Annotated in this window: 159 protein-coding genes and 1 riboswitch; of the genes, 64 read left to right on the top strand and 95 right to left on the bottom strand. The window is 59.6% G+C overall.

Going from position 1 to position 183,217, the window contains the following annotated elements; translation table 11 throughout:
- Positions 1-129: 129 nt before the first annotated feature.
- The gene (locus tag O3S81_RS24040; RefSeq protein WP_269347242.1) at positions 130-867 is read right to left on the bottom strand and encodes a helix-turn-helix transcriptional regulator; all 738 of its coding nucleotides are present in this window, start codon (positions 865-867) and stop codon (positions 130-132) included.
- 338 nt (positions 868-1,205) lie between these two features.
- On the opposite strand from O3S81_RS24040, the gene O3S81_RS24035 reads away from it, so the two are divergent.
- A complete protein-coding gene (locus O3S81_RS24035) occupies positions 1,206-2,972 on the top strand; it encodes a glucan ABC transporter ATP-binding protein/ permease (protein WP_269347241.1) in 1,767 nt (588 codons plus the stop codon).
- 93 nt (positions 2,973-3,065) lie between these two features.
- Here O3S81_RS24035 and O3S81_RS24030 read toward each other — a convergent pair whose 3' ends face one another.
- Both O3S81_RS24030 and O3S81_RS24025 read right to left on the bottom strand, forming a co-directional pair.
- Entirely contained in the window at positions 3,066-3,311 is a 246-nt protein-coding gene (locus O3S81_RS24030) for a hypothetical protein (protein ID WP_269347240.1), read from the bottom strand.
- 375 nt (positions 3,312-3,686) lie between these two features.
- Positions 3,687-12,182 (bottom strand): GH36-type glycosyl hydrolase domain-containing protein, encoded by an 8,496-nt coding sequence (locus O3S81_RS24025; protein ID WP_269347239.1) that lies wholly within the window; start codon positions 12,180-12,182, stop codon positions 3,687-3,689.
- A 577-nt stretch (positions 12,183-12,759) separates the two neighbouring features.
- On the opposite strand from O3S81_RS24025, the gene O3S81_RS24020 reads away from it, so the two are divergent.
- Positions 12,760-13,941 (top strand): M20 aminoacylase family protein, encoded by a 1,182-nt coding sequence (locus O3S81_RS24020; RefSeq protein WP_269347238.1) that lies wholly within the window; start codon positions 12,760-12,762, stop codon positions 13,939-13,941.
- A 71-nt stretch (positions 13,942-14,012) separates the two neighbouring features.
- Here O3S81_RS24020 and O3S81_RS24015 read toward each other — a convergent pair whose 3' ends face one another.
- Positions 14,013-14,156 (bottom strand): hypothetical protein, encoded by a 144-nt coding sequence (locus tag O3S81_RS24015; protein ID WP_269347237.1) that lies wholly within the window; start codon positions 14,154-14,156, stop codon positions 14,013-14,015.
- 229 nt (positions 14,157-14,385) lie between these two features.
- Between O3S81_RS24015 and O3S81_RS24010 the strand changes: the two genes are divergently transcribed.
- A complete protein-coding gene (locus O3S81_RS24010; RefSeq protein ID WP_269347236.1) occupies positions 14,386-15,489 on the top strand; it encodes an NAD(P)/FAD-dependent oxidoreductase in 1,104 nt (367 codons plus the stop codon).
- A gap of 14 nt (positions 15,490-15,503) precedes the next feature.
- On the opposite strand, the gene O3S81_RS24005 is transcribed toward O3S81_RS24010, so the two are convergent.
- From O3S81_RS24005 to denD, 4 genes are all read right to left on the bottom strand, one after another.
- Positions 15,504-16,478, bottom strand: coding sequence for a threonine ammonia-lyase (locus O3S81_RS24005; protein ID WP_269347235.1), 975 nt, complete (start codon positions 16,476-16,478; stop codon positions 15,504-15,506).
- 114 nt (positions 16,479-16,592) lie between these two features.
- Complete coding sequence (locus O3S81_RS24000; protein WP_269347234.1) at positions 16,593-18,377, bottom strand: IlvD/Edd family dehydratase; 1,785 nt, start codon at positions 18,375-18,377, stop codon at positions 16,593-16,595.
- A gap of 9 nt (positions 18,378-18,386) precedes the next feature.
- A complete protein-coding gene (locus tag O3S81_RS23995) occupies positions 18,387-19,289 on the bottom strand; it encodes an NAD(P)-dependent oxidoreductase (protein ID WP_269347233.1) in 903 nt (300 codons plus the stop codon).
- On the bottom strand, positions 19,286-20,272 hold the full coding sequence (gene denD, locus O3S81_RS23990; protein WP_269347232.1) for a D-erythronate dehydrogenase: 987 nt from the start codon (positions 20,270-20,272) through the stop codon (positions 19,286-19,288). The genes O3S81_RS23995 and denD overlap by 4 nt, the downstream gene beginning before the upstream one ends.
- A gap of 193 nt (positions 20,273-20,465) precedes the next feature.
- On the opposite strand from denD, the gene O3S81_RS23985 reads away from it, so the two are divergent.
- The 6 genes from O3S81_RS23985 to O3S81_RS23960 all read left to right on the top strand — a co-directional run bounded on the left by O3S81_RS23985 (position 20,466) and on the right by O3S81_RS23960 (position 26,990).
- On the top strand, positions 20,466-21,908 hold the full coding sequence (locus O3S81_RS23985) for an FAD-binding oxidoreductase (RefSeq protein ID WP_269347231.1): 1,443 nt from the start codon (positions 20,466-20,468) through the stop codon (positions 21,906-21,908).
- 118 nt (positions 21,909-22,026) lie between these two features.
- Positions 22,027-22,743, top strand: coding sequence for a FadR/GntR family transcriptional regulator (locus tag O3S81_RS23980; RefSeq protein WP_269347230.1), 717 nt, complete (start codon positions 22,027-22,029; stop codon positions 22,741-22,743).
- A 204-nt stretch (positions 22,744-22,947) separates the two neighbouring features.
- Entirely contained in the window at positions 22,948-24,108 is a 1,161-nt protein-coding gene (locus O3S81_RS23975) for a fumarylacetoacetate hydrolase family protein (protein ID WP_269347229.1), read from the top strand.
- A 21-nt stretch (positions 24,109-24,129) separates the two neighbouring features.
- Positions 24,130-24,660 (top strand): TRAP transporter small permease, encoded by a 531-nt coding sequence (locus O3S81_RS23970; RefSeq protein WP_080815535.1) that lies wholly within the window; start codon positions 24,130-24,132, stop codon positions 24,658-24,660.
- Positions 24,661-24,664: 4 nt separating this feature from the next.
- The gene (locus O3S81_RS23965) at positions 24,665-25,942 is read left to right on the top strand and encodes a TRAP transporter large permease (protein WP_269347228.1); all 1,278 of its coding nucleotides are present in this window, start codon (positions 24,665-24,667) and stop codon (positions 25,940-25,942) included.
- A 40-nt stretch (positions 25,943-25,982) separates the two neighbouring features.
- A complete protein-coding gene (locus tag O3S81_RS23960) occupies positions 25,983-26,990 on the top strand; it encodes a TRAP transporter substrate-binding protein (RefSeq protein ID WP_269347227.1) in 1,008 nt (335 codons plus the stop codon).
- 109 nt (positions 26,991-27,099) lie between these two features.
- On the opposite strand, the gene acs is transcribed toward O3S81_RS23960, so the two are convergent.
- On the bottom strand, positions 27,100-29,055 hold the full coding sequence (gene acs / locus O3S81_RS23955; protein ID WP_269347226.1) for an acetate--CoA ligase: 1,956 nt from the start codon (positions 29,053-29,055) through the stop codon (positions 27,100-27,102).
- 230 nt (positions 29,056-29,285) lie between these two features.
- Between acs and O3S81_RS23950 the strand changes: the two genes are divergently transcribed.
- Positions 29,286-29,987 carry a DUF1013 domain-containing protein gene (locus tag O3S81_RS23950; RefSeq protein ID WP_269347223.1) on the top strand — a complete coding sequence of 234 codons (702 nt, stop codon included), beginning with the start codon at positions 29,286-29,288 and terminating at the stop codon, positions 29,985-29,987.
- Between the two features lie 59 nt (positions 29,988-30,046).
- On the opposite strand, the gene O3S81_RS23945 is transcribed toward O3S81_RS23950, so the two are convergent.
- On the bottom strand, positions 30,047-30,706 hold the full coding sequence (locus tag O3S81_RS23945; protein ID WP_269347222.1) for a YggS family pyridoxal phosphate-dependent enzyme: 660 nt from the start codon (positions 30,704-30,706) through the stop codon (positions 30,047-30,049).
- Positions 30,707-30,897: 191 nt separating this feature from the next.
- Between O3S81_RS23945 and leuS the strand changes: the two genes are divergently transcribed.
- Genes leuS through holA form a run of 3 tightly spaced genes read left to right on the top strand, consistent with a single transcriptional unit; the run spans position 30,898 to position 35,115 of the window.
- Positions 30,898-33,528, top strand: coding sequence for a leucine--tRNA ligase (leuS, locus tag O3S81_RS23940; RefSeq protein ID WP_269347221.1), 2,631 nt, complete (start codon positions 30,898-30,900; stop codon positions 33,526-33,528).
- Complete coding sequence (lptE, locus tag O3S81_RS23935; RefSeq protein ID WP_269347219.1) at positions 33,521-34,066, top strand: LPS assembly lipoprotein LptE; 546 nt, start codon at positions 33,521-33,523, stop codon at positions 34,064-34,066. Before leuS ends, lptE begins: the two co-directional genes overlap by 8 nt.
- 11 nt (positions 34,067-34,077) lie before the next feature.
- Complete coding sequence (gene holA, locus O3S81_RS23930) at positions 34,078-35,115, top strand: DNA polymerase III subunit delta (protein ID WP_269347217.1); 1,038 nt, start codon at positions 34,078-34,080, stop codon at positions 35,113-35,115.
- A 55-nt stretch (positions 35,116-35,170) separates the two neighbouring features.
- Here holA and fdxA read toward each other — a convergent pair whose 3' ends face one another.
- The 4 genes from fdxA to O3S81_RS23910 form a co-directional block, all read right to left on the bottom strand.
- Positions 35,171-35,509, bottom strand: a complete 339-nt coding sequence (fdxA, locus tag O3S81_RS23925; RefSeq protein ID WP_004444038.1) for a ferredoxin FdxA — start codon at positions 35,507-35,509, stop codon at positions 35,171-35,173.
- 157 nt (positions 35,510-35,666) lie between these two features.
- Positions 35,667-36,083 carry an RNA-binding S4 domain-containing protein gene (locus O3S81_RS23920; RefSeq protein WP_269347213.1) on the bottom strand — a complete coding sequence of 139 codons (417 nt, stop codon included), beginning with the start codon at positions 36,081-36,083 and terminating at the stop codon, positions 35,667-35,669.
- Between the two features lie 4 nt (positions 36,084-36,087).
- A complete protein-coding gene (locus O3S81_RS23915) occupies positions 36,088-39,183 on the bottom strand; it encodes a helicase-related protein (RefSeq protein ID WP_269347255.1) in 3,096 nt (1,031 codons plus the stop codon).
- Between the two features lie 457 nt (positions 39,184-39,640).
- The gene (locus O3S81_RS23910) at positions 39,641-40,855 is read right to left on the bottom strand and encodes a ubiquinone biosynthesis hydroxylase (RefSeq protein ID WP_442864988.1); all 1,215 of its coding nucleotides are present in this window, start codon (positions 40,853-40,855) and stop codon (positions 39,641-39,643) included.
- Positions 40,856-40,941: 86 nt separating this feature from the next.
- On the opposite strand from O3S81_RS23910, the gene tesB reads away from it, so the two are divergent.
- From tesB to O3S81_RS23880, 6 genes are all read left to right on the top strand, one after another.
- Entirely contained in the window at positions 40,942-41,826 is an 885-nt protein-coding gene (tesB, locus tag O3S81_RS23905) for an acyl-CoA thioesterase II (protein WP_269347212.1), read from the top strand.
- A gap of 212 nt (positions 41,827-42,038) precedes the next feature.
- A complete protein-coding gene (locus O3S81_RS23900; RefSeq protein WP_269347210.1) occupies positions 42,039-42,389 on the top strand; it encodes a P-II family nitrogen regulator in 351 nt (116 codons plus the stop codon).
- Positions 42,390-42,418: 29 nt separating this feature from the next.
- On the top strand, positions 42,419-43,768 hold the full coding sequence (locus tag O3S81_RS23895) for an ammonium transporter (RefSeq protein WP_269347208.1): 1,350 nt from the start codon (positions 42,419-42,421) through the stop codon (positions 43,766-43,768).
- Between the two features lie 217 nt (positions 43,769-43,985).
- Positions 43,986-46,652, top strand: coding sequence for an FtsK/SpoIIIE family DNA translocase (locus O3S81_RS23890; protein ID WP_269347207.1), 2,667 nt, complete (start codon positions 43,986-43,988; stop codon positions 46,650-46,652).
- Between the two features lie 49 nt (positions 46,653-46,701).
- Positions 46,702-47,427 carry an outer membrane lipoprotein carrier protein LolA gene (locus O3S81_RS23885; protein ID WP_269347205.1) on the top strand — a complete coding sequence of 242 codons (726 nt, stop codon included), beginning with the start codon at positions 46,702-46,704 and terminating at the stop codon, positions 47,425-47,427.
- Positions 47,428-47,587: 160 nt separating this feature from the next.
- Positions 47,588-48,391 (top strand): exodeoxyribonuclease III, encoded by an 804-nt coding sequence (locus tag O3S81_RS23880; protein ID WP_269347203.1) that lies wholly within the window; start codon positions 47,588-47,590, stop codon positions 48,389-48,391.
- A gap of 21 nt (positions 48,392-48,412) precedes the next feature.
- Here O3S81_RS23880 and O3S81_RS23875 read toward each other — a convergent pair whose 3' ends face one another.
- Both O3S81_RS23875 and O3S81_RS23870 read right to left on the bottom strand, forming a co-directional pair.
- Positions 48,413-48,868, bottom strand: coding sequence for a cyclic nucleotide-binding domain-containing protein (locus O3S81_RS23875; protein WP_077981301.1), 456 nt, complete (start codon positions 48,866-48,868; stop codon positions 48,413-48,415).
- 138 nt (positions 48,869-49,006) lie between these two features.
- Entirely contained in the window at positions 49,007-49,690 is a 684-nt protein-coding gene (locus O3S81_RS23870) for a response regulator transcription factor (protein WP_003505216.1), read from the bottom strand.
- A gap of 286 nt (positions 49,691-49,976) precedes the next feature.
- On the opposite strand from O3S81_RS23870, the gene O3S81_RS23865 reads away from it, so the two are divergent.
- Complete coding sequence (locus tag O3S81_RS23865) at positions 49,977-50,480, top strand: L,D-transpeptidase family protein (RefSeq protein WP_269347251.1); 504 nt, start codon at positions 49,977-49,979, stop codon at positions 50,478-50,480.
- A 73-nt stretch (positions 50,481-50,553) separates the two neighbouring features.
- On the opposite strand, the gene O3S81_RS23860 is transcribed toward O3S81_RS23865, so the two are convergent.
- Positions 50,554-51,123, bottom strand: a complete 570-nt coding sequence (locus O3S81_RS23860) for a CarD family transcriptional regulator (protein WP_003505223.1) — start codon at positions 51,121-51,123, stop codon at positions 50,554-50,556.
- Between the two features lie 542 nt (positions 51,124-51,665).
- Here O3S81_RS23860 and O3S81_RS23855 point away from each other — a divergent pair.
- Together O3S81_RS23855 and O3S81_RS23850 are read left to right on the top strand one after the other, a co-directional pair.
- Positions 51,666-56,426, top strand: a complete 4,761-nt coding sequence (locus O3S81_RS23855; RefSeq protein ID WP_269347200.1) for an NAD-glutamate dehydrogenase — start codon at positions 51,666-51,668, stop codon at positions 56,424-56,426.
- A gap of 106 nt (positions 56,427-56,532) precedes the next feature.
- The gene (locus O3S81_RS23850; RefSeq protein WP_269347198.1) at positions 56,533-57,909 is read left to right on the top strand and encodes an MFS transporter; all 1,377 of its coding nucleotides are present in this window, start codon (positions 56,533-56,535) and stop codon (positions 57,907-57,909) included.
- A gap of 60 nt (positions 57,910-57,969) precedes the next feature.
- Here the strand turns inward: O3S81_RS23850 and phaR are convergent, their stop codons facing one another.
- Entirely contained in the window at positions 57,970-58,545 is a 576-nt protein-coding gene (phaR, locus tag O3S81_RS23845; protein ID WP_269347196.1) for a polyhydroxyalkanoate synthesis repressor PhaR, read from the bottom strand.
- Between the two features lie 241 nt (positions 58,546-58,786).
- Between phaR and O3S81_RS23840 the strand changes: the two genes are divergently transcribed.
- From O3S81_RS23840 to bfr, 4 genes are all read left to right on the top strand, one after another.
- Positions 58,787-59,968, top strand: coding sequence for an acetyl-CoA C-acetyltransferase (locus tag O3S81_RS23840; RefSeq protein WP_269347195.1), 1,182 nt, complete (start codon positions 58,787-58,789; stop codon positions 59,966-59,968).
- A 127-nt stretch (positions 59,969-60,095) separates the two neighbouring features.
- Positions 60,096-60,821: an acetoacetyl-CoA reductase gene (gene phbB, locus O3S81_RS23835; RefSeq protein ID WP_269347194.1), complete on the top strand. Its 726-nt coding sequence runs from the start codon at positions 60,096-60,098 to the stop codon at positions 60,819-60,821.
- A gap of 267 nt (positions 60,822-61,088) precedes the next feature.
- Positions 61,089-61,400, top strand: a complete 312-nt coding sequence (locus O3S81_RS23830; protein WP_269347193.1) for a (2Fe-2S)-binding protein — start codon at positions 61,089-61,091, stop codon at positions 61,398-61,400.
- Positions 61,366-61,851 (top strand): bacterioferritin, encoded by a 486-nt coding sequence (bfr, locus tag O3S81_RS23825; RefSeq protein ID WP_269347192.1) that lies wholly within the window; start codon positions 61,366-61,368, stop codon positions 61,849-61,851. The genes O3S81_RS23830 and bfr overlap by 35 nt, the downstream gene beginning before the upstream one ends.
- Positions 61,852-61,909: 58 nt before the next feature.
- Here bfr and O3S81_RS23820 read toward each other — a convergent pair whose 3' ends face one another.
- The 14 genes from O3S81_RS23820 to rplU form a co-directional block, all read right to left on the bottom strand.
- Positions 61,910-62,422 (bottom strand): RNA pyrophosphohydrolase, encoded by a 513-nt coding sequence (locus O3S81_RS23820; RefSeq protein WP_269347191.1) that lies wholly within the window; start codon positions 62,420-62,422, stop codon positions 61,910-61,912.
- Between the two features lie 45 nt (positions 62,423-62,467).
- Complete coding sequence (locus O3S81_RS23815; RefSeq protein WP_269347190.1) at positions 62,468-63,667, bottom strand: divergent polysaccharide deacetylase family protein; 1,200 nt, start codon at positions 63,665-63,667, stop codon at positions 62,468-62,470.
- A 62-nt stretch (positions 63,668-63,729) separates the two neighbouring features.
- The gene (locus tag O3S81_RS23810; protein ID WP_269347189.1) at positions 63,730-65,058 is read right to left on the bottom strand and encodes a S41 family peptidase; all 1,329 of its coding nucleotides are present in this window, start codon (positions 65,056-65,058) and stop codon (positions 63,730-63,732) included.
- The gene (locus tag O3S81_RS23805) at positions 65,048-66,445 is read right to left on the bottom strand and encodes a murein hydrolase activator EnvC family protein (RefSeq protein WP_269347188.1); all 1,398 of its coding nucleotides are present in this window, start codon (positions 66,443-66,445) and stop codon (positions 65,048-65,050) included. The genes O3S81_RS23810 and O3S81_RS23805 overlap by 11 nt, the downstream gene beginning before the upstream one ends.
- Before the next feature lie 158 nt (positions 66,446-66,603).
- On the bottom strand, positions 66,604-67,086 hold the full coding sequence (gene rlmH / locus O3S81_RS23800) for a 23S rRNA (pseudouridine(1915)-N(3))-methyltransferase RlmH (RefSeq protein ID WP_174020921.1): 483 nt from the start codon (positions 67,084-67,086) through the stop codon (positions 66,604-66,606).
- Positions 67,087-67,245: 159 nt separating this feature from the next.
- Complete coding sequence (rsfS, locus tag O3S81_RS23795; protein WP_269347186.1) at positions 67,246-67,734, bottom strand: ribosome silencing factor; 489 nt, start codon at positions 67,732-67,734, stop codon at positions 67,246-67,248.
- Between the two features lie 69 nt (positions 67,735-67,803).
- Complete coding sequence (locus O3S81_RS23790; protein WP_442864989.1) at positions 67,804-68,388, bottom strand: nicotinate-nucleotide adenylyltransferase; 585 nt, start codon at positions 68,386-68,388, stop codon at positions 67,804-67,806.
- 42 nt (positions 68,389-68,430) lie between these two features.
- Positions 68,431-69,717, bottom strand: coding sequence for a glutamate-5-semialdehyde dehydrogenase (locus tag O3S81_RS23785; protein WP_269347184.1), 1,287 nt, complete (start codon positions 69,715-69,717; stop codon positions 68,431-68,433).
- Positions 69,710-70,879: a glutamate 5-kinase gene (gene proB / locus O3S81_RS23780; RefSeq protein WP_269347183.1), complete on the bottom strand. Its 1,170-nt coding sequence runs from the start codon at positions 70,877-70,879 to the stop codon at positions 69,710-69,712. Before proB ends, O3S81_RS23785 begins: the two co-directional genes overlap by 8 nt.
- Positions 70,876-71,946 carry a GTPase ObgE gene (gene obgE, locus O3S81_RS23775; RefSeq protein WP_269347181.1) on the bottom strand — a complete coding sequence of 357 codons (1,071 nt, stop codon included), beginning with the start codon at positions 71,944-71,946 and terminating at the stop codon, positions 70,876-70,878. Before obgE ends, proB begins: the two co-directional genes overlap by 4 nt.
- A 214-nt stretch (positions 71,947-72,160) precedes the next feature.
- Positions 72,161-72,751 carry a GNAT family N-acetyltransferase gene (locus tag O3S81_RS23770; protein WP_269347179.1) on the bottom strand — a complete coding sequence of 197 codons (591 nt, stop codon included), beginning with the start codon at positions 72,749-72,751 and terminating at the stop codon, positions 72,161-72,163.
- The gene (locus O3S81_RS23765; RefSeq protein ID WP_269347177.1) at positions 72,748-73,380 is read right to left on the bottom strand and encodes a GNAT family N-acetyltransferase; all 633 of its coding nucleotides are present in this window, start codon (positions 73,378-73,380) and stop codon (positions 72,748-72,750) included. Before O3S81_RS23765 ends, O3S81_RS23770 begins: the two co-directional genes overlap by 4 nt.
- A gap of 131 nt (positions 73,381-73,511) precedes the next feature.
- Positions 73,512-73,781, bottom strand: coding sequence for a 50S ribosomal protein L27 (gene rpmA, locus O3S81_RS23760; RefSeq protein ID WP_003492686.1), 270 nt, complete (start codon positions 73,779-73,781; stop codon positions 73,512-73,514).
- A 40-nt stretch (positions 73,782-73,821) separates the two neighbouring features.
- Positions 73,822-74,136 (bottom strand): 50S ribosomal protein L21, encoded by a 315-nt coding sequence (gene rplU / locus O3S81_RS23755; protein ID WP_065114387.1) that lies wholly within the window; start codon positions 74,134-74,136, stop codon positions 73,822-73,824.
- 332 nt (positions 74,137-74,468) lie between these two features.
- Here rplU and O3S81_RS23750 point away from each other — a divergent pair, with 332 nt between their 5' ends.
- A complete protein-coding gene (locus O3S81_RS23750; RefSeq protein WP_269347174.1) occupies positions 74,469-74,909 on the top strand; it encodes a metallopeptidase family protein in 441 nt (146 codons plus the stop codon).
- A gap of 18 nt (positions 74,910-74,927) precedes the next feature.
- Here the strand turns inward: O3S81_RS23750 and O3S81_RS23745 are convergent, their stop codons facing one another.
- Both O3S81_RS23745 and O3S81_RS23740 read right to left on the bottom strand, forming a co-directional pair.
- Entirely contained in the window at positions 74,928-75,134 is a 207-nt protein-coding gene (locus O3S81_RS23745) for a DUF1737 domain-containing protein (protein ID WP_003505258.1), read from the bottom strand.
- The gene (locus O3S81_RS23740) at positions 75,131-76,042 is read right to left on the bottom strand and encodes an HpcH/HpaI aldolase/citrate lyase family protein (protein WP_269347249.1); all 912 of its coding nucleotides are present in this window, start codon (positions 76,040-76,042) and stop codon (positions 75,131-75,133) included. Before O3S81_RS23740 ends, O3S81_RS23745 begins: the two co-directional genes overlap by 4 nt.
- 110 nt (positions 76,043-76,152) lie before the next feature.
- Here O3S81_RS23740 and O3S81_RS23735 point away from each other — a divergent pair, with 110 nt between their 5' ends.
- From O3S81_RS23735 to leuB, 3 genes are all read left to right on the top strand, one after another.
- The gene (locus O3S81_RS23735; protein WP_269347173.1) at positions 76,153-76,383 is read left to right on the top strand and encodes a hypothetical protein; all 231 of its coding nucleotides are present in this window, start codon (positions 76,153-76,155) and stop codon (positions 76,381-76,383) included.
- A gap of 166 nt (positions 76,384-76,549) precedes the next feature.
- Positions 76,550-77,155: a 3-isopropylmalate dehydratase small subunit gene (gene leuD / locus O3S81_RS23730; RefSeq protein ID WP_010972565.1), complete on the top strand. Its 606-nt coding sequence runs from the start codon at positions 76,550-76,552 to the stop codon at positions 77,153-77,155.
- A gap of 221 nt (positions 77,156-77,376) precedes the next feature.
- The gene (gene leuB, locus O3S81_RS23725) at positions 77,377-78,489 is read left to right on the top strand and encodes a 3-isopropylmalate dehydrogenase (protein ID WP_269347172.1); all 1,113 of its coding nucleotides are present in this window, start codon (positions 77,377-77,379) and stop codon (positions 78,487-78,489) included.
- Here the strand turns inward: leuB and O3S81_RS23720 are convergent.
- The 3 genes from O3S81_RS23720 to cobA all read right to left on the bottom strand — a co-directional run bounded on the left by O3S81_RS23720 (position 78,470) and on the right by cobA (position 82,043).
- The gene (locus O3S81_RS23720) at positions 78,470-79,720 is read right to left on the bottom strand and encodes a cytochrome-c peroxidase (RefSeq protein WP_331284205.1); all 1,251 of its coding nucleotides are present in this window, start codon (positions 79,718-79,720) and stop codon (positions 78,470-78,472) included. The two genes, leuB and O3S81_RS23720, sit on opposite strands and share 20 nt — an antisense overlap.
- 221 nt (positions 79,721-79,941) lie before the next feature.
- Entirely contained in the window at positions 79,942-81,258 is a 1,317-nt protein-coding gene (locus tag O3S81_RS23715) for a cobyrinate a,c-diamide synthase (RefSeq protein WP_269347170.1), read from the bottom strand.
- Positions 81,255-82,043 carry a uroporphyrinogen-III C-methyltransferase gene (gene cobA / locus O3S81_RS23710; protein ID WP_269347168.1) on the bottom strand — a complete coding sequence of 263 codons (789 nt, stop codon included), beginning with the start codon at positions 82,041-82,043 and terminating at the stop codon, positions 81,255-81,257. The genes O3S81_RS23715 and cobA overlap by 4 nt, the downstream gene beginning before the upstream one ends.
- A 58-nt stretch (positions 82,044-82,101) precedes the next feature.
- Here cobA and O3S81_RS23705 point away from each other — a divergent pair, with 58 nt between their 5' ends.
- Positions 82,102-83,232, top strand: coding sequence for a cobalt-precorrin-5B (C(1))-methyltransferase (locus O3S81_RS23705; RefSeq protein WP_269347166.1), 1,131 nt, complete (start codon positions 82,102-82,104; stop codon positions 83,230-83,232).
- On the opposite strand, the gene cobM is transcribed toward O3S81_RS23705, so the two are convergent.
- From cobM to cbiE, 3 genes are read right to left on the bottom strand one after another with little or no spacing between them, the layout of a single operon-like run.
- Positions 83,187-83,960, bottom strand: a complete 774-nt coding sequence (gene cobM, locus O3S81_RS23700; protein WP_269347165.1) for a precorrin-4 C(11)-methyltransferase — start codon at positions 83,958-83,960, stop codon at positions 83,187-83,189. The two genes, O3S81_RS23705 and cobM, sit on opposite strands and share 46 nt — an antisense overlap.
- Positions 83,957-84,376, bottom strand: a complete 420-nt coding sequence (locus tag O3S81_RS23695; RefSeq protein ID WP_269347248.1) for a cobalamin biosynthesis protein — start codon at positions 84,374-84,376, stop codon at positions 83,957-83,959. Before O3S81_RS23695 ends, cobM begins: the two co-directional genes overlap by 4 nt.
- Positions 84,370-85,629, bottom strand: coding sequence for a precorrin-6y C5,15-methyltransferase (decarboxylating) subunit CbiE (cbiE, locus tag O3S81_RS23690; protein WP_269347164.1), 1,260 nt, complete (start codon positions 85,627-85,629; stop codon positions 84,370-84,372). The genes O3S81_RS23695 and cbiE overlap by 7 nt, the downstream gene beginning before the upstream one ends.
- On the opposite strand from cbiE, the gene O3S81_RS23685 reads away from it, so the two are divergent.
- Positions 85,628-86,410, top strand: coding sequence for a cobalt-precorrin-6A reductase (locus tag O3S81_RS23685; RefSeq protein WP_269347163.1), 783 nt, complete (start codon positions 85,628-85,630; stop codon positions 86,408-86,410). The two genes, cbiE and O3S81_RS23685, sit on opposite strands and share 2 nt — an antisense overlap.
- Here O3S81_RS23685 and O3S81_RS23680 read toward each other — a convergent pair.
- From O3S81_RS23680 to O3S81_RS23650, 7 genes are all read right to left on the bottom strand, one after another.
- Entirely contained in the window at positions 86,377-87,138 is a 762-nt protein-coding gene (locus tag O3S81_RS23680; protein ID WP_269347161.1) for a precorrin-3B C(17)-methyltransferase, read from the bottom strand. The genes O3S81_RS23685 and O3S81_RS23680 overlap by 34 nt on opposite strands.
- Positions 87,135-87,902 (bottom strand): precorrin-2 C(20)-methyltransferase, encoded by a 768-nt coding sequence (locus tag O3S81_RS23675; protein WP_269347159.1) that lies wholly within the window; start codon positions 87,900-87,902, stop codon positions 87,135-87,137. The genes O3S81_RS23680 and O3S81_RS23675 overlap by 4 nt, the downstream gene beginning before the upstream one ends.
- A complete protein-coding gene (locus O3S81_RS23670; RefSeq protein WP_269347158.1) occupies positions 87,899-88,531 on the bottom strand; it encodes a precorrin-8X methylmutase in 633 nt (210 codons plus the stop codon). The genes O3S81_RS23675 and O3S81_RS23670 overlap by 4 nt, the downstream gene beginning before the upstream one ends.
- Complete coding sequence (cobG, locus tag O3S81_RS23665; RefSeq protein ID WP_269347157.1) at positions 88,528-89,883, bottom strand: precorrin-3B synthase; 1,356 nt, start codon at positions 89,881-89,883, stop codon at positions 88,528-88,530. Before cobG ends, O3S81_RS23670 begins: the two co-directional genes overlap by 4 nt.
- Complete coding sequence (gene cobN / locus O3S81_RS23660; RefSeq protein ID WP_269347156.1) at positions 89,883-93,233, bottom strand: cobaltochelatase subunit CobN; 3,351 nt, start codon at positions 93,231-93,233, stop codon at positions 89,883-89,885. Before cobN ends, cobG begins: the two co-directional genes overlap by 1 nt.
- A 64-nt stretch (positions 93,234-93,297) precedes the next feature.
- Positions 93,298-94,335: a cobalamin biosynthesis protein CobW gene (cobW, locus tag O3S81_RS23655; RefSeq protein WP_269347155.1), complete on the bottom strand. Its 1,038-nt coding sequence runs from the start codon at positions 94,333-94,335 to the stop codon at positions 93,298-93,300.
- The gene (locus O3S81_RS23650) at positions 94,332-94,718 is read right to left on the bottom strand and encodes a DUF1636 family protein (RefSeq protein WP_269347154.1); all 387 of its coding nucleotides are present in this window, start codon (positions 94,716-94,718) and stop codon (positions 94,332-94,334) included. Before O3S81_RS23650 ends, cobW begins: the two co-directional genes overlap by 4 nt.
- A 159-nt stretch (positions 94,719-94,877) precedes the next feature.
- Positions 94,878-95,096, bottom strand: a riboswitch (cobalamin riboswitch).
- A gap of 135 nt (positions 95,097-95,231) precedes the next feature.
- Here O3S81_RS23650 and cobO point away from each other — a divergent pair.
- Positions 95,232-95,849 carry a cob(I)yrinic acid a,c-diamide adenosyltransferase gene (gene cobO / locus O3S81_RS23645; protein ID WP_269347152.1) on the top strand — a complete coding sequence of 206 codons (618 nt, stop codon included), beginning with the start codon at positions 95,232-95,234 and terminating at the stop codon, positions 95,847-95,849.
- Position 95,850: 1 nt separating this feature from the next.
- Entirely contained in the window at positions 95,851-97,308 is a 1,458-nt protein-coding gene (locus O3S81_RS23640) for a cobyric acid synthase (RefSeq protein WP_269347151.1), read from the top strand.
- Here O3S81_RS23640 and cbiB read toward each other — a convergent pair.
- Positions 97,295-98,260: an adenosylcobinamide-phosphate synthase CbiB gene (cbiB, locus tag O3S81_RS23635; RefSeq protein WP_269347150.1), complete on the bottom strand. Its 966-nt coding sequence runs from the start codon at positions 98,258-98,260 to the stop codon at positions 97,295-97,297. The genes O3S81_RS23640 and cbiB overlap by 14 nt on opposite strands.
- Here cbiB and cobD point away from each other — a divergent pair.
- Complete coding sequence (gene cobD / locus O3S81_RS23630; protein ID WP_269347148.1) at positions 98,259-99,305, top strand: threonine-phosphate decarboxylase CobD; 1,047 nt, start codon at positions 98,259-98,261, stop codon at positions 99,303-99,305. The genes cbiB and cobD overlap by 2 nt on opposite strands.
- Here the strand turns inward: cobD and O3S81_RS23625 are convergent.
- From O3S81_RS23625 to O3S81_RS23585, 9 genes are all read right to left on the bottom strand, one after another.
- Entirely contained in the window at positions 99,287-100,564 is a 1,278-nt protein-coding gene (locus O3S81_RS23625; protein WP_269347146.1) for an L-fuconate dehydratase, read from the bottom strand. The genes cobD and O3S81_RS23625 overlap by 19 nt on opposite strands.
- A 36-nt stretch (positions 100,565-100,600) precedes the next feature.
- Complete coding sequence (locus tag O3S81_RS23620) at positions 100,601-100,930, bottom strand: L-rhamnose mutarotase (protein ID WP_010972585.1); 330 nt, start codon at positions 100,928-100,930, stop codon at positions 100,601-100,603.
- An 11-nt stretch (positions 100,931-100,941) separates the two neighbouring features.
- Positions 100,942-102,075 (bottom strand): mannitol dehydrogenase family protein, encoded by a 1,134-nt coding sequence (locus tag O3S81_RS23615; RefSeq protein ID WP_269347145.1) that lies wholly within the window; start codon positions 102,073-102,075, stop codon positions 100,942-100,944.
- Positions 102,072-103,082 carry a zinc-binding alcohol dehydrogenase family protein gene (locus O3S81_RS23610; protein WP_269347144.1) on the bottom strand — a complete coding sequence of 337 codons (1,011 nt, stop codon included), beginning with the start codon at positions 103,080-103,082 and terminating at the stop codon, positions 102,072-102,074. Before O3S81_RS23610 ends, O3S81_RS23615 begins: the two co-directional genes overlap by 4 nt.
- A gap of 3 nt (positions 103,083-103,085) precedes the next feature.
- Positions 103,086-103,907: an amidohydrolase family protein gene (locus O3S81_RS23605; protein WP_269347143.1), complete on the bottom strand. Its 822-nt coding sequence runs from the start codon at positions 103,905-103,907 to the stop codon at positions 103,086-103,088.
- A gap of 4 nt (positions 103,908-103,911) precedes the next feature.
- Positions 103,912-104,925, bottom strand: a complete 1,014-nt coding sequence (locus O3S81_RS23600; RefSeq protein WP_269347142.1) for an aldo/keto reductase — start codon at positions 104,923-104,925, stop codon at positions 103,912-103,914.
- A 96-nt stretch (positions 104,926-105,021) separates the two neighbouring features.
- The gene (locus tag O3S81_RS23595) at positions 105,022-105,963 is read right to left on the bottom strand and encodes an ABC transporter substrate-binding protein (RefSeq protein ID WP_269347141.1); all 942 of its coding nucleotides are present in this window, start codon (positions 105,961-105,963) and stop codon (positions 105,022-105,024) included.
- A gap of 75 nt (positions 105,964-106,038) precedes the next feature.
- The gene (locus tag O3S81_RS23590) at positions 106,039-107,061 is read right to left on the bottom strand and encodes an ABC transporter permease (RefSeq protein ID WP_006311044.1); all 1,023 of its coding nucleotides are present in this window, start codon (positions 107,059-107,061) and stop codon (positions 106,039-106,041) included.
- 8 nt (positions 107,062-107,069) lie between these two features.
- Positions 107,070-108,635, bottom strand: coding sequence for a sugar ABC transporter ATP-binding protein (locus tag O3S81_RS23585; RefSeq protein ID WP_269347140.1), 1,566 nt, complete (start codon positions 108,633-108,635; stop codon positions 107,070-107,072).
- 254 nt (positions 108,636-108,889) lie between these two features.
- Here O3S81_RS23585 and O3S81_RS23580 point away from each other — a divergent pair, with 254 nt between their 5' ends.
- Positions 108,890-109,582 carry a FadR/GntR family transcriptional regulator gene (locus tag O3S81_RS23580; RefSeq protein ID WP_269347246.1) on the top strand — a complete coding sequence of 231 codons (693 nt, stop codon included), beginning with the start codon at positions 108,890-108,892 and terminating at the stop codon, positions 109,580-109,582.
- 42 nt (positions 109,583-109,624) lie between these two features.
- Positions 109,625-111,157 (top strand): UxaA family hydrolase, encoded by a 1,533-nt coding sequence (locus O3S81_RS23575; RefSeq protein WP_269347139.1) that lies wholly within the window; start codon positions 109,625-109,627, stop codon positions 111,155-111,157.
- A gap of 87 nt (positions 111,158-111,244) precedes the next feature.
- Here O3S81_RS23575 and purH read toward each other — a convergent pair whose 3' ends face one another.
- The 4 genes from purH to htpX all read right to left on the bottom strand — a co-directional run bounded on the left by purH (position 111,245) and on the right by htpX (position 117,152).
- The gene (purH, locus tag O3S81_RS23570; RefSeq protein ID WP_269347138.1) at positions 111,245-112,861 is read right to left on the bottom strand and encodes a bifunctional phosphoribosylaminoimidazolecarboxamide formyltransferase/IMP cyclohydrolase; all 1,617 of its coding nucleotides are present in this window, start codon (positions 112,859-112,861) and stop codon (positions 111,245-111,247) included.
- Between the two features lie 150 nt (positions 112,862-113,011).
- A complete protein-coding gene (locus O3S81_RS23565; protein WP_269347244.1) occupies positions 113,012-114,679 on the bottom strand; it encodes a heparinase II/III family protein in 1,668 nt (555 codons plus the stop codon).
- 125 nt (positions 114,680-114,804) lie between these two features.
- Positions 114,805-116,190: an RsmB/NOP family class I SAM-dependent RNA methyltransferase gene (locus O3S81_RS23560; RefSeq protein ID WP_269347137.1), complete on the bottom strand. Its 1,386-nt coding sequence runs from the start codon at positions 116,188-116,190 to the stop codon at positions 114,805-114,807.
- Positions 116,187-117,152, bottom strand: a complete 966-nt coding sequence (htpX, locus tag O3S81_RS23555) for a zinc metalloprotease HtpX (RefSeq protein WP_269347136.1) — start codon at positions 117,150-117,152, stop codon at positions 116,187-116,189. The genes O3S81_RS23560 and htpX overlap by 4 nt, the downstream gene beginning before the upstream one ends.
- 128 nt (positions 117,153-117,280) lie before the next feature.
- Between htpX and O3S81_RS23550 the strand changes: the two genes are divergently transcribed.
- Positions 117,281-117,493 (top strand): DUF1674 domain-containing protein, encoded by a 213-nt coding sequence (locus O3S81_RS23550; protein ID WP_269347135.1) that lies wholly within the window; start codon positions 117,281-117,283, stop codon positions 117,491-117,493.
- A 62-nt stretch (positions 117,494-117,555) separates the two neighbouring features.
- Here O3S81_RS23550 and O3S81_RS23545 read toward each other — a convergent pair whose 3' ends face one another.
- From O3S81_RS23545 to hemE, 8 genes are all read right to left on the bottom strand, one after another.
- On the bottom strand, positions 117,556-118,437 hold the full coding sequence (locus O3S81_RS23545; RefSeq protein ID WP_269347134.1) for a ParB/RepB/Spo0J family partition protein: 882 nt from the start codon (positions 118,435-118,437) through the stop codon (positions 117,556-117,558).
- A 46-nt stretch (positions 118,438-118,483) separates the two neighbouring features.
- Positions 118,484-119,278, bottom strand: coding sequence for a ParA family protein (locus tag O3S81_RS23540; protein ID WP_269347133.1), 795 nt, complete (start codon positions 119,276-119,278; stop codon positions 118,484-118,486).
- Positions 119,279-119,297: 19 nt separating this feature from the next.
- A complete protein-coding gene (gene rsmG / locus O3S81_RS23535) occupies positions 119,298-119,915 on the bottom strand; it encodes a 16S rRNA (guanine(527)-N(7))-methyltransferase RsmG (RefSeq protein ID WP_269347132.1) in 618 nt (205 codons plus the stop codon).
- Between the two features lie 12 nt (positions 119,916-119,927).
- A complete protein-coding gene (mnmG, locus tag O3S81_RS23530) occupies positions 119,928-121,811 on the bottom strand; it encodes a tRNA uridine-5-carboxymethylaminomethyl(34) synthesis enzyme MnmG (protein ID WP_269347131.1) in 1,884 nt (627 codons plus the stop codon).
- Between the two features lie 60 nt (positions 121,812-121,871).
- On the bottom strand, positions 121,872-123,197 hold the full coding sequence (gene mnmE / locus O3S81_RS23525; RefSeq protein ID WP_269347130.1) for a tRNA uridine-5-carboxymethylaminomethyl(34) synthesis GTPase MnmE: 1,326 nt from the start codon (positions 123,195-123,197) through the stop codon (positions 121,872-121,874).
- An 89-nt stretch (positions 123,198-123,286) separates the two neighbouring features.
- A complete protein-coding gene (gene rho / locus O3S81_RS23520; protein ID WP_004444236.1) occupies positions 123,287-124,552 on the bottom strand; it encodes a transcription termination factor Rho in 1,266 nt (421 codons plus the stop codon).
- Between the two features lie 186 nt (positions 124,553-124,738).
- Positions 124,739-125,284 (bottom strand): protoporphyrinogen oxidase HemJ, encoded by a 546-nt coding sequence (hemJ, locus tag O3S81_RS23515; RefSeq protein WP_269347129.1) that lies wholly within the window; start codon positions 125,282-125,284, stop codon positions 124,739-124,741.
- Positions 125,281-126,315 carry a uroporphyrinogen decarboxylase gene (hemE, locus tag O3S81_RS23510; RefSeq protein WP_269347128.1) on the bottom strand — a complete coding sequence of 345 codons (1,035 nt, stop codon included), beginning with the start codon at positions 126,313-126,315 and terminating at the stop codon, positions 125,281-125,283. Before hemE ends, hemJ begins: the two co-directional genes overlap by 4 nt.
- A gap of 408 nt (positions 126,316-126,723) precedes the next feature.
- Here hemE and O3S81_RS23505 point away from each other — a divergent pair, with 408 nt between their 5' ends.
- Genes O3S81_RS23505 through dnaQ form a run of 5 tightly spaced genes read left to right on the top strand, consistent with a single transcriptional unit; the run spans position 126,724 to position 130,329 of the window.
- Positions 126,724-127,545 carry a pyruvate, water dikinase regulatory protein gene (locus tag O3S81_RS23505; protein ID WP_269347127.1) on the top strand — a complete coding sequence of 274 codons (822 nt, stop codon included), beginning with the start codon at positions 126,724-126,726 and terminating at the stop codon, positions 127,543-127,545.
- Between the two features lie 31 nt (positions 127,546-127,576).
- A complete protein-coding gene (locus O3S81_RS23500) occupies positions 127,577-128,176 on the top strand; it encodes a Maf-like protein (RefSeq protein WP_269347126.1) in 600 nt (199 codons plus the stop codon).
- Positions 128,169-129,029 (top strand): shikimate dehydrogenase, encoded by an 861-nt coding sequence (locus tag O3S81_RS23495; protein ID WP_269347125.1) that lies wholly within the window; start codon positions 128,169-128,171, stop codon positions 129,027-129,029. Before O3S81_RS23500 ends, O3S81_RS23495 begins: the two co-directional genes overlap by 8 nt.
- On the top strand, positions 129,029-129,610 hold the full coding sequence (gene coaE, locus O3S81_RS23490; RefSeq protein ID WP_269347124.1) for a dephospho-CoA kinase: 582 nt from the start codon (positions 129,029-129,031) through the stop codon (positions 129,608-129,610). Before O3S81_RS23495 ends, coaE begins: the two co-directional genes overlap by 1 nt.
- A gap of 20 nt (positions 129,611-129,630) precedes the next feature.
- Positions 129,631-130,329 carry a DNA polymerase III subunit epsilon gene (dnaQ, locus tag O3S81_RS23485; RefSeq protein WP_269347123.1) on the top strand — a complete coding sequence of 233 codons (699 nt, stop codon included), beginning with the start codon at positions 129,631-129,633 and terminating at the stop codon, positions 130,327-130,329.
- Positions 130,330-130,428: 99 nt separating this feature from the next.
- On the opposite strand, the gene secB is transcribed toward dnaQ, so the two are convergent.
- Together secB and O3S81_RS23475 are read right to left on the bottom strand one after the other, a co-directional pair.
- Positions 130,429-130,911 carry a protein-export chaperone SecB gene (gene secB / locus O3S81_RS23480; protein WP_004444254.1) on the bottom strand — a complete coding sequence of 161 codons (483 nt, stop codon included), beginning with the start codon at positions 130,909-130,911 and terminating at the stop codon, positions 130,429-130,431.
- A gap of 102 nt (positions 130,912-131,013) precedes the next feature.
- Complete coding sequence (locus O3S81_RS23475) at positions 131,014-131,544, bottom strand: FxsA family protein (protein WP_269347122.1); 531 nt, start codon at positions 131,542-131,544, stop codon at positions 131,014-131,016.
- Positions 131,545-131,684: 140 nt separating this feature from the next.
- Here O3S81_RS23475 and O3S81_RS23470 point away from each other — a divergent pair, with 140 nt between their 5' ends.
- The 5 genes from O3S81_RS23470 (at position 131,685) to gyrB (ending at position 137,012) form a co-directional block, all read left to right on the top strand.
- Positions 131,685-132,383, top strand: a complete 699-nt coding sequence (locus tag O3S81_RS23470) for a Tim44/TimA family putative adaptor protein (protein WP_269347121.1) — start codon at positions 131,685-131,687, stop codon at positions 132,381-132,383.
- Complete coding sequence (mltA, locus tag O3S81_RS23465; RefSeq protein WP_269347120.1) at positions 132,380-133,492, top strand: murein transglycosylase A; 1,113 nt, start codon at positions 132,380-132,382, stop codon at positions 133,490-133,492. The genes O3S81_RS23470 and mltA overlap by 4 nt, the downstream gene beginning before the upstream one ends.
- Positions 133,489-134,058 (top strand): Smr/MutS family protein, encoded by a 570-nt coding sequence (locus O3S81_RS23460; protein WP_269347119.1) that lies wholly within the window; start codon positions 133,489-133,491, stop codon positions 134,056-134,058. Before mltA ends, O3S81_RS23460 begins: the two co-directional genes overlap by 4 nt.
- The gene (locus O3S81_RS23455; RefSeq protein WP_006311080.1) at positions 134,055-134,420 is read left to right on the top strand and encodes a helix-turn-helix domain-containing protein; all 366 of its coding nucleotides are present in this window, start codon (positions 134,055-134,057) and stop codon (positions 134,418-134,420) included. The genes O3S81_RS23460 and O3S81_RS23455 overlap by 4 nt, the downstream gene beginning before the upstream one ends.
- A gap of 156 nt (positions 134,421-134,576) precedes the next feature.
- Complete coding sequence (gene gyrB, locus O3S81_RS23450) at positions 134,577-137,012, top strand: DNA topoisomerase (ATP-hydrolyzing) subunit B (protein ID WP_269347118.1); 2,436 nt, start codon at positions 134,577-134,579, stop codon at positions 137,010-137,012.
- A gap of 104 nt (positions 137,013-137,116) precedes the next feature.
- On the opposite strand, the gene O3S81_RS23445 is transcribed toward gyrB, so the two are convergent.
- Positions 137,117-137,719 carry a nitroreductase family protein gene (locus O3S81_RS23445; RefSeq protein WP_269347117.1) on the bottom strand — a complete coding sequence of 201 codons (603 nt, stop codon included), beginning with the start codon at positions 137,717-137,719 and terminating at the stop codon, positions 137,117-137,119.
- Between the two features lie 128 nt (positions 137,720-137,847).
- On the opposite strand from O3S81_RS23445, the gene O3S81_RS23440 reads away from it, so the two are divergent.
- The 8 genes from O3S81_RS23440 (at position 137,848) to O3S81_RS23405 (ending at position 146,108) form a co-directional block, all read left to right on the top strand.
- Positions 137,848-138,690 carry a fumarylacetoacetate hydrolase family protein gene (locus O3S81_RS23440; protein ID WP_269347116.1) on the top strand — a complete coding sequence of 281 codons (843 nt, stop codon included), beginning with the start codon at positions 137,848-137,850 and terminating at the stop codon, positions 138,688-138,690.
- A 125-nt stretch (positions 138,691-138,815) separates the two neighbouring features.
- Complete coding sequence (locus tag O3S81_RS23435) at positions 138,816-140,048, top strand: polyhydroxyalkanoate depolymerase (RefSeq protein WP_269347115.1); 1,233 nt, start codon at positions 138,816-138,818, stop codon at positions 140,046-140,048.
- 69 nt (positions 140,049-140,117) lie between these two features.
- A complete protein-coding gene (locus O3S81_RS23430) occupies positions 140,118-140,885 on the top strand; it encodes a M48 family metallopeptidase (protein WP_269347114.1) in 768 nt (255 codons plus the stop codon).
- Between the two features lie 102 nt (positions 140,886-140,987).
- The gene (locus tag O3S81_RS23425) at positions 140,988-141,650 is read left to right on the top strand and encodes a phosphoribosylanthranilate isomerase (protein ID WP_269347113.1); all 663 of its coding nucleotides are present in this window, start codon (positions 140,988-140,990) and stop codon (positions 141,648-141,650) included.
- Between the two features lies 1 nt (position 141,651).
- Positions 141,652-142,872, top strand: coding sequence for a tryptophan synthase subunit beta (gene trpB / locus O3S81_RS23420; protein ID WP_269347112.1), 1,221 nt, complete (start codon positions 141,652-141,654; stop codon positions 142,870-142,872).
- 4 nt (positions 142,873-142,876) lie between these two features.
- The gene (gene trpA, locus O3S81_RS23415; protein WP_269347111.1) at positions 142,877-143,716 is read left to right on the top strand and encodes a tryptophan synthase subunit alpha; all 840 of its coding nucleotides are present in this window, start codon (positions 142,877-142,879) and stop codon (positions 143,714-143,716) included.
- A gap of 27 nt (positions 143,717-143,743) precedes the next feature.
- Positions 143,744-144,640 (top strand): acetyl-CoA carboxylase, carboxyltransferase subunit beta, encoded by an 897-nt coding sequence (gene accD, locus O3S81_RS23410; RefSeq protein WP_269347110.1) that lies wholly within the window; start codon positions 143,744-143,746, stop codon positions 144,638-144,640.
- 88 nt (positions 144,641-144,728) lie between these two features.
- A complete protein-coding gene (locus O3S81_RS23405) occupies positions 144,729-146,108 on the top strand; it encodes a bifunctional folylpolyglutamate synthase/dihydrofolate synthase (RefSeq protein ID WP_442864985.1) in 1,380 nt (459 codons plus the stop codon).
- Positions 146,109-146,158: 50 nt separating this feature from the next.
- Here the strand turns inward: O3S81_RS23405 and trxA are convergent, their stop codons facing one another.
- From trxA to chvI, 12 genes are all read right to left on the bottom strand, one after another.
- The gene (gene trxA / locus O3S81_RS23400; protein WP_269347108.1) at positions 146,159-146,479 is read right to left on the bottom strand and encodes a thioredoxin; all 321 of its coding nucleotides are present in this window, start codon (positions 146,477-146,479) and stop codon (positions 146,159-146,161) included.
- A gap of 77 nt (positions 146,480-146,556) precedes the next feature.
- Positions 146,557-150,114 carry a double-strand break repair helicase AddA gene (addA, locus tag O3S81_RS23395; protein WP_269347107.1) on the bottom strand — a complete coding sequence of 1,186 codons (3,558 nt, stop codon included), beginning with the start codon at positions 150,112-150,114 and terminating at the stop codon, positions 146,557-146,559.
- Positions 150,104-153,289, bottom strand: a complete 3,186-nt coding sequence (gene addB / locus O3S81_RS23390) for a double-strand break repair protein AddB (RefSeq protein ID WP_269347106.1) — start codon at positions 153,287-153,289, stop codon at positions 150,104-150,106. Before addB ends, addA begins: the two co-directional genes overlap by 11 nt.
- Positions 153,286-154,023 (bottom strand): nucleotidyltransferase family protein, encoded by a 738-nt coding sequence (locus O3S81_RS23385; protein WP_269347105.1) that lies wholly within the window; start codon positions 154,021-154,023, stop codon positions 153,286-153,288. Before O3S81_RS23385 ends, addB begins: the two co-directional genes overlap by 4 nt.
- 15 nt (positions 154,024-154,038) lie before the next feature.
- Positions 154,039-155,550 (bottom strand): tRNA (adenosine(37)-N6)-threonylcarbamoyltransferase complex ATPase subunit type 1 TsaE, encoded by a 1,512-nt coding sequence (tsaE, locus tag O3S81_RS23380; RefSeq protein WP_269347104.1) that lies wholly within the window; start codon positions 155,548-155,550, stop codon positions 154,039-154,041.
- Positions 155,547-158,192, bottom strand: coding sequence for a sensor histidine kinase (locus O3S81_RS23375; protein ID WP_269347103.1), 2,646 nt, complete (start codon positions 158,190-158,192; stop codon positions 155,547-155,549). Before O3S81_RS23375 ends, tsaE begins: the two co-directional genes overlap by 4 nt.
- Positions 158,193-158,400: 208 nt before the next feature.
- Positions 158,401-159,801 (bottom strand): adenosylhomocysteinase, encoded by a 1,401-nt coding sequence (ahcY, locus tag O3S81_RS23370; RefSeq protein ID WP_269347102.1) that lies wholly within the window; start codon positions 159,799-159,801, stop codon positions 158,401-158,403.
- A 128-nt stretch (positions 159,802-159,929) separates the two neighbouring features.
- Positions 159,930-160,205, bottom strand: a complete 276-nt coding sequence (locus O3S81_RS23365; protein ID WP_269347101.1) for an HPr family phosphocarrier protein — start codon at positions 160,203-160,205, stop codon at positions 159,930-159,932.
- A gap of 11 nt (positions 160,206-160,216) precedes the next feature.
- Positions 160,217-160,618 (bottom strand): PTS sugar transporter subunit IIA, encoded by a 402-nt coding sequence (locus tag O3S81_RS23360; protein WP_003505374.1) that lies wholly within the window; start codon positions 160,616-160,618, stop codon positions 160,217-160,219.
- Between the two features lie 125 nt (positions 160,619-160,743).
- Positions 160,744-161,208 carry an HPr kinase/phosphorylase gene (locus O3S81_RS23355; protein WP_269347099.1) on the bottom strand — a complete coding sequence of 155 codons (465 nt, stop codon included), beginning with the start codon at positions 161,206-161,208 and terminating at the stop codon, positions 160,744-160,746.
- The gene (chvG, locus tag O3S81_RS23350) at positions 161,198-162,988 is read right to left on the bottom strand and encodes a two-component system sensor histidine kinase ChvG (protein ID WP_269347098.1); all 1,791 of its coding nucleotides are present in this window, start codon (positions 162,986-162,988) and stop codon (positions 161,198-161,200) included. The genes O3S81_RS23355 and chvG overlap by 11 nt, the downstream gene beginning before the upstream one ends.
- Positions 162,989-163,045: 57 nt before the next feature.
- Entirely contained in the window at positions 163,046-163,771 is a 726-nt protein-coding gene (gene chvI / locus O3S81_RS23345) for a two-component system response regulator ChvI (RefSeq protein ID WP_003505377.1), read from the bottom strand.
- Between the two features lie 339 nt (positions 163,772-164,110).
- Between chvI and O3S81_RS23340 the strand changes: the two genes are divergently transcribed.
- The 3 genes from O3S81_RS23340 (at position 164,111) to lysM (ending at position 166,819) form a co-directional block, all read left to right on the top strand.
- Positions 164,111-165,721, top strand: coding sequence for a phosphoenolpyruvate carboxykinase (locus tag O3S81_RS23340; protein WP_269347097.1), 1,611 nt, complete (start codon positions 164,111-164,113; stop codon positions 165,719-165,721).
- Between the two features lie 127 nt (positions 165,722-165,848).
- Complete coding sequence (arfB, locus tag O3S81_RS23335; protein WP_269347096.1) at positions 165,849-166,283, top strand: alternative ribosome rescue aminoacyl-tRNA hydrolase ArfB; 435 nt, start codon at positions 165,849-165,851, stop codon at positions 166,281-166,283.
- A gap of 86 nt (positions 166,284-166,369) precedes the next feature.
- Positions 166,370-166,819, top strand: coding sequence for a peptidoglycan-binding protein LysM (gene lysM, locus O3S81_RS23330; protein WP_269347094.1), 450 nt, complete (start codon positions 166,370-166,372; stop codon positions 166,817-166,819).
- A gap of 43 nt (positions 166,820-166,862) precedes the next feature.
- Here the strand turns inward: lysM and coaA are convergent, their stop codons facing one another.
- From coaA to hisB, 7 genes are read right to left on the bottom strand one after another with little or no spacing between them, the layout of a single operon-like run.
- Positions 166,863-167,864: a type I pantothenate kinase gene (gene coaA, locus O3S81_RS23325; RefSeq protein WP_269347093.1), complete on the bottom strand. Its 1,002-nt coding sequence runs from the start codon at positions 167,862-167,864 to the stop codon at positions 166,863-166,865.
- On the bottom strand, positions 167,861-168,184 hold the full coding sequence (locus O3S81_RS23320) for a phosphoribosyl-ATP diphosphatase (protein ID WP_269347092.1): 324 nt from the start codon (positions 168,182-168,184) through the stop codon (positions 167,861-167,863). Before O3S81_RS23320 ends, coaA begins: the two co-directional genes overlap by 4 nt.
- A 15-nt stretch (positions 168,185-168,199) precedes the next feature.
- Complete coding sequence (gene hisF, locus O3S81_RS23315) at positions 168,200-168,976, bottom strand: imidazole glycerol phosphate synthase subunit HisF (RefSeq protein ID WP_269347091.1); 777 nt, start codon at positions 168,974-168,976, stop codon at positions 168,200-168,202.
- Positions 168,973-169,716 (bottom strand): 1-(5-phosphoribosyl)-5-[(5-phosphoribosylamino)methylideneamino]imidazole-4-carboxamide isomerase, encoded by a 744-nt coding sequence (gene hisA / locus O3S81_RS23310; protein ID WP_269347090.1) that lies wholly within the window; start codon positions 169,714-169,716, stop codon positions 168,973-168,975. The genes hisF and hisA overlap by 4 nt, the downstream gene beginning before the upstream one ends.
- A gap of 1 nt (position 169,717) precedes the next feature.
- Positions 169,718-170,368 carry an imidazole glycerol phosphate synthase subunit HisH gene (gene hisH, locus O3S81_RS23305; protein ID WP_269347089.1) on the bottom strand — a complete coding sequence of 217 codons (651 nt, stop codon included), beginning with the start codon at positions 170,366-170,368 and terminating at the stop codon, positions 169,718-169,720.
- Between the two features lies 1 nt (position 170,369).
- A complete protein-coding gene (locus O3S81_RS23300) occupies positions 170,370-170,864 on the bottom strand; it encodes a DUF2628 domain-containing protein (protein WP_269347087.1) in 495 nt (164 codons plus the stop codon).
- A 22-nt stretch (positions 170,865-170,886) separates the two neighbouring features.
- Complete coding sequence (gene hisB / locus O3S81_RS23295) at positions 170,887-171,483, bottom strand: imidazoleglycerol-phosphate dehydratase HisB (RefSeq protein WP_269347086.1); 597 nt, start codon at positions 171,481-171,483, stop codon at positions 170,887-170,889.
- A gap of 199 nt (positions 171,484-171,682) precedes the next feature.
- Here hisB and hslV point away from each other — a divergent pair, with 199 nt between their 5' ends.
- From hslV to O3S81_RS23275, 4 genes are all read left to right on the top strand, one after another.
- Positions 171,683-172,207 carry an ATP-dependent protease subunit HslV gene (gene hslV, locus O3S81_RS23290; RefSeq protein ID WP_003521197.1) on the top strand — a complete coding sequence of 175 codons (525 nt, stop codon included), beginning with the start codon at positions 171,683-171,685 and terminating at the stop codon, positions 172,205-172,207.
- Between the two features lie 75 nt (positions 172,208-172,282).
- Positions 172,283-173,590 (top strand): ATP-dependent protease ATPase subunit HslU, encoded by a 1,308-nt coding sequence (gene hslU, locus O3S81_RS23285; RefSeq protein ID WP_003521199.1) that lies wholly within the window; start codon positions 172,283-172,285, stop codon positions 173,588-173,590.
- 196 nt (positions 173,591-173,786) lie between these two features.
- Entirely contained in the window at positions 173,787-174,749 is a 963-nt protein-coding gene (locus tag O3S81_RS23280) for a DUF1402 family protein (protein WP_269347085.1), read from the top strand.
- Between the two features lie 120 nt (positions 174,750-174,869).
- Complete coding sequence (locus O3S81_RS23275) at positions 174,870-177,038, top strand: malate synthase G (RefSeq protein WP_269347084.1); 2,169 nt, start codon at positions 174,870-174,872, stop codon at positions 177,036-177,038.
- A 79-nt stretch (positions 177,039-177,117) separates the two neighbouring features.
- Here O3S81_RS23275 and O3S81_RS23270 read toward each other — a convergent pair whose 3' ends face one another.
- Complete coding sequence (locus tag O3S81_RS23270; RefSeq protein ID WP_269347083.1) at positions 177,118-177,831, bottom strand: L,D-transpeptidase; 714 nt, start codon at positions 177,829-177,831, stop codon at positions 177,118-177,120.
- Between the two features lie 183 nt (positions 177,832-178,014).
- Between O3S81_RS23270 and O3S81_RS23265 the strand changes: the two genes are divergently transcribed.
- A complete protein-coding gene (locus O3S81_RS23265) occupies positions 178,015-178,500 on the top strand; it encodes an MmcB family DNA repair protein (RefSeq protein ID WP_080827534.1) in 486 nt (161 codons plus the stop codon).
- A gap of 6 nt (positions 178,501-178,506) precedes the next feature.
- On the opposite strand, the gene O3S81_RS23260 is transcribed toward O3S81_RS23265, so the two are convergent.
- From O3S81_RS23260 to hrpB, 3 genes are all read right to left on the bottom strand, one after another.
- Positions 178,507-179,094, bottom strand: a complete 588-nt coding sequence (locus O3S81_RS23260; RefSeq protein WP_269347082.1) for an ActR/PrrA/RegA family redox response regulator transcription factor — start codon at positions 179,092-179,094, stop codon at positions 178,507-178,509.
- A 73-nt stretch (positions 179,095-179,167) separates the two neighbouring features.
- Positions 179,168-180,475, bottom strand: a complete 1,308-nt coding sequence (actS, locus tag O3S81_RS23255) for a two-component system sensor histidine kinase ActS (RefSeq protein ID WP_269347081.1) — start codon at positions 180,473-180,475, stop codon at positions 179,168-179,170.
- Positions 180,476-180,504: 29 nt separating this feature from the next.
- Positions 180,505-182,991 carry an ATP-dependent helicase HrpB gene (gene hrpB / locus O3S81_RS23250; RefSeq protein WP_269347080.1) on the bottom strand — a complete coding sequence of 829 codons (2,487 nt, stop codon included), beginning with the start codon at positions 182,989-182,991 and terminating at the stop codon, positions 180,505-180,507.
- Between the last annotated feature and the right edge of the window lie 226 nt (positions 182,992-183,217).

The raw sequence follows: 183,217 nt of genomic DNA, 5'->3' as shown, positions 1-183,217 counted from the left end.
ACAAGTATTTTCGATATCTTCAAGACGGTCTCCCCACACGCCAAAACAAATTTTCTGCTGCACTGCGGAATTAAGCAGCAAAAACCCGTCTTGGAAAGGGCAATTCCGGCGAGAAATGTCCTGTTTGCGCTAGCTCAGCAGACCGTGGCGGAAAGCAAGCGCTACGGTATGTTGCCGGTTCCTGGCGCTGAAACGGCGCTGGATTCCGTTGATATACCAGTCGACAGTGTGGTTGGAGATCGATAGCTGGCGTCCGATTTCGGTGGAAGTCATGCCATCCGCCATCAGCGTCAGCACCTCCATTTCTCGCCTCGTCAACTCAAGAGCCGAAACATCCGGCGCATTGCTGAGATGATGAGCCTGACCCGAAAGATCGAGCAGACGCCAGAACACCGCACGCGTGGCCGCGTCGAGCAATTCGACCTGCAACGAGGGCAATTGCCGGTCCTGACCGCCGATGAACACCGCGCCGATGAAGCCCGCGCGGCCATGCACGGGAAAGGCATAACCGCCCTGCAGACCGTAACGCCCGGCATCATGAAAAAAGACACTCGCCCTTTTCCGATGCATCGCGCGCGGCAGGCCTTCAAGCGCTTCCTTCCACTGGAACGGCTTGTGCACCATGCCGATCACTTTGCGGACGGGATCGACGAGATTGTATTTCTTGGCCCTGTAGACCTCGATCCAGCCTTCGGGAAGATGTTGCGCGAGAATCTGGCCGGTTGTGGCGAGTTCGCCGGTCATTCGCCTGCTGACGAGGAAATACTCGAAACCGTATTCGCGAATAAGCGTCACGAATTCAGAGCGAACGCGGTCGGCGTTTCCCGCCTGGTAGCACGCAGAGATGAAGTGAAGAATATCATGCATAAAGACACATGGTCCGGGGCTTGGCTTGAAGGGGATGACACGAAGGACATGGTCCCGCGATGACGTCATGTTACTCGGGCGCCGGTCGGTTCAGATTGAACATATCGTCGTTAGCAATCCCTGAAACGAAGATGCGAAATCTAGTGACGGCAGGCCCCGGGAAACATCGGGTTCGGTTTTTTCGGTTCGCACGCGCGGTCAATCTGTTAAGCCGCCATTCAGACAGAAAGAGCGATAATTACACAAAATTCGCCGTCTCATGCAACCTTGCTAAAGCAGCAGAGCATTGAGGCCGAACAATCAACCGCTTGAAAAGACGCCCGGACTGGATTGAAAATTTGACCTTGTTTCAGGTTTACACACGCGCTCTGCGCTATCTGACCGTTCATAAGTGGCGTGTGACGGTGGTCGTCATCGCCAACGTCATTCTTGCAGCGATCACCATCGCCGAACCCGTGCTGTTCGGCCGGATCATTGACGCCATTTCCTCCGGCACCAATGTCACGCCCATCCTCATTCTGTGGGCGGGTTTTGGCGTCTTCAACACCGTCGCCTATGTCGCGGTCGCCCGCGAGGCCGACCGTCTGGCCCATGGCCGGCGCGCAACGCTCCTGACGGAAGCCTTCGGGCGCATTATCTCGATGCCGCTCTCTTGGCACCATCAGCGCGGCACGTCCAATGCCCTGCATACGCTGCTGCGTGCCAGTGAAACGCTGTTCGGCCTCTGGCTTGAATTCATGCGCACGCATCTCGCCACCTTCGTGGCGCTGGTGCTGCTCGTCCCGACTGCCATGGCCATGGACCTGCGCCTGAGCTTCGTCCTGATCGGCCTCGGCATCGTCTACTGGTTCATCGGCAAGTGGGTGATGGGCCGCACCAAGGACGGCCAGGCTTCGGTCGAGGAGCACTATCACAGCGTTTTTGCCCATGTCAGCGATTCCATCAGCAACGTATCGGTGCTGCATAGCTACAACCGCATCGAGGCCGAAACGAAGGCGCTGAAATCCTTCACCGAGAAGCTCCTGAGCGCGCAATATCCCGTGCTCGACTGGTGGGCTTTCGCGAGCGCTCTGAACCGCACGGCCTCCACCGTTTCGATGATGATCATCCTCGTCATTGGCACCGTGCTTGTAAAGAACGGCGAGCTGCGTGTGGGTGATGTCATCGCCTTTATCGGTTTCGCCAATCTCCTGATCGGCCGTCTGGACCAGATGCGCCAATTCGTGACGCAGATTTTCGAAGCCCGCGCCAAGCTTGAGGACTTTTTCGTTCTGGAGGATTCCGTCAAGGAACGGGAAGAGCCGGGCGATGCCCGCGAATTGTCCAATGTCTCCGGCACCGTGGAGTTCCGCCACATCAATTTCGGTTTTGCCAACACCAAGCAGGGCGTTCACGACGTTTCGTTCACGGCCAAGGCCGGTGAGACCATTGCGATCGTCGGGCCGACCGGCGCCGGCAAGACCACGCTGATCAACCTTCTGCAACGCGTCTACGATCCCGATTCCGGTCAGATCCTGATCGACGGTACCGATATTTCGACGGTCACGAAAAACTCGCTGCGCAACTCCATCGCGACCGTGTTCCAGGATGCCGGCCTATTGAACCGTTCCATCCGCGAGAACATCCGCCTCGGCCGTGAAACGGCCACCGATGCGGAAGTGGTGGAAGCAGCAGCAGCGGCAGCGGCAACGGATTTCATCGACAGCCGCATCAACGGCTATCTGACCCAGGTGGGCGAGCGCGGCAACCGCCTTTCCGGCGGCGAGCGCCAGCGTATCGCCATTGCCCGCGCCATCCTGAAGAACGCCCCCATTCTGGTCCTCGATGAGGCGACCAGTGCGCTGGACGTTGAAACCGAAGCCCGCGTGAAGGCGGCCGTGGATGCACTGAGAAAGAACCGCACGACCTTCATTATCGCCCACCGTCTTTCCACGGTTCGCGATGCCGATCTCGTCCTGTTCCTCGATCAGGGCCGGATCATCGAAAAGGGCACCTTCGATGAGCTGAGCCAGCGCGGCGGACGCTTCACCTCGCTGCTACGCACCAGTGGCCTGCTGACGGAAGACGAAGGCCAGCAGCCCCGACCGAAGGCCATAGCCTCCTGAGGCCTTGGCCGAGGCAATAGAAGCAAGGGCGGACAACAGTGTCCGCCCTTTTTCTTTGCCTGCTTTCGCGAGACCGGGCGAACCATGGATCGCCTATCGGAGAATTCCGGCCAAAGAGTTCGACAGCCAAAAATCTATCTGCCCGAAAGGGAGGACATTCCCCAGGAAGGCAACAAAACCTGCAGCGACATTGAATGCGAAAATTCCGAGAAGCACGCCGAGCAGGATTCCAACGCTCGTTTTCCGAGGATAGCGTGCCGACCAACACGACAACGCCAGGGAAAGAATGGCGAGCGATACCAGCAGGCCGGTTTCTGTGAAAGATGCACTGAACTGCAAAGTCCCCTCCTCCGCGATCCACCGAGTTCATCGAGAAGCCCACGGAGACCCCAGCGTTACGGTCATTTTCTGAAACGGACCATACATGCCGGCTCCCTGTCATGGAACATCTTTGGGGAATGGCTCGCTCGCGACCACCGTCCCTGCTCGGAGTGATTGACCATCGTGACCTGGCAATCCGGCCCCGCTGATCGTGGCTCTCGTGGACGCCCGCTCATTGCCGCCGATCCTCAGCCGGTGATTTCAAAGGCGACTGCGACGGGCCTATGATCCGGTAAACGTGCCGAAGCATAGGCAAAGGCTGCCCCACAAAAACTCAGGCCCCTGCGTCACCGCAGGAGCCTGAGTTTAAAAGCGAGCAGAGACCTGATCGTCTCAGTCGAGGAAGATCACCCCATCACCGACCGCCAGGTCCTTACCGTCGACGGATACGGAAACCTCCGCCGTACCGGCCTTGCGGCTGACGGCGATGTTTCTTGCCTTGCCGCCGAGCGCGATCTTGACCGAGAAACCGCTCCAGTCTTCCGGTAGCGACGGCGAAATATGCAGCTTTCCGTCGGTGCGGGTGATGCCGAGAATGCCCTCGACTGCGGCGCGGTAGAGCCAGCCGGCGGAGCCGGTGTACCAGCTCCAGCCACCACGACCCGCATAGGCGCCTTCACCATAAACGTCGGCAGTCACCACATAAGGTTCGACCCGATAGGTTTCCGAGGATGCCGCGTCGAGCGCGTGGTTGACCGGGTTGAGCAGCTTGAAGCAGTTCCAGGCCTCCTGCGCGCGGCCCTGCTTGGCAAGCGCAAGAACCACCCAGGTCGCCGCATGGGTATATTGTCCGCCGTTTTCGCGCACACCCGGCGGATATCCCTTGATGTAGCCGGGATCATGCGGCGCACGCGAGAAGGGCGGTGTGAACAGCCGGATGACACCGGTCTTTTCATCGACCAGATGTTCCATGACGGCATCCATCGCCTGGCGTGAACGGCCTTCCTCACCCTCGCCGGAGAGAACGCTCCAGCTCTGGCCGAGAGAATCGATTCGGCATTCCTCGCTTTCGGCGGAACCGAGCGGCGTGCCGTCATCGAAATAACCGCGACGGTAATAGCTGCCATCCCAGCCCGCCGTTTCCAGCGTCTGGCGCAGCTTTTCACGGTGCGAGGCCCATTTTCCGACCCGGTCGGTATCTCCGCGTTTCTCGGCGATACCGATGAAATCGCGCAATGCACCGGACAGGAACCAACCGAGCCAGACGCTTGTGCCCTTGCCACCGACGCCCACGCGGTTCATGCCGTCGTTCCAGTCGCCGCCGAGGATCAACGGCAGGCCGTTTTCACCGGTGCGATGGATGGCAAGATCAAGCGCCAGCGCCGCATGTTCATAAAGCGTGCCAGACCTGTCACTCGTTTCCGGCTGGAAGAAAGCATCGTGCTGACCGGGCATCAATGCCGGCCCCTTCAGGAAGGGAATGCTCTCATCGAGGATGGCAGCGTCGCCCGTCGCCGAGACATATTGGTTGATGGCATAAGCAAGCCAGACCACGTCATCGGAGATCGTCGTGCGGACACCGGCGCCCGTCAGCGGCAGCCACCAGTGCTGCACATCGCCTTCCGGGAACTGACGGCCTGCCGCGCGCAGGATCTGCTTGCGGGCGAGATCCGGCTGGTAGAGCAGGAAAGCCAGCGTATCCTGAAGCTGGTCACGGAAACCGAAGGCGCCGCTCGACTGGTAAAAGGCGGTGCGCGCCAGAATGCGGCACGCCAGCGCCTGATAGGGCAGCCAGTTATTGACCATGTGGTTGAAGCCGGCATCGGGCGTAGAGACCTGCAACTGGCCGGTAAAGCCCGTCCAGAATGCCTTGCTCTCGTCCAGTACCGACAGGAAGTCCGCCTGGCGAACATCCTTCACCAGCGCTTCAGCCTCTTCCGCATTGTCGGCATCGCCGAGAATGAAGGTCATGTGCCGTTCTTCGCCGGGCTTCAGGTGGATTTCCTGCATCAGTGCCGCGCAGGGATCACCATCGACCTCGGTGGTGCCGCTGAGCGCCGCACCGGACACGATGCCCTGCGGGGCCTGTGCCGAACCGAAGCGGCCGATGAATTCCCGGCGGCTGGTGGTGAAGCCGCTGGCTTCACTGTCGAGCGTAAGGAACGCGGTGCGGGCGCTATAATCGATGCTGTAGGGGTTCGACGCGAAGATCGCGTTGCTGTCCGCATCATGCCTGCTCAGGATGAACGGCGCGGATTTCTGGCCATTATTGCCGAGCACCCATTCCACATAGGCATAGACCTTCAGACGGCGGCTTTTCGAACCCTTGTTGCGCACGATGACCTGCGAGAACTTGACCGGCTTTTCACGGTCAACGGTCTGCGTCAGCTCGACTTCGAGCGTATCCGCCACGCTGGTCAGCACGGAATAACCGAGACCATGGCGGGTTTCGAACATGGCTTCGGGATCGCGCGACAGCGCGGCACAGGGCGTATAGAGCTTTCCTGTTTCCACATCGGCAACATAGAAGGCCTCACCCGGCCGGTTGATGACCGGGTCATTGGTCCAGGGTGTCAACTGGTAGTCGCGCGAATTGCGGCTCCAGCTGAAACCGGCGCCTTCGGCCGAAATATGGAAGCCGAAATTCTCGTTCGAGATAACGTTGATCCATGGATGCGGCGTGGACTGCCCGCCATTCAGGCGCACCACATATTCCTGACCGTTCCTGGCGAAGCCGCCGAAACCGTTCCAGAAATCGAGATCGCCCGCATCCTCGACCGGTTCCGCAACCGGAAAGGCCGGCACGGGCAGACGGGCCTGCGCAGCATCAGAGGTGCCGTCAGGACCGCGATTGGCCGCAAACAGCGAGACCGCGCGATTGATCTGGTCGACGATCTTGCCGTTGCGCACGTGCAGCACAACGCGGGAAGCGGCGAGAAGCGCGCTCCATGTCTCTTCGTCCATCAGGTCGCGGCGAACGGAGAAGACGTGCGGGCGACCACCATCGGCAGGATTGATGCGGCGCTGCGTCTCGGAAATATGATCGAGCGCATGCTGCATATCCTGCGCATAGGACGCAGCCCGTTCGTTGACGATGACGAGATCGAAGATCACGCCGCGTGAACGCAGATATTCGTGGGCGCTCAGCGCTTCACGGGCGATATCCATGTCCATGTCATCGTTGATGCGCAGGCTGAAGATCGGGAAATCGCCCGAAATGGCAAGCGGCCACAAGGCGCGCTGCGAAGCGAGGCCCGTTTTCAGCGTTTCCGAATCCGCACGCAGATGCATGTCGGGATAGGTCAGATAACGACCGAGATGCTGGAAGGCGGCCGCCTGCTGCGAGGTGACGCCGACATGGCGCATCTGCACCTGCGTACGCGTCCAGGCATGCACGAGTTCGTGGGCGAAAGCGTCCGGATGACGATAACGATCGATCGCCTTGTCGACTTCCTCACGGCTCGGTGCAGCAATCGTCCAGAAGATCACGCTCACCTTCTTGCCGGCAGGCACACGCACGGTGCGCCGCAGCGACAGGATCGGATCAAGCGTGAAACCGTCGGTGCTGGAGAGCGCCGCACCGGCATCGAATGCCGCCGCTTCGCGCAGCGACCGTCCGCGGCCGATGAACTTGGCGCGGTCCGTCTCGAACTCCGTCGGGCGCGACGGGCCGGCATTGTCGGCGGCCAGATGCGCGATGACGGTGCCCGGCTCGTTCGGGCTGCGGCGGTTACGCCAGGCGCGGATGACGTCACCGCGGCGGCCGATTTCCGTCTGCACGAACATGCGCGAGAACAGCGGATGGGCGTTGTCATCATCTTCAGACGCGATGACCGGCTCCATATAGGAGGTCACTTCAATGTAACGATCCTCGGAACCAACGTTCAGCAGGGTGATGCGGCGGCCTTCGGCATCGTGCTCGGTGGCAACGATGCACTCGACCACGCTCTGCAGATCGCCGATGGTCTTGTGGAACTCGGCCTTGTCGTCGGTGAAGATCGTCTTGGTCTTTTCACCTTCGATGACACGCGGCTCGGCCGTCGCACTCCACCATTGTCCATTGGTGGTGTCGCGCAGGAAGATGAAGGTGCCCCAGCGGTCGTCGGTCGGATCCGCCTTCCAGCGGGAAATCGCCTGTCCGTTCCACTTCGAATAACCCGCACCCGTCGAGGTGAGCATCGTCGAATAATGGCCGTTCGAGAGGAACACCACTTCGCGGTCGCGCACCGCCGGATCGGCAATGGAGCGTACTTCCGCACGCAGGAGGTCGGCCTGTTCCTTGCCGGGTGTTTCCGGCTCGTATTTGGCGCTCATGACCGGCACTTCGCGCGGGGCCTTTTCCTGCAGCAGCAGTTCGGCCGCTTCGATCACCGGATCGGAATGGAAAAGCTCGCGCAGCACGCCATCAAAGGCGACGTTGGCAACGGCCGCGATCGACATGCCGTGGTGGTGGGCATAATAGTTGTAAACCACCGCGCAGACCTTGCCGTCAGGCACACGTGTCGGCGTGAAGTCCACCGCGTCATGGAAACCATACTGGCCGAGCGCGCCAAGCTTGCGCAGCTTGTCGAGGTTCTCCAGCGCACCGTCAGGATCGTACTGGCTGGCGAGGATCGACGCGTAAGGCGCGATCACCGCATTCTGGCCGAGGCCACGCTTGAGGCCAAGCGTCGGCACGCCGAAGTTGGTGTACTGATAGTTCATGTTGTGATCGCGGGCGTTGAATGCCGCTTCGGAAATGCCCCATGGCGTGCCGAGACGGCGGCCGTGGTTCATCTGTTCCTTGACGATCAGATTGTTGGTCTGGTTGAGAATGCCACCCTGACGCTCCTGCATGACGAGCGGCGGCATCAGATATTCGAACATCGAGCCCGACCAGGAGACCAACGCGCCCTGCGCACCGATCGGCACGACCTGACGGCCGAGACGGTACCAGTGTTCGGTCGGCAGATCGCCCTTTGCGATGGCAAAGAGGCTGGTCAGGCGGCATTCGGAGGCCAGAAGGTCATAGCAGGCCTCGTCCAGCTCCTTGCTTTCGACGCGGTAGCCAATCGACAGAAGACGACGATCCTTGCGGTAGAGGAAGGTGAAGTCCATCGAGAAAGCGAGGTTGCGGCTGCGGTCGCGCAGCGATGCGAGACGCTGGCGCAGCGGCTCCATATTGGTGAGGTCGATGGCGCTGTCGGAAATATGCGCCTCGCAGGATTCCACCAGCAATTGCGCCCAGCGGGTCACTTCCGCACTCTGTGCGGACTTCACCTCGTGATCGACATTGGTGGCGAGCTTCTGGATGTCACGTGCCAGAACCGCAAGGTTGATGACGCGGATCGAGGCGAATTCATGCTCGCGCTTGACGGAGGCAAGAGCGTTCGAGAAGCCGATGATGCGTTCCTCGAGACGGCGATGCAGCGGACGCAGGTTCTTGCGGTCGTCGGGCAGCGCCTTCAGCGTTTCGCGCAGAATGCCGGCGACATCACCGATACCATCCAGATTGCCCTGAAGATGGGCCGACGGCGCTTCGGCCCAGTCACGGCAGGCGGACGAGACCGCAATCAGGTGGCCGGCGAGATTGCCGCTGTCCACCGCCGAAACATAGCGCGGTCCAAGCGTCTGCAGCGTATCCGTATGATACCAGTTGTAGAGATGGCCGCGATGCTTCTCCATCTTTTCGACGGTCTGGATCGTGTTTTCGATCCGCTCCAGCGTATCGGCAAAGCTGATCCAGCCGAACTGGCGCGCCGATATGACGGACAGCAGATAGACGCCGATATTGGTGGGCGAGGTGCGCGAGGCGACGATCGGTTCCGGCGTTTCCTGGAAGTTGTCCGGCGGCAGGTGGTTTTCCTGCGGCGTCACGAAGGTTTCATAATAACGCCAGGTGCGACGCGCGATCTTGCGCAGCTCGAAGGAGACATGTTCGGAAACGAACAGCCGGTCTTCGGTTTCCGCCGACTGGCTGACATACCAGGCAACAGCCGGGGAGAGAACCCAGAGCAGCGTGAAGGGAATGCCGATCAGGAAGGCGTTGTCGCCGGGCAGCGCCGCGAACAGGAGGCCGAGCATGGCCACCACGGGCGCATGCCACATCTGCCGGTAATAATCGACGATGCTGCCCTGCGCACTGGACTGCATGCTGGCGGCCGTGCGCCATTCCAGCATCAACTTGTGGCTGACGAGCAGGCGATAGAGCGAGCGGGCAATCGCATCCGTCATCATGCAGGCGGCATCGGCGATGAAGACGATGCGCAGTGCAACCTGCGCATTGGTGGCGCGGATTTCCGACCAGATGGTGTGGAAATGCGCCTGCGGCACGATATCGGTGGAGCGCGGCACGAGGCCGGACAGCAGCGACAGCGTGGGCGCAACGAAGAGCGAGAAGATCAGCAGGATCTGCCAGATCAGGGCACCGAGCGGATCCATGAAATACCAGCCCAGCACCGAAGCGAAGAACCAGGCGATCGGCGTCAGCGAACGGCGCAGATTGTCGACCATCTTCCAGCGGCCGATGGCGGTGACGCCACGGGCACGGTCGAGGATGAAGGGAAGCAGCTGCCAGTCGCCACGCGCCCAGCGGTGCTGACGGGAGACTTCAACCTCGTAGCGGGTCGGGAAATCCTCGACCAGCTCCACATCGGTCACCAGCGCGCAGCGCGCGAAGGAGCCTTCGAGCAGATCGTGGCTGAGAATGGAATTCTCCTCGATACGGCCCTTCAGCGCCGCTTCGAAGGCATCCACATCATAAAGACCCTTGCCGGTGAAGGTGCCTTCGGAGGTCAGGTCCTGATAGACGTCGGAAACGGTAAAGACGTAAGGATCGATACCGCGATTGATCGAGAAGACACGCTGGAAGACGGATGCGTCCTTGCCGGTCGTCAGCGAGGGTGTCACGCGCGGCTGCAACAGGCCGTAACCTTCCACGACGCGGCCGGACACCGGATCGATCTTCGGACGGTTGATCGGGTGGTGCATCTTACCGACGAGCTTGGTCACCGCATCGCGCATCAGGCGCGTATCGGCATCCAGCGTCATGACGTATTTGACATCGGCCGGCACGATATTCGCGCCGCTGAGGAACGTCGTGTCCTTGTCGCCGCGCAGCAGCATGTTCAGCTCATGCAGCTTGCCGCGCTTGCGCTCCCAGCCCATCCAGCAGCCTTCGGCCGGATTGTAGATGCGGCGGCGATGCAGCAGGTAAAAACGTGTCTTTCCATCGAAGGCATAACGGTTGTTCAGCGCCGCAAGCTCGCGCCTGGCATAATCGAGAATCTCGATATCGTCTTCGGACTGCTCGTATTGCGCATCGCGCCAGTCGCTCACCAGCGAGAAATAAATCTCGCCATGCGGGTTGGCGAGATAATGCACCTCGATATTGCGCATCATCTCATCGACGCTGTCGCGGCTGGTCAACATGCAGGGCACGGCAACCAATGTACGGGCATCCTCAGGGATACCGTTCTTGAATTCGTATCCGACGAGCCGGAACGGCTTCACGAAGAAGGTGACGAGCGTGTTGAAGAGGCCGGTAGCACCTTCGGATGCCGGCAACGCAAACATCAGCAGGAAGGCGGTGACGACATACCAGGGCATGCCCGCCTTTGCCAGGAACCAGCCGACCGCAAGCATCGCGACCGCCGTAATGAGAAGCACCGGCGCGGCGATCGCGAGCCAGTTGAACTTGCGCATCGAGCGGACGATGTGCTGCGACGCGAGCGGCCGATACCCCAGCGCCTTTTCAAGCTCGAAGCGGCGCTGACCGACGAGCACCGAGCCGACATTGACGCGATGGTTCTCGTCAGCGCCCGCAGGCAGATCGGACCGTGCCATTTCGACGGCGGCACGCGCCACCTCCACTTCGGTCTTGGGTGAGCGGCGGGCCAGAAGCTCGATCGTGTTGCGATAGGTGTTGCGCGAACCGAAATCGAGAACCTCGTAATCGGTCTCCTCGCGCAGGACCTTATCGATATGGCTGACTTCCTCGAACCACACCGACCACTCGGTATCGTCGATCTCCCGCAGGCTCTTGACGATGTTGCCCATCGTCACATTGCCGGAGGCCAGGCGGTTATGTTCGGACATCATGACGTTTTCGGCGTCAGTGCCGGCGGCATGCAGACGCTCTTCGAGCCAAGCGACCGCGAAGCCCGATGTCTGCGAACCGTTGCGCAGACGATAGAGGAACTGCGTCGCAAAGGTCGGATCATCGACCAGTGAATCGACCTGCTTGAGAAGTGCGGCCGATGCTTCGGCATCATTCAGCCGGATGATCTCGTCGACGACCTCATTCGCCTTCTGGCGCATGCGGCGCGAGCGCTCGACGCGGATGGAGATGCGGCGCAGATTTTCGATAAGAACAAAACGGATGATCGACGGCAGCGCCCACAATTCGCCGATCTGCAGCGTTTTGGACGTCTGGTAGCCATCCACCAGCGCCGTCATGTTTTCGCGCGAAACCGTGCTGTGGGTATGGGCGACATAAAGCCAGCCGAGCGCCATGACGCGAGGAATGGTCACTCCGCCCACCGTCATCGTCGGCAGCTGGCGATAGAATTTGCGCGGGAAATCGCGCCGCACTTCCTGGATCGCTTCTTCGATGACGTAGTGATTATCGAGCAGCCATTCCGCCGCCGGCGTGATCGTTGCACCATTTTCCGCATCAACGGCCGTCGTGCGGTAGACCCGCAGGATTTCCTTCTCATTCTCGCGGTGACGCTCGAAGAAATCGAATTCCATGAAGCCGGGCAGGCTGTCGGCACCGTCGCGGGAAAGCGCGGCACCGGCATCATGCAGTTCCTCGATCGTCATGTAGGACGCACGGATCGAATCGTTATGATCGATCTGCTTCGTCTCGGAATCACGGGCGGCGGCGGTCGGGGTGATATGAAATGACATCGGGCTCGTATTCTGAACTTTATGGAGATTTGTTCGACTGGACCGGCATTTCGTTCATGGCGGAAACACGAACGAAAATCAGGCCACGCTATATTTATGACTTATCCTGAACCTTCGGTGAACCGGACGCGACACCGAGCGGAACGGGTCATCAGGTGGAAGGCACCCGCAGGCCTGGCATCTTGGTCTGCATTTATTCCGATATACTTGCAAAACCGGAGATCGGTGCGGCAACGAGATTTTCGATAATGGGAAGAAAATGACGTCCTGCGGCCCGGCATCGCCGTTCCAACCGCATTTCGCACCCTCCCCGACGGCGAAAACTGTTCGCGCAAAGTCCGATATTCCCCCGTTGACAACCTGAAAGGCAACGCGGAACCGGGACTGCCCGCGCTACATCCGAAAGAAGCTAATGCCCCAGGACGTCAATAGTTCCATGCCACCTGTCGCGGCACGATGCAAGCGCTGAATTTCAGGCCGTTTCGGCACCGGTAACGCCCCTTACGCATGTTCGCATATGCTGCTATGTCCTTTGTAAAAGGCGCCAGAAAAAACGGCCGAACCCGGGACTTCGAAAATGACCAGACAGACCGCGAATATCGCATCCTTCGCCAACCATATGCCGGATGTGGTGGCTATTCGCCGCCACCTGCACCGCAATCCGGAAATCGGCCTTTCCGAGTTCAAGACCTCGGATTTCATTGCCGAACAATTGCTGGCAATGGGCTATGAAGTGACGCGGGGGCTCGCCGGAACCGGCATCGTCGCGACGCTACGTAACGGCGACAGTGCGCGCACGCTGGGCATTCGCGCCGATATCGACGCCCTGCCGATCCACGAGGAAACCGGGACGGATTATGCAAGCGCCAATCAGGGTGTGATGCACGCCTGCGGCCATGACGGTCACACGGCCATGTTGCTGGGAGCGGCGAAGATCATCGCCGAACGCAAGAATTTCGACGGAACCCTGCATCTGATCTTCCAGCCGGCGGAGGAAAATTTCGGCGGCGCCCGCATCATGATCGAGGACGGCCTGTTCGAGCGTTTCCCCTGCGATGCGGTCTTTGCCCTGCATAATGATCCTGGCCTGCCCTTCGGGCAGTTCGTGCTGCGCGACGGGCCGATCCTTGCCGCCGTCGACGAATGCAAGATCACCGTCAAGGGTTATGGCGGCCATGGCGCCGAACCGCAGGATGCGGCCGACCCCATCGTTGCCGGCGCAAGCATCATCATGGCCTTGCAGACGGTGGTGTCGCGCAACATCCATCCACAACTGTCGGCCGTCGTCACCGTGGGCGCATTCCATGCTGGTGCTGCCAGCAACGTCATTCCCGAAACGGCGGAGATGCTGCTGACTATCCGCTCTTTCGACCCGGGCGTGCGCGACGAGCTGGAAAAGCGCATCCGGGCCATCGCCGAAGGCCAGGCGGCCAGCTATGGCATGAGCGTGACCATCGATTACGAGCGCGGTTATAACGCAACCGTCAACCACAAGGCGGAAACGGATTATGTCGCCGATCTCGCCCGCCGTTTTGCCGGGCCGGAAAAGGTGGCAGAGATGCAGCGCCCGTCCATGGGTGCGGAAGACTTCGCCTATATGCTGGAGAAGCGGCCGGGCTGCTATTTCTTCCTCGGTACGGCGCGCACCGACAACGACCCGCCGCTGCACCATCCGAAATTCGATTTCAACGACGATATCCTGCCGATCGGAACGACCTTCTGGGTGGATCTGGCAGAGGATTATCTGAAGGCGCGATAAATATGAAAAGGCCGGTCGGAGGAGCGACCGGCCTTTATTCTCCAGTTACCTGATGGAAAAGATCGGGAGGATCAGGGAACGAGACCGAATATGACGGCGACGACAAAAGCCACGCAGACGCCGACAAGAGCCGCATGCACCGAATCTCTCCAGTTGCGCGGCGACTGGGGCTGCGAGACAAAGTCTTTTACTTTTCCTGCCTTGGAATAAGACATTGTACAACTCCCTTCCTGCTCGGCCCGTCAAAGCGGGCATTGCTTAGTTCCAGCAAAGAATAGCTTTATTCCCCACTGTTTCAGTAGAGATAAAATTCCATAAGATCGGCGCATCGGGAAAAATACGGATTGCGACTTGCCCGTTGGCAAGCATCAATCTACCCATTGCGCAGCATCAACGCGGCGGAGGCTGTTTCCGTTCAAAATCAGGGCCAATGCGCAAGAGACCATGACGGATATCGACGCCATCATCATCGGAGCCGGTGTGATCGGGCTTGCGACAGCCCGCGAACTGGCAAAACGCGGCCTTTCCGTCATCATCATCGAAAGCGAAAAGGAATTCGGCTCCGCGACGTCTTCCCGCAATAGCGAAGTCATCCATGCGGGCCTCTATTATCCGGCCGGAAGCCTCAAGGCGAAACTCTGCGTCGAGGGCAAGGAGCGACTTTATGACTTCTGCCGGAGCCATGGTGTTGCGCATCGCCGCTGCGGAAAACTCATCGTCGCCACGAGCGATGACGAAACGCCCCTGCTCGCCGCCCTTCGCGAAAAAGGCGAAGCCAATGGGTGCGACGATCTGGAACTGATCGGTGAGCGACACGCACTTTCACTCGAACCTGCCCTTGCCTGCAGCTCCGCCCTGCTCTCGCCCTCGACGGGCATCATCGACAGCCATGGCTATATGCTGGCCCTGCTTGGCGAGGCAGAAGACCATGGCGCGGCCCTTGCGCTCAACGCGCCGTTCGAAAGGGCGGAAGCGATCGGCAACGGTTTCCGGGTTCATGTCGGCGGAAAGGAACCTGTCAGCCTCACATGCCGGCTGCTTGTCAATTCCGCCGGCCTTGTCGCGCCGATGGTGGCAGCAATGATTGAGGGACTACCGTCAGAAGTAATCCCGCAGGCGCGTTTCGCCAAGGGCAGCTATTTCTCACTGACAGGCAAATCGCCTTTTTCGCGGTTGATCTATCCCGCGCCGCACACCCACGGCCTGGGTGTACACCTGACGCTGGATCTTGCCGGTCAAGCCCGGTTCGGGCCGGATGTGGAATGGGTGGACGCGATCGATTATGCCGTTGATCCCCGCCGCATGGAGGGTTTCGGCGACGCCATAAGGCGTTATTGGCCGGGCCTGCCGGAACACGCGCTGGCCCCGGCCTATTCCGGAATCCGCCCGAAAATTTCCGGGCCGGACGAACCGGCCATGGACTTTCGCATCGATGGACCGGAAACCCACGGTCTTGCGGGCCTCGTCAATCTGTACGGCATCGAAAGCCCCGGCCTGACCGCGTCACTGGCGATCGCCGGCGAGGTCGCGGCACGGCTAGAGGCCTGATATCAGCCGCAGCTTCAACCGAAGCGAGACAGAGCGTCCGCCATTATCCCCGGATCGACATTGCCGCCGGAGGTGACTGCAATCGCCGTCTCGCTTTCCAGCTCTTTACCGTGAAACAGGGCGGCCGCGAGCGCTACTGCGCCGCCGGGTTCGACGACGATCTTCAGCCGGTTGAAGGCAAGCACCATGGCCCGCAACGCTTCCTCTTCGGTCACGGCGATGCCTTTTCCGCAAAGCCGGGCCATGATGGGGAAGGTGATGTTACCGGGCTGCGGCGTGATGATCGCATCGCAGAGCGAGCCTGACGTCGTGGCATTGCGCTCTATCCTGCCGGATGCAAGCGAGCGCGCCACATCGTCGAAATGCTCCGGCTCCGACGTCCTGACCTTGTAATTCGGGGCTTTTGCAGCAAGCGCGAGCGCAATGCCGGAGGTCAGCCCGCCGCCGCCGCAAGGCACCAGAACCTCGGCCGCGCCAATGCCCAGTTCCGCGCCCTGTTCGGCAATTTCCAGCCCCACGGTCCCCTGCCCGGCAATGACCAGCGGTTCATCGAAGGGTCTGATCAGCGTCAACTCGCGTTCACGCGACAGCCGGTCGCCGATGGCATCGCGATCCTCGTTTGCCCGGTCGTAAAGCACCACTTCAGCACCATAGGCACGGGTATTGTCGATTTTGATCTTCGGTGCATCCGAGGGCATGATGATGACGGCGGGTACGCCATGCAGGCGGGCAGCCAGCGCCACGCCCTGCGCGTGGTTGCCGGAAGAGAAGGCGAGCACGCCCTTGGCGCGCACCTCCGCCGGCAGGCCGGACACCGCCGACCAGCCGCCGCGGAACTTGAAGGAGCCCGTCCTTTGCAGGCATTCCGCCTTCACGAAGAGCTTACGCCCGGCAATCTCGTCCAGAAAAGGCGATGTGAGCAGCGGTGTCCGCACCGCATGGTTGCCGATGCGCTTACGCGCCGCCTCGATCATCGAAATATCTGTCATGCCCTGCCCCCGGAGATGCGGATGTAATGCGGATTCGCAGCTACATTAGGAGGTCGCAATCAAATGCGAAACCGCCCCAAAAAGAAAAATCCCCGGTCTTGGCCGGGGATTTTGTCAGTGATTGTGCCGGGGCATTTTTTCGGCAATCCTGCGGAAATCCGCAGCGCCTTCCAGCACCGCACCGTCCGAAAGCTGAGTTACCGATTGACGATAGATGCGCTGCCAGGGCGTCGCGTCCGCCGGCACGGCGGGAATGCCATCGGCCTTGCGGGCGGAAAGCTCTGCATCCGGCACCAGCGCGTTGCATTCGCCCTTGTTGAAATCAATGCGGATCACATCGCCGGTGCGCAGCCATGCCAGCCCGCCACCCGCCGCACTTTCCGGCGAAGCATTGAGGATCGACGGGCTGTCCGCCGTTCCCGATTGGCGACCGTCGCCGATGGTCGGCAGGCTGGTAATGCCCTTTTTCAGAAGCGCATCCGGCGGCTGCATGTTGACGACCTCGGCCGAACCCGGCCATCCGAGCGGCCCCGCGCCGCGAATAACGAGAATGGTGCGCTCGTCAATATCAAGTGAGGGATCGTTGATACGGGCGTGATAATCCTCCGAACCGTCAAATACGACGCACTTGCCTTCGAAGATGCCTTCGCGGCCCGGCTCGCTCAGATAACGCTGGCGGAATTCCGCCGAGATCACGCTCGTCTTCATGATGGCGAAATCGAAGAGATTGCCCTTGAGAACGAGGAAACCAGCGCGTTCCTTGAGCGGCTGATCATAAGGCAGGATCACGTCGCGGTCGGTCGATTCCCGTCCTTCCAGATTTTCCGCCATGGTCTTGCCGGTCACGGTCGGACAGCTTCCGTCGAGCTTGCCGGCCTTCAGAAGCTCCCACATGATGGCGGGCGTACCGCCGGCGCGGTGATATTTTTCACCCAGCCATTTGCCGGCCGGCTGGACGTTGGCCAGCAGCGGAATGTCGTAGCCGTGGACCTGCCAGTCCTCTTCGTGAAGCTCTACGCCCGCATGTTTCGCCATCGCCGCCAGATGCGGCTGCGCGTTGGTGGAACCGCCGATCGCCGAGTTGACGCGGATCGCATTCAGAAACGTTTCGCGTGTCATGATGTCGGAAGGCTTGATATTCTCGATGACCAGTTCGACGGCGCGGCGGCCGGTGCGATAGGCCATCTGGCCGCGTTCACGGTAAGCGGCCGGGATAGCGCCACAGCCGGTGAGCGACATGCCGAGCGCTTCCGCCATGGCGTTCATGGTGGAGGCCGTGCCCATGGTGTTGCAATGGCCGACCGACGGAGCCGATTCCAGCGCCGCCTGCAAAAACTCCTCGCGGGTGATTTCGCCGGCGCCATATTTGCGGCGCATGCGCCAGATGACGGTGCCGGAACCGACCAGATCACCGTCATGATACCCATCGAGCATCGGCCCACCGGAGAGCACGATCGCAGGAATATCGACCGTACTTGCTGCCATCAGCGCCGAAGGCGTGGTCTTGTCGCAGCCCGTCGTCAGAACGACGCCGTCGAGCGGGTAGCCGTAAAGCACTTCCACGAGGCTGAGATAGGCCAGATTGCGATCAAGCGCCGCCGTCGGGCGCTTGCAGTTTTCGAACATCGGATGCGTCGGAAACTCGATCGGGATGCCACCCGCATCGCGGATGCCGTCGCGCACCCGCTTGACCAGTTCCACATGGACCCGGTTGCAGGGTGTGAGATCGCTGCCGCTTTGCGCGATGCCGATCACCGGCTTGCCGGAGCGCAGCTCTTCCGGCGTGACACCATAATTCATGAAGCGCTCCAGATAGAGCGCCGTCATGTCGAGATGATCGGGGTTGTCGAACCAGTCCTGGGACCGCAGGCGGCGCATGGGGGTCTTGTCGTCGCTCATGAGATCGCTTCAGCCCTGTTCCCGGTTGTTGAGTTTTTCGAGGTAAAGCAGGATGCCGCTATGGTCGATATCGGCCCCGCCATCGCCAACGAAATCATCGAATTCCCGCGTGACCTGCTGGGTGAGCGGCAGGTTTAGAGCGAGATCCTTCGCCGTGGCCAATACGCCGTTCAGATCCTTCAGCTGGAACTTGGACGGACCGCCCGGCACGAAATTGCGCTTCACCATACGCTCGCCATGCAGTTCCAGGATCCGGCTTTCGGCGAAACCACCGCGTATGGCATTGCGGAAGCCTTCGCGCGAAGCTCCGCCCGCTTCCACCAGCATCATCGCCTCGGCGACCGCGCCGATGGTGATGGCGACAATCTGCTGGTTGGCGAGCTTGCAGAGCTGGCCCGCACCCGAAGGACCGACATAGGTAAGCCGGCCCATAGGCGCGAAGACATCTGCAAGTCCGGTGATCAATGCCTCGTCCCCGCCTGCCATGATGGCGAGCGTGCCGGCCGTTGCGCCGGGTACGCCACCGGAAACCGGGGCATCGACGTGATAAATGCCAAGCGCCTCAAGCCGGGAGGAATGGTCACGGGCGATCGGCGGCGCAATCGAGCTGCTATCGATGACGACGGCACCCTTGGCCAGCACTTCGGCCACGCCCGCCTCGAACAGTACCTCGCCCACGGCATTGCCGTCGCTCAGCATGGTAATGACGATATCGGCACCCCTGGCGGCCTCCGCCGGAGATGCCGCCAGAACGGCACCATCGGCAACCAGCGCCTGCGCCTTATCGACGCTACGGTTCCAGACCGTGACCGAAAAGCCGGCACCCAGCAGACGCCGAGCCATCGGCCCGCCCATCAGGCCCGTGCCGATAAAGGCGACAGACCGCTTCTTCTCCTCCCCGCCAACAGTCATTTCAGCGAACCTCCCAGCTCGTCCTCGATATGAACCTGAATGATTTCTTCAAACGAACTCTCGGCCGTGAAGCCCAGCTCCCGGGCGCGCTTGGCTTCGAAACCGGGCGCCCAGCCTTCACACATGCGCATGATCATCTCGTTCGGCTCGCGGCGGATGAGGGCAACGGCCTTTTCACCGGCAACCTTGCGCAGCGCCTCGATCTGTTCGCCAACGGTGGCGCTGAGGCCCGGCATGGAAAGGTTGCGGCGCGGGCCGACCTTTTCGACGTCGATCGTCGCACCATGGATGAGGAAACCGACGGCGGAACGCGGCGAGGCGTGCCAGTGGCGAATGCTCTCCGGCACCGGCAGAACCGCTTCCTGGCCGACCAGCGGCTCACGCAGAATATTGGAGAAGAAGCCGGAGGCGGCCGCGTTCGGCTTGCCGGGGCGAATGCAGATGGTGGGAAGGCGGATGCCGATACCGTCAAAGAAACCGCGGCGGCTGTAGTCGGACAGCAACAGCTCGCAGATCGCCTTCTGCGTGCCGTAGCTGGTCAGCGGCGTGGTATGGAACTCATCCGGGATCGGATAGGGAAGCGGCGCACCGAAGACGGCGATCGACGAGGTGAACACCACGCGCGGCTTGTAGCCATCCTTGCCGTTGGCAATGCGGATGGCGTCGAAGAGATAACGCGTGCCGTCGAGATTGATGCGATAACCCTTGTCGAAATCGAGTTCGGCTTCGCCGGAGACGATGGCCGCGAGGTGGAAGATGACATCGGGACGGGCTTCGACCAGCTTTTCGGCTTCGCCCGGCGCGGACAGATCAGCCGCCCGCGCATCGACCACACCCGAAAAACCGGCGGGCGCTTCGGGCTGGAACACGTCGATGAGCGTGAATTTCTCGACCGGCTTGCCGCCGAGCGATCCATCCTTGACGAGACGCTGTGTCAGCTTGCGGCCAACCATGCCTGCGGCGCCGATGATTGCGATATGCATGTCTTCCTCCTCTATGTCCCGGCCATTCTCCCGAGACCGAAAATCACCATCGGCCTGGCGACCGATAAATTAGCTTGTAAGGTTGTCTGATAACCTTATATGATCCGATTGAAAATAGTATTTTTCACAAACCGGTAAAAGCAAGGGCTAAAGACCCCTGCCCGGATATTTTAGGGCGGATTGGACGGAGAGGGTGGAATTGAGCGAACACAATATCGAGGAATTGCGGTTCTCGCTGAAGAACAGGCTGAGCGAAGCCTTGCTGCTGACGTCCCAAGAAGACATGCTGCGCTATTGCCGTGACTGGCATGGCGACGTCACCAGCTCGGCCGTGGCCGTCATCCGCCCCCGTTCGACGAAGGAAGTTTCCGACACGGTGCAAGCCTGCGCCGAACTCGGCCTCGCCATCATCCCCCAGGGCGGCAACACCGGTCTTGTGCTCGGCGGTATTCCCGATGCGCCAAAACATCAGGTCGTGCTGAGCCTCGAGCGCATGAACGCCATCCGCACCATAGATGGCGACGATTTTTCGGCCGTGGTCGAGGCCGGCTGCATCCTCTCGGAATTCAAGGATGCGGTTCAGGACAAGGGCATGTTCTTCCCGCTGTCGCTCGGCGCGCAGGGCAGCTGCCGCATCGGCGGCAACGTCTCCACCAATGCCGGCGGCATCAACGTCCTGCGTTACGGCATGACCCGCGAACTGGTGCTGGGCCTCGAAGTGGTGCTGCCGGATGGCACCATCTGGAACGGCCTCTCGACGCTGCGCAAGGACAATCGCGGCATCGACCTGAAGCAGCTTTTCATCGGCGCGGAAGGAACGCTCGGCATCATCACCGCCGTTGCGGTCAAGCTTTACCCCAACCCCGAACATGTCGAGACGGCACTGCTTGGCCTCAATTCGCTTGATGACGCCATCAAGCTTTACCGCCGCGCCCGCCGCGAATGCTGCGATCTCATGTCCGCATTCGAATTCATGCCGCCTGTCGCCTTCACGCTGGCGATCGAGGCTATTCCCGATCTGAAGATGCCGATCGCCGCTGACTATCCGGCCTATGTGCTGATGGAGATTTCCGGTTCGGGTCTGGTGGACACCGCCGATCTGATGGGACGCTTCCTTGAAGGCGTAATGGAAGACGGGCTGGTGCTGGATGGCGTCATCGCCTCCTCCCGCGCACAGGCACAGTCGCTCTGGCTGTTCCGTGAAGGCATGAACGAAGGCCAGGCGCTGCGCGGCAGTCATATGCGCACCGATATCTCGGTGCCGCTCTCGAAACTCGCGGCTTTCGTGGCCGAAGCGGAAGCGGAACTGGCGGAAAAACTGCCTGAGTGCCTCGCGGTTTCCTACGGCCATGTCGGAGACGGCAATGTCCACCTCAACGTGCTGCCGCCGAATGGCGCCACGCCGGAGGAGCGGGAGGCCTTCATCTACAAGTCCAAGACACTCGTGAACGAGGTCCTCGACCGTTATGTCGGCAGCATCAGCGCCGAACACGGCATCGGTCGCCTGAAACGCTCCGATTTCGAAAGCCGGCTATCTGATGTGCAGCGTCGGATGATCACGGGATTGAAAAACGCGTTCGACCCCGATTTGCGGATGAATCCCGGTTGCCAGATAAGCCTGCAACCGGATAGCTAATCGAGAAATGGCAAAGGCGGCTGAAAATGCCGCCTTTGAAAACCCCGCTGCAGGCGAAGGAGGAAGTCGCCTGCAGCGGGAAAAACGAACCAATCGTTTCTGTGGAACGGGAGCAATCATGACGCTGGAGTTCAATCAGATACATCGCAACGACCATCTGCCCGGCCGTATCGCCGCGGAGATCGCCCGCGAGATCAATGATTCGAAACTCGGGCCGGGCGACAGGCTACCAACGGAACATGTCCTTGCGAAAACCTTCGGCGTCAGCCGCTCGGTCATTCGCGAGGCGATCGCGCAATTGCGCAACGAAGGTTTCGTTGAAACCCGCCAGGGCGTGGGCGCTTTCGTCACTGATCCCCGTCAGAGAATTTCCATCCGTATCGAGCGCTCCCGCCTGAACGACCCGGAAAATTTCCGCGACCTCTTCCAGCTTCGCATGCCCCTGGAAATCGAGGCGGCGGGGCTTGCGGCGCTGCATCGTAGCCCACAGCAGCTGGCACGGCTGGCGACGGCGCTGGAAAAGATGAAGACCGCCGACGACTGGTCGACGGAAGGCGTTGCCGCCGACCTCGACTTCCACCGCATTCTGGCGGAGGCGACCGGGAACGAATATTTCCTGATGTTCCTCGGCTTCATCGCGGAACGCATCAGTTCCGCCATCAACATCGCTTTCTCCCGCGCGGTTTTTGGTGAAATTCTCGAGGTGACGATCGCCGAACATGTGGCGATCTATGAGGCCATCGAGAAGGCCGATGCGGCGGCCGCCAAGAACGCCATGCGCAAGCACCTGATCGGCGCAGCAAGCCGGGTCAATCTCGAACTGGATATCTTCTGAAGATAGAATAAGGGCTGAACCGCAAAGCTATAGGACAGGTTTCACAGCTTTCCGGTAATCCAGAAACAAAAGGCGATAATTTTGTCCGCGAGACCGCTAGACTCGTCCGAAAAGTCATACTAAGAAGAATGAGATTAGGTTGTCAGACATCCAGACAATAAGACCGCAGGAGGCGGCCTGTCAGATGCTGAAGGGGAGGAATACATGACCGGTACAAGGTCCATCGACGCTACCGCAATTTTGCCTGACGATTTCGAAAACGCGCTGCTCGTCGGCCGTGTCTGGTCGAAAAGCGAAGGCGGTCCCTGCCCCGTGCTGCTCAAGGGTGGCGTGCTTTATGACCTCACCTCGCTTTCCCCCACCATGTCCGAACTTCTGGAAAAGGCCGATCTGGTGGAGCGGCTTGCCGACACCAGCACTTTCGTCGCGCTCGGCGCGCTTGACGCGTTTCTGGACGGCTCCGCCGGTGAGCTTCTTGCTCCCAACGACATTCAGGCCGTAAAGGCCGCCGGCGTCACCTTTGCCGACAGCATGCTGGAACGCGTAATCGAGGAGCAGGCCAAGGGCGACCCGCTGCGCGCGCAGGAAATCCGCGGACGGCTGGCGCCGGTTCTCGGCGACAATCTCAAGGGTCTCGAGGCCGGTTCGGAAAAGGCCGCCGAGGTCAAGAAACTGCTTCAGGAAATGGGCCTCTGGTCGCAATATCTGGAAGTGGGCATCGGTCCGGATGCGGAAATATTCTCCAAGGCGCAGGCCATGGCCTCGGTCGGCTGCGGCGCCTTGATCGGCGTTCACCCGAAATCGCAATGGAACAACCCGGAGCCTGAAGTGGTTCTGGCCATCACCTCCGACGGTCGCATCATCGGCGCAACGCTCGGCAACGATGTCAACCTGCGCGATTTCGAAGGCCGTTCCGCCCTGCTGCTCAGCAAGGCGAAGGACAACAACGCATCCTGCGCGATCGGTCCCTTCATCCGCCTGTTCGACGGCAACTTCACCATTGAAGATGTGAAGAAGTCGCAGATCTCGCTTCTGGTCGAGGGCGAAGACGGTTTCACCATGACGGGCGTCAGCCCCATGGAGGCGATCAGCCGCACACCGGAAAACCTCGCTTCGCAGCTTTTGAACCGCAACCATCAATATCCTGACGGCGCAGTCTTTTTCCTTGGCACGATGTTCGCGCCGGTGAAGGACCGCCATGGTCCAGGTCTCGGTTTCACTCATTCAAAGGGTGACCGTGTCGAAATCTCCACGCCCAAGCTCGGCAAGCTGATCAACTGGGTCACGACGACCGACGAATGCCCGGAATGGACATTCGGCACCGCGGCCCTGATGCGCAACCTGGCGAAACGAGGGCTGCTCTAGATATTTCTTCGGGAGGGGAAAATGCAAAAGACCATCAATCTCTTTTACCGGATTCTCGAAATCATTCTCGTCCTGCTGCTCGCCGGCATGTCGATCATGGTCTTCGTCAACGTCGTCATGCGTTACACGATGAATTCCGGCATCAACGTCTCGGAAGAACTGTCGCGCTATTTCTTCGTGTGGCTGACCTTCATCGGTGCCGTGCTGACCTTCCGCGAGAACAGCCACATGGGCATCGAAACGCTGGTGATGTTCCTGTCGCGCCGTGCCCGCATCGTCTGCATGATCGCGTCAAACATCATCATTCTGGCCTGTTCCGCCATCTTCTTCTGGGGAACCTGGAAGCAGTCCGGCATCAATGCCAGCATGCATGCGCCCGTCACCAAGCTTTCGATGATCTGGGTCTATGGCGTCGGCATGTTCACGGGCGGCCTGATGTTCATCATCGCGCTGGAACGCCTGTACCGTCTTTTGACGGGCCGCGTTACGGAAGACGAAATCGCCCAGTTCGCGGGCGAGAACCTGACGATCGAACAGCTTTCGGAGCGCTGATACCATGACACTTCTCGTTTTTATCGGCTCTCTTCTGGGAGCCATGGCGATTGGCGTTCCCGTCGCTTTCTCGCTGATGTTCTGCGGCGTCGTGCTCATGTGGTACATGGGCATGTTCAACACCGCGATCATCGCCCAGAACATGATCTCCGGCGCAGACACCTTCACGCTGCTCGCCATCCCCTTCTTCATTCTAGCCGGTGAACTGATGAATTCCGGCGGCCTTTCCCGCCGCATCATCGATTTCGCCATTGCCTGCGTTGGCCATATCCGCGGCGGTCTCGGCATCGTGGCCATCGTCGCAGCCATCATCATGGCCAGCATCTCCGGTTCGGCCGCGGCCGATACCGCGGCTCTCGCTGCCATCCTCATCCCGATGATGGCCAAGGCCGGCTACAACATTCCGCGCTCCGGCGGCCTCATCGCCGCAGGCGGCATCATCGCCCCTGTCATTCCGCCGTCCATGGCCTTCATCGTTTTCGGTGTCGCCGCCAACGTCTCGATCACCCAGCTGTTCCTCGCAGGTATCGTTCCCGGTATTCTGATGGGCATTTCGCTGATCGTTGCCTGGCTGATCGTGGTGCGTAAGGACAATATCAAGCCGCTGCCAAAAACCACCGCCAAGGAACGTCTCGTCGCCACCGCACGCGCCGGCTGGGCGTTGGGCATGCCCGTCATCATTCTGGGCGGTATCAAGGCCGGCATCATGACGCCGACGGAAGCCGCCGTCGTCGCCGCCGCTTACGCGCTTTTCGTCGGCATGGTGATCTACCGCGAACTGAAGCCGGCGGATCTTTTCCACGTGCTTCTGCGCGCCGCCAAGAGCACCTCGATCATCATGTTCCTCGTCTGCGCAGCACTCGTCTCCGCATGGCTCATCACCGCAGCGAACATTCCGAACGAAGTCGCAAGCTACATCGAGCCGCTGATCGATCGTCCGATGCTGCTGATGGTTGTCATCATGGTGCTGGTCTTCATCGTCGGCACCGCGCTCGACCTGACGCCGACCATCCTGATCCTGACGCCTGTTCTGATGCCCATCATCAAGCAGGCGGGCATCGATCCAGTCTATTTCGGTGTTCTCTTCATCATCAACAACGCCATCGGCCTGATTACCCCTCCGGTTGGCGTCGTGCTGAACGTCGTCAGCGGCGTCGGCCGCATTCCGCTCGGCAAGGTTACGATCGGCGTCTGGCCGTTCCTCGTTGCCGAGACCATCGTACTGGCGCTGCTCGTGATTTTCCCGGACATCGTCATGGTTCCGTTGCAGTACCTTCGTTAATCCGCATCCGTTTCTCGAACACAATCCAAGGGAGGATATTATGAGAAAGCTTCTTCTGACCACCACGGCCATCGCTTTCGCCGTTGGCGCCGCAGCGCCGGCAATGGCCGAATTCAACAGCCGCAATATCCGCGTTTCGAACGGCATCAACCAGGACCACCCGGTCGGCAACGGCATCAAGGCCATGCAGGCCTGCCTGGACGACAAGTCGGGCGGCAAGCTGAAGCTGACGGCATTCTGGGGCGGCGCTCTCGGCGGTGACCTTCAGGCAACCCAGGCACTCCGCTCCGGCGTTCAGGAAGCTGTCGTAACGTCCTCTTCGCCGCTCGTCGGCCTCATCCCGTCGCTCGGCGTCTTCGACCTGCCGTTCCTCTTCGCCAATGCCAAGGAAGCCGATGCCGTCATGGACGGCGCCTTTGGCGACATGATGAACAAGAAGCTGGAAGAACAGGGCCTCGTGAACCTGGCTTACTGGGAAAACGGTTTCCGCAACCTCTCCAACTCCAAGCATGCCGTGAACAAGTGGGAAGATTTCTCGGGCCTCAAGGTCCGCGTGATGCAGAACAACATCTTCCTCGACACCTTCCAGAACCTCGGCGCCAATGCGACGCCGATGGCCTTCGGCGAAGTCTTCTCGGCGCTGGAAACCAACGCGATCGACGCACAGGAAAACCCCTATGTGACGATCGACACCTCGAAGTTCTACGAGGTGCAGAAGTACATCACCGAGACGAACCACGCTTATACGCCGTTCCTCTTCCTCTTCTCCAAGCCGATCTTCGACAGCTACACGCCCGAAGAGCAGGCAGCGCTGCGTGAATGCGCAGTCGTCGGCCGCGACGAAGAGCGCAAGGTCATCCGTGAACTGAACCAGAAGTCGCTGGAGAAGATCAAGGCTGCCGGCCTTGAAGTGAACACGCTGTCTGCAGAAGAGCAGACCCGCATTCGCGAAAAGTCGATGGTCGTTTACGAAAAGCACAAGGCTGAAATCGGCGCCGACGTCGTTGATGCCGCTCTTGCGGACCTGAAGAAGATCCGCGGCCAGTAAGCCCATCTGGTTGAAATGAAAAACACCCGGAGGTTTCCGCCTCCGGGTGTTTTTGTTTGCGGAAAATTCAGGCCGGAAAAAAGGCTGCCGGAGCAGCCTTCTCGGGAAATCAGGATGCCGTGCGGTTCTGCCGGTTGGCGATGAGATCTTCGACCACCGCCGGATCGGCGAGCGTCGATGTATCCCCCAACGCGCCAAAGTCATCCTCGGCGATCTTGCGCAGGATACGCCGCATGATCTTGCCGGAGCGGGTCTTGGGCAGGCCCGGTGCGAACTGGATCTTGTCCGGTGTCGCTACCGGCCCGATCTCGTTACGCACGTGCTTTACCAGCTCCTCACGCAGCGCATAATCGCCATTCTGGCCCGCCATCAGCGTGACATAACAATAGATGCCCTGCCCCTTGATGGCATGCGGGTAACCGACCACGGCCGCTTCCGAAACGAGATGATGCGACACTAGCGCCGATTCCACCTCGGCCGTGCCGAGACGGTGGCCGGAAACGTTCAAAACGTCATCGACGCGGCCGGTGATCCAGTAATAACCATCCTCGTCGCGCCGGCAGCCATCGCCGGTGAAGTACTTGCCCTTGTAGGTGGAAAAGTATGTATCGACAAAGCGCTGGTGATCGCCATAGACGGAGCGCGACTGGCCCGGCCAGCTGTCGATGATGCAGAGATTGCCGTCAGCGGGCCCTTCCAGCACATTGCCCTCCGCATCGACGAGCTGCGGCTGCACGCCGAAGAACGGCCTCGTTGCCGAACCCGGTTTCAGATCGGTTGCACCGGGCAACGGCGAGATGAGGATGCCGCCGGTTTCCGTCTGCCACCAGGTGTCGACGATCGGGCTCTTGTCCTCGCCGACCACATGGTAATACCACTCCCAGGCTTCCGGATTGATCGGCTCGCCAACCGTGCCGAGAAGCCGCAGGCTGTCGCGAGATGAACGCGTGACGAACTGGTCACCCGCTCCCATCAGCGATCGGAGCGCCGTCGGCGCGGTATAGAAGATATTGACCTTGTGTTTGTCGATGACTTCCCAGAAACGGCCCTGATCCGGGAAGTTGGGCACACCTTCGAACATCAGCGTCGTCGCGCAATTCGCGAGCGGCCCGTAGACGATATAGGAATGGCCGGTGACCCAGCCGACATCGGCGGTGCACCAGAAGACCTCGCCATCCTTGTAGTCAAACACATATTCATGCGTCATCGACGTATAGACGAGGTAGCCACCCGTGGTGTGCAGAACGCCCTTCGGCTTGCCGGTGGACCCTGATGTGTACAGGATGAACAGCGGATCTTCCGCGCGCATCTTCGCCGGCGGGCAATCCGGTTTCACCGTGGCGATTTCCTGATGGTACCAGATATCGCGACCTGGCGCCCAGCCGGTCTTGCCGCCAGTGCGGCGCACGACGAGAACCTTGTTGACGATGACGTATTGCTTGGCGGCGATATCGATCGCCTTGTCCGTGTTTTCCTTGAGCGGGATCGGTTTGCCGCCGCGCACGCCTTCATCGCAGGTGATGACGAAGGTTGATTCGCAGTCGACGATGCGGCCGGCCAGCGCCTCCGGCGAGAAGCCGCCAAAAACGACGGAATGCACGGCACCGATGCGGGCACAGGCGAGCATGGCATAGGCCGCCTCGGGAATCATCGGCATGTAAATGGTGACGCGGTCGCCCTTCTTGACGCCGTGCTTCTTCAGCACATTGGCCAGACGGCAGACATAATCATAGAGCTGGTTATAGGTGATCTTCTTGTCGATATAGGGATTGTCGCCTTCCCAGATGATCGCCGTGCGCTCGCCATGTGTCTTCAGATGCCGGTCGATACAGTTATAGGAAACGTTCGTCAGGCCGTCCTCGAACCACTTGATCGGCACCCGGCCCTTGAAGGACGTGTTCTTGACCTTGGTATAGGGCTTGAACCAGTCGATACGCCGGCCGTGCTTGTCCCAGAATTTTTCAGGATTCTCGACGCTCTCCTGGTACCATTTCTGGTAACGCTCATTGTCGATGAGCGTGCGGGCTTTCGCCGACTTGAGCACCGGATAGATTTTGGCAGACATTAACTCCTCCTGGAACCGGGTATGGCTTTTGACGCGGCCCGAGACTCCCACCTCAGGCATGTGTTGAATTCATAGCAGGTCAAATGCGCACGGCAATTAGACAAAGGTCATTTGTTTCGCAAAGAATTGCAATTATGATGCAATCCGGTTATAGAGCGCCAATATCCCGGAAATTAGTGGTTGATACCACGCCCGCGACACCGGCGCGGACGGACAGAAGGACTGTATCTATGGCTCAACAATTGCTCATGCCAAAGGCAACGGCTGTATGGCTGGTTGACAACACCGCGCTGTCGTTCGATCAGATCGCCACGTTCTGCAAACTGCATCCGCTCGAAGTCAAGGCCATTGCCGACGGTGAAGCCGCGCAGGGTATCAAGGGCCTCGACCCGATCGCGACCGGACAGCTTTCCCGCGACGAGATCGCCCGCGCCGAAGCCAATCCCAACCACAAGCTCAAGCTTTCCGAGCCGAAAGTCCGCGTTCCGGAATCCAAGCGCCGTGGCCCGCGTTACACCCCGGTTTCCAAGCGTCAGGACCGTCCGAATGCCATTCTCTGGCTCGTTCGCAACCATCCGGAATTGAAGGACGCGCAGATTTCGCGTCTCGTCGGCACCACCAAGTCGACGATTGAACAGATTCGCGACCGCACCCATTGGAACTCGGCCAACCTGACGCCGATGGACCCGGTAACACTCGGCCTCTGCAGCCAGATCGACCTCGACCTCGAAGTCGAACGCGCCTCGCGCGGCCGTCCGCTGCCGACTGCGGAAGAACTCGACAACACGCTGCAGCCGGCATCGGCAACGGAAGGCCTGGACTACAACTTCCAGCGTGAGGAAGACGAGCAGATCGACGCCGATGCAGTCTTCAAGAAGCTCTCTTCGCTGAAGTCCACGCAGAAGGATGAAGACGAAGACGATCAATACTGATCTCAACCCGTCTGAAGATTGAGAACCCGGCCTCAGCGCCGGGTTTTTTATTTTCCGCCCTATCGCGCGCCAAAGATTGCCGAGCCGACGCGCACGCTGGTCGCGCCAAATTCGACGGCGGTTTCGAAATCGCCAGACATGCCCATGGAAAGCTTTTCAAGGCCACATTCCTTCGCAAGCTTCGCCAGAAGCGCAAAATGCGGACCGGGATTTTCCTCCGCCGGCGGAATGCACATCAGGCCCTCCACCGGAAGTTTCAATTCCTCCCGGCAAAGCTTGACGAAGGCGACAGTTTCCCGCGGATCGATGCCCGCCTTCTGTGGCTCAAGGCCGGTATTGACCTGGACGTAAAAACGCAGGCTGCGGTCCTGTTTCGTGCATTCTTCGGCAAGCGCGCGGGCGATCTTCTCCCGGTCGACACTCTGCACCACATCGAACAGCGCAACGGCATCCGCCGCCTTGTTGGATTGCAGCGGGCCGATCAGATGTAATTCTATGCCCGGCGTCTTCTCTTTCAGCTCCGGCCACTTGGCCTGTGCTTCCTGCACGCGGTTTTCACCAAATATGCGCTGGCCTGCATCGATGACGGGCTGGATCGCTTCCGCATCAAATGTCTTCGAGACAGCAACGAGGGCTACGTCGGCAGGCTTGCGGCCGGATTTTTCCGCGACATCGCCAATGCGCTGCCTGACATCCTCAAGACGTGCTTCGATTTCCATCACAAGACCTTCTTTTACCATTCAAACCGCTAACTAGACGCCGAATGCCTTGATGCCAAGCGGCTTTAGCACCATTTGAGGCACGCTGGCCAAGATTGCACCTCCGAATGTCCCGCCAAACTTGACGCCCCGGTCGTTTCATGGTGAAGGTCAGCGCACATTTTTCCCCTCGATACCCGGAATTTTAGACAATGGCCATCGAACGTTACAATCCTCGCGACGCCGAGCCGCGCTGGCAGCAGAAATGGAACGAAGACAAGGTTTTCGTCACCGACAACAGCGATCCGCGCGAGAAGTATTACGTTCTAGAGATGTTTCCCTATCCCTCGGGACGCATCCATATGGGCCATGTCCGCAACTACGCCATGGGTGACGTCGTCGCCCGTTACAAGCGCGCCCGCGGTTTCAACGTCCTGCACCCGATGGGCTGGGACGCCTTCGGCATGCCCGCCGAAAATGCGGCCATGCAGAACAAGGTCCATCCCAAGGACTGGACCTACCAGAACATCGCCACCATGCGTGGCCAGCTGAAATCCATGGGCCTGTCGCTGGACTGGACCCGCGAATTCGCCACCTGCGACGTGGAATATTACCACCGCCAGCAGGCGCTGTTCGTCGACTTCATGGATAAGGGCCTGGTTTACCGCAAGCAGTCCAAGGTTAACTGGGACCCGGTCGACCACACGGTTCTGGCCAATGAGCAGGTGATCGACGGCCGCGGCTGGCGCTCTGGCGCGCTGGTGGAACAGCGCGAACTGACGCAATGGTTCTTCCGCATCACCGATTTCAGCCAGGACCTGCTGGACGAGCTGGATACGCTGGACCAGTGGCCGGAAAAAGTGCGCCTGATGCAGAAGAACTGGATCGGCCGCTCCGAAGGCCTGTCACTGCGCTGGCAGACCGTCACTGAGACGGCTCCGGAAGGTTTCTCCGACATCACTGTCTACACGACGCGTCCAGACACGCTGTTCGGCGCCTCCTTCCTGGCAATCGCCGCCGACCACCCGCTGGCAAAGGAACTGTCGGCGAACAACCCGGCGATTGCCGAGTTCTGCGATGAATGCCGCCGCCATGGCACTTCGCTGGCAGCGCTGGAAACCGCGGAAAAGAAGGGCATCGATACCGGCGTCAAGGTCGTGCATCCGCTGGATCCCAACTGGGAACTGCCGGTCTATGTCGCCAACTTCGTGTTGATGGACTACGGCACCGGCGCGATCTTCGGCTGCCCCTCCGGTGACCAGCGCGACTTGGATTTCGCCCGCAAATATGGCCTGCCGGTCGTGGCGGTCGTCGCACCCGAAGGCCCGGATGCAGCAAACTTCACCATTGACGACACCGCCTTCACCGATGATGGCGTGATGATCAATTCCGGTTTCCTGAACGGCATGAAGACGGCGGACGCCTTCGAAGCCGTCGTGCAGAAGCTGTCGGCGCAGATGCTGGGCAATACGCCGCAGGCCGAACGCAAGGTCAATTTCCGCCTGCGCGACTGGGGCATTTCCCGCCAGCGTTATTGGGGCTGCCCGATCCCGGTCATTCACTGCGAAGTCTGCGGTGTCGTGCCGGTTCCGAAAAAGGATTTGCCCGTCAAGCTGCCCGACGACGTGACTTTCGACGTGCCCGGCAACCCGCTGGATCGCCATCCGACCTGGCGCCATGTCTCCTGCCCGCAATGCGGCCATGACGCGCGCCGCGAGACGGATACGATGGACACCTTCGTCGATTCCAGCTGGTATTACACGCGCTTTACCGCGCCTTGGGAAGACGCGCCGACCGATCCGAAGGTCGCCAATCACTGGCTGCCGGTGGATCAATATATCGGCGGTATCGAACACGCGATCCTGCATCTGCTCTATTCGCGTTTCTTCACCCGCGCGATGCGCGAGACCGGCCATGTGGACGTCAAGGAACCCTTCAAGGGCCTGTTCACGCAGGGCATGGTGGTGCATGAGACCTACAGCCGTGGCGAAGGCATGACACGCGAATGGGTGCCGCCTGCCGATCTCAGGATCGAGGAAAATGACGGCACGCGCCGGGCGTTCCTGCTTTCTTCCGGTGAAGAGGTGAAGATCGGCTCCATCGAAAAAATGTCGAAGTCGAAGAAGAACGTGGTCGACCCGGATGACATCATCGCATCCTATGGCGCCGATACCGCGCGCTTCTTCGTCCTGTCGGATTCGCCGCCCGATCGCGATGTCATCTGGTCGGAAGCCGGCGTCGAAGGTGCGAATCGATTCGTCCAGCGCGTCTGGCGCATCATCGGTGAAGCGGCTGAAGAGTTGAAGGGCGTGAAGCCGAAGCCGGCGACCGAAGGCGAAGGGCTGGCAGCCTCCAAGGCGGCGCACAAGACCCTGAAGGCCGTTCAGGACGATCTGGACAAGCTCGCTTTCAACAAGGCCATCGCCCGCATCTACGAGCTGGTCAATGCGCTGGCCGGTCCGCTCGCGGACGTCGCTTCCGGCAGCAAGTCGGAGGACGCCAAGGCGGCGGCACGCGATGCCGTCGAAATCCTCATCCGCATCATCGCCCCCATGACGCCGCATCTGGCGGAAGAATGCTGGTCGGCATTGGGCAATGAGGGGCTCGTGGCGCAGACGCCGTGGCCGACCTTCGTGGCTTCGCTGGTAGAGGAAAACGACGTGGTCATGCCGGTGCAGGTCAATGGCAAGAAGCGCGGCGAATTGACAATCGCGCGCGATGCGGATCAAGATGCGGTCCGCACGGCTGCCCTTGCGCTGGATGCCGTCAAATCCATTCTTGCCGGTGGCGAGCCCAAAAAAGTCATCGTGGTTCCGCAGAGGATTGTGAACATTGTTGTCTGACGTTTTTTCGAGATGGAGCCGCGTCGCGGCAGCAATTTCCGTCGTGATGATGGCTGGTCTTCTGGCGGGTTGCCAGGTGCGCCCGCTTTACGGCGAGGCTTCCGGGACCAAGGAAAGGCTGGCGGCCGTCAGCATTTCCGAGACCGGTGGCCGAGCTGGTCAGGAAGTCCGCAACCAGTTGATCTTCCTGATGGCCGGCGGCGCGGGCCAACCGGCCACGGCCCAGTATAACGTCAAGGTTTTCGTAAGTTCGAGCGCCACCTCGACGGAAGTGCAGAATTACGATCTGACGACCCGCTCGAACAACAATTACGACGGACCCTACCCCGGCCGCGTCGTTATGAGCGGTCAATATGTCCTGACGCGCATTTCCGACGGTCAGATTCTGCGTTCCGCGCGCCGCAGCGTGACGGCGCAGGTGGATCTGCCGCAGCAGGAATTCGCCAAGATCCGGGCAACCCGCGATGCCGAGAACCGCGCGGCCCGTGAACTGGCTGAAATCATCCGCACCGATATCGCCGCCACCCTCGGCCGCTGAGAGCGGCGGCCATGGCGGAGATAAAGTCGCATGAGTTTGAGCGCTTCGCCGAAAATCCGGCGGAGCGCTTTCGCGTTTTTGTTCTCTACGGACCGGATCGTGGCCTGGTATCGGAGCGGGCAGGCGTCATCGCCAAAAAGACCGGCATCGATCCCGATGATGCTTTCGCATCGCTGAAGCTGACCGCATCCGATCTACAGGGCGATCCCGGACGCCTGCTCGATGAAGTAAACGCCATCGGCCTTTTCGGTGGTGAAAAACTCGTGTGGGTCAAAGGCGCCTCCGCCGAAAAGGCGCTGGTGGACGCCCTCCAGATTCTGGCGGACACGCCGCCGGAGGCGAGCTTCCTGATCATCGAAGCGGGTGATGTCAAAAAGGGCACAGGGCTGCGCAAGATCGCGGAACCTGCGCGCTCGATCGCCGCAATCCCCTGTTATGTGGACGATGCGCGATCCTTGAATGCACTGATCGATCAGGAACTCTCCGCAGATAGTCTGCGCATTGCGCCGGCTGCACGGCAAAGACTGATCGAATCGCTCGGCGGCGACCGTATCGCCTCGCGCAACGAAATCCGCAAGCTTGCGCTTTATGCCCGGGGTGCGGAGGTAATCGAGGAAGATGACGTTCTGGCCATCATCGGCGATGCCAGCACCGTTTCCGCCGACGATGCCGTCGACGCCATCCTGAAAGGCGACAGGAACGCCTTTTTCCACGCCACCCAGAAGATCATTTCATCAAAAACACCGATCTTCCTCGTGCTTCAGGGCTGCCTCAAGCAATTCCAGTTGCTCGACCAGATGCGGGCCGAAATGGATGAGAAAAAGCAGCAGGCCGGTCAGGTCATGCAGACGCTCGGACGCCATATCCATTTTCGCCGGAAACCGATCATCGAAAGAGCGCTGCGGACGTGGCAGCCAGCGGCGATCGCCCGGGAAATGAACCGTCTGCAGGCCGCCATCCTGCAAAGCCGCCAGCGGCAAAGCCTGGAGGAAAGCGTGGCCCTTCTGACATTGCTGTCGACCACACTTCAGTCCGGCCGAGGCGGATGAACAAAAGCCCTCGTGCTGATGCAACGAGGGCTTTTCAAATATTGGTTCGGGAGAGTCAGTCGCCCTTGCCGGGCTCAGCAGAGAAATAAAGCTCGAGCTTGCCTTCGACGCCGTCCATTTCCTTGGCTTCCGGCATCGGGTCGCGCTTGATCGTGATGTTCGGCCAGATCGCGGCATATTCGGCGTTGAGCTTCAGCCACTTGTCGAGACCCGGCTCCGTATCGGGCTTGATGGCCTCAGCGGGACATTCCGGTTCGCACACACCGCAATCGATGCATTCATCGGGATTGATGGCGAGGAAATTTTCACCCTCGTAAAAGCAGTCAACGGGGCAGACCTCAACGCAATCGGTATATTTGCAGCGGATGCAATTGTCGGTCACGACATATGTCATGATGAACTCCAGAATATGCAGGCCGGGTCTTTGGGCTTCGGAACACAAGCCGTCGCCCGGAATTCAGACAGGGCAATTTCGCAAGTGACGTAATGCCTTTGCTTGCAGATAGCAAGGATAACAATTCTGAAAAACGGATGCGACCTAGAGGTTTATTCTAATCTTTGTTTCCGTCACTGTCAGACAGAAACCTGTCGAGCGCCCTGCGCTCCTTTTTGGTCGGACGTCCGCTACCGGGCTCACGCAGCGCCTGCTCGAGAGGGGTGAGCCTGTCGGACGGCTCCCGCGGCGGTGTCTGGTCGTCATAAAGAAGCCGGGCTTCCTCATAAGGTCCACGTCGCACTCCGCCGGATTTGACGACGAGCACCCTGTCCATCCGCTCGAAACCGATCTCCAGCCTGTCGCCCACCTTCAGCATGAAGCTGGGCTGGCGGACGGCAGTGCCGTTGACCTTCACCTGGCCCGACTGGATATAGCTCTGGGCCAGCGACCGGGATTTGGCCATGCGGGCAAAGAACAACCACTTGTCCAGACGCTGTCGCGTACTTTCGAGTGGCTGTTCGTTGCTTCCCATGGGCTTACTTCTTCAGCTGCTCCTTGAGCGCAGCGAGCTTCGCGAAAGGCGAATCCGGATCCATCGGCTTCTCCTTGCGCGGCGGCTTGGCTTCGAAGCGCTGCTGACCCTGCGGCTTTCCGCCACGGTCGTTGCGTTCCGGCCGGTCCTTGCGCTCCCCGCGATCGTGACGATCATTGTTGCGGTTGTTGCCGCGATCGGGACGACCACCATCACGCTTACGCTCGCCATCGCCACCGCGATTGGCCGCTTCGCGATTTGCACCGTCACGATTTGTACCGTCACGATTGTCGCGACGGCCTTCACCACGACGCTCACCCTGCTCACGTGCACCTTCACGACCCTGACCGCGATGGCCGGGGCGACGGTTTTCGCCACGCTGATTTTCGTTGCGGCCACCCGGGCGCCACAGAAGAACGGGCTTCGGCTCGGAAGGCTCAGCACCTTCGGCAGAAGCGGTCTCGCTTGCGGCAACCTCTTCACCGGCAGCTTCCGCAACCGGAGCCTCGGAAGCTTCGCCTTCAGCGGCAGCAACCGTTTCGGCCTGCTGCTCTTCGGAAGCGGGCTCGTCCTGCTCGGTCTCGGCGCTTTCGTCTTCGCCCGTCACCGCTTCTGCGACGGCAGGAGCGGCAGCACCGGCCTGGCTCGCGAGGAAGGCCTGCGCCTCCTCGGCCGTTACCTGATCGGCACGGTAACCGAGGCCCTTGAGAATTTCTTCCATGTCATCGAGCGTTGCGCCGAGAATGGAAAGCATGGCGGTCGTCGTCGTGAAACGGCGGCCGTCATAAGCACCTTCCGGGCGCGGCTGCTGGCCGGGTTTCCACTGCAGCAGCGGACGGATGAGATCGGCCAGACGCTCGAGAATGTCGATACGCACGGCGCGCTTTCCGAGGAAACGGAAACCGGCAAGCTTGTAGAACATCCGCTCGAAGCTCGCATCTGTCACGACCGAGGTGCGGCCTGCGGCCAGCACCGGAATGAGATCGCCATAACCCGGCTTGCCGAGGCCATCATTCTTCAGCGCCCAAAGCAGCGTGACGAGCTCCGCCGGAGCGGGCTTCAGAAGCGCGGGCAGGAAGACATGATAGGCGCCGAAACGCACGCCATAGCGGCGCATGGAAGCGCGCGCATCCTGATCGAGCGACTTCACGTCCTCGGCAACGTCGCGGCGGAACAGGACACCAAGATTTTCGACGAGCTGGAACGCCAGCCCCTTCGCCAGACCCTGAAGGTCTTCGGCGCGGGAAATGTCATCCAGCGGCTTCAGCACGGTCGCGATCTGGTGGTTCACGAAACGCTCGATCCGCGCGAGCGCGTGATCACGGGCATTGCCGTTCAGCTGCTCGTCGGCAAGCAGGATCACCCGCGGCTTCATGATGTTGTCGCCGGCCGAAAGGCGGGCAACCGGCTCGCCCAACCAGCGCACCAGACCATCGGAGCTCAAAGCGAGATCGCCATTTCCACTGGCATGCAGACGCGCGGCACGCGCCTCGAATTCGAGCGCAAGCGCCTTCTGCGCTGCAGCCTGCACGGCCTTCTGATCCGGCCCTTCCATTCCCGGCACCGGCGTGAACCGGAACCCGGCCAATTGGCCGACGTGATGGCCTTCTACGAAGACATCACCATTTACACTGATTTCAGCTTCAAGCATCGCATTCTCTCTCAGGCGCCTCATGAGCACAGATGTCCTGCGATCAACAAAGCGTTTCGTCAACCTTTCATGTAGCGCATCGGACAATCGATCCTCGATTTCCCGAGTCTTTTCTTGCCAGTGTGTCGGATCGGCAAGCCATCCTGGGCGGTTCGATACATAAGTCCATGTTCTGATCTGCGCAATCCTCGCAGACAAGGTATCGATCTCTCCATCCGTGCGGTCGGCGCGGCGCACCTGCTCGGCCATGAAATCCTCGTTCACCGCCCCGCGCTTGACGAGGTCGAAATAAAGCGTGGAGATCAGATCGGCATGCTGTGCGGGGGCGATGCGGCGATAATCGGGCAGCGCGCAGGCCTCCCAGAGTTTTTCCACCCGCGCATCCGTCGTCGTCACGTCGATGATCTCGGGGTAGCGCGACAGATATTCCAGCGCCTGCTGGTCGATGGCCGGCAGGGCGCGCGAAAGCCCCTGGATCGTCGGGGCGGCATCAAGGCTCGTACGCAGATTGGCGATGGAGGAAAAATCGAAGTTTTTCGTCCGCCATTGCAGCACCTTCACGGCATCGAACTGATGGGTTTCGATTCGCTCCACCAGCTCGTCGTCGAACGGATCGACGCGACCCGTCACGCCGAATGTGCCGTCGCGAAGATGACGGCCGGCGCGGCCGGCGATCTGGCCGATCTCGCCCGGATTGAGATTGCGGAACTGGTAACCGTCAAATTTGCGGTCCTGCGCGAAGGCGACGTGATCGACATCGAGGTTGAGGCCCATGCCGATGGCGTCCGTCGCCACCAGATATTCGACGTCGCCCGATTGATAGAGCCCGACCTGCGCATTGCGCGTGCGCGGCGAAAGCGCGCCGAGCACCACGGCCGCTCCACCGCGCTGGCGGCGCACCAGTTCGGCGATGGCATAAACCTCGTCTGCGGAAAAGGCGACGATCGCCGTGCGCTGCGGCAGGCGGGTGATCTTCTTCTGGCCGGCATAAAAAAGCTGCGACAGGCGCGGCCGCTCCACCACGGTTATTCCGGGCAGCAGCTTTTCAAGGATCGGGCGCATCGTGCCCGCTCCCAGAAGCAGCGTCTCTTCCCGCCCGCGCAGATGCAGCACCCGGTCAGTAAAGATATGACCGCGTTCAAGATCACCGGCCAATTGCACCTCGTCGATGGCGACGAAAGCGGCAGTCGTCTCGCGCGGCATGGCTTCCACGGTGCAGACGGAATATTTGGCCTTGGGTGGCGCGATTTTTTCTTCGCCGGTGATCAGCGCCACATTCGGCGCACCCACCTTCTCGACCAGACGGGTATAGACCTCCCGCGCCAGAAGACGCAGCGGCAGGCCAATGACACCGCTGCCATGCGCGACCATACGCTCTATCGCGTAATGGGTCTTGCCGGTATTGGTGGGGCCGAGAACGGCCGTGACACCGCGGCCGCTCAGGATCATGGGGCGAAAATTCAACGTAGTATCCGCGAATCGACTTCATCTGCTTGTCGTACCGCCAATCATCACAGATGCGGGCCGCACGCACCACACATGGCAATGCCCGCCGACAAAGGCAATAGGCCTCACCCGTAAAGTAGCGGAGGAGGATTTCGCAGACGAATTTTCCGTTCAGATTCAGTGACTTGAAGGTTCAAAAAGAATCCGGCGAAAATGGAATCGATTCGGCTGCGGAACAGTCTGCGAACGAATCGAATACGAATCGCTGACTCAGCCTGATTCCGCTTTTGTTCTCCGCAATATCTGGTTGGAGAAGCCATACCTCATACCAGATTGTGAATCCGGGTAAGTCATTGCCCGGATTCAGCTTTCCGTGACCGGCAAAAGACAGAGAATGCCCCAACAGCCTGTCAAGCGACAATCGTCAGGAGACCTCTCCACCGCCCGGCGAAGGGTCAGGTCAGAGCGCCTCCCCGGCAAGAAGGCGCGGCGCATTCGCATCTGTCGTGCCGGCGGCCTGGCCGATGAAATAGGATTTGAGACCCGGCAAACGATCCACCACGCCCAGACCGAAATCGCGCATGATGCGGATGGGTCCGACATCGTTGGAGAAAAGCCGGTTCAGCACATCCGTCGTCACACCCATGCGCAGCGTGTCGAAACGACGCCAGGACTGATACCGCTCAAGAACGTTGAGAGAGCCGATATCGAGACCGAGACGGTCGGCCTCGACCACGGTTTCGGCGAGCGCCGCCACATCCTTGAAGCCGAGATTGAGGCCCTGTCCGGAAATCGGATGGATACCGTGCGCCGCATCACCCGCAAGCGCAAACCGTGGCGCAACGAAGGAGCGCGCCAGTGTCAGACCGAGCGGAAAGGCGCGGCGGGGACCAACCGGGCGGACGGGACCGAGCTTGTGGCCGAACCGGCGCTCCAGCTCTTCCTCGAATACCAGATCGTCGGAGGCGGCCAGCCTTTCGGCGTCGGCCGTGCGTTCGGTCCAGACGAGCGAGGAACGGTTTCCCTTGAGCGGCAGAATGGCGAAGGGGCCGGAGGGCAGGAAATGTTCTTCAGCACAGCCCTCATGCGGTCGCTCATGCTCGACCGTGGTGACGATGCCGGACTGATCGTAATCCCAGCGCACGGTCTTGATGCCGGCCATGTCCCTGAGCGCCGAGCGAACCCCGTCACAGGCAATGAGCAACCGCGTTTCGAGCGACGAGCCGTCCGAAAGGCCAATGGTCGTCGATTGCGGCCCTGCGGTAAAGCCTGAAACGCTGAGACCATGGCGCATTTCGACACCGAGACGCTCGCACAGGCCACGCAAGGCACCCACCAGAGCGACGTTCGGAACCATATGGGCAAAAGGCCTGCCCGCTTCCACCGCGCCATCGAAGGTCAGGAACACCGGGCGAACCGGATCGGCGGTCTTCGAATCGGTAACGATCATCTTGTGGATCGGCTGAGCCTCGGGCTCGATCTCGTTCCATATGCCGAAGACATCGAGCATGCGCGTGGCCGCGGCAATGATGGCGGAGGCGCGCATATCCTTCTTCCAGACGTCCTCGGGAGCGGCCTCGACCACCTGCACATCAAGGTGCGGGGCCGCCTGCTTAATTGCGACAGCAACGGAAAGACCGACATATCCGCCACCTGCAACCACCACGTCCAGCATCGCGCTTCTCCTCAAATCTTGTGCACGCATCGTCGGCGCACTATAGACCATGTGACGTCTTCCTACAGCCGGAGCAGGCCGAAAAAATGTCGCATCCCTCGCAAACGTCAGACCCGATGGTCAATCTCATTGCCACGCTCAATCTCGAAAAGCTGGAAGAGAACCTGTTCCGCGGGGAAAGCCCGCAGATCGGCTGGCAGCGGGTTTTTGGCGGCCAGGTCATCGCACAGGCCCTGATCGCCGCACAAAGAACCGTGGATGACGACCGTTTCGTGCATTCACTGCATGCCTATTTCATGCGCCCCGGCGATCCGCTGGTGCCTATCGTCTATCAGGTGGAGCGCATCCGCGACGGCGCAAGTTTCTGCACCCGCCGCGTGGTCGCCATCCAGCATGGCAAAGCCATTTTTTCCATGTCGGCCTCGTTTCAGATTTTCGAGGATGGCTTCGACCACCAGATCAAGATGCCTGATGTGACGCCGCCCGAAAAACTGATGAGCGAGGAGCAGATGCAGGCGGCCTTCCTCGCCAAGGCGCCCGCTTCCATCCGCAAATACTGGAGCAACAAGCGGCCTATCGAGATAAGGCCGGTCTCGCTGACCCATTATATCTCGAAGGAAAAGCTGGAGCCGCAGCAGGATATCTGGGTCCGCGCCGTTGGCGACGTGCCGAACGATCCGCGTCTGCAATCGGCCATTCTCGCCTATCTTTCCGATATGACGCTGCTCGACACCTCGCTCTACGCCCATGGCACGACCATCTTCGATCCGTCCATTCAGGTGGCGAGCCTCGATCACGCCATGTGGTTCCACCGCCCCTGCCGGCTGGACGACTGGCTGCTTTACACGCAGGACAGCCCCAGTGCGTCCGGTGCGCGCGGCCTGACCCGTGGCAATATTTTCACCAGACAGGGTGAACTGGTCGCCTCCGTCGCGCAGGAGGGCCTGATCCGCAAAAGGGCAAATGATTAAATAATGTGCTTTTTCTAAAAATCGCACATTTTATGGACGCTTTTTTTGGCGACAAATGCCCCTTTTTCAGACGCCCGTCATATAAGTTTTATATTTCAATAAGTTATGTGCACATCCAAAACTGGCACGCCCTTTGAATGTATGTCCGCAGTCGCTGTTACTGATCTGCCAGCGGCAAGGAGAGTCGGCTCCGTGCCGAGGACAAACAAAGGATGGGAAACCAGATGAAAATTGTGATGGCCATTATCAAGCCGTTTAAGCTGGATGAAGTGCGCGAAGCGCTTACCGGCGTCGGCATCCAGGGCCTGACCGTGACCGAGGTAAAGGGTTACGGACGCCAGAAGGGGCATACCGAGATTTATCGCGGCACGGAATATGCGGTGAGCTTCCTTCCCAAGCTGAAGATCGAGATCGCGGTTCCGTCCGACGTCGTCGACAAGGCCATCGAGGCGATCGCGTCTGCAGCAAAGACCGGGCAGATCGGTGACGGCAAGATCTTCGTCTACTCTATCGAACAGGCCGTGCGCATCCGTACCGGCGAAACCAACACAGAAGCGCTTTAAAGCACGGCTGACAGGGGAGTTTTCAAACTATGCAACTCAACAAGTTTTTGACGCTCGGCAAGCTGGGCGCCGCAGCGACGGCCCTGATGGCCCCGGCCATCGCCTTTGCCCAGGACGCAGCGCCGGCAGTGGCGGCAGCGGCTCCTGTTCCGGAAAAAGCCGACACCGCCTTCATGTATATCGCGACCATCCTCGTGCTGTTCATGATCATTCCCGGTCTGGCGCTGTTTTACGGCGGCCTAGTCCGCACCAAGAACATGCTCTCCGTTCTCATGCAGTGCACGGTCATCGGCGCGGTCATGATGCTCGTCTGGGTCATCTACGGCTACTCCTTCGCCTTCGGCGGCGGCACCGGCCCCTATTTCGGTGGCTTCGGCAAGCTGTTCCTGTCGGGCGTTTCGCTTGACAGCACCTCCGCGACTTTCTCGCAGGGTGTCGTGATCTACGAATACACCTTCATCGCCTTCCAGATGACCTTTGCGGCCATCACCCCGGCCCTGATCATCGGTGCTTTTGCGGAACGCGTGAAGTTCTCCGCGGTCATCCTGTTCACCATCCTGTGGGCCACCTTCGTTTATTTCCCGATCGCACACATGGTCTGGGATGCAAACGGCCTGATCTTCGGCATGGGCGCTCTCGACTTCGCCGGCGGCACCGTCGTTCACATCAATGCCGGTATCGCTGGCCTGATCGGTGCGATCATGGTTGGCAAGCGCACCGGCTTCGGCAAGGACATGATGGCTCCCCACTCCATGACGCTGACGCTGGTTGGCGCGGCCATGCTGTGGTTCGGCTGGTTCGGCTTCAATGCCGGTTCCAACCTCGAGGCATCGGGCGGTGCGGTTCTCGCAACCATGAACACCTTCCTCGCAACCGCTGCAGCCATCGTTTCCTGGTCGCTGGTTGAAAGCTTCACCCGCGGTAAGGCCTCCATGCTGGGCGCCGCCTCGGGCATGATCGCCGGCCTCGTCGCCGTCACGCCTGCTGCAGGCTCCGTCGGCCCGATGGGTGCGATCGTTCTCGGTCTCATCGTTTCGCCAATCTGCTACTTCTTTGTCTCCGTGGTGAAGAACAAGTTCGGTTATGACGATACTGCCGACGTCTTCGGCGTCCACGGCATCGGTGGCATCATCGGCGCACTCGGCACCGGCATCTTCACCTCGCCGCTGCTTGGCGGCACCGGCAAGGCCGATTTCTCCATCGCCTCGCAGGTCTGGACCCAGTTCGTTGCTGTCGCCATCACCATCGTCTGGTGCGCCGTCGTCTCGGCTATCCTCTACAAGATCGTCGACGTGATCGTTGGTCTTCGGGTCCCGGTCGAAGCCGAACGCGAAGGTCTCGACCTCGCAACCCACGGCGAAGCCGCTTACCACTCCTGATATCAGGGAAAAGGGGTTCTCCATCCCCTCTCCCGCAAGAAGGCCCGCTCCGGCGGGCCTTTTTCTTTGCCGTAAATCCGTGCGCGGCCTCAAAAAGCCGCATGGTTAACACGACATTAACCAGCAAGCGGTTAGTTTTCCCTGTCAATCCGGGATCAGGTCACCCTGCCGGATCTTGCCGAAACCACAAAACAACGGGTTCAGGGACATGGGCAGAATGCATTCTCCGACATTCGATGGTCGTCACACGCGCTTCGTGTTGACGGCGTTTTTCGTGCGTCAGATCATGGCTCTTGCCGGTTTCGCTCTTTTGGCCACGATAGCACTGGGAATTGCCGCGCTCGCCACATGGAATGTGGCGGATCCGAGCCTCTCCTACGCCACGGGAAACCAGCCCACCAATCTTCTGGGTTACAGCGGCGCGATCTTCGCCGATATCGTGATGCAGTTCCTCGGGCTTTCCGCCATCATCGCATTCCTGCCCATCATCGCCTGGGCAATCGCGCTCATCGCCGGACGCAAGTTCAATCGCATACCCGCCCGCCTCGTCGCATGGGTTGCGGGCGCCATCGTCTGCGCCGCCTCGCTCGGCTGTTTTCCGGCACCCGTCACGTGGCCCCTGCCGAACGGCATTGGTGGCGTCATCGGTGACATGATCCTGCGCTTTCCCGCGCTTTTCATCGGCGCTTATCCCACCGGCACGGTCGCCACCGTGCTCGGCGTCATATTCGCGGCGCCCGCCGCCTGGCTGATGCTGTTCGCTGCCGGTATTATCGGTGGCCTGGACGACGAGCTGGAGCGGGAAGAAGCTGTCCCGGTCGCCACCAGCAAGGCCCGCGCCACCCGTGAAGCCGAAGAGGATGACGAGGACGATGGTGAAGGTTTCTTCGCCAACATGCTCGCCTTCGGCGCTCTGACGCATTATTGGTATATCACCCAGGCGCGCTTCCGCCGCCTGTTCGGCCTGAAGTCGAAATCCCTGCATGAGGAATTCGAACACCCCTACGACTTCAACGAATATGAATTCGGCACGCTGAACGAACCTTCGCGCCTGAAGACCGCGATCAATCGTCTCGACCAGCGCGCAGAACCGTCTTTCGAAGAGCGTGCCGCATCGCGCCGGCAGATGTCGCCGCCCTCCATCGCGCTCGATCATGACGACGACATGGATGACGAGCCGTCTTTTGACGCAGACGGACGCAACCTGCCGAACGGCATTCTTTCCGACGACGAATCCGACCAGAGATTTACCGCCAGACAGGCCCCGGGACGCGGGCAGACCAAAATTACCGCGCCTTCCGCGCGACCGAAACCAAGCGAGCGCGTGGCAAGAGAGGCGCAGGCCTCCTTCATCGCCGCCGACGGTTTCCAGCTGCCCACCGTCCATCTTCTGGCCGAGCCGAAGAATGTCGTGCGTGACAATATGCTGAGCGAGGAAGTTCTCGAGCAGAATGCGCGTCTTCTGGAAGGCGTCCTCGAGGATTTCGGCGTCAAGGGCGAAATCATTCACGTCCGCCCCGGCCCGGTGGTGACACTTTACGAGCTGGAGCCGGCCCCCGGCATCAAATCCTCACGCGTCATCGGCCTTGCGGATGATATCGCCCGCTCCATGAGCGCGATCGCCGCCCGCGTCGCCGTCGTTCCCGGCCGCAATGCCATCGGCATCGAACTGCCGAACCAGACGCGCGAAACCGTATTCCTGCGGGAACTGATCGGCAGCCGCGACTTCGAAAACAGCAAGGCCAAGCTTGCCATGGCGCTCGGCAAGACCATCGGCGGCGAACCCGTCATCGCCGATCTCGCCAAGATGCCGCATCTACTGGTCGCCGGCACCACCGGTTCCGGTAAATCCGTCGCCATCAACACCATGATCCTGTCCCTGCTTTACCGCATGTCGCCGGAACAGTGCCGCCTGATCATGATCGATCCAAAAATGCTGGAACTGTCGATCTATGACGGCATTCCGCATCTGCTTTCCCCTGTCGTCACCGATCCGAAAAAGGCCGTCGTGGCCCTGAAATGGACGGTGCGCGAGATGGAAGAGCGTTACAAGAAGATGTCGAAGATCGGCGTGCGCAACATTGACGGCTTCAACAGCCGCGTGCAGCAGGCGCTGGACAAGGGCGAAATCCTCACCCGCACGGTGCAGACCGGCTTCGACCGCCAGACCGGCGAGGCGATCTACGAAACGGAAGAATTCGATCTGAAGCCCCTGCCCTATATCGTCGTCATCATCGACGAAATGGCCGACCTGATGATGGTGGCCGGCAAGGACATCGAAGGCGCGGTGCAGCGTCTGGCACAGATGGCGCGTGCCGCCGGCATCCACGTCATCATGGCCACCCAGCGGCCGTCCGTCGACGTGATCACCGGCACCATCAAGGCCAACTTCCCGACCCGCATTTCCTTCCAGGTCACGTCGAAGATCGACAGCCGCACCATCCTTGGAGAACAGGGCGCCGAACAGCTGCTCGGCATGGGCGACATGCTCTATATGGCAGGCGGCGGACGCATCCAGCGCGTGCACGGCCCCTTCGTCTCCGACAATGAAGTTGAAGAGATCGTCGCTTATCTGAAAACACAGGGCGCGCCGGAATATCTGGAAGCCATTACCGAAGAAGACGACGAGGACGGTGCTGGCGGCGGCCCGGTCGGCGGCGGCAGCTTCTCCGATTCCGAAGACCCCTACGATCAGGCCGTGGCCGTCGTGCTTCGCGATGGTAAAGCCTCCACCTCCTATGTGCAGCGGCGCCTCGGCATCGGCTACAACCGCGCCGCCTCGCTGATCGAACGCATGGAGCAGGAGGGCATTATCGGCCCCGCCAATCATGCCGGAAAACGCGAAATCCTCGTACCGACAGAAGCAGACATCATCGAGCGATAGAGCCGCAACCAAGCGGGGCCGAGAAGCGTTATTACACGCTTTCAACGTCATGAAGCCGCCGCCTTTTATGCGGACAATCGCTGCGATGAAGGAGAACAGAATGAACGACCTCACCACCGGCGAAACGGCCAATGCAAACGCGGCGCAGAGCGGCGTGACGCGACGTGGCGTGCTGACGGCATTTTCCATGGCTGCGGTGATCGCCGGCCTCGCGCCGCTCGACGCATTCGCCCAGGCAGCCGGCAATACCGCAACCGCGCAGAAAATCGCCAACCACTTCTCTTCGGTCAAAACCATGATGGGGGAATTCGTGCAGTTCGGCCCGCGCGGTGAGCAGACCGGCGGCAAATTCTACATCGAACGCCCCGGCAAGCTTCGCTTCAATTATGAAGACCCCTCGCCCATGCGCGTCATCGCCGACGGCAAGAATGTCGTCATCGGCAATATGAAGCTGAAGACATGGGATCTTTATCCGCTGTCAAAGACCCCGCTCAGCCTGCTTCTGTCCGACAAGATCGATCTCGGCAACCAGAAGGTCCGGGACGTGAAGGAAGAATCCGACCTGACCACCATCGTTCTCGGCGACAAGAGTGTGTTCGGCGATTCCACCATTACCCTGATGTTTGATCCGAAAACCTTCGATCTGCGGCAATGGACCACGACTGATGCCCAGAACAAGGACACGACCGTCATGATCTTCAACGTCCAGACCGGCGTGAACCTCGATGAGCGTGTCTTCAACATCAACTACGAGGAAGTCCGCAAAGGCGGCTGAGGCTTCAAGCCCGGGAAACGCTTCGAAAGGCGGCCTTGCGGCCGCCTTTTTCATTTTGCCGCTAAAATACATTCCCGTTTTCGTCACGATGTTATAAGCCTGCGCCCCGGAAACTTGCCGCGAACCATGCGGTTCAAGGCCGTAAAAGCGGAGCACATGCATGTCGTTTTCGATAACCACCTGGAACATCAATTCCGTAAGGCTCAGAATGCCGATCGTCGAACAGTTTCTGGTGCGTTACAAACCCGACATTCTCTGCCTGCAGGAAACGAAATGCCCGAATGGCGAGTTTCCGATGAAGCCGTTGAAGGCGCTGGGCTACGAACACGTCATCATTCACGGCCAGAAGGGCTATCACGGCGTCGCCATCGCCTCGAAAATTCCGCTGACCGAAGATCACCGGCAGGACTATTGCGGTGTGGGTGACGCGCGGCACATTTCCGCGATTTTCCAGGTCGGATCGCGCCGCGTGCGGCTACACAATTTCTACGTTCCGGCCGGCGGCGACGAGCCGGATCGGTCGATCAACCCGAAATTCGGCCACAAGCTCGATTTCATCGAGGAGATGAAGGCGCTACGCGCCGATGGCGCACCCGGCACCTCGTCCATTCTCGTTGGTGATCTCAACATCGCGCCGCTTGAAAACGACGTCTGGTCACATAAACAACTTCTGAAGATCGTCAGCCATACGCCCATCGAAACCGAAGGCATGCTGGACATCATGAAGAAGGGCAACTGGCTCGATCTGATGCGCCTGAACGTACCGGAAACGGAAAAGATCTATACTTGGTGGAGCTACCGCGCCAAGGATTGGGAAGCGGCTGATCGCGGCCGCCGCCTCGACCATATCTGGTCGTCTCAGGATCTCGGTTCCTCACTCGAAAAAATCGACATATTGCGCGAGGCCCGCGGCTGGAGCCGGCCGTCGGACCATGTTCCGGTCACCGCCCATTTCCGCTTCTGAGCAATGGGGTTTTGACTGGCGTCAGACGAAGCGGTTCTGCAAACGGGCCGCACCCGCCGCCAGCGACGCAATATTATCGCGAATACGCGCCGAGACGATATCGGCAACCTCCGGAAACTCCTCCACCAGCCGGTGAAAGAGGATGCGCGTTATCCGGATGACTTCGGAATCTTCCACCGCAACGGCAGTGAATTTTCTTTCGCAGAGGGTGAAAAGCGCAAGTTCCGAAAGCAGCGCCCCCTTGCCGGGTGTCGCCTGCAGCACGGGCTTGCCATCCCGCCCGGCCGTAAAAAGCTCGAAATGACCGGCCGTCACCGCAAAGGCGCATTCGGCCGGCGAATGTTCCCGGAACAATGTCTGGCCTGCCGAGACGCGACGGCGTTCGGCACCGAAAGCGATGAGCCGCAACTGGTCGTCGCTGAACCCGGCAAACAACGGCACTTGCCCCAGCAGAATGATATCGTCCGTCAAGGCCATGTCGTTCGTTACTCCGGAAAACCGCCTGCATCACTATAGCGGTTTTCCAATATCAGTCCTCAAAATACAAGATGTTGGAACCCCACGCATCTTTTCAGACGCGCGGCGTAAGCTTTCCAGCAATGAAAGGGCCCGCCCTCAGGGAACGATTTTATAGCCGCCGTTCTCGGTGACCAGAATTTCGGCATTGGAGGGGTCACGCTCGATCTTCTGGCGCAGGCGATAGACATGCGTTTCAAGCGTATGCGTGGTGACACCGGAATTGTAGCCCCAGACCTCTTCCAGCAGGACATCGCGGGTCACGACGGTGCTGCCGGCGCGGTAGAGATAACGAATGATCGCCGCTTCCTTTTCCGTCAGCCGGATTTTCTTGCCGTCTTCCGTCGTCAGCAGCTTCTGGCTGGGCTTGAACTGATAGGGACCGACGGTGAAAACCGCGTCCTCGCTCTGCTCATATTGGCGCAGCTGCGCCCGGATACGCGCCAGTAGCACGGCGAAGCGAAACGGCTTCGTCACATAGTCATTGGCGCCTGCTTCCAGCCCGAGGATCGTATCGGAATCGGTGTCATGACCGGTAAGCATAATGATCGGCGCCTTGAAGCCGCCCTTTCGCAACAGCTTCACCGCCTCTCGACCGTCCATGTCCGGAAGACCGACATCCATGATCAGAAGATCGACCTGGGCGGTCTTGGCGGTCTGCATCGCCTGCGCGGCATTTGCACCGCTGAGCAGCGAGAATTCCTCATAGGGAGACAGTTGCTCGGTCAGCGTCTCCCGAAGATCGTCGTCGTCGTCCACCAGAAGGATAGTGCGAGCCGTCATTCGGATTCTCAGCCTTTCTTACTTTAGCGCACAGGCCCGAAAATCGCGTTCGATTTTCGCAAAGCACAATGCCTAGTTTAAAAGAGTTAGAGCGTTCTCTCTACGCCCCAAAGGGCGCATGGTACTCTAATTGTCAGCCAATTCAGCGGTTTGCCGATAAAAGGTCAACCCATTGCCATGATATAACGAAGTGCTATGACTTCACGTTAGATAACCTGCAAAGCAAAATCTCGTGAAAAACATGAGCAAACAGCCCGTGAAGCAACATAAACGCGCATTGACGCTCATGGTTCGGCCCGCACCCTTGAAAATAAGCCGGGCGATCGTCCAGTTCGGGCATCTCACCTTTCCCGCCGCCATCGGGCGCAATGGCCGCACCGTGCTGAAACGCGAGGGAGACGGAAAATCCCCCATTTCCATCATCCGCCTGCTGCACGGATTTTATCGTGGCGACCGTAACACCGGCGTCACCACGGCTTTGCCGATGCAACGGACGCAAAAGTCCATGCTGTGGTGCGACGAGCCCCGTGACGCCAATTACAACAGGCTGGTCAAGGCGCCCTTTGCCCCAAGCCATGAGGAGATGATGCGCAAGGACGGCCTCTACAATGTCTGTCTGGTGCTGGACTGGAACATCACCTCAAGAAGCCGCAACCGCGGCTCGGCGATCTTCATGCATCTGATCCGGCCGGGATACGAACCGACCGCAGGCTGCGTCGCCCTGCACCCCCGCGACATGCGGCGCATTCTGCCGCATCTGCGCAAGGGCATGAAAATACGCATCCTGTGATGAGCGCCTTATCGACCAGGCAACAAAAAACCCGCCATCAAGGCGGGTTTTTTTAGAAGGAAAAGGCCGGTTATTAAGCGGCTTCGTCCTGAGAATCGTCCTCTTCAACGGTCTTGCCGCGCTTGGGGCCCTTGGCAAGGTTGACTTCCACCAGGCGGACAGCCTCGGTTTCGGACATCTTGTTGACGGCGGCGATCTCGCGCGCCATGCGATCGAGAGCAGCTTCGTAAAGCTGACGCTCGGAATAGGACTGCTCCGGCTGGTTTTCCGCACGGTAAAGATCGCGCACAACTTCCGCAATCGCGATGAGATCGCCGGAATTGATCTTCGCATCATATTCCTGCGCGCGGCGCGACCACATGGTACGCTTCACACGCGCCTTGCCCTGCACCACTTTCAGTGCCCGCTCGACAAAATCGCCTTCGGAAAGCTTGCGCATACCGATGCTGACGGCTTTGGCGACGGGAACTTTAAGACGCATCTTGTCTTTTTCGAAATCAATGACAAAAAGCTCAAGCTTCATGCCGGCGACTTCTTGTTCCTCGATGGCAGAAATGGTACCGACACCATGAGCGGGATACACAATCGCTTCACCGGTTTTAAAACCGTGATGTGCTGGAGATTTCTTCTGCTGGGTCGTCATTCGTTCTAAAAACTCCCTGTTACATACCCGGGGATGCCGGGGTTGGGTCGGTCAGGCCCTGATGAGACGGGGGAACCGTCAGGTGACTCCGCACTGGTCCAGCCGTGCACGCAAAAACACACCTTCCCGTCTTGCGGGGTTCGATAACGTAAACGCTCGATATGTCACGGAAACCGCGTGCAAAAGAGGTGTTGCTTTCGTGGTGTTTTTGGGCACACAAATGCCACGCTGTGGATCAGTGTCGTTGGTGTACCACAAAAATAGGCGCAAATCAATAATTTGCTTCGACCGTGGCCGCAACATCACATGGCAGCCAAAGAACCGCCTAAAAATTAGCCGCTAAAATACTGTCAAATGCTTCGCGACAGACCCTCATGGCAAAAGAAGCAAAAAAATTTCACTTACCGACTGAAGAAACACGAAAGCCTCTTAAACTCTTCGTAATTCCACGCCAATATCCGATTCGACTGAAAAGGCAAAATCCGTAAATTGGCGGTGCTTTTTTACATTAAAGTGTGATTTTTTGGAGGAATCCACGTCAAATGGGCTACAGAAATAATCCAAAACGCGAAAAACAGATCGAAAAAGCGCGTCAGCAGGCAATTGCCGAAAATGTCCAATTTCTTGATCCAGGTATTCTTTATGGAAGGTCAAGTGCCGACGATATAGAATATTATTCCGCGGAGATGCTGGCGGCGAGCGCAGCCCACAGCTTCGAGGCGCTTTCGCACTGGACCGGAGAAGCGCCCCACATCAGCATCACCCCGGTGGAAGGAGTTTCGCCGCGCGATATTCCGGTAACGGTTCTGACCATTATCGGCCGCAACATGCCCTTCCTCTACGATTCCGTCATGGGCGAAGTCACCAGCAGCTATCGCGGCCTTTACCTCGCCGTGCACCCCATTCTCGTTCGCGATGACGATGCGCAGGCCGGTTACCGCCTTGCCGAGCCCGAGGACGATCCCGCCGAGAATATCAGCCTTATCCAGCTGCATATCGCGCCGCTGACGCCGCAGGCCGCCGCAGCGCTGGAAGAGCGGCTGCGCTTCGTGCTCACACAGGTGCAATCCGCCTATCGCGACTGGCGGCCGATGCTGGCGAAACTCGATGAAGCGCTGGATGAATTGTCCAAGCGCGGCTCGTCGCGGCGCAAGACCGAGCGGGCGGAAGCCGTCGAATTCCTCAACTGGCTTCGCAACGACAATTTCACCTTCCTCGGCATGCGCGACTACACCTATTCCGGCAAGGGAAAGAACGCGAAGGTCGAGCGCGGTGACGGCGTCGGCCTCGGCAGCCTGAGTGATCCCGATGTGCGCGTCCTGCGCCTCGGCAAGAACGCCGTGACGACGACGCCCGAAATTCTCGCCTTCCTCGACGGCCCGGATTTCCTCATCGTCACCAAGGCGAATGTGAAATCCATCGTGCACCGCCGCGCCTATATGGATTATATCGGCATCAAGCGCTTCGACGAGGACGGCAATGTCATCGGCGAATTGCGCATCGTTGGCCTGTTCACGGCGACGGCCTATACACGTTCGGTCAAGCAGATCCCGCTGCTGCGCGCCAAGGTGGCGGAAGTCGAGCGGCATTTCGGCTTCGATCCGAACAGCCACTCCGGCCGAATCCTGCAAAACACACTGGAAGCCTATCCCCGCGACGATCTCTTCCAGATCGAGACCGATCTCCTCATCCGCTTCATTGAGCAGATCATGGAACTAAGCGACCGGCCGCGTGTGCGCGTGCTTGCCCGTATCGATCGTTTCGACCGCTTCGTCTCCGCCATCATCTTCGTGCCGCGCGAGGAATATAACTCCTATGTCCGCGAGAAGATCGGCGACTATCTGAGCAAGGTCTATGATGGGCACATTTCCGCTTATTACCCCGCCTTCCCGGAAGGCGCCGTCGCCCGCGTGCATTTCATCGTCGGCCGCACGGAAGGCAAGACGCCGCGCATCGCCCAGGACAGGCTTGAAGACGCCGTCAGTGATATCGCGGCACGCTGGATAGACCATTTCATCGCCCTTTCCGAACCCGGCGCGCCGGTGCTGGAGGTCGATCAGGCCTATCAGGAAGCCTTCACGCCGGAAGAGGCGATCGGCGACATGCAGGATATTCTGGGCGCTGCGAAGGGTGAGCCGGTCCGCATCGAATTTTACCAGCAGGAAGGCCAATCGGCCGAAACGCTGTCGCTGAAGATCTTCCACCGCGACGGCCACCTTCCCCTCTCAAGGCGCGTGCCTCTGCTCGAAAATCTGGGCTTCAACGTCATCAGCGAACGCACCTTCGATATCGGTGTCGTTTCGGAAGGCGAAAAGCGCGACATCGTGCTGCACGATATGGAACTCTCCGTCGCAGCCGGCACGACGCTCGACCTTCCGCATTACGGGCCAAAACTCGAGGAAGCTTTCCTTGCCGCTTTCTCCGGCAAGGTGGACAATGACAACTTCAACCGCCTGATCCTCGCCTGCGGCCTGACCGTGCGCGAAGTTTCCGTGCTGCGCGCCTATGCCCGTTATCTGCGCCAGACCGGCATCGTCTATTCGCAGGAGCATATTTCCGAAACGCTCTATAAATATCCAGCGATTTCCCGGAATATTTTCGCGCTGTTCAAGGCTGGCTTCGATCCATCCGTCGAAGAAAAGAAGCGGGTGAAGAAACTCGCGGAGATTCACAAGGCGATCGAAGCCGCGCTGAGCGGCGTTCCCAATCTCGATGAGGACCGCACGCTGCGGCGTTACGTCAACGCCATCGATGCGACGCTGCGCACCAACTACTTCCAGAAAAATGCCGACGGTACCCCGCGTGACCTTCTGGCATTCAAGTTTGATCCGAAACATCTGGATGGCCTGCCCGACCCCCGCCCCTTCCGCGAAATCTTCGTTTACGGCACCGAAGTCGAAGGCGTGCACCTGCGCTTCGGCAAGGTGGCGCGCGGCGGTCTACGCTGGTCGGATCGCGGTCAGGATTACCGCACCGAAGTGCTTGGTCTCGTCAAGGCGCAGCAGGTAAAGAATGCCGTCATCGTGCCGGTCGGCGCCAAGGGTGGCTTCTTCCCGAAGAACCTGCCCGCCGGCGGATCCCGCGACGAGGTCTTTAATGCCGGCCGCGAGGCCTACAAGACCTATATCCGCACCTTGCTGTCGATTACCGATAATATCGTTGACGACGCCATCGTGCCGCCGGCCGATACGTTACGGCTCGACGGTGACGACCCCTATTTCGTTGTCGCCGCCGACAAGGGAACGGCTACCTTCTCCGACACGGCGAACGGCCTTGCCCGCGAAGCCGGTTTCTGGTTGGACGATGCCTTCGCATCGGGTGGTTCCGCCGGTTACGATCACAAGAAGATGGGCATCACCGCCCGTGGCGCCTGGGAGACAGTAAAGCGCCATTTCCGTGAAATGGACACCGACATCCAGACCACGCCGTTCACCGTGGCCGGTGTGGGCGACATGTCCGGCGACGTTTTCGGCAACGGCATGCTGCTATCGGAAAAGATCCGGCTGATCGCCGCCTTCGATCACCGCGACATCTTCATCGATCCGGATCCCGATACCGACAGGTCCTTTGCCGAACGCAAGCGGCTTTTCGAACTGCCACGCTCCAGCTGGCAGGATTATGACCGTTCGGCTCTCTCGGCTGGTGCGATGATTATCTCCCGCTCCGAAAAATCGGTGACGCTGACGCCGGAAGCTGTGGCCGCCATCGGCATCGACAAATCCGTCGCCACGCCCTTCGAGATCATGACGGCCATCCTGAAGGCGCCGACCGATCTCCTCTGGTTCGGCGGCATCGGCACCTATATCAAGGCGGCGGTGGAAACCAATGCCGAGGTGGGTGACAGGGCAAACGACCCGATCCGCGTCAACGCCACGGAGCTGCGCGCCAAGGTCATTGGCGAAGGCGCCAATCTCGGCATCACCCAGAAGGGCCGCATTGCCTATGCGCTTGCGGGCGGGCGTTGCAACTCTGATGCCATCGACAATTCGGCGGGCGTCAACTCCTCCGACGTAGAGGTCAATATCAAGATCGCGCTTGCTTCCGCCGTCAACAGCGGTCGCCTGACGATGCCGAAACGCAACCAGCTTCTTGCCTCCATGACGCCGGAAGTGGCCCAGCTGGTGCTGCGCAACAACTACCTGCAATCGCTGGCGATCTCGCTGACGGAGCGGCTGGGGCTGGCGAACCGCGAGGAACTCGGCCGCCTGATGGGTGCGCTGGAAGCGAGCGGGCAGCTGAACCGCAAGGTGGAAACCCTGCCGAACAATGCCGAGTTCAGCGAAAGATACGCCGCTGGCAAGCCGCTCACCCGGCCGGAAATCGGCGTGCTGCTGTCCTATGCCAAGCTGACCCTGTTCGACGCACTGGTGGCAAGCCCGCTTCCGGATGAGCCCTATCTTCAACATCTGCTGGCCGACTATTTCCCGGCCAAGATGCAGAAGAACTATGCGGACGATATCAAGGCGCATCGCCTGCACCGCGAAATCGTCGCGACCGCGCTCGCCAATGCCGTGGTCAATCGCGGTGGCCCGGGCTTCGTGCAGAAACTTGCGGATGCAAGCGGTCTGCTCGCCGCCGACGTGGTCAAGGCGGCGGTGATCGTCGAGGACGGTTTCGGCCTCAAACGCCTGTGGGGCGAGGTCGATGCGCTTGACGGCAAGGTGGGCGGTGAGGTCCAGAACGGGCTTTATGCCACGATCACCCGCATCTTCTCCGATGCGAGCAGGCTTTACCTGCAGACCGGCAGCGCCGGCGCGGCAACGGGTGACATGGCGGGGGAGATCGAACGCCTGAAAACCGCGATCAAGACGCTGTCGCCGGCGGCGGCGAAATATCGCCGCGAGCTCGGCATTACGGAAATCGACGGGGTTCCTGCCGGTCTTCTGGAAGAGCTGGATACGCTTTCCCTGCTGGTCTATGTGCCGGAGATCATGCGTATCGCGGAAAGTGCGGGTACAACGCTCGCCCGCGCCGCCGAAAGCTATGCCACCGTCTCCTCGACCTTCCGTGTGGCGCGTCTGCTGGATGCCAGCCAGCGCATCACGCCGGCGGACCACTATGAGAGCCTGGCTCTCCTGCGCAGCCAGGACCAGATTTCCTCGTCGAGACGCCGTATCGTCATCTCGGCCCTGACCGAGTATGCGAAGGAGAAGGACCCGGTTCAGGCATGGTATGCCGCCGACCGCGTGCGGGTGAACCGCATCGTCTCCGAACTCGGCACGCTCAGTGAAAGCGGCGACACCAACCTCGCCCGCCTGACCGTAGCAGCCGGGCTGCTTGGTGATATCGTTCAGGCACGCTGATCGCCACCCGAACAACGCCATCCGGGTCATCGCCCGGATGGCGGCAAACGACGCACTTGCGCCAGCCTCGCACATTTTATCCCCCGATTTCCCGATAGGACGATGAATGACTGTCCCCTCCCCAAACGCGGAAACAGTGGTTGCCAAACGCGGCATCTGGGGCTGGGTCATGTTCGACTGGGCGGCGCAGCCGTTTTTCACGGTCGTCACCACCTTCATTTTCGGTCCTTATTTCGTCGCCCGCCTCACCGATGATCCGATTTCGGCGCAGGCGACGTGGAGCAACATGGCGACGGTGTCGTCGATCATCATCGCCCTCTTCTCCCCCATCCTTGGCTCCATCGCCGACCAATCCGGCGCGCGCAAACCGTGGATCGCCTTTTTTGCCGTCATCAAGATCGTCAGCCTGTTTTTCCTCTGGTTTGCGGCACCGGGCTCGCCAGTCATTCTGCCGGTCATCTGCATGATCCTCGCCTCCATCGCGGCGGAATTCTCGATTGTCTTCAATGATTCCATGATGCCGCGGCTGACCAATCCGCAAAATGTCGGGCGCATCTCCAATCTTGCCTGGGGGCTCGGTTATCTCGGTGGAATGGTGGTGCTGATTGCCGTGGTGGCACTTCTCGCCGCCAACCCGCAGACGGGGCTGACGATCGCCGGTATCAAACCTCTTTTTGGTCTCGATCCGGCAAGCGGCGAGGACGCCAGAATAACCGGCCCGCTTGCCGCGCTCTGGTATCTCGTCTTCATTCTGCCGATGTTCCTTTTGACCCCGGATGCTGAAAAGGGCCTGCCCTTTGCAGCCGCGATCCGCTCTGGACTTGGTGAGCTGAAGATTACGCTCCGCGAGCTTCGCTACCGCCCCACGCTGTTGCGGTTCCTGATAGCACGCATGCTCTATCAGGATGGCGTCAATGGCGTGCTGATCCTCGGCGGCGCCTTTGCCGCCGGCATGTTCGGTTGGGCGACAATGGAAATCGGCCTCTTCGGTATCCTGCTCAATATCGTCGCGATAGCTGGCTGCTTTGCCGCCGGCCGCGTCGACCAGAAGCTCGGCTCGCGCGTCACCATCCTCATCAGTCTGGTGCTGCTGCTGCTCGCCACGGTCGGCATTGTCTCGACAGAAAAGGGTTCCACCCTGTTCGGCTGGGTGCAATTATCGACCGCCGACAATGGCGGTATCTTCGCGACAGGCGCGGAAAAGGCCTATCTGCTGTATGGCGTGCTGATCGGCCTTGCTTTCGGTCCCGTTCAGGCCTCTTCACGCTCTTATCTCGCCCGCAATATCACCGTGGCAGAGGCCGGCCGTTATTTCGGCATCTATGCACTTTCCGGGCGCGCCACGAGTTTCATGGCCACGCTCTCGTTTTCCATAGCAACCTATATAAGCGGCTCCGCCCATATCGGCATGGCCACGCTCATCGTTTTCCTGGGGGCTGGGTTCCTGCTTCTGCTGCGCGTGCCGGAAAGAACGACAGGCTGAAAGTCTGAAGCAGCAGCCGATGCGGTAGTCCAATCCGGCATCGGCCTGGATAAGGCAGAATTAGAGCTGGTCGAGTTTTTGCTGCAATGCGCGTAGCTGCGCCTTCAGCTCATCGATCTCGGATGCATTCGGCTTGCGGGTTTCCTTCGGCGCCTGCGGCATTGCAAAAGGCGTGAAACCCTGCATGGCCTGGCGGAAAAGTTCCGTGTTGCGGCGGATCTGCTCTTCCATCATCTGCAACGGCGCCTGAAAATTGCGGGCAAGCGAACCGTCGCCGAAAGCCTTGGCCATATGCTCCTGCATCTGGCTCTGCTGGTCGGAAAATGTCTTCATCGAATGTTCGAGGAATGTCGGCACGACCATCTGCATCTGGTCGCCGTAATAGGAGATCAATTGCCGCAGAAACGCCGTCGGCAGCAGCGTATTGCCGGTTTTAGCCTCCTGCTCGACGATGATCTGCGTCAGTACCGCATGGGTGATGTCCTCGGACGACTTGGCGTCCTGTACCTTGAACTCCTCGCCGCGCTTGACCATCTGCGCGAGATCATCGAGCGTGACGTAAGTGCTCGTGCCGGTATTATAGAGCCGCCGGTTGGCATATTTTTTAATGATTGTTTCGCCGTCGTGTTTCGCCATGCCCGCCTCCTCGCGATGATGGTATTTTCTTGTTTTTTGGTGTTCTTGCTCTTCCCGCGCGAAGTGTATGCGCAAAACAAGCCGTCTGACAAATGTTTTGTGCATCGCAACAGTTTGTTTTTTGCGCAGCAATTTTCGGCAAGATTCTCGTGTAATTTAGCAACATCTTTTAAAGTAACTTTCGCCATTTGACTTGCATTAAAAGCTTTGTCAGTCTCCGCCGCCTGTGAGGAGAATTGATATGACCCTGCCTTCAATTGTGATTGCCAGTGCCGCCCGCACCGCCGTCGGCTCTTTCAATGGCCACTTCGCCAACACGCCCGCCCACGAGCTTGGCGCGACCGTTATCAATGCGGTGCTCGAGCGCGCCGGCGTCACCGCCAGTGAAGTCGATGAGGTCGTTCTCGGTCAGGTTCTGACAGCCGGTGAGGGGCAGAACCCGGCACGGCAGGCGGCGATGAAGGCCGGCATCCCACAGGAAGCGACCGCCTTCGGCATCAATCAGCTCTGCGGCTCCGGCCTGCGCGCCGTCGCGCTCGGCATGCAGCAGATCGTCACCGGCGATGCGGCCATCGTCATTGCCGGCGGCCAGGAATCCATGTCCATGGCGCCCCACTGCGCGCATTTGCGCGGCGGTGTGAAGATGGGCGACTTCAAGATGATCGACACCATGTTGAAGGACGGCCTGACCGACGCCTTTTACGGCTACCACATGGGCATCACCGCTGAAAATATCGCCCGGCAATGGCAGCTTTCCCGCGACGAGCAGGACCAGTTCGCCGTTGCATCGCAAAACAAGGCCGAGGCCGCGCAAAACGCTGGTCGTTTCACGGACGAGATCGTGGCTTTCACGGTGAAGGGTCGCAAGGCCGACATCGTCATCGATGCGGACGAGCACATTCGCGCCGGCGCATCGCTGGAAACCATGGCCAAGCTGCGCCCCGCCTTTGACAAGGAGGGTACGGTTACGGCCGGCAACGCCTCCGGCCTGAATGACGGCGCAGCCGCCACACTTTTGATGTCCGAGCAGGAGGCCGGAAGGCGTGGCATCAAGCCGCTGGCGCGTATCGCCTCCTGGGCGACGGCGGGTGTCGATCCGCAGATCATGGGCACCGGCCCCATTCCCGCCTCCCGCAAGGCGCTGGCCAAGGCCGGCTGGTCTATCGGTGATATCGGCCTTGTCGAGGCCAACGAAGCCTTTGCCGCCCAGTCCTGCGCGGTGGTGCGCGAACTGGGCCTCGATCCTGCGATCGTCAACGTCAATGGCGGGGCGATCGCCATCGGCCATCCGATCGGCGCTTCGGGCGCACGTGTCCTGAACACCCTGATTTACGAGATGCGCCGCCGTAACGTGTCCAGGGGCCTCGCAACGCTCTGCATCGGTGGCGGCATGGGTGTCGCCATGTGCATCGAGGCGCTCTGAAACCACTTTGCGGCTTTCCAAAAAGCAATTCCGGTTCGACGGACAATAGGGTAGAAGCGGCCTCCCATTGGCCGCATTTCTGTGGCCGTTGAGCACGGTTAAAGCAGTTCTGGAAATGGAGGCCGATATGAGCCGGGTTGCGTTGATTTCCGGCGGGACGAGCGGCATAGGCGCCGCGATTGCCCGCGCTTTGCAGGCGGCCGGTTACCGGGTGGCCGTCAACTACGCCTTCACGACGGACAGGGCGGAAGCCTTCCAGAAGGAAACCGGCATCCCGGCGTTCCAATGGGATGTGCGTGACTACGACGCCTGCGTCGGTGGCGTCGCCAGGGTGGAAGAGACCTTCGGGCCGGTCGAAATCCTCGTCAACAATGCCGGCATCACCCGCGATGCGATGTTTCACAAGATGTCGCCGCAGCAATGGCGCGAGGTGATCGACACCAATCTCACCGGCGTCTTCAACATGACCCATCCCGTATGGCCCGGCATGCGCGACCGTGGCTTCGGCCGCATCGTCAACATCTCCTCCATCAATGGCCAGAAGGGCCAGGCGGGACAAGCCAATTATTCCGCCTCGAAAGCGGGCGATATCGGCTTCACCAAGGCGCTTGCCCAGGAAGGCGCCAGCCGCAATATCACCGTCAACGCCATCTGCCCCGGCTATATCGGCACGGAGATGGTGCGGGCGATACCGGAGAAGGTTCTGGCCGAACGGATCGTGCCGCAAATTCCCGTCGGGCGACTGGGCGAGCCGGAAGAAATCGCGCGCTGCGTCCTGTTTCTGGTGTCCGACGAGGCCGGCTTTATCACCGGCTCCACGATGACGGCCAATGGCGGGCAATATTTCGCCTGAGGGCATCGATCCCCGCCCTGCCGGCCGGCGAAACCCAGTAAACTTTTCGTGATATCGCCGCCGGCAATTGTGCCGCGCACAAAAACTTGAAGACAAAATACCGGAAAGATCAAAACCCTAAACTAATGAAAACACGATAGTTTCCGTATAGTTTAGAATGAGTCTAGAAAACTTGCGGCGGTTCGCCAGGAGGTTTTTCTTGACATTTGCTGTCCTGTTTTGGTTTAAGAATGAAAACAACGTGTTGCGTCATACAGGCAGTCCATCATGCTGGTTTGCAGCTGCAATTACATTACCGATCATGAGATCCGGGACGTCATCAACGAACTCCTCGACGAGGACTGTTGGCAGCTCATCGTTCCTGCAAAAGTGTATCACGCCATGGAAAAACGCGGTCGCTGCTGCGGCTGTTTTCCAACCGTTGTCGACCTGATCATCAAAACCACCGAAGAATATCACGCCCGTCGCCACTCGACTGAGGCCGATGTTTTTGATTTTATGTCCCGCCTGAAGCAATTCCATGAAGAGAACAGGAGAGCGGACATTGAAAGGCGACAAAAAAGTCATCGAGCGGCTTAACGAAGCCCTTTTTCTCGAACTCGGTGCGGTAAACCAGTACTGGCTTCACTATCGACTGCTGGAAGACTGGGGCTACACGAAGCTCGCCAAGAAGGAACGCGCTGAGTCCATCGAGGAAATGCAGCACGCCGACAAGCTGGTCGCACGCATCATCTTCCTCGAAGGCCATCCCAACCTTCAAACCGTTGCGCCGCTGCGCATCGGCCAGAACGTCAAGGAAGTTCTGGAATCGGACCTCGCCGGCGAATACGACGCCCGCACGTCCTACAAGAAGTCGCGCGAAATCTGTTATGAGGCCGGAGACTACGTCTCCATGAAGCTTTTCGAAGAACTGCTGGCCGATGAGGAAGGTCATATCGACTTCCTCGAAACCCAGCTCGAACTGCTCGGCAAGATCGGGGCTGAAAAATACGGCCAGCTCAACGCTGATTCCGCCAACGAAGCGGAATAAGCCTTTACCATTGAAGAGAAAAAGGCGGCCATTGGCCGCCTTTTTATTTGCCGGATGATTATTTGCCGGAAAGGTGCTGGAATTCCGTAACCACCTTCTCGTAGACCGCGCGCTTGAACGGCACGATCAATTCGGGAAGGCTTTCCATCGGCTTCCAGTCCCAGGCGTCGAATTCGGCTGTATGTCCCGTTGGTGGCGGATCGATCTGGATTTCGCTTTCGTCACCCTCGAAACGGAATGCGAACCAGCGCTGTGCCTGGCCGCGATATTTGCCCCTCAGACCGATACCGATCAGTTCGGGCGGCAGATCGTAGTGAATCCAGTCGCTCGCCTCCGCAAGCAGACTCACCGTTTTCATGCCCGTCTCTTCGTAGAGCTCACGAATGGCGGCCGTCAAAGGCCGTTCGCCGTCGTCGATGCCGCCTTGCGGCATCTGCCACAAATGCGGTGAGCCATCATATTCGGAATTGCCTTCCTTGATACGCCGGCCGGCCCAGACAAGGCCCTCGGCGTTCAGCACCATAATTCCCGCACAGGGACGGTAAGGCAAATCTTCTGCTTTGATTGTCATGGGAAACCCGCACTATCTGGGCGCCGGAAATGGCGCAGGCAAGGTTTACTGCCCTGCCTGCCCGGAAACAAGCGCAGAAACGCCGACGATCTCGATGCCGCGTCCGCCAGCCTCGCGCGACCACTTCGAGATCGCCGCAATGCTTTCATCGAAAGCCGAAGCAACGCCGATCGCCTGGCCATTACGCCTCGCAATTCGCTCCAGCTCATCCAGCTTGCGCAGAATGGAAGCTTCTGTCACTTCGCCGTCGAGCAAAATATCGGCAAAACCCTGTGGGGCGGAAATCGCCTTGGCGATACCACCGCTCAGCGACTGCGCCGAAGAGCCATCATCCAGAAACAGCAGGCCGCGCTTGCCGATATCGCGCATCACCGGCTCCAGCGCCGCCTGCTCGGCAAGAAAACGCCCGCCAAGATAATTCATGATGCCGGTATAATTGGTGATTTTCGCCATGGAGCGATGCAGCCGGTCGATATTGACCTTGGCTGGATCGCCCGCCAGCAGCGTGTCCGGTCCGGGATTGGTACCCGGATAACCGAACGGTTCCAGCGGGATTTGCAGAAGAATTTCATGCCCTTCACGGCGCCCTTCCTGCATCCAGCGCTGCAGGCTGTTGCCGCTGGCGGCAAAACCGAGCGTCACCTCCGGCGGCAATTCCCGGATCGCTTTTTGCGAACCCGTCTGGCTGAGACCGAGGCCACCGACCACGATCGCCACCCGGGTGCCGCGTGCGCCGGACCATGGCCGCGCATATTGCTCCATCGGCCGCAAACCATCCGCGCCGATGACCGGCAACCTGCCGAATGCGGTCTCTTCCAGCAATTCCTCATTAGGTCGCGTCGCCATACGCGGGTCCTGACCATAGGTCTGGCCGCTCATCAGCACCGGCCCATCACCCTCGCGCGGGCGGGGAGAATAAACCGATACGACATTACCGTCCGGCATTGTCTCACGATTGATATTGGCGCCCGACCGCCCACTTTGCGGCTGCAGGCCAGCGGTGTCGCCGGGAGCCGTCACATCGGCCGGTGCCGCTGCAGGCGTCTTTTCGGCAAGCTGAGGTTTTGCCTCCGGCCCGGTCGCCGTCTTCTGCAAATTGCCGGGCGAAAGCGCCGTATAGACGGACAAGCCGCCGATTGAGAAAACCGCAAGCACCGACAGAGCCATAATGACGGAAAAGCGCCGGTTGATACCGGCGCTTTTTTTCTGACGACCCAAAAGCGGTTTTCGCAGGTCCGAAGGCAATGAACGATCCGTCCAAACGGTTGGGCAATAGACAGAATGCGCCGGCTGACCGGCGCATTATCTTACTGCTTGTTGACCACAGCCTTTTCCGGATTCGGCGGGAAAGACGGATCCGTCTTGGTGCCGCGCAACAGGTCCAGAGCATAGTTGAGCTGGATGTCGTCCTTGGCTTCCGGCGGCACATAAGCGGAGGAACCCGAACCTTCGTCGGTTTCGCTCTGGCCCTTGATGTGGCCGGAAAGACCCGATTCACCTTCGGTGGTTATCTTGCCCTGCAGCTCAGGCGGCAATGGCTGCTCCACCTTGATGTCAGGCTCGATGCCCGTACCCTGGATCGACTTACCCGACGGCGTGTAATAGAGCGCCGTGGTCAGGCGCAGCGCGCCCGCTTCACCGAGCGGAATGATCGTCTGGACCGAACCCTTGCCGAAGGAGCGCGTGCCGACCACGGTCGCACGACGCAGATCCTGTAGGGCGCCCGCGACGATTTCCGAAGCCGAAGCCGAACCGCCATTGACGAGCACGATCACCGGCTTGCCATCGGTCAGGTCGCCGGCCGTCGCGTTAAAGCGGCGGGTCTCGTCAGGGTTACGGCCACGGGTCGAAACGACCTCACCACGCTCGAGGAAGGCGTCGGAGACATTGATCGCCTGATCGAGCAGGCCGCCCGGGTTGAGGCGAAGGTCGAGCACATAACCCTTCAGCTTGTCGGCCGGCACATCCGCCTTGATCTTCTTGATCGCCTTTTCGAGATCGTCATAGGTCTTCTCGGTAAAGGAGATGACGCGCAGATAACCGACATTGTCACCTTCAACACGGGACTTAACGGCCCGCACGGCAATGACATCGCGCATGACGGTGAATTCGAGCGGCTTGTCGGCGCCCTGACGGATGATCGTCAGCTTGATCGGCGTCTTGACCGCGCCGCGCATCTTTTCGACCGCCTGTTCCAGCTTCAGGCCACGAACCGGCGTACCGTCGATTTCCGAAATGAAGTCGCCAGCGAGGATGCCTGCGCGGGAAGCCGGTGTATCATCGATCGGCGTGATGACCTTGACGAGCTCGTTCTCCATGGTCACTTCGATGCCGAGACCGCCGAACTCACCCTTGGTCTGGGTGCGCATGTCGTTGGCATCCTTGGCATTCATGAAGCTCGAATGCGGATCGAGCGAGCTCAGCATGCCGTTGATGGCATTTTCAACCAGCTTCTCGTCATCCGGCGGCGTCACATATTGTGCGCGCACGCGTTCGAACACGTCGCCAAAGATCGACAGTTCCTTATAGGTCGAAGGCCCGGCCGCCTGTGCCGGCATGCTCGCCGAATAAATCACGCTCATCGCCGTGGCGCCCATAAGCCCACCGATAAGGAGAAGCGAAACCTTACGAATCATTGTGCGCCCTTCCGGTATTTTTTGCGGTCCACCACGGTTGGGAATCAACCGGCACACCATCTTTCCTAAATTCAATGTAGAGCGTTGGCCTGTCGGTTTCCAGCGCCAATGCTGCTGCACTCGCTACTCTTTTTGCACCCATGGAGGCGATGGGCTCTCCGGAGAATACGAACATGCCCTGCCGTGTCCTCACATTGTCCATGCCCGTCATCACCACATGATATCCATCACCCGTATTAAGGATGATCATCCGGCCATAACTGCGAAAATCTCCGGCAAACACCACGAAACCATCCGCAGGTGCCGTCACGATGGCTTCCGGTCCGCTCGCGACAACAATTCCCTTGGAAAAGTGGCCCGTGCCATCCGCATCACCGAAGCGCCGAAGCACTTCTCCCGCAACCGGCACCTCCAGCTTTCCCTTCAAACTCGCGAAGGGATATGCGGGCGCAATGCGGTTTTTATCGGGCATTCCGGCCTCGGCCGCGGCGCGTTCCTTCTCCCGTTCCGCCTCGGAAAGACGGGCCAGACGCTGCTCTTCCGCCCGCGCCTTTTCCATCGCCTCACGCACCGAGGTAATCTCGCCTTCGAGCGAACTGACGAGCCCCTCAAGGCTTGTCGCCTTGCCTGCAAGCTCTTCGGATCGCTTGCGTTCCGCCTCCAGCTCCGCCGCCGTCTGGGTGTTCCTTCGGTCGTTTTCGGCAATCAGCAGGTCGAGGCGTTTTTCCTCCTCCAGACTTGCCGTCATCATACCCGTAAGATCGTCCTTTTCGCGAGCGATTGCCTGCCTGAGATCGGTCAATTCTTTGAGAGCGGTGACCAGCTTGTCGGTTTCGCCGCGAATGCCGGGCACGACTGCTCCGAGAAGAATGGCGCTGCGCACCGAAGCGAGCGCATCTTCCGGCGAAACAAGAAGGGCAGGCGGCGGGTTCCTGCCCATGCGTTGCAATGCGGCCAGAACCTCCGCCAATACGCCGCGTCTTTCCCGCAGCGATGCCTTGACGCCATCCTCGCGCACCGAGAGCTTGGCCAGACGATCTTCGCCGTCGCTGATCTTGGCTTCCAGCGCCTTTCGGCGGGCGGCCGATGCGATCAGCTCCTCACGAATGCGGGCGCTGTCCTGATCGAGGGAGGCGATGCTCTCTTCAAGCTTCCTTGTCTTGTCTTCCGAAAGCCCGATGCTGTCGACCAGCTCCTCCAGATCCTGCCGGTTCTGGTCGCGGCGTTTCTCCAGCGCCTGCAGCGCATCCGGCGACGAATCATCGCTTGCCGCCGGAACGGCGCCCGCATCATCCCGCGAATGGGCCGGACCGTTTCCCATGACGAAAGCAGCAAGAATCGCGCCCGCAAGGGCGGCGTGCCGTTTTCGTTGAGACCTGGTGTCCATTTGAACTTTCTTTGCTGCCGAAGCGGGAGCGCCGATATTAGGGATTTTGCCGTGATCTTCCAAGAGGCCTGAAAAGGCCGCCGTCAAAGCCGTTGGCAGCCAGCGGTGTTGCGGAGCTTCATGTTGAAATTGAGACAATTACTGGAATCGAAACCCGTTCAAACACGGTGATAGGGATGGCCGGAAAGGATCGTGACGGCACGGTAAAGCTGCTCGGCAATCAGGATGCGAACGATCTGATGCGGCCATGTCAGCTTGCCGAGATTGAGAACGGCCGTCGCCTTGTCATAAAGCGCGGGATCGAGCCCGTCGGCCCCACCTATGGCGATCACGAGATCACGTTTACCGCTATCGCGCAGATCGCCGAAAAATGAAGCGAAAGCCGGACTATCAAGCGCCTTCCCGCGCTCATCCAGCAGCACAAGGACGGCGCCATCGGCCAGATGCTTTTCCAGCATCGCCGCTTCTTCGCGTTTGCGGGTCTCGGCATTGGAAGCACGGCTTTCGCCAACCTCGATCACCCGCGAAAACTCCAGCCCGATCGCCGGGCCGGTCTTGGCCAGGCGCTCGATATAACGGGCCGCAAGATCCTTTTCAGGGCCGGATTTTAGCCGTCCCACCGCAAAAATTGAAATCCGCATCGCAAACCTGCATTCGTCGTGACCCAACAGGGTCCCGCTCTTAACAGCATAGTCTGCGGATTCCTATGCGGCCGGCCTGATTTCCGGCCAGAGGCACCGTTTCCGAAGTCAGAAGCGATCTTCGGCAAACACGACGCACTCGCTCAAAGGCTCACCGCATCAATGCAGCGTCTCTTCCGGCATATCCGGCGTCGCCCACATTTTTTCAATGTTGTAGAAGGCGCGGATTTCCGGGCGGAACACATGAACGATGATATCGCCGGTATCGATCAGCACCCAGTCTCCGGTCTCCAGACCTTCGACGCGGGCGTTACCGAACCCTTCATCCTTCATATCTTTGAGAAGATGTTCGCAAATCGCCGAGACATGCCTGTTCGACCGCCCGGAGACCACAACCATGTAGTCCGCAAGCGCCGATTTTCCGGCAATGTCGAGAGATACGATATCTTCAGCCTTGGAGTCCTCGAGGCTCGCGAGGACGGTGTCGAGGGCATGGCCGGCGGCATCGGCGCCACTGTCCTGACCCTTCGGGATAGCAACAAATGCTCTTCCCTTGGCGTGTACTGTTGTCAGAGGTTTTCCTTTCCAAGAATGACAAAACAGGCACTGCGCGACGCGACTCTCTGCGTCACACAATGAAGGTGGCATCAAAGCATTAACTTTTCAAGATATGGAGCCTTCGACGGCCGCCCCATACATCATTTGTGATCGGACGTGTCATTTGCGCCCGTTACGCAAGGCCGTGGAGCTGAGCGTCGAACGCGGGCCGTGAATGAAAACCCAGGCGGGTGCGCGTTTTTTCCACAGAACCCCCGCATCATCCTCATCTATCCGCGCCTGACTGAAAGCCTGCGCCATGGTGGAGGAGAGATAAGACAGGGTCGAACCCGGACGATCGATCACCGCGATCGGGAAAGTCTCGGCGATGGTGCGCCATTTCTGCCAGCGATGGAAGCTCTTCAGATTATCCGCCCCCATGATCCAGATGAAGCGCACATGCGGATTTTTTGCTTTCACCTTGGCGAGCGTATTGGCCGTATAGCTGATGCCCAGTGATTTTTCGAAGGCCGTGACCTTGATGCGCGGATCGTGAACCAGCTTTTCGCAGGCGGCGATGCGATCTTCGAGAGACGCCAGTTCCGAGCGACTTTTCAGCGGATTGCCCGGCGTGACCATCCACCAGAGCTGATCGAGACCCAGCCTGCGCAGTGCAATTTCCGCCACGAGCGCGTGGCCTGCATGCGGCGGATTGAAGGAGCCGCCGAAAAGCCCGACGACCATGCCGCGTTCCACATGCGGCATGGTGAGATAACGTCTGTCGAGGCGCTTATCGGCCGGCAAATATCAGGTCCGTGTCTGGCCGGTGCCATGCACCCGGTATTTGAACGAAGTGAGCTGCTCGACGCCAACCGGACCCCGCGCATGCATCTTGCCGGTGGCGATGCCGATTTCCGCACCCATGCCGAATTCGCCGCCATCCGCGAACTGCGTCGAGGCATTGTGCAGCAGAATGGCCGAATCGAGTTCGTTGAAGAAGCGCTCCACAACGGCCGGATTCTCGGCGATCACCGCCTCGGTATGGTTGGACGAATAGGTGCCGATATGATCGATCGCACCGGAAATGCCATCCACCACGGCGACCGAAATGATCGCATCGAGATATTCGGTGCGCCAATCCTCCTCCGTCGCAATCTTCAGGCCGTCAACGACATCGCGAACCGCCTGAGAACCGCGCACTTCGCAACCCGCGTCAAGCAGGGCTTTCACGAGCGGCTCAAGATGCGTGGAAACGGCAGCGGCATCCACCAGCAGGGTTTCGGCTGCACCACAAATACCGGTGCGGCGCATCTTGGCATTAACGACGATACGTTTTGCCATGTCGAGATCAGCCGAGGTATCGACATAGATATGGCAGATGCCTTCCAGATGCGCGAAGACCGGTACACGGGCTTCCGACTGCACCCGCGCCACCAGGCTCTTGCCGCCCCGCGGCACGATGACGTCAACCGTGCCGTTCAAGCCGCTGAGAAGCGCGCCGACGGCAGCGCGGTCGGTTACCGGCACCAGCTGAATGGCATGCTCGGGGAGCCCGGCAATCTTCAGGCCCTCCACCAGGCAGGCATGAATGGCACGCGATGAATGTTGCGAATCCGAGCCGCCACGCAGGATCACGGCATTGCCGGCCTTGAGGCACAAAGCACCGGCATCCGCCGTCACATTCGGGCGGCTTTCATAGATCACGCCGATGATGCCAAGCGGCGTGCGCACGCGCTCGATCTTCAGCCCGTTGGGACGATCCCAGGCGGCAATGACCTCGCCGACCGGATCGGGCAGCGCGGCAACCGAGCGGATGCCTTCGGCAATGCCGGCGATGCGCGCATCATTGAGTGTCAGCCTGTCCACGAAGGAAGCGGCAAGACCGGCGCTTTCCGCCGCCGCCAGATCCTTGCGGTTGGCGGCAAGGATCGCCTCCTTCGAAGCCTCGATGGCGGAGGCCATGGCAAGAAGCGCACGGTTCTTCTGGCCGGTGCCGGCAATGGACAACGGTCGCGAAGCAGCTTTCGCCTGAGCGCCGATGGTTAACATCAGCGCATCGATATCATGGCTCTGCTTCACGGCCTGTTCAGGCATGGACCTCATCCTTCTTTACATTCTTCACTTTGACGGCAGCACCCGTCATCACCAGATCGTCGCGATGGATCATCGCCGCGCGCCCGACATAACCGAGGATCGCCTCGATCTCATTGGACTTGTGACCGATGATGAGACGCGCTTCCTCCGCATCGTAACCCGCAAGACCACGCGCGACTTCACGGCCTTCAGCGCCGATAATGGCAACCGCATCACCGCGTCCGAAATTGCCTTTCACCAGCCGCACGCCGGCGGGAAGCAGGCTTTTTCCGGCATAGAGGGCCCTTTCGGCCCCTGCATCCACATGGATTTCACCGGCCGGCTGCAATTGCCCGGCAATCCAGGTCTTGCGCGCGGTCACCGGTGTGCCGGAGGGCGCAAACCACGAAGAGCGCGCACCATTTTCAATGGCCTGCAGCGGATTGAGCGTCTTGCCGGAGGCGATGATCATGCCGCAGCCGGCAGCGGTCGCGATCTTGCCCGCATCGATCTTGGTGCGCATGCCGCCGCGCGAAAGCTCGGAAGCCGCGCCGCCCGCCATGGCCTCGATCTCGGGGGTGATATCGGCAATCGTCTCAAGAAATTTCGCATCCGGATCGAGATGCGGCGGGGCCGTGTAAAGCCCGTCAATATCCGAAAGCAGCACCAGCAAATCCGCACCCGTCATGGTCGCCACGCGGGCGGCCAGACGGTCATTGTCGCCATAACGGATTTCGGTGGTCGCCACGGTGTCGTTTTCATTGATGATCGGGATGGCGCCGATCTTCAAGAGCTGGTTGATGGTGGCGCGCGCATTGAGATAACGGCGGCGCTCCTCGGTGTCAGAGAGCGTCAGCAGAATCTGGCCGGCAACGATCTCGTGCCGCGACAGGCTTTCCGACCATGCCCGCGCCAGCGCGATCTGTCCGACAGCCGCCGCCGCCTGGCTTTCTTCCAGTTTCAATGCGCCGGAAGGCAGGCCAAGCACGGTGCGGCCAAGCGCGATGGCGCCCGAAGACACGACCTGGACATCCGCGCCGTTTTTCTTCAGCGCGGCAATGTCCTCGCAGATGGCATCCAGCCAGTCTTTCTTCAGGCCGGTCTTCCGATCCACCAGAAGCGCCGACCCGATCTTGATGACGATCCGGTGATGGCTCGCCAGCGGCTTGCGCGTCAGGCTCATAGGCGGTCGTCCTCTTCCTCGGCCTCGCTATCCTCATGTGGCATGGACCGGTCGGGCAGGGCGGTCTCACCGCCCTCGCTTGCCGAGACGATGATATCACGCAGTGCACGAAGCGCTTCCGTCATGCCGATATGCGCGGCGGCCGACAACAGAAGCGGCGGACGGCCGCAGGCCTTTTCCAGTTCCTTGGCCTTCTTTTTCAGTTCTTTTTCATCGAGCACGTCGATCTGCGACAACGCCACGATTTCCGCCTTGTCGGTCAGCCCGCCGCCATAGGCATCCAGTTCCGCCTTTACGGTCTTATAGGCCTTGCCAACCTTTTCTTCCTGCGCGGAAACGAGGTGCAGCAGCACGCGGGTGCGCTCCACATGGCCGAGGAAGCGGTCGCCAATGCCCACGCCTTCATGCGCGCCCTCGATCAGGCCAGGAATATCGGCCAGCACGAATTCGCGCCCGTCGATTGTCGCGACGCCGAGGTTCGGATGCAGCGTGGTGAAGGGATAATTGGCGATCTTCGGCCGCGCGCGGGTTACCGTCGCAAGGAAAGTGGATTTACCGGCATTGGGCAGGCCAACGAGACCGGCATCGGCGATCAGCTTCAGGCGAAGCCAGACCGTCTTTTCCTCACCTGCAAGACCCGGATTGGCGTGGGTGGGAGCCTGGTTGGTGGACGACTTGAAATAAGCATTGCCGAAGCCGCCGTTGCCACCGGCGGCAAGACGAAAGCGCTGGCCTTCCTTGGTGAGGTCGACGATCAGCGTCTCATTGTCTTCCTCGAATATCTGCGTACCGACCGGCACTTTCAGCACGACATCCGAACCCTTGGCACCGGTGCGGGTCTTGCCCATGCCGTGCTGTCCGATCGAGGCCTTGAAATGCTGCTGGAAGCGGAAGTCGATCAGCGTGTTGAGGCCATTGACCACCTCGACCCAGACGTCACCGCCGCGACCGCCATCACCACCGTCCGGGCCGCCGAATTCGATGAATTTTTCACGCCGGAAGGAAACGGCACCCGCGCCGCCATCGCCGGACTTGATATAGACTTTTGCTTCATCGAGAAATTTCATCGGACTGCCGTTCTGTCGGTTTGCGGGCACACCAACCAATCGTGCTGTGCCAAACAAAAATATCGTCGTTTCGAATACAAGCGCTTCTCCGCAAGGTCAAAGACTATCGTGCGGGAAGCCCCTGCGCGGGACAAGGCCGGTTTGCCTCAAACCGGCTTCGTTTAACGCATCGGGCCGAAAACTCTCTCTGTTTTCGGCCCGATGCTCCTCAGTATCAGCGGTGCGGCCGGATGAAATCTTCAGCCGTGATCACCGTATCGATATGCGCCACCATGGCGGCGCGCGCCGTGGCGTAAATCTGGTGGCAACCGGTCACCCGGAAGCCGAGTTTCTCCTGCACACGCAGCGAAGCGGGATTGTCCGCAAACACGCCGGAATGAAGGGTTACCCCCGGCATGCGGCGGAAGAACCGCTCCACCACGCCGGCCACCGCCTCGGTCATGTAACCCTTGCCCCAGTAGAAGCGGTTCAGCCAGTAGCCAAGATTCCACTCGCCATGCCGCAATTCCACCGAGACGACACCGATCAGGGTATCGTCGCCACTGGTAATGGCGAAATCCCAGTCGGGCAGGGTGCCGGAGGTGCGCAGGACCAGCCATTCCAGCGCATCCTGCTTGTGATAGGGCGCGGGAACACGGGCCAGCATTCTGGTCACGGCGAAATCACCAAGCGTTTCCGCGATGCTGCCGGCATCGGAAAGCCGCTGCGGTCGCAGCACCAGACGCCGCGTCTCGATGACGGGGCAGGGGCCGGGCGGCGCCGTGGTGGTGGCCGTCCGGCGACGGGTCAGTTCGAGCGCGCTCATCCCATATCCCCCCAGCTCTTCAGCGAAACCCAGGTCTTGCGATCCAGCCGGTACCATTCGACCGGCACCATGCCGCCGAGCGCCAGCGAACCGACCATGCCGGAGCCCTGGAACTGGAAACCACATTTCTGGATGACGCGGCGCGACGCGATGTTGGTGACCCGGCAACGGGCATCAATCTGGTCGATTTCACGCGTGCGGAAAGCCATGTCGATCAGCGCATGCGCCGCTTCGGTCATGTAGCCGTGGTTCCAGTAGGGTTCCCCCAGCCAGTAACCGATCTCCAGCGTCTTTTCGTCTTCCTGGGGTTCGAGCGCGCAGCAGCCTAAAAACTCGCCATTGTCCATGCGGGTAATCGCATAGACGCACTTGCCAATCTCGCCAGCTTTGGAGCGTCGCACAAAGTCCGCGGCGTCTTTCGCCGTGTAGGGGTGCGGCATACGCGACACCATGGTCGCGATATTGGCATTGTTGGCAAGATGGGCAAGGGCGTCGATGTCTTCTTCGTGAGGCTTGCGTAAAACCAGCCTCTGCGACAGTAAAACGGGGCAATCGCTCCTCGACCGATCGGGCCTCGGCCGCTCTTCGGGTGACCGTGATTGGTCAACCCTCAACAATTCAGCTTGCATGGTTCAGTCCCTCCTTGGGGGTAAAGAAAAAGGGGAGTTGGGTGGTGCCCCATCTCCCCTGTTTTCTTGACTGAACCTGATACGTCTCAGCCGGGTCGATGGGACACCGGCTGCATATGACGCTTACCGGCTTATTCTGCGGCTTCCGCTTTCGGAGCCACGGATACGAATACGCGGCCGTTGGCCTTCGTACGGAAGTTCACGTTACCTGCGGTCAGTGCGAAAATCGTGTGGTCCTTGCCGATGCCAACATTGGCGCCCGGATGCCACTGCGTGCCGCGCTGACGCAGAATAATGTTGCCTGGAATGACAGCTTCGCCGCCGAACTTCTTTACGCCAAGGCGCTTGGATTCGGAATCGCGACCGTTACGCGAGGAACCGCCAGCTTTTTTGTGTGCCATTGGAGTTCTCCTTTAAACCTTGTTTCCCGTGTCGCGCCGATCAGGCAGCAACGATGTCCGTGATGCGGACGACAGTGTGATGCTGACGATGGCCGCGCGAACGCTTGGAGTTCTGACGACGACGCTTCTTGAAGGCGATGACCTTCTTGCCGCGATTGTGCTCGACAACTTCAGCCTTGACGATGGCGCCCTTGACGAAGGGAGCACCGATCTTGGCGTCGGCGCCTTCGCCAACAACGAGAACTTCGGTGAATTCTACAGTTGCGCCTGCCTCTGCTTCCAGCTTTTCGATGGTCAGCACGGCGTCGGCCGCTACGCGGTACTGCTTACCGCCGGTCTTGATGACTGCGAACATTGTTTATCCTTTCATGTTCGTTCCGGCTCTGCCCGCAAATGCAAGCTGGCCGTCTTTTTATCAGTCGGAATTTGGTAGAAACCCGTCGGGACGGAATGCCCCTTTGAATATCTGCCGGTGAAGCCGCCTTTTAAGGGGCGGAATAAACGGAAGGCGCACTACGCCATCAATTTGGGTGCCGATTACGCGAGACGCCCGTTTATGTCAAGATGACGACGGCTTGAAAAGTAACTGTAACGCCAAGAATTTCATGCTTTTTCGGCGGGTGAAGCAGACGGGTCTCGAAATTTGCCCCGCAAGTGTTTATATGGGCCTTCCAACAAGGAGCAGAAATGGCCCGCATAGACCAGACCGACGATTGGCGGGACCGCCATGCGCCGACACTTTCCGCCTTCGAGTCGCTTGCGATCGAGGCATATGGCCACCTGCCGGAAGAATTTCGCGCATTGACGAAGGATCTCATCATCGAGATCGCCGATTTTCCGACCGATGACGTCTTCGAGGACATGGCACTCGAAACACCCTTCGATCTTCTCGGTCTCTTCGAAGGGCGCGGCATCTCCGAACGTTTCACCATGGAAACGGGTGAGATGGTGAACCGCATCACACTCTATCGCCGTCCCATTCTCGACTATTGGGCCGAGAACGAGGAAACGCTGGGCGACATCATCACCCACGTCCTCATCCATGAAATCGGCCACCATTTCGGCTTGTCGGACGATGACATGGAGCGGATCGAGGAAAGTGCCGACGAGGCCGCCACCGATCGCTGATCGGGCGGCGGCTGTCTCTCATTGCTCTCCGAGCTTCATGTCCGGATGATATTCCTTGCCTTCGACCACCTTGGTCACGGCCTGGCCGCAATGCATGACGCCGCTTGCGGCGTTGAAGGCATAGCTGGGTGAGCCGGCAAGCTCCCAACCCTTGTTCAGGGCTTCGGTGACCCGGTGACAGAATTTCGCGTCGTCCGGACCGGTGATGAAACGATAGACCTTCACGTCTGTTTTGCCTTTCCTTGTTCGATAGTATCGGCCATGGCGACCAGCCTTTCGGCCTCAACCACATGCAGCCGTTCAATCATGCGACCGTTCATGTTGATGACGTTCAATTCCACAGATTCCGGTTTTGCGAAAGCTGCAATGATCTCGCGCGCTTCCGCAACCGCCGCCTCATCCGGGCCGAAGTGCCGGTTGGCCGCTTCGATCTGGGCCGGATGGATCAGCATCTTGCCATCGAAGCCCATGGCGCGCCCCTGTTCACATTCGGCTTCAAAAGCCTCGATATCGCGAAAATCATTCGAGACGCTGTCAATGACGTCGAGCCCATAAGCCCGTGCGGCAAGAACCACCTGCATCATCCACGGCACAAGATAGGTGCGGCCGGGAAGGCGCGGAACCCGCGTTTCCTTGCCAAGATCGTTGAGCCCGATGACGAAAGCGGCAAGCCGGGCATTCGGCGTATGGGCCGCGTCGGCAATCGAGGCGGCGTTGAGGACACCAAGCGGCGTTTCGATCATCGCCCAGATTTTCACGTGCTCGGGCGCATCCACCTCAGCCAGAAGATCGGCCACCTCATGAATGTCGGAAGGCTGCTCCACCTTCGGCAGCAGCACCGCATCCGGCCGGTAGGAAAGCACGAGCTGCAGGTCCGCCTTTCCATCCGGCGTCGAAAGTGGATTGATGCGGATAACGGTTTCCCGTCCTTCGAAAGACGGACCTGAGAACAGTTTTTCCAGATTGTCCCGCGCCTTGCCCTTCATATCGGGCGCAACCGAATCCTCGAGATCGAGGATCACACCATCACAGTCGAGCTCCCGGATTTTTTCGAGTGCCCGGACATTGATGGCCGGAACTGACAGCAACGAACGACGTGGTCTCACGGAAATATTTTCGGAAAAATTGACGATGCCGCACTTGTGTCAAGCTTTTGTGACATCTGCAAGCTGACAATCCACCGAATCCTCTTGCAAGCCGGAAGAAGAAGGCCCACATTCGTCTGGATAGAAAGGTTTGGATCATGCAAGGCATACGTTCGTTTTTCATCGCCGCATCCGGCATTGCCATTCTGGCGATGGTCGCTCTTTTCACCGCGTCGCTGACGGTGGCATTTATCGGTGTACTCGCGGTTCTGAGTGCTGCCCGCCTGCTTACCGCGCGTCTGAAGCCGGCCCCAATTCCGGTCAAGCCCCGTAACCAGCGCGACATGCGCGTCTGGAACGACGGCAAGGGTACGATTATCGATCTCTGAGGTCGGTTTAATCCGGTCAGGATGCGACAACGCCCAACGAGGCGTACCGAAGAACGCGGGTTTGCGCTTCTAAAGCGCCGAGTTTTGCAGTATTTCCCAGCAGAGAACATCCGGCAGGCTTTTGTCAGTGCCGGATTTTGTTCAAGGGAAACACGGGAAGCGACAGATGGAAAAATTCACCAAGCTGACGGGCGTCGCCGCGCCCATGCCGGTCGTCAATATCGACACCGATATGATCATTCCGAAAGATTATCTGAAGACCATCAAGCGCACCGGCCTCGGCAAGGGCCTTTTTGCCGAGTCGCGCTATCTCGAAGACGGCTCGCCCAATCCCGATTTCGTGCTGAACAAGCCAGCCTACCAGAACGCCCAGATTCTCGTCGCCGGCGACAATTTCGGCTGCGGCTCGTCGCGCGAACATGCGCCATGGGCGCTTCTCGATTTCGGCATCCGCTGCGTCATCTCCACCAGCTTCGCCGACATCTTCTACAATAACTGCTTCAAGAACGGCATCCTGCCGGTCGTTGTCAGCCCCGAGAACCTCGAAAAGCTGCTTGACGACGCCTCGCGCGGATCGAACGCGGTTCTCTCCATCGATCTGGAGCGCCAGGAAATCAGCGGCCCCGATGGCGGCACGATCACCTTCGAGATCGATGAATTCAAGCGTCACTGCATGCTGAACGGCCTCGACGATATCGGCCTGACGCTGGAACATGCCGGCGCCATCGACACCTTTGAAAAGGCGAACGCCTCGGTCCGCCCCTGGGCCTGACCACATTTCCGCTCTTCAAAAAAGCCGATCCCGTACCAAACCGTACCGGATCGGCTTTTGCTTTGCTTGAAAAGCCCTTGAGGCGGAGATAAGAAGCCCCCGATCCCGTCCGGCAGCAATATGACTTGGCATGCGCAGGACGGAACGAGTTTGACGCCGCGCTCGCCGCCATTGAAAACCCTTCAGGATGTTTTCCGGCGCGCCGCCCAAGGAGGGTTCTCATGACAGTCCGTTCGCTTTTCCTGCTGCCCGGTGATGGTATCGGCCCGGAAGCCATGGCCGAGGTCCGCAAGCTGATCGATTATATGAACAGCGCGCACAATGCCGGCTTCACCGTTTCGGAAGGCCTCGTCGGCGGTTCGGCCTATGACGCCCACGGCGTCGCGATTTCCGATGCAGACATGGAAAAGGCGCTTGCCGCCGATGCGATCCTGTTCGGTGCCGTCGGCGGTCCGAAATGGGATGGCGTGCCCTATGAGCATCGCCCGGAAGCCGGCCTGCTTCGTCTGCGCAAGGATCTCGAACTTTTCGCCAATCTGCGTCCTGCCATCTGCTATCCGGCACTTGCCGCAGCCTCCTCGCTGAAGCCGGAACTGGTCGAAGGTCTCGACATCCTCATCGTCCGCGAACTGACGGGCGGTGTTTATTTCGGTGAGCCGAAGCAGATCATCGATCTCGGCAACGGCCAGAAGCGCGGTATCGACACGCAGATCTATGACACCTTCGAAATCGAGCGCATCGCCAGCGTCGCCTTCGAACTGGCCCGCACGCGTGACAACCGCGTCTGCTCGATGGAAAAGCGCAATGTCATGAAGTCGGGCGTGTTGTGGAACCAGGTTGTCACCGAAACCCACGCTGCGAAATACAAGGATGTTCAGCTGGAGCATATGCTGGCGGATGCCGGCGGCATGCAGCTGGTGCGCAAGCCCAAGCAGTTCGACGTCATCGTGACCGACAACCTGTTCGGCGACATGCTGTCCGACGTGGCCGCCATGCTGACAGGCTCACTCGGTATGCTGCCGTCTGCCTCGCTCGGTGCACCTGATGCCAAGACCGGCAAGCGCAAGGCCATGTATGAGCCGGTGCACGGTTCGGCCCCCGATATTGCCGGCAAGGGCATTGCCAACCCGATCGCCATGATCGCGTCCTTCGCCATGTGCCTGCGCTACTCTTTCAACATGGTGGATGAAGCCACCAAGCTCGAAGCAGCAATCGCCAACGTATTGGACAAGGGCATCCGCACCGCCGACATCATGGCCGATGGTTGCCGTCAGGTCGCCACCTCTGAAATGGGTGATGCGGTTCTCGCCGAATTCAAGGCGCTTTCGGCGTAACGCTTGATGAAACGGGCTGGGCAGGCGGCACCGCCGTCTGCCCGGCCTCCTTCGGCAGAAGATGTTCATACCGCCTGTCGGTCAGCGTCTTCAAAAATGCCACGATGGCGTCCACCCGCTTGTCATCCAGCGCCGGCGCGGATGTCAGCTCTGTCATGGCGATGTTCTCAGGCACTTCCGGCGCATCCCATGTCTTGCCGGTTTCCGGATTGATCTGACGGCTGGGCTTCTTGCTCTTATATTTCACGTAAAACAGCACCACCGTTCGCAGGTCCTTGAATACGCCATTGTGCATATAAGGACCGGTCACGGCGACGTTGCGCAACGTTGGCACCTTGAACTTGCCCCGCTGGGCAGGATCGCCGGCGACGGCCGGATTCTGCGCCAGACCCAGATCGACAGCATCCGGCTTCGAGCCATTCACCGCCCTGACCGCCGTATTGGCGGGAACGCCGATGTTGAAATATTTGTGGTTGGTGAAGAGGCCGTCTTCCAGACCCTTTGCGCCACGGATTTCATGGCAGGTATTGCAATTGGTGAACTGCGTAGACGAAATCAGAACGCGGCCCAGTTCCTCCTGGTCGGTCAGCTTTTCTTCGCCGCGCAGGAAGCGGTCATATTTGGAATCGAAGGTGGAAAATTCGTCCGAGTGCTCGAAGCTCGCCAGCGCCTTGGTCATCGCGGCATAGGCGGTTTCATCGCTCTGGAACACATCCTTGCCGAACTGCGTGCCAAAGGCCGCGACGTAATCCGCGTTCTCCCAGAGCCGTTTCACGACAGCGGCCTTATCCGGCATGCCCATTTCGAGGGGATTGAGCGGCGGCCCGCCCGCCTGATCCTCCAGCAACGAGGCACGGCCATCCCAGAACTGCCCGCCCACATACTCTCCCGCCGCGTTCTTGCTGAAAGGCGGCGTGAACTTCGCGTAAGCCGCAGTGGGCGCATTGCGGTCGCCAAGAGAAATCCCGTCATCGCCCAGCGATACATCCCGCCCGACCTTTTCGCTCTCCCGCGCATCGGAAAACCCGGCCGCCTGCATATGGCAGGTGGAACAGGCCATGGTGCGGTTCATCGAAAGATTGGGGTCATCGAAGAGAGCCGCACCGAGCTTTTCCAGCGTCGCATAATCTTCACCGCCATGGGCAGCGGTGCCGTCGAACCCGGCGCCCAAAGGGGCTAGAAGAATGGGTGCCGCGAGAGCGACAGAGAGAAAAAATCCGGGTTTCATCATCGGTAGGCACGCTCGAAATAAAATGCGCAGTAACAGGCTCAAACCGGGAAATGTCAGGCGGTTTTCGGTCCCGTCGCGCTTCACCGGACTGGGCAGCGAGCGCTAACTCGCTTTTCCATATCCCATAAAAAGACCTATAGCACTTTCCCGTGATCGGAGCCTACAAACTTTCGCAGCTTGCTCCACTTTGCCGCACGTCCCTCGGCCAGAACCGCAAACGATCAGCCGCCTCTGGCTATGGCGTGGAAGAAAGCGCCCGAGACAAAACCTCTCCTGCCGCCCGATGGCCCGAGCGGGCGGCCCTGCCCGTCGGCGATCCGGGCAAAGGGCTCATCGCGGCCGGGATCGGTGACCCGGGCATAGTGAAACTCGTGGCCGCGCAGAACATCCCCCGCCACGCCGAGCGGGCCGTCTGCCGCGATCGTCGCCTGCCGGTAACCGAGATTCATCTTGCGTGTCGCAAAGCTCGTGGCGTGCGACAGGAGACCAGTCATGGCATGGGTCACGCCGTCAGCATCCTCCAGCGCCTCGCCGAGCACCATGTAACCGCCGCACTCGCCATGCACCGGCTTAGTCTCTGCAAAACGGGAAATACCCGCCTTGAAGCCGGCAGCGCCGGCAAGTTTTCCGGCAAAAAGCTCGGGATAGCCGCCCGGCAGCCAGCAGATATCACAGCTCTCATCGGGCGCCTCATCAGCGAGCGGCGAAAACGGCACGATCCCTGCCCCGGCCGCACGCCAATGCTTCCTGAGATGCGGATAAAGGAAGGTGAAAGCGGCATCCTCCGCCAGCGCGATGCGCTGACCGGGTGGCACAATTGCCGCCTCCACCGAACCAGAAGGCATCTCCACCGGCGCAGCGAGTGAAAACAAGGCGTCGAGATCGATGGATTTCTCCATCGCATCCGCGAGCCGGTCTATATGTGCGTCAATTTCCGGATGTTCGCTCGCCTGCACCAGCCCCAGGTGCCGCTCCGGCAGGATGAGAGAAGGATCGCGCAGAACGCAGCCGACAACGGGCAGTCCGATTTTTTCGATGGCTTCGGTGCACAGCGTCCGGTGCCTTTCGCTGCCGGCCCGGTTCAGCACCACCGCCCCCATGGTGACATCAGGATCGTAGTGGGCAAAACCATGCGCAATGGCAGCTGCCGTCTGCGACTGACCGGAAACATCCAGTACCAGCAGCACGGGAATGCCGAACAGCCGCGCCAGATCCGCCGCCGAGCCGGTACGGTTTTCCGCCACGGGAATCCCGTCGAACAGACCCATCGCGCTTTCGATGAGAATGAGTTCCGCGCCCTCGGTCTGCTGCGAAAACAGATGCCGCAGCAGGTCCGGCTGCATGGCCCAGCTGTCCAGATTGAGACCCGGCGTGCCGGTGGCGAAGGCATGGAAACCGGGATCGATATAATCCGGCCCCGTCTTGATGCCGCGCACCTTGACCCCGCGACGCGCAAAGGCGCGGAGCAGGCCGATGGTCACGCTGGTCTTGCCGGAGCCCGAGCGCGGCGCCCCAATGATGATTGCCCGCGCCGTCATGGACCGGACACTCCAAGACGGTCCCGCATCGAAACAATCTCGCCGATGACGATCAAAGCCGGCGCTTCGAAGCTTTCCCGCCTTGCATCGTCAGCTATGCTTTGCAATGTGCCGATGAAAATCCGTTCCTGCGCAGTGGTTGCCGACATGATGACGGCGACGGGCGTTTTTCCCGAACGTCCACCCTGCATCAAAAGACCGGCAATCGTGCCGATATTCTTCAGCCCCATATAAACGACGATGGGTTCCTGCGTTTTCGCCAATGCCAGCCAGTCGAGATCCTCTTCGGTGCCTGCTGCGTGGCCGGTGGCGAGCGTCACGGCGCGGCTGATGCCGCGCATGGTGGCCGGAATGTGCGCCGAGGCGAGTGCAGTGAACGACGAGGTCATGCCCGGCAATATGCGAAACGGAATGCCGGCGTGGACAAGCGCTTCCGCCTCTTCACCACCGCGCCCGAAAATAAAGGGATCACCGCCCTTCAGCCGCAGCACCTTTTTGCCCTGCCGGGCAAAATCGATCAGCGAAGCAGTAATATCATCCTGCATCGCGGAGGGCTTGCCGCCCCTTTTGCCGGCAAAAACAATCTCTGCCTGCGGACCGAGCGCCACGACATCGTCGCTCACCAGCGCATCGCGCACGATAATATCGGCCTGAGACAGCGCGAGCGCCACTTCGAGCGTCAGATAACGCACGTCGCCCGGCCCCGCGCCCGCGAGCCAGACGTGTCCGGCTTCGAAGACCGGACCTTTTGTGGCGATGCTATCTAAAATCTGCGGTATCGACATTGTTCTTGGCTGCTTTTTAACGATGACGGAAAAAGCCGTCCCGGCTATAGGAATTCATATGGAAACGGATGGAAAGACCCTTCGCCGCGGCTGGACCACGGGCACCTGCGCGGCAGCCGCCACGAAGGCGGCCTGCGTCGCCCTTCTGACCGGCGAGTTTCCTTACCCTGTCGAAGTGGAACTTCCAAGCGGCGCGAGGCCGGCATTTTCCCTCGCCACCGAGGAAAAAGGTGAAAACTTCGCGCGCGCCGGTGTCGTCAAGGATGCTGGCGACGACCCCGACGTCACCCATGGCGCGCTGATCGAAAGCACGGTCAGACGGGGCGAACCGGGAACCGGTATCACTTTCAGGGCCGGCAAGGGCGTCGGCACGATCACGAGGCCTGGCCTGCCGCTGCCACCGGGAGAACCCGCGATAAACCCTGTTCCGCGCAGGATGATCGAGACCGCCATTCGCGAAGTGGCTGGCGAGGATGCCGATTTCGAGGTCGAGATTTCCGTTCGCGACGGCGAGAAGCTGGCGGAAAAAACCCTGAATGGCAGGCTCGGCATCCTCGGCGGCATTTCCATCCTCGGCACCACCGGCGTTGTCATTCCCTTTTCCTGCTCGGCCTGGATTCACTCCATCTGGCGCGGCATCGATGTGGCCCGCGCGACTGGCTGCACCCATGTGCTCGGCGCCACCGGCAATACATCCGAAAAGGCCGGGCAGGTGCTTTACGGCCTGCCGGAAACCGCTCTGATCGACATGGGCGATTTCATCGGCGGCATGCTGAAATATCTGCGCAGCCACCCGGTCGAGCGGGTAACGATCGCCGGTGGCGTCGCCAAGATGACCAAACTCGCCCAGGGCATGCTCGACGTGCATTCCAAAAAGGGCCTTGCCGACCTCGAAGCATTGGCGGCATTGGCCACGGAGGCGGGAGGGGATGACAATCTCGCCATTGCCATCCGTCAAGCCAACATGGTCGCGCACGCCTTTCAGCTCGCCGAAAGCGCGGGGATAGACCTCGGCGCGATCGTTGCGGAAAAAGCCTGGGTGACCGCCGCGGCGGCACTGAAGACGCCGGCGATCGCGCTCGATATTCTGGTGTTTGATCGTCAGGGTGTCCTCAAGGGGCGCACCGCCTCCACACCGTCGCATCAGCCCGCAGCATCCTCCTTCGGGGATCTGAACCGGCGTACATAGTCGGTACTATAAAGCGCACTTTCGCGGAAATCCGTCGAGGCCAGACCACGCCCGACGAAGATCAGCGCCGTGCGCTCCACCGGCTCGGCCACAAGCTTGCCCTCGATATCGAAAAGCGTGCCACGAATGACCCGTTCATCCGGCCAGGAGGCGCGCACGACAATGGCGACCGGGCAATCGGAGCCATAAAGCGGCGTCAGCTCCTCCACCACCTTGCCGATGGCATGGATGGCGAGATGGATGGCGAGTGTTGCGCCTGTCGCGCCGAAAGCCTTCAGCGTCTCACCCTCGGGCATTTTTGAAGCGCGGCCGGAAATACGGGTCAGCACCAGGCTCTGGGCCACTTCCGGCACCGTCAGCTCCCGCTGCAGGGTGGCAGCGGCGGCGGCGAAGGAGGGCACACCGGGGGTTACGGTATAAGCGAGACCCAGGCGCTCCAGCCGGCGGATCTGCTCACCCATGGCGCTCCAGACCGAAAGATCGCCGGAATGCAACCGCGCCACATCCTTGCCGGCCTTGGCGGCCGCCACGAACTCCGCCTCGATCTCGTCGAGCGAAAGTGCTGCCGTATCGACAATGCGCGCGCCCGGCGGGCAATAATCGATCAAGGCCTTCGGAACCAGCGAACCGGCGTAAAGGCAGACCGGGCAGGCCGCGATAAGATCGCGCCCGCGCACCGTGATGAGATCGGCAGCACCCGGACCGGCGCCGATGAAATGAACCGTCATTCTTGTTCTCCGTATTCGATGGCGCTGCAGCTACCACGCGGCGCGGCGATCGTCGTTGCGATAGCCACAGTTACCTCACCAACCACAAGGCGTGGCGCAACCAGCCTTGCACTTGCCCCAGCCGCCGCAAGCGCCGCTGCTTCGCTGACGCTTGGCGAACCAGCGTGATCGAGGCTGGCCTGTGAAAATGTCATTGTCTCGGCGGCAACCGCTTCGAGCCGTTCCTGCGCTACGATTTCAAGCGGCAGAGACAGACCCTTCGCCGCCGCCACAAGACCGGCCTCCTCGGCCTTGAGCGGCGCAGTCGCCAGATGGTCGACCGTCATGCCAAAGGCACGCTCAGCAGCCCGCACAGCCGCGATAATCGCATCCGAGGCGGCACCTTTGCGGCAGCCTATACCGGCCACGGTCACCATGGCTTGACCCAGTTCCATTGTGTTACCGGCATGGCCGGACGCCAGCCGGACATGGAACCGACAGCAGCAGCCCGCGAGACTTCCAGCCGGATCATCGAACCGCCGAATTTCGCATGGGTAGCCAGTAACACCGCCTCCATTTCCAGCGTCACCGCATTGGCCACCAGCCGCCCGCCCGGTTTCAGGGCGTCCATGGCGGCGTCCAGCACGCCCGTCTCACTGCCACCGCCCCCGATAAAAATCGCATCCGGCGGAGACAAGCCTTCAAAAGCCGCCGGTGCCCTGCCGATCATGACCTCGAGCCCTGGGACACCGAAAGCATCGGCATTGCGGGCGATCCGCTCTGCCCTTTCCGGATGCTGCTCGATGGCGATGGCGCGCAGCGAAGGGTGCGATAACATCCATTCGATGCCAATCGAGCCGGAGCCCGCACCAATATCCCACAGCAGCTCTCCCCGGCGGGGGGCGAGTGAGGAGAGCGTGACGGCGCGGATTTCACGCTTGGTGATCTGCCCGTCATGTTCGAACAGGCCGTCATCAAGCCCATGAGTAAACGGCAGGACACGTGCGCCCTCATCCGCCACGACTTCGATCGCCACGACGTTCAGCGGATCAATATCTTTAAAGCCAAAATCAGCTGCCCGGACCTGCCGCCGCTCTTCCCGGTCGCCCCCCAATGCTTCAAGCAGGACGAATTCCGAACGGCCGAAGCCGGACTCGGACAGCAGCCGCGCAATCAAGGCCGGGTCGCGCTCATCGGAGGTCAGCGCGATGATCCGCGCGCCATGATGCAGATGTGGCCGCAACAGATCGATGGGGCGACCATGCAGCGAAACGCATTCAGCCGATTGCAGGGCCCAGCCGAGCCGAGCCGCGGCCAGCGAAAAGGCGGAAGGCGAGGGATAACAGACCGTTTCCTCCGCAAGAATCCGCCGCAGAAGCGTGACCCCGACGCCATAAAAGAACGGATCGCCCGAGGCCAGCACACACACCCGGCGGCCGCGCAACGCGAGAACATCGCTCATTTCCACATCGAACGGCACCGGCCAGGCGCGGGCTTCGCCGCGAATGGCCGGTGCCGCCAGTTCCAGATGGCGTTTGCCGCCGAAAACCACCTCGGCCGCCTCTATGGCGCGGAGCGCGTTTTCACCCAGCCCCTTAAGCCCATCCTCGCCGATACCGACGACGGAAAGCCACGGCTTTTCGTTCTTTTCAGTGGAAGCCTTTGCCGTTCCGGAATATTCAGACGTCATGACACGCTCCATACTCATCCTCGGCGGCACGGCGGATGCCCGCATTCTGGCCGGCCAGCTGGCCGAGGACTCCGGCTACCGAATTCTGCTGTCCATGGCCGGGCGCACGCTCTCGCCGGTGGAACAGCCCGTGCCGATGCGCAGCGGCGGATTTGGCGGCGCGACGGGGCTGGCGAATTTCATCCGCACAGAGGGTTTCGATATTCTGGTGGATGCCACTCATCCCTATGCGGCCAGAATTTCCGCCAATGCCGTCGAGGCGGCAAGGCTTGCTGACATTCCACTGATCGTTCTTTCGCGTCCCGTCTGGCCGCGTCTGCCGGGTGATACATGGCAGAGCGTCCATACCATCGGTCAGGCCGTTGCCGCGCTCGGCAGCGAAGGCAGACGCGTGTTTCTGGCCCTCGGACGGCAGGAGCTTCTTCCTTTCGAAGCCGCGCCCCAGCATAGCTACCTCATCCGCAGCGTCGACCCGGTCGAACCGCCGCTGAAGGCGCCGGATGCGCGTTACATCACTGCCCGCGGTCCTTTCCTGACGGAAGATGAAATCGGCATGCTGGAGGAAAACCACATCGAGGTGGTGATATCGAAAAACTCGGGCGGCAGCGCCAGTTACGGCAAGATCGAAGCGGCAAGACGGCTTGGCCTGCCGGTCATCATGATCGAACGGCCGCAACAGTTGAACGATACGCCCGCGAATAATGTGACCGTGCCGGATATCGCCAGTGCGCTCACCGCCATACGCCATCAGCTTTCCCTTTTCGAAAACCGTGGAGAATAAACGATCGGTTCCTTGCCGGAACGCGCGATCAGGCGGGTCTCCACCGAACCGACAATGATGCAGGTGGCCATGTCGGCCATGTCGCTCGACGCCTCCGAGAGCGGCACGACCCGAATGCGCTCGTCCGCCCGGCCTGCGGCGCGACCGAAGATCACCGGCACCGGGCCGGGCAAATGTTTGCGCAACAGATCAAAGGCAGTACCAAGCTGGTGCGGCCGCGCCTTGCTGACGGGATTGTAGAAGGCCATCACGAATCCGGCTTCGGCCGCCGCAATCAGCCGTTTTTCGATGATGCCCCAGGGCTTGAGATTGTCCGAAAGCGAAATAGCACAGAAATCATGGCCGAGCGGCGCACCGGCTTTAGCGGCTACGGCCAGCATGGCGGTCACACCCGGCACGACGGAAAAATCAATGTCGCGCCATTCGGAAGGCCCGTTTTCAATCGCCTCGCAGATGGCTGCCGCCATGGCGAAAACACCGGGATCGCCGCCAGAAACCACGCAGACCTTGCCACCTTCGGCCGCAAGCGTGAGTGCCTGTTCGGCACGGGAGATTTCCTCACGATTGTCAGAAGCGTGGCGCCGCTGGTGAGCGCCAAGCGACAGACGATCGAGATAGGGAATATAGCCGAAAAAGTCTTCCGAAGCCTCAACGGCAGCGAGTGCCTCAGGCGTCACCTGATCCAGATTGCCGGGACCAAGCCCGACAACGACGAGTTTGCCGGTCATGGCGCTTCGCCCCCGGAAGGTCTGGTTTTCCAGCCCGGCACCAGAACCAGCGAAAAATAGGGCGCGGGCGAGGCATCACGTTCAATGAGCCGCACGGCATGACTGTTTGCCATGGTGCCGCGCTCGACATAAAGCGCCTCTTCGAGCTTGCCGGCCACTTCCAGCGCACGGCGGATTTTTGGCAGATTGCGGCCGACCTTCATGATCACGGCACCGTCCGTGCCGGAAAGCCGCTCCGCGAGCACATCTTCTGCCAGCGTGCCGGGAAGCACGCTCAGAATATCATCGCCCTGCACCAGCGGCAGGCCGGCCATAGACCAGCAGCCGGACATGGCTGTGATGCCGGCGACGACTTCCGCCTCATAGGACGGCGCAAGCCTCAGATGGAGGTGCATATAGGAGCCGTAAAACAGCGGATCACCTTCAGACAGTACGGCCACAGTGCGTCCGGCATCGAGATGCACGGCAATGTCCTTCGCCGACTGATCAAAGAACGCGGCAATCGCACCGCGATAATCCTCGCCGTTCTTGTCGCTTTCGACGGTGACGGGATAGACCAGCGGCATTTCCAGCGTGCCGGGACGAATAAAGGCTTCGACAATGCCACGGCCATTGCCGGTGCTGCCCTTCTTGCAGAAAAAGGCGAGAACATCGGCATTTTCGATGGCGCGCACGGCTTTCAGCGTCAGAAGTTCCGGATCACCGGGACCGGTGCCAACGCCGACGAGTTTACCCTTGGCCTGTTCAAAAAGAGCAGCACTCACAGGCCAGCCCTCGCAACCGCGTTGATGGCCGCTGCCGTCATGGCCGAGCCACCCAAACGTCCCTTGACGATGGCATAGGGAATGCCGAGCGCACTCGCCTCCAGCGCATCCTTCGATTCCGCCGCACCGACAAAACCGACCGGCATGCCGATGATGGCGGCCGGGCGTGGGGCGCCTTTTTCCAGCATTTCCAGCAGATAAAACAGCGCCGTCGGCGCGTTGCCGATAGCGACCAGCGCACCTTCCAGATGATCCGCCCAGAGATCGAGCGCGGCAGCGGATCGGGTGTTGCCAATGTTTTTCGCAAGTTCCGGCGTGCGTGGATCGCGAAGCGTGCAGATGACAGCGTTATCAGCCGGAAGCCTTGCGTGCGTCACGCCATGGGCAACCATTTGGGCATCACACAGAACGGGTTTGCCGGCGAGCAAGGCGCCGCGCGCCGCCGAAACGAAATCCGGCGAGAAGCGGAAATGGCCTGCCGCCTCTACCTGCCCGCAGGCATGGATCATGCGAATGGCGATATCCGCCTGCTCTGCGGTAAAGGCGGATAAATCCGCTTCTTCGCGAATAATGGCGAAAGAGCGCTCATAGATCGCATTGCCATCGCGAATATAATCATAGTCGGTCATTGGTTATCCTGTCGAAGCGCCGCACCGATTTCCTCCCGGCCCAGACGGGCAAGAAGGTCGGCGGCGTTTTCACCGGGCTTATGTTCTTTTTCGTAGAGACGGGCAAGCCGCGAAAGCGCAGCCTTCTGTTGCTCAAAGGGCAAAATCCCGACTGGCGGGTCACCGGCGCGACCGGAAATAGAGAATGCCAGGCCATCCGAAGTGCCCGAGAGAGTCAAAAACGAGGGGGCGGGATGCGCACAGCCCTTGCCGCAGCCGGAAATATGCAGCGTGAAGGAACCATCGAGCAACGTGGCACATTCTTCGGCAGCAAAAGCCGCCAGTTCGTGTGTGAGAAGAAAAGCCGAGGCACAGCCCGGCGCGCCGGGACAGACCGCGATGGAGGACCGCGCATCACCAGCAGTCGCGACGAAGCCGGATGCCCCCGCGGTCTTAAGCAAAGCCTCACAGGCCGACGACGACCCAAAAAATAGCAGGCTATGGTTTGGTGATGGCCGCAGGGCCTTGATACCAAGCGTATCGGCCCGCTTACAGAGATGCGCCAAGTCGGCACCTCGAACCTGTCCGAAAGCAGGCGCGATACCAACGGCGAAGCGGCCCTCTTCCGTCTTCATCATGCCCAAGGGTGAAAAAGGTGTCTGGGCTTTGCCCTCACTTACCCGATCCAGCAGGCGCTCACCGCAAACCGCCTTCACGGTCTGCTGATCCAGATCGCGACCACGGGCAAGAGATCCCTTTTCAGCCAGAAAAACAAGAAGCGACAGGACCACACCGGCCGCCGCAACCGGCTCAACCAATCCCGCATTTAACGCCTTGCTTTCCGGCCCGCCAACAAGCAATTGCCAGAAGGTTCTACCTTCCAGCCGGATCGCTTTCAAACGAATATCGGCCAGCAAGTCGCCCATGGAGAGGTGTCCGCCACCATCAATGACGACAGAGGTTTTGGCCGCGAGTTTGTCATGCAGCGCCAGGGCGTCAGCCCCTTTTCGAATCTCCTCGGCGATAAAACGACCATCCGCGATTTCCGCATCATCCCGGCCGACAAGGGGTGAAGTTTCGACCGCAAGCCCTTCGCGTAGCGGCAGATCAAGCGCCAGAACATCTTTTTCCAGAGCGCAGGCGCTTTGCGGCGTCAGGCCACGAAATTGAAGGCTGCCGCGCGCGGTAATGTCGATCAACCCATTGCCATGGCGCTCGGCGAGACCACAAAGCGTCACCATCGCACGGGGCGAGATATCCGCCTCGAACGCGACCCGCGACAAAAAACCGTCGCCGGTCTGCATGGGGGCGGACAAGGCCGGACAAAGGCCACGGCGGCCAAACGGCTGAACGGGATCGGCAGCGGCCACCATCATGCACCCACCCTTTCGGATCGGGGCAGGATCAGCATTTCAAGCTCCGCATCCACCGCATTACGGCGGCTGTGCCAGAGGCCGCGGCGGCGAGCGGATAAAAAGCGCATGGCCATCACCTCGGCTGCCTTCGGATTTTCCCGCAGGATAAAATCGCGCACTTCCTCATTGCCGAAATAGGCATCGTAAAGCGCCTCGATCAGCGAGGAGGACACCGCATGGGTCGTTTCGGCAAACCCAACCAGCCGGTCCACCGTTTCTGCAAATTCCGCCGCCCCGCGTGGGCCGTGCCGCATCTGGCCGGCAATGAAACGCGGATTGACGGCACGTGCGCGCACCACCCGCGTCAGCGCCTGCGTCATCGACCTTGCACGCGGGCGTGCCGGATCGGTCGTATCCAGCGCAACGATATCGGCGACGCCGCCAAGTGCTGCCTTCGCAGCGGAAAAACCGCCGATGAAGGCGACATCGGAAGAACCGTCGAGAAGATCACGACCGGGATCGTCGCCGGTATGAACCAGAAGATCGGCCCGACGCACCAGTTCCGTAAAGCCGGCGTCCTTGAAGATCTCAAGCCCATCGGCGCCGCCAAAGGCATGGTTCGCCGCATCGAGATACGCCTGCCCCAGCTCCTCGCGTTCATCCCACGCACCACTGGCAAGCTTTTCCTCGATACCGGCGCCATAGGTGCCCGGCGCAGAACCGAAGATGCGGGCAGGGATATGCCCAAGCGCTGCCGCCTCTTCCGCCAGCGGATTGTCGCCCGGCGCTTCATCCCGCCGTGCAACCGCCTTAGCGGCAGCATCGAGAAGCGCAATCAGCGCCGGGAACATGTCGCGGAACAGGCCGGAAATGCGAAACGTCACATCGACCCTCGGCCGCCCGAGGCTCGCCGGCGGCAGAACCTCGATGCCGGTGACGCGACCGGTAGCAGGATCATGGATCGGCCTCGCCCCCATCAGATGCAGCGCCTGCGCCACATCCTCACCGCCATTGCGAAGGCTGGCGCTGCCCCAGAGATCGAACACCAGATGTTTCGGCCAGTCTCCATGGGATTGCAGATGATGCCGAAGCACTTCTTCGCCCGCCATGCGGCCGAGCTCGAACGCGGTTGGCGTCGGCATGGTGCGGGGATCAGCGGCATAAAGGTTGCGGCCGGTGGGCAGGACATCGAGACGCCCTCGCGCCGGCGCGCCGGAAGGGCCGGGGGCGATGCGCCGGCCATCGAGCGCCGCGAGCAGCGCGGACTTCTCGGCCTTGGCGCTCTGAAGCCGGAGAGGATCGGCCTCAGCTTCGGGGGAGCGGCCGAAAACATGCTGGCCGTCCTTGATGGCGAAATCCTTGAGGTCGCAAAGAAAGGCGTCGATGCGCGAGAGGGCCGTATCGGCGTCATCCTTCACGCCCACGCCCGCCTCCGCCGCCAGCCCGGTTTCCAGCGCCTTTTCGACAATCAGCTTCGCCAGCCGGTCGCGACGGCGGCGATCAAGGCCATCCGCCTGCGCATATTCATCGACCAGCTGTTCCAGCGCCGACTGTTCCGGCGAAAGCCCGGCATTGACAAGCACCGGAGGCACATGGCCGATGGTGACGGCGGCGATGCGCCGCTTGGCAACCGCCGCCTCACCGGGATTGGAGACAATGAAAGGATAGACGACCGGCAGCGGGCCGGTGACGATTTCCGGGAAACAATCGCGGGAAAGCGCAACCGTCTTGCCCGGCAACCATTCCAGCGTGCCATGCGCGCCAACATGCACGATGGCATGCGCCGCTGCCACACGCTGCATCCATGCGCCGAAGGCGACCAGCGCGTGGCGTGGCGGCAGGGCGGGGTCGTGATAATCCACCCGCCGATCCTCGTTTCGTCCCCGATCCGGCGCGAGCGCTACGAAGACCTGGCCGAAGCGGGCAACGCGGAAATGGAAAGCGCCATCGGCGAAAGCTTCGTCCTGTTCCGCGGCTCCCCACGTCGCATGCACGGCGGTGGCAGCCGCCGCCGGCAAGGCTGCAAGAAAATCCCGATAGTCGGAAAGATCGACTGTCGCATTCTGGCTCTCGATACGATCGAGCAGCGCCCGCGCTGTTTCGGGAATCTCCTCCACCGCATAACCGGCATCGGCGAGATCGCGCAGCATTTCGAGCACGCTTTGCGGCACATCAAGACCAACAGCATAACCGGTGCGCCCCGGCGCGGCACCGGGATAACCCGGCATCAGGATGATGATGCGGCGATCCCGAGGTGGCGCAGATTTCATTCGCAGAAAGGCCGCGATGCGGTTCGCCACCTGCTCGACACGATCCGCCTCGGGCACATTCAGAAGGCTGACGCCGCCATCCGTCCGTGCCTGTTTGAACGAAATCGTCCCTGCAAGAATCCGTCCGTCCAGTTCGGGCAAGACGACATGCATGGCAAGATCGGACGGATTGAGCCCGCGCGCATTTTCCGCCCAGCCGTCGCGCCGGGTGGTTGCCATCACCACCTGGAAAACGGGAACGCGGAGGCGATCAAACAGTGTCTCGCCTCTATCATTCGTCTGGCTGGCAAAAGCCGTGGCGGCGATGATGGCGGCAGGCTGAAGAGCCGGCAGCACGGTTTCGAGGAAACGGATCGCTTCCCCATCCTTCAACCCGCTGACAAAAATCGGCAGGGGCGCAAACCCACGCACAGAGAGCGCCTGAAACAGCGCATCGACGGGTGCTGCATCTTCCGCCAGAAGCATGGAGCGGTAAAAGAGAATGGGCAGAACAGACGCACCGGCAGGAAACCCGGCACAAGCCTCTTCCTGCCCCACGACACCCAGATCCGGCCGATAAAAGCCGGCTTTCGGCAGGGGTCCGGCCTTTATATCCGGCCATTCCCCGCCACCCGCCAGAACAGCCAGGCCCGCGGCCAGACGGCCCATATTCTCCCCTCCGCCTTCGCGGAAGAAGGAGAGAACGGAGGTCAGCGTCGGCTTGTCGACCGTAGAGGCCGCCTCGAGCTTTTCGTCCCTTTCGCTGCACTCCCCCGGCAAAAGCAGAAGCTTGATGCCCCGCCTGCGCGCCAGAATGGCCAGCTGATCGACCCCATATCGCCAGCGTTCCGCGCCGCCAAGAATCCGGATAAGGATAACACGGGCATGTTCCGCCGTTTTTTCGATCCAGAGATCAACCGACATCGGGTGCCGAAGCTCGGACAGGTTCGCGGCGGAGAGGGAAGGGAGCTTATCTCCCGCCTGCCGCCACGCCCGCTCAAGCCCGGCAAGATCGCTTGCCGAAAAAGACAGCACCACCACATCCGAGCGGGGCTGGTTGAGATCAACCGGCTCGATCAGGTCGTCCAGAGACGAGGATGTGGTGGCGAGAATATGCATCTAAGGCATTTCCAGTAAAAGTACGTCGCGGTTTTGCGTCCGGACAATGCGCAATTGGCTTATGTCAGGCGGCCAGCATCTGTTCGATCTTTTCGCGGTTGATACCCTTTTCACCGATGACGACGAGGCGGCTGCGGCGCTCTTCACCCGCCGCCCAGGGGCGGTCGTAATAGTGGTTGACGCGGCTGCCGACAGCCTGCACCTGCAGACGCATGGGCTTGGCGGCGACTTCGATGAAGCCCTTGATACGCAGCACATTTTCGGCAGCGGCCGTCTCGGCGATACGGGCCGCCAGTGCCTCCGGATCGGTAACGGCCGGCAGGTCGATGACGAAGCTGTCGAAATCATCATGTTCATGGTCGAGTTCGACATCATGATGGGTGCGGCGGTTTTCAATATCCTCCTCCACCGCAAGGCCGAGGCCGATCAGCACCGCCGGATCGATGGCGCCATTCGAAGCGACAACGATCTTCGCCGCCTTCGGCAGATGTTCGAGGATATGCGCCCTGGCCTTGTCGAGGCCGGCATCATCCAGAAGATCGGCCTTGGTGAGCACGATGAGATCGGCGCAGGCGACCTGATCCTCGAAGACCTCTTCGACCGGATCGTCATGATCAAGTGCCTCATCATTGGCGCGCTGGGCAGCAAGCCCTTCCATGTCGTGGGCAACCTGACCTTCGGCCAGCGCCGCACCATCCACCACGGCGACCACGGCATCAACAGTCACGCGGCTCTTGATGGCGGGCCACTGGAAGGCCTGCACCAGGGGCTTCGGCAGGGCAAGACCGGAAGTCTCGATGAGGATATGCTCCACCTTCGGCTGACGGCTGAGGATCTGTTCGATGGCGGGCTGGAAATCATCCGCCACCGTGCAGCAGATGCAGCCATTGGCCAACTCGACGATGTTTTCCTCCGGGCAGCTTTCAATGCCGCAGCCTTTCAGAATTTCGCCGTCGATGCCGATATCGCCAAATTCATTGACGATGATGGCGAGCCGCTTGCCATCCAGCTTTTCGAGAAGGCCGCGCAGCAGCGTGGTTTTTCCGGCCCCCAGAAAGCCGGTGACGATGGTGCAGGGAACGCGGTCCAGAAGGGTGCTCATGATCTCTCCTCGGTAAAATCGAATGGGGGAATGCGCGCCACCATGCCGCGCTTTAAGGGTTCGGGGCGGCCGCGCCAGGGCATCAGGCCATCGGATGCGGCAGAAAGCAGTCGCGCGCCCGTCAGCAGGTCTTCCGCATCACCGGGCGTCAGCCCGCCAAACACATAAGACCAGCCACCGGCGCTGCGCAGCACAGCGCTGAGGCCCCGCTTGCAATTGGCAAGGCAATTGACGGAACGAACGGCAATGCCGGTCTCCTCCGCCTTTGCGATGACGGCATCGGCAAGACGCGAACCGGGGCGCGGTTCGGCAGTGGGATCAGCGTCATCGCGACAGCTGCGGCAAACGAAGACGGTCACGCCGGGCGTCGTTTCGCCCTGCACGTTCGCGTTTGCACATGAAGATGTCGCTGAAATATCCAAACCGTCCCGTTCCCGCGCCAAGTTAAAATTCATCGGGGTGCGGATATCGAAAACGGTGTGCGGACAGGCGCAAACCGGCTGTTCGATCTGACCGACTGACCGGAGCACCCCGCCCGGCAGACGTTTTTTCCTGAAACGGCAGGTCTCCTGGCTTGCGGCTCGATCAACACCCAGACACCGCCTTCCCGAACCGATCACAAAGGTCCAGTGGCTTTACGGTGCGGGCTTACCGCTTACAGTTGCGGGGGCAGCCACGGAATGACCCGTTATCGGGGTGGAACCGTGTTCCCTCTTAGCTTTTCCCGTTGCCGGGAAAAGACCGTCAGTCCCTTACCCTTAGGCTGAACGGGTGTGAGGGTCAATGCCGCACGCCCCTTCCCAGCACATTGCCGGGTGCGGCAAATTGAGTATAGTCGCCGCTCCGAATGGCAGGGGGCATAAGGTCCCGCACCTCTGGATGAGAAGGAAAAGGCGATGACCCGCGACATCAGCGACAGCGAAGCCGAACGCCACCGGCAGAAAATGGTCAACCGCAAGACGGTGCAGGATGCCGAGGTTGCGGAAAAGACAATCGAAAAAGGCCTGCTGATGATCAATACAGGCCCCGGCAAGGGCAAGTCCACGGCCGCTTTCGGCCTCGCATTGCGCATGCTCGGCACCGGGCGGCGGGTGGGCGTCGTGCAATTCATCAAGGGTGCATGGTCGACGGGAGAACAGCAGGCCCTGACACTCTTTGGCGACAAGGTCGTCTGGCGTACCATGGGGGAAGGGTTCACCTGGGACACGCAGGATCTGAAGCGTGATGTAGCGGCAGCAACGAAGGCCTGGGAAGAGGCCAAAACCCTGATGGCCGACGAAACCATCGGCCTGCTGATCCTTGACGAGCTGAACATCGCGCTGCGCTACGATTACCTGCCGCTGGAAGAGGTCGTCGCAACGCTTTCCAACCGCAGGCCCGATCTGCATGTCATCGTCACCGGCCGCAACGCCAAGCAGCCGCTGATCGACGCCGCCGACATGGTGACGGAAATGACGTTGGTGAAACATCATTTCAAGGCGGGCGTGAAGGCTCAGGCCGGGATAGAATTCTGATATGGCAGCCCGAGTGCTGATGTTTCAGGGAACCGGCTCCGATGTCGGCAAATCGCTGATGGTGGCCGGCCTTGCCCGCGCATTCACCCGGCGCGGCCTCTCCGTCATGCCGTTCAAGCCACAGAACATGTCGAACAATGCCGCTGTCACCGCCGATGGCGGCGAGATCGGCCGCGCGCAGGCACTGCAGGCGCGGGCAGCGGGCGTGCCGCTTTCCGTACACATGAACCCGGTGCTCCTGAAGCCGCAGAGCGAAACCGGCGCACAGGTGGTGGTGCAGGGCAAGATCGTCGGTAATGCCAAGGCGGCTGACTATCAGCACATGAAGGCCGGGCTGATGCCGCGCGTGCTGGAAAGCTTCGAGCACCTGAAACAACAGGCCGATCTGGTGCTGGTGGAAGGGGCAGGCAGCGCATCGGAAATCAACCTGCGCGCCAATGACATTGCCAATATGGGTTTTGCCCGGGCAGCCGATGCGCCGGTGATCCTGATCGGCGATATCGATCGTGGCGGCGTCATCGCCAGCCTCGTCGGCACCAGGGCAGTGCTCGACGCCGATGATGCGGCGATGATCGAAGGTTTTATCGTCAACCGCTTTCGCGGCGATCCGGCGCTGTTTTCCGATGGTATGCGGATGATTGCGGAAAAGACCGATTGGGCCTCCATAGGGCTTCTGCCGCATTTTCCCGATGCCGCGAAACTGCCGGCGGAAGATGCGCTGGGGCTTTCCGGCCCGGCCCAACGGAAACCCGGCGCAAAAATCCGTATCGCCGTACCAATCCTGCCGCATATTTCCAATTTCGACGATCTCGATCCCCTCGACATGGAACCGGATGTGGAACTGATCCGCGTGCGGCCGGGTGAGACGATCCCCGCCGATTGCCGGCTTGTTTTGCTGTGCGGCTCGAAATCCACCATTGCCGATCTCGCCGTGCTGCAAGATGCGGGTCTGGACATCGATATAAAAGCGCATTTAAGGCGCGGCGGCTACGTTCTCGGCCTTTGCGGCGGATACCAGATGCTTGGAAAAACCGTTGCCGATCCTGACGGCATCGAAGGGCCGCCGGCGACTGCCGACGGGCTCGGCCTGCTGGATGTCGACACGGTTTTGACGGGTGACAAACGGCTCGTTTCCGTTCAGGGCGCAAGTTTTGATGGTGTTGGTTTATCCGGCTACGAAATGCATGTCGGTGAAACCACGGGAACGGCGGGTAATCTGGCGTTTTCGACGATCGACGGGCATGACGATGGTACCATCTCGCCCGATGGTCGCGTCTTTGGCACCTATATTCACGGCCTTTTCGCGGATGACCGTCAGCGCGGCGCATGGCTGGAGCGTCTCGGCGGGCAAGATACGGATCTGAACTATGACGCGCAGGTGGATGCGGTTCTCGACCGTCTGGCTGCGCATATGGAGCAGCACCTCGATCTCGACAGGCTGCTTGCTATAGCGCGATAAGGATCGCCAGAAGCCCGAACAGGCCGATCAGCAACAGGTCCGCGATCCGCGCCAGCCGCAAGGCCTTGCGAATATCACCGGCAACCAGCGCCGACCTTCCGCCTTCGCCCATGAAACGCGCCTCGATCATTTGTCCGCCATAGGAACGCGGCCCGGCAAGTGCAAAACCGAGGGCGCCGGCCAGCGCCGCCTCCGGCCAGCCGGCATTGGGGGAGCGGTGGTGGCGGGCATCGCGACGGATCGCAACAATGGCCGCTTTTGGCGACGCGCCCTCGACAAAAAATGCGGCGACCACAAAGAGGCTGCCGCTCAGCCTTGAAGCCGGCAGATTGACGAGATCATCCAGCCGGGCCGAGGCCCAGCCAAAGGCCTCATGGCGCGGCGAACGATGGCCGATCATGCTGTCGGCCGTATTGATCGCCTTATAAGCCGCACCGCCCGGCAGGCCCAGAAGTCCGAGCCAGAAGGCAGGGGCGACAATGCCATCGGAGAAATTCTCGGCGAGGCTTTCGATCGCCGCCCGGCAGATCGCCGCCTCATCCAGCTTTTGCGGATCGCGCCCGACGATCATCGACACCGCCTTGCGACCGCCTTCCACGCCCTCGCGCTCCAGAGCCGTGGCGACAGCCTCCACATGCTGTTCCAGACTTTTCTGCGCCGGAAGCGAAGCGCCGAGTATCGCCACGGCCAGCAGACCGAAGGGCAGGACAAGCAGAACCGATTGCGCAAACCACGCAAGGATCACCGTCAGCCCGACAAAAACAACCAGCGCCGCAACACCTGCGGCCTTACGCTGAAAAAATGACGCGCTCTCCCGGTTCCATTTTTTGTCCGTGAGCGCGATAAGCGAACCGATCCAGGTGACGGGGTGGCCGATGCGTTTGAACAGCCAGTCCGGATAGCCGGTCAGGCGTTCGATCACGAGCGACAGGAAAGCGAGAGCAAAGAACATGGGCGAGACAGTACCAGAAAAGCCGCAGGCTGCGATCCGTCACGGCGGCAATCTCGGCAAGGCGCGCCTGATGTTTCCGGAGGCGCCTGAACCGTGGATCGACCTTTCGACCGGGATCAACCCGCACTCCTATCCGCATTCGCCCATTCCTGCCAGCGCATTCGCCCGCCTGCCGGAACCCGGCGCTGCCGAGGAACTGAAACAGCTGGCGGCAGCCCATTTCGGCGCGCCTTCCGCGCAGCACGTTACGCTCTCTCCCGGCACCCAGATGCTGATGCCTCTGCTGGCGCAGATCGCCATCAATCGTGGCGCCCAAAGCGGTGCCGTGCTTTCACCCGCCTATGCGGAACATGCCCGCACCGCCCGCATGGCGGGGCTTACCGTCACCGAGGTGGAAAACATTAACAACCTGTCGGCTTATGGCTATGCGGTGGTGGTCAATCCCAACAATCCCGATGGTCGCATCGCGGACCGCGAAGCTTTACTCGCGCTCGCCGGAGCGATAGGTCGCAAAGGCGGCCTGCTCGTCGTGGATGAAGCCTTCATCGAAACGGGCGGTGCCAAAAGCCTTGCGGATGCGACAAATGGCGACGCGCTGGTGGTCCTGCGATCCTTCGGAAAATTTTACGGCATGGCGGGCGTGCGTTTGGGTTTCGCAATTGCGCATCCCGACATCGCTGCCGAACTGGAAGCAAGGCTTGGCCCCTGGGCGGTTTCCGGCCCAGCGCTATATATTGCGACCGAAGCCCTGGCAGACAGGGAGTGGCAATCATCCATGCGTCTGCGGCTTGCGGAGGAAGCAAGCCGCATAAACGAACTGCTGGAAAAGACAGAGCTGAAAATCGCCGGCGGCACGTTTCTGTTCACGCTGGTGCGGGACGAGCGCGCCAGAGCACTGTTCGACCATCTCGGCCGTCGCGGCATTCTGGTGCGCATCTTTGACGAAAGGCCGAACGACATACGTTTCGGCCTTCCCGGCAGCGAAGCGGAGTGGCAGCGCCTCGAGGAGGCGCTGCAATCTTTCGATCACTCCTCGAAAGTGTAGGTCTCGATCGACTCCGGCTTCATTTCGATGGAGAAGCCCGGCAGTTTCGGCGGCATGTAAGCGGCGTTGCGGATATCGCAGGGCTCGATGAAGTGCTCATGCAGATGGTCGACATATTCGATCACGCGGCCTTCCTTGGTGCCCGACACCACGAGATAGTCGATCATCGAGAGGTGCTGCACATATTCGCAAAGGCCGACGCCACCCGCATGCGGCCAGACCGGCAGATTGTATTTGGCGGCAATCAGCAGAACCGCCAGCACCTCGTTCAGGCCGCCCATACGGCAGCTGTCGATCTGTACGACATCGATCGCGCCTTCGGCGATGAACTGCTTGAACATGATGCGGTTCTGGCACATTTCCCCGGTCGCCACCTTCACCGAACCGATGGCGGCGCGGATCTTGCGATGGCCGGCGACATCATCCGGGCTGGTCGGCTCTTCGATGAAGAAGGGCTTGGCGAAGGCAAGCTTCTTTACCCAGTCGATCGCCTGATCCACTTCCCATACCTGGTTGGCGTCGATCATCAGGTAACGGTCTGGGCCGATCACCTCACGAGCGATGGTGAGACGACGGATATCGTCTTCCAGATCGCGGCCGACCTTCATCTTCACATGGTTGAAACCGGCGTCGATCGCCTCCTGGCAAAGGCGGCGCAGCTTGGCATCGTCATAACCCAGCCAGCCGGCCGACGTCGTATAGCAGGCATAACCTTCGTTCTTCAGCGTCTCGATGCGCTCCTTCTTGCCGGCCTCGGCCTTCCTGAGGATCGCCAGCGCATCGTCGCGGGTCAGTACGTCGGTCAGGTAACGATAATCGACGATATCAGCGATTTCTTCCGGGCTCATATCGGCGACAAGCTGCCACACCGGCTTGCCGGCCTTCTTGGCCAGCAGATCCCACACTGCATTGACGACAGCGCCGGTGGCGAGATGCATCGCGCCCTTGTCCGGGCCGATCCAGCGCAGCTGGCTGTCGCTCGTCAGGTGCCGCCAATATTTGCCGGGATTTTCCGTAACGGTGGTAAGATCGGTGCCGACGACCAGATGGCGCATCGCTTCGATGGCCATGCAGCAAATGTCATTGCCACGGCCGATGGTGAAGGTCAGGCCATGGCCCTTCAGGCCCGGCTCGTCGGTGTCGAGAATGACGTAAGCCGCCGAATAATCCGGGTCGGGGTTCATCGCATCCGAACCATCAAGGCTTTGGGAGGTCGGGAAACGCAGGTCGAAAACACGCAGATCTGTAATTTTGGTCATGGCCGGTTACTCGCGGTCAGTGTCAAAGAAAATCGTTCAATCGAGGTGGAAGGTTTCTTCCATCATCGCCCACCACTCGCCTTCCTTGCGGCTTTCAAGCGGTTGCTGGCAGGGAATGGTGAAAGACCACCACTCCTGGTTCTTCGGGCTTGCGGCTATCTTCGCCATATCGGCGCTGAAATCGCTGCCGTGATATTCCCAATAGCCGAAAAGCAGATTTTCCGGCTCGCGCAGGAAGATCGTGTAGTTGCGAATGTTGCTTTCGCTGATCAATGCCAGAACCTCCGGCCAGACAGCGGCGTGCAGCCTTTTATATTCCGCGATCATCTCAGGCTTGACGCCGATGACCATGCCCATGCGCTGCATGAAAAACTCCGTTATTGCTTGATGGTGGCAAGCGCCGCACGCAGCTTCGACTGCGGCAACTTCAATTCCAGCCTCTCGGCGGCGGCGATGACCGGCGCGAAGCGGCGGCGCTTCTTTTCGTCATGGTTGCCGGCGATATCGGCGAGGCGATGCGCGAGAAAGGGATTGCGCAAACGCTCCCGCAACACGCCGATATAGGTTTGCGCCTCGTCTCCCATACCTTCAGCCGCAAAGACCGGCAGAACCTCGTCGCGCCAGAGCGCTTCCAGATCCGCCACCAGAGCCTCATCGGCCATGGCCTGCCGCACCGTCTCGTCCTTCGGGCGTGCATCCTGCGCCCAGCGCTCCGCCAGATAGGAATGGCCGAGATTGAGCAGGAACAGCTTGAGCTTTTCATAGTGGTCGAGATCGTCGGTCAGCACCACCGCGGGATGGGTACAGGGAAGGACGAGACCTTCCTGTCTCTCGATCGCCCAGAGCGCATAGGGTTCCGCCACAGCGCCGACCGGATCGATCGGCTCTGAGACGATGCGATCCACCAGACTATTGGCGAAACGGCACTTCTCATTCAGATAGAAGGCAAAACCCGCCGGCAATTGCCATTCATCCGCAAGCCGGCGAATGACTTGGCTCAGCTTTTCGCCGTTGCGCGGCACGAGCTCGCAGGGGAAAATCGAGACGGGTGCTTCCGGATTGCGCTGAAAACGCTCCAGCAGCAGCATGCAGAGTTTCGCCGGAAAACTTTTCGGCACGATCGTGAAATCGGCGGCAAGCCCGGGTCCATCAGCCGAATCCAGCTCATAACCGCGATCACCCGTGTTGGACAAAATGACCTCGGCCACGCAGGCGAGACGGCGTATCTCGGCCCAGTCGGTCGCGGCAGTCAAAGCCCGCGCGACGCCTTTGCCCTCAATCTCCTCGTCCACTTCCTGCCCATCGCGAATGCCGCGAATGCGCACGGGGTAGGGTGCGCCGCTATTCAGCGCCGCAACACGTTTCAAGCTCTCCGCATTGCCGGTCGTCTGAACGATTGCGATGCGCCCCAGCGCCTCTCCCTTGTCCAGGGCCTGCGAAACGAACAGATCCGCATGGGCGAGAAGAAAGCGGCTGGTGCCAAATTGCAGGATGGGCGTATCGGGCGTCATGCGACCTCCACCATGCCCTTGATGACCCCGGCTTTCGGATCGGTCAGGCCGGCGAACTTCGAGGGAACATCAGCAAGTGTCATGCGATGGGTGATCAGCGCCTCCGGCACTTTCCCTTCGCGCAAGGCGCGAAGCACGCGCTCGAAATCTTCCGGCGTTGCGTTGCGGCTGCCGAGCAGCGTCGTCTCACGCTTGTGAAATTCCGGGTCGTTGAAGCTGATATCGCTGGCAACGATGGACACCAGAACATAGGAACCGCCGTGGCCGACGAAGGAAAACCCGCGCTCCATGGCTTTCGGGTTGCCGGTCGCATCAAAGACCGCATCGAAGAAATCGCCACCGGTGATGTCGGACAGACGATCCTTGTCGCCTTCGCCAAGGACGACCGTATGGGCGACACCGAGATGTTTCCTGCAGAAATCCAGCCGGTCGGTGCGACCGTCGATCATCGTCACTTCGCCGCCATCGAGAACGGCGAAGACTGCAACCGCCATGCCGATCGGACCGGCGCCGACGATCAGAACCTTCTGCCCTTTTTCGACGGCACCGCGACGCACCGCATGGGCGCCGATCGCCAGGAATTCCGTCATGGCCGCCTGGTCGAGACTCAACCCCTCCGCCTTCAGCACGAATTGCTGCGGCACGCTCAGATATTCCACCATGCCGCCATCGCGATGGACGCCGAGCACACCGATATTGCGGCAGCAATTGCTCTTGCCCTTCAGGCAGGCATTGCATTTTCCGCAGGACATATAGGGAATGATGGTCACCACATCGCCAGCGGAAAGGTGGCTGCCAGCGGGCGCCTCCTCAACCGTGCCGGAGAGCTCGTGGCCCATGATACGCGGGTAGGAGAGATAGGGCTGGTTGCCGGTAAAAATGTGCAAGTCGGTGCCGCAAACACCGATGCGGCGAATACGCACCAGGACTTCGCCTTCACCGCGCACGGGTTTCGGCAGATCCTTGGCGGTTAATTGACCGGGAGTGTCACAGAAAATCGCCAGCATGCATCACCTGTCAGTAAGGGAGTAAAAACGAATGGCGTTGCCGCCGAAAACTGCCGCATGGTCCTTCGCCGGCACGATATCGCGGCAGAAATCCAGCCAGCCCTGATAATCACCCGCGAGGCGCAGCACCGGCCAGTCACTGCCGAAAATCACGCGCTCGCCGCCAAACAGGTCGAGAATGGTCTCGGCATAGGGCCGCACCGCTTCCGGGCGCTGTTCGCCGCGCTCGGTCAGCAGGCCGGATAGCTTGCAATGGACATTGGGAAGGCTCGTGAGAGCCGCCATATCACGCCGCCAATCATTATAGTGACCGGTGGCAATCAGAGGCTTTGCGCCATGATCGATAACGATCGGCAAGTCCGGATGCCTGCGGGCAAAAGAGAGGAGATGCTGTAGATTGGGCGGCAGGACCAGCGCATCAAACACCAGATCGTGTTTCACCAGTGCTTCCACGGCAGCATCCAGCGCCGGATCGTCGATCCAGGCGACATCTTCCATGCCCTGCAGCATGGGGCGCACGCCCTTGAAGGCCGGATGTTTCGCCCGGCGGGCAATTTCCGCCGCCGCTTCAGCGGACTTCATGTCCAGCCAGCCGACCACACCCTTGATGAAATCGGTCTTTTCCGCCAGCTCCAGCATGAAATCTGTATCGGCAGCCGTCTCCATCGTCTGCACCAGCACCGTACCGGAAACCCCGGCAGCCGCCAGCAATGGCGACAGATCGGCCGGAAGAAAATCCCGGTAAATGGCGGCCAGCGATGGCGGCGGCCATTGCCCGGCGCGATCCTTCATCAGCCAGAAATGCTGGTGGGCGTCGATGAGCATTGCCTCAGGCCTTTCCGCCGGGCACGGGCGCACCTTCGGCAATCAGGCCCCGCTTCTGCAGCTCGGACCAGAATTCATCCGGGATGGACTGCTCGAACCATTCGATATTGGAAGCGAGCTGCTGCGCATTGCGCGCACCTGAAACAACCGTGACTGACGCCGCATGGGCGAGCGGAAACTGAAGTGCGGCGGCCTGCAACGAGACGCCCAGCTCCTCACATACACTGTGCAGCGCATCCACACGCTTGAGGATATCGGCAGGCGCATCGGCATAATTGAATTTGCGATTGCCAGCCAGAATGCCGGAGTTGAAAGCACCGGCTACAACGATGGCGACGCCGCTTTCCGCGCAGCGGTTCATGAAAGCAAGGCTCTGCTGTTCGAGCAGCGTATAACGGCCGGCCAGCATGGCGACGTCGATATCGAAGACATCCATGGCGTCGTTGATGATTTCCCACTCGTTGACGCCGAGGCCGACAGCCCCGGTCGATCCTTCTTCGCGCAGCTTACCGAGCGCGCGGAACCCGCCGCCGGTCGTCAGCTGCTCCCAGTAGTGCTGGTGTTTTTCGCCATGGGTATGGGAGCCGATATCATGCACATAAAGAATATCCGGCTTCAGGATACCCAGCCGCTGCTGGCTTGCCTCGAAGGAGCGGAGAATACCGTCATAGGAATAATCATAGACCGGGCGGAACGGCAAAGGCGCAATATAGGCATCCTCCTCCGGGCCCACGGTCTCATCCGGCACCATGACGCGGCCGACCTTGGTGCTGAGCGTATAGTTGCCCCGGTCATGCTCGGTCACCATAGTGCCGAGGCGACGCTCCGACCGCGTATAACCATAAAACGGCGCGGTATCGAAATAACGCATGCCGCTTTCCCATGCCTTGTCGAACGCACCCTTGGACTCTTCATAGGGCGTGACGCGGTAGAGATTGCCCATCTGGGCGCAGCCAAGACCCATGACTGTGACGTCTACGGCGCGGCGCGGCAATTTACGTGTATCGGAGACTTTCATCGCAGGGACTTCCTGAATTCTTAAGCATGGAGCGGATGGTGAAAACCGCATCTCAAAGGGTGAGGCGCGCCACCAGGCGGCGGCGCGCCGTCGGTATCAGTAAAGCACGTTCTTGGCTTCCGGCTTCTCGATATTGTCCTTGGTGACAACAACGACGCCAGTATCGACGAACTTCTCAACCTTTTCCTTGTTGATGAGCTTGGTCACGGTTTCCACGCCCTTTTCACCCATCTGGTAGGAGCCCTGAACCACGATGCCGGCCAGCGTACCGTCCTTGACGAAGCTCTGCAGGTCCTGGTTGCCGTCGAAGCCGATGGCGACGACCTTGCCGGCCTTGCCGGACTGGGCAAGCGCACGGCCAACACCGATGGCGGTCGGCTCATTGGCGCCGAAAATACCCTTCAGGTCGGAATTCGCGGCCAGAACGTCGGTGGTCTGGTTCAGCGCCGTCGCCATCTGCGATTGCGAATAGAACGGACCAACGATCTTCAGGTTGGAGTTCATCTGGATGTAGTCGGTGAAACCGCCAACACGACCGATTTCGGAACCGGCACCGGCGACATAGGACATGACGGCAATCTTGCCTTCCTTGCCCACCTTGTCGATCAGCGCCTTCGCTGCCAGTTCGCCGGCCTTCTTGTTATCGGTCGCCAGGAACGACTGGTAATATTGCTCCGAGCCCTTGGCGAGCTGAGAGTCGATCAGAACCACCGGGATACGGGCTTCCCAGGCCTTCTTGACGGCCGGCACCAGTGCGTCCGGATCGGAAGGTGCGAGAACGATGCCGGCAACCTTACGGTTGATGGCGTTTTCGACCATGTTGACCTGATCGGCAATCGCCGATTCGGCAGCCGGACCCTGGAAGGTCATGGTGTTGCCGGAAGAGTTCTTCATCGCGGCATCAGCGCCCTTCTGGACGTTCTGCCAGAAGGTGGAGTTGACGGTCTTGACGATGACGGCGATTTCGCCGGCCTGCACGGTGGAAACGCTCCACAGCGCGATTGCGGATGTCAGAAGGGCAGTCGCAATTTTCTTCATTTCTTCCTCCGTGATGTCGGCATACCGGGCCTCCCCTGCCGATCTTGTTTGCGGAAAGGGTCCGCAGCCCTTTGATCAGCGGCGGTTGCGCAGCTGGTCGATCCAGACGGTGACCAGAATGACGAGGCCGATGATGATCTGTTGCGTGAAGGCGGAAACGCCGTTCATGTTGAGGCCGTTGCGCAAAATGCCGATGACAAAGGCGCCGATGGCCGTGCCGGAAATCGTGCCCACGCCGCCGATCAGCGATGTGCCGCCGATGACCGCGCTGGCAATCGCATCCAGCTCATACATCACACCTTCGTTCGGCTGGGCGGTGACGAGGCGCGACATCAGCACGCAGCCCGTCAGCCCAGCGAGCGTGCCGGACAGGATGTAGGTGAAATTGGTGACGCGGGCGACATTGACGCCGGAAAGGCGGGCAGCATCCGCATTGGAGCCCACGGCATAGATGTGGCGACCGAGGATAGAGCGGTTGAGCATGAAGGAAACCGCAAGCGCAATGACCACCATCAGGATGACCGGGTAGGGAATGCCGGGAAACACGACATTCGGAAAGCCGTCATCACCGATAGTGACGATGCGGAAGAGCGCGCCGTTACCGAGTTCACCGAAGGATTCGCCGAGACCGGATACGGCGCGCGCACCGGTGATCTGCAGGGCCACACCGCGGGCGATCAACATCATGCCGAGGGTGGCGATGAAGGGCGGCAGCTTGAAGCGCGTCACCAGAAGACCGTTGATGAGACCACAAAGCGACCCTGTCAGAATGCCGAGCAACATGCCGATGGGCACCGGCATGCCGAGTTCCTTCACCGCAAGGGCGGCAACAACGCCGGCAAGCGCGAGCACCGAACCAACGGAAAGATCGATGCCGCCGGTGATGATGACACAGGTGGCGCCAATGCCGAGCAGGGCGATGGACGTCACCTGCAGCGCGATCGTCATGCCATTATTGACGGTGAAGAAGGCGTTGCTGGTTGCGGAGAAGACCGCGACCAGCGCAAAGAGGCTTCCGAGCGCCGCAAATTTCTGGATGATGTCCTTCTGGCGATCGCTGACGGCGAAGCCCTTCTTGGGTTCTGCAATATTGGCCATGTCGTTCCTCACTGCGCGGCCCGGCCGTAACCCGACGCATACCGCATGATTTCTTCTTGATTGGTCTTGGCGGTTTCGAGCACGCCCGTGATACGGCCCTGATGGAACACCGCGATGCGATCCGTCAGTCCCAGAATTTCCGGCAGTTCCGAGCTGATGAGAATGACGCCGATGCCCTGTGCGGCCAGTTCATCCATGATCTTGTAGATCGCGAATTTTGCACCGACATCGATGCCGCGCGTCGGCTCGTCGAAGAACAGCACGCGCGACTGCCGGAACAGCCATTTGCCGATAATGATTTTTTGCTGGTTGCCACCCGAAAGCAGCCGCACTGTCTGATCGATCGAAGGGGTGCGGATGTTCAGCAGATCGACGTAACGCTTCGCCACATCGTCATGCTTCTTGAAATCGATCAGCCCGAAACGGTTGGAAACCTCGCCGAGATTGGCGAGCGTCGTATTGGCCGCCACCGACATCTTGATGGCGAGACCATCGCTTTTGCGATCTTCCGAGAGATAGGCAATGCCTTCCTCGATGGCATCCTGCGGCGAGCCGATGGAAAGTTCGCGCCCGTTGAAAACGATCTTGCCCGCATCGAGCGGATCGGCCCCGAAGATTGCCCGCGCAACTTCCGTTCGCCCCGCGCCCATAAGACCGGCAAAACCGAGGATTTCGCCGCGCCGCAGGGAGAAACTGACGTCACTGAACACGCCATTGCGGGTCAGCCCTTCGACGGAAAAGAGAATATCGTCCGTCGGGCGCGAGGTGCGCTCGGGGAATTTATCTTCCAGCGAACGCCCGACCATGCGTGTGACAATGTCATCAACGGTGATCGAGGCAAAATCGTCGGTCGAAATATAACGTCCGTCGCGCAGCACCGTCACGCGGTCGACGATCTCGGCCATTTCATCGAGACGATGGGAAATATAGACGATACCGACGCCGGAGGCCTTGAGATCGCGGATGACCTTGAACAGAAGCCGGGTTTCCTGCTCGGTCAGCGAGGAGGTCGGCTCATCCATGATGAGCACTTCCGCATCAAGAGAGAGCGCCTTGGCAATTTCCACCATCTGACATTGCGCGACAGAAAGACCTCGGACCATCTGGTCGGGGTTGATATCGACGCCCAGCCGGTCGAGACAGCGTTTGGCATCGAGCCGCAGCTTCTTGCGGTCCACAAGAAAACCCAGGCGCGGCTCACGCGCAAGATAGATATTCTCGGCAACGGAAAGATGCGGAACGAGGTTCAGTTCCTGATGGATGATGGCAATACCGGCGGCTTCAGATTCCAGCGGCGATGCATATTGCACCTTCACGCCCTTGTGCAGGATGGTGCCTTCGCTCGGCTGGTAGACACCGCTGATGATTTTCATCAGCGTCGATTTTCCCGCGCCGTTCTCGCCGCAGACGGCATGCACTTCACCGCCACGCAGATCGAAATGAACGTTGGACAGCGCCTTTACGCCGGGAAATTCCTTGCTGATGTTTTCGAGACGCAGAAGGACCGAACGCTCCGCACGCGCCATCTCCTCAGGCGAAAAATCGCCCCGAATTGTCGATGCGCCCTGCGACATCTGGAAACCTCCCACTCTGCTCCCCGCTCCACCGGAGTCATGAACAGGGCAAATGGTTAGGCCGGTTTTTTATGATGGTCAAGCCAATTAGTAAAAAACTGAAGATCGCCGTAGCGAAGAAGGTACATAGAACGAAATTAGATATAATAATTAATACGTATTTTCAGTTATTTACGTAATTTCTTGCGTATTGGTACGCTTGGCGTTACGGTAAGGCCAAATATATGTTGCAGACAGGGCTCGTCGAAAAACACATGAATGGTCAGGCCAAAATAGCGGAACCGCGCAGGCTTTATCAGCAGATTGCGGACCAGATACGCGAACTCATCGACATGGGTGAATTCCTGCCCGGCACACGGCTTCCCGCCGAGCGGGAACTGGCGCAGAAACTCGGCGTGTCACGGCCATCGCTGCGCGAAGCACTGATCGCGCTTGAAATCGACAACACCGTTGAAATTCGCATGGGTTCCGGCGTTTATGTGTCGGCCGAAGCGCTGCAGACGACCCATCACACCAAATCGCTGGGTGACAGCCCTTCCGAACTGATGCAGGCGCGCGGCGCGCTGGAGGGGGCAACCATCGTGCTGGCGGCAAGCCGGATGACCGATGAAACGATCGCGACCCTCCGCCAGATCCTCAACACCATGCAAAGGGAAATCGAGGCCGGTCGCAAACCCCTCGATCAGGATCGTCTGTTTCACGTCACCATTGCCGAACAATCCGGCAACAGCGTTCTGGCGCGGCTGGTGGCGAACCTCTTCGATGAACGCCACAGCCCCATTTCAGCGCAGCTTCGTGTCAAATTCGAAGATCGTGAGACCTGGACCCGCGCCCTGCAGGAACACGAAACCATTCTGACAGCGCTGGAACTCAAGGATCCGCTGCTGGCGCAGGCCGCCATGCACACCCATCTGGAAGGCTCGAAACGCCGCTGGGTGGATAGCTGAATGACAAACATAGCAGGCAATGTATAGGGAGGAGGAAAACCCGTGAGTGAGAATTCCGAGGCAACCATTTTGCTGAACGCCAACGACAATGTCGCGGTGGCGCGTCGGTCCATTCCGGCCGGCGGCCCGACGGGCAGGGGCGATCTGGCAGCGCTCGAGCTGATCGGGCGCGGGCACAAGGTGGCCCTCAAGTTCATTAAATCCGGAGACGAGGTGCTGAAATACGGGCAGGTGATCGGCATCGCCACCCAGGACATCGAGCCCGGCCGGCATGTGCACCTGCACAACCTCGCCATGGTGCCCTCCGAACATGCACATCAGTTCAGCATCGACATCGAAGAAAAGGGCATGGTGCCGGAAGCCGAACGCCGGACCTTCATGGGGTACGACCGTGGTCTCGGCGGTGTTGGCACACGTAACTATATCGGTGTCATCGCCTCGGTGAACTGTTCCGCCACCGTATCGCGCTACATCGCCGACTATTTCAACAAACAGGGCGGCCTTGACGGCTTTGACAATGTCGATGGCGTCGTGGCACTGACCCATGGCGGCGGCTGTGCACTGAATACCAAGTCGGAAGGTTACCGCCTTCTGATCCGCACCATCCAAGGTTATGCCCGTCATCCGAATTTTGGCGGCATTCTGCTGATCGGCCTCGGCTGCGAAACCAACCAGATCGCGCCCATCCTCGAACATTACAAGATGGAAGAGGGCGAACGGCTACGCACCATGACCATCCAGCAGCATGGCGGCACCCGCAAGACCATCGATGCGGCAATCGCCGAGATCAAGGCTATGCTGCCCATGGTGAACGCCGCCCGCCGCACCGAGCAGCCACTTTCCAAGCTGAAGGTGGCACTGGAATGCGGCGGCTCGGATGGTTATTCCGGCATATCCGCCAATCCGGCCCTGGGTTATGCGTCGGACCTCATTGTCCGCAATGGCGGCACGACCGTGCTTTCCGAAACGCCTGAAATTTACGGCGCCGAGCACCTGCTGACCAAACGCGCCATCACGCCGGCCGTCGCCGAAAAGCTGCTGCAGCGCGTCGACTGGTGGCGAGATTATACCGCCCGCAATGGCGACGAGCTGAACAACAACCCCTCCCACGGTAACAAGCTCGGCGGCCTGACCACCATTCTGGAAAAATCGCTGGGTGCGGTCGCCAAGGGCGGCTCCATGCCGCTGAAGGCAGTTTATGAATTTGCCGAGACGGTGACGGAACAGGGCTTCGTCTTCATGGATACGCCCGGCTATGACCCCGTTGCCGTTACCGGACAGGTCGCCGGCGGCTGCAACGTCATCTGTTTCACCACCGGGCGTGGCTCGGTTTCGGGTTTCAAACCCTCTCCCTGCATCAAGATCGCCACCAATTCCGAAATGTATGAACACATGAAGGAAGACATGGATATCAACTGCGGCGAGATCGTTACGGGAACGGAAACTATCGAAGAATCCGGCAAACGAATTTTCGAACATATTCTTGCGGTCGCTTCCGGCGACAAGACGGTGAGCGAGATTTACGACTACGGCGACAATGAATTCGTGCCGTGGCAGGTCGGCGCGGTGACCTGAAACCGCAGCATTCAAGACTGTCCCACGTGAAACAAAAGGCCCGGAAATCGCTTTCCGGGCCTTTATCATTGCTCACTATATCCGCGCTTAGTGGCGGAAGTGGCGCATGCCGGTGAAGACCATCGCCACATTATGCTCATTTGCGGCGTCGATCACGTCCTGGTCGCGCATGGAGCCGCCCGGCTGGATAACAGCGGTGGCGCCGGCAGCGATTGCAGCAAGCAAACCATCGGCAAACGGGTAAAACGCTTCAGAAGCAACGGCAGAACCGCGTGTCAGAGGTTCGGCAAGACCGAGCGCCTTGGCTGCATCTTCCGCCTTCTGAGCGGCGATGCGGGCGGAATCCACGCGGCTCATCTGGCCGGCGCCGATGCCCGCCGTCTGGCCGTCCTTGGCATAGATCACGGCATTGGATTTCACATGCTTGGCGATCTTGAAGGCGAACTTCATGTCCTCAAGCTCCTGCGCGGTCGGCGCACGCTTGGTGACGACCTTGAGCTCGAGATCCTCGACCATGCCATTGTCACGGCTCTGCACGAGAAGACCACCGGAAACGGTCTTTGCCGTGAGGCCAGCCGCACGCGGGTCAGGCAGGCCGCCAGCGGCCAGAAGGCGCAGGTTCGGCTTGCGGGCGATGATGGACTTGGCTTCTTCGGTAACATCAGGCGCGATAATCACCTCGGTGAAGAGTTTGACGATCTCTTCCGCCGTTTCAGCATCGAGCGTGCGGTTGAGCGCAATGACGCCGCCAAAGGCGGAAACGGAATCGCATGCCAGCGCGCGCCGATAGGCTTCGGCAAGCGTCGGGCCGGTCGCAACGCCACAGGGATTGGCATGTTTGATGATGGCAACGGCAGGTGCATTTTCCGGCAGGAACTCCGCCACCAGCTCGTAAGCCGCATCCGTATCATTGATGTTGTTGTAGGAAAGCTGCTTGCCCTGAAGAAGCGTCGCAGTCGCAACGCCGGGGCGCTTTTCACCGGTCAGGTAAAAGCCGGCACTCTGATGCGGGTTTTCACCATAACGCATCTTTTCCTTCAGCACGCCGCCGATGGCGCGGTAGTCCGGCGTCTCGATCGCCAGTGCTTCAGCAAACCAGTTGGAAATCACGGCGTCATAAGCAGCCGTGCGGGCATAGGCCTTGGCGGCGAAACGCTGGCGCAGCGCATAGGAAGTCTGGCCGTCGTCAGCCTGCAGGGCTTCAACCAGGTCGGGATAGTCGGACGGATCAGTAACCACCGTGACATAGGCATGATTCTTGGCGGAAGCGCGGATCATTGCCGGGCCACCAATGTCGATATTCTCGACCGTCGTTGGATAATCGCCGCCCTTGGCGCGAACTTCCTCAAAGGGATAGAGATTGATGACGGAAAGATCGATCGCCTCGATGCCATGCGCCTTCATCGCCTCAACATGGTCCGCATCGTCACGGATGGCCAGAAGCCCGCCATGCACGTTGGGATGCAGCGTCTTGACACGGCCGTCCATGATTTCCGGAAAATTGGTCACGTCGGAAACGTCCGTCACCGGCAGGCCCGCTTCGGCAATGGCTTTTGCCGTACCGCCGGTCGACAGGAGCTTGACGCCGAGCTTGGAGAGCACCGTTGCCAGCTCGATAATGTCCGTCTTGTCGGACACGGAAAGAAGCGCCGTGCGAATCTTGACCTTATCGGGGGCGGGAATTTTCTTGGACACGACGGCCATCAGGCATACTCCGTTTAACGGGGAGGACAGGCTGGAATGGGATTGCTCCAGCAATTGCCGCCGCGTTAACACAGCTTACCGGATTAATAAACAGCGGGGACGCCGAACGGTGGAAACTATGGTGGTTTTTGCGCGGAACGCCCGAAATACCTAAGCCTTGCGTTCGATGATCCAGCGGATTTCCCGCGTATTGGCAAGGTTGAACGGCAACTCGATCTGCTGCGATGGCCGCATGCCCGAGGCATCCGCCATGAAGACATCCTCGGTCACAAAAAGCTCCAGCCCCGGAGCGGAAAACAGCCAGGCCGTTCCATCCGCCGCTTCCAGATATACGGATTCCTCATCGCGCTGCTGAAGCTGTATATGAGGATGGATGTGGAAACGTGAAACCGCCGAGACGGATTGCAATTGCGCCTTCACTGCCACTTCGTCAGCCCGAAGCAGGTCGCGCCCTTTTATCTTCGTGCCTGCCGCATTCAGTTCTATTTCGCGCTCGTGATAACAGCCGAAATTCTGCAAATATCCATCATGGGAGGCCCAGAGGATGTCATTACCGTTCGCGTCCATTCCGCGTCGGCTATCGACTTCGCTGACGCCGGAAACCATGATCGGGCCAAGCAGCCTCGAGCGCGACAATCTGCAGGACGAAGTATCGGCAAGCGTGACGGTGGAATGCGCCGCCGTGGAGCGGCTTGCCCGCTGATATTCCGGCGCGGCATTGCGCGGAAACCCGGAATTGACGATGAACCGGTTCTTGCCGCAGGACATTTCAAAGGACAGACACCCCGAATGGGCACTGCGCGAAAGCTCCGCCGAGCCGGGATAACCCGTATCGACAATAATGACCGTGTCATCAGTGGCGAGCCGGTGATAATTCACATCCGGCAGGACCTTGGAAGGCCGGCCGGCTGTTTCATCATAACGCAGCACGGAAACAAGCTCATTGGCGAGTGTCGCCGTCGCACCGTTGAACAGCGCAAGATCGCCGCCCTGATGGCGGAAAAACCGGATTGCCGGAAACATGCGGTCTATCGCCGGCACCAGCCCGGAAGGCAGGTCATGGCCGAGATTGATATAACTTTGCCGCAGCGGCAGAAGATCGAGCAGCAAATCCAGCATGACCCGTGGATTGCGGGAAACATGCCCGCCATCGGGAAGAATCTGGCGTTCCATTTCCTGAGCCAGCTTCATTCCGTTGCGGGTGATCCGCGACAGGCGGGTCGGCATGGCGATGGAGGCCATGGCGAGCGCTATCCTGATCCGCAGCCGTGCTTCGCCATCTGGCGCATGTTTGACGATCCGCTCGAGATAACGCACATGAAAGGCAAGGCTCTTCAGGAAACGGCGATAGAAGCCCGCATCGGCCTCGTATAAAACCACGGGAGAATGCGAAAGCCAGGCAATCAGCCTCTGCGCCGCTATGTCGGGCGACCAGGCGGTGCCGGTAACCCGCTTGCCGTGCAGCGCCATCCACTCGGCAACGATGCGGCGCGCCCGCTTGCAGGCCTCACTCGATTTATCGGACCGAATGTGCCGCAGCCAGCTGAATGCATGCAGCCGTTCTTCAAAAACCGCCGAGGGGAAATCCACCTGAAACGGCGAGGCGCCACCGGTTTCAACGACCCGTCCGGCCAGCGCGATGCGGCCGCGCAGCAATTCCTCGGCAAAATAAGGATCGATGGCCCTCAGATCGGTGGGCGCCGCTACCAGACCCTCGGGCACGCGGTTGGCAAACCGCGACAGATGCAGGCGCAATGGGGTGAGGCCGACACACAGATGACGATATGCCATCCGCGAAAGAAGACCGGCGGCATTCATGCTGCCTGCAAAGGACCCTACCAAGCTGTGTTTCCCGTTTCACATGTTTTGTTTTTATCAGTGAACCGCGATGACCGGAACGTTTTCGATAAATATCTAATGATTCGCGAAAGCTTGGCTTTTTTCTACTTCTTACGCAAGACACTGCTAAAAAACCCATCGACACCGCCGAACATGTCCGGTGTCGTGCGCAGATCGCCCTGCGAACTGATGGCCGTCTCCATTCCGGGCCAATCTTCCCTGCGGACGGCAACACGCTCCACATCAGGATTTTCCGCCAGAACCTCCGCAATCATCGCTTCCCCTTCCGAAGGATCGAGCGAGCAATTGGAGAAGACGACGAGGCCGCCGGGGCCTACCAGGGTCAATGCGTGCCGCAGCATCTGGCCCTGAAGAGCGGCAAGTTTGGCAATGTCGTTCTCATCCTTGGTCCAGCAGACATCGGGATGTTTGCGCAGCGTGCCCGTGGAAGAACAGGGTGCATCGAGCAGCACAGCATCAAAAAGCTGTTCCGGCCGATACTTCATCATGTTGACCTCCACCGTTTCGGCGTTGAGGCCAAGCCGATCGAGATTTTCCCGCAGGCGGCGAAGTCTATTGCCGGACTGGTCCAGCGCCGTCACCTCGGCGCCCGCCAGCGCAAGCTGGGCGGTCTTGCCACCGGGAGCAGCACAGAGATCGGCAACACGCTTGCCGGCGATATCGCCGAGGAGCCTTACCGGCATGCTAGCCGCAAGATCCTGCACCCACCATGCACCTTCGGCAAAACCTTCAAGCGAAGGGATTTGACCTTCGAATTCACCCAGACGCACGCTACCGTTCGGCATCAGCGTACCGCCCAGTTTCTCCGCCCAGAGAGCGGGATCAGCCTTCACCGTCAGGTCAATGGAAGATGGTGTCAGCTGCGCCTGCGAGATCCTTTGGGCCACCTCATCGCCGTAAGCGGAAACAAGCCGAGCATAAAACCAGTCCGGCAAGACCGGAACGTCAGCGATAGCCTTTTCGATCTCCACCTTTTCACGGCCGAGCCTTCTCAAAACCGCATTGACCAGCTTGACGAAACGCCGGTTGCGCGGATCGCGATGCGCCTGTTCCACGGCAAGATCGACAGCGGAATGATCCGGCACATCGAGATAAAGCATCTGCGCGACACCGACAACGAGAACGTGATGCAGCGATCGCGCGCCCTGCGGCAATGGTCCGTCCAGCAGCATCGACAAAACCGTCTCGATGCGCGGAAGATGGCGAAGCGCGCTGTTGACGATAGCCCTCACCAGTGCCCGGTCCGCAAGCGACAGCGCACGATAGACCGGATTACCGTTTTCGCTGTCGAGCATCCCATCCAGAGAGGTCTTCTTTTCCAGAACGGCCGCGAGAATGCGGGTGGCGGCGATGCGCGCAGCAAGGCCCGGCTTGTCCTGGAAAGACGAAGGGCCGTCTTCACGGCCCCTCCCATGTGCCGGCCTCGGCTTCTTGGACCGCGCCGGCTTATTCTGAATATCGGATGTCAAGACCACGGCCCCTTGCGCTCGTTTTCATTGCCTCGTCCCCAGCCCGTCTTGGGAACGGAGCCTGATTTGCGCACCGGTCTATCACCCGATGGCGACGGCGTCGATCCTCGCGGGGAAAACTCCTGTGCCATGGCGCGCAGCGCCGCCACACGGTTTTCCGTGTTCGGGTGAGTGGAAAAGAGATTGTCCATTCGCTCGCCGGAGAGCGGATTGATGATGAACATATGCGCCGTTGCCGGATTGCGCTCGGCATCATCATTGTGAATTTGCTGCGCCATGCCTGAAATCTTCTGCAGGGCAGATGCAAGCCAGAGCGGGTTGCCACAGATTTCCGCGCCGCGACGGTCGGCGGAATATTCCCGGGTACGGCTGATCGCCATCTGCACCAGCATCGCGGCGAGCGGTGCCACGATCATCGCAACCAGTACGCCGATAAAGCCCAGGGGGTTGTTGTTGTTTTCCCTGTTGCCGCCGAACAAGAAGGCAAAATTGCCGAGCATGGAAATCGCGCCCGCCAGCGTGGCGGTGATCGTCATGGTCAGCGTATCGCGGTTTTGCACATGCGCCAGTTCATGCGCCATAACGCCGGCCACCTCCTCCGGCGTGAGGCGTTCCAGCAGGCCCGTCGAGGCTGCGACGGCAGCGTTCTGCGGGTTCCGCCCCGTTGCGAAGGCATTGGGTTGCGGGCTGTCGTAAATATAGACCTTCGGCATCGGCAGTCCGGCATTCTGCGACAGATCGCGGATCATGTGAAAAAACTCGGGCGCATTCGCCTCGTCTATTTCCCGCGCATGATAGGCGGAAAGGACCATCTTGTCCGAATTCCAGTAAGAAAACAGATTCATACCCGCCGCAATAAGGAAGGCAATCATCATGCCGCCCTTGCCGCCGATCAGAAAACCGACACCCATGAACAATGCGGTCATGAAGGCCAGAAGCATTGCCGTGCGCATCATGTTCATCCGTCAAATTCTCCTTGTCGCTTACCGGGTTACTCACCGGGAATATTCCGGGGTTTATAAAGCCCGTCTGATTATATAATCTGGTGAACGGCAAACATATTTCAATATCCCGTCATAGGGAGGATTTCATGCAGAATGCGGATAATGACAATGGCGCGGAGAAGACCGCGGAAAGGGTGAAGCAGCTTTCACCCGCAGCGGAACGGGCGTTGAAAGAGGCGGAAGAACGACGCCGGCAACAGGCCGATCTTCAGTTGCCGCCGGAAACGGGCGGCCGCGGCGGCGCGGAACCCGTGCGTTTCGGGGATTACGAAATAAAAGGCCGGGCCATCGATTTTTGAGCCCCGGGAAACAAAAATACCCGCCAAACGGCGGGTATTTATCAATTAAAACAGATATTTAATTATTTCTGTTCCAGCAACCGGCAGACGGCCTCGAGCTGTTCCAGCGTACGGTAGCCGATGCGGATTTGCCCCGAACCACCCTTGTGGCTGATCTTCACATCAAGTCCGAGCGCATCGGACAGGCTGCGTTCCAGCGCAATCGTATCGGAATCCTTCTCCGCAGCGGGGCGCTTTTCGGCAATCTCACCCTGCGATTTGATATCGTTTTGCGCCAGACGCTCGGCATCTCGCACCGAAAGTCCCTTGGACACGATCGTCCGCGCCAGCGTGGCCGGATCGGATGTGGAAACCAGCGCCCGTGCGTGGCCGGCAGACAGCGAACCATCCGCCAGCATATCCCGCACCGGATCGGGCAGCTTGAGCAGCCGCAGACTGTTGGCAACATGGCTTCGGCTCTTGCCGATGATTTCACCAAGATCGTTCTGGGTATAACCGTGCTCGGCGATCAGCTGCTCGTAACCCATCGCTTCTTCAAGCGGGTTGAGATCGGAACGCTGAACGTTTTCGACGATGGCGAGCTCCAGCGCCGTGCGATCATCCACATCACGAACGATGACGGGTACGTCGGTGAATCCGGCCAACTGCGCCGCGCGCCAGCGCCTCTCACCGGCAATAATCTCGTAGCGGTTGACTCCAACCGTTCTTACGACCACAGGCTGAACAATGCCGTGCTGGCGAATGGAGGCAGCAAGGTCCTGCAACTCATTTTCGTCGAAATGACGCCGCGGGTTTCTCTGGCTGCGAGCGATGAATTCGATCGGAATGGTGCGATCAGCGTTCACCGCACGCTGAGGTTCACCCACCGGTACCGGCTGATCCATTTCTCCGATCAATGCGGCAAGACCGCGCCCGAGCCGACGCTTGGAAAGATCATCACTCATAAGATATTACTCCATACATCCCAGTAAAACGTCAGGCCAACAAACCTCAGGCAGCCTTGCGCAGACGTTCTCTCTGGATCACTTCGGACGCCAGCTGCAAATAAGCTTGGCTGCCGGCGCATTTCAGATCGTAAAGAATGGCCGGTTTACCATAGGACGGCGCTTCGGAAACACGAACATTGCGCGGAATGAGCGTGTGATAAACCTTTTCCCCGAGATGCGTGCGCACATCCGTAACCACTTGCTGGGCGAGATTGTTACGTGCATCGAACATCGTCAGAACGATGCCCTGTATATCGAGCTGTGGATTGACCGAAGCGCGTATCTGACTGACCGTATCCAGCAGTTGGCTAAGGCCTTCCAGGGCAAAAAATTCACATTGCAACGGTACCAGCACGGAATGCGCGGCCGTCATGGCATTCATGGTCAGCAGATTGAAAGAGGGCGGGCAATCGACGAGAATATAGGAATAGGCACGCGCCTCCTCAGTTTCCAAGGCGGCTCGCAAAAGAAAGACGCGGTTGGCAACATTGGCGACCTGCATCTCGAAGCCGAGCAAATCCATGGTTGAGGGGACGATATCGAGGCTCGGGACCGCCGTAGGAACAGCGATCTCCGCAATATTATTGTCACCCACCAGAAGATCATAGGAGGAAAGCTTGCGTTCCTTGCGGTCAATACCAAGCCCTGTGCTGGCATTGCCCTGCGGGTCCAGATCGATGATCAGTACACGCTCCCCAATAGCCGCCAGCGCGGTGGCCAGATTAATGGCCGTCGTTGTTTTTCCAACGCCGCCCTTCTGGTTTGCTACTGCGATAATCCGGTTTTTTTCCAAAGTCATGCCGCACCTGGCCAGCTCATCAGCGCCTCAAAGCGAGGTTGCTGATTTCAAGAACAACAGAATCTGCCTCAATGGCACTCTGGTGTTTTACCAGATCAAACTCCCAGCGGCCATGCGCTTTCTGCACTTCGGAATCATAATCCCGGCCTTTATTAAAATAGGCCTTGAGATTTGGATTATTCTGCGCCCAGGGGTGAATATAGTCGAAGAGCAGATCCAGATCGGCGAGCGCACGCGCCGAAACGGCATCGCAATTTTTGATAGTCTCGTGTGCTTTTTCGATTCTGACGGGATGAACAGCGCCTCGTGCGCCGGTTTCCTTCAGCGCGATTCGCAGAAAAGCAGCCTTTTTATTGTTGCTTTCGACCAGATCAACCCAACCGTCGCCCAGCCCGGCTAGAAAAATCGCCGTAACGACGCCAGGGAAACCACCACCGCTGCCCAGATCAATCCATTTTTTTGGCTGGGGGGAGAGTTGGAAGATTTGCGCGCTGTCTGCGACGTGCCGGCTCCATAGCTCGGTAAGGGTTGAAGGCGCCACCAGATTTGTGGTTTTGTTCCACTTTTTGAAAAGCTCGACAAAATGCTCGAGCCTCTCTTGTGTTTCACGTGAAACACTCTGGCCGTTTATCTTCATAATCCCGACTCGCTATTGGTGCATATGCAATTTTTCACTTCGCGCAATGGAACTCTTCCGCAGAAGTGCGAGCAACAGCGATATCGCAGCCGGTGTCATACCGTCAACACGGGCAGCCTGGGCAATATTCTCCGGGCGAGCTTTTTCCAGCTTTTGTTTAAGCTCGTTGGACAGACCGGACAGACTTTGAAAATCAAAGTCCGTGGGGATCTTCCTGTCCTCATCCCGCTTGATATCGACGATATCCGCACTCTGCCTCTGCATATAGACCGCATAACTTGCCTCGATCTGCAGAACCTCGGCCACCTTGCCATCAAGAGCCGCGAGTTCCGGCCAGTGTTGCGTCAACGCTTCCAGGGTCATATCAGGATAGGCAAGCAGTTCATAAACCGAGCGCCGCTGACCATCCTGATTGAGTTTCAACCCCTGTTTCGCCGCCTGGGACGGGCTAATGGAAAGTTCTTTCATCATGTCACGACCGCGCTCCAGATCGGAAATGAACTCTGCAAAGCGTTCGTTCCTCGCGCGTCCGACAATACCCGCCGCTTGGCCGACCGGTGTAAGTCGCAGATCGGCATTATCCACACGCAATGAAAGCCGATATTCCGCTCTGGATGTGAACATGCGATAGGGTTCGCTAACGCCCTTGGATGTCAGATCGTCGATCATCACGCCGATATAGGATTCCGTCCGGCTGAAATAGATTGGATCCGTATTGCTCGCATAGAGTGAAGCATTCAATCCGGCAACAAGACCTTGGGCGCCGGCTTCTTCATATCCCGTCGTGCCGTTGATCTGCCCGGCAAGAAACAATCCCGAAATCTTGCGGCATTCAAGAGACGGTTTCAGCTCCCGGGGATCGACATAGTCATATTCAATCGCATAACCGGGCTGGAGAATGGCGACCTGCTCGAGACCGGGAATGGTGCGGATGAATTGTTCCTGCACAAAAGCGGGCAGGGAGGTGGAAATACCGTTCGGATAGATGGTGTGGTCGTCCAGGCCTTCCGGTTCCAGGAATATCTGGTGGCCATCCCGCTCACCAAAACGGGTGATCTTGTCTTCGATTGACGGGCAATAACGCGGGCCCACCCCTTCGATCTGGCCGGAATACATGGCCGACAGGTGAATATTGTCCTGAATGATCTTATGCCCCGCCGGCGTGGTACGGGTCACGCCACATTCGATTTGCGGATTGACGATGCGATCCGTCATGAAGGAAAACGGAACGGGATCTTCATCGGCCGCTTGTCGATCTACGGCAGTCCAATCGATCGTGCGCCCGTCCAGCCGGGCAGGGGTGCCCGTCTTGAGGCGCCCCATAACAAGACCGAGGCGTGCGAGCGTATCAGAAAGGCCGAGAGACGACATTTCCCCAACACGGCCGGCAGGAATCTTTTCGGAGCCGATATGAATGAGGCCACGCAAAAAGGTGCCGCTCGTCAGCACGACGGCACCGCAAGGAATCCGGCTACCATTTTTCATGATAACGGCCGCGACCCGATCATTGGCCATTTCAATATCGAAAGCATCGCCTTCAATAATGGTAAGATTCTCAATGGCATTGATCTCGCGTTGCATGGCCTCGCGATAAAGTCTTCGGTCAGCCTGTGTCCGCGGGCCGCGGACCGCAGGCCCTTTCTTGCGGTTGAGCATGCGAAACTGGATACCAGCCGCATCGGCGACCCGACCCATCAAACCGTCCAGTGCATCGATTTCACGAACGAGGTGCCCCTTGCCCAACCCACCAATCGCCGGGTTACAGGACATGACGCCAATGGTCTCGCGTTTATGGGTTACCAGCGCGGTTTTAGCGCCGTGTCTCGCAGCAGCAGCCGCAGCTTCGCTGCCCGCATGACCGCCCCCAATAACAATGACATCGAATGACTGGTGCATATTCCTGCGCCCTGTTCTCAACATCGGCATTACCCTTCGGTCGCCAATGTTTCACGTGAATCATTTTCCTATGCAGAATTCCGAGAAGATCACGCCGAGCAAATCTTCCACATCGACGCGGCCGGTGATCCGTCCAAGCGATGTTGCGGCGAGTCTTAAATATTCCGACCTTATCACAAGGTCGAGGGTCTCAGAATCGAGCGCATCACTAACATAGTTCAGCGTCTCTTCAAGTCGTTTTTTATGACGGGCACGCGCGGGAACCAATGTCTGCCCGGCACCAACCCTCTTCTCTATCTCCCGCTTGATCACTGAGCGCAATTGGTGAAGGCCTATACCTTCCTTGGCTGAGATAAACAGATCAAAACCATTATTCGAATCGGGAGAGGAAAGTGCCGTTTTGGTTCTGACGTGCAAATAACTCCGGTTCTCGAACGTAGTGGATTGTTTCGGAATCGAATCTTTATCCTGCAGCAATAAGATAAGATCGGCGGTTTCCGCAGTCAGAACCGCACGCCGCACGCCTTCCTGTTCCACCACATCCTGCGTCTCACGAATTCCGGCCGTATCGAATATCCGAACCAGATAGCCGTCCAGATTGATGTCGACGCTTAAAACGTCTCTTGTCGTACCGGCGATGTCGGTCACGATCGCCACGTCGCGGCCGCTCAACGCGTTAAGCAGCGTCGATTTACCCGCATTCGGTTCGCCCACAAGCGCCACCTTGAAGCCATCGCGGATGATTTCGCCGCTTCCACCAGTCTCCAGGTGACGGCTGATTTCACCTTTCAGCTCCACCATCGCGTGCCAAACTTGGGCTGCAACAGAATCCGGAACATCCTCCTCGTCGGCGAAATCCAGTTCCGCTTCGATTAAGGCACGGGCACGGGTCAAACGGCTGGCCCAGCCGTCATAGAGCGCCGACAATTGGCCGGTGCTCTGCTCAACCGCAAGCCGCCGCTGCATTTCCGTTTCCGCCTGCAACAGATCCGCCAGGCCTTCGACTTCGAGCAGATCCATTTTGCCATTTTCAAAGGCTCTGCGGGAAAATTCACCGGCTTCCGCGGGCCGCAGTCCTTCTAGATTCTCAAGCTCGGTAAAAATCGAAGCGACAACCGCACGGCTACCGTGGCTGTGGATCTCAACGCAATTTTCACCCGTAAAAGAATTAGGACCCGGAAAGACAATCACCAGTCCCTGGTCGATAATATCATTGTTTCGATTCCGAATCGAACACAGGCTCGTTTTTCGGGGTGGAGGAAGGTCACGGCCTGTCAGCGCCTTCAAGGCATCAAAAGCCCTGGAACCGCTGATCCGGAGAACGGCGACGCCTGCCGGCAGGGCACCGCTGGACAGCGCATAAATCGTATCGGCGGAAGCTGACATCGTTCACCTCGGTCTAAAACAGTCAAGCCGCACCCGAATGAACGGATACGGCTTTAAAGCTCTTATGATGAATCCGACTAAGGTTCGGATCAGGTATTCATCGATTCGAAGAAATCCGAATTGTTCTTGGTCTGCTTCAGCTTGTCGATCAGGAATTCGATGGCGTCCATCGTTCCCATCGGCGCGAGAATGCGGCGAAGAACGAAAATCTTCTGCAGATCCTGGCGCGGCACCAACAGGTCTTCCTTACGCGTGCCGGATTTCAGAATATCCAGCGCCGGGAAGATGCGCTTGTCGGCAACCTTGCGGTCAAGCACGATTTCCGAGTTACCGGTACCCTTGAACTCTTCAAAGATGACTTCATCCATACGGCTGCCGGTATCGATAAGCGCCGTCGCAATGATTGTCAGCGAACCACCTTCTTCGATGTTACGCGCAGCACCAAAGAAACGCTTCGGACGCTGCAGGGCGTTGGCATCCACACCACCGGTCAGAACCTTACCGGAAGAGGGAACAACGGTGTTGTAAGCGCGGCCAAGACGCGTGATGGAGTCGAGCAGGATGACGACGTCACGGCCATGCTCCACAAGACGCTTTGCCTTTTCAATGACCATTTCGGCGACCTGGACGTGGCGTACAGCCGGTTCGTCGAAGGTGGAGGACACAACCTCACCCTTCACCGAACGCTGCATGTCGGTCACTTCTTCCGGACGCTCGTCGATCAACAGAACGATCAGATAGCACTCCGGATGGTTCGCCGTGATGGAATGGGCAATGTTCTGCAGCAGAACCGTTTTACCGGTACGCGGCGGCGCCACGATCAATCCACGCTGGCCCTTGCCGAGCGGTGCAACGAGATCGATAACACGCGACGACAGATCCTTCGAGGTCGGAACATCCAGTTCCATCTTGAAGCGCTCATTGGGATAAAGCGGCGTCAGATTGTCGAAGTGAACCTTATGACGGATTTTTTCCGGGTCATCGAAATTGATCGTATTGACCTTGAGAAGCGCGAAATAACGTTCGCCTTCCTTGGGGCCACGGATCGGCCCTTCGACCGTGTCGCCCGTCTTCAGCGAGAAGCGGCGAATCTGCGAGGGCGAGATATAGATATCGTCCGGGCCGGGCAGATAGTTTGCGTTTGCGGAACGCAGGAACCCGAACCCGTCCTGCAGGACTTCAACGACGCCTTCGCCGATGATTTCGATGTCCTGGCTCGCGAGAACCTTGAGGATTGCGAACATAAGCTCCTGCTTGCGCATGGTGCTCGCATTTTCAACTTCCAGGGATTCGGCAAAAGTCAGCAAGTCGGTAGGCGATTTGCTCTTAAGTTCCTGAAGCTTCATTTCAGCCATGAAGGGAAGACCGTTTGATAATGTAATGTCGGGGGAGGGCGTGTTCGCGAATCAGATGCTGTGGGAGATACCGCAGATGACTGAATAATTCACATGCCACGAAGATGAGTGGCCTGAAAATAGCGATTGAACACGGCCGCTGCAAGAGGAAAGCACGAATTCCGCGAAATTTATCGCCTCACCGTCTTAACCAAAGGGTTTCACAACCACAAGTATGACAATCAGGATCATCAGAACGGTTGGAACTTCGTTCATCAACCGCCAGTGACGGGCCGGTCTTTTATTTTCATCGCGTGCGAAACGTTTCGCACTGCGGCTGAAATAAACATGGGTCGCGGTCATGAGCACCACCAGCCCAATCTTCGCATGCAGCCAGCCGCCGGAAAAACCATAAACCGACCATGCGAGATAAAGCCCCAAAACCCAGCTTATCATCATCGCCGGGTTCATGATCACCCTGATCAGCCGCTGCTCCATCACCTTGAAGGTTTCCGATTGCTGCGAACCGACGGGCGCATCGGTGTGATAGATAAAAAGCCGCGGCAGGTAAAAAATCGCCGCCATCCAGGAAATCACCGCGATGATATGCAGCGCCTTGATCCAGAGATAGAGATCGGCGGGATCGGCGTAAAACAGCAGCGCGATGAAAGCGGCAAACACACCGAGTGCGACGCCCGCGCGCAAAGCCGCCTTGTTTCCGGAGCGTGCCGAGGTCTGTTTTTCCTCGCTCATCCCGCGCCTCCAACCGAGCGCACCCGTTCAACCAGCCGGGTGACGTTTTCCGGGTCAGCCTGCGGGGTGATGCCATGGCCGAGATTGAAAATCAGCGGGCCCTGCCCGAGCGCCTGCAGAACGGCATCAATGCCATCCTGCAAGGCCTTGCCGCCTGCCACCATCAGCATCGGGTCGAGATTGCCCTGCACCGGGCCTTCCTTCTGCAAATCCCTGGCGAAGCTCAATGGTACGGACCAATCGAGGCCAATAGCGTCAGCACCCGTCTTGCGGCGATAATCTTTCAGAAGATAACCCGCACCCTTGGCAAAAGCGATGATCTTTGCCGAAGGCCTGCGGGCACGCACCGATGCGATAATTCGAGCGACCGGCTTTATCGCATATTCCTCGAATTCCTTTTCGCCGAGCACACCGGCCCAGGAATCGAATATCTGAACCGCGTCAGCCCCGGCATCGATCTGCGCCACCAGATAATCGGCAGAGACATCCGCGAGGAAAGCCAGCAGCTTTTCCATGGCGGCCGGCTCCTGATAACCGAACAGCCGCGCCGGCGCCTGGTCCGGCGTTCCGTGACCGGCGATCATGTAGGTCGCAACCGTCCAGGGCGCACCACAAAAACCGAGAAGCGTCGTTTCATCCGGCAATGAGCTGCGCAGACGCGAGACCGTTTCGAAAACAGGCGAAAGATGCGCCAAGACATTCGAGGCATCGAGCTTTTCGATACCGCTCACGTCGATAGGGTCCATCGCCGGACCTTTGCCTTCGCTGAAGGACACGTTGCGATGAAGCGCGTCAGGTATCACCAGAATGTCGGAAAAGAGAATAGCAGCATCCAGCCCGAACCGGCGGATGGGCTGAAGGGTCACTTCGCTCGCCAGCTCGGGGTTATAACAGAGATCCAGGAAACTTCCGGCACTCTTCCGCGTTTCCCGATACTCCGGAAGATAACGCCCGGCCTGGCGCATCAGCCATATGGGCGGCGGTGTGACCGTCTTCCCGTTCAACACCGTCATTACCTTGCGTTCGCTCATGGCACCCAGCTTCTAAAAAATAAAATCAAAGAGATTTAAAAGATTTTCTATTTCTTAGAGTCTGTGGGTAGCAAGGATTAAAATCATTCCAGTCGAAATGCCGCAGTCGTGACGTTTGAAACGTGCCTGCGCAGATTGTCGCCGCATCTGTTTGTCAATAATCCGGAAAACGAAGATTAGATAAATAATTTCAAATAGTTATATCTAATTAAAAAAACCCCGCATCTGTGGATAATCTGGGGAAAATTTTGAACAGTTTCGCATTCTTCCAATAATTCACAGGCGCCGCGAAGGCGAGAGAAGCCACTTGCGGATTGTGGAAAAACACCACTTTATTCACGGCGCGGTTCGGTCCGTCGGACAATTCAGAGACTTGTCCCGGTTTATCAACAGGGGGAGAAAAACAGCGTGGAGAACAAAAAAAGCTTCTTCCATCTGCACCTGATTTCGGACTCAACGGGAGAGACTCTGATGTCGGCCGGCCGCGCCGTCTCGGCTCAGTTCCATGCCTCCATGCCGGTGGAACATGTCTATCCGATGATCCGCAACCAGAAACAGCTCGCGCAGGTCGTTGATCTCATCGACAAGGAACCCGGCATCGTTCTTTATACCATCGTTGATCAGCAGCTGGCCGAATTCCTGGACCTGCGCTGCCATGCGATCGGGGTGCCCTGCGTCAATGTCCTCGAACCGATCATCGGTATCTTTCAGACCTATCTCGGTGCGCCGTCGAGAAGGCGGGTAGGGGCGCAGCACGCGCTGAATGCCGATTATTTCGCGCGAATCGAAGCGCTCAATTTTGCCATGGACCATGATGACGGACAGATGCCGGAGACCTATGACGAGGCGGATGTCGTCATCATCGGCATCAGCCGCACGTCGAAAACCCCGACCAGCATCTATCTTGCCAACAGGGGCATAAAGACCGCCAATATTCCGGTTGTTCCCAATGTGCCTTTGCCTGACAGCCTTTATGCCACCACCCGGCCTTTGATCGTTGGTCTCGTCGCGACATCGGATCGCATATCGCAGGTTCGTGAAAACCGGGAGTTGGGTGCGACGGGTGGATTTGACAGCGGCCGTTACACGGATCGCGCCACCATCATGGAAGAGCTGAAATATGCGCGTGCGCTCTGTGCCCGCAACAATTGGCCGCTGATCGACGTCACACGCCGTTCCATCGAGGAAACGGCCGCGGCGATCCTTGCCCTTCGCCCGAGGACGCGATAATCCCGATTGCACCATTCGGAGCAGACAGTCGATGAAACAAGAGTTGATCCTCGCCTCGTCCAGCGCATCCCGCCAGATGCTGATGCGCAATGCGGGGCTGACATTTTCGGCGATCCCGGCGGATATTGATGAGCGCGCCCTTGATGAGCAGCTGGAGCGAGAAGGCGCCAGCCCGGAAGAGGTCGCACTGGAACTCGCAAGGGCCAAGGCCCTTGCGGTCAGTGCGCTTCATCCGCAGGCGCTGGTTCTCGGCTGCGACCAGACCATGGCGCTCGGTTCTCGTGTCTATCACAAGCCAAAAACAATGGCAGAAGCCGAAGCGCATCTGCTTTCATTGTCCGGCAAGGCCCATCGTCTGAACAGTGCGGCCGTTCTTGTTCGCAAGGGCGAGGTCGTGTGGAAGACCATTTCCAGCGCCGAGCTTTTGGTCCGGAGTTTGACTCCCGAATTTGTCTCCCGTCATCTGCAGCGGGCGGGAGAAAAAGCCTTGAGCAGTGTTGGTGCTTACCAGCTCGAAGGAGAGGGAATCCAGCTATTCACCTCCATCGAGGGGGATTATTTCACGATCCTCGGCCTGCCGCTCCTGCCTCTTTTAACGAAACTGCGCGACATGGATGTCATCGATGGCTGATTCACGTGAAACATTAACCATAGATGCCTTCGTTGTCGGTTACCCGATCAAGCACTCCCGGTCGCCGATCATCCATTCCTATTGGCTGAAAAAATTCGGTATTGCCGGTTCCTACAAGGCCGTTGAGGTCTCCCCGGACGATTTCGCGAATTTCATTGCGACGCTGAAAGAAGGAAAACCCGGCTCAGCGGTGGGCGGCAATGTCACCATTCCCCACAAGGAAGCGGCTTACCGGCTGGCGGACAGGCCCGACGCTTTGGCGGAAGAACTCGGCGCCGCCAACACCATCTGGATGGAGGAGGGGAAACTCCACGCCACCAATACGGATGGATACGGTTTCGTCTCGAACCTGGATGAGCGGCATAAGGGCTGGGACAAGACCGATCGGGCGGTGGTTTTCGGTGCCGGTGGTGCAAGCCGGGCGGTCATTCAGTCCCTGCGTGATCGGGGTATTTCCGAAATTCACGTCCTGAACCGCACGGTCGAACGTGCCCGCGAACTGGCTGACCGTTTTGGCCCGCGGGTCTTTTCCCATCCCCAGGCAGCTCTTCAGGAGGTCATGCAGGGTGCCGGGCTGTTCGTGAATACGACATCGCTCGGTATGGATGGAACCGAGGCGCCACATCTCGATTTTTCGCTGATGGCCGCCAATGCCGTCGTCACCGATATCGTCTACGTTCCGTTGAAAACGCCGATCCTGAAGATGGCGGAAGAGCAGGGCATGGCTACCGTCAATGGGCTCGGCATGTTGCTCCATCAGGCGAAACCCGGTTTCAAGCGGTGGTTCGGCAGGATGCCGGAGGTGGATGAAACTCTCCGCTCCCTCATCATCGAGGATATGGAGAAACATTGATGATCGTCATTGGTCTCACCGGCTCGATTGGAATGGGAAAAACGACGACGGCGAGGCTCTTCGCCGAAGAGGGTGTTCCAGTTCTCGATTCCGATGAGGTGGTGCACGGGCTTTATCGTGCGGAAGCCGTTCCCTTGATCGAGGCCGCCTTTCCGGGCACCACCATCGCCGGCATGGTCGACCGCCAGAAACTCGGCGATACACTGCGGCAGAATCCGGCTAATTTTAGTAGGCTGGAAGAGATCGTTCATCCGCTGGTGCGCAAAAGACAGGAAGCCTTTCTGGCAGAGGTGCGGAAAGAAGGGCGGCAATTCGCTTTGCTCGACATACCCCTGTTGTTCGAAACCGGAGCGGAAGGCCGCGTCGATAAAGTCGTGGTGGTGAGTTGCGCGCCGGAAATCCAGCGTGAGCGGGTTTTATCCCGGCCCGGCATGACGGAAGAGAAATTCGACATGATCCTCGCCCGGCAGATGCCCGATGCGGAGAAGCGTCGGCGCGCTGATTTCATCATCGATTCCGGAAATGGTGTCGAAGCGGCGCGGGATCAGGTAAGAGAGATTTTGCAGAAACTGGGCGCTTGAGTCGCGCCGCGGAGAGATGAATGCGTGAGATCATTTTCGATACGGAAACCACCGGCCTCGAATCGAAGCTGGATCGTGTGATCGAAATCGGCGGCATCGAGCTCATCAATCATTTTCCCACCGGCCGCACGCTGCATCTTTATATCAGCCCGGAGGATCGCAAGGTTCACCCGGATGCGCTTGCCGTTCATGGCATTACCGATGAGTTTCTGAAGGACAAGCCGAAATTCGGAGACGTTGTCGACCAGATCCGTGACTTCTTCGATGGTGCACGCTGGGTGGCGCATAATGCGACCTTCGATATGGGCTTCATCAATGCGGAATTCGCGCGCCTTGGCATCGAGCCGGTTTCTGCCGATCTGGTGACGGACACACTTTCGCTCGCCCGCCGCAAGCATCCCATGGGGCCGAATTCGCTGGATGCGCTTTGCCGACGTTACGGCATCGACAATTCCCACCGCACCAAGCACGGCGCGCTTCTCGACTCCGAGCTTCTGGCCGAAGTCTATATCGAAATGATTGGTGGACGTCAGACGGCGCTCGGTTTCGGCTCCGCGGCGCGACAGGAAACCATCATCATTGAGGAAGACGTTCCGCTGGAGCCTCTGCAACGACCGAGAGCCTTGCCATCGAGGCTCGACGCGGAGACGGCTGCCGCCCATGGCAAACTCGTTCTCGGCATGGGCGACAAGGCGATTTGGAACCGCTACCAGAACTGAGGTTTACTCCGACACTGAAACCGCAAATCTGGCCAAAGAAAAACCCGGGCGAAGAACCCGGGTTTTGTTTTATCTGCCATGCAGAGCCTTGGGCGCCGCTTAGTTCGGTACGGCCTGAACCTGAGCCTTCGCCTGTTCTTCGGCGACGCGCTGTGCGAACATCTGCGCGAAATCGATCGGGTCGATCATCAGCGGCGGGAAGCCGCCATTGCGGGTGACGTCGGCAATGATCTGGCGGGCGAAGGGGAAGAGCAGGCGCGGGCACTCGATGAAGAGGACCGGCAGCATGTGTTCCTGCGGGAAACCGGCGATGCGGAACACGCCGCCATAAACCAGCTCGGCTGCGAACAGAACCTTGTCGCCATCCTTGGCTTCCGCATTCAGCGTCAGAACAACGTCGAAATCCGAACCGGAGATCGGGTTTGCGTTGACATTGACATTGATGTTGATCGACGGCGCATTCTCACGGGCCTGCAGCGAACGGGGAGCACCCGGATTTTCGAAGGACAGATCCTTGATGTACTGGGCAAGAATGTTGAGAGAAGGGCTAACTGCGCCCTGTGCGCCATTTTCAGCGGTCATTACGGTTCCTCGCGGCGTGAATTCGTGGAAGGCGGTCTATCATTTCGACCGGGGGCTTACAACCCTTCGTGATCGGTCATCGCCATCCATTCCGCCGGGCGGTCAGGGTTTGGGCAGGTCGCGATCATCGGGCTTCTGCGACCAGGGAGAATCTCTCGGCCCCTCGCGGTGAAACTCCTCTTCATCCAGATCCACCACCTTCGAATTGCCCGCAGGTTCCCGGTCATTTCGAAACCCGGAACCCGACTGGGGGCCGGACTGCCTGAATGAGCCAGAAACGACCACGCGTGGTCCGAAAGCCTTCCAGAAAAACCGGCGAATGGCCGGCGACAGAAGCAGGAGGCCGAGAATATCGGTGATGAAGCCGGGAATGAAAAGCAGGATGCCTGCAACAACGCGCATGGCGCCGTTGACGAGTTCATCCGCCGGCTGCGCACCAGTGCGGCCCGCATCCTGAAGATTTCTCACCATGCCGATGCCGCCGAGGCGCAGTATGAGCAACCCCAGGAACGAGGTGAACAGGACAAGCGCCAATGTCAGCCACAGGCCTATCGCCTTGCCAACGATGATAAAGCCGGCAATTTCGAGAATGGGCATTATCAGGACGACGATGGGGAGAAAGGAAAAACGCATCTTCTAGCCTTGCGTGTGCATCTCTGGCAGATTGCCGGTTCCCGGGACACCGATGATTGAATCTGCACATTTGAATGATGATAAGATGCAGACTATATGATGGTGTGGTTTTCGAATTTAAATGGCGGTTTTGGTAAAAGATGGGCTTCAGCGACTTTATCACATTGTTTTTTCTCGTTGCAGCGGTGCTGATATTCTTTCAGCTGCGCAGTGTCCTTGGCCGTCGCACGGGCAATGAAAAGCCGCCATTCGACCCCTATAGCCCCCGTGACGTGGCAAAGGGTCCTGTCGCGGACGATAACAAGGTCGTGACCTTGCCGAAGCGCAGCGAGGCGGAAGATGAGAACCGCTTTGCTGAGGCGGATGCGCTTGCGCCTGCCGATACACCGCTCAATGCATCGCTGCGCGACGTGATGACCAAGGATCCGTCCTTCCGGCCCAAGGAATTCCTGAACGGCGCCCGCATGGCCTACGAAATGATCGTCATGGGTTTTGCCGACGGTGACCGCAAGACACTCAAAAACCTTCTGTCGAAGGAGGTCTTCGACGGTTTCGAGGCGGCGATTTCCGAACGGGAAAGCCGTGGTGAAGTGGTGAAATCCACCTTCGTTGGCATTGAGAAAGCCGACATCACCCAGGCGAGCGTTCGCGATTCCGAAGTGCAGGTTACGCTGAGGATCGTCAGCCAGCTGATTTCGGCAACCTTTGACAAGGACGGCAAGCTGGTGGATGGCGATCCGGAGGCGGTTGCGGAGGTGGATGACATCTGGACCTTCTCGCGCGACATCCGCTCGCGTGATCCGAACTGGAAGCTGATCGCCACCGAATCCGAGCAATGAATACGCCCTTTTCGATCGATGAAGTTTCTTTCCGCGATCTGCCCGGATGGCGGGAAGACGATCCCCGCAAGCTTTTTCCGGCGATGGTAACCATCCTCTCTCATCTTCGCAATGCGAAACCCTACCGGACCGGTGCGCTTGGGATAACGGCGGCGGAGCTGGTTTCACTTCTGGAACTCGCGGAAAAAAGCCAGGTAAGCAGCCCGGAACAGGCGCGCCAGTTTTTCGAAACCAATTGTGTGCCGTTCAGGATTTCTCCGGCTCAGGGAAAAAGCGGTTTCGTGACCGCTTTTTACGAGCCCGAACTGGAAGTCTCCGCCACACCCGATGATGTCTGGTGTTACCCGATCTACCAACGGCCGCCGGAACTGGTGGATATCGACGACAATAATCGGCCAAATGGCTTTGATCCGTCCTATGCTTTCGGCAAGGCGGATGAAAACGGCATTTCCCATTTCCCCGATCGCCGCGCTATCGATGAGGGATATCTGGAGGGTAGGTGTCTTGAGATCGCCTGGGCGAGATCGAAGGTCGACCTGTTCTTCGTCCATGTGCAGGGCGCGGCGCGTCTGGTGTTTCCGGATGGCGCGATAAAGCGCATTACCTATGCGGCCAAGGCCGGTCACGCCTTTTCGCCGATCGGGCGGCTGCTTCTCGATCGCGGCGAACTCGACCCGAAAACCATCTCGATGCAGACGATCCGCAAATGGCTCGCCGACCATCCCGATGAGGTGGATGGGGTGCTGTGGCACAACCGCTCCTACATTTTTTTCCGGGAGGCGGATGTCGCCGGTCTCGATATGGGGCCGATCGCCGCCGCCAAGGTGCCGCTGGTTGCGGGCCGTGCGCTCGCGGTGGACAGGCTGATCCACACCTTCGGCCTGCCTTTCTTCATCCACGCGCCGACACTGACCCATCTCGATGATGGAAAGCCCTTCGCCCGGCTGATGCTGGCGCTGGATACGGGCTCAGCCATCGTCGGCCCGGCACGCGGCGATATTTTCACCGGTTCCGGTTTCGAAGCGGGAGAGTTTGCCGGCACGGTGCGCAACGAGGCCGATTTTTATATATTGCTGCCGCGGGTCGCTGCGGAAAGGTATCGGCGATGAAAGGCAGTCGCAAGCTCGGCAAGGAAGAACGTGTTCTGTGGGGAAAGGTCGCAAAAACCACGCGGCCTATTTCCGGCAGGCTGGAAGACTTGCTGGCTTTCGATGACATAGAAGAGATGCCTGCCGAGCCCGTTGTCCCGCAAACCGGCAAAAGCGCCTTTCCGCGCATGCTTGTGGAAGCGGCGGAAGCGCTGGCCGTGACTCCGGATAAAAAGCCGAAAACCCATCAGCCGATGGAAAAACCGGTCAAGCGCAAGCTCACCCGTGGCCGGCTGCCGCTGGAAGGGCGGATCGATCTGCACGGCATGTTCCAGAGCGAAGCCCATGCGGTACTGCTTGATTTCCTGCTGCGGGCACATGAGCGAGGTCTTCGCCATGTGCTGGTCATCACCGGCAAGGGGCGCTCCATCGGCAGCGATGGTGCGTTAAAAAGGGCGGTGCCCATGTGGTTCTCCAAGCCGGAATATCGCCACCTGATCTCGTCCTATGAGGATGCATCGGCCAATCATGGTGGCGATGGTGCGCTTTATGTGCGGCTTTCGCGGCGGCATGGTGAAAAATCATGACCCCCTTTGCGGAAGCCGTACGGCAGCTTCGCGAGCGCAAGGGCGTCACGCAGAAGGAAATGGCTGCAGCCATCGGCGTGTCGCCGGCCTATCTTTCGGCGCTGGAGCATGGCAAGCGCGGCAAACCGAGCTTCGATCTGCTGCAGCGCATTGCCGGTTATTTCAACATCATCTGGGACGAGGCGGAGGAATTGTTCTTTCTGGCCGGTTCGTCAGACCCGAAGGTGGTGATCGATACGGTGGGCCTGCCGCCGCAATATACGGCTTTCGCCAACCGTCTTGCACGGGATATTCGCAAGCTGCCGCCGAGTGTGGTAGAGGAACTGTCAGCCGTGCTGCAAAAAAGCCGTTCTTGCGATTGAAACCCCTCTATCCCCTGCTTTATTCAGCATCCTGAAGCATGCGGCCTTTGGGATTGGGTGTAGAATTTCTATAGTCGCATGTCGGATTTGAGTGATTCGCTGGCTTCAGGCCTTCTCACTGAAAGCCTAGCCAGGAAAACTTTGGAAAGAGTACTTATGACCGAAACATCGTCAAGCGAAGTCGGCGCGAACGCAGAATATGGAGCCGATTCGATCAAGGTCCTCAAGGGCCTTGATGCCGTGCGCAAACGGCCCGGCATGTATATCGGCGATACCGATGACGGTTCCGGCCTGCATCACATGGTCTATGAAGTCGTCGACAATGCCATCGATGAGGCACTCGCCGGCCATGCCGATCTGGTGACGGTGACGCTGAATGCCGACGGCTCCGTGACGGTGACCGATAACGGACGCGGCATTCCGACCGACATTCATTCCTCCGAAGGCGTTTCGGCTGCCGAAGTCATCATGACCCAGCTGCATGCGGGCGGTAAATTCGACCAGAACTCTTACAAGGTGTCTGGCGGCCTGCATGGCGTGGGCGTCTCGGTGGTCAATGCGCTTTCGGTCTGGCTGAAGCTTCGCATCCGCCGCAATGGCAAGCTGCACGAAATCGGCTTCACCCATGGTGTCGCCGACGCACCGCTCTCCGTCATTGGCGAATATGAAGGCCGCTCGGGCACGGAAGTCACCTTCCTGGCAAGCTCCGAAACCTTCACCATGACGGAATATGATTATGCGACGCTCGAGCATCGCCTGCGCGAACTCGCGTTCCTGAATTCCGGCGTCCGAATTCTGCTGACCGACAAGCGCCATTCCGACGTCAAGCAGGAAGAGCTGCTTTACGATGGCGGCCTTGAGGCTTTTGTCCGTTATCTCGATCGCTCCAAGAAACCGCTGGTGGACAAGCCCGTTGCCATCAAGGGCGAAAAGGACGGCATTACCGTCGAAGTCGCGCTGTGGTGGAACGACAGCTACCACGAGAACGTGCTGTGCTTCACCAACAACATTCCCCAGCGCGATGGCGGCACCCACATGGCCGGTTTCCGTGCCGCGCTGACCCGCCAGGTCACCTCCTATGCCGAAACCTCCGGCATCATGAAAAAGGAAAAGGTGAGCCTGCAGGGCGAAGACTGCCGCGAAGGCCTGACCGCCATCCTGTCCGTGAAGGTGCCTGACCCGAAGTTCTCCTCACAGACCAAGGACAAGCTGGTTTCCTCGGAAGTACGCCCGGTCGTGGAAAGCCTCGTCAACGAGGCGCTCTCCACCTGGCTGGAGGAACATCCGTCCGATGCGAAAATCCTCGTCGGCAAGGTGGTGGAAGCGGCTGTTGCCCGTGAAGCCGCCCGCAAGGCTCGTGAATTGACCCGCCGCAAGGGCGCGCTGGATATTGCCTCTCTGCCCGGCAAGCTTGCCGATTGCTCCGAGCGCGATCCGGCGAAATCCGAACTTTTCCTCGTCGAGGGTGACTCGGCCGGTGGCTCCGCAAAGCAGGGTCGTTCGCGCGAAAGCCAGGCCATCCTGCCGCTACGCGGCAAGATCCTGAACGTTGAACGCGCCCGTTTCGACAAGATGCTGTCCAGCCAGGAAATCGGCACGCTGATCACCGCGCTTGGTACTTCCATCGGCAAGGATGAGTTCAACGCCGACAAGCTGCGTTATCACAAGATCATCATCATGACGGATGCTGACGTCGACGGCGCCCATATCCGTACCCTGCTGTTGACCTTCTTCTTCCGCCAGATGCCGGAACTGATCGAACGCGGCCATCTCTATATCGCCCAGCCGCCGCTTTATAAGGTCACGCGCGGCAAATCCGTGCAGTATCTGAAGGACGAAAAGGCGCTGGAAGAGTACCTGATTTCCATGGGTATCGAGGAAGCATCGCTGACGCTCGGCACCGGTGAAGTCCGCGTCGGCGCCGATCTGCGTGAAGTCATCCTGGATGCGGTGCGCATGCGCTCGCTGATCGATGGCCTGCATTCGCGTTACAGCCGCTCGATCGTGGAACAGGCGGCCATTGCCGGCGCGCTGAACCCCGAGCTTTCGGCCGATGCCGCCCGGGCACAGGAAACCGTTACCGAAGTGGCCCGGCGTCTGGACATGATCGCGGAAGAAACCGAACGCGGCTGGTCCGGTACGGTGCTGCAGGATGGCGGTTTGCGTTTCGAGCGCATGGTACGCGGCGTCAAGGAAGTCTCGACGCTGGATATGGGTCTGCTTGGTTCCGCCGATGCTCGCCATATCGATCAGCTCGCAGGCCGCACGCGGGATATCTATGCTACGCCGCCGGTTCTTCAGCGCAAGGACGGCACCATGGAACTGGCCGGTCCGCGGGCACTTCTGGATGCGATTTTCGCAGCCGGCCGCAAGGGTCTTTCCATGCAGCGTTACAAGGGCCTTGGCGAGATGAACGCCGAACAGCTGTGGGAAACCACGCTAGATGCCAATGTTCGCTCCCTGTTGCAGGTGCGGGTGAGCGACGCAACCGACGCCGACGGCCTGTTCGCCCGCCTGATGGGCGACGAGGTGGAACCGCGTCGCGACTTCATTCAGGAAAATGCCCTGAGCGTCGCCAACCTCGATATTTAATCCTGTGGGGTGTTTCGCGTAACGATTCACGTGAAACGAAAATTTAACAAAAGGCCCGGCGGGCAATTCCCGCCGGGCCTTTTTGTTTTTGCGGATGATCGGAATCAGTCGGCCTTGCCCGTGAAACGCCCTTCGAAAGCAACATCCGAAAGGGGCAGGCGCTTGCTTGGCACCTCCCGTTCCGCCAGATCATCAGGAAGAACGGACTTGTCGGTCAGCGTGCCGATGGCAACCCCGGCCTCCACCTTATAACCTTCCGGGATGTTCAGCTTTTCAACGATCTTGTCCTTCAATATGCCAGCCATGCCATGCGCGTGATAACCAAGCAGGTGCGCCTGCATGGCAAGCGAAAACCAGGCCGCTCCGGCGTCGAAGGAATGGGTCGCCGAAGGTTTTTTCTCACCTTCGCGCGAGATGTTGTGGTCGCGGGAAACGACAAACAGCAGCACGGAGGCGTTTTTTGCCCAGCGCTGGTTTCCTTCCATGAGAAGTTCCACAAAAAGCGGCCAGTCTTCACTATCCCTGTGTGCATAGACAAACCGCCACGGCTGATAGTTGGAAGCGGAGGGCGCCCAGTGCGCCGCATCCAGAATGGTCATCAGATGCTGGGTCGGCATGGGGCTGCCATCAAAGGCACGCGGAGACCAGCGGTCGAGGAAGAGGGGGTCGACGGGATATTCGGATTGCCGGGAGTTGCTGTTCGTCACGGGCCGTGTCCTTTTGATTGCCGGGAAGGAAAAGGTATTTTTCGAAAGTTGGCGCAGTCAAGGGGTGACAAGTATGAATGCATCGTTCATATATGCATCACCTTGTCTGACAACCGGGAGAGAGTTCCATGAAATTGATGCGTGTTGGCCAGCCCGGCCAGGAAAAACCAGCAATCCTCGACGCGGAAGGAAAAGTCCGCGATCTGTCCGCCCATGTGAAAGATATCGGCGGCGACGCGATTTCTCCCGAGGGTCTCAAGAAGATCGCCGCGATCGATCTTTCCAGCCTGCCGGTCTTGAGCGAAGAGCGCATCGGCGCCTGCGTTGCCGGCACCGGAAAATTCATCTGCATCGGACTCAACTTCTCCGACCACGCTGCCGAAACGGGTGCTACCGTACCGCCGGAACCGGTCATTTTCATGAAGGCGACGTCTGCCATCGTCGGTCCGAACGATAACGTCACCATTCCGCGTGGTTCGGAAAAGACCGACTGGGAAGTCGAGCTTGGCGTCGTCATCGGCAAGACTGCCAAATATGTCTCCGAGGCGGATGCTCTTGATTATGTCGCCGGTTACTGCGTTTCGCATGATGTTTCCGAGCGCGCCTTCCAGACGGAGCGTGCCGGTCAGTGGACCAAGGGCAAGTCCTGCGACACTTTCGGTCCCATCGGCCCCTGGCTGGTGACGAAGGAAGAAATTGCCGATCCGCAGAACCTCGGCATGTGGCTGAAGGTCAATGGCCAGATCATGCAGGACGGTTCCAGCAAGACCATGGTTTACGGCGTCGCCCACGTTGTCTCCTACCTCAGCCAGTTCATGTCACTGCACCCCGGCGATGTCATTTCCACCGGCACCCCTCCCGGCGTCGGCATGGGTCAGAAGCCGCCGCGTTACCTGAAGGCTGGTGATGTCGTGGAACTCGGCATCGAGGGCCTCGGTTCCCAGAAGCAGACTTTCGTCGCCGACATCTGATCGCCGGCAGGTATTCAACGAAAAGTGAGGCGCCGGCGGGAGACCGTTGGCGCCTTAAATTTTGTGCACCTGCGAAAAGCTGCTATGGTTGAAAAAAGAGCGTGATCGCGAGGGAGGCGTCATCAGTGTTCTACCACCTCTATGAAATGAACCACGCGGCCATGGCGCCGCTGCGCGCCGGCGCCGATATGATGCGCCAGGCCTGCAACAATCCTCTCAACCCGCTGTCCAGCACGGCTTTCGGCAGAAGCCTTGATGCCGGTTTCGAGGTTTTTGAACGACTGACCCGCCGTTATGTCAAGCCGGAATTCGGCCTCGGCTCCACGGTCGTCGATGGCAAGACCGTTGCCGTCACGGAGGAGATCGTCTGGTCGCGCCCGTTCTGCAATCTGCTTCATTTCAAAAAAGAGCTTGATCCGGCCCGCCAGTCCGACCCGAAGGTGCTGCTGGTGGCGCCTATGTCCGGTCACTATGCAACCCTGCTGCGCGGTACCGTGGAAGCATTGTTGCCCTCGGCCGATATTTACATCACTGATTGGGCCGATGCCCGTGTGGTACCGGCGACAGACGGAAGCTTCGATCTCGACGATTATATCGACTATGTCATCGAGATGTTGCGGCATATTGGCCCCGGCGCCCATGTGGTCGCCGTCTGCCAACCGTCGGTGCCTGTTCTGGCTGCCGTTTCCCTGATGGAAGCGGATAGCGATACGTTTGCACCGGCATCCATGACGCTGATGGGCGGGCCGATCGATACGCGCATCAATCCCACCGCCGTCAACGGCCTTGCCAAGGCCAAGCCGATCGAATGGTTCCGTGACAATGTCGTCATGCAGGTGCCGTGGCCGCAGCCGGCTTTCGGCCGCAATGTCTATCCGGGTTTCCTGCAGCTGTCGGGTTTCATGTCCATGAACCTCGACAAGCACATGACGGCGCACAAGGATTTTTACCTGAACCTTGTCAAGAATGACGGCGATTCCGCCGAAAAACACCGCGAATTTTACGATGAATATCTGGCCGTCATGGACCTGACGGCGGAATTCTATCTGCAGACGGTGGAAACCGTCTTCATCGACCACGCGCTTCCGAAGGGAAACATGCAGCACAGGGGCAGGGCGGTCGATCCCGCCGCGATCCGCAATGTCGCGTTGTTCACCGTCGAAGGGGAGAATGACGATATCTCCGGTGTCGGCCAGACGAAGGCGGCCCATGATCTCTGCCGGAACATTCCTGAAGACAAACGCGCTCACTACATGCAGCCGGATGTGGGGCACTATGGCGTCTTCAACGGTTCGCGCTTCCGCAAGGAAATCGTGCCGCGCATGCTGGATTTCATCGGCAAACACCAGACGGCCTGAGGGTGAAACGGCAGGTGAGGCCACGCATTTGCGTGGCCAAGGGATGGACGAATCGGTTATGAAGGCTTCATGTTTTCGCTCCTCAGAAAATCCCTGAAGTCGCCGGCGCCAAAAAAGGTCGCGCCGAGCCAGCGCACCGTCGCGGTTGCGGGCCGGCAGGTACCGATCACGGTCAAGGAAAACCCGCGGGCCACGCGCATCACGCTGCGCATCGAGCCGGGTGGCCGGGCGCTGAAGCTGACGATCCCGATGGGCCTGCATCACCGCCAGGTCGACGATTTTCTCGAAAGGCACCAGGGTTGGCTGGAAGGCAAGCTTCTGAAGTTCAGCCCGGACGATGGTTTGCGCCCCGGTGCGACCATCGATATTCGCGGCATTTCCCATCGTATTGAGCATACCGGCAGCCTGAGGGGCCTGACCCACATCACGAAAGACGCTGATGGTGTGGCTGTTCTGAAAGTCAGCGGTGCGCCGGAGCATCTGAGACGGCGGATTGCGACCTTCCTGAAAAAGGAAGCAAAGGCCGATCTGGAACGGCTGGTTGCCATTCACGCCCGCGCTGCCGGCCGGCCGGTGCGGTCCATCAGCATGAAGGATACGCGCAGCCGCTGGGGCTCCTGTTCCCATGATGGAAACTTGAGTTTCTCCTGGCGTATCGTCATGGCCCCGGAAAGAGTTATCGATTATCTCGCAGCCCATGAGGTCGCGCATCTGAGCGAAATGAACCACGGCCCGAAATTCTGGGCGCTGTGCGAAAAGCTCTGCCCGCACACCAATGAAGCCAAGGACTGGCTGAAACGCCATGGCTCCAAACTTCACGCCATCGATTTCGATTGAAACCGGCGACGTGCATCGCCATCTGGATTCACGTGAAACATTCCATCGAAAATGGATGCGATTTGGCTCGACTCTTGTCGCATTTCATGTCAGGTCGCGGGTATGAAACCGGATATCAAGATTTGCGGATTGAAGACACCGGAAACGCTGGAGCGCGCCGTCCGGCGCGGTGCGTCCCATGTCGGTTTTATTTTCTTTGAAAAAAGCCCGCGCTACATCGAGCCGGATCTTGCCGGCAGGCTGGCAGAAGCCGCCCGCGGCGCCGCCAAGGTGGTTGCCGTTACCGTCGATGCCGACAATGATTATCTCGATGAAATCGTCGATCTCGTAAGGCCGGATATCCTGCAACTGCATGGCAGTGAAAGCCCGGAGCGGCTGCTGAACATCAAGGCGCTTTACGGCCTGCCTGTCATGAAGGCGATTTCCATTCGCGATGCCGCTGATCTTGCCAAAATCGAGCCTTATATCGGCATAGCTGATCGCTTCCTGCTGGATGCCAAGGCGCCCGCCGGTTCCGAGCTTCCGGGCGGCAACGGCGTCTCGTTCGACTGGACGATCCTGCGCTCACTTGACGAAAGTGTGAATTACATGCTTTCCGGGGGGCTGAACAAGGATAATGTCACCGAGGCACTGGCGGAGACCAGGGCAAGCGGGCTGGATTTGTCGTCCGGTGTGGAAAGCGCGCCGGGCGTCAAGGATTTGTCCAAGATCGACGCTTTTTTCGATGTGGTGAATGATTGGTCGAAAGGCCCAAAGGGAGCTTGAAGTGAACGACGCGCCAACACCCAATTCTTTTCGTGCTGGTCCTGATGAGGACGGCCGTTTCGGCATTTACGGAGGCCGCTTCGTTGCCGAAACGCTGATGCCGCTTATTCTGGATTTGCAGGCGGAATGGGACAAGGCCAAGAGCGATCCTGAGTTTCAGGCGGAACTGAAGCATCTCGGCGCGCACTACACCGGCCGCCCGAGCCCGCTTTATTTCGCGGAGCGCCTGACGGCGGAACTCGGCGGCGCGAAGATTTATTTCAAGCGCGAAGAGCTGAACCATACCGGTTCGCACAAGATCAACAATTGCCTCGGCCAGATCCTGCTTGCCAAGCGTATGGGCAAGACCCGCATCATTGCCGAAACCGGTGCCGGCCAGCACGGCGTCGCCTCGGCAACCGTCGCTGCACGCTTCGGCCTGCCCTGCGTCGTTTACATGGGCGCAACCGATGTTGCCCGTCAGGCCCCGAACGTTTTCCGCATGAAGCTTCTGGGCGCCGAGGTAAAGCCGGTCACGGCCGGCCATGGCACGCTCAAGGACGCCATGAACGAGGCACTGCGTGACTGGGTCACCAATGTCGAGGATACGTATTACCTGATCGGCACCGCAGCCGGCCCGCATCCCTATCCGGAAATGGTTCGCGATTTCCAGGCGGTCATCGGCGAAGAAGCCAAGGCACAGATGCTGGAGGCGGAAGGCCGTCTGCCGGATCTGGTCGTTGCCGCCGTTGGCGGTGGCTCGAACGCCATCGGCATCTTCCATCCGTTCCTCGACGACAAGAATGTCCGCATCGTTGGCGTCGAAGCTGGCGGCAAGGGTCTTTCGGGCGACGAACATTGCGCCTCGATCACCGCCGGTTCGCCGGGCGTGCTGCATGGCAACCGTACCTATCTGCTGCAGGATGAGGACGGCCAGATCAAGGAAGGCCATTCGATCTCCGCTGGTCTCGACTATCCCGGTATCGGTCCTGAACATTCCTGGCTGAACGACGTCGGCCGCGTCGAATATGTGCCGATCATGGACCATGAAGCGCTGGACGCCTTCCAGATGCTGACCCGCCTCGAAGGCATCATTCCGGCGCTGGAACCGAGCCACGCTTTGGCCGAGGTCATCAAGCGTGCGCCGAAGATGGGCAAGGATGAGATCATCCTGATGAACCTCTCCGGCCGCGGCGACAAGGATGTCCACACCGTCAGCAAATTCCTTGGAATGGATGTATAAGATCATGACTGCACGTATGGACAAGCGCTTTGCCGATCTGCGCGCTGAAAATCGCCCAGCCCTGATTACCTATTTCATGGGCGGCGACCCGGATTTCCAGACCTCGCTTGGCATCATGAAGGCACTGCCGGAAGCAGGCGCCGACGTTATCGAACTCGGCATGCCGTTTTCCGACCCGATGGCGGATGGCCCGGCCATTCAGCTGGCGGGCCAGCGCGCGCTGAAGGGCGGCCAGACGCTGAAGACCACGCTCGATCTCGCCCGCGAGTTCCGCAGGCAAGATAATGCAACGCCGATCGTGATGATGGGCTACTACAATCCGATCTATATTTACGGCGTCGAAAAGTTTCTGGACGACGCGCTGGCTGCCGGCATCGACGGCCTGATCGTGGTCGACCTGCCACCGGAAATGGACGATGAACTCTGCATTCCGGCGCTCGCGCGCGGCATCAACTTCATCCGCCTTGCCACACCGACGACGGATGGCAAGCGTCTGCCTGCCGTCCTTAAAAATACCTCAGGTTTCGTGTATTACGTCTCGATGAACGGTATCACCGGTTCAGCACTTCCCGATCCCTCGTTGATCTCGGGCGCTGTCGGTCGTATCAAGGCGCATACGGAACTGCCGGTTTGTGTCGGTTTCGGCGTCAAGACGGCCGATCATGCCAAGGCGATCGGCGCCGTGGCGGATGGCGTGGTGGTGGGTTCCGCCATCGTCAACCAGATTGCGGGCAGCCTGACCAAGGACGGGCAGGCGACCGCCGATACTGTGCCGGCTGTTACGACGCTGGTAAAAGGACTTTCAACGGGCGTGCGTGCATCGCGCCTCGCCGCTGCGGAATAAGCGCGCGGCCCAGTCAGGAGTAGACAGTTGAACTGGATCACCAATTACGTTCGGCCGCGGATCAATTCCATGCTTGGCCGCCGCCCGGAGGTTCCGGAGAACCTGTGGATCAAGTGCCCGGAAACGGGCGAGATGGTCTTCCACAAGGATCTGGAAGACAACAAGTGGGTCATCCCGGCTTCCGGCTACCACATGAAGATGCCGGCCAAGGCGCGCCTTGCCGATCTTTTTGATGGCGGCGTCTATGAGGCATTGCCGCAGCCGAAAGTGGCGCAGGACCCGCTGAAATTCCGCGATTCCAAGAAATACACCGATCGCCTGCGCGACAGCCGTGCAAAGACCGAGCAGGAAGATACGATCCTTGCCGGTGTTGGCCTGCTGAAGGGCCTGAAGATCGTTGCCGTTGTGCATGAATTCCAGTTCATGGGCGGCTCGCTCGGCATTGCCGCCGGCGAGGCTATCGTCAAGGCTTTTGAGCGCGCCATCTCCGAGCGTTGCCCGCTCGTCATGTTCCCGGCATCCGGCGGTGCCCGCATGCAGGAAGGTATTCTTTCGCTGATGCAGCTGCCGCGCACGACGGTTGCAGTGAACATGCTGAAAGAAGCCGGCATGCCCTATATCGTGGTTCTGACAAACCCGACCACGGGTGGCGTCACGGCCTCCTACGCCATGCTGGGCGATGTGCATATTGCCGAGCCGGGTGCGGAAATCTGCTTTGCCGGCAAGCGCGTCATCGAGCAGACCATTCGCGAAAAGCTGCCGGAAGGCTTCCAGACCTCGGAATACCTGCTGGAACACGGCATGGTGGATATGGTCATTGATCGTCGCGAAATCCCGGACACGCTGGCCAGCATGCTGAAGATCATGACCAAAGCGCCTGCTGACAATGCAAACGCCGTGGTTCGGCTGGCCGCTTCGGCCTGAGGAAAAAAATATGTCGCCCGGAGGCATAAACTGCCTTCGGGATGATGCTATAACGTTGCCTGATTTCATTTTTTGGGGCGGCGGACAAATGGCAAGCAAAACGCCTGAAAGGCGAATGGAAGACATGACGAAGCCCGCGATCGGTGAGGCCGAAAAGATCATTGAAGAGCTGATGCAGCTCCATCCCAAGGGGTTTGATCTTTCACTCGACAGAATTTCCCGTCTTCTCGAAAAACTAGGCAATCCGCAAAACAGAATGCCGCCGGTAATCCATGTGGCGGGCACCAATGGCAAGGGTTCTGTTACTGCTTTCTGCCGTGCTCTGCTAGAGGCCGCAGGACTTTCCGTCCACGTTCATACCTCGCCGCATCTTGTAAACTGGCATGAACGATACCGCATCGGCGTGGCGGGTGATAAAGGCCGCTACGTCGAAGACGAGATATTTGCGGATGCGCTGCGCCGCATTGAAGCTGCCAATGCTGGTCAGACAATCACTGTTTTCGAAATTCTGACTGCGGCGATGTTCGTGCTTTTTGCGGAACAGCCCGCCGATGCCGCCGTCGTGGAGGTTGGCCTGGGCGGCCGTTTCGATGCAACCAATGTCATCAATAATCCGGCGGTTTCCGTTATCATGCCGATCTCGCTTGATCACCAGGCCTATCTCGGCGACCGCGTGGAACTGATTGCCGCTGAAAAGGCCGGCATCATGAAAAAGGGCTCGCCTGTCGTCATCGGCCATCAGGAATATGATGCGGCGCTGGATACGCTTGTTGCCACGGCCGAACGTATTGGTTGCCCCGTTTCCGTCTACGGACAGGATTTTTCCGCGCATGAAGAATTCGGCCGCATGGTTTATCAGGACGAGTTCGGTCTGACGGATGCGCCTTTGCCGCGGCTTCCCGGCCGCCATCAGCTCGCCAATGCTGCCGCGGCAATCCGTGCCGTCAAGGCCGCGGGTTTCGAAGTGACTGAACGGATGATCGAAAAGGCCATGACCTCAGTGGAATGGCCCGGCCGTCTTCAGCGCATCCTGACCGGCAAAATCGCGGAAATCGCCCCGAAGGGCGCGGAAATCTGGATCGATGGCGGTCACAACCCCGGCGCGGGCGAAGTGATTGCCGAGGCCATGGCAGGTTTTGAGGAAAAGACGCCGCGCCCGCTCTTCATCATAGTGGGCATGATCAATACCAAGGATCCGGTGGGCTACTTCAAGGCTTTTGCCGATATCGCCGAATATGTCTTCACCGTGCCGATCGGCGGCACGGATGCGGCGATCGACCCTGTCGTGCTTGCCCATGCCGCCTTTGATGCCGGTCTCGTGGCAGCGCCCACGTCGTCATTGACGCACGCTCTGGAAGAGCTCTCGCGCCGTGTCGATCCCGAAGGACCGCCGCCGCGCATCCTGATCGGCGGGTCGCTTTATCTTGCCGGAAACGCCCTTGCCTTCAACGGCACGGTTCCCCAATAATAAAAAAGCCCGGCGATGATGCCGGGCTTTTTTATTCTATCGGATGATGCTCAAGCGGCGCTGGAAATCCAAGCGGAAAGCGCGGTCTTGGGAGCAGCGCCTACCTTGATATCGGCCACTTCGCCACCCTTGAACATGGCGAGCGTCGGGATCGAGCGAACGCCAAACTGGGCGGCCAGTTCCGGGTTTTCGTCGATGTTGAGCTTCGCAACCTTGACCTTGCCGGCGAGCTCGGAGGAGATTTCCTCAAGGCTCGGCGCGATCATCTTGCACGGACCGCACCACTCGGCCCAGAAATCCACCACGACGGGTTCGGCGGATTCAAGGACTTCGGACTGGAAGTTGGCGGCATCGACTTTTACGGTAGCCATATCTGGCTCTCCTTTCAGCTAATCTTTTCCGCTATCGATGTGATGCGGGCGCGTCGAAATTTCAATGCCCCGGTATCTCACTTTGTCTTTATTGCGGCAAGGGCCTCCGCCATGGCATCGTCGCCGACCCGTACAAAAGCGGCATTTTCCGTATAGATCAGCGCACAGACAAATTCCTTGCCGGGATAAAGCGGCGCCAGAATTTCGCGATAAATGGCAAGCTGCGCGACGTGTGAGAAGGGAATTTCGCGTGCTTCGCGCGGCGGCACGCGGTTCGTCTTGTAGTCGACCAGAATGACCCGGTTGCCCTCCACCGCCAGCCGGTCGATGCGGCCGGAAACGGCATAGTGCTGCCGGCCGAGGGTCATCGTGCCCATGATCGACACTTCCGCACGGCTGTTGGCGGAAAAGGCCGGTTGCACCGCCGGTTCGGACAGAACCCGCAAAACCGCCTGTATCAAATGCTCCCGCTCAGTGGCGGGCCAGAAACGCGCCGCGCGCTCGACATAACGCCGCGCTGCCTCTTCGCGCTCGCTTTCCGCAAAATCCGGCAGGGCTTGCAGCATGCGATGCACCAGCCTGCCCCTTTGCAGGGCAAGGCTGGAGGTTTCGGTCTTTTCCCCGAACAGCGGTGAACGCACGGCCAGATCGTCCGCGCCGTCATCAATGATGGTGCCGGCACCAGAAGGGCTGAGCGGCCGCGGTAATGAGGGCAGGGCTGGCAGCGGTGCGAGGAGGCCGGGCGGAAGCGCGTGGTCTTCTTCCTGCCGGGGTTCCGCCGGCTTTTGCGGGGCGGGCGTCGAGCGTGCTTCGGACTTGCGCCAGACGAGCCCCTGCCATTCCTCGCCATCGGCGACGAACAGCTGCGGCTGGCAATGATCCTGATTGTCCGCAAGCGCTGCCTTGACGATGGCATGCCAGCATTCGGGATTTTCTTTCTGGCCGCGATAACCGCAAACGACCAGATGATCGGCGGCGCGCGTCATCGCCACATAAAGCAGCCGGCGATATTCGTCTTCCGCCGCCGTCTTCAGACGTTCCTCATCGGTGCGGATGAGATGATTGGAAAAACCGCTGCCGGGCAGCCAGACCGGAAAGGCATCGCCGTCCGCTTCGACGAAGCGCAGTTTCGGCACATGGCTGTGGTTGAAGGCTTTCGAGCCGCCATCGACGACAAAAACCACCGGCGCTTCCAGCCCCTTGGAGGCGTGCACGGTCATGATGCGCACTTCGCCGCGATCCTTGTCCTGCTCGCGCTTCACTTCAGGTGAATCGGTCTCCAGAACGGAAAGAAAGGCCTGAAGGCCGGGCAGGCCGGTTCTTTCGTGATCCAGCGCAAAGGACAGGAACTCGTCGAGAACGTCGCTCGCCTCGTTGCCAAGCCGCCCGAGGAATTTTTTGCGCCCGTCATGCAGCGTCAGAACCGCTGCGAAAAAATCATGCACCGTGGCTGTTTTTGAAAGCGCAATGAAACCCCGAAGCTTATCGGTAACGAGGGAAAGGCGGCTGGTTTCTTCCTGCGAAAGGACTTGCAGCCTTTGCCACACGCTTTCCATCTCGGATCGCGTCGCTGCGATCTCGAAGACATCGTCTTCCGTCAGGTTGAAAAGCGGGCTTTTCAGCAGCGCCGCCAGCGAAAGATCGTCCTCCGGCAGCACTACGAACCGGCCGAGCGCCAGGAGATCCTGCACGGCAATGTGATCGGTCAGGCGGAGGCGGTCGGCACCGGCGACGGGAATGTTCTTGCGCCGCTTCAACTCGCGGGTCAGCGCGTTGACGAAGGCAGCACGCTTTCTGACAAGCACGAGAATATCGCCCGGCTCGACGGCGCGCTCCACACCCTTTTCAATGATGGTTTCATTTCCGATCATATCGGCAATGCGCGCGGCGATGCGGCGCGCGACGATGGTGGCCGGGGCGCTTTCGCGCAGGGCATCGAAGGGGGCCGTCCAGTCCTCTTCATCTTCCGTGGTTTCCGGCGCCACCATATCCCACACTTCCACCGTGCCGGGATGGCCGGCGCGGTTGGAGCGATGTTCGACGGGCTCATTGTCAGCGCTGAGGCCGCTTGCATTTTTCGGGTCCGAAAAGACCTGATCGACGGCGGCCAGCACATCCTCAGTGGAACGGAAGGAGAGCGGCAGGCGGATGCGGTGAAAGGCCTGTTTCACCTGATCGACACGCCTTTTGGTCTCGTCACGCTCCTGCGAGAACCGTTCAGGCCGCGCGCCCTGAAAGGAATAGATCGACTGTTTTTCGTCACCCACGGCAAACAGCGTCCGCCGCCCCATACGGGCGCTTTCACCATTGAAGAAATCCGCCGCCAGCGACTGGATGATTGACCATTGCACCGGGCTGGTATCCTGCGCCTCGTCGACCAGAATATGGTCGATGCCCTGATCCAGCTTGTAATGCACCCAAGCGCCTGCCGTATCGCGATTGAGCAGATTGGCGGCGCGCTCGATCAGGTCTTCGAAATCCAGCTGGCTACGTTGCTTTTTCAGGTCTTCGAAATCGCCGATCAACCGCTCGGCCAGCACAAGGGCACTTTTTGTTGCCGCCAGCATGCGCACCAGACGATAGCGATTGCGGCAGGCCACGACATGGTCGCGCGCCAGCGTCAGCGCATCAACGAGATCAGGCGCGGATTTCTGCATGCCCTTGTTGATGACATAGGGATCTGATTTTTTCTCACCCTTGGCTGTCAGCAGCGCGGCTTCGATGAACTCCATCCTCCGCGCCGGGTCCGTTTGCCGCTTTGCTTCGCGGAGCGCATAGGCCACCTCGATGACACGCGCTCCACCAACCTCGTCGGCAAGGGTGAGATAGGTGTCGAGCGCCAGCCCGGAAAGGCCGGGCAGGGGCCAGAAGGCCGCCGCCGCGGTCTCCTCGGTCTCCCCGGCAGCGATTTGCATGTCCTGCCGCAAACGGGCATCGAGGCCGCCCGACTGTTTTGCCTCGTGCAGAAAGGTGCGAAGCGCGCTGCGATTGGCGATGATGGCGGAAAGCAGCGCTTCCAGCCCGCTTTCGTCGGCGAGATCGAGCACATAGGCGAGCGCCTGTGCCAAATCCGTATCATCCTCGGTCGAAACCGCTGTCAGAAGCGAGCGCCGTGCTTCTGCCAGAAGCGTGGTGGCGGCACGATCGTCGAGAACCGAGAAATGGCCGGCGACATTGGCCTCTAACGGGAATTGGTGCAGCAGGGCTTCGCAGAAAGCGTGAATGGTCTGGATTTTCAACCCGCCCGGCGTCTCCAGCGCCTTGGCGAACAGCCGCCGTGCTTCGGCGAGCTTGATACGATCCGGCACCTTGCCTTCGATGGTGGTGATGCGGTCCTTGAGATCGGAATCCGGCAAAGTTGCCCATTCCGCCAGCCGGTCGAAGACGCGGCTCGACATTTCAGATGCCGCGGCCTTGGTATAGGTGAGGCAGAGGATCGCCGAGGGGCGGCACCCGGCCAGAAGCAGGCGAATGACGCGCTGGGTCAGCACATGGGTCTTGCCGGAGCCGGCATTGGCCGACACCCATGCGGAACTTGCGGGATCGGAGGCAAGCCGCTGCCGGGCGCTGGTCCAGTCGATCCAGCTTTCGGGCGTATCGGCGGCGGGTCCGGCGTCGAAGGGATCAATCGTCATCGCCGTCTCCCGGTTCCGCCGTCGACCATTCCGAAACGCGGGCGAGGTGGTCATATTCCCCGCCATAGGATTGCTGCTCTTCCGGCACCAGCCGCGAGGCGAAGCCGTTTTCACCTTCGCGAAGTGAACGAACGAATTTGGCGAGCTGGTCGATCGATTCCGTCGCCAGTTCGATAGCGGATTTCGGTGGTCTCTTGCCGCTTCGGCTGGAATGTTCGTTATTCACCTGATCGGCAAAAAAACGCTCGCCGGGCCGCAGGCGCACATAGATGAGATTGTCAGGCGTGGGCGAACCCGTTTCGCGGAAGGCGCCGCGCATCAGTGCCGCCGCTTCCAGCGCCAGTTGCGGGTCGAGCAGCGCGCGCGCCTGATTGACGGAAGGTGCAAGACCGGTCTTGTAGTCGATAATATCCGCCTGGCCGCTGGTCTTGATGTCGATACGGTCGGCGACGCCGGTCAGCCGGATGCCTGCCTCGGCGATTTCTTGGCCCGCCCGTGCTTCGAAAAAGCTTCGGCGGATGGAGGGTTGCCGTTCTTTCTCCCAATCGATGAAGGCGCGGGCCACCGCCGCAAAACGCGGACGCCAGATAACATCCACATGCGCAGGCAGGTTTTCCGCGTCGAAACATTCGTCGAGAATGCGTTGCATGGCTGCGAGCGAGGCCGGTGTGCCGGGAACGGGCTCCTCACGGGAATAACGCTCGATAATCCTGTGATAGAGCGTACCGCGATCGGCGGCGTTCGGGTCGCGGTTGAACGGGTCGAGCGGGTCCAGTTTCAGGATGCGCCGCGCATAGATCGAATAGGGATCGCGGCGCAGGCGTCCCACTTCGCTGAAGGAGTAGCTCTTCGGCTGCAGATCTGCCGGCGGTTTGGGGGCAGGGCGCTTTGCCGTCTCCTGATCGATGCTTTCATCCATCAGACCTGCCCAATGGCGATAGGTCTCGCCGCGCTTCCTCAGTTGTTCGGCGAAATTCTCGCCGCCCAGCGCCAGCAGCCGTTGCAGCCAGCGGGAGGCGACGGCGGGGGTGGAGCCCTGCCTCAGCGCCCGGGTGTAAAAGATCTGCCTTGTACCATTCGCCATCTCGAAATCATGTGCTAGTTGGCCGATGCGCCGTTCCGGCGGTTCCAACCCAATGGCGGTCTTCATGCTGCGGGACAGGAACGGATTATTGGCCGTCTGGCCCGGCCAGAGCCCTTCATTGAGGCCGCTGATGACGATGGTGTCGACACTTTGCAGCCGCGCCTCCAGCGCGCCGAAGATGAAAATACGCGGATGACGCATGGATCGCGGCTTGATCGATTCGCCGGCCACCAGTGCCGCAAAAATGTCGATCCATTGCGGCCCGTCCGCATCGAGGATGTCGCCGCTCTCCATCAGTTCCGCAAAGAGGCTTGAGAGTTTGTCTCCTGCCTCGCCGGACCACAATGCGGCCAGATCATTGCTGTCGTCGGCACAGATGGCCTCGATCACCCGGCCCGTCCGCTCCGCCCAGTCGGAAAGCGGCAATTTATCGGTGAAGGCGCGACCGGAACGGTCACGACGGATGAAGGCGGAACCGAGTGGCTCCGTGGCAGTCGCTATACGCCGCGCAAGATCGCGGGCCGCCTCAACGCTTCCCTCCGGCAGCGCCACCCGCCAAGCAGGTGGGTGCCGGTCGTCGCGCTGGGCCAGAAGTTGCGCATCCAGAACCGCTTCGAGATTGCCGATTTCGGTTTCGACGCGCCCGCCGCGCAGAGCGATCAGCTCCAGCGCTTTCGAAGCCTTGGTAAAAGCGTCACCGGAAAGCCCGAAGCGGGCGAGGGGATGCTTCAGAAGTGAAATGATCGGCACCGGGTCTCCGGGCCTTAGGATCGCCTCCAGCGCCAGTTGTGTCAGCCCTGCCTGCGGCGTGGCGGACAGTGGCGTACCGGCCGAATCGTCGGCTTCGATGCCGAAACGCTGCAACTCGGTCGCGACCCGCCGCGCCAGCCCGCGGTCGGGCGTTATCAGCGCCGCCTGAGACGGTCGTCCCGTCCCCGATGTTTCGAGTGCCAGTCTGAGCGCCACTGCGATGGCGGTTGCTTCTTCACGCTCATTGGCGGCCTCGATCAATGTGGCCGCCGCGAAGGCCTCGTAGAAAAAGCCGGGATCCCTGTCTTCGCGCCAGCGGTTCCAGTCGCTTGTGGACTTGGCGGGTGCGAGGGCGGCCGAAAATACGGCCGCGCGTTTTTCCAGATCACGATCGAGAGCACCGATCTGAGCCACATCGTCCCGGAACATGCCGAGCTTCTGTAGCAGCATATAAAGCCCATATTGCGAATGGGTGCGGCTCGAAGGATCGGTGGGGTCCTCGGCAATCGCCTGCCACTGTTCTTCGGGCATGGCAAGATCGAGCCCCGGAAGCACGACGGTGCCCTGCGGCAGGGCCGCAACGGCGGCGATGAGATCGGCGGCTGCCGGAATGGAGCCTGTGGAGCCCGCCACGATGATCGGCCCGGTATCCGGCAAATTGGCAAGCCGGTCCGCCTCCGCCCGAAGGATGGCGTTGCGATGCCGGCCCGCAGAGGAGCGGTTGAGTTCGGCAAGCCGCGCCGGCCAGAAGACGCTGGCGATCTTCAAGAAATCCGCCGTCAGTTGCCACCATTGCGCATGTTCGCCGGTATCGAGATGCTGCAACGCCTCCCAATCCTTCTCTTCGGTATCCATCGCGTCGATCACCTCGCCAAGCGCTCGCGCGAGCCAGATGGCGTCGGCGGGGCTGGCGGGGGCGACCAGTGGCGAATCCGAATGAATCGCCCGGATGGCGTCGGGCAGGCTGTTGCGCCAGGCGAGGATGAGGCGTGCCAGTTCGATCAGCCGGCCGGTACCGGAAATCGGTGGCGCCAGATCCATGATCTCAGGATTTTCGATGTCGAAGAAACCGCTATCGTCATCCGTTTCACCAAGAGGCCGGATCAGCGGCAGAATGGCGGATCGGCCGCCCAGAAGATCGACGAATTCGGAGCGCAGCACGCGGGCGGAGCGCCGCGTCGGCACATAGATCGTCACGCTTGCAAGTGAAAGAGGGTCGTCCGGATCATATCTATAGCCGGCTGTTAGCCGCCCGTCACACAGCGTTTCCGCGAGCGTCTTGAGGAACGGCGTTCCCGCAGCGATCGTCAGGACGCGCTTTGCGTGGTGGGTGAGCGTCATGCGAAACGTTTTTCCCTGAACTGCCGGATGATGCTTTCCGCATCGTCAATCGCATCCGGCGTGCCGACGGTGATCCAGTGGCCATCCAGAGAAAGCCCGAAAAGCCGTTCTCTCTCAATGGCCCGGTCGAAATAGATATTGAGGTTGAAGGCATCCGTCGGCGCATCGTCGAGCAGGCGCGAATCCATGGCAATGGCGCCAGCATAAACCATCGGGTTCGGGTCTCCGTCGCGATAACGCGCCAGTTTCCCGTCAGCGGCAAGGTTGAAATCCCTCTTGCCATTGTGGCCGGTGGTGCGATCCATGTCGACGCAGAGCAACGCCATATCCATGCGGGCCGGGTCGAAGAACTGCGCAAGCTTGCGCAGATTGCTGACGGCGTTCAATTGCTCGCCAATCCAGAAGAGATCGGCATTCATGACGAAGACCGGACCGGGTTTCAGAAGCTTCAGGCCTTTTGCGAGCCCGCCGCCGGAATTCATCAGCTGGGAACGCTCGTCGGAAATCAGTATTTCGGCGTCCGAGCGATGCGCCAGATGGGCGATCATCTGCTCCGCATGGTGATGCACATTAACGACGATCTTCTCGGCTCCGGCTTCGACAAGGGCGTCGAGCGCGTAGTCGATCATCGGCTTGCCGGCGATCTTCACAAGCGGCTTGGGGATCGTATCGGTGATCGGGCGCATCCGCGTGCCAAGCCCGGCGGCCAGCACCATCGCGTTTTTGATCGTCATTGTGGTCAACCGTGTTTAGTCGTTAAATTCCATGCCCATGCGGACACACCACTCTCGGAGTGGCGCGAGTTCGGGATGCGAAAGCGCGTCAGCGAGATAACGGAACGTCCTCGGCATATGTTTCATATAACCGGGTTTCTTGTCCCGTTCCAACAGCCTCACCCAGATACCGGCAAGCTTGCAGTTGCGCTGCGCCGACATGATGGCGAAAGCCTTGAGGAATGAGGTCTCATCAAAGGCAGGCGTCGCTTTTCTGCTGTCGAGATAATGCGAGAGCAGGCGTGTCTGTAGTTCGGGGGAGATGGTAACCCGCGCATCCTGCACGATGGAGGCGAGATCATAAGCGGTGGGGCCAATCATTGCGTCCTGAAAATCGATCAGGCCAACCTGCCGGATACCGCTGTTCTCAGCCTGCCAGAGCAGGTTCGGCGAATGGAAGTCGCGTAGCAGAAGCCCCGTTTCACAGCCGGCGAGCGCGTCGATCAGGCCGTCCCAGATGGCGTAATAGTCCCGCTTCTCACCTTCGGTGAGTGCTCCGCCGCGCTTATGGGGCAGATACCATTCCACCAGTAGCGAGACTTCGATCTTCATCGCCTGCCGGTCAAAGGCAGGAATTTCGTATGTGCTGCCGTCGCGCATCGGCAGCAATGCCGGGCGCGGTGTCTGGTGAAGGGCGGCGAGACAGGCGACACTTTGAAGATAACGTTCTTCTATTGGTGTGCCGTCGGTAGCCAGCACACCCTCCCGCCCGAGGTCCTCCAGCAGGAGAATACCCTGATCGATATCCGCGGCCAGAATCTCCGGCGCGCAGAAGCCGCTGTCTCGCAGATAATCGCCGATCGCAACGAAGGAGCGAGCATCCTGGGCGAGGTGAACGATTTCCGCATAGGTCTTGCCATCCGCGACGATCGCGCCTCGCATGGGGCGCCGCCAGTCCATCAGGATGAGGTCCGGGCCATCGGTGGAAATCGTCTCATAGGCGCGTGTGGAGGCATCGCCGCTCAGGAAACGGCGGGTCGCATCGCCTCTGCCGTTTTTCGCTAGGAATTCACGAATGGCGAAAACACGGTCGAGCCGTGCTTTCTGTCGTGCGGGTGCCTCTATCACGGCCACGCGACCTTCGCCCGAATGCGTCAGGCGCAGGGTGATCGTCTGTTCCGGCGGCAGAGCCTCGGCGGCGATATCCGGCCATTCGATCAGGCAGATACCGTCCTCCAGCATCTCGTCGATGCCGAGTTCATCCAGCTCCGAAACATCCGAAAGCCGGTAAAGATCGAGATGGGCGACGGGAATGCGTGTGGCATAGGTTTGGATGATGGTGAAGGTTGGGCTTGGAACCTCAAGATCGGGCTCATCCGCCATGGCCCGAATGAAGGCGCGGGCGAGCGTCGACTTGCCGGCGCCGAGATCGCCGATCAGCGCCAGGCAATCACCGGGTTTCAGGGCGAGAGCAAGGTCTTCACCGAGCCTGATGGTGTCCTTTTCTCCTTCGAGGGAGATGGTGATCGGCAAGATGTCTTCGCTCATTCTGCGGCGATGGAATGCGGCCGTGTGGCGGAGGGAATACGGCAGGTGACGATGGTGCCGTTGCCGGGTCGGCTGTCGATGCTGACGGTGCCGTGATGCAGGCTGACGAAGCTTTCGACAATGGAAAGGCCAAGCCCCGCACCGGTCCGCCGCCCGCCATTGCCACGCGTCGCAAAACGGTCGAACACCGTCTTCAGCATGTCTTCAGGGATACCCGGACCCTTGTCCGCAACGGAGAATACGAAGTCACCCTCGCTGCGCTGGCAGGAGAGCTGCACCGAGGAGCCTTCCGGCGCAAAATTGATGGCGTTGGTCAGGAGCTTGATGAGAATCTGTTTCAGCCGCTGGTGGTCAGCCACCAGGCTGCCGAGATGGGCAGGCGCGACGATCTCGAGCGAAATACCGCTTTCCTGCAGCCGGTCGGCGATCTGCACCGAAACATCGTCGAGCAACTCGTTCAGATCATTATCCGAATAATTGAGCTGCATGATGCCCGCATCAACGGTCGCGAGATCGAGAATATCGTTGACAATGGTCAGGAGAACGGAGGACGAGGTGGAAATATGGTCGAGATATTCCGCCTGCCGTTCCGTCAATTGGCCGATGCCGGGAGTCTTCAGGAGATCGGTGAAGCCGATGATATTGGTCAGCGGCGAGCGCAGTTCGTAGGAAACATGCTGCACGAAATCGTTCTTCAGCTCATCGGCCTTCAGGAGCGCGTCGTTCTTTTCCTTGAGCGCCCGCTCGGCGCGCACGCTGTCCGTCATGTTGACGAAGGTCAGCATGGTCTGCGCATCCGGCAGCGGAATGATCGCATAATCGAGCACGAGACCGGAAAGCAGTTCCAGCGTGCCCTGCCGCGAGGGTCGTTCGTCATCGAAGCTGGTGATGAACTGGCTGAAGGCGCGCCAGCCGTCCGGCCCGTCATAGGATTGGGCGCAGGCGGTTTCGATGGCACGAATATGCGTGCCCGTTTCCGCCTGTTCGGCGGTCACACCCCAGAGCGCCCGGAATGCCGGGTTGGACAGGCGAATGCGCCCGTCTGCGCCGAACACGGCGACACCTTCGGCCAGATGGTCGATGGTTTCGCCCTGCACCTTTACCAGCGTATTGTAACGCATCTGCAGGTCGACCTGCTCGGTCAGGTTCTCGAAAACCCAGGTCGCGCCACCCTGCGGATGGGCCGTGGCGATGACCCGCAGCGTCTGGCCGTTGGGCAGGTGCCAGAGATCGGTCTTGGTATCGAGCGAACGGTAGACGGAAAGCGCCGTCTCCTTCCAGTTCTTCCAGTTCAGCTGTTCGGGCAACTTGCCGGCGCTGCGCAGCCTGTCCAGAAGCTCGGAATTATCAGGACCGGATTCGAGGAAAACCAGATCGAAACCCCACAGGCTGGCAAAAGCCTGATTGTAGAATTGCAGCCGCTGCCGGCCGTCGAAAATGGCAACGGGAGTTGCCAGATGATCGAGCGTTTCCGCGTGGCTTTTCAGAACCCGCTTGAGTTCCTCGCTGATGGTTTCGGCTTCGGTGGCATCGATGGCGATACCGGCAGATCCGCCCGCCGTCTTGATATCGACGACATCGAAGAAGCTGCGGTTACCGGAAACGACGGTTGAAATACGATCGTGATAGGGTGATTCCGGTGTCGCGGCCGCGCGTATCTTCTGGCGGGTGACGGTGTTCAGAAGTTCGCGCTTCTCCTGAATAGCCTGCTCGGCATTGCGCGCATCCACCGCATGGGCATAAGCGTGGTTGACCCAGGTGAGTTCACCTTCGCCATTGCGACGCCAGACGGGCTGTTCGATGGAGTCGAGAAGTTCCTGAAATGTCGAGACGGAGGCAAGCAGACGCTCGCGCTCCACCTGCAATTCGGCGAGTTCGGCACGCAGATTGTTGAGCGCGATGAAACGCGCAAAGGCATTGCCGCCGGAAACGCGGCCCTGAACCTCGATGACTTCGCCACGCTGCGTCTCGATGGTCAGATCGAAACTCTGGGCGTGGCTACGCAGTTTTTCGATGGATTTTTCAAGCTGGCTCGCGGATGCCGGTTTCAGCCAGCGGCCGAATGCCAGAAAATCCTGATCCGCCTGCGGCACACCGGTCTCGGCCGGCAGCTGCCCCAGAAATTCCGGGCGCTTGTCCGCGCCGTCCCAGATGACGATGCGGCGGCTCCTGTCGGAAATCAGCGCTTCGTATTTCGCGATCTTGTGGTGGGATTGCGCCAGCGCCTGACGGTATTCGCTGCTTTCCGCCTCGATATTGCCGCGCTGACGCACCAGCCAGACGACGGAAAACAGCGTTGCCGAAAGCATGCCGACGAAAAGCGAATAGGTGATGGTTTCTCCAGACGAGAAGAGCCGCGCGCCGGTCTTTGCCACAAGGCCGTCCTGGGCCATTGCAATGGTCGTCGAGCCGGTGAGAACCGTACCCGAAAGCAGGATATGCGCCCGCGAAACGCCGGTCCGGATCGCACGGATTGCCAGCCGGCACCGTGCCAAAGCATTTGCAGGAAAAGTGGGTACCGGTTTTCCATCCGGAAAGGCGCAGAAATGCTCCGACGCCTGCGCGCTCAATGCCACGCCCGCATGCGTGTTTTCAACGCGTTGAACTGTCTGCTCGCGCAGATCCGAATTGTGAACCGTCATCCCCGGTCTGTCTCCGTCCTATGTGCCGCATCTTCGACAAGACATCCCATTTCGTCCCCGCCGCCCTTTGGCGTGTCCGAATCAAGTCTGATGACAATACCGCCTTCATAAATCTGCGGAAAGGGAGCGCGCAAAAAAGATGCCGCGCGCTTTGTCAAGCGCGCGGCATCTAGATATTGTGTAATTTCAGTGGATATTAACTATGAAATTAATATCTGTAGTGTTCCGCCTTGAACGGACCTTCCTTGGAGATGCCGATATAATCTGCCTGAAGGTCGGAAAGTTCCGTTAGCCGCACACCGAGCTTCTCGAGGTGGAGGCGCGCGACCTTCTCGTCGAGGTGCTTCGGCAGCACGTAAACTTCGTTCTTGTATTCGCCCTGCTTGGTGAAGAGCTCGATCTGGCCAAGCACCTGGTTGGTGAAGGACGCAGACATGACGAAGGACGGGTGACCGGTGGCATTGCCGAGGTTCAGCAGGCGGCCTTCGGAGAGCAGGATGATGCGGTTGCCCTTCGGGAACTCGATCATGTCGACCTGCGGCTTGATGTTCGTCCACTTCAGGTTCCGCAGCGAGGCGACCTGAATTTCGTTGTCGAAGTGGCCGATGTTACCGACGATGGCCATGTCCTTCATCTCGCGCATATGCTCGATGCGGATCACGTCCTTGTTGCCGGTGGTGGTGATGAAGATGTCGGCGGAGGAAACCACGTCTTCCAGACGGACGACTTCGAAACCGTCCATCGCGGCCTGAAGCGCGCAGATCGGGTCGATTTCGGTCACCTTCACGCGGGCGCCGGCGCCCTGCAGCGAGGCTGCGGAACCCTTGCCCACATCACCGTAACCGCAAACGACGGCGACCTTGCCGGCCATCATCACGTCGGTTGCACGGCGAATGCCGTCGACGAGAGATTCCTTGCAGCCGTATTTGTTGTCGAATTTCGACTTGGTGACGCTGTCGTTGACGTTGATGGCAGGGAAGGGCAGCAGACCCTTCTTGCTGAGGTCGTAAAGACGATGAACGCCGGTGGTCGTTTCTTCCGTCACGCCCTTCAGTGCGTCGCGCTGCTTGGTGAACCAGCCGGGCGAAGCCTTCAGGCGCTTGTTGATCTGAGCGAAGAGGATTTCCTCTTCTTCCGAACCCGGATTGGAAAGAACGTCTTCACCGGCTTCAGCGCGTGCGCCGAGCAGGATATACATGGTGGCGTCGCCACCATCATCGAGGATCATGTTGGAGAGGCCGCCATCGGTCCACTGGAAGATCTTGTCGGTGTATTCCCAATATTCCGTCAGGCTTTCACCCTTGACGGCGAAGACCGGAATGCCGGCTGCAGCAATGGCCGCTGCCGCATGGTCTTGGGTCGAGAAGATGTTGCAGGAGGCCCAGCGGATTTCCGCGCCCAGTTCCTTGAGCGTTTCGATGAGAACGCCGGTCTGGATCGTCATGTGAAGCGAACCGGTGATGCGCGCACCCTTCAGCGGCTTGCTTTCGCCGAACTCCTTGCGGCAGGACATCAGGCCCGGCATTTCGGTTTCGGCGATGTCCAGTTCCTTGCGGCCGAATGCGGCAAGGTTGATATCGGCGATGACGTAGTCCTTCTCAAGGCTCATGAGGTTCTCCAGATCAGAAATGCCGTGCCTGACAGCCCGGCTCTTAAACGTAGCAGCGGTTTAGCAGGCCACGAACGATCTGGCAATGATGATATAAAGAAGTCTTTATGTCTTTATATGGTACCGACTCAGGCTTCTTCGCCGAAGCGATCGGCGACCAGCGCTTCCAGTGCCGCCAGCGCCTCTGCCGCCTGATTGCCGCTCGCCTCGACATAGACGCTGCATCCGGGGCTTGCCGCCAGCATCATCAGGCCCATGATGGATGTGCCGCCAACGGTCATGCCATCCTTGGAGACCGTGATCGTCGCATCGAACCCCTCGACCATCTGCACGAACTTGGCGGATGCCCGGGCGTGGAGACCGCGCTTGTTGATGATCGGCAATTCCCGGGAGAGAGGCAACATGGGCTGACTTCTTATTTTCCGCTCAAAACGCGGCTGGCGACGTTGATATATTTGCGGCCGGCATCGGAAGCATCCTGAAGGGCCTTGTCCATATTATCTTCGCTGCGCACGCCGGCAAGCTTGATCAGCATAGGAAGATTGACCCCGGCGATGACTTCGACATTGCCGTTATTCATGACGGAGATCGCGAGATTGGAGGGCGTGCCGCCGAACATGTCCGTCAGAATGATGACGCCATTGCCATCATTGGCGCGCGCAACGGCGTCGATGATATCCTGCCGGCGCTGATCCATGTCGTCTTCGGGACCGATACAAACCGTCTCGATCAATTTCTGGGGACCAACGACATGCTCCAACGCATGGCGAAACTCCTCAGCCAGCTTGCCATGGGTGACAAGCACTAGTCCGATCATGAAATGCTCCCTTGCACACGCACTCTCATTGCCGACTATCGCAACGCGGCAATCCTGTCCATCGGTGGGATTTCATCTTGATGAGGAAAATGCGAATCGCAAGCCTAAAATCGCCCGAATCATCGTCACTTCACATTCGTTTTAAAAAGATTCTGAGCAAGTGCAGCAAATTTTCCATAGGGCGTAAGACTTGCAAGCGGAATGCGCAGAAGTGGAAGATGCCCACCGCAGGGCAGAAAAAACATTTCATCATCTTCGGGAAGTCTTGGATTTTCCGGTGAAAGAACTGTCGTGACGGCGAAATCTAGTGGCGCGCGCGCAATGCTTTTCACCGAAACAATGCCGCTGCCGCGCAGTTCCAGCAGGCCGGCGATCGTTTCCGGTCGCTCGGCGATGATCCTCCCGTCCTCACGATACACGAAAATCTGATCGTCCCCGATCAGCGCCGCCGGCAATCCGCACCGTTCCGCCTCCGTCAGAAAGCTGAAGGCAAGCTCGCTTTTGCCGCTGCCGGAGGGGCCGGTGAAGAGGATGCCGGTATTTTGAACGACGATGGCCGTGGCGTGCAGGTTGAAGCGTTCAGCGTTCATGGGTTTCGGCCGCCGGCAGCGACAGGGTGAAGCGTGCGCCGGAAATCACGCCATATTTGTCGACCACGTTTTCCGCCCGCAGACTGCCGCCATGGGCTTCCGCGATCTGGCGGCTGATGGAAAGACCAAGGCCGGAATTCTGGCCGAACCCTTCGCTGGCCGGCCGGTCGGTATAAAAGCGCTCGAAGATACGGTCGATATCTTCGGCCTGAATGCCGGGACCATTGTCTTCCACCTGTACGAGGCAGCGATCCTTGTGGCGGGAAAGGCGCACCGTGATACGACCGCTTTCCTCGGCTACGAAAGAGCGCGCATTCTCGATGAGGTTGGTGACGATTTGGCCGATGCGCAGGTCGTGGCCATTCACCACAAAGGAGGTTTTGGCGCCTGCCTTTCGGTCGACAACATAGTCGATCGTCACACTTTTCTTTTTGGTGCTTATCTGGCGGGATATATCCACCAGACCCTTCATCAACACATCGAGATCAACCGGCGAGGCGTCGGCACGCGCGAGTTCCGCGTCGAGCCGCGAGGCATCCGAAATATCGCTGATCAGGCGGTCGAGGCGGCGCACATCGTGGAAGATGATCTCCGTCAGGCGCTGCTTCGACTCTTCCGTCTTGGCGCGCGGCAGGGTCTCCACGGCGCTGCGCAGCGAGGTCAGCGGGTTCTTGAGTTCATGGCTGACATCGGCGGCGAAACTTTCGATGGCGTCGATACGGTCGTAAAGTGCCGTTGTCATTTCACGTAGCGCAATCGAGAGATTGCCGATTTCATCCTGGCGCGCCGAGAAATCCGGGATCTCCTCACGCGTTCTCGCCCCGCGGCGCACGCGGATCGCGGCCGCCGAAAGCCGCCGGAGCGGGGTGGCGATGGTGGAGGACAGAAGCAGCGACAGCACGATATTAACGAGCGTGGCGATGCCGAAGACGCGCATGATGGCAAGGCGCTCCGCATGCACGATCTTGTCGATATCACCCGCCTGCGTGGAGAGCAGCAGAACACCCAGAACCGCGCGGAAGCGCTGCACCGGTACGGCCACCGAAACAATCAGCTCTCCTTTTTCGGTGACGCGAACGACCGCGCCGCGTACGCCCGTCAGCGCATTCATCACTTCCGGATAGATGGAGCCGTCACCGCCGGGCGCTTCCTTATATTGCGGCAGGCTGCTCGGCTGCAGCATGCGGTTGAACATGCTGGTGAACCAGTCACCCCAGGTCTGGGTTTCAGGCGTCACCGGCGGCAGATCGAAGCGCAGAACCTGTCCGCGCGAATAAAGGTGGCGGGAATCGAGCAGCAGATTGGCATCGGCATCGAACAGCCGCGCGCGGGTGCGCGTCGGCGAAATCAACCGCCGCAGCACCGGCGCCACCCGCTCCGGATTGATCGGAAAACTCAGATCCTCATCATTGGGGGCAGGGGTGATGCTTTGCCCCGCCTGCAATTCGAGCAGCTTTTCCGGATTGATGGTGATCGAGTTGGTATCGACCGAGGCGGAAGCGGAGACCGCGCCGGCGATGATTTCGCCCTGTGTCAACAGGCTTTCCACGCGAGCGTCGATCAGCCCTTCGCGGAACTGGTTGAGATAGAGAATGCCGCCGACCAGAACCACTGTCGCGGCGACATTGAAGAAGAGGATACGGCGCGTGAGGCTGGAAAACACCGCATTGCCGAAAATGCGCCGGATGATCGTCAGCGGATGGATACGATGGCGGCGTTCGCTGCCGCGTTCTTCGGCATCGTCGCTGTCCGAGACGGTTTCCGGCGTTTTCTTCAACACGTATTCAAGTCCTCACCGCCCCGGTTCGGGCGGTCCCTTCTGCCCGAGTCGGCTTTTTCAAGCCGCTTCGCGGAAGCGATATCCTACGCCATAAAGCGTTTCAATCATATCGAAGTCGCCATCGACCAGTTTGAACTTCTTGCGAAGGCGCTTGATGTGGCTGTCGATGGTGCGGTCGTCCACATAGACCTGTTCGTCATAGGCGGCGTCCATCAGCGCGTCGCGGCTTTTCACCACGCCCGGACGCTGCGCCAGCGAATGCAGGATGAGGAATTCCGTGACCGTCAGCGTAACCGGCTCACCCTTCCAGGTGCAGGTGTGGCGTTCCTGGTCCATGGCGAGCTGCCCGCGCTCGAGCGTGCGCGCCTGTTGGTCCGCGGTCGGCTTCAGCACGCTGCCGGTTGCGGCGGACGCCTCACGGCTGCTGGCGCGGCGCAGGATGGCCTTGACGCGTTCCACCAGAAGACGCTGCGAGAACGGCTTGGTGATGAAGTCGTCCGCACCCATCTTCAGGCCGAACAGTTCGTCGATCTCTTCATCTTTGGAGGTGAGGAAGATCACCGGCAGGTCCGACTTCTGGCGAAGGCGCCGCAAGAGCTCCATGCCGTCCATGCGTGGCATCTTAATATCGAAAATGGCGAGCTGCGGCGGACGGGCAATCAGCCCGTCAAGCGCGGAGGCGCCGTCCGTATACGTTTCGACCCGGTAGCCTTCGGCTTCGAGCGCGATCGATACCGAAGTGAGAATATTCCGGTCATCGTCGACAAGCGCGATCGTCTGCATGTAGTTGGTCTCCATCGTCATTTTCTCGTAACTCCCGACATTCACCCAGCCAAGGTTGTGCGCCGCGAGCCACTCTCTTGAGTATAAAGGTGGAACAAATTGTGGCAAAGGAAAACTCGCCCCAAAATCGCGGGGGCGAGACGAGAGGATTTCGTAAAATCGCTGCAGCTGGATTTTAATGCGTCTTCAACCGATTTAAAAAGAAATAAAATCTTTTAAATCGATTAATATATTGAAATCACTAAGTTTTTTAAAGTCAGGCTCTTGCGTTTCCAAAAGCTGCCACGTATTTTCCGTGAAAATTTCAACGGCCTTAACGTCATTAACAAGGAACGCGTCATGAACGAGCTTGGGGTTCATAATCCTGCCAATGGAGTTGCGGAACTCGGACTGGGCGAGGCCTCCCGCGTCTTTTATAACCTCAATGAGAGCGAATTATACGAAGAGGCGATCCGTAACGGCGAGGCCGAACTGACCATCGATGGCGCGCTGCGCGCCGTCACCGGCCAACATACGGGCCGCTCGCCGAAGGACAAATTCGTCGTTCGCGACGCTTCCACCGAGAACACCATCTGGTGGGACAACAACAAGCCGCTGTCGCCGGAAAATTTCGAGCTGCTGCGTCAGGACATGCTGGCCCATACCGCCGGCAAGACGCTTTACGTGCAGGATCTGATCGGCGGCGCCGATGAGGAAAATGCGCTGCCGACCCGCGTCGTCACCGAACTTGCCTGGCATTCGCTGTTCATCCGCAATCTGCTGATCCGGCCGAAGCGGGAGACGCTGTCGGGCTTCAGCCAGAAGCTCACCATCATCAACCTCCCGAGCTTCAAGGCTGATCCGGCCCGTCACGGCGTGCGTTCGGAAACCGTGATCGCCTGCGATCTCACCAACGGCCTCGTTCTCATCGGTGGCACCTCCTATGCCGGCGAAAACAAGAAGTCGGTCTTCACGGTGCTGAACTACCTGCTGCCGGCCAAGGGCGTGATGCCGATGCATTGCTCCGCCAATGTTGGTCCCGAGGGTGATTCCGCCGTATTCTTCGGTCTCTCAGGCACCGGCAAGACGACGCTGTCGGCCGATCCTTCGCGCACGCTGATCGGCGATGACGAACATGGCTGGGGCGAACACGGCATTTTCAATTTTGAAGGCGGTTGCTATGCCAAGGCGATCAAGCTTTCGGCGGAAGCCGAGCCGGAAATCTACGCCGCGACCCGCCGTTTCGGCACGGTCCTCGAAAACGTCGTGCTGGACGAAAACCGCGTTCCCGACTTCAACGATAATTCGCTGACGGAAAACACCCGCAGTGCCTATCCGCTGCACTTCATTCCGAATGCATCGGAAACGGGCATTGCCGGCCATCCGAAGACGATCATCATGCTGACGGCGGATGCCTTCGGCGTGCTGCCGCCGATCGCGCGTCTGACGCCGGAACAGGCCATGTACCACTTCCTCTCCGGCTACACCGCAAAGGTTGCCGGCACGGAAAAGGGCGTGACCGAGCCGGAAGCCACCTTCTCCACCTGCTTCGGTGCACCCTTCATGCCGCGCCATCCGGCGGAATACGGCAACCTGCTGCGCGAGCTGATCGGCAAGCACGGCGTGGATTGCTGGCTGGTCAACACCGGCTGGACCGGTGGTGCTTACGGCATCGGCAAGCGCATGCCCATCAAGGCGACGCGCGCGCTTCTGACCGCTGCTTTGACCGGCGACCTGAAGAATGCGGAATTCCGCACCGATGCGAATTTCGGTTTCGCCGTGCCGCTGTCGCTCGACGGCGTCGACAGCGCGATCCTTGATCCGCGTTCCACCTGGGCCGATGGCGCAGCTTATGACGCGCAGGCGAAGAAGCTTGTGTCGATGTTCGTTTCGAACTTCACCAAGTTCGAAGATCACGTCGACAGCAAGGTTCGTGACGCAGCTCCGGGCCTTCTGCTTGCGGCTGAATGAATAAAGCCTCATTTATGAGGAGGAGGGAACCCGGCCCAGTGCCGGGTTTCTTTTTGCCGGGTTCTTTCGTTTTCTCCGCTGTTTTCATTTTTTGCGATCTGTGGCATCACCGGCGCGGAGAAAGATCATGGCCAGCGACCCGCTTTACATCAGCAACCGTATCACCATTGCCGGCTGGGAGCTGACGGAGCAATTCGTACTGGCCGGCGGGCCGGGTGGCCAGAACGTCAACAAGGTCTCGACCGCGGTTCAGCTGTTTTTCGATATTGCCAATTCACCGTCCCTCCCGGACCGGGTGAAGGCCAATGCGTTGCGTCTCGGTGGCCGGCGCGTTTCGAAAGACGGCGTACTGATGATCGAGGCGAGCCGGTTTCGCAGCCAGGAGCGCAATAGAGAAGATGCGCGCGAGCGGCTGAAGGAGCTGATCCTCGAAGCCGCTGCTCCGCCGCCGCCGGTGCGCAAGGCCACCAAGCCCACCAAGGGTTCCGTGGAGCGCCGCCTCAAGGCGAAGTCCGGTCGCTCCGATATCAAGAAAATGCGCGGCAAGCCCTCGGGCGATTAGGTCCCGGCGAGGTGGCGAATGTTTCGCCCTTGTCATAGAGCTTCAAATATCGTCTGGTAAGCCTCCCTACAACCAAGGAGGGTGCTATGGGTCTGTTCAATTTCATCAAGGAAGCGGGAAAGAAGCTTGGTATCGGCGGCGATGATGCTCCTGATGTCGAAGCGGTCAAGAAGGAACTCGCTTCCCACGATCTCGGCACGGACAAGGTTCAGGTGGAGGTGGTGGACGACAAGGTCGTCCTGAAGGGCGAAGTGGCCGACCAGTCGATTTTTGAAAAGGCGGTGATTGCGGTCGGCAATACGCTCGGCATTTCCAAGGTCGAGGCCGGTGAGCTGACGGTGGCCGAAGCGCCGGCAAAGGAACCCGTCTTCTACACCGTCAAGAAGGGCGACAATCTCTGGAAGATTGCGGAAGCGCAATATGGCAAGGCCAATGGCGCGAAGAACAATATCATCTTCGAAGCCAACAAGCCGATGCTGACCCATCCCGACAAGATTTATCCCGGCCAGGTTCTGCGTATTCCTGACCTTGCCTAATAACGGGTCTTAACCACTAAAGATGCCGCCATGCGCGGCATCTTTACAGCTTGCGAAGCGCCACCGTGTCGATCAGGTGGTTCTTGCCCTTGCGCAGAATAAGATCGGCGCGCGGGCGCGTCGGCACGATGTTCTGGCGCAGGTTCTTCAGGTTGATATTCTGCCAGAGACCTTCCGCAATGCTGAGCGCTGCCTCTTCGCTGATCGACGCATAACGGTTGAAGAACGAATTGGGATCGCGGAAGGCGGTTTTTCTCAGATTCATGAACCGGTTCACATACCAGTTGTGAATGAGGCCTTCATCGGCGTCGATATAGATCGAGAAATCAAAAAAGTCGGAAACGATCGGCACGATCCGCCCGCCTGCCGGCAGGTCGCGTGATTGCAGCACGTTGATGCCTTCAAAGATCAGAATATCCGGCTGGTCGATGACGGTGAATTCGTTCGGCAGAACGTCATAGGTCAGGTGCGAATAACGCGGTGCCTTGACATTCGGCTGGCCCGCCTTGATCGCCGAAAGGAAACGCAGCAGCGCGCCGATATCGTAGCTTTCCGGAAAGCCCTTGCGCTCCATCAGGTTTTCCCGCCGCAGAACCTCGTTCGGATAAAGAAAACCGTCTGTGGTGATGAGATCGACCTTCGGGCTGGAGGGCCAACGGGCGAGAAGCTCCTTCAGGATACGTGCCGTCGTCGATTTTCCGACGGCGACCGAACCGGCAATGCCGATGACGAAGGGCGTCTTGTTGACATCCGCCATGTTGAGGAAGCGGTTGCGCTGTTCGAACAGCAGCTGCGAGGCCTCGACATGGGAGGAGAGCAGGCGCGATAGCGACAGATAGATGCGCCGCACCTCGTCCAGATCGATCGGGTCGTCCAGCGAGCGCAGACGTTTGACCTCGTCGGCGGAAAGCGTCAGTGGCGTATCGGCGCGGAATTTCGCCCATTCTTCCGAACTGAAGAAGTGGTAGGGCGAATATTCATCCGGTCGGAAATGATCGAGTGTGCTTGGCATGCCTCTCTCCCCGCTGCCTGCCTCGACCTTCATGAGTTAGGCCTCGCCGCCTTTTCCGCAAGACCGGTTTGCCCGGTCCGGCGCTCCAGTTCGGCAAAAACCTCGCTCAAGGGAATGTCGGCGATCTTCAGTACCACCAGCAGATGGTAGAGCAGGTCGGCGGCTTCGTTTTTCACCCCGTCGCGATCCTTCGCAATCGCCGCGATGACGGTTTCCACCGCCTCTTCGCCGAGTTTTTTTGCCGCACGCTCCTGGCCAGCCGCAACCAGCTTGGCCGTCCAGGATTCGTCAGGAGAGGCAGCGGCACGGGTCGCGACGATGCGTTCCAGATCGGAAAGGGAAAATGCGCTCATGGGATGTTCCTGCAATCAGTCGAGACGCATGGCAATGCCATGTTCGGCCATGTAACTCTTGGCTTCACCGATCGAATAGGTGCCGAAGTGGAAGATGGAGGCGGCAAGCACCGCAGTCGCGTGGCCATCGCGAACGCCTGCCACCAGATCATCCAGCGTGCCAACGCCGCCAGATGCAATAACGGGCACGCGAACCTGATCGGCAATGGTGCGGGTCAGGCCGATATCGTAACCGCTCTTGGTGCCGTCGCGGTCCATCGAGGTGACGAGCAATTCACCGGCGCCACGTTCGACCATCCTGATGGCGAATTCCACGGCGTCGATGCCGGTCGGCTGGCGCCCGCCATGGGTGAAGATTTCCCAGCGGCCTTCTTCGCCATCCTTCGAAACCCGTTTAGCATCAATGGAGACGACGATGCACTGGTTGCCGAATTTGTCGGCCGCCTGCGCAACGAAGTCGGGATCCTTGACCGCTGCGGAATTGATCGAAACCTTGTCGGCTCCGCAAAGGAGCAGCTTGCGAATATCTGCGACGCTGCGGACCCCGCCACCGACGGTAAGCGGCATGAAGCAGTGGTCGGCGGTGCGCGAGACGACATCGAAGATCGTGTCGCGATTGTCCGAGGAGGCGGTGATGTCCAGGAAGCAGAGTTCGTCTGCTCCCGCCGCATCATAGGCTTTTGCCGCCTCGACGGGGTCACCGGCATCGATGAGGTCGACGAAGTTCACACCCTTGACGACACGGCCGTCTTTCACATCGAGACAGGGAATAACGCGGGCTTTGAGGGTCATGCGTTTACCTCCTTTGCGGCCTTGATGAGGGCAAGCGCCTCGGTGGGGTCGATACGCCCGTCATACAGCGCGCGGCCCGAAATCGCACCCTCGAGCTTGGCGGCATCCGGCTGCAGCATGCGCTTGATGTCGTCGATGGAGGCAAGGCCGCCGGAGGCGATGACCGGGATGGAGACGGCGTCCGCCAGTTCCAGTGTCGAGGCCCAGTTGATACCAGCCAGAATGCCGTCACGATCGATATCGGTATAGATGATGGCGGCGACGCCTGCACCTTCAAAGCGTTTGGCGAGCTCGATGACGCCAAGTTCGGATGCTTCCGCCCAGCCTTCCACGGCAACCTTGCCACCCTTGGCATCGATGCCGACGGCAACCTGGCCGGGGAAACGCTTGCAGGCTTCAATGACCAGAACCGGATCGCGCACCGCCACGGTGCCGAGAATGACACGGGCAAGACCGCGGCTCAGCCACGCCTCGATATGATCGAGCGTGCGGATACCGCCGCCCAGCTGCACCGGGTTTTTCGTGGCTTTCAGAATGGCGTCGACCGCCGCGCCATTGACTGTCTCTCCGGCAAAGGCGCCGTTGAGATCAACGACATGCAGCCATTCGAACCCCTGATCCTCAAAGGCTTTCGCCTGCGCGCCGGGGTCTGTATTGTAGACGGTGGCCTGGTCCATATCGCCGAGTTTCAGGCGAACGCACTCACCGTCTTTGAGATCGATTGCGGGAAAAAGAATCATGTCAGGGCTTCCAGCGCAGGAAATTGGAAATCAGGGAGAGGCCGAGCGTCTGGCTTTTTTCCGGGTGGAACTGCGCGCCCGCCATATTGTCGCGGCCGACGAAAGCCGTCATCGCGCCACCGTAATTGGTGGTGGCGATGACATCCGTCGAGTGCTTGGCCGCCAGATGATAGGAATGCACGAAATAAGCATGCAGGCCATCCGCGCCGGTCTTGATGCCGTCGAACAGCGGGTGGGCGTGGCGAATTTCCAGCGTGTTCCAGCCGATCTGCGGGATCTTGAGGCTGGGATCGGATGGCGTCATTTCAACGACGTCACCTTCGATCCAGCCAAGCCCGGTGCTGACGGTCTTTTCCAGCCCGCGCGAGGACATCAGCTGCATGCCGACGCAGATGCCGAGGAAGGGGTGCGCTTTTTTCTCTACGGCTTCGATGAGCGCCTCATGCATGCCGGGAACGGCATCGAGGCCCGCACGGCAATCCGCGTAGGCGCCAACGCCCGGCAGGACGATGCGGTCTGCCGAAGCGACGTGATCCGGCTTGTCGGTCAGGTCGATGGTTGCGTTGATGCCGGCCTCGCGGGCGGCACGCTCGAAAGCCTTGGTGGCCGAACGCAGATTGCCCGAACCGTAGTCGATAATCGCGACACGCATGTCAGCGCCTTCCATTCAAGTCGAAAAGAAACGATCCGGCGGGATCGTTGACGAAGTTTTTGCCGCCGCTCTTTTGCGGCGAAGTGGTCCAGACCGGCTGCGACAGCTGTTCCGCCGCTTCTGCGATTTCGGAGAGACTGGAGAAATATATGTCTTCCGCACTCGAAAGATCAGGGGCGGAAACGATGGATGTCAGCGTCCAGCCTTTGCGGATCAGGTGCCGGACGAGAAAATCGCGTCCCTCCAGCGCCGTGACGAGGGCGATGGCGAAACCGCAGAGAATGCCGACGGGTTCGAATCCGGCTAACGTCGAGACCTGTCCGGCCAGAACGAGTGCGATGACAACGAGCGCGGTCGCCAGCCACAGCCGGTTGACGGCGAGCCATAACCAGGGCGCAATCAGGGCCAGCCAGACGAAACGGTCTGCGATGAAGCGGGTCGTCTTGTGGTCCCTGTCCGGCCCGTTGGGGGCTTCCAGAACGAGATAGCTTGTCATGGGCTTCCTGACAGCTTTGGCGTCAGGCCAGCATGCCCTTCGTGGAGGGAACGCGGCCTGCCTGCCGGGGGTCGATCTCGGTTGCCGTGCGAAGAACGCGGGCAACGGCCTTGAAGCATGTTTCGGCGATATGATGGTTGTTGGCGCCGTAATGGTTCAGGATATGCAGCGTGATGCCGGCATTCTGGGCGAGCGCCTGGAAGAACTCACGCACCAGCTCGGTATCAAAGGTGCCGATCTTCGGCGCGGAAAAATTGACGTTCCAGACAAGGAAGGGCCGGCCGGAAATATCGACGGCAGCCTTGGTCATCGTTTCGTCCATGGCCAGATCGAGCGAAGCGTAACGGGTAATGCCGCGGCGGTCGCCGAGCGCCTTGGCAATGGCCTGGCCGATGGCGATGCCGGTATCTTCCACGGTATGGTGGTCGTCGATATGCAGGTCGCCCTGAACCTCGATGTCCATGTCGATCAGCGAATGGCGGCTCAGCTGGTCCAGCATATGGTCGAAAAATCCCACGCCGGTGGAAATTTTCGACTTGCCGGTGCCGTCGATATCCACGCGTACCGAAACCGCGGTTTCGTTGGTCTTGCGGATAATCTCGCCTTTACGTTCTGCCATTTTGGCCGCTCCGTGAAAATGTTGCCGTTCCTTATCAGCACGGGACACAAATATCCAGTTGTTCCATCGTCTTGCATGACAAGTCGAAAACAGCCTGTCGTCCCGAAGATTGCAATCGCGAAAAGCAAACTTACATAGAACCCGAGAGGGCCGTATCCGGTCCGTTAACCCCAGGCCCGTGAGGGCAGACAGGTGTTTGATGACAACAATTATTACAGTCAGAAAGGGCGGCAAGGTCGTCATGGCTGGCGACGGGCAGGTAAGCCTCGGCCAGACCGTCATGAAGGGCAATGCCCGCAAGGTTCGCCGCATCGGCAAGGGTGAAGTGATTGCCGGTTTTGCCGGTGCGACGGCGGATGCCTTCACGCTACTCGACCGTCTCGAAAAGAAGCTTGAGCAATATCCGGGCCAGCTCATGCGCGCCGCAGTCGAGCTTGCGAAGGACTGGCGCACGGACAAATATCTGCGCAATCTTGAAGCCATGATGCTGGTGGCCGATAAATCGACCACGCTCGCCATTACCGGTAATGGTGATGTGCTGGAGCCGGAACACGGCGCGATCGCCATCGGCTCCGGCGGCAATTATGCCTTCGCCGCCGCCCGCGCCATGATGGATACGGACAAGTCGGCCGAAGAGGTGGCGCGCCAGTCGCTCGATATTGCCGCCGATATCTGCGTTTACACCAACCACAATCTCGTCGTCGAAACGCTCGACGCCGAGTAAGCTAATTTTCTCACCAATGGGTCCTGTGGGCCGGGCCGGAATGGCCGGTCGGAACAGGAAAGCCGAGAGGATAGAATGACCACTTTTTCTCCCCGGGAAATCGTCTCGGAACTCGACCGCTTCATCATCGGCCAGCATGAGGCCAAGCGTGCGGTCGCGATTGCGCTGCGTAACCGCTGGCGGCGCCAGCAGCTCGATGAGAGCCTGCGCGACGAAGTCATGCCCAAGAACATTCTGATGATCGGGCCGACCGGTGTCGGCAAGACGGAGATTTCCCGTCGCCTCGCCAAGCTGGCCGGCGCGCCCTTCATCAAGGTGGAAGCGACAAAATTCACCGAAGTCGGTTATGTCGGCCGCGATGTCGAGCAGATCATCCGCGATCTCGTCGAGATCGGCATCGGCCTCGTGCGTGAAAAGAAGCGTGCCGAAGTGCAGGCGAAGGCGCATCAGAGCGCAGAAGAGCGGGTACTCGATGCGCTGGTTGGCGCAACCGCGTCGCCTGGCACGCGTGAAAGCTTCCGCAAGAAGCTGCGAGACGGTGAGCTCGACGACAAGGAAATCGACATCGAAGTGGCCGACAGCGGCTCGGGCATGCCCGGTTTCGAAATTCCCGGTATGCCGGGCGCCAATATCGGCGTGCTGAACCTGTCGGAAATGTTCGGCAAGGCCATGGGTGGACGCACCAAAAAGGTCCGGACCACGGTGTCGAAATCCTATGCCGATCTCATCCGCGACGAATCCGACAAGCTGCTCGACAACGAAATGATCCAGCGCGAGGCGGTGAAGTCGGTCGAAAATGACGGCATCGTCTTCCTCGATGAGATCGACAAGATCGCCGCCCGCGATGGCGGCATGGGCGCCGGCGTCTCGCGCGAAGGCGTGCAGCGCGATTTGCTGCCGCTGGTTGAAGGCACAACTGTTTCGACGAAGTACGGACCGGTGAAGACGGACCATGTCCTTTTTATCGCATCGGGCGCCTTCCATGTGGCGAAGCCGTCGGATCTCCTGCCGGAGCTTCAGGGCCGTCTGCCGATCCGCGTCGAACTGAAGCCGCTGACCAAGGAGGATTTCCGCCGTATCCTGACGGAGACGGAAGCAAGCCTCATTCGCCAATACAAGGCGCTGATGGCGACGGAAGAACTGGACCTCGATTTCACCGATGATGCAATCGATGCGCTGGCCGATGTGGCCGTTCATCTCAATTCGTCGGTCGAAAATATCGGTGCGCGCCGCCTGCAGACCGTGATGGAGCGCGTTCTCGACGAGATCTCCTTCAACGCCCCGGATCGTGGCGGCTCGGCCGTCAAGATCGATCAGGAATATGTCCGCAAACATGTCGGCGATCTTGCTGCCGACACGGATCTGTCCCGCTATATTCTCTGAGAATTTCGGAGATTGACAAAAGAAGAGTGCGGCCATATTTGACGCACTCTTTTATTTTATCTGCCTCATCTCGCATTCAGCCCGCATTTTGTTTATGGGAAGGGCTGCATTCCGGTTGGAACCGCTTTCGTGGAATTGATCCGGTTTTCCCGCTTGTCATGCCGGGAATGGCCGGCTCGAGAAAAGGCAGTCGCTCGTGCGCAAAACTCTTCTGGCATTTGCCGTGGCTCTGGCGGTTTCCGCCGTTTCGTCTTCTTATGCCGCGGCCGCGACCATCGTCCCACCGGGCAACCGCAATGCCGAACAGCCGGGCGTTCCCGGCGCCTCCGCAAAAAGAACCAAGGCGTCCAATACCTCCTTCGAACGCAAGTACCAGAAGGTCATTGACCTTTTGTCGTCCGACAAGGCGTTGATCGCCAAGATCAAGTCGACGGCCGGACGTTATGGTATCGATCCGATCCACATGATCGGCGCGATCGTCGGCGAGCACACCTATAATGTCGACGCCTATGACCGGCTGCAGTCCTATTACGTCAAGGCGGCCTCCTATGCCGGCAACAGCTTCCGTTTCGGCTACAAGGACGAAACCATCGCGCAGTTTCTAACCCATTCGCAATTTGCCAAATGCCAGTCGAAGAAGGATTCCTACAGCCTCTGGAACTGCCGTGAAGATGTCTGGGAAGACAGTTTCCGCGGCAAGACCGTCGATGGTGTGGCCTATCCGAACAACCGTTTCAGCGCCGTCTTCTTCCAGCCCTTTTATGCCGGGCAGACCTTTGGTCTCGGCCAGATCAACCCGCTGACGGCTTTGATGTTGTCCGACATGGTGTCGAGAACCTCCGGCTACGAGAAGCTGGATGAGAACGATGCGGGCGCCGTCTATACCGCGATCATGGATCCAGACCATTCGCTTGCCTTCATGGCGGCCTCCATCCGCAAGTCGATCGATGATTACCGGTCGATTGCCGACATGGATATTTCGAAAAATCCGGGTGTCACCTCCACGCTTTATAATGTCGGCGGTTCGCAGCAGCGTGCTGCCGCTCTTGCCCAGAAGAACCGCCAGCGCGCCGCAGGCGAGCAGCCCCTGTTGCCGGAAGAGAATTATTACGGCTGGCTGGTGAATGACCGCATCAAGGATCTGCAGGCGCTTTTGTAGAAAAAGACGACTATCGGCCGCATTATTTCCAAAACGGAAATAATATTTGGCTGCCTGCCGCAATTGACGAGCGACCGTCTCAGCGTCCAATCTGTGCCTTCAGAATATAAGGAGGCGCATGTGAGCCGCACGGATAAATTCGGTCTTTCCATCGATGACAGGCTGTATGCCTTTTTGACGGACGAGGTGCTGCCGGGCACGGGTCTGGACAGCGAGGCCTTCTTTGAGGGTTTCTCGGCCATCATCCATGAGCTTTCCCCGAAAAACCGTGAGCTGCTTGCCAAGCGCGATGCGCTGCAGGAAAAAATCGATGGCTGGTACCAGCAGAACGGCGCTCCCTCGGATTTTGACGCTTATGAGACCTTCCTGAAGGAAATCGGTTACCTGCTGCCGGAAGGTCCCGGCTTCAAGGTGGAAACCGACAATGTCGATCCGGAAATTGCCGCCGTCGCCGGTCCGCAGCTCGTCGTTCCCGTCATGAATGCGCGTTATGCGCTGAACGCCGCCAATGCCCGCTGGGGTTCGCTTTATGATGCGCTTTACGGCACGGATGCCATTTCCGATGCCGATGGGGCGGAAAAGGGCAGGGGTTACAATCCGAAGCGTGGTGAAAAGGTCATTGCCTGGGCGCGCAATTTCCTCGATGAATCCGCGCCGCTCGAAAGCGGAAGCTGGTCCGACGTGACCGGTTTCAAGATCGTCGACGGTCTGCTGCAGCTTGCAGTCGGTGACGCCACGACCGGCCTCACGGATGCAACACAATTCAAAGGCTTCAGCGGCGAAGCGGAAAATCCCGCAACGATCCTGCTCGGCAAGAATGGCCTGCACACCGAGATCGTCATCGATCCTTCGACCGAAATCGGCAAGGGCGACAAGGCGGGCATCTCCGATGTCATTCTTGAATCGGCGCTGACGACCATCATGGATTGCGAGGATTCGGTTGCTGCCGTCGATGCGGAAGACAAGGTGCTGGTCTATGGAAACTGGCTTGGCCTGATGCGCGGCGATCTGACGGAAGAGGTTGCCAAGAGCGGCAAGACCTTCATCCGCCGCCTTAATCCGGATCGTTATTATACCGCGCCCAATGGCTCCGCGCTCACGCTGCCGGGCCGTTCCTTGATGCTGGTGCGCAATGTCGGTCATCTCATGACCAATCCGGCGATCCTCGACCGCGATGGCCGTGAGGTGCCGGAAGGCATCATGGATGCCGTCGTCACGGCGCTCATCGCGCTTTACGATGTCGGCCCGTCCGGACGGCGTCAGAACTCGCGCGCCGGCTCCATGTACGTGGTCAAGCCGAAGATGCACGGGCCGGAGGAAGTCGCCTTCGCCAACGAGATTTTCACCCGGGTCGAGAAGCTTGTCGGCATGGCGCCGAACACCATGAAGATGGGCATTATGGATGAGGAACGCCGCACCACGGTCAACCTCAAGGAAAGCATTCGTGCCGCGAAGGATCGCGTTGTCTTTATCAATACCGGCTTCCTCGACCGCACCGGCGACGAAATCCACACCTCGATGGAAGCCGGCCCGATGATCCGCAAGGGTGACATGAAGCAGGCGGCCTGGATCGCGGCTTATGAAAACTGGAACGTCGATATCGGCCTCGAATGCGGCCTTTCCGGCCATGCGCAGATCGGCAAGGGCATGTGGGCCATGCCGGATCTGATGGCGGCCATGCTGGAGCAAAAGATCGCCCATCCGAAAGCCGGCGCCAACACCGCCTGGGTGCCTTCACCGACGGCTGCGACGCTGCATGCCACGCATTATCACAAGGTCGATGTCGCTGCCGTTCAGGAAGGGTTGAAAAGCCGCGGTCGCGCAAAGCTTTCCGATATTCTGTCGGCGCCGGTCGCGCCGCGCCCCAACTGGACGCCGGAGGAAATCCAGCGTGAGCTCGACAATAATGCCCAGGGCATTCTTGGTTATGTCGTGCGCTGGGTCGATCAGGGCGTCGGTTGCTCCAAGGTGCCGGACATCAATAATATCGGCCTTATGGAAGACCGCGCCACATTGCGCATTTCCGCGCAGCACATGGCGAACTGGCTGCGCCATGGCGTGGTGACAGAGGCTCAGATCATCGAGACCATGAAGCGCATGGCCGCCGTGGTGGACACGCAGAATGCCGGCGATACGGCCTATCTGCCGATGGCCTCCAATTTCGACGGATCGGTGGCTTTCCAGGCCGCTGTCGAGCTGGTGCTGAAGGGGCGTGAACAGCCGAATGGCTATACAGAGCCGGTTCTGCACCGTCGTCGTCTGGAACTGAAAGCGAAACAGGCGGCGTGAAGCCGCCGCCCAGTATTTCCATAAACAAAAAAGCCGCCGGGAAAATCCTCGGCGGCTTTTTCTTGATCTGGCGTAACCCTTACTGGATCACGACGACCTTGGTGCTGCGGCCGGGGCGGACGCGGCTGTAGAGATCAATGACGTCCTGGTTGATCATGCGGATGCAGCCGGAAGAGGCAGCGGTGCCGATCGAAGCCCATTCGGGCGAACCATGGATGCGGAACAGCGTGTCCTGTCCCTTTTCGTTGAAGAGATACATGGCGCGTGCGCCAAGCGGGTTGCTGAGGCCCGGGCCCATGCCGGCCTCGACATATTTCGCAACTTCCGGCTTGCGGTCCGCCATTTCCTTCGGCGGATGCCACATCGGCCATTCCTGCTTCCAGGCCACATAGGCTTCACCGGCCCATGCGAAGCCAGCCTTGCCGACGCCGATGCCGTAACGCACAGCGCGGTTGCCGGAGAGAATATAATAAAGGTAACGCTCACGCGTATTGACGATGATGGTGCCAGCGCGTTCGGACGTCTGGAATTCGACGATCTGGCGACGATACTTCTCATTCACGCGATTGATCGGAATGGCCGGCAGCGCATAACCCGCATCGGTCACGGGACCGTAGACATCGTTGAAAATCTGGACCGTTTCGACCTTCGCCGGAACGGGGTCAGCAACCGGTACTGACGCTGCGATCTTGCCGGAGGTCGGAGCGGAGGATTGGGATGTAGTTTCGGCGCAGCCGGCCAGTGCCAGTGCTGCCGTCAGACCGAGTGCGGTCAATGGGGTACGGATGCGCATGTCGTTCTCGCGGAAAATTCGCCAAATTGTGCGAAGGAGTAGGCTTAATTGGATAAATCGGTTATTTTCCATTCAGCCGCTCTTGGCAAGCCGTTGCGCCGCCGCGAAACGGTCGAGCATTTAAAATTGCCGGTTGATTGCCTTTTTGCAACAATAGGCCAAACGCTTCAGCAGCCTTTATCCATGACTATTCTTTCCGTTACCAACAATAATCCGTTAATAGACGGCCGCCAGTCGGACAAGGCGATGCTGGTGCGGCGCGGCGTGCAGGTGCTGTTGCATGAGATGCGCCATTCGGTGCTGCCGGAACTGCCGCTTGCAAGCGGGCGCAGGGCCGATCTCATCAGCCTGTCGGCCAAAGGCGAAATCTGGATCATCGAAATCAAATCCTCGATCGAGGATTTCCGTGTCGACCGCAAATGGCCGGATTATCGCCTGCATTGCGACCGGCTGTTTTTCGCCACCCATCCGGAAGTGCCAACGGACATATTCCCCGAGGAATGCGGGCTGATCCTGTCGGATGGATATGGCGCCCATATGCTGCGCGATGCGCCGGAACATAAATTGCCGCCGGCGACCCGCAAATCGGTGATGCTGGATTTTTCGAGAACCGCTGCGACCCGGTTGATGCTGGCGGAATGGACCACCGGGCGCAGCTTCGGAGAGTAACTGCCGTTACTTGGGCGCGCGCTTTGCGAGAATGCGCTGCAGGGTGCGGCGATGCATGTTGAGCCGGCGGGCTGTTTCCGAAACGTTGCGCTCGCACATTTCATAAACCCGCTGAATATGCTCCCATCGCACCCGGTCTGCCGACATGGGGTTTTCGGGAACTTCGGTCTTTTCACCCTTGCGCTGCGTCAGCGCATTAAAGACATCGTCTGCATCGGCGGGTTTGGCGAGATAATCCAGCGCCCCAAGCTTCACGGCAGTCACCGCGGTGGCAATATTGCCGTAGCCGGTCAGGACGACGATCTGCGTATCGTCCCGGTTCTGCCGGATCGCTTCGATCACCTCCAGCCCGTTGCCATCCGCAAGTCTGAGATCGACCACCGCATATTTCGGCGGCGCGGCCTTGGAGCGGGCAATGCCGTCGCTCACCGTCTCGGCTGTATCGACGGCAAAGCCGCGTGTTTCCATGGCCCGGGCAAGCCGGCGCAGAAACGGGCCGTCATCATCGACGATCAGCAGCGATCTGTCGGGTCCGATCGGGTCGATATCGTCCGCCGGTACGGTGGTGGATGGGGTCTGGTCTTCTGTCTTCATGTTTCCGGCCTTCCGGCAACTTCGTCGGCTTGCTTTTCTTCTTCTTATCGCCGCTTCAACGTGGATGGTAAAGTCAACGGTTTCTTTTATCGTCCATCAGCGCCCGAGGCCAGACGATTGTGACCCGCGCCCCGGTTTCGCTCGACCCTCGGTTCTGGAAGGTGACGGCTGCGCCGGATCGCTCCAGCAGGGTCTTGGCGATGAAAAGCCCGAGCCCGAGCCCGCCGGCGCGCATATCGTTGTGACGTTCGGTCACATAGGGTTCGCCGATGCGGGCCAGCACGTCATGGGCATAACCCGGCCCGTCGTCCTCGATGAGAACGGTGACATTCTGCTGATCGTGGCCGACGGTCACGGTCACCTTTTCCCGCGCATAGTCCACGGCATTTTCGATGAGATTGCCCAGCCCGTAGATAATGCCGGCATTGCGGATGCCGACCGGCTCCTCGGCGCGATCGTTCTTTTCGACGAGTTCCAGGCGAATGCCGAATTCCCGATGTGGCGCCATCACCTCCTCGATCAGCGAGGAAAGCGGCAGGCGGCGCATATGCTCCTCATTGTCGGCGGAAAGCGAGGTGAGCCGGCGCAGAATATCGCGGCATCTTTCGCTCTGGCTGCGCAGCAGCGCGATGTCTTCGCCGTATTTCTCATCATGCCCGAGTTCCCGCTCCATTTCCTTGGCGACAACGCTGATTGTCGCAAGCGGCGTGCCCAGCTCATGTGCCGCAGCGGCCGCCAGCCCGTCGAGCTGGGAAAGGTGCTTTTCCCGCTCCAGCACCAGTTCGGTTGCCGCCAGTGCGTCGGCCAGCTGATTGGCCTCATGCGAGACGCGATAGGCGTAAAAGGCGGCGAAAGAGGTGGTGGCGATGATCGCGACCCAGGTGCCGACATGCAGCAGAAGCTGGATCGGCAAAACCTCGTCCGGATACCAGGGAACAGGAAAGGGCGAAAAGGCGATCGCCGTCGAGCAGATGACGGCAAAGCCGAGCAGGATGAGCGAATGCCGAAGCGGCTGCGAGGCAAAGGCGATGATGACCTGCACGCAGATCAGCGGCGCGAAGGGATTGGAAAGACCGCCGGTAATATAGATCAGCGCCGTCAGTTGCAGCAGGTCGAAGGCGAGAAGCAATGTCGCTTCCCAGGGCTCCAGACGATAGGTGGAGGGAAAGCGGGCGGTGAGAAACAGATTGGCAAGTGCCAGCGCCGCGATGAGAAGCCCGCAGGCGAGAAGTGGCAGGGGGAAATTCAGCCCGAAAGCGACGAACAGGATCGTCGCCGTCTGTCCGGCCACCGCCAGCCAGCGCAGCCAGATGATGGTCTGTAATCTTATCCTGCGGCTGGCGCGGCCAAGCCTCGTGGTTTCGATCGGATGGCCAGCCACCGTCTTCTCCTTTACCCTTTTTATCATCGTCATGTTCCGCGCGGTTTCGCACGGCTGGTCGGCAGGGCCGAGGCGGGATCCTCCGGCCAGGGATGGCGCGGATAGCGCCCGCGCATATCCGCCCGCACATCCTTCCACGAACCCGCCCAGAAGCCGGGAAGATCGCGTGTCGTCTGTATCGGCCTGTGCGCCGGCGAGGTCAATTCCAGGAGGAGCGGCAACCGCCCCTGCGCAATGGCAGGGTGGGCCTTCAGCCCGAAAAGCTCCTGTACGCGAATGGAAAGCGTCGGTTCGCTGGCATCGTAGCGAATGGGGTGCCGCTGGCCCGTCGGTGCTTCGAAATGTGTCGGTGCCAGCCGGCCGAGATCACGCGCCACCTCATGCGGCACCAGCGACAGGATTCCTTCGGAGAGGCTGCCGGGCCGGATATCCTGCAGGCTACGGGCGCCATGCTGGAAAGGAACGAACCATTCCGCGAGCCGTGAAAGCAGCGCCGCATCGCTCACGTCAGGCCACTGCTCGCCGATGCTGGCGTTCAGAAAGCCGATCCTGTCACGCAGCTGCAGGGTTTCTTTCGAGAAGGGAAGCATATCGATGCCGAATTCGCGAATGCCATTGGCAAGCGCCTGCGCCGCCTGTTCACCCTCGGGTCGGGGCAGGGGTGTCTCGTCAAGAATGATCGCACCAAGGCGGGTCACCTTCCGCGCCCGCGCCTGACCGCTCGCCTTGTCGAACAGCAACTGTTCCTGCTGAATAATAAGGTGCGGCATCCGCTCTTCTATATCGGCCCTTTCGATGCCAGCCGCCGCAAGGATGCGCGGCTGTGCCGCCCGTCCGGTAATATCGGCGACGACAAGCATTTTGCTCGCCGCCAGCCGCTCGGTCTCGGCAAGCTCCGCGCCGCGCCCATTGGCCATCACGTAACGGCCCCGCGCCCCGCGTTGAAGCGCAATCCTGTCCGGATAGGCATGCAGTAGCAATGGGCCTGCCTCGCTCGGCACCTCGGCTGCTGCGGTTTTGTCGCCGATCGCATCGAGCAGCCTCGATGCCAGCTTGTGTGCTGCCTGCGCCCTCTCACTCCTGTCGGAAAGAAAGCGCCGCAGCCTTTCATCGAGATCGATATCATTGCCGCCCAGCCCCTGTTCCGTCAGCATGACGGCAAGCGTCGCCGCTTTTTTCCCGGCACCTTCGCTCGCCGAGGCAATCACCATGGCCGCAAGTCGTGGCGGCAGTGAAAGGCCGCGCATCAGATGGCCCTGTCGCGTCAGCCCGCCGCTGTCATCGAGGGCACCGAGGTTTTTGAGAAGCGTCACCGATTCTTTTAGTGCGGCTTCGGGTGGCGTATCGAGAAATGCGAGTGCGGAAGGGTCGTGAACGCCCCAATGGGCGAGATCGAGGGCGAGACCGGCAAGATCGCTCGCCAGAATTTGCGGTGGTGTAAAGGCGTTGAGCGCCGCCGTCTGCCCCTGATGCCACAGACGAACCGCAACGCCGGGTTCCGTTCGCCCGGCACGGCCGGCCCTCTGCTCGGCGGAAGCCCGCGACACCCGCACGGTCTCCAGCCTGGTGATACCGGTCGCCGGTTCAAAGACCGGCAATCGCTGCAATCCGCTGTCGATCACCACCCGCACGCCATCGATGGTAATGGAGGTTTCGGCAATCGAAGTGGCAAGCACGATCTTGCGCCGTCCGGCCGGTGCCGGCTTGATTGCCGCATCCTGCTCCTTTTGCGACAGGTTGCCGTAAAGCGGGATAATATCCGTATCCTCAGGAAAACGTCCCTCCAGCCGCGAGGCTGTGCGGGTAATCTCCGCCTGTCCGGGCAGGAAGGCCAGAATCGAACCCGTCTCGGCTGCGTGGGCTTCGGTAATCGCCTTGGCGACTTTCTCATCGACGTGGACACCCTGCCAGCGCTCTTCATATCGGATGTCGATCGGGAATGTGCGGCCAAGGCTCTGAATCACAGGAGCGTCGCCCATCAGCGCGCTGATACGCTCCACATCGAGCGTGGCGGACATAACGAGGATGCGCAGATCCTCCCGTAACCCCGCCTGTACATCGAGCGCCAGCGCCAGCCCGAAATCACCGTCGAGCGAGCGCTCATGAAACTCATCGAAAATCACCGCGGAAACGCCGGTCAGCTCGGGGTCGTCCAGAACCATCCGGGCAAACACACCTTCGGTCACCACCTCTATCCGGGTTTTCGAGGAGATACGGTTGTCGAGCCGCATGCGATAACCGACGGTTTCACCGACATTCTCATGAAGCAGTTCGGCCATGCGTCCGGCCGCGGCCCGCGCCGCGAGCCGGCGTGGTTCGAGAAGAATGATCCTGCCGTCGCCCCGCCAGGCCTCATGCAAGAGATGAAGCGGCACGAGCGTGGTCTTGCCCGCCCCAGGTGGCGCTGAAAGAACTGCACGTTTCTCTACGGCCAACGCCTCGGCAATATCACGCAGCACGGCGCTGACGGGAAGTTCGGGCAGTTCGGTCTTTATGGGAACGGGCATTCTGGTCATGCGAAGGGCCTGCGGCGATCTGGTGGTGTTGAGCGTCTTATATGCCGTTTCTAATGCACGGCCCCGCGCTTTGACAGCCATATGTAAAGGTCAGGCAAATGGCTTACCGGCGAATTCTCGCTCCCCTCGGGTCATTTGCGATGAAGTATGAAAGGGGGCCCCATCTGGCGTGTCGCGAAAACGGGTAAAGAATCCGCCCGTTCCGGCGCACTCGGCCTGTTTTTCC

Source organism: Agrobacterium sp. SOY23, from assembly GCF_027212525.1.
Classification (GTDB): Bacteria; Pseudomonadota; Alphaproteobacteria; order Rhizobiales; family Rhizobiaceae; genus Agrobacterium; species Agrobacterium tumefaciens_I.
Note: the sequence above shows the minus strand (reverse complement) of the source record. Positions and strands in the feature narration are given on the sequence as shown.

Bases quoted from the DNA above. Each gene is read 5' to 3' on its own strand.
- htpX (WP_269347136.1), bottom strand. From the start codon at position 117,152: ATGAACATGATGCGCACGGCAATGCTTCTGGCCTTCATGACCGCATTG.
- O3S81_RS23945 (WP_269347222.1), bottom strand. From the start codon at position 30,706: ATGGAAATCGAAGCACGTCTTGAGGATGTCAGGCAGCGCATTGGCGAT.
- purH (WP_269347138.1), bottom strand. From the start codon at position 112,861: ATGGCCGTCGTGTCCAAGAAAATTCCCGCCCCCGATAAGGTCAAGATT.
- O3S81_RS23960 (WP_269347227.1), top strand. From the start codon at position 25,983: ATGAGAAAGCTTCTTCTGACCACCACGGCCATCGCTTTCGCCGTTGGC.
- O3S81_RS23805 (WP_269347188.1), bottom strand. From the start codon at position 66,445: ATGGACACCAGGTCTCAACGAAAACGGCACGCCGCCCTTGCGGGCGCG.
- dnaQ (WP_269347123.1), top strand. From the start codon at position 129,631: ATGCGTGAGATCATTTTCGATACGGAAACCACCGGCCTCGAATCGAAG.
- O3S81_RS23770 (WP_269347179.1), bottom strand. From the start codon at position 72,751: ATGAGCGCGCTCGAACTGACCCGTCGCCGGACGGCCACCACCACGGCG.
- O3S81_RS23850 (WP_269347198.1), top strand. From the start codon at position 56,533: ATGACTGTCCCCTCCCCAAACGCGGAAACAGTGGTTGCCAAACGCGGC.
- O3S81_RS23320 (WP_269347092.1), bottom strand. From the start codon at position 168,184: ATGAGCGCATTTTCCCTTTCCGATCTGGAACGCATCGTCGCGACCCGT.
- O3S81_RS24040 (WP_269347242.1), bottom strand. From the start codon at position 867: ATGCATGATATTCTTCACTTCATCTCTGCGTGCTACCAGGCGGGAAAC.
- phbB (WP_269347194.1), top strand. From the start codon at position 60,096: ATGAGCCGGGTTGCGTTGATTTCCGGCGGGACGAGCGGCATAGGCGCC.
- O3S81_RS23265 (WP_080827534.1), top strand. From the start codon at position 178,015: ATGACTATTCTTTCCGTTACCAACAATAATCCGTTAATAGACGGCCGC.
- cobW (WP_269347155.1), bottom strand. From the start codon at position 94,335: ATGAGCACCCTTCTGGACCGCGTTCCCTGCACCATCGTCACCGGCTTT.
- O3S81_RS23385 (WP_269347105.1), bottom strand. From the start codon at position 154,023: ATGACGATCAAAAACGCGATGGTGCTGGCCGCCGGGCTTGGCACGCGG.
- O3S81_RS23855 (WP_269347200.1), top strand. From the start codon at position 51,666: ATGGGCTACAGAAATAATCCAAAACGCGAAAAACAGATCGAAAAAGCG.
- O3S81_RS23870 (WP_003505216.1), bottom strand. From the start codon at position 49,690: ATGACGGCTCGCACTATCCTTCTGGTGGACGACGACGACGATCTTCGG.
- O3S81_RS23750 (WP_269347174.1), top strand. From the start codon at position 74,469: ATGGCCCGCATAGACCAGACCGACGATTGGCGGGACCGCCATGCGCCG.
- O3S81_RS23340 (WP_269347097.1), top strand. From the start codon at position 164,111: ATGAACGAGCTTGGGGTTCATAATCCTGCCAATGGAGTTGCGGAACTC.
- O3S81_RS23640 (WP_269347151.1), top strand. From the start codon at position 95,851: ATGGCAGCCCGAGTGCTGATGTTTCAGGGAACCGGCTCCGATGTCGGC.
- obgE (WP_269347181.1), bottom strand. From the start codon at position 71,946: ATGAAATTTCTCGATGAAGCAAAAGTCTATATCAAGTCCGGCGATGGC.
- rsfS (WP_269347186.1), bottom strand. From the start codon at position 67,734: ATGCCACCTTCATTGTGTGACGCAGAGAGTCGCGTCGCGCAGTGCCTG.
- O3S81_RS23550 (WP_269347135.1), top strand. From the start codon at position 117,281: ATGCAGAATGCGGATAATGACAATGGCGCGGAGAAGACCGCGGAAAGG.
- O3S81_RS23680 (WP_269347161.1), bottom strand. From the start codon at position 87,138: ATGACCGGCAAACTCGTCGTTGTCGGGCTTGGTCCCGGCAATCTGGAT.
- cbiE (WP_269347164.1), bottom strand. From the start codon at position 85,629: ATGACGTCTGAATATTCCGGAACGGCAAAGGCTTCCACTGAAAAGAAC.
- gyrB (WP_269347118.1), top strand. From the start codon at position 134,577: ATGACCGAAACATCGTCAAGCGAAGTCGGCGCGAACGCAGAATATGGA.
- O3S81_RS23880 (WP_269347203.1), top strand. From the start codon at position 47,588: ATGTCGTTTTCGATAACCACCTGGAACATCAATTCCGTAAGGCTCAGA.
- O3S81_RS23425 (WP_269347113.1), top strand. From the start codon at position 140,988: ATGAAACCGGATATCAAGATTTGCGGATTGAAGACACCGGAAACGCTG.
- O3S81_RS23840 (WP_269347195.1), top strand. From the start codon at position 58,787: ATGACCCTGCCTTCAATTGTGATTGCCAGTGCCGCCCGCACCGCCGTC.
- cbiB (WP_269347150.1), bottom strand. From the start codon at position 98,260: ATGTTCTTTGCTCTCGCTTTCCTGTCGCTCGTGATCGAACGCCTGACC.
- O3S81_RS23495 (WP_269347125.1), top strand. From the start codon at position 128,169: ATGGCTGATTCACGTGAAACATTAACCATAGATGCCTTCGTTGTCGGT.
- mltA (WP_269347120.1), top strand. From the start codon at position 132,380: ATGAATACGCCCTTTTCGATCGATGAAGTTTCTTTCCGCGATCTGCCC.
- O3S81_RS23565 (WP_269347244.1), bottom strand. From the start codon at position 114,679: ATGAATGCCGCCGGTCTTCTTTCGCGGATGGCATATCGTCATCTGTGT.
- O3S81_RS23715 (WP_269347170.1), bottom strand. From the start codon at position 81,258: ATGACGGCGCGGGCAATCATCATTGGGGCGCCGCGCTCGGGCTCCGGC.
- rlmH (WP_174020921.1), bottom strand. From the start codon at position 67,086: ATGCGGATTTCAATTTTTGCGGTGGGACGGCTAAAATCCGGCCCTGAA.
- acs (WP_269347226.1), bottom strand. From the start codon at position 29,055: ATGTCTGCCAAAATCTATCCGGTGCTCAAGTCGGCGAAAGCCCGCACG.
- O3S81_RS23875 (WP_077981301.1), bottom strand. From the start codon at position 48,868: ATGGCCTTGACGGACGATATCATTCTGCTGGGGCAAGTGCCGTTGTTT.
- O3S81_RS23500 (WP_269347126.1), top strand. From the start codon at position 127,577: ATGAAACAAGAGTTGATCCTCGCCTCGTCCAGCGCATCCCGCCAGATG.
- cobA (WP_269347168.1), bottom strand. From the start codon at position 82,043: ATGTCGATACCGCAGATTTTAGATAGCATCGCCACAAAAGGTCCGGTC.
- O3S81_RS23615 (WP_269347145.1), bottom strand. From the start codon at position 102,075: ATGACGCCCGATACGCCCATCCTGCAATTTGGCACCAGCCGCTTTCTT.
- O3S81_RS23910 (WP_442864988.1), bottom strand. From the start codon at position 40,855: ATGCTGGACGTGGTGGTTGCAGGTGGCGGATATGTCGGTCTTTCCGTT.
- O3S81_RS23900 (WP_269347210.1), top strand. From the start codon at position 42,039: ATGGGAAACCAGATGAAAATTGTGATGGCCATTATCAAGCCGTTTAAG.
- O3S81_RS23600 (WP_269347142.1), bottom strand. From the start codon at position 104,925: ATGAAAGTCTCCGATACACGTAAATTGCCGCGCCGCGCCGTAGACGTC.
- O3S81_RS23970 (WP_080815535.1), top strand. From the start codon at position 24,130: ATGCAAAAGACCATCAATCTCTTTTACCGGATTCTCGAAATCATTCTC.
- O3S81_RS23980 (WP_269347230.1), top strand. From the start codon at position 22,027: ATGACGCTGGAGTTCAATCAGATACATCGCAACGACCATCTGCCCGGC.
- O3S81_RS23430 (WP_269347114.1), top strand. From the start codon at position 140,118: ATGTTTTCGCTCCTCAGAAAATCCCTGAAGTCGCCGGCGCCAAAAAAG.
- O3S81_RS23695 (WP_269347248.1), bottom strand. From the start codon at position 84,376: ATGGTGACCGTGGCCGGTATAGGCTGCCGCAAAGGTGCCGCCTCGGAT.
- rplU (WP_065114387.1), bottom strand. From the start codon at position 74,136: ATGTTCGCAGTCATCAAGACCGGCGGTAAGCAGTACCGCGTAGCGGCC.
- O3S81_RS23470 (WP_269347121.1), top strand. From the start codon at position 131,685: ATGGGCTTCAGCGACTTTATCACATTGTTTTTTCTCGTTGCAGCGGTG.
- O3S81_RS23620 (WP_010972585.1), bottom strand. From the start codon at position 100,930: ATGCAGCGCATGGGCATGGTCATCGGCGTCAAGCCTGAGATGATCGCG.
- O3S81_RS23585 (WP_269347140.1), bottom strand. From the start codon at position 108,635: ATGTCGCAGGGCGCATCGACAATTCGGGGCGATTTTTCGCCTGAGGAG.
- coaA (WP_269347093.1), bottom strand. From the start codon at position 167,864: ATGAAGGTCGAGGCAGGCAGCGGGGAGAGAGGCATGCCAAGCACACTC.
- leuB (WP_269347172.1), top strand. From the start codon at position 77,377: ATGACAGTCCGTTCGCTTTTCCTGCTGCCCGGTGATGGTATCGGCCCG.
- O3S81_RS23865 (WP_269347251.1), top strand. From the start codon at position 49,977: ATGGTTCGGCCCGCACCCTTGAAAATAAGCCGGGCGATCGTCCAGTTC.
- O3S81_RS23595 (WP_269347141.1), bottom strand. From the start codon at position 105,963: ATGAAGAAAATTGCGACTGCCCTTCTGACATCCGCAATCGCGCTGTGG.
- O3S81_RS23890 (WP_269347207.1), top strand. From the start codon at position 43,986: ATGCATTCTCCGACATTCGATGGTCGTCACACGCGCTTCGTGTTGACG.
- O3S81_RS23590 (WP_006311044.1), bottom strand. From the start codon at position 107,061: ATGGCCAATATTGCAGAACCCAAGAAGGGCTTCGCCGTCAGCGATCGC.
- O3S81_RS23270 (WP_269347083.1), bottom strand. From the start codon at position 177,831: ATGCGCATCCGTACCCCATTGACCGCACTCGGTCTGACGGCAGCACTG.
- holA (WP_269347217.1), top strand. From the start codon at position 34,078: ATGGCGGAGATAAAGTCGCATGAGTTTGAGCGCTTCGCCGAAAATCCG.
- addA (WP_269347107.1), bottom strand. From the start codon at position 150,114: ATGACGATTGATCCCTTCGACGCCGGACCCGCCGCCGATACGCCCGAA.
- phaR (WP_269347196.1), bottom strand. From the start codon at position 58,545: ATGGCGAAACACGACGGCGAAACAATCATTAAAAAATATGCCAACCGG.
- hisH (WP_269347089.1), bottom strand. From the start codon at position 170,368: ATGCGTGTCGCGATTATCGACTACGGTTCGGGCAATCTGCGTTCGGCC.
- O3S81_RS23360 (WP_003505374.1), bottom strand. From the start codon at position 160,618: ATGATCGGACTAGTGCTTGTCACCCATGGCAAGCTGGCTGAGGAGTTT.
- rsmG (WP_269347132.1), bottom strand. From the start codon at position 119,915: ATGAAGATAAACGGCCAGAGTGTTTCACGTGAAACACAAGAGAGGCTC.
- O3S81_RS23895 (WP_269347208.1), top strand. From the start codon at position 42,419: ATGCAACTCAACAAGTTTTTGACGCTCGGCAAGCTGGGCGCCGCAGCG.
- leuD (WP_010972565.1), top strand. From the start codon at position 76,550: ATGGAAAAATTCACCAAGCTGACGGGCGTCGCCGCGCCCATGCCGGTC.
- O3S81_RS23720 (WP_331284205.1), bottom strand. From the start codon at position 79,720: ATGATGAAACCCGGATTTTTTCTCTCTGTCGCTCTCGCGGCACCCATT.
- O3S81_RS23790 (WP_442864989.1), bottom strand. From the start codon at position 68,388: ATGCCGCATGTGGAACGCGGCATGGTCGTCGGGCTTTTCGGCGGCTCC.
- denD (WP_269347232.1), bottom strand. From the start codon at position 20,272: ATGCATATCGCAATCATCGGCGCCGCAGGCATGGTTGGCCGCAAGCTG.
- cobG (WP_269347157.1), bottom strand. From the start codon at position 89,883: ATGGTGGCCGCTGCCGATCCCGTTCAGCCGTTTGGCCGCCGTGGCCTT.
- addB (WP_269347106.1), bottom strand. From the start codon at position 153,289: ATGACGCTCACCCACCACGCAAAGCGCGTCCTGACGATCGCTGCGGGA.
- rpmA (WP_003492686.1), bottom strand. From the start codon at position 73,781: ATGGCACACAAAAAAGCTGGCGGTTCCTCGCGTAACGGTCGCGATTCC.
- secB (WP_004444254.1), bottom strand. From the start codon at position 130,911: ATGACCGCTGAAAATGGCGCACAGGGCGCAGTTAGCCCTTCTCTCAAC.
- O3S81_RS23860 (WP_003505223.1), bottom strand. From the start codon at position 51,123: ATGACGACCCAGCAGAAGAAATCTCCAGCACATCACGGTTTTAAAACC.
- lysM (WP_269347094.1), top strand. From the start codon at position 166,370: ATGGGTCTGTTCAATTTCATCAAGGAAGCGGGAAAGAAGCTTGGTATC.
- O3S81_RS24015 (WP_269347237.1), bottom strand. From the start codon at position 14,156: ATGTCTTATTCCAAGGCAGGAAAAGTAAAAGACTTTGTCTCGCAGCCC.
- O3S81_RS23830 (WP_269347193.1), top strand. From the start codon at position 61,089: ATGCTGGTTTGCAGCTGCAATTACATTACCGATCATGAGATCCGGGAC.
- tesB (WP_269347212.1), top strand. From the start codon at position 40,942: ATGTCGCATCCCTCGCAAACGTCAGACCCGATGGTCAATCTCATTGCC.
- O3S81_RS23975 (WP_269347229.1), top strand. From the start codon at position 22,948: ATGACCGGTACAAGGTCCATCGACGCTACCGCAATTTTGCCTGACGAT.
- mnmE (WP_269347130.1), bottom strand. From the start codon at position 123,197: ATGTCAGCTTCCGCCGATACGATTTATGCGCTGTCCAGCGGTGCCCTG.
- O3S81_RS23915 (WP_269347255.1), bottom strand. From the start codon at position 39,183: ATGATCCTGAGCGGCCGCGGTGTCACGGCCGTTCTCGGCCCCACCAAT.
- hemE (WP_269347128.1), bottom strand. From the start codon at position 126,315: ATGAGCGAACGCAAGGTAATGACGGTGTTGAACGGGAAGACGGTCACA.
- cobD (WP_269347148.1), top strand. From the start codon at position 98,259: ATGGGCGAGACAGTACCAGAAAAGCCGCAGGCTGCGATCCGTCACGGC.
- arfB (WP_269347096.1), top strand. From the start codon at position 165,849: ATGGCCAGCGACCCGCTTTACATCAGCAACCGTATCACCATTGCCGGC.
- O3S81_RS23995 (WP_269347233.1), bottom strand. From the start codon at position 19,289: ATGACTGTTGGCGGGGAGGAGAAGAAGCGGTCTGTCGCCTTTATCGGC.
- O3S81_RS24000 (WP_269347234.1), bottom strand. From the start codon at position 18,377: ATGAGCGACGACAAGACCCCCATGCGCCGCCTGCGGTCCCAGGACTGG.
- O3S81_RS23300 (WP_269347087.1), bottom strand. From the start codon at position 170,864: ATGACAAGCTATCTCGTTCTGGAAGCCCCCAACGGGCCGGACAGGGAC.
- leuS (WP_269347221.1), top strand. From the start codon at position 30,898: ATGGCCATCGAACGTTACAATCCTCGCGACGCCGAGCCGCGCTGGCAG.
- hisF (WP_269347091.1), bottom strand. From the start codon at position 168,976: ATGACCCTCAAAGCCCGCGTTATTCCCTGTCTCGATGTGAAAGACGGC.
- hslU (WP_003521199.1), top strand. From the start codon at position 172,283: ATGACCACTTTTTCTCCCCGGGAAATCGTCTCGGAACTCGACCGCTTC.
- O3S81_RS23580 (WP_269347246.1), top strand. From the start codon at position 108,890: ATGAATGGTCAGGCCAAAATAGCGGAACCGCGCAGGCTTTATCAGCAG.
- cobN (WP_269347156.1), bottom strand. From the start codon at position 93,233: ATGCATATTCTCGCCACCACATCCTCGTCTCTGGACGACCTGATCGAG.
- O3S81_RS23965 (WP_269347228.1), top strand. From the start codon at position 24,665: ATGACACTTCTCGTTTTTATCGGCTCTCTTCTGGGAGCCATGGCGATT.
- trxA (WP_269347108.1), bottom strand. From the start codon at position 146,479: ATGGCTACCGTAAAAGTCGATGCCGCCAACTTCCAGTCCGAAGTCCTT.
- hisB (WP_269347086.1), bottom strand. From the start codon at position 171,483: ATGGCAGAACGTAAAGGCGAGATTATCCGCAAGACCAACGAAACCGCG.
- O3S81_RS23950 (WP_269347223.1), top strand. From the start codon at position 29,286: ATGGCTCAACAATTGCTCATGCCAAAGGCAACGGCTGTATGGCTGGTT.
- O3S81_RS23405 (WP_442864985.1), top strand. From the start codon at position 144,729: ATGGCAAGCAAAACGCCTGAAAGGCGAATGGAAGACATGACGAAGCCC.
- O3S81_RS23820 (WP_269347191.1), bottom strand. From the start codon at position 62,422: ATGACAATCAAAGCAGAAGATTTGCCTTACCGTCCCTGTGCGGGAATT.
- cobM (WP_269347165.1), bottom strand. From the start codon at position 83,960: ATGACGGTTCATTTCATCGGCGCCGGTCCGGGTGCTGCCGATCTCATC.
- O3S81_RS23920 (WP_269347213.1), bottom strand. From the start codon at position 36,083: ATGGGAAGCAACGAACAGCCACTCGAAAGTACGCGACAGCGTCTGGAC.
- O3S81_RS23610 (WP_269347144.1), bottom strand. From the start codon at position 103,082: ATGCTGGCGATTTTCTGTGACACTCCCGGTCAATTAACCGCCAAGGAT.
- O3S81_RS23885 (WP_269347205.1), top strand. From the start codon at position 46,702: ATGAAGCCGCCGCCTTTTATGCGGACAATCGCTGCGATGAAGGAGAAC.
- O3S81_RS23625 (WP_269347146.1), bottom strand. From the start codon at position 100,564: ATGACCAAAATTACAGATCTGCGTGTTTTCGACCTGCGTTTCCCGACC.
- ahcY (WP_269347102.1), bottom strand. From the start codon at position 159,801: ATGAGCCTTGAGAAGGACTACGTCATCGCCGATATCAACCTTGCCGCA.
- O3S81_RS23785 (WP_269347184.1), bottom strand. From the start codon at position 69,717: ATGCCTGAACAGGCCGTGAAGCAGAGCCATGATATCGATGCGCTGATG.
- O3S81_RS23605 (WP_269347143.1), bottom strand. From the start codon at position 103,907: ATGCTCATCGACGCCCACCAGCATTTCTGGCTGATGAAGGATCGCGCC.
- O3S81_RS23460 (WP_269347119.1), top strand. From the start codon at position 133,489: ATGAAAGGCAGTCGCAAGCTCGGCAAGGAAGAACGTGTTCTGTGGGGA.
- tsaE (WP_269347104.1), bottom strand. From the start codon at position 155,550: ATGAGCGAAGACATCTTGCCGATCACCATCTCCCTCGAAGGAGAAAAG.
- mnmG (WP_269347131.1), bottom strand. From the start codon at position 121,811: ATGCACCAGTCATTCGATGTCATTGTTATTGGGGGCGGTCATGCGGGC.
- proB (WP_269347183.1), bottom strand. From the start codon at position 70,879: ATGAGCCTGACGCGCAAGCCGCTGGCGAGCCATCACCGGATCGTCATC.
- hrpB (WP_269347080.1), bottom strand. From the start codon at position 182,991: ATGACCAGAATGCCCGTTCCCATAAAGACCGAACTGCCCGAACTTCCC.
- cobO (WP_269347152.1), top strand. From the start codon at position 95,232: ATGACCCGCGACATCAGCGACAGCGAAGCCGAACGCCACCGGCAGAAA.
- chvI (WP_003505377.1), bottom strand. From the start codon at position 163,771: ATGCAGACGATCGCGCTTGTCGACGATGACCGGAATATTCTCACTTCG.
- O3S81_RS23545 (WP_269347134.1), bottom strand. From the start codon at position 118,437: ATGAGTGATGATCTTTCCAAGCGTCGGCTCGGGCGCGGTCTTGCCGCA.
- O3S81_RS24010 (WP_269347236.1), top strand. From the start codon at position 14,386: ATGACGGATATCGACGCCATCATCATCGGAGCCGGTGTGATCGGGCTT.
- O3S81_RS23670 (WP_269347158.1), bottom strand. From the start codon at position 88,531: ATGACCGACTATGATTATATTCGCGATGGCAATGCGATCTATGAGCGC.
- O3S81_RS23685 (WP_269347163.1), top strand. From the start codon at position 85,628: ATGACACGCTCCATACTCATCCTCGGCGGCACGGCGGATGCCCGCATT.
- O3S81_RS24020 (WP_269347238.1), top strand. From the start codon at position 12,760: ATGACCAGACAGACCGCGAATATCGCATCCTTCGCCAACCATATGCCG.
- hslV (WP_003521197.1), top strand. From the start codon at position 171,683: ATGACAACAATTATTACAGTCAGAAAGGGCGGCAAGGTCGTCATGGCT.
- trpA (WP_269347111.1), top strand. From the start codon at position 142,877: ATGACTGCACGTATGGACAAGCGCTTTGCCGATCTGCGCGCTGAAAAT.
- O3S81_RS23765 (WP_269347177.1), bottom strand. From the start codon at position 73,380: ATGCAAGCTGAATTGTTGAGGGTTGACCAATCACGGTCACCCGAAGAG.
- O3S81_RS23440 (WP_269347116.1), top strand. From the start codon at position 137,848: ATGAAATTGATGCGTGTTGGCCAGCCCGGCCAGGAAAAACCAGCAATC.
- O3S81_RS24025 (WP_269347239.1), bottom strand. From the start codon at position 12,182: ATGTCATTTCATATCACCCCGACCGCCGCCGCCCGTGATTCCGAGACG.
- O3S81_RS23365 (WP_269347101.1), bottom strand. From the start codon at position 160,205: ATGTTGCCTCTCTCCCGGGAATTGCCGATCATCAACAAGCGCGGTCTC.
- O3S81_RS23475 (WP_269347122.1), bottom strand. From the start codon at position 131,544: ATGCGTTTTTCCTTTCTCCCCATCGTCGTCCTGATAATGCCCATTCTC.
- O3S81_RS23375 (WP_269347103.1), bottom strand. From the start codon at position 158,192: ATGACGGTTCACAATTCGGATCTGCGCGAGCAGACAGTTCAACGCGTT.
- fdxA (WP_004444038.1), bottom strand. From the start codon at position 35,509: ATGACATATGTCGTGACCGACAATTGCATCCGCTGCAAATATACCGAT.
- O3S81_RS23355 (WP_269347099.1), bottom strand. From the start codon at position 161,208: ATGAACGCTGAACGCTTCAACCTGCACGCCACGGCCATCGTCGTTCAA.
- O3S81_RS23455 (WP_006311080.1), top strand. From the start codon at position 134,055: ATGACCCCCTTTGCGGAAGCCGTACGGCAGCTTCGCGAGCGCAAGGGC.
- coaE (WP_269347124.1), top strand. From the start codon at position 129,029: ATGATCGTCATTGGTCTCACCGGCTCGATTGGAATGGGAAAAACGACG.
- O3S81_RS23810 (WP_269347189.1), bottom strand. From the start codon at position 65,058: ATGATTCGTAAGGTTTCGCTTCTCCTTATCGGTGGGCTTATGGGCGCC.
- O3S81_RS23260 (WP_269347082.1), bottom strand. From the start codon at position 179,094: ATGAAGACAGAAGACCAGACCCCATCCACCACCGTACCGGCGGACGAT.
- O3S81_RS24005 (WP_269347235.1), bottom strand. From the start codon at position 16,478: ATGACAGATATTTCGATGATCGAGGCGGCGCGTAAGCGCATCGGCAAC.
- rho (WP_004444236.1), bottom strand. From the start codon at position 124,552: ATGGCTGAAATGAAGCTTCAGGAACTTAAGAGCAAATCGCCTACCGAC.
- O3S81_RS23540 (WP_269347133.1), bottom strand. From the start codon at position 119,278: ATGACTTTGGAAAAAAACCGGATTATCGCAGTAGCAAACCAGAAGGGC.
- hisA (WP_269347090.1), bottom strand. From the start codon at position 169,716: ATGATTCTTTTTCCCGCAATCGATCTCAAAGACGGTGAGTGCGTTCGC.
- O3S81_RS23735 (WP_269347173.1), top strand. From the start codon at position 76,153: ATGCAAGGCATACGTTCGTTTTTCATCGCCGCATCCGGCATTGCCATT.
- hemJ (WP_269347129.1), bottom strand. From the start codon at position 125,284: ATGAGCGAGGAAAAACAGACCTCGGCACGCTCCGGAAACAAGGCGGCT.
- O3S81_RS23705 (WP_269347166.1), top strand. From the start codon at position 82,102: ATGGAAACGGATGGAAAGACCCTTCGCCGCGGCTGGACCACGGGCACC.